Source organism: Sporosarcina aquimarina (assembly GCF_023715615.1).
GTDB classification, from domain to species: domain Bacteria; phylum Bacillota; class Bacilli; order Bacillales_A; family Planococcaceae; genus Sporosarcina; species Sporosarcina aquimarina_A.
In genome coordinates this window covers 1-230,686 of record NZ_JAMBOM010000003.1, presented here as the reverse complement: position 1 = coordinate 230,686, position 230,686 = coordinate 1, and the positions used below count along the sequence as shown (strand labels likewise).

Below are 230,686 nucleotides of genomic sequence, written 5' to 3'. Positions count from 1 at the left end.
AGCATCTGCGTGTGCAAGTACGTCTGCAACTATCTCCGCATCATCCCGTTGTAGCCCTGCTTGTGTGAGTTTGTTTGCCATTAGCTCTTTCAATTCCTCAATCGATACCTTCATCTCCAACACTCCTTTTGGCTATAGCCACTTTTTAGTTCGTCTTCATAGAAAATCGTTGTTGTAAAAAAGTAATCGTATGCTGAATAGTACGCGCAGAATCAGGGTCGTTCATGTTTGCGTCAAAATTATGTTTCCCTTGGGAAATCGTCAGAAGCTCATTTGGAATACGTAACGAATCGAGCTTTTCTTTCATTGCGACAGACTCTGCGTATGGCACATCCTCATCCTGATCGCCATGGATAAGAAGCGTTGCTGGATATCGTGTATCTGCTAACTCAACAGGTGCGAAATGTGCCAGCTTACTAATATCCTTAGCATCCGAGCCCGTCACCCAATCGAGCCACGTGCCTTGCTGACGGCAATATAAGTAAATGGCATATCGCCGTTCGATTGGTGCCGATGAAATTGGATTTGGCTGAACCAGTTGCTTCGCTAACATTTCAGGTACAGACGTCATCGATGTAAAATGCGCGCTAGGATTTCGATACCATTCGCCAGTGACTTGTCCGTATCCATAAAACGACACTATCGCATCTGGCTTCACATCAAATGTCCCTGATAACAGAGCGAGATAACCTCCAGCTGAACTACCAATCACAGCCACTCGTTCTCGATCGAAATCGAAATGAGCAGGTGCTTCAGTCTTTATCCAAACTAGTAAATCCTGAATATCATCTCGGATTTCAGGAAGTTTGGATTCAGGAGCAAGTCGATAATCTACAGAAAATACGTTGAATCCAGCCTCATTATATAGACGGATTTGTTCGCGATTCATGTCATCGCGTGTCCCCCAGATTAGTCCGCCTCCATGTATGTAGACAATCAAAGGGGCCAGAGTTTTGGTTGTTGGATGAAGTACCCCTCCAATCTCACACTCCTCCACACATTTATAAACAAATGCATCTGCCATAATCGAACCCTCTTTTCTAACTCTCTATCTTTCTTATTAAATTTCGAATGCAATGGTTAGTTTTTATACAATTCAGATCCTTTTTAAAGGTATGAATAGTACTCGGCAAAACCATTTCTCCTCCTATTTTACGACACGAAACACCAAGAAAACAGCTATTGATTAACAATTTTATGTTTTTGTAATGTTACGCTCTAGTATTTTATTCGTCTGCAATGCAAATTGCGTTACAATTAACTTGGATAAACAATAACAGCTTTCACCTTTGTTTTGTGCTTCATAATTAGGGAAACACATCCAAAGGTAGGCACGCTGATTTTAAAAAATACTTACAGGGGTGATTTTTGTGCTTCATACGATTATCAAGAAGAACTCGTACCAAGACTCCATTAACCTCATGTTGCTCACGAACTCAATCGCAACTATGGAAGGTCTCAACAAAGTACAAATCATGATGGCAACACCAGCTAACAAAGACATCTTTAAAGATGCAGGGTTGCATACATCAGAACTCGAAGCAGCAGAATCGAACGACATGGCAATTGTTGTCGACACAGACAATGCAGACATGATAGACACAGTTCTTGAAAAAGTGGAACAATACTTAAATGACCAATCTATCAGCAACAAAAAGCAAGGATTTGAAACCGTACGGACATGGGACAAAGCAGTGGATGCACTTCCAAATGCAAACGTTGCTATGATTTCAGTACCTGGTGAATATGCAGCAGATGAAGCGGACAAGGCACTGGATCGTGGTCTTCACGTGTTCATGTTTAGTGATAACGTGTCTGTAGAAGACGAATTGAGATTGAAACAAAAAGCTCACGACAAGGGATTGCTTGTCATGGGACCAGACTGCGGTACAGGAATTCTTGACGGAGTACCTTTGGCATTCGCAAACGTTGTGAACAAAGGCCGTATCGGCCTTGTCGGTGCATCAGGAACAGGAATCCAGGAAGTATCCACAATTATTGATCGCTTAGGAGAAGGCGTCAGCCACGCTATCGGTACTGGTGGACGTGACCTGAAAGATCCAATTGGTGCGATTACTATGATGGATGGAATTCGTGCTCTAGAAAACCACAGCGCGACAGAAATTATCACGATCATTTCTAAGCCACCTGCAGAACACGTTCGTAACGAAGTAATGGAACTTCTTCAAAGCTTGACGAAGCCAGTCGTTGCTGTATTCCTTGGTGAAAAGCCAGAGCAATATGAAGGCAATGTCTACCAAGCTTATACACTTGCGGAAACTGCACATATTGCAGTGGACTTAGCACGCGGAAACGAAGTGAAGGCAGATTATAACTCAGGCGACTTCTCTGTAGAGAATGCAAGCTTGAAAGAAGGTCAGAAGACGCTAAAAGGATTGTACTCAGGTGGTACACTCGCTTCTGAAGCAGCTGTACTGATCTCTGATGCATTGGGCCTTGGCACGCATATTAAAAACGAAGAAGGCTACGTCTTGAAACACGAAGGTCAGGAAATTGTTGACCTTGGAGACGATAAATATACACAAGGTAAGCCACACCCGATGATCGATCCTGAAACTCGTTCGAAGTTTATCGAGCAAGCTGGGGATGATGAAACAACTGCTGTTATCTTGCTAGACTTCGTACTTGGTTATGGTTCGCATGACGACATGGCAAGCGCGTTACTTCCGTCTATCAACAAAGCAGTAGCAAAAGCAAAAGAAGGCGGCCGTACATTGCACGTCGTCGCAACTGTTTGTGGAACGAAAAACGATCCGCAAAGCTATGACAATCACGTAAAACAGTTGAAAGAAGCAGGGGTCATTGTAAAAGAAACAAACAACGAAGCAGTCCGCACTGCGCTAAGCATTGTTGGACTCCAAGTTGAAGATAACCAGAAGAAACATGTAGAGGGCACTAAGTCAGATAAGAAATTCGATCTTTCTGTCTCAGAAGACATCGCGTCACTCGTTTCAGAACGTCCACGCGTCATTAACGTCGGTTTGAAAGGCTTTACAGGTGCGCTTGCAGATACAGGTACACAGTTTGTCCAATACGACTGGCGTCCAGTTGCTGGCGGTAATGCACGTATGGCTAAAATCTTAAGCTTGCTGAAATAATTTCAGAATGATAAAGATAAAAGGTCCAGATCCGCTCTGGACTGGACCTTTCCAATGCAGGTGGAAACATCTGTAAATATGACGAATGAGGTGTGTACGCTATGAACTATAAGTCAATGGATGAAGCAAACAAAGCGGTTGTCGATAAAATTACCGGATCTGCTCCGTTTCTAGTGAATGTTGTTCCCGCTAAAGAAAAAATTAAAGAACTAAATGACGGAAAAGTGTTACTCCATGCAGGTCCACCTATTGTGTGGAACGACATGACAGGTCCTATGCAAGGTTCTTGTATTGGTGCGTCTATCTATGAAGGTTGGGCATCGACCGAAGAAGAAGCGGAAAAGCAACTAGCAAGCGGTGAAGTGAAATTTATTCCATGTCACCATGTGAATGCAGTTGGCCCAATGGGTGGAATTACATCTGCTAATATGCCTGTTTTTGTTGTAGAAAACCGTACAGACGGCAACGAAGCATACTGCATCATGAACGAAGGAATCGGAAAAGTGCTTCGTTTTGGTGCTAATTCACAAGAGGTAATCGATCGTTTGAAGTGGATGCAAGATATTCTTGGACCAACAATTGCAAAAGCTCTTGCTCTCACTGAAGATGGTTTGAATTTGAATGTTATCATCGCAAAAGCGATTACGATGGGTGATGAATTCCACCAGCGTAACATTGCGTCGTCCTTAATCTTCTTGAAAGAGATCAGCCCATACATCGTTCAGTTGGACATGGATGATAATGATCGTAAGGATGTTATTCAATTCTTGGCGGATACAGATCAGTTCTTCCTTAACATTGCTATGGCTACAGGAAAAGCTGTAATGGATGGAGCTCGTACTATTCAAGACGGAACTGTCGTTACAGCAATGTGCCGTAATGGTAAAGATTTCGGAATTCGCATTAGTGGAATGGGAGACGAGTGGTTCACAGCGCCAGTAAACACGCCTCAAGGACTATTCTTTACAGGGTATTCACAAGATGATGCTAACCCTGATATCGGTGACAGCGCGATCACTGAAACATTCGGTGTCGGCGGTATGGCAATGATTGCAGCACCTGGGGTAACACGTTTTGTTGGCGCTGGCGGATTTGATGACGCACTTGCAACAAGTAATGAAATGACAGAAATCTGTGTCTCTCAAAATAGTAACTTCACAATTCCTACATGGGACTTCCAAGGTGCTTGTCTTGGAATCGATGCACGTAAAGTAGTTGAGACCGGTATTGAGCCAGTCATCAATACAGGAATTGCACACAAAAAAGCAGGTATGGGTCAAGTTGGCGCGGGAACCGTTCGTGCTCCTAAGGAATGTTTTGAAAAGGCATTAGAAGCATATGCTGTGAAGCTAGGCTTGATCTAATGGAGATGCTGTCAGCGAAGGGTTCAGTCTTGTATGCAGAGGAATACGAACAACGCATTCCTCTGTTGCTTTCTGAGCACCCAGGAGGTAAAGTACACAGCATTTTTCAGAATGGTGTTAATGTCCAAATGGGCAAGCATTTGTTTTTCATCGGCACGACGAAAAACGGACAGTTGCCATTTGGTATTCACCTATCCCACCAGCACTTACAAGAATTGCTAGGAACCATCAACAACAATTGCTCTGTGTCTTGGCATTCCGCAAAGCGGGAGTTGGAGTTTGGAGAGGGAGTACCTGCTGTTTGCCTCGCTGGCGCAGTGCCGTTTGACTGGCAGATTTCTCGCAAAATGTTTACAGATGATGAGCTAATGGACAACTTAGCTATGCTTATATCCATATTGCTCATTGAACCACGTATAACTGGATTGGGCACAGAAATTGAATCATTTTTAGCCGCTTATTTAGAGGGATCCCCTGCAAGTGGAATAAATGAGCAGCATATTTATGAACTACTTTCCCTATTGGAATCATCTGACCGGGAGAAAATAGAGACAGAACTTCGCTTTTTCATCGGTCGGGGGCAGGGGTTAACCCCTTCAGGTGATGATCATTTGGTCGGCTTACTCGCTATCCATGCAGCGACTGGAATACTATCTACTCCTTTTGTTGAAACCGTAAAAGGACTTGTTCTGAACGAGTCACTGACAACTGATATCGGACGTGAGTATTTGTTGTATGCGTTGGAAGGAAAGTTTAGCTCGACTGTGGCTGAAACGGCTTCAGCATTGACAGAGAAGACAGATATTTATATGCTAAAACCACTGCTTTCGGAATTGCTCGATATGGGGCATAGTTCCGGAACAGATACGGTTTTTGGCATGTTACTCGGCCTATTGGCGCTAAGGAGGAAACAAGAATGGCAGAAAAAGTAGTAATTGCACTTGGCGGGAACGCAATCCTGCAACCGAAGCAGGAAGCGACTTATGAGAATCAGCGTGAAAATGTACGAATTAGTACTGAAATTATTGCGAAAATCGTCAAAAACGGTCACGAAGTCGTCGTTACACACGGCAACGGTCCGCAAGTAGGCAACATCCTTCGCCAGAACGAAGAAGCGAAAGATGTCGTTCCTGCACTTCCACTTGACGTTTGTAGCGCAGAATCACAAGGATTCATCGGGTATATGATGGAACAAACATTGAAGAACGAACTAAATAAATTGGGTCTGAACAACCAAGTGGTTAGTATGCTGACGCAAACAGAAGTGGATCGTAATGATCCGGCTTTCAAAGATCCATCTAAGCCTATTGGTGTGTTCTACTCTGAAGAAGAAGCCAAGCAGTTGGCTGAAGAAAAAGGATGGGACGTAAAAGAGGACGCTGGACGTGGATGGAGACGTGTGGTTGCTTCTCCAAACCCGAAGTCAATTCTTAGCTCTCAAACTATTAAAATGCTAACAGATAACGAAGTTATAGTAATCGCTTCTGGCGGTGGCGGTATTCCTGTTGTCCGTGAAGAAGATGGTAGCTTGACAGGTATTGAAGCTGTTATTGACAAAGACCGTAGTGCATTTCGTCTTGCAGAAGAAGCGAAGGCAGACGTTCTTATGATTTTGACTGACGTTGACAACGTATTTGTAAACTATGGCAAGCCTGATCAAAAAGCACTTGGTACGATTACTCTTGAAGAAGCTCAAGGCTATGCGGATGAAGGACAATTTTCTGCCGGCAGTATGGGACCTAAGATGGAAGCGGCTATGAAGTTCGCTGAACTCGGTGGACGTGCGATTATCTGCTCACTTGGACAGGCAGACCTAGCAGTTGAAGGTAAGGCTGGTACACAGATTAAAAAATAAGTATATCAATGGTATTGGCTATGGTCATTTTGACACTGGCCAATACCCTTTTGGTATTTACATAGGTTTTAGTTTTTTACATAATTCATGAAATCAGACGGAAGGAGAGAGTGTGGATGAAAAATAGACAATCCCGTTCTTTTAAAAAGGAACTCATTTACTCGTTTCTTACAATAGGACTGACTGCAATTATTGTCCTCGGGATTTTTCAATTCTTCCAGCTCTCCTCGCTAATCGAAGGCAATCAGGATAGCCAAAAGAAAGTAACCGGGTTTTTAGAAGATAATATTGAAAGTTATATGGATCAACATGGTAGAATCATTGAAACGATGGCCTCTAATATTGCTCCTCTTTTAGAGGAAGGACGAACATCAAAGATAGAAGAAAAGCTGCGTGATATTAAGATTAACTATCCGGGGTTTGTAAACTTGTACGTAGGAGATAAAAATGGTGAATCTCTTGTATTTTACCCTTCAGTATACACGGACGGTGTGAAACGGGAGCACTTGAATTATAGCGACCGGTCTTATTACAAAGATCTTCTCGATAAAAACAAACAAGTGGTGTCTCCTGTTTTTTATGGTAGAGGGGGGACAGACATTCTTTTGGTAGCGATTGTCTCACCGATATTTGACAGTAAGGGGAAGATGCAAGGGTATATTTTAGGTGCGATTGATTTAAACGCTTTGGAGAAGTACGTGTCTACACGAATTTCCGGTGAAGCAAGCTATGCGGTGCTACTTGACCAAGATAATAATGTAATTGTGCATCCTGATGTTGATACGCGGACAGAAATGGTGAATTTAACGAATTCTAAAATTGTTCAAACCATCAATAAACAGTCTGACCAATCTTTAAATAGCTTGACTGTGAAAGAAGAGGGTAGTGAAAAAGAATTTATCACCTATGCGAAAATTAAAAATCTTGATTGGACAGTATGGATTGCTAATCCATCCACACTGATCACAAAGCCACTTAGAAGTGCTGCAAACACCATTTTGTGGTTCATCCCCATTACGGCGTTATTTGTTGTGCTAGCAAGTCTGTTTCTAACGAATCGACTCGAACGAACGATTCGTAATCTGCTCGATACCATTAAGCGATATTCTGTAAGTTATAAAACAAACCAGCCCGTTCAATTATCAGAACGCATTCAAGGCCCGCAAGAGATGACGGATTTGCTAACTCACTTCAATGACATGATATCTGAAATTGAAGAAAACCGAAATGAACTCATAGACTTGAATACACAACTTGAAGGCCGCGTACAAGAACGAACTGCAAATTTGGAACAGCGCAACGCTGAGTTACAGGCAGTAAACAAACTGATTACTCCGGTGTCTTCGAAAATGGACTTACCGCATTTCATCCAACTGTGTCTTCAAAATATTGAAAAATCCATACCGTTCAATGTGCACATTTGGTTCAGAGAGATTGCCGTAACGAGCCAAGCAATTTACGTCAACAAAAGTTTACAGAGCTATTTAGAGAAAAATGTGCTGGGCACTAATCATCACATGGAACCGATTGTACTAGATGGGTTGCCTAATGGCTATCTCATTATCGATTTGCTGGATGGGCAAACAATTGAACCAAGAGGACAGGAATTCCTTCAAACGTTCTCACGCTCCCTGGCAGTTATGTTACAAAACAAATTGTTATTTGAGCGATATCGGAATAAGCACGCTGAACTGGATGCCGTTCTTGAAAGTATGTCAGAAGGGATAATGCTCCTCAATAATAATCAACAGGTTGACTATGTGAACGAATTCTTTTTGAATGTGACGGATGGAGATGGCACGAATGGACCACTTGTGCACTTGTCTGACGTTATGAAACGTATTAATATCCTGTTTGAGACTTCTACAGAAGATCTTGTTTCATTTTTTGAAAATGAAGCAAGTGAACTTAAGTTAGAATACAAAACGAAATCAGGCAATGCTGATTTTTATATGCTTCATAAATTCTCCGTCATATCGGATGAGAAAAAAATCGGCGAAGGACTACTCATTCGTGATATAACAAAAGAGGAGGAAATCGATACTCTGAAAAACAACCTGATTTCGTTGACGTCTCATGAATTTAAGACCCCCATTACAAATATTCGAGGAAGCGTTGAAACGTTATTACGAAGAGATGTGGAATGGGACCCTGAATTTCAGTACGAACTGTTAGAAGGAGTCCATGAAGACATAGAGAGAATTCAACATCTTGTGGATGACTGGATGGATATATCAAAGATTGAATCTGGCTCGATGTATATTGAACGAAATATGGTTCGTGCAGATCATGTCATTGAGAAGTCAATTGAACTGGTACCACTTACGTTAAAAGAAGGGGCAACGCTCACTTTCCACAACAAAGCGGAAGATTACTTATTCTTCTATGCTGACAAAACACGAGTCCAGCAGGTGTTAGTCAATCTCTTTACAAATGCTCTGCGCTATAACGATAATCAGCAAAAACGGATTGATATCACGCTTGAAAAAAAGAGTGATTATTTAACCATTGCGGTATCGGATAATGGCATCGGTATTTCGAAAGAGCATTTACAGAAAATCTTTAATCGATTTTACCAAGTCGACGTGACTGCTACACGTCGCTCAGGTGGAACTGGATTAGGGTTATCCATTTGTGAAGGGATTATGGAAGCACATGAAGGTAGGATCGAAGTGGATAGCAAACCAGGGGAAGGAAGCACGTTTACACTTTACTTTCCGATAAGAGAGGGGTCTTAAGGGATGAAACAAAAAATATGTGTCGTAGATGATGAAGCGAAGATTTTACGTTTCATCTCTGCGAATTTGAGATCGGTTGGGTATGAGGTAGTGACCGCTGATTCAGGTGAGGAACTGCTGGAAAAGTATGATCTTATTTCCCCAGACTTAATATTACTCGATATTATGATGCCAGGAAAAGATGGTTTTTATGTACTTGAGGAGTTGCGTAAGTTTTCCCACACCCCGATTATTATGCTAACAGCGAGAAGTAATCCAAAAGACAAAGTGAATGGATTGAATCTTGGAGCTGACGACTACTTAACAAAGCCTTTTTCGTTGGACGAGTTGTTCGCGCGGGTTAATGCGGTACTGCGTAGAAGCCAACCACATCTCACGGATTCTGCAACAGGTGCCACATCTGTAATTGAGACAGGATTATTGCAAGTGGATGTCGGAAGCAAGCGGATCTGGATTGATAACGAAGAGTTAAAACTTACGCAAACAGAGTTTTCCTTGCTCGAAATTTTAGCACTAAATTTAGACAAAGTAGTCCAACACGAAACGTTGCTGTCAGAAGTGTGGGGACCCCAATATCGTGATGACGTTGAGTATTTACGTGTAGGCATTGCAAGAATTCGTCGCAAAATTAAAGAGCGACTTAAAGAGCCAGAAGAGTACATCATTACATACCCAGGACTAGGATATATGCTGAAGAGCGTTTCGCTTTAGAATGATAATTGTATAAAGGAATCATTCGAAATGGTTGAAAGGAAACTATCGTTTAAAAAGCAGATGGTATGTTTAACAAAAATGCCATGACAAGTTCTCTTGTAAACATTAGTTTCAGAAATTTAATGTTTTGGCAAGGTTACCTGATTTGATTTTATTCGTCTGCAATGCTGTATAAAGTATTATACTGGTGTAAGGTAAATGATCATTTACTTGAATAACAAACTATAAAAAATTAGGAGGAACAAACGATGGCGAAACAAATACAAGATAATGGCCAGAAAAAAGAACTCATTCCATATTGGATAAAAGCCGTTATCGTCTTCTTCTTAGGTTGGGTTGCAATTTATGGAACACGTGCAATCTTGAACCCTGTCATGGATGATATTCAAAACGAATTTAGTTTGTCTGCTGGTCAGCTCGGTATGATTAGTAGTATCTTCTTCATCGGTTATGCGGGATTAAACATTCCATCCGGTATACTTGGTGATAAAATTGGTAAAAAGAAAGTACTTGTACCAGGGATTATTTTGTTCGGTATCTTTGCAGCAATTGCAGGAACTATGCCGACATTCTTCTTATTTGTACTTATGTGGTTAATGGTTGGTGTGTTCCAAGGATTCTATTATGGACCTCAATACGGATTATCTTCTGAAGCGATTCCTAAGAAACACATTACAGTAGGATCAGCGATTATCAACAGTGGTATGGCGTTTGGTCTTTCTGCAGGTTACTTCCTATCCAGTTGGACTATTGAAGCTGGCATGTCATGGAGAGCACCATTTTATATCGTTGCGATTCCAGTTGTTCTCATTGGTTTGCTAATGTGGTGGCTTGTTAAAGAAAACCCTTATGGCAAGAAAGCTAAAGCTGAACTTGATAAAGAAGAACCATTTAAGCTCAGTGCGTTGTTCAAGAATCATAACTTGCTTATGTCTTACATCGTAATCTTCTGTGCGATTTACGGATTCTTCGTAGTCGTAACTTGGATGCCTTATTACTTGCAGCACGCACGTGGAATTGAAGGTAGTGCAGTTGCGACTGTTTCTTCACTAGTACCATGGGCAGCTATTCCAGGTTCGATTTTCTTCAGTTGGATTGCTGACCGTATGGGAAAACGACGTCCAGTGCTACTCGTCATGCTCCCACTTTCATTGATATCACTCATCTCCATCGTTGCATTTGACAATATGTACGTTCTTTATGCAGCACTCATTGGTTACGGTATCTTTGGTAAAATCAGTACTAACCCTGTACTAGTTGCTGTTGTAGCAGACAACGCTCCTAAAAACGCATATGGTACATCATTCGGTATATACAACTTCATCGGTATGTTAGGATCCATCCTTGCGCCTTACGTAACAGGTTTCTTGGCTGACGTAACAGGTAACCTGGATATGGGCTTCTACTTTGCAGGTTTCCTACTTGTCATCGGTACAATTGCAGCATCGTTGATTAGAGAAGATAAAAACCCAAAATTAACAAACAAAGAAGCTGTAACTGAATAAGTAAACTAGACAGGCTGTCCTCTTAACAGGGCAGCTTGTTTTTTAGATTCTGCTCTTTCTTGGTATTACGAGAACGTTTTTTTTACGGTTCTAAACAAATAATTTGGGAGGGCGAGAAGCTTATCATTTCTCTTTAAGAAGTAACAGGAGGTGTCAAAGAAGGCGGAATCTTTGCTATAATGAATGCATGACAACACTTACAGCGAACCAAATCAGCCAACTTCATAGCAATGGAGTCTATACAACATCTCCTGAACATCCGCTTTTTACGTTAGAAACTTTATCTATTCCAGCCAATGGAACAGAGCTACTACATATTCTTCAAACCGTAAGTCAAAGCCCCAATACGACTGTGGCAGCTTCATTTTTCATGCGGCGTTACGGCATGTTTACGGCAATGCAACTTGTTCAATTCATCCAATATGAGGAACTTTGGCAAGGGGAGCCAGATGAATTGCAGTTTGGGGTTGTTCGTGAGTATGGCAATATGACTGTCAGTACATATCCAGCTGTTAGTGGTTGGTTAGAAACCTCTATCGAAGACGTTTCAAGAGTCGTTAGAAATCTTCTTATCCAAATCCAAACAGTGATCAATGCGCTACGAGCCGTGGCGTCTGTCTCTCCAAATGTTTTGTGGGAAAATGTATTCGGCTTCTGGCTTTGGCAGTTTCACGTTATGTTGAATGATCCAATCTGTTCAGACGAAGCAAGAATCGTTTTCGATCACCTTCAAGACGATTCGGTCTGGGAAGGTGTCTCTTCGCTATCTCGCTTTGCATCCTATTTAAATGGATATGAGCCAACAGACTTGTTGAACACAACAGTAAGGAAAACATGTTGTCTTTCAAAAGACGTCCCAGGATTAATGCAATGTGGGTTTTGTCCATTGAAGGAGTAGCAGGACATTCATTTTGCCCGAAACGCTAGATAGGATTGCTTCATTGAATAGAGCACTCCCATGGCGGCGCCGCTATAGAAAAAACCCATGAAGATGCCTGCAGAAAGATTATGCGGATGACTGATGAAAATGGATAAAATGAGGGCGATGACCGTTGAAACGGTAGAAAGCCATGTGGGGCGAACTCGAAATACCCATTTCGCAATGACGACGACTATAAATGTCACGGGGACTGCCCAAATGGCATCCCATATATTTGTATGAATCGTTGGAAATTCCGTTAGCATAAAGACCACTCCTTTTACTACTTAGTGTGGAAACATTTGTGAAAGACTATACATAGATTGGAGCCATGTAAATGCAGAAACAACAACCAATGAAAATAAGAGCGAGAGGTATTCAGATTGGCACTCTTTTGACAGGGGAAAACAACTGTATTACAGACGTCCGGAATGTAAGAGTGGGCCACGTAACGCTTGATGAACCGTTAGAAAATGGGGAGTATATAGCAACAGGGGTGACTGCCATCCTACCTCACCCGGGAAATCCATTCAGGGAAAAGGTTGCAGCGGCAAGTTATGTCATTAATGGATTTGGAAAGACGACAGGACTCATTCAGTTAGATGAACTTGGCGTTCTGGAGTCACCAATCATGTTAACGAATACATTTGGCGTTCCAGCAGCAACTGAAGGAGCCCTAAGATGGTTGCTGGATGAGACACCGGAAATTGGAGACACGACAGGGACTGTTAATATCGTGACAGGGGAGTGCAATGACAGTCGCCTTAACTCCATTAGAGCGCTGTCCATAACACCTGATCATGCCAAGCAAGCAATTGAAATGGCATCCACTGAACCATCAGAAGAGGGGGCAGTCGGTGCAGGAAAAGGAATGGTTTGCTTCGGGTATAAAGGAGGAATCGGCACGTCTTCCCGTGTTGTCCACTCAGAAGTGTCTACCGAATCATTTACAATAGGGAGTCTCGTATTAAGTAATTTTGGCAAACGGGAAGAGTTTACGAGTGAAAGATATATGAAAGTTGAACCCGTCATACAACCAGATGCACCAAGACCTGCAGACGGATCGATTATGATTGTCCTAGCAACGGATGCTCCACTCGATAGTCGGCAGTTAAAAAGAATTGCGAAACGAGCAGGAATTGGTCTTGCTCGAACTGGGAGTCATTATAGTAATGGCAGTGGGGATATTGTGATTGCATTTTCAACTGCACACAAATTCCTACATGATCAGCGGGATGCAATTGAAGAAGTACACTTACTTCGCGATAGTCATCCTATCATGAACCAACTATTTCAAGCTGCTGCAGAAGTTACGGAAGAAGCGATTTTGAATTCGTTGTCTCAAGCGGTTGAAACGACAGGCCGAAATGGTTTAACTGTATACCCAACACCGTTTTCCTAACTGTTCCATGTGAAACAATTTACGACTAAATTCGACATGTAAGAAATCTTGGCCATCAAAAAAGCTGTTTCAAAACCAGGTTTACTGGTGCTGAAACAGCTTTTGTTATTTATGAAATTAGTTCCAGTGACCTTGTTTTAAAAGTTTTTTCTTACCTTCAAACGCTAAAGTTACAAGAACAATATTAATAATTAGCAAAGCAAGCACGATATACAACGCGGGTGTATAACTTTTCGTGAAATCATAAATATATCCGTAAGCTGGAAGTGCAATAATACCAGCGATTGCAAGTCCTAGTGAAGCAGTGGAGTAAATTTGTGCGTACTCCCTACTACCAAATAGGCTAGTTGTTAACGCTGGTGCTAGAGTTCCAACAGAGTTGGATACAGTAAATCCGTACAATGAAGTTGCTAAAACGACAACAATTTTACTATCAGCAGCAAATAGAAGTGCAATAACAGCTGCAGCTGCTAAAACCATTGCTACATAAACAGTGTTTCGTGAACCGATTTTGTCTACAAGATAACCTAGTGCAAGTGCCCCTAAGAGGACACCAATCATATATCCTGCCATGGCATTTCCAGCAAATATGGCATCATATCCGATGGATTGGATGTATGAAGGAATATGAATTGAGAAACTGGCGATCGATGTAATCAAAAGGAAGAAGAAAAATAGTGAGTAAAAAGCAGATGATTTTCGGGCAATCGCTAATGTAACCCCTTTGTCTACTTCATCTGTTTTTGTTTCGTCGGTAACGCCTGTAACTTCTTGTGCTCCATAAGGCAATAAACCGATGGATTGTGGTGATTTACGAATGATTAAGAGAACTGTTGGGACAACAATAATGATAACTGCTAAGCCAAGTCCAATGTAGCCTGTACGCCAAGTATGTTCAGCTGTAGCAATTGTATATCCGATAATTGGTTGAGCAATGGCGCCTAGTAAACCACCAGATGCTCCAATCAATCCAAGTGCCATACCGTTTTTCTTCTTAAACCATTGATTAACGAGGACAGGTCCAACGATAACCGTTGTAAACACGCCGCCAACAGCCAATGGAACAGCAAAAATGTACCAACCCCATACGGAGTTACTGAAACCAAATCCGACATAAGAGCCGGCTTGTAAGATAATTGCGATGACTAGCACCATGCGAATATTATACTTTGCTAGGATTTTACCGCCGATTGGAAGGAAAATCATCGTAACGATAGAAGAAATACTGAAATATAAAGTTAAGTTGCCAGTTAGAATACCTAAATCTTTTGTAGCACCTGGAATGAATAGACCTGATGATGTATTTAACGCACCTTTTGCAAGTCCGACAATAATACAGAGTGCTGCAAGTGTCCACCAAGCATAGTGGATTTTCTTCTTAGCTGTCGCCATTATTTCCCACTGCTTTCTCTATTAGATTTTTGCAATCAATATCTTGTGGGTCTCTGTTATGACGATTTATCTTTGTCTATATGATCTCTTCAATTTAAAAGAACCACCTATATACAGGAGGTTTTCGTGAAGAGCAGTTAATATGGGTAATCGAATAGCAGAGTCCTTAGAGAAAATCAACCACCAATCGAGCATACATAAATGACAGTTGTGTGTCAATAGAAATTATTTAAGATTAAACCTTCTGATTTGATTGTACAATTATTTGACATTTAAAAGGTAGTCACATAGCACGTAATAGCTAGTCAAATGATTTAATGGAAGAAAGTGACCGATCTGGGTCAGCAGCGAGGCAGTAAAATTTTTCGTTTCGGCATAGCTGGTAATAGCGATTCATTGCGTAACGGCCTTTAATATAGTCTACTGAAAATACGGGCTTATTGGCCTTGGAAAACTGTGAAAGCCACTTAAGACGTTCTTCAATTTCATCTAAATTGTTCTTTTTACTCCCATTGAACCAAATGTCTTCTACCCCTATTCCATCTACTGATTTTAGATACGAGCCATTGTCGAACTGCAATAGTTCCTCACCATTTTGAGGGATAATTAGAAAATCGGGATCCCTTTCTTTAGCAAGGGCAGACAGAGTTCGGACGAAAGCAATCATTCGCTCAGCTGCGTCTCTTTTGGAGGTGGGATCTGAGAATAAGGAGTGCTCACCATCTTCTTTGTACGTACTAGAATCTCCCCAATAAAGGTATGCGTCAATAATGTCTAAGTACACTCCGTTAAATCCTGCGTCTTGAACTTTTTTCAGTTCCTCAAACATATATTGTTGCCATTCTGAATTCCAATAACGAACTTTTACACTTTCCGGCCAATCAGGATTTGCGATGTGACCCACCCATTCTGGAGCAGAATTGCTGATGGTCAACACTCCGTTTTGTTGGGTACCCCACTCTGGTTTCCAATAGGGGAGGTAACTGCTTGCCTCACCGATACTCAAATAGGAAACAGGGCGTATTCCCTTTTCGCGAAGAGTCGCAATGTCCTTTTTGCTATATCTTTCACTCCCATCTTTTGTAGCGTCAATCACTGCATATTTAACAGGAAGCAGGGCAATTTTCTCAATAGAGGCATCTTGAAGTTGATAAACCCATGTAGGTTGTCCTTTATCTAGAAGAAAGTAAGCAGCGAATAGAAGCAAACTTGTGAGTGCGAGCGTACCTCCTACTAATAACCATTTGTTCACGGAATACCAACTCCTTCGTAAAGTGTATCTAGTATACTATTTGATTTTAGAATTCTCACTTTTGGCACAATAGTATTGCTAAAACATAAAAAACTAGTAAACATAATTTCATTATACTAAATTATCTTGTTATTTCGAAAATATTTTGGTATTGTTAATTAACAATAAAATCAGACAGATTATATTTTCTGTTGGAGGTTTGGAGGTCCGTATGAAATTATTTGTTTCCGTTGATATGGAAGGCATAACTGGGTTACCGGATGAGACGTTTGTCGATGCGCATCGTCATAATTATGAGCGAGCACGGCGTATCATGACCGAGGAAGCGAATGCAATTGCATCATCTGCATTTGAAAAAGGTGTACAAGAAGTGCTTGTGAATGATAGTCATTCAAAAATGAATAACTTGCTAGTAGAAGAGATGCATCCAGATGTGGAGTTAATAACCGGCGAAGTGAAACCGCTTTCAATGGTTCAGTCGTTGGATGACACGTATACAGGAGCTGTGTTCGCAGGATATCATGCTCGGGCCGGACAACCTGGAGTTATGAGCCATACGATGATTTTTGGCGTGCGTAACATTTTTATCAATGACGTTGTAGTTGGAGAACTTGGATTTAATGCTTATGTTGCAGGACATTTCGGCGTTCCGGTCTTAATGGTAGCAGGTGATAATGGGGCATGCCAGGAAGCAGAAGAACTCATCCCAGGTGTCGTAACAGCTGCAGTAAAACAATCCATTTCCCGTTCATCTGTACGGACGTTGCATCCTAAAAAAGCACAGGCATTGCTGAAAGAAAAAATGGCAGAAGCGCTCGAAAAACGTAGTGAGATTAAACCACTGAAAGCACCTGATAACCCCGTCATGCGTATTGAATTTACGAATTATGGAGAAGCAGAGTGGGCCGCGATGATGCCAGGATGTGTGATAGAAGAAGGAACTACCATCGTTCGCTATGAAGCAAAAGATATTGTTGAAGCCTATCGTGCGATGCTCGTTATGACAGAGCTCGCGATGCAAACGAAGTTTTGTTAAGGAGGAAGTAGAGTGCCGCTATACATATTGAAGCGTTTCATCATGATGATTGTCACCGTTCTAATTATTGCCACGCTTACATTTGTACTCATGCGGGCGATTCCAGGTTCACCGTTTGACGAAGAACGCACGTCCAATCCAACCATCCAAGCGAACTTGGAGAAGTTTTATAAGTTAGATCAGCCAATGCCCATTCAATACTTGAATTACTTGAAATCTATTGTGACATTCGACTATGGTCCGTCGATAAAAAAGCCGAATGAATCTGTGAATACTTTACTAGCACGAGGATTCCCTATTTCCTTTGAACTGGGAATGGCGACAATTATCGTTGCGGTCATTTCAGGAATTATTCTAGGTACGTTTGCTGCACTTCGCCATAATGGAATTATCGATTATGGGGCCATGACTTTCGCGGTTGTGGGAATATCGATTCCAAACTTTGTTCTTGCCACGCTTCTGATTCAGCAAGTTGCGGTGAATTGGCATCTATTACCGCCCGCTACGTGGAGCAGTCCGAAACATATGATTTTGCCCGTTATTGCACTAGCTACCGGACCGACTGCCATTATTGCACGCCTTACTCGTGCCAGTATGCTGGAAGTGTTGACGCAAGACTATATTAAAATGGCACGCGCAAAAGGCTTAAGCCCTTTTCGCATTGTAGCAAGGCACGCGTTACGAAATGCCCTCATGCCGGTTGTTACCATCATGGGGACAATGCTTGCAGGAATTTTGACTGGAACATTTGTTATTGAAAAGATTTTTGCAATCCCTGGTATGGGAAAGTACTTTGTCGAGAGCATTAACAATCGCGACTATCCCGTTATTATGGGATCTACTGTATTTTACAGTGCGTTCCTAGTATTTATGCTGTTTTTAGTAGATATCGTATATGGATTCTTGGATCCTCGCATTAAGCTTCACAAAAAGGAAGGTGAAGTGTAATGGTTACTAAAGACCCGAGAGTCTCAATTCCTGATGAGTGGTTCCGGAAAAAAGGAGAGGACCATGAGCGGGCGGAAGCTGTCGTTCGTCCGTCACTTTCTTACTGGAAAGATGCTTGGAGACGATTACGAAAGAATAAGCTTGCAATGGCGGGATTAGTGTTTTTAGTTATCCTCACGTTACTCGCCATATTTGGACCAGTGTTTTCTCCATATGAAGTAACTGCAACGGATTTACGAAACCAAAACATGGCTCCGAGTGCAGCCCATTGGTTTGGAACTGACGAGATGGGCAGGGATGTATTCACAAGGACCTGGTATGGGGCTCGAATTTCGTTATTCGTAGGTGTGATGGCTGCGCTTATCGACTTTTTCATTGGCATTATTTACGGAGGTGTTAGTGGATATAAGGGTGGTCGCACGGATTCCATTATGATGCGGATTATTGAAATCCTTTACGGACTGCCTCATTTGCTCGTAGTCATTTTGTTAATGGTCGTGATGGGTCCAAGTCTAACAACAATCATTGTAGCACTGACGATTACAGGCTGGGTAGGAATGGCCCGAATCGTTCGCGGGCAAGTCCTGCAAATAAAAAACTTTGAGTTCGTGACCGCATCGAAGTCATTTGGTGCAAGAACACCACGTATTATCCGTAAAAACCTGCTTCCGAACACAATGGGTCCGATTATTGTTCAAATGACACTCACTGTACCGAGTGCGATATTTGCGGAAGCTTTTCTAAGCTTTCTCGGCCTTGGGATACAGGCTCCGTATGCAAGTTGGGGCGTAATGGCGAATGATGCCCTCCCAGTAATTCTATCTGGTGACTGGTGGCGCTTATTCTTCCCGGCGTTCTTCATTTCCATTACGATGTTTGCCTTTAACGTACTAGGAGATGGTATGCAGGATGCGCTCGATCCGAAATTGAGGGGGTAATGGATTTGATAGGACAACAGTTGGCATATGCGTCCAGCTTGGAAAATGCCCCTACCAAAAAGGAGCATCGACCTAGTTCAGGCATTGCTACAGAAGAAAATAGAAAACAGAAGAAAATAAATTCACAAGAAATAATGCTCTCCGTACGGGACTTGGAAGTTTCTTTTAAGACGTTTGGCGGCGAAGTACAAGCAATCCGTGGTGTTTCATTCGACTTGTACAAAGGGGAGACTCTTGCAGTCGTTGGAGAATCTGGCTGTGGGAAAAGCGTGACGGCAAATACGATTATGGGACTTATTCCACAACCACCAGGCAGGATTAGGAATGGAGAGGTACTTTTCAAAAATCAGGACTTGACCAAACTGAACAAGAAAGCCCTTCGTGAAATCCAAGGTGTAGATATCTCGATGATCTTTCAAGATCCGATGACAGCACTGAATCCAACATTGAAAATCGGAGAACAATTAATGGAAGGATTACGAACACATCACAAGGTATCACGCGAAGAAGCAAAAAGGAAAGCTATTGAGATGTTAACCCTTGTCGGGATTTCGAACCCGGAAGAGCGACTCAAACAATACCCTCACCAGTTCTCTGGGGGGATGCGCCAACGAATCGTCATTGCAATCGCTTTAATCTGCGAACCTGAATTGCTCATCGCAGACGAACCGACTACTGCGTTGGATGTTACGATACAAGCGCAAATACTAGAATTATTCGAAGAAATCCAACGTAAAACGGGTGTGGGAATTATTCTGATCACTCACGACCTCGGTGTTGTCGCGAAAATTGCAGATCGTATCGCAGTCATGTATGCAGGGAAAATCATTGAAATCGGGAATAAGCGGGAGATTTTTTACGACCCGCAGCATCCATACACGCAAGGTCTACTGAACTCAGTACCTCGGCTTGACTTGCAAGAAGAAGAGTTGAAGCCAATCGAAGGTACACCTCCAGATTTATTCGCACCACCCGAAGGTTGTCCCTTCGCTGCTAGATGTCCCTTCGCCATGGAAGTATGCGAACGTGTTTACCCGGCAACAACACAACTCACCACCCAGCACACCGTAGACTGCTGGCTCCAAGACCCAAGGGCGAAAGCTGTATTGTCTTGATCGCTAGTCTTTGATAAATACCTGTAGTTACTGTGATATTCGTTGAGTGAAGCGAAAGGTGGCGACTCCGGAGGGGATCAGCGCAGATTGAAGCCCCTGGACTGAACAAAGCAAGGGAAGCTGCTGAAATCAAGCACCTCGGAAAGCGCCCACCTGTAGCGGAAGTCAACACTGTTCATCTCTAGAGTGTGTTTATGGTTTCATCATATAAAAGGGGGAAGTCACATTGAAGAAGTGGATCAAGTTTGTATTATTTACTGCACTAATCGTAGTACTCGCAGCCTGTACAGCAAATGAAGAAGCAGGCAAGAAGCCAGAAGCCGAAACGGGAGGAAAAGACAGCAAGGACAACAAGCCTGCCGAAGAAAAAGTACTCTACTTGAACAACGGCGAAGAACCTACTTCGTTTGACCCGTCCGTGGGCTTTAACGCAGTTTCTTGGAGTGCTCTTAACAACTTGATGGAAGGACTCACTCGCTTGTCAGAAGATCACTTGGCAGAAGAAGCTTCCGCAGAAAAGATTGAGGTATCTGAAGATGGATTGACGTATACATTCACTATCCGCGATGGTGCAAAATGGTCAAATGGCGATCCACTTACTGCAAACGATTTCTTATTCGCTTGGCAGCATATGCTTGACCCTGAAACAGCATCTCCTGCAGCATTCCTTGCCTATTTTATTGAAGGAGCAGAAGACTACAACAACGGTGAAGGTGCTGTTGAAGACATTGGAATTGAAGCACCTGATGAGAAAACATTCGTCGTGAAGCTGACAGCTCCAAACGAAGCCTTCTTAAACATCATTACGAACCCAAGCTTTTTCCCAATCAATGAAAAAGTAGCGACAGACAACCCGAAATGGTTTACAGAAGCAGATTCTTTCGTTTCAAACGGTCCGTTTAAATTAGCTTCATGGGATCACGACGTGAAATTCGTCTTTGAAAAGAACGAAAACTATTGGGATGCAGACAAAGTGAAACTCGACAAAGTGAATTGGGAAATGGTGAGTGATTCTACAACTGCTTACCAAATGTACCAGTCTGATGAGTTGGATAGTACAGATGTCCCGTCTGAAATTGCTGAGGACTTGAAAGATAATCCAGAGGTTAAATTGGAAGACCAAGCAGGATTGTACTTCTTCCGATTCAACACATCTATGGAGCCATTCACGAACAAGAAAATCCGTAAAGCTTTCGGTGAAGCCGTTAATCAGGAAGACATTGTAGAGTTCGTCACGAAAAATGGAGAAAAGCCAGCACATGGTTTCGTATCTTACGGATTCATCGGACCGGATGGCAAAGAGTTCCGTGAGTCTGCAGGAGATCTAGTTTCGTTTAATCCTGAACAAGCGAAGAAATTACTTGAAGAAGGCATGAAGGAAGAAGGATATACAGAATTACCTAAAGTAACATTAACGTATTCTACAAGTGAAGACCACCAAAAAATTGCGGTTGCGTTGCAATCGATGTTTAAAGAAAATCTTGGCGTAGACATTGAGTTACAAAACGTAGAAGCTGGAGTATTCCTTGCAGATCAGAAAGAGTTCAAATACCAGTTCTCTCGTTCCTCTTTCTTGCACGACTATGCTGACCCAGTCAATGCGTTGGAAAGCTTCATTTCAGAATCATCGATGAACCGTACGACTTGGTCAAATCCTGATTATGACAAGTTGATTGAAGCTATTAAAAATGAAACAGACGAGAACAAACGTTGGACATTGTTGCAACAGGCAGACACGATGCTCATGGACGAAATGCCGGTAATTCCACTTTACTATTACAATCAGTCAACATTAGAAAAGCCTGGTGTTACAGGGATTCTCCGTCACCCAGTCGGCTATCTCGACCTAAAATACGCTGACAAAGAATAAGTAGGGGGAGACTGTGTGCGCCGAGAGTTCGACGCACACAGTTTTGTTCGTTTTAGGTGAGAAAGGAGAACGTATATATGAAGATTCATTCGATTGAACTGGCGACAGTTGCTGTTCCATTAAGTAAGCCGTTTAAAACAGCATTGCGCACCGTCCATACTGCCTACTCAACTTATGTAAAGGTCACGACAGAAGATGGGGAATCCGGGTGGGGGGAAGCTCCGCCAACTCATGTAATTACAGGCGACTCCATGGCGAGCATTACGTACGCAATAGAAGAAGTATTGGCTCCCAAACTGATTGGGATGGATGTTCGTAACCGAACCGAACTTTTCGCCGTTTTACATAAAACTATTGTGAGAAACACCAGCGCTAAAGCTGCAGTCGACATGGCGATACATGATCTCCTTGGTCAACTTGCAGGACTCCCTCTGTATCAATTCTTAGGGGGGCACAGGACAAAGTTGGATTCAAATTTTACAGTAAGTGTGAATGATCCAATGGAGATGGGAGACGATGCACATCGGTATGTAGAAGACGGATTCACTACATTGAAAGTGAAGGTAGGAATCGGTTCTTCAGAGCTCGATATTGAACGTGTTAAAGAAATCCGGAATCGCGTGGGTCATACTGTCAAGATTCGCTTGGATGCCAACCAAGGTTGGAAGCCTAAAGAAGCGATTCGAACAATTACCGCGATGGAAGATGCGGGTCTTGAGATTGAACTCGTAGAACAACCTGTCCATGCTGAAGATATAGATGGACTGTTGTATGTGACTCAAAATACATTGACGCCAATCATGGCAGACGAAAGCGTTTTTTCACCAAAAGATGCGTTGCGTGTCTTGCAATGTGGAGCAGCAGATTTGATCAACATCAAGTTGATGAAGTCAGGTGGAATCCATGAAGCATTGAAAATCAATGCGCTTGCTGAAAGTTACGGAGTCCAATGTATGACAGGCAGTATGATTGAAACGAAATTGGGGATCACCGCAGCAGCTCACTTTGCTGCCAGTCAGCCGAATATTACGCGTTGCGATTTTGATGCGCCTCTGATGTTAAATGGTGATCCTGTAATTGGAGGCGTTACCTATACAAAACAACTGGTTCATCTACCGAACGAGCCAGGGCTCGGCGTACAGATTGACTCAACTTGGCTATCACATCACAGAACGTCTGGAAACGAGGAGGAACAATGATGACAGATTCCCAATCAGTATTACTATCTGTAAAAGATATGAAAAGACATTTTGATGTTGGTAAAGGGAAAACATTAAAAGCGGTAGATGGCATTAGTTTTGATATTTACAAGGGGGAGACGTTTGGTCTTGTAGGAGAGTCAGGTTGTGGAAAGTCGACAGCGGGACGTACAATTTTAGGACTTTATAACAAAACAGACGGGGATGTTGTATTTGAAGGGCAAAATGTCCACGATATGAACGACAAAGAACGTCAACAGTTTCTTAAGAAGATGCAAATGGTTTTCCAAGACCCTTATGCGTCTCTTAACCCACGCTCAACTGTTTATGAAATCATTGCAGAGCCGATGGAAATCCATAATATGTACAAGTCTAAAAAGGAATTGCGTGCACGCGTAAATGAGCTGCTAGAAGACGTCGGGTTAAATCGCGACCATGCGAACCGATATCCTCACGAATTTTCTGGAGGACAACGACAAAGAATCGGTATTGCAAGAGCGCTCGCACTCGACCCTGAATTTATCATTGCTGACGAACCCATTTCTGCATTAGACGTGTCAGTCCAGGCGCAGGTTGTTATGTTGTTTCAACGGTTGCAACGTGAGAAAGGGCTGACTTATCTATTCATTGCACATGATCTATCGATGGTGAAATACCTCTCTGATCGAATTGGCGTTATGTATTTAGGTCATTTAGTAGAGTTGACGACAAGCGATCAGCTCTATGGCAAGCCTTTACACCCTTATACAGAAGCCTTACTATCAGCAATTCCAATACCAGACCCAGATATAGAGGAATCGAGAGAACGTATTTTATTGGAAGGGGAGTTGCCAAGTCCGATTGACCCACCTTCGGGATGCGTGTTCAGAACTAGATGTCCTTATGCGATGGAGGTTTGTGCCGCACAGAAACCACAGTGGCTGGAAAAGGATGAGGGCCACTTTGTTGCGTGTCATTTACATGACGACGTTTTAATGAAAGAAGTTAGTGAACAGTCAAAGCAATTGCACGTATAAAGGAGATTTTTAAAAATGAAGAAACTACTATTAACTGGGTTTGAACCATTTCTCTCATTCCCTGTGAATCCAACGATGCAAATCATTGAAAAATTGGATGGCTCGGTTATTGGTGACTATATCATTTGCGGGAAAATCTTAACTGTAGATTTTAATGCATCCGGTGCAGAGTTACTCAATTATGTTGAGAAAGAAATTCCGGATGCAGTTTTATCACTTGGGCTCGCGGGTGGACGTTATAAAATGACCCCAGAACGGGTTGCCCTGAATGTTAAAGACGGCGAACCTGACAACGAAGGGCATCAGCCAATCGATGAAACCATTGAATTAGAAGGACCGCCTGCTTATTTTTCCACTCTGCCGATCAGCAAAATGGTGAACCGATTATCTGATGCGGGATTGCCAGCAGCAATATCCAATTCTGCTGGAACTTATTTATGTAATAACGTAATGTATGCAGGACTCCATTGGGCAGCCAAACACAAACCGGATATGCCTTCAGGCTTTTTGCATATTCCAGCTTCGTTTGAGTTGGCTATGCAACATGGTAAAATACCGGGATGGTCGCTAGATGAATTAATTAAAGGAGTCATAATTTGTATTCAAACCCTTTCTGATGAAAAACAACTCGATTTATTATAGTGAAGTGGATTTTCGTGTCGCGAAATGTCGTAAAACATCGAACGATTGAACTGAGTGAAATAGGATTGTTGGGGAGCTGTTTCTAAACTAATGGGGGATTTCTCGGTATCGTAGGATCAACCAATAAGGAGGTTGCTGAAATCCAAACTAGTGAGTTAAAGGGGTTTGTATCCGCAATTAAAAAATATTCAAAAAAATTAAAAGGGATAATATTATCTAAGTTCGCTTTGTTACAGAGTTTGTCATTGATTTGCCATACATGAAATATTCTATATATTTGGTATTCTGAAAAAATAGTATTGCCAACATAAAAGTTGTGTAGTATAGTTGAAAAAAACTTATAAAGTCTGAAAATTAAATCAACCTTTTTTTGTACATATTACCAAGGGCAAGGAGGAACTACTTTGGCTGAGACGGTTTTGGAAATTGAGAATCTGCGAACATCATTCAACATCAAAGGGAATTATTACGCAGCTGTGGACGGTGTTTCACTAACGGTCCATAAAAATGAAGTCGTGGCGATTGTCGGTGAATCTGGATGCGGCAAGAGTGCCTTGGCACTCTCCATCATAGGTCTTCACAATGCGAAGACTACAAAACTGGAAGGTCAAGTGAATTTGAAAGAACAGAATCTTCTAAGCTTGCCGGTAGAAAAGTTGAACAAAATTCGTGGGAAAGACTTGGGCATGATCTTCCAAGATCCAATGACAGCTCTGAACCCACTCGCAACAATTGGCCGACAAATTGCAGAGCCGATGGATTACCATATGAAACTATCTAGTGCTGCAAAAAAGAAACGAGTGCTGGAGTTGCTTGGGCAGGTCGGTATAAAAGATGCCAACCGAATCTACAAACAATATCCTCATGAACTATCAGGTGGAATGAGACAACGTGTCGTAATTGCAATTGCACTTGCTTGTAATCCAGTGATGCTGATTGCAGACGAGCCCACAACTGCGTTGGACGTAACGATTCAAGCTCAAATTATGGATTTAATGAAAGAGCTCCAACGCATTACAGATTCTGGTATTATCCTCATCACACATGATCTTGGAGTAGTTGCAGAGATGGCAAATCGAGTAGCGGTAATGTATGCAGGTGAGTTTGTAGAGATTGCAGACGTAAATACACTATTTTCGAATCCACTACATCCATATACACGCTCACTCTTGAGCTCGATTCCTTCTAACATGACAGATAAAGAAGAACTACATGTTATTGAAGGTATTGTGCCATCGATTCAAAAACTAGATCGCAAAGGATGCCGATTTGCTCCTCGAATCCCATGGATTTCTGAGGATGCGCATGAAGACAATCCGACGCTTCATGAAGTGGAGCCTGGTCACTTTGTACGGTGTACGTGTTACAAGGAATTCCACTTCCCGGAAGACCAAGTGGAGGATGAAAACTATGTCACTACTTAACGTAAAAGACTTGCAAGTACACTTTCCGATAAGAGGTGGTTTCTTCCGCCGCGTGGTCGATCATGTACGTGCAGTTGACGGCGTCAGCTTCAATTTGGAACCCGGGGAAACATACGGACTTGTGGGGGAGTCTGGTTGCGGAAAGACAACAACAGGTCGTGCAATTATTGGACTGAACAAAGCAACCGGTGGCGAAGTTTTGTTTAATGGTGATAATCTCGCCAATATGAACGGACATGATCGTAGAAAGCATATCCGTGATATCCAAATGATTTTTCAGGATCCCTATTCTTCATTAAACGGAAGAAAAAACGTCTTGAATATAATTGCTGAACCGCTGCGTAACTTTGAGCGGCTTTCTCCTAAAGAGGAGCTAACTCGCGTACAAAACATGATTGAGCGTGTTGGCTTAAGCCCAGAATCGATTTACAAATATCCACACCAGTTCTCTGGTGGCCAAAGGCAGAGGATCGGGATTGCCCGAGCACTGATGCTCAATCCAAAACTAATTATTGCAGACGAACCTGTTTCAGCGTTGGATGTTTCCGTACAGGCTCAGGTCTTGAACTTCATGCAAGAAATTCAAAAAGACTTCGGATTGACTTACTTATTCATATCCCACGATCTTGGAGTTATTAAACATATTTGCGACAGAATTGGAATTATGTATAAAGGTCGTTTTGTTGAAGAAGGAACTGCTGAAGATGTCTACAATAATCCCCAGCACCTTTACACTAAGCGTCTAATTGCCGCAATTCCAGAAATGGATCCTGCAAAACGTTTCGAGAAAATGGAATTACGTAAGGAAATCAACAATGCATATCGGAAAGAATATGATAGTTATTTCGATAAAGACGGTCGGATGTTCGACTTGAAACCGCTTACTCCTACACATTCAGTTGCAGTTCAAAAAGGGGGTATGTGACGCATGATTAAATTCATTCTTCGCCGGACACTCATTATGATCCCCCAGCTACTTTTACTAAGTTTAATTATCTTTGTATTGGCAAAACAAATGCCTGGGGATGCTGTCACAGGAGCATTTATGGGGAATCCCAATGCAACACCTGAACAAATGGAAAGCATTCGTGAGCATTATGGGCTCAATGATCCGTGGTATGTACAATATGGAAATTGGATTGGAAAAGCAGTGAAAGGTGATTTAGGACAGTCTTACACGCATAAGCAACCCGTAACACATTTGCTTGCCGGCCGAGTCGCTAACACCGTGACGTTATCACTTTTCGTTCTTATTGTTACCTATGCTATCGCCATTCCACTTGGCATTATAGCGGGTAGGTGGACAGATACCTGGGCCGATAAATTGATAGTCACCTATAACTACTTTTCGTTCGCGACACCTTTGTTTGTATTTGCTTTACTCATGCTCTTTCTATTCAGTTTTGTACTCGGTTGGTTCCCGTCGGGTGGCAGTGTCGATGTACGGATTGAAACAGGAACGTGGGCGTATTATGTCAGCAAACTAAAACATTTAGTATTACCAGGAATGTCCGGGGCATTGCTTGCAACCTTCGGAACAATCCAATACTTACGGAATGATATTATCGATACCAAACTGAAAGACTTCGTGAAAACGGCTCGTGCCAAAGGGGTACCAGAAGGCAAAGTATACACACGCCACATTTTGCGGAATTCCATGCTTCCGATCGCCGCATTTCTGGGCTATGAAGTAACAGGGTTGATTGCCGGATCAATATTTTTGGAAATGATCTTTAGTTATCCTGGCCTTGGGCAGCTCTTCATTCAATCCATCACAGGACGTGATTTTACTGTGACAACAGCAATCGTTATGATTTCAGGAACTGCTGTTATTGTAGGTACAATGCTCTCAGACATCATATTGAGTGCCATAGATCCACGTATCCGGATTGAATAGGAAAAGCGAATGAGGAGGAAAACTAAATGGTCACAATTGATGAAAAAAAGATGATTGCTAAAGAAAAAGTGAACAATCCATCTCTTGCGAAAACGATATGGCGAGAGATTAGACATGACAAGATGGCGTTGATTTCCTTAGTTCTGCTGATTGCAATTTTAATTACCGCTTATAGTTCACCGCTGTTTATTAATCAGGAACAACTTAAAAGAGTCAATTTTCTTGAAACGTGGGAGGCTCCTTCCGAGACCCACTGGCTCGGTACGGATGATGGTGGACGGGATGTATTCGGTCAGCTACTGTTAGGCGCGCGTAACTCATTTACAATCGGACTCAGTGTGACGTTGATTGCAGGCTTATTCGGATTAACAGTCGGTCTAATTGCCGGATTTTTCGGTGGTATGGTTGATAATGTCATTATGAGAATAATAGATTTCCTGATGGTTTTACCAAGTACTATGTTCATTATTGTGTTTATCGTCATTGTCCCGGATTATTCCATTTTTGCGTTCGTTCTCATGATGAGTGCGTTTGCCTGGTTCAATAAAGCTAGGTTGATTCGATCCAGAGGACTTGCAGAACGGGAATTGGATTATATTAACGCATCCAAAACACTTGGCACGCCAAGTTGGAAAATCATGTTTTTCGAAATGTTCCCGAATTTAAGTTCACTTGTCATTGTTAATATGACTCTAACTCTCGCAGGGAACATCGGTCTTGAGACCGGCTTGACATTTTTAGGATTTGGATTACCGGCAAGCACACCATCCCTCGGGAAACTGATTTCATTTGCTACCAATCCGGATATCGTCCAAAACAAATCATGGGTTTGGTTACCTGCAGCATTACTGATTTTAGTAATGATGCTGTGTATAAATTACATCGGGCAAGCAGTGAAACGTGCGTCCGATGCAAGACAAAGATTGGCTTAAAAAAAGGGGAGGTAAGGCAATTGAAGAAAAGAAGTTTTTTGTTGCTAGCTAGTTTGATGCTTGTGCTCAGTGTATTCCTGGCTGCTTGTAGTGGCAACGATAACGCGAGTGGAGACGGTAAAGACAAAGGCAAAGATAAGGACACAGACAACGGTACTACAGAAAAGGGAGACGATGATAATAAAGCGGAGCTTGATTTCCCTCTGGCCGTAAGTAACGATAAGGAAGCTATGGAAGATGGCGAAATGACAGTCGCATTGGTTGCAGATGAGCCATTCGAAGGCACATTGAGCACTGTCTTCTACTCAGTTCAGTATGATGCGGAGATCATGGAGTACTTTGATGAAGCATTACTGGATGTTGATGGAGATTACTTGATTACAAATGAAGGTGCAGCGACGTATGAACTCTCGGAAGACAATAAAACGTTGAAATTAAAGATTAAAGATAACGTAAACTGGTCTGATGGGGAGCCTGTAAAAACAAGTGACCTTCTTTACTCGTACCAGTTACTTGGGCATCCTGATTACGTAGGAGACCGTTATGGCTTTATGATTGAAAATATTGAAGGCATGCCTGCTTACCACGAAGGTAAAACAAAAGAAATCTCAGGTATTAAAATTATTGACGAAAAGAACATGGAATTCAAATTCACAGAGGCAACGCCATCCATCCTATCCGGGTTCTGGTCGAATGCAACACCACGTCATCATGTTGGTGATGTCATGACTGGAGAAGTCACTATGAAAGATCTGGAGTCATCAGACAAGATTCGTGTAAATCCAATTGGGTTCGGGCCTTATAAAGTTGACAAAATCGTACCAGGAGAGTCTATACTTTTCTCACGTAACGATGACTATTGGAGAGGCAAACCAGCTCTTAAATCAATTGTACAAAAAGTGGTTAGTTCTGCAACAATCGTTGAATCTATGAAAAATGGCGATGTGGATCTAGCTACTATTCCAGCTGATCAATATCTAACAGTGAAAGACGTTGACACTCTGGAACTTTTAGCTAAAGTAGATCTTTCATACACGTACATTGGTTTTAAACAAGGTAAGTGGGATGCAAAAAAGAAGGAAAACATAACAGATCCCAATGCTAAAATGGCAAGCAAAGAGCTTCGCCAAGCAATGTGGTATGCAATGGACAACGCCACTATTGGTGAAAAACTTTACCATGGTCTTCGCTTCCCAGGTACTACTTTGATCATTCCTGTGTTTGAAAGTTTCCATAACAAGGAAATTGAAGGACGTCCATATGATCCCGAGAAAGCAAAAGAACTTCTAGAAGAAGCTGGCTTCAAAGATACAGACGGAGACGGTATCCGTGAAGACCAAAATGGTGAAAAGCTGGTCATCAACTTTGCTTCAATGTCAGGGGGCGAAACAGCGGAGCCAATCGCAAAAGCGTATATGCAAAACTGGGCAGATGTTGGGTTGAAAGTTGAACTAGTTGACGGTCGTCTCCATGACATCAATGCGTTCTATGACATGGTCGAAAATGATGACCCGAAAATTGATATCTACCAAGGAGCTTGGGGAACTGGTTCAGACCCAGATCCATCAGGTACGTATGGCCGCACAGATTCATTCAACATGACTCGCTGGACGAGTGAAAAGAACGATGAGCTGCTGAAACAAGGTACCTCTGAAAAAGCATTTGACTTGGAATACCGAAAGAAGGTCTATGATGAGTGGCAAGAGTATATGTTCGAAGAAGTTCCAGCAATTCCGACCGTATACCGATATAAGCTTAAAGGGGTTAATAAGCGTGTAGTAAATTACGATATTGATCCGGCATCTGAAACGCGTCTATATGAAGTGGGCGTAAGCGAATAAGTATGTCAATAGGCTCCACCTTCTTTTCTAGGAGGTGGAGTTTGCTTGTCTTCCATTAATAACATTTGGGTACACTAAGTGAAAGGAGTGGAGCCTCACTAATGACTGCTAAAAATTCAGATCGTTTCATCATCGCCTATAATCGTATTGAAAAAGCACTTGGGAAGAAAGTGGATGAGACGGGTTTTTTGCCATTTTATCGATTGATTGAGAAGGCTAAAATTAAAAATTCTGTTGTTCGTAATCATGAAGAAGACTTACGCGAATTTGGTGACTTGAGAAACGCAATTATTCACCATCGGACAGGAGTCGATTATGTTATTGCCGAACCTCATGATGATATTGTGGAACGTATCGAAATGATTGAACGCAAAGTGAGCAATCCGCTCAATGTGGGTGCATTGTTCGGTTGTAAGGTACATACTTTACAAGCGTCAGATCCCCTTACATCTGCCCTTAGGCTAATGCGTGATAATAAGTTTGGACAGGTTCCGATTTACGAAGATGGAAAATTCAAAGGACTTATTACAGCGGCAGGGATTACTTATTGGTTAGCAGGCCAATCGCCAGAAGATTCTATTTCCCGGGAAATACCGACACTGTCTGACATCTACAATTATGAAAAACGTAAAGAATCGTTTGAATTTGTCAGAAGAGATCTATCTGTGTACGAAGCTGAGGACTATTTCAAACGGGCAATCTCCAGAGGAACGCGTCTCGAAGCCCTTTTAATTACAGATACCGCTGAGCACAATGATAAGTTAATTGGGATTATTACGCCTTACGATTTATTGAAAATTGACTAGCTATGAAAGGACTTTGTAAAAGGTATGTATAGTTGAATACTAACTGCCTATAAACTCAGCGAAACACTTAATAAAAGAGGGAAATGCTCATAATCTGGTAAGAGTGATCATAAACCCGAGAAGAGTGTTCATAAATCCGTGAAAGTGATCATAACCCCGCGAAAAGAGCTCATAAATATGGAGAAGTGCTCATAACACTATAAAGATGCTCCTCTACAATTCCTTGTAGAACCGATGTTGACTACAGAACAAAAAGATACCACCATACATCTGCATAAGCAGGCATATGGTGGTATCTTTTTATCATCCTGTATGAATGCGATCGTATGAATACTTAAAAGTTTCCTTTTTAGGGCGAATGAGCAGGAAAAATAGTGTCAACGGTCCGATTCTTCCTAAAAACATCACCACGCAGAGAATCCATTCGCCTGCAGGAGTCAAGTCCCCCGTGATCCCAACGGACAGTCCTACAGTTCCGAACGCCGACACCGTTTCAATTAACAATGGGAGGAATGGTAACGATTCTGTAACAGTTAACAAGAAAAATGATATAAATACGAGCATGGAACTCACCGCAGCAATTGCGAGAGAGCGAAAAATGATTGCTGATTTGATTGTTCTTTTGAATAGGTGAGGTTCTGTCATCCCTTTAAAATACGCCAGGGTTGCGACTACAATGACGATGAACGTCGTCAGTTTAATACCGGATGCCGTAGAAGCGCTCCCTCCGCCGATGAACATTAACAACAATGTTAGCAAGAGAGAACTGTCCTCCATATCGCCGATAGGTACCATGTTGAAACCAGCAGTCCTTGGCGTGACTGCTTGAAAATAAGAGGTCAACGCTTTATCCCCGAAAGACATGTTTCCGATTGTTTCCGTGTTGTGATATTCCAGTGCGAAAAATAAGAATGTAGCGATGAGATTGACGATAAGCGTTCCGGCGAGCATCATTTTCGTATGAAGTGACCAATGCTTAAATGACCGTTTTGAAACTACATCCATGACAACAGTAAAACCAAGGCCACCGATGATGAAGAGTGAAGATAGTATAAGTGTGACGGAAAGATTACCGGCAAACCCTACTAAGTTGTCAGGAAACAAGGAGAATCCTGCGTTATTAAAAGCAGAGACGACATGGAATAGACTGTAATAAAGACCGGATTTCCAGCCGAAATCGGGAACCCAAATGAGAGATAACAAAATAAAAGCAATCCCTTCAGTTATGAATACAAACCTCAAAATGCTTCTCAGAAATTTGACGGTTCCTCCTATCGATTGTTGACTAAATGTTTCTTGGAGAAATATGCGGTTTTTCATGCCCACTTTTCGTCCGAGAATCATTAAAAGCGCAACCGCGAAAGCCATTAACCCAACTCCACCAATTTGAATAAGAACAAGGAGCACGATTTCACCGAAAAGGGTAAGCGTAGTAGCGACGTCGAAGACGCTTAGTCCCGTTACGGTTGTTGCTGATGTCGCAGTAAATAGTGCGTCGGTCCAAGTTATCGGCGCAGTTGTCGCAAAGGGAAGTTTGAGCAAAGCAGTCCCTATGAGTATCGTAACTAAAAAACTACTTGCTATGAGAACTGGAGGAGTGACTCGTCTTTTCCTAAGAACTAAAGATTTTTGCATTGTAAGACCTCCTTGTTAAAAGGGATATGGTATGGTTTGATTATTGATCGAAATGGTAGAATTACAATAGGTCATTGGATGGAATAAACCGGAAAATTAAAGTTGGAAGAAAAATAAGTTCAATACGATAGGAGTCTGAATGAATTGAACCTAGAAACTAGTAATACCTCAACTCCATCATGCGCGCTTGTGCTAGATTGTGTGAGTTATGGTGTGAATCACACCGATATTATTAAAAAAGTGAGTGGTCAATTTCCAACAGGGAAGATTACTGCATTGATCGGACCTTCTGGAGCGGGGAAAACGACATTGTTGAAATTATGCAATGGCCTCATCAGTCCAATAGAAGGTGAAATTTACATAGATGGGAAGCGGATTGAAGAGCAATCCCCAATGTCAGTTAGGAGACATGTAGGAATTGTGCTTCAAAATTCTCCAATGGTACAAGGCACGGTGCAGGATAATTTAGCACTTCCATTACAGCTGCGTGGTAAAACTTTATCCGATGAACAAGCAATTGCCACCATGGATCGTGTTGGACTTCCATCATCTCTTCTCACAAGAGATGCTCGTGAACTCTCCGGGGGGCAAAAGCAAAAAGTATCCATTGCCCGTACGTTATTAAATCAATCAAAAATCTTGTTGCTAGATGAAATCACAGCATCACTTGATCCCTCTTCCCGTCAAGAAATTGAAGACTTAATCGTCAAATTGAATGAGACTGAAAAGATTACTATCGTTTGGATTACTCATAATTTGGAACAGGCAAATCGAATAGGGGAGTACTTCTGGGTCATGGTTGATGGAGAGTTGCGTGAAGAAGGGAACAAAGAAGATGTTAATGCATCAGAAGATGAAGATGTAAAACGGTTTGTGAAAGGGGTGTTGTCATGAGTTGGATGACCTTAAGTTTAACGTTGATATTTGTTTTCATCCCTTTATTGCTATCAAAAACGCTGAATCTGGGACTGGAACGAGATACGATTGTCGCAGCACTTCGTTCAACTGTGCAACTTATTGCGGTAGGATTTGTGTTGAAATTTGTGTTCGATTCCGAACATGCGGTTTTCATTATGTTAATGGTACTGTTGATGATTGTTGCTGCTGTACAAAATGCCCGGCACAAAGGAAAAGCCATTAAAGGGATCACGTGGAAGTTGTTTGTAACATTTGTGGTGATTGAAGTATTGACGCAAACTGTCTTGCTCGGATTACATATTGTTCCTGCGACCGCTCAATACATTATTTCGCTAAGTGGTATGGTGATCGGGAATTCAATGGTTCTCGCGATCTTGTTTATAAACCGTTTCACTGCTGAAGTGGAAACGCATCGTGATGAAAGCGAACTGATTTTATCTCTTGGTGGAACCCCAAAGCAGTCCATCAATCGGCAGTTAATGAAATCGATTCAGGCAAGCATGATACCAACGATTGAAAGCCAGAAGACGATTGGACTTGTACAACTTCCAGGAATGATGAGTGGACAAATCATCGCAGGAGCGGACCCGGTCCAGGCAGTTCAATTTCAATTACTCGTTGTGTTTTTGTTACTCTCAACCGCCGCGATGACGAGTGTGTTGCTTGGCTTTTTATCCTATCGAAGTTTGTTTACAGAAAGGATGCAATTGATGAAGATAGACGTGGAGTAAAAGTAAGCTAGTGATGTTCCCACCGTTTCAATCGCGGTTAAATTTTGGGAGGAAATTAGATTTTGGATTTTTGGCCATTATATAGGAGCTTTTGAGAAGGGGTGCTTTTAAAGCCTGAAAAGCGCTCATAATCCTGAGGAAGTGATCATAAAGCATACAAAGCGCTCATAATCCTGAGGAAGTGATCATAAAGCCTGAAGAGCGCTCATAATCCTGAGGAAGTGATCATAAAGCATACAAAGCGCTCATAATCCTGAGGAAGTGATCATAAAACATGAAAAGTGCTCATAATCCTGAGGAAGTGATCATAAAGCCTGAAAAGTGCTCATAATCCTGAGGAAGTGATCATAAAGCCTGAAAAGTGCTCATAATCCTGAGGAAGTGATCATAAAACATGAAAAGTGCTCATAATCCTGAGGAAGTGATCATAAAGCCTGAAAAGTGCTCATAATCCTGAGGAAGTGATCATAAGTCCAGAAAAGTGCTCATAAACCTGAGGAAGTGATCATAAAGCCTGAAAAGCAATCATAAAGAAAAAATAATGCCTATAAACATCCTCTAAGCGCACATCCCCATTTCCACAGACTCAAAAAGCTACCTAACCAACAACCAAAACGGTGTTTACTAGGTAGCTACTCCTGTTACTTTTGAAATTGTTGAAACATCCCATTCAAGCAAGTAACCGTCCGACTCATCACGGCACCACTTCCTAATGCAGCTGCGACACTGCACGCTTCTAGCACTTCTTGTTCCGTGCAACCGGCGTCTACACAACCCTTTGCATGAAAGGTCATGCAGATTTTGTCGTCCGCATAGACACTGAGAGCGAGTGCAATCAGTTGCTTCTGCTTTTCATCGAGAGCTCCATCTGCAAAACAACTCTCCGTAAAGGAGTGGAACCCACTGCCGATGTCTGGTAATTGTTCAGTAAACTGCCCCATTCCTTCTTTATATCCTTGTAATACGCTGTCTGCTGAATAATCATCCATGTTTATGACGCCCTCCTGTTCAATTCAAAAGTAGCATATGTATATTCACGCCAATCATGCAGTCCAAGATATTAAGATTTGTCTTGAAAGAGAATAAGCTCGGGACGAATTTCATTCCCGATTTCTAAAGTGATAAACGAGTAAAATGGTAATTTACGCTTGTCCGTAGGTGAACCTGGGTTCATGAGAAGTACCCCTTTGAAATACTTAATTACTGGAATGTGTGAGTGACCAAACACAATGACATCTACTTGTTCTTCAGCAAATGCTTCAATAGCACGCTGCTCAGTAGTTTTCTTGTCCCCGTGACCGTGGACTAATCCAATGCGTAGTCCTCCGATATCAATCAGCTGCCGGGCAGGAACAAGAGCACGCATGTCTTCGCCATCGACATTTCCATAGACACCTTTCACTTCTGCTAAAGAAGAAAGCGTTTCAAATACTTCAGGAGAGCACCAATCACCTGTATGGATAATGAAGTCTGCGTCGCTGCATGCATTTAGTAACCGTTTAGGTAATTTACTACCTCTGCCTGGAATATGAGTGTCTCCCGTAATAATTATTTTCAATTGAATCCATCCTTTCTTGTTTAACTAAACACAACGTTTTGGATAATCGTCATTGTAGATTTTATTCGCAACTTTTGTAAAAGGACTTTTGCAAGAAGATGGATTTTGCAGCGAACTCGTCATGCGGGAAGAGTTGGAAAGCAAGTTGCGAAGGGATTCGATTTCTAGAAGCAGTATGCGCACATTTCGTTCCAGTTTTTTCGCTCTTCATCATGGCATCTGGTTATTGGAACAGTATGGAGGTAAAGCAACGAAGGTATCCTTGTTTGTTGTGCGTTCACAAGTGTTTCGAGATCAGTTGCTCTGTAATTCTTTCATTACTCGTAACGTACCTTGAATGGAAGGAAAAGAAAAGCGCGCTAGCTATCAATGAAACTTTTCCATCATACTATCGTAAGAGAAGGTATACAATAAAATCTCATATGAAAAATCGCTCTCCTGATCGGAAGAGCGATTCGGTAATCAATCGAGTACTTTGTCAAGAAACTGAGATAGCTTTTCTTCGTACTCACCTGTAATATTGTCAAATGCTTTTGTATGTCCTGCATCTGGAACAATCCATAACTCGTTTTCACCACTGGCCGCATCGTATAATTCAGTCGCCATTTCGGTAGGAACTAAGTCATCTGCATCGCCGTGAATGAGAAGTAAAGGTACTTTATTCTTCCTTACTTGGTCCACTGCGGATGCTTCTTGAAGCGTATATCCTGCCCGGATATTAGCGATGACACTCGTAACTTCAAGTAATGGGAATGCTGGTAAACCATAAATGGACTTCAGCTGATGCGCCAGTTCCTTTTTAACTGTACTATATGAACTGTCTGCTACAATGCCCTTCACTTGCTTCGGCAATTGTTCACCGCTTGTCATTAAAACAGTTGCAGCGCCCATGGAATTCCCTTGCAAAATGATTTGTTCAGCGTCATGCTGTTGTATGAGGTACTTAATCCAATCTTTGTAATCGAGGCGTTCGTGCCATCCATAGCCAATGTAATCTCCTTCGCTATCTCCATGACCCCGGGCATCAGGGAGCAGAACGTCAAATCCTTGGTCGTAGTAGAACTTTGCGTATTTCCCCATGTCTTCTCCAGTATTGCGGAAGCCATGGGCAAGAATGATGGCTTTGTGTGAATCATTTTTATTGTTTTTGATAAATTGAGCTTTCAGCTTTAAGTTATCGTAGGATTGCATAGTAATCGTGTTTTTTGGCTGCTCGGCATACCAGACTTTAGCTTCTTTTAGCAACGCTTGGTCCGCCTCACTCGCGGCATCATTAACGGCTTCAGATTCACTATGAAGTTTTACTTCAGTACCGCGCTTAATTCCTTGTTCATAAAAGTAATTGCCAGCAAATACGAGCGCAACAAGCAGTAAGACAACTAGTGTACTGAGTGTAATTACAATTTTTCTTTTCAAAAAATTCCACCCCCTAAAAATCAGTGTACCATCTTTTCGATCCGAGGGGAGTGACAAGTTTAAAGGAGGACGATTCATGAATTTAAAACCATTGCTTACGATTTGGAGCAGACCGACTGAAACCTTGCAGTATTTGAAGAATGAGACTTCTGTTCGCTATGCCATTCTTATATTCGCCATTGCGGCACTTGCTTCAGGGGGATATCAGGCGGGGAGTTCGGGGCTATTCAGCAATTTACCACTTGGCGCACTCATTCCGCTGTTCATCGTTTTTACATTTGTGGGAGCACTCATATCTTGGGTGATTGGTGCAGCACTCTATCAGTGGATTGGAAAAGGAGTGTTCGGGGGAACTGGTACGTTCTCTGAAATGCTTCGTGTGACACCGGCTGCGACCTTACCGTCTATCTGGTTAGCCCCTGTCAACTACTTAGTTATCTTAGGATATGGGAAATTAGCATTCGAAGCGCCCCCTGCGGAAACGTTTGCGATTACGAACTTACCAATCGGTGTGTATCTGGTCTCTATGTTCCTGACATTTGCATTAGGAATTTATAGCATTGTCATCTCATGCAAAGCAGTCGGCATCGTCCATGGATTCTCGGCATGGCGTGGTCTTGGAGTACTTCTCGTCGTGTTTGTAATTGGGTTCATCGCAGCTATAGTGATCTCACTAACAATTGGAATCATGTTGATTTCCATATTTTCTCTATAACCGTAACAAAACCGGAATCCCATCAAAGGGACTCCGGTTTTGTCAGTTGTTTTAATTAGGAATTAATAAACTTTATCTCCATTGAAAATGGAGTTCTTGACGATTGCATAATCCACTGTACGGATCGCATCCAACTTCTTACCACCAGCATAAGAAATAGATGACTGCAAGTCTTGTTCCATCTCAGTCAACGTATCTTGGAGAGGCCCTTTGTACTCGACATACATTTTCTTACCCTCAACGTTTTTCTTCTCACCCTTTTGGAACTCTGAAGCAGAACCAAAGTATTCCTTGAACTGTTCGCCGTCGCGTTCAACTGTTTGACCAGGTGACTCTTCGTGGCCGGCAAATAGTGATCCAATCATGACCATGCTTGCGCCGAAACGTACAGATTTAGCGATGTCGCCGTGAGTACGGATACCGCCATCTGCGATAATTGGCTTCGATGCAGCTTTTGCACACCAGCGAAGTGCTGCGAGCTGCCAGCCACCAGTACCGAAACCAGTTTTAATTTTCGTGATACATACTTTACCAGGACCAATTCCAACCTTCGTTGCATCAGCACCAGCGTTTTCGAGTTCTCGAACGGCTTCTGGTGTTCCGACGTTACCTGCAATAACGAAACTCTCAGGCAAGTGTTTCTTAATATGTTGAATCATACGAATCACTGCATTTGAATGACCATGCGCGATATCAATTGTAATGTAATCTGGAACAAGTCCATCAGTAGCGAGCTGTTCTACAAACCCATACTCATCTTCTTTAACGCCGACACTAATCGAAGCAATCAGTCCACGGCTATGCATATCACGGATGAATGCAGGGCGTGATGCAGGGTCAAAGCGGTGCATAATATAGAAGTAACCGCCTTCAGCGAGTTGAATAGCAATCTTTTCGTCAATGATTGTTTGCATATTAGCAGGGACAACTGGTAAGCGGAACGTATGCTTTCCTAGTTTGACAGAAGTATCACACTCAGATCGGCTGTCAACGATACATTTTGCGGGAATTAGTTGAATATCTTCATAATCGAATACTACATCCATTATTGAACACTCCTAAAAGCGAATAATTTGTTTGGCACGAGATATAATTGTTCGTCCTTATGTAATGTACAAGATTTGAAAGGAATTGTCAAACAATTATTATGCTTTTTTTAAGTTTCCAAAATTGAGATTGGTAGGTCGATGTGGCATGATTTAGTATAGAAGTAATATTGCGTTGGAAGTGCTATTAGAAAGAGAGAGGAAGGACACTTATGGTCTATCTATTAAAGCGCAGTAAATTATTTATTTTCCTTATATTCATTCTTATGCTAGTTGGTGTTTATACGTTTTTAACGCTCCCAAAACGTGAAATTCCTGAAACCCCTGTCAATCTAGTGATGGTTTCTGCCATTCTACCAGGTGCTGAACCGTCGGAGGTAGAAAGGACAATAACGAATCCACTAGAGCGGGCGGTTAAAAGAGTAGAAGGCATCGATACGATGAATTCCGTTTCTGCAAATTCTGCATCCATCATTACATTATCGTTGAAAGATGGAGTTGACTCGGATCAGACAATCAGTAAGTTACAGCAAGAAGTGCAGAGCTCTGCTAGTGAGTTGCCAGAGAATGCTCAAACACCTGAAGTGAAAAAACTCGATCTAGCATTTCCACTCGTTTCGTACATGTTTACTGGAGACGAAGCAGCCCTTGCAGACTTGGAGACTTCGTTTGAAACCCTTTCAGATGATCTTCAGTCTATAGAAGGAGTTGCAGGAACAACCGTCAAAGGGTTCAACGAAAAGCAACTAATGATTACACTCAATCCTGACAAGTTGGCAGAAAATCGCCTGCAACCGTTTGATGTACTCAATGTGTTGCAAAAAGCAAATCAGCCACTCTCACTCGGAACGCACGATGACGGAAAAGAACGTGTTGTTTTAACAGTAAAACAAGATGAGGGAATTGAAAAACTAAAGCAATTACAAATCGGTGATGCTGCTGTGCCATTGGATAAAGTAGCGGATATCGGAGAAGTAGCAAAAGAAGCAAAAGACATTGTCACATTTGACGGACAATCTGCAATTTCTTATACAATTTTCCTTCAGCCAGGGCAAGATATCCCTTCCATGGATAAAACCATCGCAAAGAAAATGGATCGATATATTGAAGACCTTCCTAAAGAAGTAACGGCTCACACCTATGAATCTCAAGCAGATAATGTGAACTCAATCTTCAATAGTTTATATGTTTCACTACTCATCGCAGTCATTGCAGTACTAGTTGTGACAACAGCTGGACTGACATTATACGGCTCGTTTGCGGTTGCATTGACCGTTCTTGCTTCCGTGCTCGTGGGTCTCATCCCAATTCCATACATGGGAGTAGACTTGAACCAGATATCCGTCATTGGCCTCATTATCGCAATTGGGATTCTTGTCGATGATAGTATCGTCGTGAATGACAACATTCAGCGTAGATATAAACTAGGGGACTCACCTCTGGATGGAGCTGTAAATGGTGTTAAAGAAGTCTATACATCTATTATCTCATCCAGTTTAGCCATTGTTGTGACGTTTTCGCCGTTACTATTACTTTCTGGAGGAAATGGCGCATTTATCAAAGCACTCCCTAGTATCTTAATCACAACAATTATTGCATCGACAGTATTATCGGTTACGCTCGTTCCGATGCTTCAATTCATCAAAACGAAAAGACGCAATAAAAAAATCTCAGATACTCCGGGATTCTTAGGTAAACCTTTGGAGAAAATTGCCGTATTTTATTCTGAAAAAGTATTGCGTACCGTATTGAAGAAACCGTTACTTGTAGGAATCGGCGGGTTGGTCATCGCAACAGGACTGCTATTCCTAGCACTGCTAACACCATTCGAATTCTTCCCGGCAGCAGACAAAGAAGAAGTGACCATGGACGTCCGCCTCTCAGCGGGGACAACGATTGACGAAACCAATAACGAAATCCAAAAGATCATTGACGAAGTTTCAGATGAAGATGAAAACGTAAAAGAAACTGCTATTTTCTCAGGTAGCGGGTTACCAAATCTGTTTGCTTCCTCAATGGATAACACGGGTGAAAACACAGGGCAAGCGGTGTTCCGTATTAAAAAAGACAACACGAGTGCATCTGAATTCATCGACAAATGGGAACCGGAATTGCGGAAGCGTTACAGCGACGCGGAAATCTTCCTCGATACAATTGTCCAAGGACCGCCTGTTGGAGCACCAGTAACTGTTACGATTAAAGGCGATGATATCGACCAACTTGCTCAACTGCGCGATGACTTGAAAGAACGTTTGCTTAAAAAGGGCGCAGACATTGTAACGGATAACTTAGGAGAACCTGTTCCAGCTGTCCAATATGTTCCGAATCGACAAGCACTTGAGGAGAATGGAATTTCGTTAAGTTTAGTAACGAACCAATTACAGTTGTTAACGCAAGGGGTCCCTTTGTTCAAGTTGTATGAAGGAGATATTTCAAAGCAAGTCGTATTAAAGGAAGACGGTGTGAATGAGGGGGAACCTGTAGACTTCTCAGATAGCGTAGTGCCTTCCATGACGACTCAAGGTCCACCGAAACTCATCCCATTGGATGAATTGCTCACATCAGAAAAAACATCGTTACTCGCTCAAGTCCCTCATGAAAAAGGAGAGCGCGCGATTACGTTAAAAGCGTATGGGGATGCTTATGGATTTAAAGATGACATGTTAGATGCTGCTGAAGCAGAAAAGAAAGGTCTACCTGAAGGCTATACAATTTCAACGGGTGGGGAGAATTCGGATCAGCAAGCATTCTTTGCTGAAATTGGAATTCTATTCTTAGTCGTCTTGCTACTTGTATACTTGGTCATTGCGTTCCAATTTAAGTCGTTCAGTTTACCGTTCCTCGTACTATTCGCGGTGTATCTCGGTATTTCGGGTGCCATACTTGGATTGTTCATCACACAGACGCCTCTCAGCTTCCTTGGTGTCATGGGGATTGTTTCATTGACCGGTATTGTAGTAAGGAACGCAGTTGTGTTAATCGACTTCGTGGAAGCACGCCGACTTCTAGGCAATATGGATGTTATTGAGGCAATTGTCGAATCCGGCTACGCGCGTATCAAACCAATTATTTTGACATCACTTACGTCGATTGTTGCATTGATTCCAGTTGCAGTATCGGGTGATCCATTGTTTGAAGCACTTGCCATTACAATTATCGCAGGTCTTGCCTTCTCGAGTTTGTTTACATTGGTCATGATTCCATCATTGTATCTTGTGTACTACAAACTTATTGGTCGTAAGGCAGAACTTGTCTAATAAAACGAAAAACCACAGCGATTCGGCTGTGGTTTTTTCATGTGCATTATGAATAGTTAACATTGGGGCGTTTGTCGCTGTGCAATGCGTTTTTCATGAATTCATCACTAAGCGGCAAGTGTTCTTTAAGAAGTTCTGGAGGTGTTTGTGACATCCACTGGTTGAGAGAAACATCTGCAAAGTGGTCGCTACGGAACATTTCCAAGAAACGTAGAGGTGTGTCACCCGTATTCTGGATATAGTGCCCCATTGCAAACGGAACGTATCCTACATCGCCTGCTTGATAATCATACGTACGAGCCTTGCCACCAGAGGCGAAAACTGTCATGCGACCCTGTCCTTCAAGATAGTATTGCCATTCTGCTTCGTTTGGATGCCAGTGTAGTTCCCGGACACCCCCGGGTTCTACTTCTACTAAAGCAGCAGCAATTGTTTTAGATGCTTTGAAGTTACTAGAATCTGCAATCCAAGCTTTACCCCCGCTCGTTTCAACTGGTTCGACATCCATCAATTTAAAGCTAAACGGACATTCCACAAATTCATTTGTTTCCGGGGGCAAGTCTTCAGCAATCGGACCAGGCACAGCACCTTGATACATATAGACTTCACCACTTGGAATGTTATCAAATTCCTCTTCGGATACTCCGAAGTTTGCTGCAAGCACTTCTTTTGGAGTGTGTGCAAACCAGTCCGTAATTGAAAATGTACTGTTCTCTGAGAAACTACCATCGTCAAATGCGAGGATGAATTCAGCACCCTCACTCAGTCCTTTAATGGAATGAGGAACGCCAGAAGGAAAATACCATAAGTCTCCAGCTTCTACATCATCGACAAATTCACGTCCGTCTGGGGATATGGCTGTAATACGTGCCTTTCCTTTAATCATATAAGACCATTCAGCTTCTTTGTGCCAATGTAGCTCACGGACACCACCAGGTTCAAGGTGCATATTAACACCCGCAATTGTTTCAGCAGCTGGCATTTCACGTATCGTAACCTCACGGGACCAACCCCCATGTTCGACACGCATATGGGAGTGAGCAAAAGGGAATTTCAAGTTAGGCATCGTACCGCTGTCTGTGTCAGGGGGCACTATAATATCCGGGTTCTGACGGTCAATTTCAGGGTTATTCGCGCCCCAAATGTGTCCACCTCGATCTTTTTTGATAGGCTGAGGGTTTGTTTGTGTCTCATTATCAGTGTTAATGTTCATCGTAAAATCTCCCTTCAAATATTCGTTATAGTTGAAATTCATTCGTGTTGATCAATTCCCGATGGCCAGTCCGCCTGCACGGGGGTCAGCACCTGCTTCAATACGGTCCGGCCAAATACGGATTGCCTGGGCATGGCCCATCAGGTCGCTGAAGTTTTCGATCATGGTGACATTTACGTGACCTAGGTCTTTCAGTTTTTCAGCGATTTGCTTATCATAACGTCCTTCCAGACGTAAGCCCCGTATGTTTTCACCCCATGTCCGACCGAGCAACCACCTTGGAGCATCGATTGCTTCTTGCACGGAGTATCCTTGGTTCAATAAACGCATAATGATTAAAGCCTGTGTCTGTGGCTCACCATCACCACCCATGGCTCCCACGATGAGTTCAGGTTTGTCCTCATGGAAGACCATGGAGCAGGTGAGTGTGTGTGCGGGTCGTTTGTTAGGCTCTAATTTGTTGCGTGCTTTTGAGTCAAGTGAGAAATAGCTTCCTCGGTTTTGAAGCATCATTCCAGTTCCTTCGGCAACAACACCAGAACCCCATTCCCAATACAGACTTTGAATAACGCCGACAGCATTACCTTCCTCATCCACTGCACAACTAAAGGTTGTATCTCCTTTATTGGCATAGCCGTTTTCGGGTGGTCCTAGTGCCGGATCGTGCATCTTTTTCACGCGTTCCTTGAAGTACTCTTTGCTTAGGAGTACATCTGTCGGAACTTTATTGAAATTAGGATCATCGAGGAACTCATCACGATCCATGAACGAGAATGCTGTTGCACGGGTAAATGCATCGATGAACTGTTCCTCATGACCTTTCATGCTAGTAATATCCAGGTGATCCATCATTCCGAGAATTTGAAGGGTCACCATACCTGCAGAGTTAGGCGGGGGGGCAATTACTGTCCGATCCCCATATTGGACTTCAATTGGCTCTTCCCAAGTGGCCTGATGGCGGGCAAAATCATCTTTTTTCAGTAGGCCGCCATGCTGTTGTAGGAAGTCGGTTACCTTATCTGCAATCTCACCTTTGTAAAAAGCATCCATGCCATGTTCAGCTATTCGCTCAAGTGTTCTCCCTAAGTCTGGATTTTTCATTGTATCGCCTTTCATGTAGGGAGCAACGCCGTGTTTGAGAAAAACTTTTGCGGTGGATGGGTAGGTGCGTAGTAAAGTGAGTGCAACTTCTGAGAATTTTGCTAGAGATCGTCCTACGGGGAAGCCTTCCTTTGCATATTCAATTGCAGGCTCCAGACATTCTTTCATTGTCAGCTTTCCAAATCGTTCGTGAGCTTCGATCCATCCGCTCACGGCTCCAGGTACTGTAGTGACGGCTTTAGGCCCACGGATATCCATACCTTCTTCTTTATCGAACTTGTCGATTGTCACCTCTTCACCGGAATGTCCTGTAGCATTCAGTGAATATCTTTTACCTGTTTTTGCGTCATAGATAAGCCAGAAAGAATCTCCTCCTGCACCTGTCATGTGGGGGAAGACAACTCCGAGTACAGAATTGGCAGTTACCATGGCATCGATCGCATTCCCGCCTTTGTTGAGGATTCGATTAGCTGCCATAGAGGCGAGTTTGTTAGGGGTGGCGACAGCATTTTTCTTTGCCATGAAAGAGCTGCCATACCGAGGGTCAATGTCTTCTCCGATTCTGCTAGATTCGTAATTCATTGGTTCACCTTCCTCTTTTTTGTTTTTCTAGTAAATTGGTTCTACTCTTGTGCATACCCAGTAAAATTCCAGTAAAACTTGTATTCTGAGTTTTCGAATTGATTTTATGAATTTTTAATGTGATCCCATTTAATGGTATTCTCCAGAATGAGAGCAATTAGAATGCCCATTAAGAGCCCATTTCCAATAATCGGTTGGACAAACCCCGGTAAGGATGAGAAATACGAATCAGGCATTACCATAATGACAACGGCAACGAACACTGGGATTGCGGAGCGATAGACATTCCGGCTGTTGAGCCGGATTTCCTCAAAGAAACCAAAAGACGAGTTAAGCAGTTGCAAGTAAGCAACAAACAGTACAGTGCTCCCTATACTAAGAGGTATGTTCGAGAAAAAATGCGAGACTGGAGGAATGATACCCATCAAAAGAAACAGCGCACTGCCGATGATGAACGGAAGCCGTCTGACGATCCCGGACTGTTCGAGAAAACCAATTGAAGACACGAAAGGTGCGTAGGGGACAAGACCGAATAGTCCGCTCACTGCTGTAAGTCCACCCGAAATGGTCAAACTACGATTATATTGTTTTTTGCTCGTTTCTTCGTCATATAAATCTTTAGACTCTGTACCTTTTAAAGCTCCGAATGTATTTGCCAGATTCATAAGGCCAGTAATAACGGCCATCACAATAATCCCGATATTCCAAGCAGGTTTTCCTAAATGGAATAACTCAAATTGAAATGAAGCATCAGATTTCACCGTATGCTCTGGCCCAAATAGGAGTGCATAAGCAACCCAGCCTACTACTATTCCACTAAGCAAAGTGTATTTACTCACTTTTTTCGGGGCTTTAATGTTAATGACAATCATAATGGCAGCAACCACGAACGTGAGCGATGCAACAGATAGTTGAATTTTTGCATCATCTGGTGGATTCCCCATTGGAATGCCTAGCATCCCTTCGAGGAAGATTTTAATAAGTTGAAATCCGAACAGTAGCATGAAGACACCCATAACCGCCGGGTTAAACAGCTTAGCAAGTGCGGGGCCCCATCCGAACAGCCCGACCGCGATAGTCATCACAGCAGAAATCAGGACACCGACAGTAAGACTGCCTCCTAATTCACTCATAGAAATTCCTTGTGAACTTGCGAGACTCACAGTGGAGAGAATCATCCCCCACCACAGTCCTGATTGACCTTCAAGGATTGCGCGTTTGTGACCTAAAAACGCCTGCAGTAAACAGGCAATTCCTGTCACTATGAAAGACAGCTGGAGCGTAGAAATAATACTGTCTTGATGAAGATTGAACGCTTTTCCTACAGTTATCGGGATAATGACAATGTTGGCGAAAATGAAGAAAAACCATTCCAGACCGGCAATCCAGTCGGATGGACTCTTCAACTCATCCGCTTCCTTCTTAATATCCATAATGTAATTCCTCCATTTTCAGAGTTGTGCATGTTATTCGAATTTCCCTTATAAAATTGGTTTAAACTAGTAAAGATCGGTTTACCTAGTAATAGAAAGTTGGTGAATGGAACACAAAAAAAGAGCACTTCTCGAAGGAAGTACTCTTTTGAAAGGATTGTTATTTAGTTTTGCTTAATGCCACAGCAATCTTAGCTCCTACGACTGCGTTGTGTTTCACGAGAGCAATGTTAGCTACTAGGCTCTTGCCATCTGTGAGATCTTTCACTTTACCGAGCATGAATGGTGTAACGTCTTTCCCTTTAATTCCTTTTTCTTTTGCTTCAGCAAGGGCTTGATCGATGATTCCATTGATCATTTCAGGGTCGAGTTCGTCTGCTTCAGGAATCGGATTGGCAATCACAGCTCCACCTGCAAGTCCAAGATGCCATTTAACAGCAAGTGTTTCAGCAACAACTTCTGGATTGTCTGCACGGAAGTTCACAGGGAATCCACTCTTGCGCGTATAGAATGCAGGTAGTTCATCAGTTTCATATCCGATGACTGGAACGCCTTTTGTTTCTAGGTATTCCATAGAAAGACCAATATCGAGAATCGATTTTGCACCTGCACAAACGACAGCGACATCTGTTTTTGCCAGCTCTTCCAAGTCTGCAGAGATATCCATAGTTGTTTCAGCGCCACGGTGTACGCCACCAATTCCACCTGTTACGAACATGCGGATTTCAGCGAGGTCTGCACAAATCATCGTCGCTGCAACTGTAGTCGCACCAAGTTGCTTAGTTGCTAGCAAGTATCCGATATCACGACGGGAAACTTTTGCTACGTTATCGCTTTTACCGAACATTTCAAGCTCATCATAAGACAATCCGATTTTAATTTGCCCGTCGATCAATGCAATTGTTGCAGGAACTGCACCGTTGTCACGGATGATTTGTTCTACTGCACGAGCAGTTTCCACGTTTTGTGGATACGGCATGCCGTGAGAGATGATAGTCGATTCAAGTGCCACGATTGGTTGTCCAGCGGCTTTTGCGTTTAAGACTTCTTCTGAGTAGACGATATAGGATTTCATTTGTATTCCTCCAGTTCATTTTCTAGTCCATTGGCGGTCAGTTCAGGTCTGACCGTATAGGTGGATGCTAATGTTTTTGCTGCGTTCACAAGGCCATAGGAAATCGCGTCATTGAGTGTACGTTCCATTACTGCGGCATGAAGTACTCCCGACACGAATGCATCGCCAGCTCCCGTTACGTCTTCTACAGAGACTCCAGGTATCGCGGCATGATGATGGATCGTCCGCGTTGTGCGGTCTCCTGCCATAATCCCTTTTTTCCCGCTAGTAATGATGGCATGTTCTGCTCCTAAGTCAAGGAGTGCGGAAACGGCTGATTTCCAGTCATCATCATTTTGAATCGTGATGCCCGTTAAGGTTTCGGCTTCATCCTCATTGCAGATGAACCACGTTAATCCCTCGAGTGTGTCTGGCAAGTGCGCCATTTTGGGGCCAGAAACCGGGATGATTGCAAGAGGAACTTGATGACGGATTGCTGCTACCCGAATTGCTTCTGCCGTTTCTTTTGCTACATTAAGATCTATAACAATCATCCTTGCGCGAGCTAAGTGTCGTTCGAGAGAAGCAATGTAGTCGGCGTTTAGTGATTCATACACATCCATCACTGCCATCGCAATTACGAGCTCGCCGTGTTTGTCTAACACCGCAGAATATGAGCCAGTCGAAGCATCGGGTAATAACCGTACCGATGTCAAGTCCATATAGGGAGATGAATGCGTTGCAATCAAGTCCCAGTCTGCGTCTTTGCCAGCTGTAGTTATCAATCGAACAGGATGGTCAAGCCGACCAAGGTTTTCAGCAATGTTGCGAGCGACACCGCCAATTGTAACTGACATTTCGGCAGGGTTTGACGTACCAGACGCTACCGACCCGGTGACATGAAACTTACGGTCGACGTTTGCACCACCGATACAAATGATTTCATCTTCCGGAGCTAACACATATGCTCTACCTGTGATATATCCACGTTTCGTCAGTGCGGATATCAAGTTAGCGACAGCGGGGCGGGAAAGTCCAAGACCCTCTGCGAGCTCTTGCTGGGAACAGTATGGATTTTGTCGGATTAAAGAAATCAGTTGCTGTTCTTTTTCGTTCACCATAAACACCTCCCGTTCGTAGTGCATATTTCAAACTTATGTTTATATAATAAACAAAAGTTTTGATGGATGCAAGACAAACAATCAACCTGTAAGGGATGACTCTTTTCGACAAAAAGCGTACACTCAAAAGCAGACAGGTTCATGCTGTCAGGATGCCAGCACGTATTAAAAGAGGAGGGTTTTTAATGGCAAACCACCATACTGGAACAGAACTGCAATGGAATACACCAGAATCATTACGAGCTTTGTTGTGCGAGCTTGTGAATTGGGAAAGTCGGACCACCACAGAAGGAGAAAAAGCTTTCCCACATAGACTCGCTGAAAAGTTGAAAAGTGTCCCTTATTTCGAAGCACATCCCGAACAGTTGGAGTTGCATGATGCAGGTCTTGGCCGTAATTCAGTCACTGCGTTGTATAAAAATCATGAAGCGCAAGATACTATTGTGCTTATCAGCCACTTTGACACAGTTTGGACAGAAGAATATGGTGCACTAGAGCCATTCGCGTTCCATCCTGAAGAGCTAACCGTAAAATTACATGAATATACAGAAGAACTTCCTGAAGAAGCTTTGGCTGATTTGGAATCAGGGGAGTATTTGTTTGGGCGGGGAACGATGGATATGAAGATGGGGCTCGCATTACATATGTCCTTAATCGAAAAGGCAGCATCGGAACAATGGCCGTTAAACTTAGTGTTACTCGCTGTCCCTGATGAAGAAGTGAGTTCTGCGGGTATGCGTACGGCAGTAAAGTCGCTCGTTCGGATAAAACAGGAACATGATTTAACGTATACGCTGTTTTTAAATGGCGAACCCGTTTTCTCTCAAGAACCGGGTGACCCAAGAGAATACATTTACTCGGGAACCATCGGTAAAATTATGCCGGCCGCATTGTTTTATGGCAAAGAAACGCATGTTGGGGAACCGTTAAAAGGAATTACCTCGACATTTATGGCTTCTTTCTTAACACAACGTATGGAGTGGAATAATATATTTGAAGAAACCGATCATGGGGAAACCACACCGCTACCAGTAACATTGCAGCAAAAAGATCTAAAAGCGCATTATTCTGTGCAAACGCCATATCGCTCCACTGCCCTGTATAACGTGTTCACTATGAGACGGACTGCAGCGGAAGTGATGGAACTATTCGAAGGCATCGCTAAAGATTCTGTTCAGGCATGTGAAACGACGTACAGTGAGATCTGTGAGCGCGAAGGGGTTCCTAAAGTTGGGGAAATCAAGCTACTCAAGTTTGAAGAGTTGATGGATTACGCTAACAATAAATTGGGCGAAGCTGAAGTAAAGAGAATTATTACGGAAGTTTCAGGTGACTGGGAACTCGACGATCGCGACAAATCATTTAAAATCGTTGATATCCTCATGATTGAGTGTCAAGAGTTAGCACCGGCAACGGTTCTGCTTTTTGCTCCGCCGTACTATCCGGCAGTGAATACTTCAGACGACGCACTCGTTCAGGAGCTTGTCACACTCATGCAAGACAAAGCAAGCTCACTTGGTACAGAAGTGTCACAAATTCACTACTTTAATGGAATTAGTGATTTGAGCTATGTCCATTATGAAGATGAAGGGACAGGCTGGAAATCGTTTGAGCGGAATACTCCGGTATGGGGCTCAACCTATTGGATGCCATTTGAAGAAATGAAGGCACTTGACGCACCTGTTTTAAATGTCGGTCCATTCGGTAAGGATGCTCACCAACGTACAGAGAGGCTACATATCGAAAGTGCTTTCGTTCGTCTCCCTCAAATGCTGGAGACGCTTGCCAAGCACTTTTGTGGAAAGTAACGAATAGCTTTGGGATAGTGAAGCGACGTTTAGTTAACAATAGACATGAAAAGGTAGAAGGAGAGTGAAAGAAATGGCTAATTTCTTTAAAAAGATGGCTCAATCGTTAAAAGGGGACAATTCAGCTGAAGTGCAACAGACGCCTGCAGCACAAACGTCCGTAGAAAAGGGGATTGGTGAAGATTCTTTTGTCATGCCAATGGATGGAACTGTTATTCCATTGTCTGAAGTGCCGGATCCCGTATTTGCACAGGAAATGATGGGGCCAGGATTTGCGATTGATCCAACGGGAGGTACCGTTTGCTCGCCTATAGATGGAAAGGTAGTCAGCGTGTTCCCGACTAAACATGCGATTGGACTGGAATCGTCATCCGGTGTTGAAATCTTGATTCACGTGGGATTAGATACGGTGAAGTTAAATGGTGAAGGTTTTGAGCTGTTGGTGGAGAACGAGCAGCTAATCAGTCGCGGAGATGCGCTATTAAAAATTGATGTCGCCCATATTAAAGCCAACGCGCCATCAGCTGTAACACCTGTTATTTTCACAAACACCGAAAAAGAGAAGATCCATTTGTTGAAAGAGGGGAAACAAACTCAAGGCACAAGTGGTATCGTACGTGTAGATGCTTAAAATGAAGCAGTAAAGTAAAACAAAAAAGTGATTGCAGATCCCTCTGCAATCACTTTTTTTGGCATACTTTTAAACTTTTAAACATAAATTCGTAAAAACGCTTACATTCTTTCTAGTTTTTTGGTTTAATTGGTATAGACAACTAGACCGGTAAACCGGTATAGTGAATAGTAAGATAACTAAAAAGGAGTGAGAAGAAGATGATGAACTTTATTCAGCGCATCGGTAAATCTTTAATGTTTCCGATTGCGACCTTGCCGGCAGCTGCATTGCTTTTGCGACTTGGGCAAGATGACTTGTTTGACCTTCCATTCATAGCTGCCGCAGGTGCAGGAATCATTGATAACCTGGCAATCATATTTGCTATCGGAATTGCGATGGGCTTGGCACATGATAACAGTGGAGGCTCTGCTTTAGCAGGTGCAGTAGGATATTTGGTGCTCACGAATTCCATGAGTGTTGTCCTTGGCGATGATTTTACAATGGGCGTATTTGGAGGAATTATTTCAGGTATTGTGGCAGGACTTCTCTATAACCGCTTTTATAATATTAAACTTCCTGATTTTCTTGCCTTCTTTGGAGGTAAACGTTTTGTGCCTATTGTCACCTCGGCAACAATGACCATACTTGCAGGAATATTGATTTTCGCATGGCCACCTGTGCAAAACGTTATTGACAGTATTGGTAACTGGGTACTTAATGCAGGTGCACTTGGTGTAGGAACTTACGGATTCTTGAACCGTCTACTAATTCCTACGGGTCTTCACCACGTTATTAACACGGTGGTTTGGTTCGACTTCGGAACGTTCACGGATGCTAGTGGTACGGTAGTGAAAGGTGAAATCAACCGTTTCCTTAAGGGAGATCCAACTGCAGGACCATTCTTGTCTGGTTTCTTCCCGATTATGATGTTTGGTCTACCAGCAGCTTGTCTTGCGATGTATGCGGCAGCTAAAAAGGAAAAGAAAGCAATTGTCGGCGGTATGTTATTCAGTATCGCGTTCACTTCTTTCCTTACAGGTATTACAGAGCCAATCGAATTTGCGTTCATGTTCCTTTCACCAGTTCTTTACGTAATGCACGCATTGCTAACTGGAGCGTCCATGATCGTATCGTATATGTTTGACGTCCATCACGGATTTGGATTCTCAGCAGGTGCGATTGACTATGTCTTGAATTATGGATTGGCACAAAATCCATTGACTCTCTTAGTCATCGGGCTCGTGTTCGGGGTCATTTACTTTGTCGTGTTCTACTTCCTGATTGTGAAACTCGACTTGAAAACACCAGGTCGTGAAGACGATGATGATATGGTAGAAGATACAGCAGTCTACAGTGATGACATCGTTGAAGTGAAGGCGTATCATACAATTGAAGCACTCGGTGGTATTGATAATATTCAAGCCATTGATTACTGTACAACTCGCTTACGCTTAACTGTTAAAGATTCAGATGTTGTTGATGAAAAAGAATTGAAGCGTTATGGCGCAATGGGCTACATGAAAATTAGTAAAACAAACGTTCAAGTTGTCATCGGAACAGCTGTTGAATTCTTAGGTGAAGCGATGAAGCGTCGTATCAAGAACGGTAACCCGGCTCCAAAGACTGAAGAGTCCATGGAACTGGACACGCAACCGCACACTGTGAAAGTATTACCAGCATCTGATTTCCATATGCCAATCGACGGTGACGTCATTGACTTGTCAGAAGTTCCGGATGAAGTATTTGCAAAAGAGATGATGGGACCGGGTTTCGGAATTATGCCGAAAGGGAAAACGATTCATTCACCAATTGACGGTAAAGTCGTTAGCGTATTCCCAACGAATCATGCAATCGGACTTGAAACAGACACAGGCGTGGAAGTACTTATTCACGTAGGTCTAGATACAGTGAAGTTAAACGGAAAAGGCTTTGAATTGCTTGTAGAAAATGGTCAGCTCATTCAACGAGGAGATGCATTGTTGAATATTGACCTGGACTATATCAAAGCAAATGCACCATCCGTTGTGACACCGGTTATTTTTACAAACGTGGAAAAAACCAACTTGCACATCTTGAAAAAAGGGTTCCAACGTAGAGGAACTGATTCAATCGTTAAGGTTGATGAATAATAACTGATTACGCCGGCGGGAGAGACAACAGTCACTCTTCCGGCGTGTTTTCTTAAGGAGTGGACAACAATGACACAGACAATTTTACTGACAAATGGAACCGTTGTGACACCTGATGGAATACTCGAGAAAGGTGAACTGTTCATAGAAGATGGCGTGATTCGAGAAGTTGGTACTTCCATACAGCGTGTAGCCGATCAACAGATTGATGCTCATGGCGGATACGTATTACCAGGTTTCATCGACATGCACATCCATGGAGCAGCTGGAGCAGACGTGATGGACGCGACGGAAGAAGCACTACAAACAATGGCAGATGTTCTTCCGAAAGAAGGAACTACATCATTTCTAGCGACCTCTATGACGCAAGCGCCTGAAGCGATTGAAACAGCTCTGAAAAATGCGGCGGCATTCACTACGAAAGCTGGACAAGCTCAAATGCTAGGCGTTCACTTGGAAGGACCCTTTGTATCGCAGAAACGTGCTGGTGCACAGCCTCTTGAATACATTTGTCCTCCTGACGCAGAACAGTTTGATGCGTGGCAGCAAGCGGCTCAAGGTAAAATTCGCATGGTCACACTCGCACCAGAAGTGCCGAACGGGTTGGCATTCATCCGAAAACTTGCAGCTGAAGGAATTGTAGCTTCCATGGGCCATACGGATGCGACAATCGCTCAGATGGAAGAGGCTGCACAAGCAGGTGCTGTTCAAGCCACTCATTTATACAACCAGATGTCACCGTTCCATCATCGCGAGCCTGGTGCCATTGGCGGGGCACTACTTATAGATGAACTATGCGCAGAAGTGATTCCGGACTTCATCCACAGCCATCCAAAAGCAGTTGAACTAGCCTATCGGGTCAAGGGAGTGGACAGACTCATTCTCATCACGGATGCAATGCGTGCCAAGGGACTCGAACCGGGCGAATATGAGCTTGGTGGACAGCCAGTCCATGTATCAGAAACAGATGCACGTCTCTCGGATGGGACACTAGCGGGAAGTATTTTGACGATGGAACATGCCGTCAAAAATGTCGTCCGTACATTAGGAATTAGTCCTCTTGATGTTGCGAAGATTACGTCTGGGAACGCAGCTCGTCAACTGGGTCTGACGAAAAAGGGGAGTCTGGTGGTTGGAAAGGATGCCGATGTCGTCATTCTAGACAAAGAGTGGACGGTTAAGCATACGATTTGTGGTGGTGTAGTTGGGTATGAAAATAATGAGGAGTAAAAACTCGACTGGCGGTGGCGATCATGCTAGATAAGCAATCAGCCATCCCGATCTATGTTCAGATTGAAGATTTTTTGAAAGAACAAATTGCTCAAGGCGTGTACCCCGTAAAATCCCTTATTCCGTCGGAGCGAGAATTAACGGACATGTTTGGTGTAAGCCGTATGACAGTTCGACAGTCGTTGACCAATTTAGTGAAAGACGGGTTGCTATACCGAGAAAAAGGCCGTGGTACGTTTGTTGCAGAAGAAAAGATGGAACAGCCACTAAACGGATTAACAAGCTTCACAGAGGACATGAAAGAAAGAGGATTCATACCGGGAACGAAGCTGATCAGCTTTAGCCAAGTCCATCCAGACCCTCAACTGTCTAATCGACTTGGGATTTCTTCAGACGCGCTCGTGCATAAAGTGGTCCGAATCCGATATGCTGACGATACACCAATGGCAATAGAACGATCGTATTTGCCCGTGGAATTGTTTCCGACGCTCTCGGAAGAAGCGCTAGAAGGCTCCTTATACGCGTTCATTGAAAAACAGGAGAAACTTGTAATCGGGCAAGCAACGCAACGGATGGAAGCGGCTCTTGCAAAAACTGAAGATGCCGGATACTTGCATATTTCACTTCCCGCTGCAGTTGTGCTCATCGAACGTGTTAGTACACTTGACGATGGTCGCATTTTTGAAGTCGTTCGCAGCACGTATCGGGCAGACCGATATAAATTTATTAGTGAAATTGGGAGGTGACTGTCATGAATTCCTACTTCAGCGAAATTACCAAACTTTTAACAGAAGCAGGGCGTGAAGCAAAAGAGTCAGTGGATCGAGCTGCTACAATACTGGCTGATCGAATTGCAAAAGGTGGAATCATTCATCTCTTCGGGTCTGGGCATTCCCAATTGCTTGCACAGGAAGGTTTTTTCCGGGCTGGAAGTCTTGCCTGTGTCCAACCCATTTCCGTTGGACCGCTCATGTTGCATGAAGGTGCGCTGCTTTCATCCGAAAACGAGAAAGATCCCGACTTCAGCAAAACCTTTCTAACAAGCCTCGACATTCGACCAGAAGATGTCGTCATCATCATTTCGAATTCAGGGCGGAACCCAGTGCCAATTGATGTGGCGCAATATGCGAATTTGCAAGGCTCTTATACGGTTTCAATTCAGTCTTTATTGTATACTGAAAAAGAACAACCTTCTCGACATTCTTCGGGTAAACGACTGGAAGCATCAGTATCAACAGTGCTGAATACGAAAGTCCCACCAGGCGACGGAATCATGAACATCGATGGGATCCAATGCGGTCCTGCGTCGTCAGTAATTGGGAACGCCTTACTTCATGGTTTGTTCTGTGAGGTTGTCGTGCGAATGAGAGAGAATGGTATGGAGCCGCCTGTTTTTAAAAGCGGTAATATAGAGGGCAACGAAACACATAACCATGCACTCGTCGCCCACTACAGCGACCGCATCAAGTTTTGACTATAAAGGAGAGAGTTAGTTATGGAAAAGAAAACGTACAAAATTACAAGTAGCGAAGGGTTGCACGCACGACCGTGCTCCATGCTCGTATCAGCCGTAACACCATTCAAGTCGGAAGTAACAATTACGTACAATGAGCGAACTGCTAACTTGAAATCCATTATGGGTGTCATGGGCATGGGAATTGAATCCGGTGCGCAAGTTGAAATTACAGCAGACGGCGCTGATGAGTCAGAGGCGATCGCAAAAGTGGATGAAATTATGAAAAAAGAAAGTATCGGCGAGTGAAACAAACTATTACAGGTATCGGTGTATCTGACGGAATAGCGATCGCCAAAGCATATCGTTTGGAAACGCCAGACCTTACAGTCGAAAAACTAACTATCGAGCAGCCTGAACTGGAAATTGCCCGATTTGAAGCTGCTAAAGCTGAAGCGGCACTTGAACTAGAAGCAATCCGAGAAAAAGCCGCTGAAAACTTTGGAGAGGACAAAGCGGCAATTTTTAGCGCACACTTACTCGTATTGAACGATCCTGAGCTTGAGAGTAGCGTTAAAGGGAGCATTGAACAAGGCATTAACGCAGAGTTTGCCTTGCAACAAGCTGCGGATACCTTTACAGCAATGTTCGAAGCAATGGACAACGAATACATGAGAGAACGTGCTGCAGACGTTCGCGACGTGACGAAGCGCCTCTTGGCTAAACTGTTAGGTGTTCATGTATCCGATCCGTCTACCATCGATGAAGAAGTAATTATTATCGCAGATGATTTAACACCTTCTGCAACGGCCCAATTAAATAAGCAATTCGTCAAAGGATTCGTAACTGATATTGGAGGGCGTACATCGCACTCAGCAATCCTCGGTAGAATGCTGGAGATTCCAGCGGTTGTCGGAACGAAAACTGCTATGGCGTCAATTGAACAGGGAACTTCTCTAATTGTCGATGGTACAGACGGAACGGTGTTACTGGAGCCGACGGATGAGGACACGAGAGCTTATGAAACGAAGAAAGTGGCGTTCGAGCAAGATAAGGAATTGTTGAAGCGCTTTGTTTCTGAATCGACTGTTACTCGTGACGGACATCACGTGGAAGTGGGCGCAAATATTGCGTCAACTGAAGACTTGCCATTAGCGGATAAAAACGGAGCGGAAGGTGTTGGATTGTTCCGTACAGAGTTCCTATATATGGGGAAAAGTGATTTCCCAACTGAAGAGGAACAGTACGATGCTTACAAAACTGTTCTGACTTCCATGGGAGAACGCCCAACGGTTGTCCGCACACTAGATATTGGCGGCGACAAGGAGTTAAGTTATTTCAGCACGCCTGAAGAGATGAACCCATTCCTTGGAGTGCGCGCCATTCGTCTTTGTTTTGAACATCCAGAAATGTTCCGTACTCAGTTACGTGCATTGTTACGCGCGAGCGTTCACGGCAACTTGAAAATCATGTTCCCAATGATTGCAACGCTGGAGGAATTCCGTCGTGCAAAAGGCATGTTACTAGAAGAACAAGAGAAACTACAGGCTGATGGCATCGAAGTCAGCGATACGTATGAGGTAGGGATGATGCTTGAAATCCCTGCAGCTGCAGTCATCGCAGATTTGTTTGCAAAAGAAGTCGACTTCTTCTCCATCGGTACGAATGATCTGATTCAATATACGATGGCGGCAGATCGCATGAACGAAACGGTTTCGTATTTGTATCAGCCGAATCATCCATCTGTGTTGCGTCTCATTCACAACGTGATTCAAGCCGCTCACAAAGAAGGCAAGTGGGTAGGCATGTGCGGTGAAGTGGCGGGTGATCCATTGTCCATTCCTATTCTACTCGGTATGGGGCTTGATGAGTTCTCAATGAGCCCATCTAGCATTTTGAAAGCACGTGCACAATTTGCAAATCTTTCTAAAACAGAATGGGAAGGGTATATCCCGGAAATTCTGCAGATGGAAACGTCAGAAAAAATTATTGAATTTGTACGAGCACATAGCTAAAAAAGAAAAGCGGAACCGAATTGACGGTTCCGCTTTTACTTATTTTTTGTCTTCAAATTGAATTTTTTGACCATCAGGCATTGTGAGTTCAATATCAAATTTAACGTAATCGTCTTTCAAATTGAACGCGTCCAATGCTTGCTGAATGGCTTGTTCTTTTGATGTAGTTTCTGTAATCTCTAGCTTTTCTAATTTCGGGTAAATTTCATCGAACGCTTCCCGACCGTGCAAATTGGAATTGGAAAGCTCATCCTCAACAGTCGATTCCACCGTGCCGTTGTCTTGTTCGATTTCGATTTCATATTCTTTGTCTTTTCCATAATCGACTTCCAATTCAAATTCGTCGTAAGTTAGCTTGTCCATTTTCTCTTTCATGTAGTCCTGATCGCTGTCTGACGCTGTTGAGTCATTGGTCGTCGAGGAATCATTTGTGCCTGAAGAAGTGTTCGACTCATCAGTAACGGTTCCAGAATCAGTTGTCGTATCTTCCGTACTGGTTGTGTCCTTTTCTGTGTTTGTGTCATTGGTTCCACATGCGCCTAGAAGTAGGGCTGTCGCAAGAACGCTTCCTGCAATAGATGCTGATTTTCTCATGATGAAGGCCTCCTATAATTTCTGCATTACTTCTAGTATTCCCTGCGTAATGAATTACAAACGAGTTCTGAATGAGTTATAATTGTTTAAATTATATAAATTAGGTAAGAAAGGAATGATTTGAATGACTACTTCAGTCGACCAACTTTTTTGGGAATTAACTAATTTTTTGGAACAGGAGCAAGTGACGCAAAACGTGACAGTTCGCGACTTACATAGCAAAGACGAATCTTACCATACACCAAGCCTTCCAGATCTTGTGGTGTTCCCTAGATCTACTGAAGAGGTGAGCCGAATTATGAAAGCAGCAGGGAATTTAAACGTCCCTGTAATTCCATTTGGCGTTGGCTCCAGTCTGGAAGGGCATGTAATTCCTTATGAACATGGAATTACAATCGATTTCACTGAGATGAATCAAATACTCGAAGTGAATCCTTCAGACATGCTCGTGACTGTGCAACCTGGAGTGACTCGTTCTATATTGAACAAAGAGTTAAAAAAACATGGGTTATTCTTCTCTGTCGACCCAGGAGCAGATGCCACACTCGGTGGTATGGCGGCGACAAACGCAAGTGGTACGACATCCGTGAAATACGGCGTCATGCGTGATCAGGTGAGAGATCTCGAAGTGGTTTTAGCGGATGGAACTGTGATTCACACAGGGAGCAAAGCAGCGAAGTCGTCATCAGGCTATCATTTGAATGGATTATTTGTCGGTTCAGAAGGAACTCTCGGGTGTTTTACTGAATTGACACTCCGTGTGTTTGGGATTCCGGAAGTGACAACTGCAGCACGCGCAACATTCAATTCCATTACAAATGCCATTGAAGCAGTTCCTGCAATTTTGCAAGCGGGCATTCCCATTGCACGTGTAGAACTGGTGGATACGGAGTCCATCCGACAAGTGAATGCGTATAGTGAAACAGACTACGTAGAACTGCCGACCCTCTTTTTAGAGTTCCATGGAAACGAAGCCGGTCTTGCGCAGGATGTAGCCTTTACAGAAGAAATTGTTGTAGATTTTGGCTGCAAAGAGATTTTGTTCGAAACGGAAACGGCAAGTCGCAATCGTCTATGGGAAGCACGACACAATGCAGCATATGCCTATACACATGGATTCCCAGGCAAACAGATGATGCTGACGGATGTATGTGTACCGATTTCCAAACTAGCAGAGGCTGTGGTCTTTGCACGCGAAGAACTCGACAGAACAGGGCTCGAAGGCGGAATCGTCGGACACGTCGGAGATGGCAATTTCCACGTGCTGTTAATGATCGACCATGAAAATCTTGAAGAACTCAAAACCGCAGATGAATACAATGAAACCATCGTCCGTCGTGCGCTCGCATGTGGTGGAACGTGTACGGGAGAGCATGGTGTCGGTGTTGGAAAACAGAAATACCAACGAGATGAGCATGGTGCTGCGTATGACGTCATGTTGAAAATCAAGCAAGTGCTCGACCCCGAGAATTTATTGAACCCAGGGAAATTAATCAAGTGATTTAAGTGGAAGGGCTTTTGCAAAGCCCTTTTTTACATGAAGTGAAACAGCATGATGACGAGGAGATCTGAATGTGCTCATAAACCTCGGAAAGTGATTATAAACCAGGGAATCCGCTCATAAACTCAGAAAAGTGATCATAAACCAGGAGAAACGCTCATAAACACAGAAAAGTGATCATAAACCAGGGAATCCGCTCATAAACACAGAAAAGTGCTCATAAACCTCGAAAAAAGCTCATAAACTAAAAATAATGATCATAAAATTTATATTCCGCTCATAAGTCCTCCTTGCACCATTATATAACCTCAAAATCCAAAGAGTTTCTACTAATAACGAATTTCCATCCTTCAACAAGCGTAGCGCTACCGATTAATCCCTAAATGGACTAGAATTGTGTCCCGTTAACGACAAGGATGCGTCGGAAAAATCACGAGCTGTGACGGACGACCTCGAAAAACAAATCTACACCACAATAGTAGAAAGTTTTTTCCTTAGCACTCCCGAAACAACGTTAACTCGCGATTATTGAGCAACAGCTCTAAAAAGACATTTAGCGCCTTTGTCTGGTACTGCGAACTGGTTACAATCGAAAATTGGCGGACAAATGGTAAGTCTTTTACGGGTAATTGTACTAAATCACCATAACGGATTTCTTTTTGTACAGCCCACTCTGACAACAAACTAATTCCTAGCCCGGCTTCAACAGCTTCCTTAATGGGCTGGGTACTACTGAACAGCATCGTACGTACAGGAGTTAAGGCATGTCTTTCAAACACAGTTTCTACAGCCTCACGTGTACCGGAACCCTCTTCTCGGATGATCCACGTCTGTTCTCTCAACTCTTTCCATTCGACTTCATATGATTTTAACGAAAGTGGATGGTCTGCTGACGCTACAAGAATCATCCGATCTTCTGCGAAAGCTTGTGTTGTCAGTTGGCGATTTTCTTTGAACCGACCTTCAACGATGCCTACATCAAGTTGCCGACTCATGATGAGGTCTGCAATTTCTGCAGTATTGCCAATTGTCACATCTGGTTGGATGCGTGGATAATTCTCGAGCAATCGAGCCAATATATGAGGAAGCACGTATTCACCGAATGTATAACTGGCACCAATCGAGAGCTGTCCGCTAGCTTCATGTGACAAGTCATTAACCAGATGGTGCATGCGACCATATAATCCAACAATTTCTTTGGCGTGGTGATATACGATTTCACCAGCTTTTGTCAGTCGGACATACTTGTTAGTCCTTTCCAGCAACCGCACATTCATCGTTTCTTCCAAAGAGCGAATGTACTGACTTACCGCGGGTTGTGTCATATGAAGTTCCTCAGCTGCACGTGAAAAGCTTTTCTTTTCAGCGACCTTCACAAAGACGTTTAAACCTTGGTCCACTTACTCATCCCTTTCTCACATATGGATTTACTTATGATATCTATTATATATTGTTATTTTCCTTATGGATACTACAAGCGTATACTAAATGACAGGAGGTGTTCAACATGAATTCATCATCAAAAGTGCCTTCACCCAAAAAGCTATCGAAGCCAGCTGCTTACATCGGTGGAGTTGCATTTACATTTTTTATTGCATTTTTAGGCTATTTACTAGCGAAGCTACCAGGTTTTGACCATATTGGACAACTAGCTTCTGCCATTATCATTGCAGTCGCATTTCGCCAGTTTTTTGGCTATCCTGAAGCGATTCGGTCAGGCATTGCCTTTTCGTCTAAACGCTTATTGCGGACAGCGATCATTTTGTACGGTCTTAAACTAAACATCGATACCGTACTTAGCGATGGTCTTGGCTTACTGGCACGTGACGTTGGCGTTATCATCTTTGCCATCTTCATGACACTATGGCTAGCTAAAATGTTTAAGGCGGATAAAAACATTTCACTCTTATTAGGTGTTGGAACGGGAGTTTGTGGAGCGGCAGCGATAGCAGCAATTGCACCTATTGTGAAAGCTAAGGACGAAGATACTGCAATTGGTGTAGGAATTATAGCGTTGATGGGAACGGTCTTCGCCATCGGATATACCGTATTACGTCCATTTTTACCCCTCGATGCAATTCAATACGGCATGTGGTCTGGAATTAGCTTGCATGAAGTTGCCCACGTTGCGCTAGCTGGAGCTCCTGCAGGTGAAGAGGGTCTTGCCATCGCACTGCTTGCAAAGCTCGGTCGCGTGTTCTTGCTTGTTCCGTTATGCTTCATCTTCATCGCCATTATGAAACGTAAAAGTAAGGGAACAGACGAATCGGATGCAAAAATCGAGTTTCCATGGTTCCTGGTCGGTTTCATCATTTTAAGTGTTTTAGGAAGTTATGTATTCGGGCCAATCATTCCAGTATCTGATGGTGTCTATGAATTCATTTCCGTATTAACAACTTGGCTCTTAACGGCAGCAATGGTCGGCCTTGGATTGAACGTAAGCTTACGCGATTTGCGCTCGCGAGCACTTCGCCCGCTTGCAGCAATGACCGTTACTTCAATCTTACTGTCAGTCATTGCGTACTTCATCGTTTGACCATTCGATTTTACATAAAAGCCACGTAAAAAGGATTTCCCTTTTTACGTGGCTTTTTATGTTTTAGTCGATTAAGCCCTCTTCTTTCAAAAAGTCGACAGCAACGGTTTCATATTCCTCTTTGTCAATATCGACACGTGCGTTTAATTCTTGCATTCGTTCATCGTTGATTCGTCCAGATAGCATATTTAGAACTTCTTCCAACTCCGGATGTTTGTCCAGCACATCTTGACGGATGAGTGGAGCTGCATAATAAGGAGGGAATAGGTTTTTATCATCTTCCAGCACTTTTAAGTTGAAAGCGGGGATGCGTCCATCTGTACCGAAAGCATCGATGACATCGACATCTCCGTTCTTAATGGCACTATACATGATCCCCGTATCCATTGTTTTTGCGTCTTTAAATGAGAAGCCGTAAAGTTCTTGGAAGCCAGGGTATCCATCTTTTCTTTCTTGGAACTCCGGTTCTGTACCCAGCACCATGGAGTCGGCAGTCCGCGCCAAGTCAGACATTTTTTCAAGTCCGTATTTATCTGCATCTTCCTGACGCACAGTTAGTGTATAAGTGTTATTAAAACCGATCGGATCCAACCAGACGAGGTCGTATTTTTCTTTGAATACTTTTTTTACATAATTATACGCTTCGTCTGGATCCTTAATAGCATCTTCTTTCAAGTAGTTCATTAACCCTGTTCCTGTATATTCTACATAGACATCATAACTACCTTGCTGGAGCCCTTCAAAAGCGAGGGTGGATCCGCCGAGGAATGATTCATATTTTACATCCAAGTCTGTTTTCTCTTCAATCAAGTGACCAAGTACATACACCATAATCTCTTGCTCGGTGAAGTTTTTACCGGTAATCGTTATAGTATCTTTACTGTTACCTGTGAATGAGGTAATGGCAAACACTAGGACAACGGCTGCTACAACAGCAATCGCACCTCGTGTTATATTCTTTTTCGTTTTGCGGGAAAGTTTACCTGGTTGCGCCATGCCTTCTACCTTTTTCAAGATGAAGTCGAGCACGATAGCTAGCAAAGCAGATGGAATTGCGCCTGCCAGGATCAGTCCGGAATTGTAAGTTTGGAGACCTCGGAAAATGAGATCCCCTAATCCGCCAGCCCCTATTAAACCGGCAATAGTAGCGACCCCAACGATTAAAACGGTTGCAGTTCGTACACCCGCCATGATGACACCTAACGAAAGCGGTAATTCAACCATCGTAAGGACCTGTCGGCTGGTCATTCCCATACCTATACCCGCTTCAACTGTAGCACGGTCAACCCCGCGAATACCGATGTAGGTATTGCGCAAAATTGGCAGCAAGCCATAAATGGTGAGCGCAATAATTGCAGGTACTTTTCCTGTTCCCATAAATGGAACAAGGAACACAAGCAAGGCCAGGCTTGGGATTGTCTGTAGAACAGAAGCAACCCCGATAATTGGCTCAGCTATTTTTGTGTTGCGTGTCAAAAGGATTCCTAGAGGAACAGAAATGAGGATTGCAATCCCGATAGAAATTAAAGAGAGAGTTGCGTGTTCAAGAAATAGGCTCCAAATAGTGGGCCATCGATTTGTAAAGACATCTACTGTATCATTCCATATTTCGTTAATAGTAAAGACCTCCTGTCAAAATATATCCTGTTTTTGCCTTTAGAGTAGTTCGTCAACGACATACTCGACGAGACTCGATCGACTGACGAGACCTAGTAGCTTTTCATCGCGATTGACAACAGGGACAAACCAATAGCCTGATTCGTTTAGCTTCTTAAAAATTTCTGCGACGGGTTCATCGTTATAGAATTTAGCGTGATCTGTTTTTTTGATGTCGTTTACCGTAAGCGTTTCGTCATTGAAATGCTTTTGTACATCCCAAATAGATGCCACACCAAGATAATGTTCGTTTTCGTCAACGACAATCAAGGTGTCGACTCGTTTTTTATGCATTGTTTTCAGTGCTTCTGCAAGACCTCTTTTATAAAGAGTGGAGATGGGTTTGATAAGAAGAGATTCGAGTGAGGGAAGTACAACTGCCTCGTTTAAGCGTTCTTCTCCGATGAAATTACGTACAAATTCATTAGCTGGACGACGTAAAATTGCCTCAGGAGAGTCGACTTGTACAATTTCTCCATCTTTCATAATACAGACACGATCCGCAATTTTAAGGGCTTCATCCATATCATGTGTTACGAATACAATCGTCTTTTTCACATCACGCTGAAGTTTGACTAATTCATCTTGGAGCTGTTCACGGCTTATGGGATCTAGCGCACTGAACGGCTCATCCATTAAAATAATTTGCGGTTCTGCGGCCATAGCTCGAATCACACCGATTCGCTGTTGCTGTCCTCCGCTTAGTTCTTGAGGATACCGATCTGCGTATGTAACTGGATCCAATCCAACCATAGTCATCAGTTCGTCCACTTTATGGTGATAGTCTTTTTCCTCCATCTTTTTTAGTTGGGGGACGAGCCCGACATTTTCCCGGATCGTCATATGTGGCAACAAACCGATATGTTGAATCACATATCCGATACTTCTGCGTAGCTCTACGGGATTGACAGACGAAACACTTTTTTCATCAATCTTGATATCTCCGCCTGTAGGCTCAATTAACCGATTAATCATTTTCATCGTAGTCGTTTTCCCACTACCACTTGGCCCAATTAATACAAATAATTCCCCTTCATGAATATCAAAGGTTAAATTTTTTAGTGCTTCAAATCCATCTGGATATTTTTTAGACACGTTTTTAAATGTTATCAAGCGTCTTCCTCCTTTATCTTTTTTCTGGATTTCCCCATTAACAACCCTAGACGAACTATGCTGAAATTACAAAAATACTTCCTGTTACCTAGTAAAAATGGTTACTTGCTAGCGCGTGTAAAAAAAGCGACTAAATCTCTAAAGACTAGACTAGACGCTACATTCTACCAGACTTGAAAATGGAAAAGAGAAGAAATACAAACATTAAAAATGCGACAATTGCACCGATCTCAATAACAGGAAGGTTAAGTAACATATTATTTTCACCCGCTATAGCAGAACCAATGATCAGTCCGGTCATTAGAATACTGAAAGCAAGAAGAATGACACTGAATGCGAGTCGATTGCTAATGATATCCATTCTTCGAAGAATGAAATTGGTCTGTCGCAAATTGATATCCAGTTTCAACTTCCCTTTTTTTGCAGCTGTACTAATATCTTTGAAATCTCGCGGGATATTTACGAGAATCTCTGCATTTTCACTCATTCTCTCCCAAGCAGATTTAAGTAGGGAACTTGGACTGTAATACTCCTTGATAAGTTTCTTTCCAAAGGGTTCTACGCCATCCATGATGCTCATATCGGGATCTAGTTTTGAAATCAGTCCTTCAAGTGTTAATATCGTTTTGCCTAAAACGGTAATTTCGCTCGGAATTTTAATTTGATGACGATAGGCAACCCCAAACAAGTCCATGAAGATGTCTCCCAAACTCATATTTTGTAAAGGAACGTCATAATACTTCGTTTTCAGCATGCCTAAATCTTTTTGCAGGCTTTTGACATCTGTTTCGTCTTGTAATATCCCCATCGCATCCAATACTTTGATGATGCCCTTTGTATTGCCGCGTTCCAATTCCATAATTAGCTTTGCGAACTGGAGTTTGAGCTGATCATCCATGACCCCAATCATTCCAAAGTCAATAAAAGAAATAACATTACCAGGCATTACGTATAGATTTCCCGGATGGGGATCGCCATGGAAGAAGCCATGGTCAAGCACTTGACTAAACATAGAATTCACTAGGTTTCTGGCAAGTAGTTTCCGGTCATAGCCTTGTTCATCTAGCAATTCGATGTGATTAGACTTAATTCCCTCGATCATCTCCATCGTCAATACTTTTTTGGAGGTAAGCTCCCAATGTATTTTTGGAATGTACACAGAAGAATCTTTTTTCACTTGTCGAGAGATCCGTTCAGCATTTCTCCCTTCAGTTTCGTAATCGAGCTCACTGAGTAAGGAATCTGCAAACTCATTAATAATGGCACGAATACCATATAACTTTCCCCAATCGGTGTTGTTTTCAATGATGGACGCTATTTCTTTTAGAATGGATAAATCCGTATCCACGGTTTGTCGGATGTCGGGACGTTGAACTTTTACAGCTACTTTCTCACCGTTATATAAGTAGGCAGCGTGGACTTGACCGATTGATGCAGTTGCGAGTGGTTTGTCGTTGAAGGATTCAAATAGTTCATTGAGTGGATTTCCTAGCTCTTTTTCAATGATTTGCTGGACTTCCTCAAACGAAAAGGGCTCGGCGTGGTCTTGGAGTTTTTCAAGTTCTCGTATAATTTCAGTGGGTACCAAATCGCGCCGTGTACTTGCAATCTGACCTAATTTTATGAAGGTAGGACCGAGCTCTTGTAAAGTCCGATTCAATTTTTGCCCGATATTCTGAAGGTTCATATCCAAAGGTTCATTCTTCATCTTTGCTGCAGCTCTACGTTCTGTTATCCCTAGACGAAAGAGTACGTGGCTAAACCCATTTTTCAAAAAAGTATTCACTATTTCCTGAAATCTATACGTTCTTCGGATGGAAATCTTAATCACACCAACGCCTCCATTCAACTACTACCTGTACCCGATATGAAACAAAGTTAAACCGTTATTACAGAAGTAAATCTGTCCTATTAACAGTAGCAACTGTGGTACTGTTAAAATGCTCATGAAGTTTAGCGAATAGGATAACAAACATGAAAAAGGACACAACGCAAAAAAGCGAGGTGTCCTTTTACTGATTAAATTTGTCTTTCAAGACGTTCCATCTGAAGAATGCGGAAACCGGATTTCTCTAATTTCGCACGAAGTGCTTCGACTTCATCATCTGTTTTTTCCCCTTCGAGTGTTAGAACAACACGTCTTACAAGCACGGAACCATTATCGAGGGTAAGCATGCCTTCAATGTTTTCACCGCGAAGTGTACGAGCAAGTTTTTCAATCATTCCACGTGCTTCCGTAGAGGAGATGGTTAAATTCAACCCACCCGTGTTGACCCCAAATGCATCTTGAAACACGCCTTCAATTTTGTTGTGTGTCAGAATACCGACAAGCTTGCCATGATCGGTAACCGAAATGAAAGGAAGTGCTTTGATTTTTAAAAGTGCATCCAAGAATGATGATGTCTCTTCAATAGAATCTTCGTGGTGCTTTATAATCGTATCCAGTGTCGCATCTGCGTTACCATTCTGCTCATACAAATATTCAATCAGATGGATTTTGTAGATCATTCCTTTATAGTTGTCATTCGCATCTACGACAGGAACGGAACGAAAGCCACTTTTTCGAATTTTATCAAGTGCTTCGGTTACAGTATCTTTGTCATTAACAGTAGTTACATAATTTCTAGAAACAAGTAAGTCACGTACGCGCATTCATAATCCCTCCAGTTGTTTTCGATCATTTCAAAATGTTTTGTAAAAACCATTATAAGTGAAACAGAAAGCATAGAGCAAGGTATTTTCAGTCGCGTTGTTCACCTTCTATTGTATAGTACGGACCTGGAAAAGTCTTGCTAATGGCTAAGTTGTCACACGATATCTATTTCTTCCCGTATCCTTTAGATGCAAATCCTCTTTCACAAGTTTGCTTCAGTAGAAAGAACAGGTAAACTAGAGAAAAGAACCGCATGAAAGAGAGGAATCGGTGTGTATTTTTCTTTCAAACATGACAACTGGGAATGGATTGAAGTAGAGGAGAAAACAGACTTGAAGGCAGAACTTTCCCATCAGTCCCATATGAGTAGTAAGTGGCTTGAAACCCTTGAAAAGAACAAACAGGATGTCATCGGTAACTTAACGGCAGTTCCAGATGAGGAGGCACTTTGGGGCCGTCTTACGTACGAACAAAGCATGCATAGTAAAGACGAAAACAAAACCTTTTCATTTTTCCTAACAAAAGATACGTTGTTGACGTCACAGTTAAATCAGGACCTGTTCCCGAAAGAAGCGCGTGAAGAAATGGAATCAAAACTGGAGGGTTCGGAAAATGCAGTTCAGGCATTTATCGTCCTTCTAAATGCGGTTCTGCACAAATTCCTTGAGCAAATTGATCAGTTTGAATATCGACTAAGGGAAATGATTTGGGACATAAAAGAAAATAATAATATGGAGTTGCTAGAACGTATTGCACAAAGCAGACATGAATTGATTATTTGGAATAACCTAGTCATACCATTAGTTGAGGTTCAATTGACGATTGAAGAGACTTTTGAAGAAAAACAACTTGGAACACTTGAGTATAAGAGGCTATGCACTAGAATAAAACGAATCAAGATGCTGATAAGAGAATACAGCCAAGAAGTGGAGGCTCTGACGGACATGGAGAGTCTTGTATCAAATCAGCGTGGAAACGAAATCATAAAAACGCTCACAGTGATCACGACAATCTTTACCCCGGCTGCAGTTTTCGGGGCAATTTGGGGAATGAACTTCAAGTCAATTCCGGAGTTTGAGTGGGCGCACGGGTATGCCTTTGCACTCACCGTCATTCTGTCCTCTACATTCGGTCTTTATTTCTATTTGAAAAAGAAAGGCTGGATGGGAGAAATTTTGAAAACCAAATCGAATCGGTCCATGTTTAAGTGAATGAAAGGGAGGGTGAGGAATGACCGATCAAGAAATGGACAAAATCCTTCGTATCCGTACAGAAGGCACAATTGAGATCTTACAAAGTTCAGCGCATTATAACCGCTATGAAGCGACGCCGTATAGCGTATTGGACGCCTTGTTTGAAATCTATCCTCTACGTTCCACGGATCATCTTGTAGATTTCGGATGCGGCAAAGGAAGGGTCCCTATCTATAGCGCGTATCGCTTTGGAAGCATCGTTACGGGAGTCGACTTGAATGGACGTTTGCTGCAAGAAGCGTTTGTCAATCTCGCGGATTTTCGAGCTTCACAGAAACGATTTCGCGGCTCTATTGAATTTGAACAAACTACTGCAGAGACGTATCCCATTCAAGCTAGACAAAACGTCTTCTACTTTTTCAATCCGTTTTCAGTGGAGGTTTTCCAGACAGTCATTCGCAATGTATTAGATTCTGTTGACCGTTATGAGCGACAGGTAGATATCGTCCTTTATTATCCTACGAATGCCTTCGTGTACTTTTTGGAAGAACAAACTCCTTTTGAACGAATCGAAGAAATACCCATCCCTATACTGTCAATGGACAATGAGGATGAACGTATATTGATTTATCGCTATGAATGAAGAAAAGCCAGCCCGCATAGTGGGCTGGCTTTTTAAGCAGAGACTGTTTGTAGAAGTTTCTCAATTTCCAGCTTCGGCAAAGGGCGGGAGTAAAGAAATCCTTGGACCTCATCACAGCGAAGCGTACTTAGGAATGAGGCCTGCTCATCTGTTTCAACTCCTTCAGCGATAACATCGATGTTCAAGTTTTTTGCAAGTTCAATAATGGTTTTGATAATCGCAGTGTTGCTACTACTGAGATCTTGCAAGAAAATTTGATCGATCTTTAAATGGGTAATCGGAAATTTACTTAAATAACTTAACGATGAATACCCTGTCCCAAAATCATCAATACTGACGTGGATTCCCTCGGTATGCAGTCGCTGCAAAATCTTTTGTGAATAGTCCACATCCGTCGTCATGCTTTCAGTAATCTCAATGTTTAAATAAGAAGGGTCTAATCCAGTCTTTTTTAGCACTCGGAGAACATTGTTGATGAAAGTAGGCTGTTTGAATTGGCGAATCGAAACGTTTACACTCATGCGTATGTTTGGAAATCCCCGTTCTTGCCACTGCTTTGCTTGAGCACATGCAGTTTCCAACACCCATAATCCAATCGGTAGAATTAGGCCGCTTTCTTCAGCAATAGGAATGAATTGTCCCGGGGAGATCAATCCTTTCTGAGAGTGATTCCATCGCGATAACGCTTCAACGCCTGTCAGGGTTCCTGTTTTCATATCGTATTGTGGTTGATAATGGAGTTCTATTTCATTTCGACTGATTGCTTGACGTAAATCCATCTCGAGTAATGTTTTCTCAATCATGTCATTGTTCAATTCTTGAGTGAAGAATCGATGAGTGCTCTTTCCTTGTTCTTTTGCAAGAAATAATGCTGTATCTGCATTGCGAAGGAGAGTGTCATAATCCTCACCATCAAATGGAAAACGACTAATTCCTATGCTTGGAGTGATGTACACTTCAATCGATTTAAATGTATAGGAATTCGAAATCTCTTCGATGATACGCAGCGCCATGTCGTTTACTAAGTCTTTATCAGTTTCTCTAATCATGAGGACGAATTCATCACCAGCGAGACGACAAGCTAAATCATTCGGTCCAAGACAAAGGGAAAGTCGATCGGCAACGGCTTTCAGCACTTCGTCGCCAATGAAATGACCTAGAGAATCGTTTATGTTTTTGAAGCGATCCAAATCTAGATACATGATGGAAAAGTCGTCCGCAGACAATTTGATGGTTTCGTTGACTTGCGACTTAAACAATCTTCGATTCGGGAGGCCAGTCAAGGCGTCATAGAAAGCCATATGTTCAACAAGTTTTTCTGCCTTTTTCCGCTCTGTAATCTCCACACACGTTCCTACAACTTCGATTACAGCACCATCTTCGCGTACAGGAGACAAATAAATGATAAATGAATGGTTTAAGTAATCGAGTTCAAATTGGCAAGGGTTCCCATTTAGGGCTTCATATGCGTAGGGACGTAGTTGTTGGAGTACCTCTTTTCCAAAAGGATTGGAATCGTCTCTAGCATTTATCAACTTGCGCGTTAGCCCTAATTTTTCACAAATTTGCCCTTCCAATAGAGTGATGAAAATCCGTCCATTATCATCAGCTTCATATTTGAAAATTGCATTCTGTAAATTTTTAACGGTCGTCCGAAAATCATTTTTTAGTGCAGTTTCCAGCGCTTGCTCCGCCTCAATCCGTGCAGTGATATCAGTTCGGATGGAGATATATTCATAGGGTTTTCCGCCATCGTTTGAAAAAGGAACGATTGTTGTGTTCATCCAGTAATAGGATCCATCCTTAGCTTTGTTTTTTACTTCACCCCTCCAAACTTCACCCCCTTGAATCGTTTTCCACATGTTTTCGAAAAATTCTTTAGGGTGAAAGTTAGAGTTGATGATTCGGTGTGTCTTTCCTAACAACTCTTCTTCTGCATACTTGGAGAGTTCACAAAATTTAGGGTTTACATACTTGATTACACCCGCAGCATCAGTAACTGCAATGACGGAGGCATGATCCAGTGCAGACTCTAAATTATGTAACACTTTCAATGTTTCATCATATTTTTGGGAAGTCAGGTGTTCTTCCGTAATGTCCGAATCAATGGAAATATAGTGGGTAGTCTCTTGCTCTTCGTTGATGACAGGTACTACTATAGCTCTGACCCAATAAGGAGTTAAGTCCTTTGCAACACCCTTTACGATTAGTTGCTTAATGGGCTCTTCATCATCGTTAAGGTTCATCTCCTCAAATACCATTTGAGGATCATGACTCGGAGACAATACCTCATACGTGTACCCAATCAGCTCTTCTGGATTAAACTGAGTCAGTTCGCAGAAATGTTTGTTGACATACGTAATCTTGCCGTTCGTATCTGTTATGGACACACAGAATTTTTCATCGAGAAGTCTTGTTAGTGAGGGTATATTTTGAGCATCTGTTAACACCATAGTCACGGAATCCTTTCTTGTACTAGGTGAATTTCACTTAGGACGGGTAATGGTTTTTGAATATGAGATATATGTTAATGATTGAGTAAAAGTGCCTAGTACTTATGATACGATTATAGCACTGCACCTTTGGACCTTCTAGCCATTTCGAGATAAACTTATCTGTTACATTGGAATTTACAAATAGTTCTCGTTTTTTAGACACATCTTTAGACAGGTTGCAGTGAATTGGTGGCGAAGGTATCATATAAGATGAACAGATATGCAATGATTATATCGGCTTACATATAACTATTTACACTGAAAGATCAGAAATCATCTAAGACTATAACATTAAGGAGCTGTCGGAAATGGATGGACAGTTGGACAGAATTAGACGGGAATCATTAAAACAGAAAGTGGTATCGGCAGAAGAGGCTGCATCTTGGATTCTGGACGGAATGACACTTGGCTTAAGCGGTTTTACACGTGCAGGTGACGCAAAAGCCATTCCAGAAGCACTCGTAAAGCGAGCTCAAACAGAGACTTTTAAAGTAAATGTATTTACAGGTGCTTCGTTAGGTCATGATATTGATAAACTTTTTACAGAAGCGGGAATTGTGAATAAGAGGCTACCTTTTCAGGCAGATGCTACGATGCGTAAAGGGATTAATAATGGGGATTTGTTATTTGTCGATCATCATTTGTCTAATACATCTGAGCTGATCCGGGGCGGTGTGTTACCTGAAGTAGATATTGCAGTTCTGGAAGCGGTTGCAATTACGGAAGATGGTTCAATTATACCTTCCACTTCAATTGGGAATTCTTTGGTCTTTGCAGAACATGCGAAGTCTATAATAGTAGAAATCAACGTTGCCCATTCTGAAGAGTGGGAGGGTGTACATGATATTTACGATCCAGGTGTGTTAGGGGATCGTGAGCCGATTCCATTGACTCATCCAGATGAGCGGATTGGAACTTATGGAATTCCTGTTGACCCTGATAAGATAATCGGAATTGTGTTAACGAAAGAATATGATTCGTTTTCGACAATCGATGAACCAGACGAAGAGACGGAAGTGATGGCTGGACATTTGCTTCAATTTTTACGATCTGAGATTACTGCAGGCAGGTTGACGAAAGAATTAGCGCCTTTGCAATCAGGAATTGGTTCGCAAGCGAATGCAGTCCTTCATGGTTTGTTAGATTCTGAATTTGAAAATTTAGAGGTCTATTCCGAAGTCCTGCAAGACTCTGTGTTTGAACTCATTGACGCTGGAAAAGTGAAATCTGCATCGTGCACGTCGATTACTGTAACTGAAGAACGTATGGATATTTTAAGAAATAACCTACCTTTTTATAAAGAGAAAATTGTTATGCGTCCTCAAGAAATTTCGAATCACCCGGAACTCATTCGCCGACTCGGAACAATTTCCATTAACACAGCTCTCGAATTTGATATTTATGGGAACGTCAACTCTACACATGTGACTGGAACTAAAATGATGAATGGGATTGGCGGGTCAGGAGATTTTGCACGGAATGCTCGTTTGGCTATTTTTGTGACTAAGTCTCTAGCGAAAAAGGGTGCAATTTCAAGTTGTGTACCATTTGTTTCCCATGTCGATCATACGGAGCACGACGTGGATATTCTAGTCACGGAACAAGGTTATGCAGATTTACGTGGGCTTGCACCAAAAGAGCGTGTGGAACTAATTATTAACCGTTGTGCACATCCTTCGTATCGCAAGGAGCTTTGGGCATACTATGAAGAAGCAGCACTTCGAGGTGGACATACCCCCCATATTCTTGAGAAAGCGTTGAGCTGGCATATTCGTTTATCGGAAACAGGCACAATGCGGAGTTCGAAGGAAGAAGTGGCTAAATCATGAGAATTGCTTTATTCGGTGGAACGGGCCGTGTAGGGACGCTTTTGTTACATAGGTTGCTAGATGGCGGACATCACGTAACTGCCCTAGCACGAAACCCTGAGAAGCTACCTGTTCACCCTAACTTGACTGTGATTCAAGGTGATGCAAAAGAACAACCTGCAATTGCTACGACTATCCTTGGTAGTGAGGCTGTGGTGAGTGCCCTGGGTACAGATAAAACAACTACACTGAGCGAAGCGACTCCTCACATGATTGAGGCTATGAGAAATGAACAGATAAAGAGGATTCTAACGATTGGTACCGCTGGCATTTTGCAAAGCCGGATAGACCCCGAACGACTTCGTTATGAAGCGGGAGATTCCAATCGGAAACTGACAACAGCTGCAGAGGAGCATCATGCTGCGTATCGAGCGCTGTCAGTTTCCGACTTGCACTGGACCATCGTTTGCCCAACCTATTTACCGGATGGAGAAATTACAGGAACCTACCGGACATTGGACAACTGGTTGCCTGTGGATGGAAAACAAATTTCTACCGGAGACACCGCACACTTCGCAGAGAATGAGTTAGTTGCATGCAATCATCTCCGTGTTCGAGTAGGAATCGCATACTAATATTCTTTTAAAAGTCCACACATCCTTTATATATGGGATGCGTGGACTTTTGCCGTTAACTCAATTGCGTTAGAAACATTGTTGCGATACCGAAGTAAATAAGTAAGGATAATATATCATTTAAAGTAGTAATCAGAGGCCCAGAAGCAACGGCCGGATCGACATTGAATCTATTAAGGAGCAGTGGGATTATCGTGCCGGCGATGGTTCCGATAATGAGTGTCGAAAGAAGGGAAACACCGACAACAAAGCCAAGGACCATACTTCCTTGCCAAAAGAATGCGATGATTGCAATGAGCAAGCCGCAGGTGATCCCGATGACAATTCCTACAACAATTTCCCGCATCACTAACTTAAGTGTTTTTTTCCATGACATTTCTTCAGATGCCAATCCACGTACAACCACAGCTAACGACTGCGTACCTGTATTACCTGTCATTCCAGCAATCATAGGCATGAAAAATGCGAGGGCGACAACCGCGTTTAATGTCTCTTCAAACTTCGAAATGATACTGCCAGATACTAGTCCTATGAATAATAGTAAAATCAGCCAGGGCAATCTGCGACGAGCGGCAACTAAGGGTTTTGTATGGAAGTCTATGGACTTACCTGAAGCCAGCAACATTTCAATATCTTCGTCTGCTTCACGGACAACGATGTCAAGCACTTGATCACCAGAGATGGTTCCGACTAATACATGATCACCTGTTGTGACAGGGATAGCATCGAAATCGTATCTTCCAATCAGTTTGGCAACGTCTTCCTGTTTAGTGAGCACATCCACTTGGATGGGCTCTGTCCTCATAATATCAGCTATACGCTGATCATCATCAGCAAGCAATAAATCTCTGAAGGTGACTAGCCCAATCAGTCGCTGGTCTTCATCTACTACGTACAAGTAATTGATAAAGTGAGCTAGGTTTTCGAACGTTTTAAGTTTTTGTTCAGCATCGATAACGGAGAGTTGCGGAGAAATGGATATAAAACGGTTAGTCATGACGCGCCCCGCCGTTTTAGGTGGATAGTCCATAATATGGAGAATGGAGTCCAATTCTTCACGCCGCATTTTAGCAATTAATTCATCAATTTTCCCCTTAGAAAGTCCGGTCAATAAAAAGGCTAAATCGTTATTTTGCATCTTATGTAAAATTTCAGTAGAGCGATCAGGTCCAATCCTTTCTAGTACAGAGAGTTGTTCATCTTTACTAAGATAGCGCAGTAATTCGGTGAGCTCTTGAATAGAAAGCCATTCCAAAAATAATGATTTTCGCTTTTTAGGTAGTTCCTTATACTGGGAAGCAATCTCGTACTTTTCTAATGCATTAATGATTTCATGAAATGTATCTTTCTTTCCTTCGTTAAGAACCCTGATTATGGCTCTCTCCAACTGTACTTTGTCTAAAGTCCCTTTCTTTTTCTCTTTATGTAGCAACGCCAAGTCAATCACCTCATATTTGCTCATGCCATCATTCAGATTTACTAATGCTTATGCCCGTTCTAGGTGAAAAGGAAACAAATTAACTACTATCCAAATAGGCGGTTATTCAAAAAACGGAATAAAAATTCATTTATCAGTCAATTTGTGTTTTAATAGAACAACCTACATTTTCAAAGGAGGATTATCTAACGTGAATAAGTAATCGATTACTAGAACACTATTTCCACTGTATTGGATTTATGAATACAAGCCAAGGGGGGAAAGGAGAGAAACTATGCAATTATGAATTAATATTACAGTTTCATTACGGATTTTGTAATTTTCATGTTTAAATGAATTTTACTAGGGAAAGTGCAATAGAGAGCACAAAAAATAGCCAATAGGCTAACACAAAAGGGGAGTTTCATAGAATGGGAAAATTGAAGATGATGTTATGGATGCTTGCTGTAACGGTTTTGTTACTTGCAGCATGCGGGAAAGAGGACGATGATAAGTCGTCTGGAAGTGCTGGCGATTCTGGGGATGCCGGCTACGACTTAGTTAAAAAAGGGAAGTTTACATTTGCGGCAAGTGGTGTATATAAGCCGTTTAGTTTTGAAGAAGGCGGAGAACTGACAGGTTTTGATATTGAAATCGGAAATGCGCTTGCTGAAAAGATGGACCTGGAACCGAATCCGGTAACAAATCCATTTGAAACAATCTTACAGGGGCTAGTTGGTAAGAAGTTTGATGCTATTATCGGTTCGATGGCATATACGAAAGAACGTGCAAAACAAGCAGACTTCACAGAACCCTACTACTATTCAGGCGGAATGATTTTTGTTGCAAAAGATAATGATGAGGTCAAAGGTCCGGACGATCTTGATGGCAAGAAAATTGGTGTCGTTGCACAGTCCACGTACGAAGCGCCTGCAAAAGAATTATCCGATAACGTCCAGTACTATAGTAGTGACGTAGTAGCGCTTAAAGATTTGACAGTAAAAGGACGTCTAGATGCAGTTATCACTGCGGATATCGTTGGGTATGAAGCAATCGATAATGGTTTTGAAGTGAAGGAAGTCGGAAAACCGATGTGGGTAGAACAACCATCGATTGCTGTGAACAAGGACAATCCTGAATTGACAAAAGCATTGGATGAAGCACTTCAAGCACTTATTGATGATGGAACGTACAAAGAGATTTCAGATAAGTGGTTTGGTCGTGACCTTCTTGACATTGACTTGGAAGGTGTCGAGTTATTAGAATGAATGAACTTCGCGCCTATATAATGGAAAGTTGGTGTGCCGGTGCCTGAGTTATTCGTAACCTTCTATGAAGTATTCATGCAAACTTATAAAGGTTTTTTAGAAGCAGGGCTTTTGACCATTGAAATTACAGCGATCGCAGTAGTTATAGGAACGATTCTTGGGATTATTTTCGCACTAATGAAGATTTCTCACTCAAAAATTTTGCAAACCATCGCAAACTTATATATCACCCTGATTAGAGGAACTCCATTGATTGTACAGATCATGTTCCTCTATTTTGGAATTACTTCAATCATCGTACTAGAAAACTTTTGGGCAGGAGCAATTGCCCTAGGTGTCCATAATGGTGCGTATATTGCGGAAATCTTCCGCGGATCGATTCAAGGAATTGACCGAGGTCAGCGAGAAGCAAGTCTTGCATTAGGGATGAATCGCTCTCAAACAATGAGACGTATTGTATTTCCACAAGCATTGCGACGCGCCATTCCGCCACTAGGTAATCAGTTCATCATTACATTGAAAGACTCTTCGTTAGTCTACGTAATCGGTGTATCTGAGTTGTTCGGTGTTGCCAATCGTGTCGCAGCCTCTAACTTCAAGCAATTTGAAACGTTTCTCGTAGTCGGTCTTTACTATCTTATTCTCGTCCTAATTTTCACTGCGTTACTGAAGTGGTACGAAAACAAATTGGATGTGGATAAATAATGGGGGCAGATACGATGATTAAAGCTGAAAACGTTCATAAATCATTTGGAAAACTTGAAGTTTTAAAAGGAATCGATATGGAAGTTCATCCAGGTGAAGTTGTTGTTCTAGTAGGTGTCAGTGGATCAGGGAAAAGTACATTCCTTAGGTGCTTGAATTTCTTGGAATTGACCAATGAAGGTGTCATTACGATTGACGGAAAACGGGTGAATCAGAAAAAAGACGATCTTTCAAAAGTCAGGGCAGAAGTGGGAATGGTGTTTCAGCATTTCAACTTGTTCCCTCATAAGACGGTGCTTGAAAATGTGATGGAAGCGCCAATCATGGTCAAAAAAGTAGCCAAATCGAAGGCTAAAACAACAGCCCTTGAAATTCTGGGTAAAGTGGGTCTGTCTGATAAGGCAGATGTCTATCCTAATAAGCTATCAGGTGGACAAAAGCAACGTGTTGCGATTGCACGAGCACTTGCAATGGAGCCGAAAGCGTTGCTGTTTGACGAGCCGACGTCTGCACTGGATCCTGAGTTGGTAGGGGAAGTCCTGCAAGTAATGAAAGACTTGGCAGACGAAGGAATGACGATGGTTGTTGTTACCCATGAGATGAAGTTTGCCAAAGAAGTCGCAGATCGCGTCATCATGTTGAACGAAGGGGTCATCATTGAAGACGCAGACCCTGATACATTCTTTAACCACTCTACCAATGAAAGAACTCGACAGTTCTTAGAAATGGTAAATGTCTAGTGACGTAACAACCTCAATCCCGACTTTACGGGATTGAGGTTGTTTCATCGTTTGGGTGTATAGTTCAGTTCCTTGAACAGGTCTTTTCGCTCCGAGTCTGTTAAATCACGCCACTGTCCGACAGGCAGATTTCCAAGCGTCAGGTTCATAATACGCATTCTGCGTAAGCTGACGACGTTATAGCCGAGTGCCGTACACATACGACGGATTTGGCGGTTCAACCCTTGTGTTAACGTAATGTTAAACTTTCGGGAGCCTAGCTTTCGAACTTTACAAGGCTTAGTTACTGTATCGAGAATGGGTACTCCTTGTTCCATCTCACGTATGAATTGATCTGTAATCGGACGATCCACTGTTACAATGTACTCTTTTTCGTGACCGTGTTCTTCACGCAAGATTTCATTCACAATGTCGCCATCATTCGTGAGGAGTAGCAAGCCGTCCGAATCTTTATCTAACCGACCAATGTGAAAGATTCGCAAAGGGTGATTCACAAAATCGACGACATTTCCATGGACATGACGTTCCGTTGTACTTGTGATTCCAACAGGTTTGTTCAACATCAGATAGACGAGTTGTTCTTCAACTGATACAGGTTTACCATCTACTTCCACGAGATCACCAGCTTCGACCTTACTGCCAAGTTCAGCGGTTTTCCCGTTAATGACGACACGTCCTGCTTCTATCCATTTGTCAGCACCACGCCGTGAAGTAATTCCTGCTTCACTTAGAAATTTGTTAATACGCATGAGGTCCCACCTTGTCTGATTACCGTTTTTCTTATTGTAGCTCCTTTTCAGCTGCCAATCAAAGCTTCTAAAATAAAATATAGTTTTCAGAAAATATAATGATTGACATGAGGAATGATTGGTTGTAAGATTGGATACAACTTTCAGATGGGTAGTTGGTGTCGGGAGCGACACCGCCCACGGAGAGCAGAGATGAGACGAGAAGAGCATAGCTGAGAAATCATTGAAATAAGAAGAGTAGCATCACATAAGACAGATTTAGAGAGTCGGTGGCTGGTGAGAATCGACCTGTCTTGTGATGTGAATGGACTTATGAGAGCCTATTGAAAAAACTTCTACAGGTTTTTTCAAGGACGCCATTCCCGCGTTATGGGAAGTGCTAATTAACGCACACGAAGTGGGGATACATCTGTATTCCAATTGAGGTGGCAACGCGGATTTTTCCGTCCTCTGCAACTGGACTTAACTGTCTGGATGCAGGGGACTTTTTGTCGTCTTAAAAACATACTAGAGATGGGAGAGAGTCAGATGACAATCGAGAAAATGGGATTACGAGTAACCGCTAAACGGTTTAGTGGAGATACCTTAACACCAACTTTACTTTTTCAAAGAATACAAGGCACACATAAATTCTTGTTGGAAAGTTCTTCAGGGCCAACACAAAATGGCCGGTATTCCTTCATAGGCGCCAATCCTTTGAAAGCGTACAAAGAACATCGGGGCGGTGTAGAAGAAACCAATTACATGGATGGTTCTTCGTTTGTTCATGAAGGAGAGTTGTTCACACTACTGAAGCGGCTTATGCCGAGGGTGACCGACGATAGTGAATTCCCGTTTACTGGGGGGGCTGTCGGTTATTTTGGATATGACGCAGGCAGAACAAAGAAGTATGGTTCAAACCCGGATTTTCCGAATGCAACCTTTAATATTTACGACACGATCGTCATATATGATCACCAGATAGAGGAAGTCACATTGTTGCATACAGAAATTCACCCCACCCATCAAGCACCAGATTTGGATCAACTAGTTGCAACACTTGTAGCAGGTGTTGCAGATGTTGAAACAGACGTGAAGGTATCTGATTATCGAAGCGATGTATCCCAACAAGAATTTGAAGCGCATGTCCAACAAGTAATCGACGACATACAGCAAGGAAACTCAGAGCAAGTCGTCCTATCTCGTAAATTAGTAGCCGATATTGAAGGAAATCCTTTCCAGCTGTATCGACTATTACGTGAACGGAATCCATCACCTTATATGTATTATATGGAATTCGATGATCACCTTGTTATTGGTGCATCCCCTGAAAGTCTAGTGCGCGTCCAAGAGGTCCACGTCCAAACGAATCCGATTGCAGGTACGCGTAAACGGGGGCTGAATCGGGCAGAAGATGTGAAGCTAGAAGAATCGCTGCGAGCAGATCCAAAAGAGTTATCGGAACATGACATGCTAGTTGAACTGAGTCAACGTGAAATGAAACTGTTCTGTGATCCTGAAAGTGTTGAAGTAACGTCATATCAAGAAACGGTTAGATATGAACACGTGATGCACCTTGTATCAGAAGTGGCTGGCAAGCTTGCGCCGGGATTGCATGCGTTGGATGCACTGGAAACGAGTTTGCCAGCAGGAACAGTCACTGGCAGTCCAAAGCCAGTAGCGATGGCGATGATTGATAAACTGGAGCCGCAGCCTAGGGGAATCTACGGCGGAGCAATCGGATACATTGGTTTGAACGGTAATATCGATTTTGCCCTGACAATCCGAACAATGGTCGTGAAAGATGGTGTTGTAAGTGTCCAGTCAGGTGCTGGAATTGTTGAAGCATCAACTCCGCATGCAGAATTCATGGAAACCGTCAATAAAGCAAAATCACTGACAAGTCTAATGCAGAAAAAACATTAGAATCGTAAGGAAACAAAAGAGACCAGAACAGTAGAGAAGAGGAGAGAATAGTTATGAAGAGCTACATACAAGCCGTTCAAGCAAATCAGAATTTAACGTTTCAGGAGATGGAGGGTGCGGCAGGTCTGTTGTTTAATGATGGGACAGATGAAAAGGAGATTGCCACTTTTCTTAAATCACTCGCACAAAAGGGAGAAACCGCAGATGAAGTAGCGGCATTAGCATCTGTAATAGCAGTCAATGCAATTCGTCCAGAATTTCCTGAAGGACCTTATATTGATAATTGCGGAACAGGAGGAGACGGTTCAAACAGTTTCAATATCAGTACTGTGTCAGCGTTCGTCATGGCAGCATCCGGAATACGTGTTGCGAAACACGGGAACCGAAAGATTTCGAGTGCTGCTGGAAGTCATGATGTACTCGAAGAGCTGGGAATACGAAATGACCTTACAGTAGGAGAAACGACTGCCATGATGGAGCAGTGTGGCATTGCATTCCTGTTCGCGCCGAACGTGCATCCTAAGATGAAACGGATTGGAGCGATCCGTAAACAAATTGGCAGTCCGACCATCTTTAACCTAATCGGTCCATTAACAAACCCCATTCCGCTTCGTGCACAATATACGGGCATTAATCGTAAGGAATTCGTTATGGAGTATGCCTCTGTATTAAATATGCTGGGCAGAAAGCGGGCTGTCGTTGTGGCGGGTGCAGGAGGTCCTGACGAAGCAACGCTTGCAGGGAGAAATACACTCGTCCTTGCAGATCGCGGCGACCTGATTCCGTTTACATTAACAGCCGAAGATGTCGGGCTACAACCAGCTAGTTTAGAAGCAATACGAGGAGGCGATGCAACGCATAATGCTGAGATAATTCGCTCAATTATGGAAGGGCAGCGTGGGCCGCAGTTCGATACGGTAGCCCTCAACGCAGGCATTGGGTTATTTACAGAAGGAATCGTTAGAACCGTTCAAGAAGGAGTTCGACTCGCAGAAGATAGCATACTTACAGGGAGGGCGAAGCGGAAATTAGAAGAAGTGATTGCCTTTTGTGAACAGTGTTCCAATAAGGTGGTGACGTCATGACCATTCTAGATGATATTTTGCGAGAGAAAGAAAAAGAAGTATCCTTAATGTTAGCAGAACCGACTGTCAGGGCCACTCAAGCAAGCGTAGCGCGCCCTTTGTTACGTGAATCCATTAGGAAATCGAATCAGCTACAAGTCATCGCGGAAATAAAACGAGCATCGCCATCGAAAGGGATGATTCAAGAAACTGTAAACCCTGTACAACAAGCTCTGATATATGAGCAAGCAGGCGCTGCGTGTGTTTCTGTATTGACAGATACGACATTTTTTAATGGTACATTTGAGGATTTAAAGGCAGTGGCTGAGGCGATTCGTATCCCTGTGCTATGTAAAGATTTCATCATTCATCCTGTTCAAATCGAACGTGCACTAGCAGCTGGTGCCTCCGTTATTTTGCTTATTGTTGCGGCCTTACCTGACGCAGATTTGAAAGCTTTGCAAGTCTATGCAACCGCGCTTGGATTGGAAGTGTTGGTCGAAGTCCATGATGCAGATGAGTTAAACCGTGCATTAGAAGCAGGTGCACAGCTGATTGGAGTGAACAACCGGGATTTACGGACGTTTCAGGTCGATTTGGCAAAGACCGAAGAAGTAGCTATGGTTTTCCCATTTGAATCAGGCCGGGTTCTTATTAGTGAAAGTGGAATCGGTGGGACAGCTGATGCACATCGTGTGTCTAAAGTGGGTGCAGGAGCTGTATTGGTCGGTGAAACCCTTATGAGAAGTGAGTCACCCGATCAAACAATTCGCTCCATACAAGTGGATCTTGAGGTGAGTGGACAATGACAAAGGTGAAAATATGCGGACTCATCGAAGCACAACATGTGAGAGCGGCAGTGGATGCAGGCGCTGATGCTATTGGCTTTGTTTTCGCTCCGTCGCGCAGACAAGTGTCTGTAGACCAGGCTGCAGAACTGGCAAAACACATCCCACAATCCGTGCTGAAAGTAGGCGTGTTTGTCAATGCTGAAAAGTTTGAGATTCAAACAATCTACGAAGCAGTACCATTAGACATTGTGCAATATCATGGAGATGAAACCCCGGAATTTATCGAAAAAGTTGGTTTGCCTGCTTTTAAGGCATTTTCAATTAAGGATTCGGACGATGTCCAGAGAGCGTCCGCCTTTAACGTAACGCCATTATTTGACGCACCTGGCGTTGAATTTAAAGGGGGGAGTGGAAAAACTTTTAACTGGGACATCTTGAGTGAAGCGGGATTCCAAGAGCGTCCATTCATTTTAGCGGGAGGCTTGAATGCTGAAAATATAGGTGAAGCGATTCGTCGAGTAAACCCGGTAATGGTGGATATTTCGAGTGGTGTTGAGATTGAGAAGAGAAAAGATGAGCAGCTGATCCGCGAATTCATCGAAACGGTTAAGCTGAAAAGAGAGGAGAGATGAGCATGATTCAGACAGTAGAGGGTAAAGGAAGGTATGGAAGATTTGGTGGACAGTACGTGCCTGAGACATTGATGGGTGCGTTGTCTGAACTGGAGGAAGCACATAATTCTGCACGAGCAGACTCTGAGTTTATAGAACAACTGAATGGTTATTTGAAAGATTTCGTGGGAAGAGAAAATCCACTATATTTTGCTGAACGTCTTACAGAAGCTGCAGGCGGTGCGAAAATTTACTTGAAGCGTGAAGACTTGAACCATACAGGTGCACATAAAATTAACAACGCACTCGGCCAAGCATTACTAGCAAAGCGAATGGGAAAACGTAAAATAGTGGCGGAGACAGGAGCAGGTCAGCACGGAGTTGCAACCGCTACAGCGTGTGCATTGCTCGGCTTGGAATGTGTAGTCTTCATGGGTAAAGAAGATATCCGTCGTCAGGAATTGAATGTATTTCGTATGGAGTTGCTCGGTGCGAGAGTCGAATCGGTCGACAAAGGGGCTGGTACGCTGAAAGATGCAGTTAATGAGGCATTGCGATACTGGGTTGCACATGTAGAAGACACACATTATATTCTCGGTTCTGCACTTGGCCCCCATCCGTTTCCTAAAATTGTCCGGGATTTTCAGCAAGTGATTGGCCATGAAACGAAGCGTCAGATTGTAGAGAAAGAAGGGCGACTTCCTGATGCAGTTGTTGCCTGTATCGGAGGTGGGAGTAATGCAATCGGGATGTTTCATCCATTTGTAGAAGATGAGAACGTCGCTTTGTATGGTGTAGAAGCAGCAGGCGGAGGGGTTTCGACTGGAAAGCACGCAGCTGCCATTGCTGAAGCGAAAGAAGGTGTGTTGCATGGGGCTTATATGTATGTGCTACAAGATGAGGACGGATTCATCCAAGAAGCGCATTCAATTTCTGCAGGGCTCGATTACCCTGCGGTCGGTCCAGAACATTGTCATCTCCATGATATCGGTCGGGTGCACTATACGTCCGCAACAGATGCAGAAGCGCTTGAAGGCGTACAGTTGCTTGCTCAAAAAGAGGGGATCATTCCTGCACTCGAAAGTGCGCACGCGATTCACTTTGCTTTCGATTTAGCACAAGAGATGCAGGCTGATGAAATTCTCGTTGTTTGTCTGTCAGGTAGAGGAGATAAAGACGTGCAGACGGTGCGGGATGCGTTAGGAGGTGGCGTTCAATGAGAGATTTTTCATTGACGGCTTCCATCCTTAAACGGAATGAAGAAGGTCAGTCGGTGTTCATCCCTTACATGATGGCGGGGGACGGCGGATTGGATGTACTACACGAACGCATTTCTTTCCTTGAAGAAGCAGGAGCCGATGCGATTGAAATTGGCATCCCTTTTTCTGATCCAGTTGCAGATGGAGAAGTGATTCAGGAAGCTGGAAGCCGGGCGCTAAAAAATGGCGTTACGTTACGGAAAGTGATGAGTGAATTACAAGCACAGTTGCATTCGATTCCTCTGATGATCATGACGTATTTAAATCCGGTTCTAGCATATGGGGTAGTAGAATTTGTTGAGGACTGTGAACTAGCGGGTGTTAAAGGATTAATCATACCGGATCTGCCGCATGAGGAACGTACTTTACTATCAAATGCACTCATTGGTAAGGATATTGCACTCGTGCCCTTGGTTTCGTTGACGAGTTCGCCAGAGCGTATTGAAAAAATTGCACGGAATGCAGAAGGTTTTGTCTATGCGGTGACGGTGAATGGGATTACAGGTGTTAGGAGCAGCTTTGGTTCCGATTTGATGGATCATTTAACGGACTTGAAGCGGGTAGCGAAAGTACCTGTGCTTGCTGGTTTTGGAATCTCCACACAAGAGCAAGTTCGTCATTTCAGTTCAATTGCGGATGGTGTGATTGTTGGTAGCGCAATCGTTACGGCATTTCATGAAGAAAATCTTGAGAAAATACAATCCCTCATAAAAGCGGGTCGAACAACAGTTAGCCAGTGACATACCCCAGTTACCAAGTACATGTATTTAGTTAATTGTGCATGAACTTGAAACTTTTTCCTCTAAAAAACGTACAAATGATGAAGGGAGGTTTGCGGGATGGATTGGGAAACCGTTGAATCAGAAATGGAATGGACACATAAGAAAGTGACATCTTTAGCAGGTTGGTCTGTGGAGGAAAAAACAGTTCTCACGATTGCAGTGTACTATGTGCTCTCGCAGAAAGATTTTAATTCAGAAAGTTTTTTACGCACGATGGATGCGTTAAAAAATCGGAGTGGATGGTTTTCACCAGTCAAAGGTGATTTTTTACCAATGCTCACTTCTTTTTTGGACAGTTCTACACTTTCAGCGGACGACGCAGTTAAGCTATTGTTCACGAAGCAACAGACGATTCGAAAGACGGGATTCAAAAATTCCGTGCATTCCTATTTAGCTGCTTTGCTGATGACATCTGATCCCGCAACCTTCAAAGCCGAAGCAAAACAAGCGAAGCGATTATATGATGCTATGAAAAAACAGCATTTTCTACTAACTTCAGATGAGGATTATTCCTATGCGATGCTGTTAGGTAAAGCAAATAATGATCCAGTTGAACAAGCGTCACTTATGCGCCGTTATTTTGACGAATTGAACAAGATTGGGTTTAAGTCAGGAAATGAGCTCCAATGGCTAACCCAAGTGTTAACCATGGATTGTTGTTCATATAAAAAAGAAAGAGTGATTCGTGCAGAGCAATTGTTGTCCCATATTCGTAAGCGTGTCAATTTAAAACCGATGCATTACCCAGTCATAGGATTCTTAGCTATTCTTGGATGTGAGGACAACCTAGTTGAAGAGCTGATTGGCTTCTCGAACTTTATCGCAAAAGGAGAGTTGTTTAAGTGGCATAAAACATTGGCATTTTCATTTGCTTCAGGATATTTTTTACAGCAAGTGATAGAAAATAATGAAGTCCTCGGTTTATCAGAAGAATTGAATGTTCTTATCCAGCAAGCCATTATGTCTGAAACAATCGCAACGATTGCCTCCACAACCACATCAGCACTCTCATGAGTTTTTACATATCTAACAAACCCAGTAGCTTAATTTACTGGGTTTTTTGTTTTTGATATATGTGGAAATCAGTCTCATACTTCACACGATACATTGTGTGATAGACTTAAGGAAATAGCAGAAATTGTGAGGAGGAAGCCTGTTGAAATTAGCACCTAAACGGTTGAAGGTCGGAGATACGATTGGGATCGTTGCACCAGCAAGTCCGCCCAATCAGGAAAGTTTAACGCGTTCGTTTGCATTTTTAGAAAGCTTGGGATTGAAATGGAAACTAGGAAAACATGTGAAAGACGTCAATGGATATCTTGCAGGAACAGATGACGACCGTCTAGCGGATTTAGAAGAGATGTTTGCTGATCCGGAAATTACGGGGATTATTTGTGCAGGTGGAGGCTATGGATCTGCGCGTTATGCAGAGCGACTGGATTACCAGCTCATTCAAGAAAATCCTAAAGTGTTTTGGGGGTTTAGCGACATCACCTTCCTTCACACAGCTATCTCAAACTATACGGACCTTGTAACGTTTCACGGGCCGATGCTTGCCTCGTGTGTAGGAAAAGAGACGTTTCACGAGCTATCCGCAAAAATGTTCCGGCAGCTTTTTGAACCGATGGAATTGCATTACTCTGAAGCAATTAGTCCGTTGGAAACACTTTCTTCTGGAATTGCATCTGGTGAGCTGACAGGTGGGAACTTGTCGTTACTTGCTAGCGGAATTGGAACGAAGTTTGAGATAAATACAAAAGGAAAACTACTCCTTATTGAAGATGTGGGAGAAGAACCGTACCGTCTCGATAACTTGTTAAACCAGCTACGACTTGCTGGGAAGTTTTCGGATGCATCGGGTATCGTCATTGGAGACTTTGCAAAAGCGGAACCGAAAAAGGAAATTTCTTTAACGCTTGAAGAAGTATTACGCCATTATACAGCGGATCTTGGGAAGCCGGTTGTGAGTGGTTTTAAGATTGGACATTGCGAGCCGCATTTTGCAGTTCCGCTCGGCTCGAACGCCCGACTGGACGCGCATCAGAAAACATTGACGATTTTACCGGGCGTCGAGTGAGTAATAGAGCAAACTTGAAAGGGGATCGATAAGAATGGAGCAGCTGAAGTCAATGTATTCATGTGCAGTACCGGTCGCGACAATCTGGACATCGCCTGATTCTAATAGAGAACTAGATGAAGCAGGAATAGCGAATCCGCTAAGTATGAACAGATGGATCGCAGCGATGACGTTAGAAGAACGTTTTGCGTTGTGTCAAGAGAAGCGGATTCAAAGTCAGCTCGTTTACGGAGAACCCGTGATTGTGGAGTTTGTCCAAAACGGCTGGGCAAGCATCATCGCGGTTTGGCAGCGTACTAACAAAGATGATCGTGGATATCCTGGATGGGTTCCGCTCGCGCAACTGAAGGAGTCGCAACCATTGAACGATCCTGAAGGAGTTGTAAGGGTTGATGTACCAAAGTGTCAGCTATGGCATTTGGATGGTACTCCGGCCCAATTAGTTATCCCCTTCAATGCGATATTACCAATGATTAAGGAAGACGGAGAATGGGTTTTCGTTGAGACGCCTGATGGTGACCGACTTGTGCGAAAGCAAGACGTTTGTGTGGCCGCGTCTGTTCATCATTTTAAAAAACACACTGCAGCATCAGCGGCAGAACGGGCTGTGGAGTTTCTCGATTTGCCGTATTTCTGGGGTGGGATGTCTTCGTATGGGTATGATTGTTCTGGGTTGACATATAACATGTTTAAAGCTTGCGGGCTGTTCATCTCAAGGGATGCGAGTGATCAGGCGGGTGAAGGGGAAGAAATTCCACTGGATGATCCGAAAGTGTGGAAGCGAGGAGACCTATTATTTTTTGCAGATGAACAATCGGGTCATGTGGACCATGTTGGATTTTACTATGGAGAGGGACAGATGATTCACGCGACATCGAGCAAAAAGGGTGCAATAGAATTATGTGTTCTTTCGGAAACATCCTATGCTAATCGACTATGTGCGGTTCGACGATATAGTGAAGAAGCAGGAATCCTGTGAGGTACGCTGCATACGTGTATAATAAGTGCGTACTAACCGACAGCGGTCCAGGAAAGGAAGATAGTAATGATCGAATCACGAAAAATGAGCGAATCGAGAACCATTCAGACAAAGCTGGTACTTCCTCCAGACGCCAATCATATGGAAACGATTTTTGGTGGTAAAGTCCTTGCGTATATAGATGAAATTGCAGCAATTACTGCCATGAAGCACGCACAAATGCCAGTCGTAACAGCGTCCATCGACTCTGTGGACTTTTTGTCATCTGCAGTCGTTGGAGATGTATTAGAGCTAGAAGCAAATATCACATCAACGGGTCGTACGTCAATGGAAGTATTCGTTATGGTGCATTCCTCTAACTTATTGACGAACGAACGCAAGCTTACAACAGAATCATTCTTGACGATGGTGGCAATCGGTCCTGATAATCGTCCAACACCTGTGCCAAGCGTGATTCCAGAGAGCGAAGGCGAAAAACGATTGTTTGAGACTGCTCCAGCACGACAGCTTCACCGGAAACAACGAATTCAAATGACACACTAATGAGAGCGGCCGCTTTTTTCCAGCGGTCGTTTTTTAGTGTATTTATATAGAACCCCCATCAACAATGAAACCTTCTTCCATAAGAATCCGTATATACAGAAAAAGGGGGATTTTGACAATGAAAGAAACCATGCAAGAGCGTCAAATGGCGCTTACCCTATTAAAAAACGAATCGAACCGGATCAGCAGAAGACTGACGGATGCTGAACAGCGAATGCGAAAGGCGACTACAGAAAGGGATCGACTGGAACAGCAGCTGACAAAAGAGCAGCGGGATGTCATGAGACTTGGCAAGTTTTCGTTTTTAAACAAACTTAAAGAACTAACGGGATCATTGGACCAGCAAATGGAAAAGGAAATTGCAGAGGCTGCAGCAGCAGAAGTGTCTTTTAATGAGGCTCAAAAGCATGTAGATGACTTGACAAAGGAAGTGGCTTTGTTGAAAGAAGCATCCCTAAACCCAGATTATTTGCATCTTCAAGAAGATTGGGAAGAATTCTTGCAAGAGAAGGAATTGTGGATTCGCCAGAATGACTCAGCATCCCAAGCGACTTTACAAAAAATTGCGGATGACAGAGTCCGGGTGCGTGCAATGATCCGCGAGGTAAAAGAAGCACGTGATGCTGGCGAAAAAGCAGTACGTGCACTCGATAAAGCAATCGATAAGCTGAACAATGCAGAAGGCCTGTCGATGTGGGATACATTTCTTGGTGGTGGACTACTCGTCTCCGCATTAAAGTACTCAGAAGTGAATAGTTCTGATGACCTCGTGCATCAAGCGCAGCGAGCATTACGTCATTATGAAACGGAACTATCGGACGTCCAAGAAGCCGCGACTGCGTCTTTCCAAGTGAATAAAAACGATATCTTCACTTTTACAGATCTGTTTTTTGATAATATCTTTTCGGATTTTGCAGTCCACTCACGCATTACAGAAGGAAAAAGCAAGTTGAATGAGGTGCTCCAAGACGTTCGACATATCCAAGCGCAACTGAACCGGAAGTTGGAAGAGGCAGAGGGTGAACTCGATTCCCTTGATGCGGAGGAGAAGAGTATTCTGTTGTCCTGAAAGCAGATGGAATAGTAAAAATGTTTACACGTATTCCAGGAATTCAATACGATTGCCAAAAGGATCGTGGGTGAAAAAGCGGGAACGACCTGCAATTGGTGGTTCTTCACTGATTGGACATGAGGCATCTTCCAACTGACGTTTTAGCACAGTAAGGTTATCTACAGTAAAACCCGGATGTGCTTTTTTCGCTGGAACGAAATTAGGTTGAATGCCAATATGAACTTCTTGTGCGCCGCATTGAAACCAACATCCACCCCGAGCTTTTAAATTTTCCGGTTTCTCAATTTCCTGCATACCTAGCAGCTTTCCATAAAATGCACGTGCTTTTTCTTCTGAACCTGGAGGTGCTGCAATTTGAATATGGTCGATTCCTTTGAAAAAGTGTTTCATCGTTATCACATCTCCTTTCATTTACTATACCGTTCTATATCGGGGTTGAATAGTTGGATTATTCTATGACTTATATTTGGTTTATCTAATGACTGAGCTTATAGATAAAAAAACCACTTCAAGTAAGAAGTGGTTGGAGAAATTATTTATGATTTTTGTATGATAGCGCTACTCCTGCAACACTTCCAACTAGAACAAATGCAAACAGTGCAAACATAATATAAATGAACCACATGAAGAAGCCCCTCCTTTACCATGTCATGCCATTACTGTACCATGCTGTATGGTTTCCGGCAATGACATTTTACCTAGGAAAATGGGGGATTCCTGTTTCATATTACTTAGTGGAATCATCTGGTGGTAAATGCTTGTCAACAGTTGCTGATTGCTGAGTCTGTAGTAAATCACGAATTTCTTTCAGCAGTTCCTCTTTTGCATCGATGGATGGTGTTTCGGCAGGTTGTTCGACTTCCTTCTTCTTAAACTTCGCAAGTAATCGAATAACCATGAAGATTGAAAAGGCAATGATTAGGAAGTCGATAATGGATTGGATGAATACACCATATGTAATGATTGTTTTTGTTCCTGGGACAGGATATGCCTTATTCGATAAATCAATGCCACCAGAAATTAATCCGATTAGAGGAGTAATAATATTTTCAACAAGCGATGTAACAATCTTTCCGAACGCAGCACCAATGACGACTGCAATAGCTAAGTCAAAGATATTCCCTTTGAACGCAAATTCTTTAAAGTCTTTCCACATAATAGATACACCCTTCTCTATTAAAAATTATATCTCACGTTCATTTATTCCTCATCACCATCACAACCAAACCATCTATAGAGTGCTAAATCGATGGTACCATTAGCGAGAAAATGAACACCTTCGGACTCCAATAGCTGGCGCTGTCGAATCCCTTTTCCTTCTGAATTAGCCGGAGTAGAAATCCCGCCTTTTGCATTGATAATCCGATGCCATGGAAGGTTATGACTTGCACTCATCGAGTGGAGCACGCGAACAACTTGGCGCGCACCCCGGCGATTTCCTGCAACTGCTGCTACTTGTCCATACGTCATGACGTAGCCTGGTGGAATGGATTGAATGGCACGTATCGTTTTCTCAGTGAATGGATTCACGGCTTGTCCTCCTTGTTTTCAGATGATTAGCGAATGGATAAGCGGGATTTCGATTGTGTTTTAATCAAATAGACACTTGTTGCAATCAGTAACCAAAATGTACTTGCTGAAATGCCACCTATGACGTCGCTTGGGTAATGGACTCCGAGATATATGCGGCTAATACAAATCATTGAAATCATGAAAATGGCACTGATAACGTACAGAATACGACCTGGCATTCTTGCATTTCTCCAAAGAATAAATGCAAGAATGATATATAAGCTTGTAGCCATCATCGTATGTCCACTAGGAAACGAATAACCGCTAATTTCAATTAACCGATTAAGGTCTGGACGTGCGCGTTGGAAGAATAGCTTCAGCACCAAGTTCAGAGTAGCGGTACCCCCAATCACAATAAGAAACAGGATTGTTTGTGCTTTTTGTCGAAAGTAGAGTAATAAACCCATAGTAATAGCGGAGATAGCTATTACGACCTTTGTTGAGCCAATTGTAGTAAATACTTTCATCACTTTAGTTAGCCAAGGGGCTTCTGCACCTTGAACGAAATGAATAATTGTTGTATCAAATTGAACAATGCTTCCATTTCCAATGGATGAAGCGACGTATCCAAAAACCACAGCAAGAACGAAACAGGAAACGAGGGCCGTTATCAATCGACCCGATAATTCACGCATGGATTTCAAACCTTTCTATACCTTATATGCTCTCACCAATTTTCACTAAGCTGATTATGAATTGCAAGCAATATAGTTAAACTTCTAGAAATGGAGTACTGGAATGATTTTTTTACTAACATTGATGTCTTATCTACTAGGGAATTTTCTACCGGCATTGCAAATCGGAAAACGTTCAGGGAAAACCGTTTTAGCTGAGGGGAGCGGAAATCCAGGAGCAAGAAATACAGGGAGGGTATTCGGTAAAAAAGCATTCTTGCTCGTCTTCTTACTTGATGCGGGGAAAGGGGCATTAGCTGTATTTATAGCATTTTGGATTGATGGTCGCCCTGTTATTGAATTACTGGCGTTAGCGGCTGCTATGCTGGGTCATTGTTATCCTATTGCTCATCGTTTTAAAGGAGGCAAAGGAGCTGCAACGTTCATTGGTGGATTGCTGGTCTTTAATCCGATATGGCTTCTCGTCATTTTGTTAGGTTTTACTGTTTTGTATCCGGCAATCAAGAAATTTACAGCATCCAGCGTGCTCGCTACGATAACAATTGTCCCGTGTAGCATTTGGATATACGACGCGAAGGTAACGCTGATCACATTACTCGTAGTTGGTCTGTTGCTATGGACCCATCGAGCTAATCTTCAACTATCAATAGGAAGGAATAAAACAAGATGACCTACTTTTACAGATTGGCAAGGACCAAACAGGATGAAGAACAAATTCTTAAGATGAATTATGAAACGTTCGTTGAAGAAATTCCTCAACATATTCCAAATGAAAATAGACGATTAAAGGATCAGTTTCATAACTCGAATACATATATACTATGCATGAAAGACTCTAAAGTTATTGGAATGCTTGCAGTACGCTCAATCCGTCCATTCTCCCTTGACAAGAAGATTGGTCCCATCGAGGAAAAACTTCCGAATCCTCCTAGATATCCGGTGGAAATTAGACTGCTGTCCATAGAAGCCCGCTATCGAACGGGGCGTCCTTTCCTGGGGATGTTGCAAGCATTGGTAAATTGGTGTTTGAAAGCAGGGTATGATGCAGCCGTCATTTCGGGTACTGTTCGAGAGTTGAAGTTGTATCGACAACTTGGATTTGAGCCATTTGCGGAGCCCACCGGAACGGCAGAGGCAACTTTTATTCCTATGATACTTACTCAGGAAACGTACGAAACGAGTGTCGCTGGAAGGATTGCAAAGCCGATACTGAACTTTTTACCAGGACCCACTACGACATCAGAAACTGTACAAAAAGCGTTAGGTACGGATTCGATTTCTCACCGTTCGCCGGCATACTCTCGCTTATTACTGGCAGTCCAGGAACAGCTGAAAGTATTAACAGCAGCAAGCCACGTCCAAGTTTTACAAGGGACTGGCACGCTTGCTAATGACGTGGTTGCCGCGCAGCTCCAGCGGATTCCTGGAAAGGGGCTTATTCTCAACAACGGGGAATTCGGTGCTCGGCTGTGTGATCATGCCTCCCGATTCGGTTTGCAATTCGATTCTATGGAAAGAGCTTGGGGGGATTTGTTCGATATGGAAGAAATCGAAGCAGAATTAGATTCTAATAGGTATAGCTGGATATGGTTTGTTCACTGTGAGACGTCAACCGGTGTACTGAATGATTTAGAAACTATTCGTGATTTGTGCTTAGCACGTAGCGTTCGCATTGCAGCTGACTGTGCAAGTTCACTGGGGACAGTACCAATCAACTTGGAGGGAATCGACTTTGCGTCATCCGTAAGTGGAAAGGGTCTCGGTAGCTTTTCAGGATTAGCACTCGTATTTCACGAACAAAACATACAACCCGACCCGGGAATACCACGCTACCTGGACCTTGGTAATTATACCGTTTCAGAAGGGATACCTTATACACAATCCTCAAACCTTCTTTATGCGCTTGAGAAAGCTGTTCTCGCTCTAACGTGTGATCCGGAAAACCATTTTGTTACCATTCGCAAACGTTCCGAAACGCTCCGAACATCTATTGAAGGGATGGGTTACCAAGTCCTAGGGCAAGGTATGTCTGCCAGCCCAGGAATTTTAACGCTCATCTTAAATGAGGAAGAGTCTGCACATCAGTTAGGAGAAGACTTGTTTTTAAATGGCTATAGAACGCACTATGAAAGTAAGTACTTGCGAGAACGAAATTGGCTCCAACTGGCTACGATGAATGAAATGAGTGACGATGAAATCAATCGATTTTTAACAGTATTGAAGTGTTTGACGTCGTTTAATCGGGAACAATCAAGGGAATTTAGCATATATAACTAAAAGGAGAGGATCTACATGCAAGAACTTCATTCAACTGAAGAATGGATTGGGTTAGTAGAACAGTCCAGTAATGAGCCTGTACTGATCGTCAAGCATAGTACGACGTGCCCAATAAGTGCGGCAGGCTATCAGGAGTTTAAAAACTTTGAGACCGAGATTCCAAAATACTGTGTAATCGTTCAAACAAGTAAAGAGGTCTCACGTCAAATAGCTGAGGATACAGGTGTGAAGCACGAGTCCCCGCAAGCAATTCTTATAAAGAACGGGAAGGCCGTTTGGTCTGCATCGCATTATAATATCCAGCAATCGTCTTTGGAAAATGCAGTCCATGCAAATAGTTAAAACGAACAGGCACTCGCAGCTAGCGGTGCCTGTTTTGTTCAACTATGGTAAAATGTGAGTACTTAGAGAGTCTAAAAGGAAGAAGGCGTTGTGATTGCGAATATCAGGAAAAACCGCGGTAATCACTGGTGGAGCAAAAGGAATAGGTGCGACAGCCGCTCGCATTTTTTGTGAACAAGGTGCTCAAGTTATCATCATCGACTTTGATGAACAAGCGGGTGAAGCGATAGCTCAACAGCTGCATGCTGAAGGAAATGATGCAGCTTTTTTTAAGGCAGATGTAGCAAATGAGCAAGACGTAAATAATGTAGCAGCTGCCATTATTGAGCAGTTTGGAAAGGTCGACATTCTTGTTAACAATGCAGGAATTACAATGGATGCAATGACGTTGAAAATGGAAACAAGTGCGTTTCGTCGTGTTCTTGAAGTGAACGTTACAGGAGTGTTCAATTGTACGAAAGCTTTTTTACCAAGTATGGTGGAAGCGGGAACTGGACGCATTATAAGCACGTCATCGATTGCGGGTACTGGTGGAAACGTAGGGCAAGCGAATTATGCTGCATCAAAAGCAGCTATCATTGGAATGACGAAGACTTGGGCTAAAGAATTCGGTCCTAAGGGCATCACAGTGAATGCCGTGGCGCCAGGCTTTATTGAGACAGAGATGATAGAAACAATTCCTGAAAAAATTATTGCTCAAATTCGCCAGATGACACCTTTTCCACGCTTCGGGACATCAAAGGACATAGCGAATGCGTATTTGTTTTTAGCTTCGGATGAAGCATCGTTTATCAACGGAACAGTTCTTGAGGTTGATGGTGGGATGCTTAAATGATTTGCACATCCTTGTGAAATCATTCACAAAATATGACACTTAACATATGAATACTCATGACATTCATGTCTATTGGAGCGGGATGTTTCCTTGTACGATTAACGTACTAAGAAACGGCCGATCAATCGGACCGCTTATCAGGAGGCTGTCATGAGTAAAGAAAAAACAAAACAGCTACACAAAAACGTTGCTCCTTTTGCAAAGTCAGATTTAAAGAAAAGCATTATTCAACTTGTCAATACCGTACCACCGTTACTTCTTCTATGGTTTGCAGCGTATCAAGCGTTGTCTGTATCCATTTGGTTAACACTAGCGATTTGTGTAGTAGCATCAGGATTTGTAGTTCGGACATTCATTATTTTCCATGATTGTACACATGGTTCTTTCTTTAAAAACAAAAAAGCAAATGATATTGTAGGAACGATTACAGGAGTTCTCACGTTGTTCGCATATGAAAAGTGGAAACGTGAACATGCGATACACCATGCAACAAGCTCTAATCTCGATAAGCGCGGTGTGGGTGATATCTGGGTTATGACGATTCAGGAATATCAAGAAGCGTCACCTTGGCAACGTTTAGCGTATCGTTTTTACCGAAATCCACTAGTTATGTTTGGACTTGGACCATTATATCTTGTCCTGATTTCTAGCAGATTCAATAGAAAAGATGCCCGGAAAAAAGAACGGATGAACACGTATCTCATTAATGCTTGTCTCGTTTTACTTTATACAGGTATGATTTTGCTTGTTGGGTGGAAAGCTTTTGTGATTGTTCAAGGTGCTACAATGTTCACAGCAGGTGCACTTGGCATTTGGTTATTCTACATTCAGCACACATTTGAAGATTCGTATTTCGAGGAAGAAACTGAATGGGATTATGTGAAAGCAGCAGTTGAAGGTAGCTCGTATTACAAACTACCAAGAGTTCTCCAGTGGGCAACCGGCAACATCGGTTTCCACCATGTGCATCACTTAGCTCCAAGGGTTCCAAACTACAATTTAGAGATGGCTCATGAATTGACGCCACCCCTACAAAAAGCCACGACAATCGATATGAAAAAGAGTTTGGAATCACTGCGTTATAAATTGTATGACCCTGAGCACAAAACATTTGTAACCTTCCGTGGAATTCAAAAAGCAGCGAAACTAAAAAATGTTTCCATTGAGTTGAAACCTAAGAAAACTACGTTTGACACGAAATAATGTAGATTAATGGCCATCTCATCAAGAGATGGCTTTTTTAGTTTTTAATCGGTACACTAAAGAGAAATGGATTGGAATGGGAGGGATGCAGATGAATAGTTGGTATAATTTATTTCCTCGATATCCATGGTTAAGCATCTACATCTGGGTTATTTTCTGCGTTCTGCCCTTTTTCTTTATCTTCAGAACGTCTGAACCCATTAATATTGCAATAGGTATTTCCATGGTGTTTTTATATTTGCTATGTTATCGTTTTTCGTTCAAATCTCAGAGCGGACTGGTTTACATGTGGCTTGCGTTTGAAATGGCGATAAATATTGGACTGACTTTGTTGTTCGGCTACGTATACCTAGCTTTATTTACAGCGTTTTTTATCGGAAACATAAGGCGGGCGGTTGGCTTTTTCATCATGTATGGTATTCATATTGCGCTGACAATCAGTGCAATTGTTGCAGGATTCTTTATCGAAATTGATTTGTTTTTACCTCAAGTGCACTTCTTGATTCTGACGTTGATTGGCGTTGTGCTACTTCCTTTCAATTTGTACAATCGGAACAAACAAGAGAAGCTGGAAGGTCAGTTGGTATATGCTCAAGAACGGATATCTGAACTGACTGTGGTAGCAGAGCGACAACGAATTGCACGAGATCTTCATGACACGCTAGGTCAAAAACTATCACTCATTGGACTTAAAAGTGACTTGGTAGGAAAACTGATTACACGTGATCCTGAACGCGCTGCACGAGAGTTACAAGACATTCGTCAAACTGCGAGCATTGCACTGAATGAAGTGCGGGAACTCGTTTCCAATATGCGAGCAGTGCGTCTTTCCGAAGAATTAACCAGAGTAAAGCAAGTGCTGCATGCAGCTGAAATAGACCTTACTGTCGTAGGAGAGGCTACGTATCGAGAGATTACACCAATAGTGGAAAATGTACTCAGTATGTGTTTGAAGGAAGCTGTAACAAATGTAGTCAAACATAGCTTTGCGTCTAGTTGTACGATTACATTTCATCCGGTATCGGAGGATTTTTCGATTACAGTAGAAGATAATGGTATCGGATTATTAGAAGGTGCAGATGCTCTACCGGGAAACGGATTAAACGGGATGCGAGAGCGATTGGACTTTGTGAATGGAATCCTTCATATCCAAAATGAACAAGAGGGTGGAACTGCATTGACGTTCGAGATCCCATCTATTCTAAGACATATCGTAAAGGAGTGAGAGGTACATGATACGGATTGTGTTAGCTGAGGATCAAGGCATGTTACTTGGAGCACTCGGCTCGTTGCTCAGTTTAGAAGATGATATGGAAGTCGTTGGGCAAGCTAGAAACGGAGACGAGGCAGTTAACCTTGTTCAAGAATTACAACCTGATATTTGTATTATGGATATCGAAATGCCGGTCCTAACAGGTCTAGAGGCTGCCGAAAATTTACGTGCTGAACCGTGTAAAATTGTGATTTTGACTACATTTGCTAGAGCAGGCTATTTTGAGAGAGCTCGAAAAGCAGGTGTCCGAGGTTATTTACTAAAAGATAGCCCGATAGAAGAACTAGTTAGTTCCATTAGGACGATCATGGCAGGACGTCGCATTTACGCACCAGAACTCGTAGACATTGCATACGGCGACGATCGAGAAATCGAAAGTCCGTTGACTGAACGAGAATCAGAAGTACTGGAATTGATTGCTGACGGGAAAACAACGAAACAAATTGCAAACGTCTTACACTTAACACCTGGAACTGTGCGAAACTACATCTCAATTATCTTAGACAAAATGTCAGCGGGTAGTCGTATTGAAGCTGTGAAGCGTTTCAGAGAAAAAGGTTGGTCCAAAGGACAATAATTAGCGAAGCCATTTACAGGAGGGAAATTATGCAAAAAATGGAGAAGTTAGTGACGGATTTTCCACTAATTAGTCATATGGCAAACAAAGAAGAGGTTTTATGGAAGAATCCCCATCTCACCACTACAGCGTCAGCACTTAAAACCTCAGGTTTGACGTCAGCAGATGTCAAAGAGGCATCGGATCGACTGAAACGATTTGCACCATTTTTTGCAGATGTTTTTCCAGAAACGAAAGCTAATGAGGGACTTATTGAATCTCCCCTAACTGAGATTCCAGTCATGAAGGAGCGGCTAATCGATGAAACTGGCATCCTTTTTGGAGGCACCTTACTCATCAAACAAGATAATGCGTTACCTGTATCTGGATCTATTAAAGCACGTGGTGGGTTTCATGAGGTGTTAAAACATGCGGAAATGTTGGCGATAGAACACAAACTTCTTAAGAACGAGCAGGATTATCGTCAGTTTTCAGAGCAACCGTTCAAAGAGTTGTTTGCTTCCCATAAAATTGCGGTTGGTTCGACTGGGAACCTTGGTTTGAGCATTGGAATCTTGAGTGCTGCTCTTGGATTTAAAGTGACTGTTCACATGTCAGCCGATGCAAAACTTTGGAAAAAGGAATTGCTTCGAAGCAAAGGAGTTACGGTCATTGAATACGAGGATGACTACAGTAAAGCCGTAGAAGAAGGGCGTCGTGAAGCTGAACAGGATCCGATGTGTCACTTTGTGGACGATGAAAATTCACGCGATCTATTTCTCGGCTATGCAGTTGCGGGTGAACGAATCGCTGCTCAGTTTCAAGCAAAAGAAATTGTCATAGATGAGGCGCATCCTTTGTTCGTCTATTTGCCATGTGGTGTAGGTGGTGGGCCAGGTGGTGTCGCGTTTGGTTTGAAGTTGATGTTTGGAGATGCCGTTCACTGCTATTTTGCAGAGCCTGTCAGTGCACCATGCATGTTACTTGGCATGATGACTGAGTTACATGACAAAATTAGTGTACAAGAAATAGGGCTAGACAACAAAACAGTTGCTGATGGACTAGCAGTAGGTCGACCGTCAGGCTTTGTTGGGAATGTCATGAAGCCTTTTCTTGAAGGGATTTATACCGTGAAAGACAATACATTATTCGGATTGCTCCGCATGCTTGCAGATACAGAGTCAATTTATGCAGAGCCATCTGCACTTGCAGGAATGATGGGTGCACTTCACACAGGGTCTTCAGGTGTAGCGAATGCTACATCCAGTCGAGCGAAACATCTTGTCTGGTCTACCGGTGGTGGAATGGTACCAGGCGACGTGATGGAAGATTATTATAAAAAAGGCGGAAATGTCGAATTATTTCCCGGGAAATCGACAAAAAGTGCAGAATGACTCAACGACAGTTAACGTTAAAATGAAACGTTAACTGTTTTTTTATTCATATAAATGGATGGATATTAGGACCCCATATTCGTTTGAAAGTACATGCCTAGGGGAATATATAGTAAAGATACTTAACAACATTATCTGGAGGATGAACATTTATGAACTCCCCTGTAACTCAAGCGATGGATAACCAAAAAGATCAACATCAATCTACAATGCCTGCCGCAAAGTGCGTAACAGAATATGATACTTTACGTCGGGTCGTTTTGTGTGAACCTAAATACATGGCGATTGAAGATATTATCAATGATGTGCAAAAGAAATATAAAGATGAAAATATTGATCGTAAGAAAGCGATGCAGCAACATAAAGAATTTGAATCAAAACTAAAAGAACACAATGTAGAAGTCATTAAACTGCCTTCTTCAGAGCACTATCCAGAGCAGGTGTTCACCAGGGATATCGGATTTACGCTCGGTGAGCGGCTATTTCTAGCTGATATGGCAAGTGATATTCGTAAAGGTGAAGAAGCGGCTCTTCAAAACTGGCTTCTACAAGAAAATATTCCTTTCCGGGTCTCAGAAAGCAGGGTAGAAGGCGGAGATGTGATTGTAGACCGCAACCGTGTGTTTGTAGGGATTAGTAGCCGGACGAGTGAAGAATCTGTGATGCATTTAGAACAAATCCTCCCTGATCACGAAGTCATCCGAGTACCGTTCAATGAAAAGTATTTGCATCTCGACTGTGTATTCAACGTGATTTCCCCTGAGGACGGACTGTACTTTCAGGAAGCGTTCGATGCGGAAACGCGCGAGAACCTAGAGTCGATGTACAATCTGATCGAAGTTAACAAAGAAGAACAATTTACGATGGGTACGAATGTATTGTCAATTGGAAGCGGGCGGCTGTTCAGTCTGCCACAGAATCCACAGGTCAATGCGGCGATGCGTAGTAAAGGTTTCGATGTAATTGAAATCGACTTCTCTGAAATTATTAAATCGGGTGGCTCATTCCGTTGCTGTTCAATGCCAGTAGTACGAAACGATTAATTGGAAAGGCCGCTACTTATTTTTGAGGAGCGGCTTTTTATAATTTTTAAGATTGGGATTCAACGATGAGGAGGGGTTTTAATGGAGAAAGTAATTTATCTTGTAAATCATGGAGAGGCAGAAGGGTATAACGCTCAGAATTCATTGACAGCTGAAGGTATTCTACATGTGTCCGAACTTGCACAGTTTTTAGAACGGTATCCAATTGAACGTATTATTACAAGTCCTTTGATGCGGTCAAGGCAAACTGCAAACGAAATTGGAGACAAACTTGGTATTCATACTGAGGAAGACAGCAGACTTGCGGAACGTCAAATGAGCTCACAAGTATTTGATGAATGGTTGTTGAAAGTTGAAGACACATTTTTAGATTTGAATCTCTCATATGAAGGTGGCGAGACTTCAAACGAAGCGATACAGCGAGCGTGTGAAGTCATTGATGAACTTCCAGACAATAACCATACGGTATTAGTTACGCATAGCTTATTACTTGTGTTGCTCATGCGCTGTTTTAATGAGCGCATTGGATTTGAAGAGTGGCAAGCAGTTAAGCACCCAGATGTCTATGAAATGAGATTGACTGAAGCGGGTGCACAGATCACCCATTTGTGGGAACATGAGTGAACCATTAGAGGGCTTCCAAGAATTTTCGTGGTCGCTCTTAAATTTGTTTATTTATAATTGTAAAAGGTGCAGTGAATCTTGAAAGGTGTTCATAAAGCAAGGAACGTGATCATAAAAGCGAGGAAGTGCTCATAAGGCATGGGGAGTGATCATAAAAGCTTGAAAGGTGCTCATAAAACATGGGAAGTGATCATAAAAGTGGGAAAGTGCTCATAAAACATGAGAAGTGATCATAAAAGTGGGGAAGTGCTCATAAAACATGAGAAGTGATCATAAAAGTGGGAAAGTGCTCATAAAACATGGGAAGTGATCATAAAAGTGGGAAAGTGCTCATAAAGCATGAGAAGTGATCATAAAAGTGGGAAAGTGCTCATAAAACATGGGAAGTGATCATAAAAGTGGGAAAGTGCTCATAAACATCAGAAAGTGCTCATAACCCTAGTCCACAAATAAACCACAATCCTCTAAAACAAAAAACTGCCGGACAGCAACGCCAATAGCTCACAGTCCAGCAGTATTTATTCACAAATGTTGCAGTCGTCTTCCGATTGGATGGTGCAGCAGGCGTGCCGCAAGAACCCCTCCAATAATTGCCCCACTCACGCTGGAAACGACGAAAGGGGGGAGGAAGAAGAAAGCTCCCACGGACGTTCCCATTAAAATTGCCGCGTATGGTACTGCAAACAGAGAGGCGATGAGGCCGGTTCCAATCATCTCTCCTAGCGCGGCTGTCCAAACTCGACCTGTTTTCTTAAACAGAATGCCAGCAAAGGCTGCACCTATCATTCCGCCTGGAAATGCGAGCAATGATCCTGTTCCGGTTAGAATTCGGATAACCGCAGTCATGAAAGCAATCATAATTGCAGGAACGGGACCGAGAAATACAGCAGCAGCCACATTAACGGCATGCTGAATCGGATATGCTCGCGCAATTCCAGCAGGGAAGGAAACAAATACGGAACCTGCAACCGCAATCGAAACGAGTAACCCCATGATTGCTAGTTTACGTGTACCCATTAGATACTTACCCCAACATGTTGAACTGCCTCAACGATCGAACGAGCAGCTGCTTCTGGATTCTTTGCACCCGCAATTGCTGAAATGACGGAAACTCCAGATGCTCCGCTTTTCATCACAACGTCCAAATTGGTTGCGGTAATCCCACCAATTCCGACAATCGGAAGTTCGGGAAAGATTGCAGCCACTTCTGAAATTCTTGAAGTTCCTGACACAGGCTTTGCGTCTGATTTGGAAACGGTTTGATAAATGGGTCCCATCCCTATGTAGTCTGCACCAGCAGCAAGAGCGATGGTTGCTTCTACAACGGAATGTACCGAAACCCCTAACAATTTCTCTTTACCGATTTTACTGCGTACTACAGATGCAGATAAATCGTCTTGACCGACGTGTACACCATCAGCGTCAATCAGAATTGCAAGCTCCACATCATCATTCACAACGAATGGGACGCCAAATGCCTTACATAATTGCTGACAACTTTTTGCGAATGCCAGTTTTTCAATCCCTTGCAACGCATCCGGTCCTTTTTCGCGTAACTGAAAGCACGTAATCCCTCCGTGTAACGCTTGTTCAAGTACTTTTAAGGGATCCCCGTTGGGTGCATTAAACGAACCCATAATAAAATACACACGCAAGTCAATGTCTCTCAATGAGTTCTACCTCCTTAGACTTTAACTGACCACTCTTCCGGAATGCTGCGTGATTGGTAGGTCCATGACCGTGTCCAATTTCGATTCCATCCTCAATGGCTGCATGAATAAAATTCTTAGCTGTCACAACCGCTTCTATCAATGAATGCCCCCTCGCTAACTCGGCAGTAATCGCAGCTGCAAAAGTGCAACCCGTTCCGTGTGTATGCTGCGTCACAATCCGTTTGGATCGCATTAAAAAGTGCTCTCCACTTGCAGTCATGAACAAATCTTCCGCATATGGAACATCTTCACGGTGCCCTCCTTTTAATAGAACTGCAGAAGCTCCCACGGAAAGCAGTGTACTCGCAGCGAGTACCATATCCTTTTCTGAACGAATTGTTTGACCCGTCAATACTTCTGCTTCTGGAATGTTCGGTGTAATGAGCGTCGCTACAGGGAGTAAGTGATTTCTTAATGCTACAATTGCTTCGTTCTGCAACAAAGAAGCGCCGCCTTTTGCGATCATGACAGGGTCGATGACCAAAGGAATTGTTGGATATCCCTTTAATTCATTTGCGATTGTCTCAATAATTTCAGCAGAGAATAACATTCCTGTCTTAATCGATTTCACCGAAAAATCAGTGAGTACTGCTTGTATTTGCGCTGCAACAATCCCTGCATTAACTGGCTGTACAGCGTGCACGCCAAGTGTGTTTTGCGCGGTAATCGCTGTCAGTGCTGACGTGCCAAATACACCAAGTTCCTGAAACGTTTTCAAATCCGCTTGAATGCCAGCACCGCCACCGCTATCAGAACCAGCAATCGTTAACGCTACTGATATCACGAAATCACCTCCTGTTCGTACTGGAATTGATCATCGGTAACGTCTTGAGATTCTATGGAATGAAGTGTATTTAAGAAGTTCATAGCAAAATCGCCAGGGCCAAATGACTGTTCAGCTGCGATTTCTCCAGACTTTTTATAGAATGCAAGACTCTCAGCTACTGTTTGAAGGGCGTCCCCATGACTAACAGCTAAAAACGCTCCAGCCACTGCACTGAGGAGGCACCCTGAACCGGTTACAAGTGACATAAGTTCATGTCCACCTGATATTCGAATTACTTGCTCGCCATCCGTGACTAGATCTGTTACGCCTGTGACAGCGACTAAGCAGTTATTCTGTCGGGCAACTAGCTTCGCTGCATTTGTAATATCAACGTCACCACTTCCGGCGTCAACGCCTTTGGCATTCCATGTAACACCAGAAATCGCTGCAATTTCTCCTGCATTTCCTCGGATCAGTGTGAAATCCAAGGTGTCTAATAAATAATCCACAGTTTGCTTACGAAACGCAGTGGCACCTGCCCCAACAGGGTCAAGAACGAGAGGGTGTCCTTGTTGAATTGCACTCTTTCCAGCCGCAATCATCGAATCGCCAGTTGTCGAATCTAGCGTTCCAATATTCAGAAGGGTACAAGAAGAAATTGCAGCGATATCGGCAGCTTCTTCCAAGGAATCCGCCATAATCGGAGAAGCGCCGAGAGCCAACAAGCCGTTTGCTTGGAAGTTAGCCACCACAATATTCGTAATGCAATGTATTAAAGGATTGGCTCGTTTCAGGTCTGTGAGAATGGTATGTTGTCGTATCATACCTTTACCTCGGTGTTAGATTCGGCTTCCCATTGCTGCTGGGTCCAAGCCATTTCCCAGAACTGTAATTCGTAATGGCTACTTTTCACAAAGTGTGCTTTCAGTTCTTCACGTTTTTCTAATGAAACAGAATCCGCCAGTTCATTCATGCGGTTGATTTGTTCGCGGGTCGCTTGTTCAAACCATTCGGATCCGTATGTCCCAATCCACTTATCGTAAATGGGATGATTTGGCGTAGCGTTTTTCAATCGTTCACCAATTTCGTAATACAACCAATAGCAGGGGAGTAGCGCTGCTAGCGTATCCGCAATGTCCCCATTCATAGCTGTTCGGTACAGATGAGAAGTATAGGCATAAGCTGTTGGCGCTGCCTCAAACGAGTTGAGGACCTCATCAGTGACGTCGAGTAATTCAAAGAACCCTTCGTGCAACGAAATCTCAGCTCCACATGTTTCTTCCGCATGCTGTGCAAAGCGTTGTGTCGTCGCTAAATCTTTTGCTTGAACAGCAGCCAGTGCATGGACTTTTGCAAAATGCTTCAAGTAATACGAATCCTGAAGTACGTAAAATCTGAAAATGTTTTCAGGTAGTGTTCCACCTGCCAAGTGTTGAACAAATGGATGGTTAAAACTAGCCTCCCAGCTTTCATTACAAAGTTCACGAACTTCTTCACAAAACGTCATTTAAAACCGCCCCTTTCGATGAATGAACCGAAAAAAAGCCGTCCCTATCGACTCATCAGTCGAAGGAGCGGCTCGCGTAATAGGAAATTTCAAGGAATCTACAAAGATATAGACTCGTCCATGTGCGATCCACTTCCCTCCGCTGGTATGAGCCAGATCAGGTTCCAAGGGTCCGCATATCTATATGCGTCTCAGTCTTTTACAAAGACTCCCCCAGTGGGCAATCGTTTTCAGTTTTCTCCCTCACTATATCATAGTTTTAAAAATTGGCAATAAGGGCAAAATACAACTACTACGTGAAAAGAGGAGGCCATGTACATGCCGGATCGCTTTGAAATCACATCTGTCACCCATGAAGTTGGTCGAATTGCATTTGAATGGGATGATGCAGGTGGAATGTACCACGTGTATAAAGACGGCGAGCACATTTATGAAGGTACATCCCCTGATTTTCAAGATACTGATCTTTTAGCGGACACGTTTTATAAATATACAATCGAACGACATGTAAATGATGAGGTGAAGGACGTGGTCGTCATGCAGACCTCCACATTTTCCATGGAGAAAAACAAAAGTAATCCTCTTCAGTCCCTGGTCACGACGACAATTATTGCTAGAACACAAATTGCATTATCCTGGGAACGTTTGAGTGACACAGAGACGTATATCATTTATCGCAATGGGGAACAACTAGACCAGGTGGATTCCAATCGATTTATCGACAGGGACTTTACGATGGATGAACCAATTACGTACGCGATCTATTGTGAGAGGTCTATTGTTCAATCTGAAGTGACCTTCAACAATGCGAGATCTTTCATCGCCAAAGCATTGGGATTGTTTTTACCTAAAGACAAGGAAAAACCAGCCTACATTGAAGGGTTCACGATGATGAAATCTATTAATAGCCCCTCTGCGTTGTTGACTTCAATTTATGATTATCAAAAACCAGCTACCGTCAACCAATGGAACTTCAGATACAAAACGTTTCTTGAGGCCGATCTAGTTGAAAACCCGAATGTACTATCTCCTAATCGGTATTTTAAAGGCGATGATCGACAATTTGACCCGGAGTCCGATGCCTTTCGAACTTTTGTTGACATTGAAATCCATACAAACAACCCGGAGGATCCTCTTACGTTCACAAAAAGAGTAGGTGAAAGTGTTGCCTATGGATTGGATAAAAAAATCCGCGACCATGCAACGGCATCCGATGAAGAGATTATTTTAAAGCAGTTTGATTATGGAAGAGATGAAACAAGATTTAACTTAGAACACGCAGTAGGCAATCCATTGACGACAGCTCCAGATATAAATTATGAAGTCCAAGCGGTCCTGCGAAGGAATGGAACGTATGATATGACTGGTTTTCATGACCAGTCACCGAATCATGAAATCTACTTAAGAAAAGGGGAAACCAATCGATGGATCCCTGTTCATCAAAGCAGAAGTGAAGGACTTGCTTATATGAGTGGGGTTACGGCGTATCAGTATTGGCGTTTTACCAATATCAATTAACTACAATAGGGCGCAGGTACTATTGTGACAGCATCAAGTTATTCAAAATTAAAGGAGAGATAAATATGACAAAAACAGCAATCGTATATTACAGTTCAACTGGCACGAATCATCAGCTAGCAGAATGGGCGGCTTCAGCCGCTAAAGAAGAAGGATCTGAAGTGAAGTTGTTAAAAGTGAAAGAAACGGCACCAGCAGCTGCAATTGAATCGAATGCAGCATGGAAAAAACATCATGACGCAACGCAAGATATTCCGGAAGTGAAACCAGAAGACTTAGAATGGGCAGATGCAATCATTTTTAGCATTCCAACACGCTTTGGTAATATACCTGGACAAGTGCAAAGCTTCATCGACACTGTTGGAGGTCTATGGGCACAAGGCAAACTTGCCAATAAGGCAGTGAGTGCGATGTCTTCGGCACAAAACGAGCATGGTGGGCAAGAGGCAACGATTTTATCACTCTATACAACGATGTACCATTGGGGAGCAATTGTCGTAGCGCCGGGTTATACAGATCCTGTGTTATTTGCAGCGGGAGGTAATCCGTACGGAACAAGCGTCGCGGTTGACCAAGATGGTGAAATGAAGACAGATCGAAAAGCAATTCAAGCAGCGGTAGCTCACCAAGCGAAGAGAACCGTGATTGTTGCAAAAGCACTTCAGCATATGGCGTAATCTAGGCAGTTCCACAAAATAACAAAACCGTCACCCGCAAGAGGGTGACGGTTTTGTTATTTCACGAGTAATACAGGACAACTAAGTCGCTTCATCACTTTGTGACTGACACTGCCAAGAATCATTTCCTGGAAAGAATTAAGCCCGCGACTACCAATGATGACAAGGTCAAACAACTCTGTATGCGCATAGTCGATTAACACCGGTGCTGGGTCTCCATGGAGGATTTGGACTTCGTAAGGCACATCGTATTCACGCAAGACCATTTCGATAGGTTTGAGTTGCTTTTTGCGTGCCAGTTCTAGGGAATCCTTATTCTTTGCGTGCAGTACGGATTCTTTTGCTTTGTCAAAATCCGCTACGAACACGATAGTAATCGTGGAGTCATCTGAACAGTTAGCAAGCCGTGCAGCTTCTCTAGCTGCACGAATGGAGTTATCAGATCCATCTGCAGCAAGCATGATTTTCTGATACATCAGTGCCACCTCATTTATCAATAGAGTCAGGTCATAAGCTCATTAAGCAGACGCCTGCTGGATTCCCCTAATCCGGTAATCGTTACATTCACACCACGACTACGATAGGATTCAGTTACTTTTGTGACGGCAACAACTGCGGAATCATCCCATACTTGGGAATCCGTGAAATCGAGGATGATCCGACCAGCCGCTTCATCTACACTAAAGGCTTCATGGAACTTCTCAACGGATGCAAAGAACAATTGACCTTTCACAGCGTAGCGGATGGAGTCATCCTCAACAATGCGGTCTACTTGTATTTTAGAGATTTTAGCAACGAAGAGAACGGCACTCAACACGACTCCTGCAATAACACCCTTAGACAAATCATTTGTTGCGACAACAATTACTACGGTTGTCAGCATAACGAGTGCATCCGCTTTAGGTGCTTTGCGAATATAGGAGAACGAACTCCAGTCAAATGTCCCGATTGAAACCATAATCATAATTCCTACCAGAACAGGCATCGGAATTTGAACGACCAGGTCACCCAGCACGATAATCAGAAACATGAGGAACGCACCTGCTACAAATGTCGACAATCGTGTTCTACCTCCGGATTTAACGTTAATAACGGACTGACCGATCATTGCGCAACCTGCCATTCCACCAAAAAAGCCATTAATAACATTGGCAATTCCTTGCCCACGGGATTCCCTATTCTTTTCACTGTCTGTTGCGGTCATGTCGTCTACAATTGTTGCAGTGAGCAATGTTTCAAGCAGGCCGACAATCGCCAACGCAACAGAATAAGGTAATATGATTATCAAGGTTTCAAACGTAAAGGGTACGTCTGGGATTAGAAAATTAGGGAGCGATTTTGTAATCGCACCAAGATCTCCAACAGTTCGTAAGTCTGCGCCTGAGTAAATTGCGACGATACTAAGTGCGACAATAGCGATGAGGGGTGCAGGGATTGCTGTGAAAAATCTTGGTAAAATATAAACGATGAGCAACGTCACTGCTACGAAAACATATGTCATCGTTGAGACTCCTAGTAAGTGAGGGACTTGTGCCATGAAAATGAGAATTGCCAAGGCATTTACAAATCCAATCATAACTGCATTAGGAATGAACTTCATCAGCTTTGCGACTTTAAAAATACCGAAAATCACTTGGATCACCCCGGTAAGAATAGTCGCAGCGAGTAAGTAATCAAGACCATACTCACGAATAAGTGGGGTCATGAGCAAAGCCATCGAGCCAGTTGCTGCGGAAATCATTGCTGGGCGTCCACCTGTAAAAGAAATTACGACAGCAATGATGAAGGAAGCATATAGACCAACCATCGGGTCAACACCAGCGATGATTGAAAAAGCGATGGCTTCAGGAATTAGTGCAAGGGCTACGACGATGCCCGCGAGGACGTCAGCTCGAACATTCGAGAACCAATGCTGCTTTAAGTATGATGCCATTTTTGTAGACTCCCTTATAGAAAAAGTTGCAGATGCGTTACGGTGTACTGCATCTCCTTAGTGTATCACGGGGAGTCACGACAATAAATGGCCGTTGAAGAATATGTTTATAGAAACTAACTAACTTACTACAGAACTATCTAGGTTCTTTAGGAAGACGAATTGTAAATTTCGCTCCGTAACCTTTCTTACTTGTGACGTCAATAGTTCCTCCATGTAACGTTACGAGCTGACGCACAATGGAAAGACCAAGGCCGAATTCTCCGTATGGATTGGATGTCCGTGAGTCAATCGCTTTATAAAAACGGCTCCAAATCTTTTCGACTTCATCCGAATCCATCCCGATGCCGGTATCTTGAATTTCTACAATGACGTGATCACTATCTGTTTTCGCTAATAACGAAATTTCTCCTTTTTCCGTGAACTGGATACTATTCTTTGTAATGTTCAACAAGATTTGAGTAAGACGATCGTAATCGGCGAAGACGGTCAATGTTTCAGGTGCTTGCACTTCGATTGTTGTCCCACGTTGTTCAGCTGCCGGTTCCAACTGCTCACGAATCACTTCGAATAATTCCAAAACCAGAATTGGTTGCTTGATCAATGTAATTTGGTTTGATCTGATTTTTTCATAATCAAGATTTTCGTTAACGAGGCGCAACAACCGTTTGGTTTCTCCACTTGCAAGTTGCAACGCTTTGTCTTTTTCATTTTCAGAAATCAGATTACTCCGCAGCCCTTCAATCGTTCCCCGAATTGTCGTTAGCGGCGTTCGGAGTTCGTGGGAGACATCTGCCATGAATTGGCGTCTACGGTTTTCCAGGTTCTCAATTTCTTCATGGGAAGTATGCAGGTCACTGACCATCGTATTAAAATCCGTTGCCAGTGCGTCGATTTCATCTCTTCCGTTTTCAGGAATCCGGATCGTATAGTCACCTGTAGAGACCGCCGCAGTGGCTAAACGAAGTCGCTTTATACGTCGTCCATGGTAGATGGACAGCAATCCGCTTAGAATGACAGCAACCGCTAATGCAGCGAGGGCGGCGTAGAACAAATATTGATTCATTTGTGAAATGATGGCTCGAGGGCCTTCAATAGGGGAGGTGAGTAGAACACCTCCGACAAACTGAGGTCCTTGGAAGTAAGGGAGCAACACAAAAGTGACGGCCTGATCAAAACGACGTTGCTCTTGGCGGACCGTAACGGCTTTTCCACTTTGAAGCTGCGCCCATTCTGATTCATTGAGTTCAATTAACGGGGTTTTGAGCCCAGTCGAGTAAATGATTTTCGAGTCTTCATCAAACAAACTATACTCGATGTCCCTGCTATTGAGCACTTGACCAAAGGATTGAAGAGTTTGTTGTGAAGGCTTCGGACTTCGATCGATATCTGTCAGAAGGGCATGTCCATATTGTGCGAGCTCATCAGTTTTCGTATCGTATACATATTGCTCGAAAAAGTGGGAAAACAGTAGCCCCACTAGAAGGACTGCGGCAACAATTACACTCACGTGGCTGACTAACTGTTGAGTAAAGTAGTTCACTTTCATGAGGATGCCTCTTCCGATTCGTCAAACTTATAGCCAACTCCCCATACGGTATGGAGCACTGTGGTTCCGATTCCTGAAATTTTCGTTCGTAGCCGTTTAATATGAACATCCACAGTCCGATCATCTCCGTAAAAATCGAATCCCCAGACACGTTCAAGCAGTTGGTCGCGCGAGAAAACCTGTTTTGGGTGGTGAATGAAAAAAACGAGTAAGTCATATTCTTTTGGCGTTAGGTTTTCGATAGCAACACCGTCTGCGAACACTTCACGGGCATTTTCATCCACACGGAAATGGACCGTTTCAAGCAACGGATTTGTTTCCATCTCTTTTGTAGTTCGTCTTCGTGTCACGGCTTTAATGCGTGCCATTAAAGCAAGTGGGCTGAATGGTTTCGTTACATAATCGTCAGCACCCATTTCCAAACCGAGCACCTGATCGGACTCGCCATCTTTTGCGGTGAGCATAATGATTGGGACGTCATTTCCTGTTTTTCGAAGGGTTCTACAAATCGTCACGCCATCCATCGAAGGAAGCATCCAGTCGATGATGAGGCAGTCCCACGAATCTTGTTGGGCTCGTTCTAAGCCCACTTTTCCGTCCAAGACGAACTCGCCATCAATGCCTTCCTTTTCAAAAAACAAGCCAATCATCTGCGACACACTTTCATTATCTTCAATGACAAGAATCTTCAACGAAGTTCGCCTCCTTTGCTTTAAAGCTATCGGGAAATTCCTATTCATGCAACTCATTTGTCCACTACGAAAAAGCTGCCCAGAACCCAACTAGTAGGTACTGGACAGCTGTTCTGTAACTTACTTCTCGACATCGGCATTACTCGAGAGTGTCGTGTTCACAACTTGTTGTTTGCCTTCTCGATAGATGGTGAATTTCGCTTGGTCTCCAACTTTTAGATCCGTATAGAGAATTTTGCGTAAAGCGGTTGAAGAGTCGATTGCTTGTCCGTTCACTTTAGTGATGACATCTTGTTCTTTGAATCCTGCTTTTCCAGCGGGTGAATTAGGATCCACACTACCGACCATGACTCCACCTTTCACACTGTCTGGAATATTCTGTACATACATTTCAGGAACTTCTGCAAGGTCGACGAGGCCGATTCCGATATATGGACGTGTGATTTTGCCGTCCTTCATCAGCTTGTCAGCAAGTGGCTGTACATCATTGCTTGGGATGGCGAAGCCCAAACCTTCGACGCCGTTTTGAGCGATTTTCAAGCTGTTAATCCCGATCAATTCTCCGGATCCGTTTACTAGCGCACCACCACTGTTACCAGGGTTAATGGCTGCATCCGTCTGAATGACATTCATTTCCCACTTCCCAGCGGATGTGTCGACGTCGATAGAACGAGTCGGCGCGCTTACAATCCCTTGAGTAACGGTACCAGAAAAGTCCAGACCGAGTGGATTGCCGATTGCAACAACCTCGTCACCTGCACGAAGTTTTGAAGAATCTCCGAATGATAATGTGCCTTCTGCATATTTTTTATCCATCTTCAGGACTGCTAAATCTGTGAGAGGGTCAGTGCCGACTAGGACAGCTTCCGTTTCTTCACCGCTTGCTGTTGTGATCCCGATTTTGGTTGCGTCCGCAATCACATGATTATTTGTAATGATATATGCATCCGATCCCTCCGTTTTGAAGACGACTCCGGAACCCGTTCCAACATTTTGAGACTCCGATGTACCGGCAAACCGATTGCCAGCGGACTGATAATTATCGATTCCGACAATTGCTTTAGAGGCATCTGCTACCATGTCAGATAGAGAGTTTTGTGATTGAGCGCCGGTGTTTTGCACGTTGTAGGGAGTAGACGTTTCAGGTTGTGTAGCTGATTGAAGACTGCTGTCCTGCTTCATAATGTCTGTATTCGCGACTGCCCCTAGTGTTAATGCCGAGCCAAGCACTCCTGCGCCTACTGTGGATAATAGCCATTTACTTTTTGATGTATTCATTGTCCATCTCTCCTTTATCTATTGCTGATAAAGTAAGTGTAAATCCAACTTATGAACAAATTATTACCGAGACGTTAACAAGTTATTAATCGTAGTAGACTTAATTCTATAGTGAAATAAAATTGAAATAATCGAACTAGTCAGATATAGTTATAGAGAAATGGAAATTTTTTTATTTTCAAATGAAAGCGCATACATCATTCATGCTTGAGGACAACCCGACATAGAGTGTTCATGTGTGCAATGTACATGCACCGATTTTCTACAAAACTTGCAGAAATGGGAGGAATGGAAATGGTACAACAAATTGAAAATCTAGTTTACGCAAACCCGAACACTGAAGGCGCAAAGGTGAATTTCAAGGAACGATACGATAATTTCATAAATGGTAAATGGACAGCCCCTGTCAATGGAGAATACTTTGACAACCCGACTCCTGTAACAGGAAAGGTGTTTACACAAGTAGCACGCTCCACTGCGGAGGATATTGAACTAGCTCTAGATGCAGCACATGCTGCAAAGGATGCATGGGGGACGACGTCGGTAACTGAACGCTCTAACATTCTTTTGAAGATAGCAGACCGGATTGAAGAAAATCTAGAGATGCTTGCTGTAGCAGAAACGTGGGAGAACGGGAAAGCAATTCGGGAAACGCTAAATGCGGACTTACCATTAGCAATTGACCATTTCCGTTATTTCGCATCTGCGATTCGTGCTCAAGAAGGTGGTGTCAGCCAAATCGATAACGATACGGTTGCCTATCACTTCCATGAGCCTGTTGGAGTCGTTGGACAGATTATTCCTTGGAATTTCCCGATCCTGATGGCGGTTTGGAAACTTGCTCCTGCACTCGCTGCGGGGAATTGTGTGATTCTTAAGCCGGCAGAGCAAACTCCGGCATCGATTCTTGTGCTTGTTGAATTGATTGAAGACTTATTGCCAGCGGGTGTTTTGAACGTCGTGAACGGATTCGGTCTTGAGGCAGGAAAGCCACTGGCATCCAATCCACGTATCGGCAAGATTGCGTTTACTGGAGAGACGACGACAGGTCGAATGATCATGCAGTATGCGTCCCAAAATCTTATCCCAGCCACACTCGAGCTTGGCGGTAAATCACCGAATATCTTCTTTGAGGATGTAATGGCAGAAGACGACGACTTCCTGGACAAAGCGGTAGAAGGGTTTGTCATGTTTGCATTGAACCAGGGTGAAGTTTGTACATGTCCTTCACGCGCACTTATCCAAGAGTCAATTTACGATGAATTCATGGAGAAAGCATTGGCACGCGTAGAAGCCATTAAAGTTGGGAATCCGCTCGATCCGACAGTCATGATGGGGGCACAAGCTTCTACAGAACAGCTTGAGAAAATTTTGTCGTACCTAGACATCGGTAAGCAAGAAGGCGCTGAGTGTCTAACAGGCGGTGAGCAAAACAAGCTGGATGGGGAGTTGGCGGATGGCTATTACGTGAAGCCTACTGTCTTCAAAGGCCACAATAAGATGCGAATCTTCCAGGAAGAGATTTTTGGGCCGGTTGTTGCAGTTACAACGTTCAAGACAAAGGAAGAAGCGCTTGAAATCGCAAACGACACATTATATGGACTCGGTTCCGGCGTTTGGACACGTGATATGAATACAGCGTACCGTTTTGGACGGGGTATCGAAGCGGGTCGTGTGTGGACGAATTGCTACCATGCTTATCCTGCTCACGCTGCGTTCGGTGGTTATAAAGCATCTGGAATCGGACGAGAAAACCACTTGATGATGCTAGAACATTATCAGCAAACGAAAAATATGCTCGTTAGCTACAGCGAACAAAAGCAAGGATTCTTTTAAGCAAAATAGAGAGGTGAGTAGCAAATGACAGAGCGGGTTATTGCGACGGAAGCAACGCTAGCGCTGATCAAGCAACTCGAACAGAAACACGGTCCGTTAATGTTTCACCAATCAGGAGGATGTTGTGACGGCTCATCACCAATGTGTTATCCGGAGGGCGATTTAATCGTAGGGGATCAAGATGTGCTTCTCGGGCTTATTGGCGGCGTTCCGTTCTATATGTTACGTAGTCAATTTGAGTACTGGAAGCACACCCAACTGATCATTGACGTCGTGGATGGAAGAGGCGGAATGTTTTCGCTTGAAGGAGTCGAAGGCAAACGGTTTCTCACCCGTTCACGCGCATTTACAACTGATGAGGTTGAACAGCTCCAAATATAATGAAGACGGCACCCGAATAATGGGTGCCGTCTTTGTTTTATTAAAAGGGGATTATAGAAAACGTTTTCGATCCGCGGCCGTCGGAAGCATACAGGCCTCTTCTTTTTTCCCGAACCACTTATACCGATTGCGTGCAACATAATCATAGGCACTGTCTCGTATAGGAGCTGGCACGATAATGAATAAAAAAGCGAGATGCCAAAGTCCATCAAGCTTTTTGGCAATACGGAGGGCCGCGCCTGATTTCGTATATGCTTTGCCCTTTTCAACGAGAACTAAACTGTCTACATCATCCGGGATACCGAAATCTTTAGAGAGTTGCTGTCCAGTTTCACTTTGAAGAGAGGCAAATTGAAAATACTCATACGGATCACGTTTTATAATGAATTGAACACTCGAATCACAAAAGTTGCATTCCCCATCGAATAACACTGTTCGCTTCATGGACGATCCTCCTTAAAACACATGGTATATATACTATAACCTAAAACAAAACAGCTGAAACAAACTAGAGCTATTGTAAAATGTAAAAATAGACAGAATACTCTTTACAATTAATTGGTAGCATGCTAGACTACAGGTGAGAAAATGTTGTTTGTTTGACCTCTTAGCGCTTCGCCGTTTAGTGTCCCGCCTGTGACTATCATAAGGGAAGGTGAACGAAGTGGAACGTCAAAACATTCATCCGGATGAAATGAACTTGCGTAGGGACATGGACTACATCGCCATGTTGCAAATGATCGGAGAAGGTGCACCAGACTTTAGCAGATTTCTTGACCATCATTCGGAATCCTCTTCAGAAATAGGGTTTGACGAGCACGAACTCCCTAGAGACTATCAGTAAAAAACCTTCCATTTGGAAGGTTTTTTGTTTGGCTGAAAAATCTCGAGACAAAATTGGGGGGGTTTAGGTGTTTTATGCCCCTCAAGGGCTCATGGAGTTGGGGGATATAGATCTAAACAGAAAGCACCACATGTTCAAATAGAGGTGGGCGTTGCCAGCAAATGTTTTAACGGAAATACCGACGGTTTTTACTGCCACCAACTATTTGAAATTCCATCTTTTTCAAAATCCGATAGGCCATGTGCCGATTGGTTAGATGAAGAAAGTCACGGCACTGCTGATTAGACATTGTCCCGCCAAATAACAGGAACCAGTCGCGTATTGCTTGGTCGCCAGCTTTTGAGCTTTTTTCCTCACAAACAGAGCAGTACCAATTCAATCGATTTTTCAACATAGTTGGAGCAGCGCACGTCTCACAAAAAACACCGCTCCTAAAGTCTTGAGCAGTCAAGGAATAACTTTCGCAAATAGGTAGTGGAAAGAAGTCATGTTGACCTTGCAGGAGTTGGTCATTCAGTAGGGAGAACTGGTCGGGAAGTAGTACAGACGTTGAAGTGGCCAAACGCCGGAGATATGAGGGGATTCCGGATGGATACAGAAAAGGAACATTAGCGCTTTCTGCATTAACGGGATGTTTGGGATGAGCTAGTACAATAGCACCTTTTACAGGCAAATGGATGCTTCGGCAGACTAGCCAATCCTGCAGTAATTCAATTTTCCGCTCGAGCTGAGATACCGGACTTTCAAAACTATTGGTTTGTCCGTTCTCCTGTGTCCGAATAAGTTGCGGAGGATTACTTCTCAGAGTCAGCGCACCCGCAATATTTTTCACTTCGAGCACGACAGCATGCGACGAAGTAACAAACAACGTGTCCACTTGAAAACGAGTACTAGAGTTCAAGGATAGATCATGGAAAATCGCATGAGGAAAGGAAAATATATAATTCTCAAAGACTCGATCCAATACCAGTTCACCCGCGTAGCCCGCTTGAACTGCAGATAATCTTGACTGCAGCGCTTGTTCTTTTGGATGATTTGGCATAATTCTTCGTACTGCAGCCGATAAGGAATCTAGTATTAAAGGAGGCTTCCGAGGCTTCATAAGTACGATAATCACCTCATTTCTAATAATATCAATCTCCATTATTATACCATAAAATGTCGAACAAGTCTGATAGTTATATCCCTGTTCCAATCAAGTCAAATTTAGCAATCTAGAACTGAATGTACGCGCCGGAAGAAACCGGTGCGTTCGTGGTTCGCTTGCGCGCAGAAGGGATCGGAATACGAGCGGAAGAGGAGAGAATGCGAGCGAACGAGAGGCAAAAGCGCGCGGAGGAAGAAATCGGCGCGTTCGTGGCTCACTTGCGCGCGGAAGGGATCGGAATACGCGCGGAAGAGGGGAGAATGCGAGCGAACGAGAGCCAAAAGCGCGCGGAGAAAGAAATCGGCGCGTTCGTGGCTCACTTGCGCGCGGAAGGGATCGGAATACGAGCGGAGGAGGGGAGAATGCGAACGAACGAGAGCCAAAAGCGCGCGGAGAAAGAAAAGTGCGCGTTCGTGGCTCACTTGCGCGCGGAAGGGATCGGAATACGCGCGGAAGAGGGGAGAATGCGAGCGAACGAGAGCCAAAAGCGAGCGCGGGAAGAAACCGGCGCGTTCGTGGTTCGCTTGCGCGCAGAAGGGATCGGAATACGCGCGGAAGAGGAGAGAATGCGAGCGAACGAGAGTCGAAAGCGCGCGGAGGAAGAAAAGTGCGCGTTCGTGGTTCACTATCGCGCGGAAGCGATCGAAATACGCGCGGAAGAGGGGAGAATGCGAGCGAACGAGAGGCAAAAGCGCGCGGAGGAAGAAATTGGCGCGTTCGTGGCTCACTTGCGCGCGGAAGGGATCGGAATACGCGCGGAAGAGGGGAGAATGCGAGGGAACGAGAGCCAAAAGCGCGCGGAGAAAGAAAAGTGCGCGTTCGTGGCTCACTTGCGCGCGGAAGGGATCGGAATACGCTCGGAAGAAGGGAGAATGCGAGCGAACGAGAGGCAAAAGCGAGCGGAGAAAGAAAAGTGCGCTCTCGTGGCTCACTTGCGCGCGGAAGGGATCGGAATACGCGCGGAAGGGATCGGAATACGCGCGGAAGAGGGGAGAATGCGAGCGAACGAGAGGCAAAAGCGAGCGGAGGAAGAAATCGGCGCGTTCGTGGCTCACTTGCGCGCGGAAGCGATCACAAAACGCGCGGAAGAGGGGAGAATGCGAGCGAACGAAAACCAAAAACGCGTCTCGGAAGAAATCCGCATTCTAGGAAGTCATTTGCCCGTGTCTTACTCGGTAACTTGCATGTAATGGAGGGAGGAGGTGATGAAGATGATGCATCAGAATCAAAAATGCTGCATGAAGCCACAACCAATGCCACCAATGCAACCATGTAACAATCAGGCACAACCGATAATCTGCCCGACGCAATACCGTTACCACGATACGTTCATGCCACAGGAGCTACCTGTAGTTCATCCGTTCGTCAACGTAAACCGCCAACATACCGTTCAAATCCCTCGCCATTATTACACAGAAGTGAATGAAACAATGATGGGGCAGACGGTTCAAGCAAGGCCTGGTTATGGACCAGGAATGGGGCAATGGGGTTCTCAACGACCTCCGATGGGACCAGGACCAATGCCTTGGGGAAGATATTAATGTAAGAAAAGATCCTGCAGGTAAGAGTGACTACACTCTACTGCGGGATCTTTTGTGTCCATTAGTCAATATTGAAGTACCGTGCATCGGCATGAGCAAAGACGATTGCGGACACAGAAGCTTCCGGCTCCATCATGAACTCTTCTGTTAAGTGAACACCAATCTCTTCTGGTTTCAACAACCCGAACAGCTTCTTCTGATCTTCTAAATTTGGACATGCAGGATATCCGAAGGAGAATCGCTGTCCTTGGTATTTCGCTGCAAATCGGTCTTTCATCGTAAAATCAGTGGCATCTGGGAATCCCCATTGGTCGCGGATCTCTTGGTGTACACGTTCCGCAAAGCCTTCTGCGAGTTCGAGCGCAGTCGCTTGGAACGCATGACTTTCTAAGAATTTCCCCTCTGTTTTCAATCGTTCCGCTTCTGCGCGGACTCCATGACCTGCCGTTACTTGCATAAACGCAACGTAATCCATTTCGCCACTATCTACAGTCTTTATATAGTCAGCTAGGCAAAGAAATGGATCTCGTCGTTGGCGTGGAAATGTAAATCGCTCAATTTCAGTTTTTCCATCTTGGGGATCATAAATGATCACATCATCTCCATCCGCTTGAGCAGGGAAAAACTGATAAAGACCTGACGCACCAAGTTTCCCGGATTCTAAAAATCCAGTCACCATTTCATGCAGTTCAACCGCGCGTGGTTCTTGCTTTTGCAATGTTGAGTCGGTAAATCCGCGAAGCCCTAGATGATGTCCAATCAAGGTCCTCATGTTGACGTAAGGAGTGAGATGGGAAATTGAATAATCCCGGAGCACTCGTTTCCTACAAACATTCGGAACAAAAACAGGGGTATCCGTCCGAACTGTCTTCACTGGACGGGGAGCAACTGCAATGGCGACTCCGCCTTTTTCTGCTGCCTTAGCTGCTTTAATGGCATCATTCGCCACTCGCTTTTCAAGTTGCTGATCAAGTTCGAGCAGCAAAGCGTCTTTTTCACCACTCTGTAGTCGATTCGCAAGATCTAATCCTTGCATCGCATCTTTTGCATAGATGACAGGACCATCGTATTCAGGTGCAATTTTTGTATCCGTAAAACGACGTGTGAGTGCAGCGCCACCCACCATTACAGGCAATTCGATGCCTGCGGATTTAAAGTCTTGTGCAGTCAAAACCATTTGCTGCGCAGATTTTACGAGTAATCCGGAAAGCCCGATAATGTCCGGTTTTTCTTTTCGGATGACTTCAATTAGCTGCGCAGGTGTCACTTTAATTCCGATATCCACCACTTTGAAACCATTATTGCTCAATATGATTTCGACTAGGTTTTTTCCGATATCGTGGACATCCCCTTTTACAGTGGCAAGGACTATTTTCCCCTTGCCGTTATCGTCCTCTTTTTTCTCCATGAACTGTTCCAAATAGGACACCGAAGCTTTCATGACTTCTGCACTCTGGAGCACTTCAGCAACAATAAGCTGATTCGTATTGAATAGTCGACCGACTTCTGCCATCCCTGTCATAAGTGGACCGTTAATAATGTCGAGAGGTTCATCATACTGACTTAAGGCTGCATCTAAATCCGGAATGAGTCCTTCTTTTGTTCCTTCAACGACATAATAGGCAAGACGTTCAGGAACAGTTTTCGGGATATCGTCTTCTGTCTTCTCTTTTTTCTTACCACGATAAAATTCAGTAAAGGTTGCAAGGGTTTCGTCGGTTGTTGTAAATAACAATGCGTTCGCCATATCGTTTTCTGTTTCAGGGATTGACGCATATCGTTCTAGCTTCTCAGTATTCACAATCGCATAGTCCAATCCGGCTTGTGTGCAGTGGTACAAATAGACAGCGTTCAATACTTCGCGTCCTACAGGTGGAAGTCCGAAAGAAACGTTACTGACTCCAAGAACAGTGAGCGCGCGCGGAAGGTGTTCTTTAATTAGTCGGATACCTTCAATTGTTTCAACAGCAGAGCCAATGTACTGCGCATCTCCTGTTCCAACGGGGAATACAAGGGGGTCGAAAATGATATCTTCAGGCGCTAGCCCCCATTTGTTTGTTAGCAAGTCATAGGATCGTTTTGCAATTTCAAGTTTCCGTTCCCGCGTAACAGCCATTCCGATTTCATCAATCGTCCCGACTACAACTGCAGCCCCATACTTCTTCACAATCGGCATTACAGCGTCGAACCGTTCTTCCCCATCTTCTAAATTTATGGAGTTAATAATCGCTTTTCCTTGGGAATATTTCAATGCTTCTTCAATTACGTTTTCGTCTGTCGAGTCAATGACGAGTGGCGCTTTAATCTTCTTCACAACTTCTTTCATGAAATCGGTCATATCCGTCAGCTCATCCCGATCCGGATTAGCGAGACAAACGTCAATGACATGGGCGCCGTTTTTCACTTGAGCCCGAGCGATTTCCGCCGCTTCTTCTACTTTACCATCGACAATTAGCTGTTTAAATTTACGTGAACCTATGACGTTGGTACGTTCTCCGATTAAAATAGGGCGCATGCTTGGGTCGTACAAAAGCGGTTCGATTCCAGAGACGGTATGTCCGTGCGTTTCATCAGGGAGTGGACGGGGAGTTTTGCCTTCCACTGCGCGATGAATCGCTTGAATATGTGCAGGTGTCGTCCCACAACAACCGCCAACAATATTCAACCAACCTTTCTCCGCAAAGCCTTCTAATTTTTTCGAGAGCGAATCAGGAGATTCATGATAATGACCCTCCTCATCAGGCAGTCCCGCGTTTGGATAGCAACTGACGAATCCTGTCGCAAGCTCTGACAGCGAGCGTAAATGATCTGTCATGAATTCGGGTCCCGTCGCGCAGTTAAGTCCGACAGAAAGGGGGTTAATGTGCTCTATAGAAACGTAAAATGCTTCTATACTTTGTCCAGCTAACGTCGTCCCCATCGGTTCAATCGTTCCGGATATCATCACTGGAAGTTCCACGCCAGTTTCTTCAAAGGCTCGACGAATTCCAATCGTACCAGCTTTGACATTCAACATGTCTTGGCTGGTTTCCATTAAGAGAAGATCCGAGCCTCCGTCGATTAACCCTTTCGCCTGAACGTAGAAATCGTGTGCCAACTGGTCAAACGTAATCCCACCTGTCACGGACAGTGTCTTAGTCGTCGGTCCCATTGCTCCTGCAACGAAACGAGGACGATCAGGTGTCGAAAACTCATCAGCTGCAGCACGCGCAAGTTCTGCGCCGCGACGGTTAATTTCATCCGCTTCACTACCTAAATCATAATCGTCTAACACAACAGGTGTACCACCGAACGTATTTGTACAGATGATATCAGCACCAGCCTCTAAGTATTCTCTATGAATTCGGGTCAACACATCGGGTTTTGTTAGATTCAAATACTCGTTGCATCCTTCATACTCTTCACCACCGAAATCAGCCGCTGTTAAATCGGCATTTTGTAGCATCGTGCCCATGGCTCCGTCCATTACGAGAATGCGTTTCTTTAGTTGTTGTTCAATTTGTGCTTGTGGCATGGTGCACCTCTCTTTCTCTTATCGCGTCAATCTGGTTGATATAGTGTACAAGTTCGACGGTCATGTCATAACGTAAAAAGGGAGTAATTAAGTAAATCCCGTTAAATAAAGAAGCTGCGGTGTCGATGAGTTCACTGGCAATTTGTATACCTTCAGCAGTTGCTGCTTCTCGATCATCTCCACATGCTCTCATGCGCTCCAGCACTTCATCAGACAACTTGATGCCTGGTACTTCATGGTGCAAGAATTCAGCGTTACGAATATTCGTCAACGGCATAATTCCTATGAAAATTGGAGTATCTAAATGTTTTACGGCTTCATGGATTTCAATAATTTTTTCTTTCGTATAGACAGGTTGTGTAATGAAGTAATCAGCCCCGCATTCAATCTTTTTCTCAAGGCGCTTAACAGCTCTTTCAACGACCCGGACATTCGGGTTGAATGCACCTGCTACCGAAAAGTTCGCCTTTTTACGTAATGGACGACCGGAGAATGAAATCCCTTCATTCAGTTGTTTAATGAGTTGGAAGAGTTCTAGGCTGGAAACGTCATAAACGTCTGTTGCCCCTGGGAAGTCACCGATCTTCGTTGGATCGCCTGTCACAGCTAAAATGTCATGTATGCCAAGTGCATCCAGCCCCATTAAATGAGATTGCAGACCAATCAAATTATGATCCCTGCAAGTGATATGGACGAGAGGGCGGACGTCATCTTGATGTTTTATAAGGGACGCCATAGCTAGATTGCTAATCCGAGGGGAAGCAAGAGAATTATCGGCCATCGTCACAGCGTGCGCTCCAGCTGCTTGAAGTTGACGTGCTCCTTCGAAATAATTTTCAGTTTCCAAGTGTCGCGGCGTATCCAATTCAACAAGAATTGTACGTTCACGCTGTGCCTTTATGTGCAGTGGCTCATAGCGAGTGGGTTCCGCATCTCGAATAATAATCGGCTTATGTGGGAGTACTGCTTTTTCCGTAATAGGTGCAAGATTCGCCAATTGAGATTTTACAGCGACAATGTGAGCAGGGGTCGTTCCGCAACAACCACCAATCAGCCGAACCCCTTCATCCCGCAATAACCGTGCAGCGCGACCGTAATAATCCGTTTCAGAGACATAGACAATCCGCCCATCTTCAACATCTAGCAAACTTGCATTGGGGTAAGCAGATAAGAATGCCTTCTTAGGGAGTTCAATTCCTTCAAATGCTTGGATCGTATGGTACGGGCCGAGCCTACAGTTCACACCAACGACATCTGCTCCAAGTGCTTCTAACTGATGTAAGGCATCATTCAATCTCAACCCGTTCTGTAAGACACCCGGTTCATGCATGGATACTTGTGCAATCAGTGGGATATCTGTCTGTTGACGGAGGTGCTTAACCACTGCAGATAGCTCTTCAAAGTCATAATAAGTTTCTAGTAATAATCCATCTGGATCACCGGCAAGCAAAGGTTGCGCTTGCTGTTGAACAATTGATAGGACTTCATCTATCGTTGCGTCGCTTTTACGGATACTACGGATGCCACCGATGGTACCGAGCACATATTGTCCACCTGGAGCTGCAGCACGCTTGGCGATTGCAATGCCTGCTTCGTTAAATTCTTTTACACGATGTTCTAGTCCATAGCGAGCAAGTTTATAGGAGTTGGCACTGTACGTGTTGGTTTGAATGATGTCAGCACCTGCCTGTAGATATTGTTCATGAATTCCTTGAATCACATCTGGCTTTTCTATATTTAATTGTTCATAGCAAAAGTCGAGACCTTCCGCATAGAGTAACGTTCCCATTGCTCCATCCGCTGTCAGAACTTCTGTTTTTAACCGCTCCAGTAATTTCATTTCCCTATCATCCTTTCTTACGGCAGAGCAATGAAGCGGAGAATAATAAAAAAGCCTTCTAAACGAGCGAAGAAGGCTTTTTCATCTAAATGATTGTCTCCTCCTCATCTGCCGGACTACAAACATCCGCTGGAAGTAGCACCTGACCGGTTGGCTGGTTGCTGAAGCATCGACGGGCCAGATCCCTACGCTTCTCTTGATAAGAATGACTATTGAGTTGTGTGAATAATTTAACACATCATACCGTTGTTTGAGAGTTCCGTCAATAGATAATAAGTGAAGTGACCTGTGAGTTACCTAGTGTATGTGGTAGACTGGACGTACATGCACGGAAAGGGGATTGCTATGAGGGCGTTCAAATTTGTTATCCCGATGGTGTTATTAGTCGGTGGAGTGGCCTGGGTGATGCTAAACAAAAACTTTACAGATGTGCCCGTCATGTCTCGTTTTTATATTACACTTGGCGCAATGGTTTTGAGTGGTGTTATTTCCTTTTTCCTTTTCCCTAAAGATGAAGGGAAAAGACGATAAACTGACAGAGAATGACTGTCAGTTTTATTATTGTTCAAATTTGAGTTAACCTTGAAATGTATAAGGTTGACACATTGCCCTCTTCCTTTTATTCTATAACTAGATAGTAAAAGGGGTGTTATAAATGGGAACAACAGCAACAATGAAACCAAATCGGTCGAAGACGATGAGTGGAACGCTAGGACTCGTCTACTCAGCGATGTTTGCTGCACTGATGATGATCGGAGCAAATATTACATACTTTTTACCAGCTTTATCAGTAAGTGGCGTGCCAATTACACTACAAACTTTTTTTGCGGTATTAGCAGGGCTATTACTTGGAAGTCGATATGGGGCGGTCTCAATGACAGTCTACATGGCAATAGGTCTTGCAGGTGCACCCGTATTTGCGAAATTTAGTGGAGGTTTCGGTGAAATTGTCAGCCCGTTGTTCGGATTTGTCCTTTCATTTATTTTAGTTGCCTACATCGCTGGCAAGATTGTAGAAAAGAATAGCACCGTAACAGGATTTGTTTTCGCAGCACTTGTCGGATGTGTCATCAATTACCTAATCGGAACAAACTGGATGTTTGTTGCGTACAAGCTATGGGCAGCGGCACCGGATGCGTTTACGTATAAAATTGCATGGATTTGGATGTTACCACCGTTGCCAAAGGATATCATCCTTTCCGTATTGGCTGGATTGTTTGGCCACCGAATGGCACGCATTTTAAGAACACGTCGCTCTATTTAACAAACTAAACCGACTTCTCTATAAAAGGGAGGCCGGTTTTTCTGTATCCAAACTAAAATCGCTGAAACATTATCGTTACGTTATCCGTATACAAGAGTAAGTACACGACACACGGAAGGAAGGCTTACTTATGATTCACTTACTCTTATTTTCTCTCTTTGCCAGCATCGTTGCTGCACTGCTGGCCGTGCCATTGCATAGGAAAGTTCTCACGGAAGGAAAAGAAAACAGTTCCAGCTTTAGAGCGATCCTTCTAATCATTGCAACTGTGGTGATCGCGGTTGGTATTTCTATTTTTTATTACGCAACAAATCTAGACCAGCATTGGTCCTCGCTATGGGTCCTGTTACTCGCTGCAGCGATAGTTGGAACTATTTTAGATGGTGGGATATATCGGAAAGTAAAGATTGTTGTGGCAGGACTCTCATTCATTGCAGGCATTTACATTTTATCCGCCCCATTATTAAATGCGAACACGAAATACAAAGCGGTTGAAATGGATCAGCAAATAGAAATTGAAGCATTTGACGAAACTCAGACACCAGCGAGCGTGCCACCTAAATTTGCACGCAACAAAATGAAAAAAGCATTCGGGCAAGTACCGAATACAAGTTATTACGACTTAGGACATCTGCAAATCCAAAAGGTGAAAGACGAGTATGTATATATTGCGCCTGTTGAATTTTCAGGGTTTTTTAAATGGTGGAACGGAAAGACGACACCAGGCTATTTCCGCATGAGCGCCACGGACTCTGCGGATAATCCAAAGTTTGTACCGTCGGAAATGACGTATACAGAGACGTCTTACTTTAACAAACAAGTGGATCGTCATATGCGTTTACAATTTCCTGAACTGATTTTTTATGGAGATGTTCAATTGGAAATCGATGATGAGGGTAGTCCCCATTACATCCGTTCTTACGGAGAGTTCATCACTGCCCGTAATGGATTTGACGTGAAAGGGATTGTCATGACAGATCCAAGGACTGGGAAAGTTGAGAAGTTTGCACTTGCAGATATCCCGAGCTATATCGATGGTGCTGTCTCTCCGGAAGTCGTCAGTTTGCAAAATAGCTATTTCGGGAAGTATGTTCATGGTTTCTGGAATTCAATTGTCGGCAAAAAAGATGTAAAACTACCGTCCGATGAAGGAACCGAGGCAAACGTCAGTCCGATTTTCGATGAAAACGGACATATGTATTACTTCACAGACTTTACAAGTCCAAAAGAGGGCGTAGATTCGATGCTGGGGTATGCGCTAACCGATGGGCGCACAGGTAAAGCGACGTACTACACAGGGGATCTTGAGGAATCCTATATGGACTCACAAGGAGCCTTGCAAATTATTGAAAAGAAATTCATCGAGAAAAAGTGGTCTGGCGAAATGCCTGTCCTCTATAACTTCTATGGAGAAGCTAGTTGGTTGACCCCGGTGCTAGACTCAAATGGCTTCCTACAAAACTACTTCATCGTATCTGCTGCAAATCCGGAAATATCGGTATCTGGGAACTCCCCAAATGATGCATTGAAACTTTATAAAACCGCATTACAACGCGGAGGCAGTTCTGTGAATGGCAGCTCTGAAGCAGAAGAAGCAAAGGCTGCGATCACTGTTAAACGTGTTTACAAAGAACGAGCTGGTGACTTTACCTTGGTTTCTGTAAAATCGGAAGACGGTCGGAATTTCATAGTTTCGTCTGAGACGATACCTGAAGCGGTGTACATTCAAGAAGGAGACAAATTATCCATTACGTATGTTGAAACAGGGGAACTCTTTCTTCCGGTTAAGGAGCTCTTGAATGTCTCATTAACGGAATAACGAAATGCGTTTAAACTCCATAATAAAAGCGGAAGCCGTTTAGAGGGCTTCCGCTTTTTCGTTGTTTTATGGAAGGTCGACTGTCAATTAAGCACTAACTGTAGCAAAGGGTTTCAGGATATTTGTTTTACCTTCTGTACGGAATGTCAATACTTTATCAATCGGGTCGTATGATTCACCGTAAAATTCATCATCCTTATACGTATGGATTTCTTCATACGTCATCTTCATTGCATCATATACCGTTTCTTCTTCTGCATCTTCAGGAGACCAGTAAAGGATTTCGAGGTCGGTTTGTTCTCCAGTAGCGAGTGAGCGACGGCTATAGCCAATGCGAGAAGCATGATGAAAGTTCTCACGAGCATAGAAGCGTAAGCGTTTTTCTGTATCCGTGTCTTCGTAATTGACTGGCTCCACTTCCAGCAAAATCGGTTTACCTTTTTCCTTGAGTTGCGTCAGTAGTTTTTTGCCAAGACCTTCACCTCGTGAAGCGGACGAAACAAACAAATAATCGACAAACACAAACGACTCTGTTTCAACGTACATGAGCACGTGTTTTGGACCTTCGTCTTTACGGTAAACATTGTGTTTATCCTTTAACAACGCGTCCATATGCTCTTTTGACTTCATTTCTTCGATTGGGAAATACTCACTTAGTTTCTCGTACCAATTCATTGATTTAATCTCCTCCGTCGGTATGGGTGTACCCGGAGCTTTTTGTTTGGGGGTCAAACGTAGGGAGAGGAAAAAAGAGGTCAGAAAAAAATCCTCGACTTCATTCTATACCTCTATTATAAACATACTAAACATAAAATGTTCAACTGTTTTACTTTTTTCTCCCCTAATCCAACGGTTTGCAAATTTCTTGCGTGCCTATTGTTTAATACGGTACAATTAAGTCAAAGATAGTCAAAGTCAACATAAATGACTGTGCCAATAAAAGAGGTGAGAGGATGCGTAATATTTCCGACATCATAGAAGGGTATTTAAAATCGATTATCGAACATGAAGATAATGGAATCGTGGAAATCAAGCGCAATGAAGTGGCGGAAAAGTTCCAATGTGTTCCTTCGCAGATCAATTACGTCATTAAAACACGATTTACATTGGAGCGGGGCTATGCGGTCGAATCTAAACGTGGCGGTGGTGGGTACATCCGTATATATCGGGTTCAAACGAATTCACGCAAAGACCTATTGGATCACGTATTGGAAAGTGTGCAACAAGGCGCTTCGTACACAATGGCAGAAGATGTGGTCTATCGGTTACTAGCGGAACAAGTGGTTTCTAAAAAGGAAGCCCGTCTAATGCTTTCAGCTGTCGAGCCTGCTGTCCTAAACTATCCGTTACCTGAACGGGATATAATCCGCGCACGGATTTTACAGGCCATGTTATTCTCGCTCCTATACGAACAATCGGAGTGACTAGTTATTTAAACGATGAGGTGGTAAAACATGCTTTGTGAAAACTGTAAAGAACGTCAAGCTTCCGTTATCTTAATGCAAGATACGCCAAATGGATCGATTGAAAGGAATTTGTGTGAGAAGTGCGCATTTAACTTACAGACGTTTTCTATTAGCCCGAATCAGGAGCCGATGTCCATTCAACAATTTCTGTCACAGTGGTTGAGTGGAAGTGAAACGCTGCAACAGCAAACGCGAGAAGTTCAGACGATGCCCGAGTGTCCAGAATGTGGTCTAACCTTTCATCGCTTTCTTGAAATTGGGAAGTTCGGATGTCCGACGTGTTACGTAACATTCCGCGAGCGTCTCCCAAAAGTCTTTGGCAAATTGCATAACGGAAATACAATCCATAAAGGTAAAATTCCTGAGTCTTTCAATGAAAAAATGACCATTAAAAAGAAAATCGAGGAACTTCGTTTGAGTATGCAAGAAGCGATACAAGAAGAACAGTTCGAACATGCAGCTGTGCTGCGTGATGAAATAAAAGACTGGAAACAAAAACTAGCTGCAGAAACAGAAGAAGAAGGAGGGAGTGAGCATGGGGAATAATCGATACATGCAAAACGCTGTAACAGGCTGGATGATACCTCATGGTGAGCATTCCGATATCGTCATGTCGACCCGAATCCGCCTCGCTCGCAACCTTCGTGAATTTCGTTTCCCAATCGCATTCTCTGATGAGCAAGCAGAGGAAGTCGGTCGAATAGTTTCAGAAGCATTGCTTAGTACGGATGAAAAAGGGTATTCCTATACAAGGATGAACGAATTAGCTCCACTGGATCGGCAAGCACTTGTAGAAAAGCATTTAATCAGTCACCAACTTGCGGAAGCAGAGCAGTTCGGAGCGGTATTCCTATCGGAAGATGAAACAATCAGCATTATGGTAAATGAAGAAGACCATTTGCGTATCCAGTGCATCTATCCGGGATTACAGCTCGAAAATGCCTATCAAAAGGCGGATGAAACCGATCGTGCACTTGAAAAGAAATTACCTTATGCATTTGACGAAGAGTTTGGATATCTTACGAGTTGCCCGTCAAATACAGGAACGGGGATGCGGGCTTCTGTCATGTTACACTTACCGGCGCTCACGATAACCCGACAAATCAACCGCATTATACCTGCTGTTTCAAGGCTTGGAATGGTTGTGAGGGGCAGCTACGGTGAAGGAAGCGAAGCACCGGGGAACGTTTACCAAGTATCTAATCAGCTGACTCTTGGAAAATCAGAAAGGGAAATTCTAGCCGAACTTGCAAACATTGTTTCTCGACTGATTGCCCACGAGCGGCGATCGCGAGAATTGCTTCTTGAAAAGTCACGAATTGCTCTTGAAAATCGCGTGTTTCGTGCACTTGGTACAATTTCTTATGCACGGCTACTTCCTGCAGCAGAAGCAGCGCGATGTCTTTCAGACGTTCGGTTAGGCATCGATCTTGAGTTAATTGAAGATGTGGACATGACCATACTGAACGAACTGATGATTTTCATGCAGTCAGGTTTTCTCCAGCATTATGAAGGAGAAGCATTGACGTCTGAAGAATTAGACATTAGTCGCGCTAAACTTTTTAGGGAGAGACTCCAAAAAAGTTGAAAAGAAAAATATGAACAAAAAGACCGGTGTTGAGCGTCTCTTTTGCGTCCTAGTAACGGATTCGATATAATGGTCAAAAATGGTCAGAGTCAATTCACCCGGAAACCGATTGTTTGGTGGTCCGGAAGAATATAGATAGAAGTAGCACGAAGAAAATTATTCTCTGCAGAAGGAGAGGAATGTTAATGATGTTTAATCGATTTACACAACGTGCACAAAAAGTCCTTCAACTTGCTCAAGAAGAAGCCATTCGCATGAAGCATGAAGCAATTGGAACAGAACATATTCTACTTGGATTAATCCGTGAAGGTGGCGGGATTGCAGCAAAAGCATTGGAGGCAATTGGAGTTAGCTTTGAAACGATTGAAACAGGTGTAGAAACACTCGTTGGAACGGGAAATAAAGACGTAGGACCAATCGTTCACTACACACCACGTGCGAAAAAAGTCATTGAGCTTTCTGTCGATGAATCTCGTAAACTGGGCCACTCGTATATTGGAACAGAACATATTCTACTTGCACTGATTCGTGAAGGAGAAGGGGTGGCGGCACGTGTTCTCAATAATGCAGGTGTAAGTTTAAACAAAGCCCGTCAGCAAGTGTTGCAACTGCTCGGAAGTAACGACAATGCGAATTCAAGTGGTCAAAATGCTTCAGCAACAGCGGCAACTCCGACTTTAGATGGATTGGCACGTGACCTAACGGAGATTGCTCGCGAAGGGACACTCGATCCGGTCATTGGTCGTGGTAAAGAGATTACACGTGTTATTGAAGTTCTAGCACGTCGCACGAAGAACAACCCAGTTCTTATCGGTGAGCCGGGTGTGGGTAAAACTGCAATTGCTGAAGGGCTTGCACTTCAAGTCGTTAACAATGAAGTCCCTGAAATCCTTCGCGATAAGCGTGTGATGACATTAGATATGGGAACTGTCGTTGCAGGTACTAAGTATCGTGGCGAGTTTGAAGACCGTATGAAGAAAGTGATGGAAGAAATTCGCCAAGCAGGCAACATCATTTTATTCATCGATGAGTTGCATACACTTATTGGTGCTGGTGGAGCAGAAGGTGCAATCGATGCATCTAATATTTTGAAACCGTCACTTGCTCGTGGTGAGTTGCAATGTATCGGTGCAACGACACTTGATGAGTACCGAAAGTACATTGAAAAAGATGCTGCACTTGAGCGTCGTTTCCAGCCGATTCAAGTGGATGAACCATCCGTTGAGGAGACCGTTCAGATTATTACGGGACTGCGTGATCGCTATGAAGCACACCACCGTGTAAAAATTACAAATGAAGCCATTGAAGCGGCAGCAAAAATGTCGGATCGCTACATTTCAGACCGATTTTTACCTGACAAAGCGATTGATTTAATCGACGAAGCAGGTTCGAAAGTCCGTTTGCGTTCTTATACAACGCCACCTAACTTAAGGGAACTTGAAAATAAGCTCGAAGCAATACGCTCTGAGAAAAATGCTGCAGTGCAAAGCCAGGAGTTTGAAAAAGCTGCATCATATCGTGATAAAGAGCAGAAGATGAAGGAAGAGCTCGAGAAAACGAAAACGGAATGGAAAGAAAAACAAGGTAAAACAGAATCCGAAGTCACTGTTAATGACATCGCTCAAGTAGTGGCGATGTGGACAGGAATTCCAGTAGCGCGTATTGCTGAGACTGAATCTGCGAAGCTCTTGAACATGGAAGAAGAGTTGCATAAGCGTGTGATTGGTCAAAAAGAAGCAGTCGCGGCTATTTCCCGGGCAATACGCCGTGCACGCGCAGGGTTGAAAGATCCTAAACGCCCAATTGGTTCATTCATCTTCCTTGGACCTACTGGTGTTGGTAAAACAGAACTTGCAAGAGCTCTTGCTGAAACAATGTTCGGTGACGAGGACTCGATGATCCGTATCGACATGTCTGAGTACATGGAAAAGCATACGACATCACGTTTAGTTGGTTCACCTCCAGGATATGTGGGGTACGAAGAAGGCGGACAGTTAACAGAAAAGGTACGTCGCAAACCATATTCTGTAATATTGCTTGATGAAATTGAAAAAGCACATCCAGATGTATTCAATATCCTGTTACAAGTGCTCGAAGATGGTCGCTTGACTGATTCCAAAGGGCGTACAGTCGATTTCAGAAACACAGTGATTATCATGACGTCGAACGTTGGTGCACAAGAGTTGAGGAAGAACAAATATGTCGGATTTAATCTTCAAGATGGTGAGCAGGATTACGAAGACATGAAGAAAAAAATGTTGGAAGAGCTGAAAAAAGCATTCCGTCCTGAATTCTTGAACCGTGTAGACGAAATGATCGTCTTCCATTCACTTGAAAAAGACCAGTTGCAGCAAATCGTCTCGTTGATGGCAGATGAGTTGAGCAAACGACTCGCTGAACAAGATATTGAACTGGTATTAACTCAAGAGGCGAAGCTGAAAATTGCGGATGAAGGATATGATCCTGAATACGGGGCACGTCCACTTCGTCGCGCACTTCAGAAACACGTGGAAGATCGCCTTTCAGAGGAACTGTTGCAAGGAACCGCACTCGCAGGGAGAAAAGTGACGGTCGACTATGTAGACGGTGACTTCAAGGTAGAAACGCAACAAGAAGAAATGGTGAAAAATTAATAAGAGGTAGAGGAATAGGATAGTTCATCCCTAGTATACAAAAAAGGGAGGGGCTGTCCTCTTCGTCGTTTGGAGGTATATATGGCGAAAAAGAAAACGAAATTCATTTGCAAATCATGCGGATATGAGTCACCGAAATGGATGGGTAGGTGTCCGGGGTGCGGTGAATGGAACACGATGGATGAAGAAACTGAGATTGTCCAAAAAGGACCTCGTGGGGCCTTTCAACATTCTGACGCCGTAAAGCAGAAAGCGATGCCTATCAATGATGTCGCAATAGAGGATGAACCAAGAATCCGTACAGAAATGGAAGAACTAAATCGTGTACTAGGTGGAGGAATTGTTCCCGGATCGCTAGTCTTGATTGGGGGAGATCCGGGAATCGGGAAGTCCACATTGTTGCTTCAAGTGTCTGCGCTTTTGGCGGGCCAACAACAACGCGTGTTGTACATTTCAGGGGAGGAGTCAATTCGTCAAACTAAGCTTCGTGCACAACGTCTAGGTGTGTTGTCTGATGAACTATATATTTACGCAGAAACAGATCTTGCGCTTATTCACGATACGATTGATAATGTTACGCCTAAGTTTGTCATTGTAGATTCAATCCAAACCATTCATCACCCGGAAGTGGCTTCTGCACCGGGGAGTGTTTCGCAAGTTAGAGAATGTACAGCAGAACTCATGAAAATAGCGAAAACACAAGGTATCGCAATCTTCCTAGTTGGTCATGTTACGAAAGATGGACAAATCGCGGGTCCGCGCCTGCTGGAACATATGGTGGATACGGTGCTCTATTTTGAAGGGGAGAGGCATCATACATACCGAATTTTGCGTAGTGTGAAAAATCGTTTCGGTTCCACAAATGAAATCGCAATTTTTGAAATGTTACAAGCCGGTTTGAAAGAAGTGTTGAACCCTTCGGAAATGTTCATACAGGAACGTTCTCAAGGCGGTGCAGGGTCAACCATTGTTGCCTCTATGGAAGGAACACGCCCTATTCTTGTAGAGATTCAAGCATTGGTCACGCCATCTAGTTTCAATTATCCAAAACGGATGGCGACGGGACTAGACCAAAATCGGGTATCTCTTTTGATGGCGGTATTGGAAAAACGGATGGGAATGCTATTACAGGCACAGGATGCGTATATTAAGGTGGCGGGTGGTGTGAAACTCGACGAACCTGCGATTGACCTTGCTGTTCTTATGAGTATCGTTTCTAGCTATCGTGACGTGGCGGTACGGGCTACTGACTGCTATATGGGAGAGGTAGGACTGACTGGTGAAGTTCGAAGGGTTTCCAGGATTGAACAACGGGTTGGAGAAGCAGCAAAGCTTGGATTTGAACGAGCGGTCATTCCGGCCTCTAACATTGGTGGATGGGACTATCCAGAGGGCATTCAAGTCGTTGGAGTTGAAACTGTACGGGATGCACTCGATCTTTGTTTGCCACAGTGATAAAGAAGGATAGGAACTTTTGTGTGTTTTCAGGAGTCCTGTACTATAGGTTCAGGATTCCTTGCTTTTTAGGTTCAAGAAAGCAATCAATAGGGAATACATGTATAATAGGACTACTAAAAGGAGGTGGATTAAATGCTGAAAAGAGTTGTGCAAATTATGTTCTTATTGGTTGGTGGAACACTTGGTGTATTGTTTCTTCCGTACTTATTCCAATTATCTTCTTTCACAGCAACCCCGTTCATTAATAACCCATATGTCGCAGCCGTTTTAGGAGCATTATTCCTCTTTGTGTTCAGCACATTTTTGACAGATCCGATTGTCAATTTCATTAAGTGGTTAGAAGATTTACTCATGAAAGCCCCGATCTTAGATTTACTATTCGGTTCAATCGGTCTGATTATCGGGTTGTTCGTTGCATTTTTGGCTGGTTGGGGTTTGAGTAATATCCAAATTCCAGTTGTGACATCTGTGCTTCCAATTCTATTATCAGCACTGTTCGGATATTTAGGATTTCAAGTCGGGTTTAAAAAACGAGATGAGTTCTTAACTGCGATCTTCTCGGTACGGAACGTCGGACGAAAAAAAGAGCCTGAAACTGAAGTAAGTGTTTCTCAAGATCCAGTTTACAAGGTGCTTGATACAAGTGTCATTATCGACGGTCGTATTGCAGATATTGTTGACACGGGTTTCTTGGAAGGTGTATTGGTTGTGTCCCAGTTTGTCTTAACTGAACTCCAGCATATTGCAGATTCTGCTGATACGTTGAAGCGGACAAAAGGAAGACGTGGTTTGGATGTGCTTCGTCGTTTGCAAGAAGGGGATGGAAAGAAAATCCTGATTACGGATGAAGACTTCCCGAATGTAGCTGAAGTCGATTTGAAATTAGTGAAGCTTGCTAAAAAGATGAATGGACTCGTCGTGACAAACGATTTCAACTTGAACAAAGTTGCGGATTTACATGGAGTATCTGTGTTGAATATTAATGACCTTGCGAATGCTGTCAAACCGGTTGTTATCCCTGGTGAAGAAATGCACGTCGTCGTCATTAAAGACGGAAAAGAACACAATCAAGGTGTTGCTTATCTAGATGATGGAACGATGATTGTCATTGAAGATGGGCGCAACTTTATAGGAACGGCTATTGAAGTCGTGGTGACAAGTGTATTACAAACATCAGCAGGCCGCATGATTTTCGCAAAACCTAAAAATGGTAAACAAACTAAAGCCCACTGAACGGCGACCAGTGGAAAGGAGTCGGGATGGACTATACAGTAATGATGCCTGCTGCCGGAAGTGGAACGCGGATGGGAGCGGGGCATAACAAACTTTTCCTTGAACTCGAAGGGAAATCGATTTTGGCTCGCACGTTGACGGTGTTTCAGCAGGATCCTTGGTGTACAGGAATCATTTTAGCGGTCAAAGAAACTGAACGCTCCACAATTGAAATGATCATTCAGGAAGAGCAGATTACAAAAATAAAGGCATTGCCTGAAGGCGGAACCGAACGTCAACATAGCGTGAAAGCATGTCTTGCATCCCATCAAACCGATGGGATTGTCCTCGTTCATGATGCGGCTCGTCCTTTCATCAAACAAAATGTTATCCATGAACTTGTGATGAGTGCATCACGGCATGGTGGCGCGGTAGCCGGCGTGAAAGCGAAAGATACGATGAAGTACGTAAATAATGGGGTCATTGAAGAAACGGCAGATCGTGAACGCTTATGGGTTATTCAAACTCCACAAGCGTTTCGTTATGAAGTTTTGAAAGACGCTTCTCAAAAAGCTGAACAGCAAAACTTCCTAGGGACAGACGAAGCGATGCTTGCGGAGCATGCGGGCTATGAAGTTCGCATCGTTGAAAGTACGTACGATAATATTAAAATGACTACACCAGAGGATCTTGCCTATGGTGGATACTTGTTGAAAAAAAGGCTTGAGGAGACGGTATGATGATACGAATTGGACAAGGTTTTGACGTACATGAATTTGCAGAGGGGCGCCCGCTGATTATTGGAGGGGTTACGATTCCTCATGCTAAAGGGTTAATCGGTCACTCGGATGCAGATGTCCTTTTGCACACCATTACAGATGCAGCGCTAGGAGCGATTGGTAAAGGGGACATTGGTCATCACTTTCCAGATACAGATGCCGCTTTTAAAGATGCTGATTCAGCAGTTCTACTTCAAGAAGTCTGGAAGTTGGTAGAAGAAGAAGGCTATAAGCTGGGTAATGTGGATTGTACGATTATGGCGCAACAGCCTAAAATGGCTCCGCATATTGAAACCATCAAAAATCGCGTAGCCTCTTTACTACATGCAGATCCTAGTCAAGTGAACGTTAAAGCGACGACGACAGAAAAATTAGGGTTTGTCGGAAGAGAAGAAGGAATTGCATCTCTTGCGGCGATTCTTTTGGTGAAAGCTTAAGTTTTTGGTAAACTAGTCTGTACAAGTAATTATTATTTGAACTAACAGAACGGAGATGTCTAGTCATGACAGCAGAAGTACGTGTGCGCTATGCACCGAGCCCAACAGGTCATTTACATATCGGAGGAGCTCGTACCGCATTATTCAACTACTTGTTCGCTCGCCATCACGGCGGGAAATTCATAGTACGGATTGAGGATACTGATACGGTTCGCAATATTGAAGCTGGGGAATTGTCGCAGCTTGAAAATTTAAAGTGGCTCGGAATCGAGCATGATGAGTCTGTTGATATCGGTGGTCCCTATAGCCCGTATCGTCAAATGGAGCGTCTGGATACGTACAAAAAGTATTCAGAAGAAATGCTTGAAAAAGGTGCAGCTTATAAATGTTTCTGTACAACTGAAGAACTCGAAGCTGAGCGCGAGCAACAAAAAGCGGCAGGCATTGCTGCGCCAATGTATAAAGGAACTTGTCGTCACTTAAGCGCAGAAGAAGTTGGACAAAAAGAAGCAGCTGGTATGCCTTATACCATTCGTATGCGTGTTCCGGAAAACGTAACGTATACAATAGAGGACCTTGTTCGTGGTAGTGTCCAATTCGAATCCAAAGACATTGGCGATTGGGTGCTTGTGAAAGCAAACGGCATTCCGACATATAACTTCGCGGTTGTCATAGACGATTATATGATGAAAATGTCTCACGTTTTCCGTGGAGAAGAACATTTGACGAATACACCAAAACAGCTCATGGTGTTTGATACATTTCGATGGGAAGCACCACGGTATGGTCACATGACGCTCATCGTCAATGAAGATCGCAAAAAGTTGTCCAAGCGTGATGAGTCCATCATTCAATTCATTTCTCAATATAAAGACCTTGGATTCTTACCGGAAGCGATGTTCAATTTCTTTGCGCTACTTGGATGGTCTCCGGTTGGAGAAGAAGAGTTGTTCACGAAAGAGGAGCTCATCGAACAGTTTGACGAGAGCCGTTTATCGAAATCACCTTCTATGTTCGATAAGCAGAAATTGACTTGGATGAATAACCAATATATTAAAAAGCTAAGTCTTGACGAAGTCGTGGCATTGACTTTGCCGCACCTAGTGAAAGCGGGCCGTGTAAGTGAAGAAATGACAGCGAAAGAAAGTGCATGGATTCATGACTTAATCGCCTTGTATCATAGCCAGTTAAGTTACGGTGCTGAAATTGTTGAGCTATCTGCCCAATTCTTTAGTGATGCAGTTGAGTATGATGAACAATCAAAAGAAATCTTGGCTGGGGAACAAATTCCTGAAGTGATGACCTCTTTCAAGCAACAGCTTGAGAACCTTGACACATTCGATGCTCCATCCATCAAAGGGGCGATCAAAGCGGTGCAAAAAGAAACAGGTCATAAAGGGAAAAACTTGTTCATGCCGATTCGCGTGGTCGCAACTGGTCAAGCGCACGGTCCAGAACTACCGGAATCGATTGCATTGCTTGGTCGAGAAAAGACACTTGCACGCGTTGAAAAGTTTGTTCAGTAACCCCTTGTTGACAAGCGGAACCTGCCGTGTACAATAAGAGTAATCTAAGAACGTATCACGTATAAAGAAAGCGTTGAAGAGGAGAAGTATGTAAAACACACCCTCCAGAGAAGGTCTCCATTGGCTGGAAGAGATCTGGGTCATCCGTTTTGCAGAAATGCACCTTTGAGCGCCAGGCCGAAATTTAGTAAGCCGGACGTATCGTCTGCGTTACAGACGTCGAGTGAAATGGAAGTTGCCTATTCCTTTTCAAAAAAAGAGTGGAACCACGCAAAATCTGCGTCTCTGTCATTAGACAGAGGCGTATTTTTTTTACAGAAAAAGGGGGGGCCGACATGTTTTCCAGAATGAAAGAAGACATTCGTTGTATTTTTGACCAAGACCCCGCTGCACGGAGTACAATTGAGGTCGTGCTGACCTACTCAGGACTACATGCCATTTGGTCGCATCGTATCGCACATGCTCTGTTTAAAAGGAATATGCACTTCGCAGCCAGGGTGCTTTCCCAAATGAGCCGCTTTTTTACGGGAATCGAAATCCACCCAGGGGCCAAAATCGGGAAACGATTATTCATCGACCATGGTATGGGGATTGTAATTGGTGAAACATGTGAAATAGGCGATGATGTTACTATCTATCAAGGTGTCACATTAGGTGGGACGGGTAAGGAAAAAGGGAAAAGACACCCGACCCTGCACGACAAAGTCCTAGTTGCCACGGGCGCTAAAGTGCTTGGAAATATTATTATTGGTGAAAATAGTAAAGTTGGAGCCGGTTCTGTTGTATTAAAAGATGTGCCTGCAGAATCGACAGTTGTTGGGATTCCAGGGAAAGTTGTTATTTCAAATGGTATCCGAGTAAAAGATCGGCTGAATCATACTTTGCCTGACCCTGTTTCTGAATTGTGTTCTTCCATGGAAGACAGGATTTCGCAATTAGAACAGCAACTAATTGAGTTAAAAAAAGAAAAACAAATTCGTGATGAAAAGGATGAGGACTGATGACAATCCAACTATACAATACGTTGACCCGTAAGAAAGAACCGTTTGTTCCAATCACTGAAGGAGAAGTAAAAATGTACGTTTGTGGCCCGACTGTCTACAACTACATTCATATCGGGAATGCCCGTCCGGTCATCGTCTTCGATACGGTACGAAGATATTTGGAGTACCGCGGGTATAACGTGAAGTTCGTCTCCAATTTTACAGATGTAGATGACAAAATTATTAAAGCTGCAAATGAGCTTGGTGAAGAGGTACCAGAGTTAACTGAACGATTTATCCAAGCGTATTTTGAAGATGTGGGCGCGCTGGGTTGTAAGAAAGCCGATATGCACCCCCGAGTGACCGATTACATTCAAGATGTAATTGAATTCATTTCGCTTTTAATCGAAAAAGAATATGCATACGAGTCAGAAGGGGACGTCTATTTCCGTACTAGAAAGTTTGATGGATATGGAAAGTTGTCGCATCAGTCAATTGACGAATTGAAAGTTGGAGCTCGTATTCAAGCAAGTGAACGCAAACAAGATGCCCTTGACTTTGTATTATGGAAAGCAGCGAAACCGGGAGAAATTTCTTGGGCTAGTCCATGGGGGAAAGGTCGTCCAGGCTGGCATATCGAATGTTCGGTAATGGCAAGACAGCTTCTCGGTGATACGATTGATATACACGCTGGTGGGCAGGACTTGACGTTCCCTCATCACGAAAACGAAATTGCTCAGTCCGAAGCTCTGACAGGTGAGCCATTCGCGCGCTATTGGATGCATAATGGATATATAAATATTGATAATGAAAAAATGTCCAAATCCCTAGGGAATTTCGTGCTAGTACACGACATCATTCAACAGATTGACCCGCAAGTGTTGAGATTCTTTATGCTCTCTGTTCACTACCGTTCCCCGGTGAACTTCTCTCAAGATCTCGTGGAGAGTGCTGCTAATGGATTAGATCGCATACGAACTGCTTATCAAAACGTTGAACACCGTTTAGAGGTATCTGCGGATAATGGGGACCAACAGGATATTTGGCTTCATAAAATCCAAGAACAGCAGACCGCTTTTGAAGAAGCGATGGATGACGACATCAATACTGCTAATGGTGTTGCAGTAATTTTTGAACTAGCAAGCTTAGCTAACGTATACCTACTCGAAAAGAACACCGAAAAAGTAGTGCTGGAAGCATTTTTGAATACATTCAATCAGTTGATGAGTGTTCTTGGATTACCATTCAAGGAGAAGGACGAATTGCATGACGAAGCGATCGATCAGTTGATTGAAGAACGTTTAGAAGCGCGTAAAAATCGTGACTTCGCTCGTGCGGATGCAATACGCGATGAATTGAAACAGCAGGGGATCCTGTTGGAAGATACCGCACAAGGTGTCCGGTGGAAGCGGTCATGAGTGACTACAGTCTACGTCCAGCAGACGTTCGTCAGCTAAAAGCACTCTCCCTGGCTTATATGGGAGATGCGGTCTATGAGCAGGCGGTGCGAGAGCATCTCCTGCGCTCAGGTCGTGTAAAACCAAATATTCTTCACAAGGAAGCGACTCAATTTGTTTCTGCGAAAGCACAGGCAGCTATCCTGAGAGCCATGATAGACGAGAATTTCTTGACCGAAGAGGAGATGGCGGTCATGAGACGAGGTAGAAACGCAAAATCTGGATCGGTGCCAAAAAATACAGATGTTCTTACGTACAATCACAGTTCTGCATTTGAAGCGGTGGTCGGTTATTTGTATTTGTTGGAAGAAAGAGAAAGAACTGCTGAATTCATTGGCAAGGCTATTGAATTTGTTGAAGGAGGAGAAGATCGTGTCAGAAACTGAAACAACTGAAATGATCGGCGGAAAAAATCCAGTTGTCGAAGCATTACGTTCAGGAAGAGAACTGAACAAGATCTGGATTGCCGAAGGTTTGAATAAGCAAAGTATCGGAGAGATTACAACGCTTGCTAAAAAGGCTGGTGTGATTGTACAAGCCGTTCCAAAAAAGAAGCTTGATCAGTTGCTAGATGTGAATCATCAAGGGATCGTCGCTTCTGTAGCTGCGTATACGTATGCTGAACTCGATGATGTTTTTTCGATTGCAGAGCAACGCGGAGAAGATCCATTCATTTTATTGTTAGATGAACTAGAAGATCCCCATAATCTCGGTTCGATTCTACGTACCGCTGACGCTGTTGGCGTACACGGAATCATCATTCCGAAGAGGCGTTCAGTTGGTCTTACTGGTGTTGTTGCAAAAGCTTCAACAGGTGCGATTGAACATGTGCCGGTCGTTCGTGTTGTGAATTTAGGGCAAACTGTGGATGAGTTGAAGAAGAAAGGTGTCTGGATTGCCGGAACAGATGCAAAAGGATCTGCAGATTATCGTGCAATGGATGCGACTCTTCCACTTGCAGTCATAATTGGTAGCGAAGGAAAAGGGATGTCCCGTTTGTTAAAAGAAAAATGTGATTTTCTGTACCATTTGCCAATGCGTGGTCATGTCACGTCACTTAACGCTTCTGTAGCGGCTTCGCTGCTTATGTACGAAGTGTTACGCAAGCGGTTACCGAGCTCGCCTACCCCATGAAAAAAGACATCCTGCTAGTCGATGGATATAACATCATCGGTGCTTGGCCGGAATTGCGGGAGTTAAAAAGCCTTAAATTGGCAGAGGCGCGTGATCGTTTGATTGATCTACTAGCAGAATACCAAGCATTTAAAGGTTGGCGCGTGATTGTGGTGTTTGATGCATATCTTGTGCCGGGAATTGAAAACAAAGAGAACCGTTCAAGAGTGGAAGTTGTTTTTACAAGAGAAAATGAAACTGCTGACGAACGTATTGAAAAATTAGTTGCTGAACTATCAAAACGAACAGTCCAACTTCATGTAGCGACTTCAGATCTTACCGAACAATGGATCATTTTTGGTCAAGGTGCGCTAAGGATATCTGCGCGGGAATTAGAGATTGAAATGCAGGAAATCGATAAAATTATTTCAGCGAAAGTGCGTGAAATTCAAGAGGATCGTTCCTTTTCCAAAATACAATTATCACAGGAAGTGGCGGAAATTTTCGAAAAATGGCGCAGGGGGAACAAATGAGCGGTTGACGCTAAAAAATCCCTTACGCTATAATTGACTAACTAGTATGATAAACCGGAGTGATGGGGAATGGCGGAAAAGACAGCTTATGCACCTAGAACAGTAGACTTCAGTACCTTTTCCGATGAACAACTAATCGGAATCATTCAAGAAGGAAACACAGATGCACTCGACTTTCTCATTACTAAATATCAATCTTTTGTTAGAATGAAAGCGCGTTCTTACTTCATGATGGGCGGGGACAAGGAAGATATAATCCAAGAAGGTATGATTGGATTGTATAAAGCGATTCGTGACTTCCGCGAAGATCGACTTAGCTCGTTTAAAGGATTTGCAGAGTTGTGTATTAAACGGCAGATCATCACAGCTATAAAAACAGCTACTAGGCAAAAACACATTCCTCTTAATTCATCCGTATCTTTGGACAAGCCTGTATATGACGAAGAATCAGATCGTACTTTAATGGATGTTCTGACAGGTTCAGTGAATGATGACCCTGAAGACTTAATGATTTACAAAGAGAATTTTGTTCAAATGGAAGTGGAGATGAACAAAGTCTTGAGTAGTCTTGAAAAAGAAGTGCTCGGTCTCTATTTGGATGGGCAGTCTTATCAAGAAATTTCTGAAGAACTAAATCGTCAAGTCAAATCGGTGGATAATGCATTACAGCGCATTAAACGCAAGCTGGAACGATACATGCAGGTTGATGTTGTTACGTAAAGCATGGCCAATTTTCTGACTATCCTTGCATTGACAGGGAATAGGTTAGGTGGTACTCTTTATCAAGACTATGGAAAGACTAGGTGTTCACTAGATATGTCTAAAAAAATTGTAGTAAGCTGTGAAAAATGCGGCTCCAGAAACTATTCACTTCCGGCAAGTAGTAATAAAACAACTGAACGGCTGGTTCTGAAGAAACACTGCAGTCATTGCAATGAGCATACGTTACACAGACAAACAGCGTGAGGGTCTGGCTAGACTTGAGGCCGTCATATCTACTATTCGGAGGTTTGTAAAAGAATGGGTAAGATAACAAGTTTCTTTAAAAATGTTGTCACGGAAATGCGGAAAGTCAGCTGGCCGAAACGTAAAGAACTGACTCGCTACACAATCGTGGTTATCAGTACAGTAGTCTTCATGGCCGTCTATTTTGGTCTCGTGGATCTTGGTTTGTCACGAGTAATGGAATGGTATGTTTCGTTATAATAGAGCACTTTGAATCGCATACTGAAAATATCCCGTCTAACTGAAAGAGCGGGTTTTTTCATTTGAACAAAAAAGGAGGGACGGACGAGCAGTCCTCATCGATATGGAAATGGAGAAAAATTGGTACGTCGTCCATACGTACTCAGGGTATGAAAACAAAGTGAAAGCAAATCTTGAAAAGCGTGTTGAAACAATGGGAATGCAAGATAAGATTTTCCGTGTGATTGTTCCAGAAGAAGAAGAAACAGATTTCAAAGAAGGTAAAAAGCGGACAGTGATGCGTAAAACTTTCCCTGGTTACGTTCTAGTAGAAATTATTATGACGGATGATTCATGGTATGTTGTGCGGAACACTCCGGGCGTCACAGGGTTTATAGGTTCATCAGGCGGTGGAGCGAAACCTACACCATTACTTCCTGAAGAAGTGACATTCATCTTGAAACAAATGGGTGTGAAGGATCGCAAATTGGAAGTCGATTTTGAAATTGGTGAAATGGTAGAAGTATTGGAAGGGCCATTCGCTGGTTTCCAAGGTAAAGTTGAAGAAATTGAACTTGACCAAGGCAAAGTTAAAGTATCTGTAGACATGTTCGGTCGCGAAACTAATATGGAACTCGACTTTGAACAAGTTGAACGAACAAGCTGAAAAAATTAATTTGTTCCCTCTTGCAAAAACTGAGAAATAGTGATATTATTTCAAAGGTCAGACGTAGAAATGTCTGAACGTCTTAACAAAATTCTACCGGCATTCGCCGGCAGGCACATATTGAGTGGGAGGGGCAACCCAAATACCACATCACGGACTTAAGGAGGTGTGTCTCGTGGCTAAAAAAGTAATCAAGCTTGTGAAATTGCAAATTCCAGCAGGAAAAGCAAATCCAGCACCGCCAGTCGGACCGGCGCTCGGTCAGGCAGGTGTCAATATCATGGGATTCTGTAAAGAATTCAATGCGCGTACATCTGACCAAGCAGGTCTTATTATTCCTGTTGAAATCACTGTATTCGAAGATCGTTCATTTACATTCATCACAAAAACTCCGCCAGCAGCGGTTTTGTTGAAGGTTGCAGCTAAAATCCAAAAGGGTTCAGGCGAACCGAACAAAAAGAAAGTTGCTGTCGTGAAACGTGATCAAGTTAAAGAAATTGCTGAACAAAAAATGCAAGATTTGAATGCTGCATCAGTTGAAGCAGCGATGGCAATGGTTGAAGGTACTGCTCGCAGTATGGGAATCACGATCGAAGACTGATCTGAAACCTAATTCTATTGTATGTTTTTATGGGGGTTGCGGTTGTTCTATAGAACACGGCAACCCTTAATCGTGGGAGGTTTATTCCGCTAAAACCACAATCGAGGAGGAAATATCTGATGGCTAAAAGAGGTAAGAAGTTCGTAGAAGCTGCAAAGCTTGTTGACCGCACAACGGCATACGACTTAACAGAAGCGATCGAACTCGCTAAAAAGACAAGCACAACAAACTTTGATGCAACAGTAGAAGTGGCTTTCCGTCTAGGGATCGATACACGTAAAAATGATCAGCAAATCCGTGGAGCAGTTGTACTGCCTAATGGAACTGGTAAAACACAACGTGTACTCGTTTTCGCTAAAGGTGAAAAGCTTAAAGAAGCTGAAGCAGCAGGCGCTGACTTTGTAGGCGATGCTGAATACATCACTAAAATCCAACAAGGATGGTTCGATTTCGATGTAATCGTAGCGACTCCTGACATGATGGGTGAAGTTGGTAAAATCGGACGTGTACTTGGACCAAAAGGTCTTATGCCAAACCCGAAAACTGGCACAGTGACATTCGACGTTACAAAAGCGGTTCAAGAAATTAAAGCAGGTAAGGTTGAATATCGTGCGGACAAAGCTGGAATTATCCATGCTCCAATCGGTAAAGTTTCTTTCGACAACGAAAAACTTGCAGAAAACCTTACAACTGTATTTGAAGTAATCCAGAAGGCTAAACCAGCAGCAGCAAAAGGTACTTACATGAAGTCTGTTAACTTAACAACTACAATGGGACCTGCTGTAAAGATCAACCCTTCTTCAGTAACTGTAAAATAATTAGTTGACATACGACCTATCATTTGGTAGGATAACGTTTGTTGCAACATACGATTTGTACCGCAGACAGCAGGAGTGGACATCCACTTAATATTCCTGCCGAGGGACAAGACGCTCTTTTTAACAGTAAAAAGATGACGACTTTCCAACCCTCCGTCTGCTTGTCAGATCGGAGGGTTTTTTATGCATATGGTATAAATGCCCCTACACTAAACAGGAGGTGTCAAGATGAGCAAAGTATTAGAAGCGAAACAAGCAATAGTAACAGAAATCGCGGACAAGATGAAAGCATCTGCTTCAATGGTCGTTGTTGACTATCGTGGTCTTAATGTTGCTCAAGCAACTGAACTACGTAAGCAACTCCGTGAAGCTGGCGTTGAATTCAAAGTCTACAAAAACTCGATGGCTCGCCGTGCGGCTGAAGCATCAGGTCTTGAAGGGCTTAACGAACATCTTACAGGACCGAACGCAATTGCGTTTTCAACTGAAGATGTAATCGCGCCTGCAAAAATCATCAACAACTTCGCTAAAGACAACGAAGCTTTGGAAATCAAAGCTGGTGTCATCGAAGGTGCACTTGCTTCTGTTGAAGAAGTAAAAGCATTGGCGACTCTTCCTTCACGCGAAGGACTACTTTCAATGCTACTCAGCGTGCTTCAAGCTCCAATGCGCAACTTCGCATTGGCTACAAAAGCCGTTGCAGACCAAAAAGAAGAACAAGGCGCGTAATATCGCATCTTGACCCAACAGCGAGCTAACTCGCAAAACATACCCATTAGGAGGAACTATAATGACTAACGAACAAATCTTAGGCGCTATCAAAGAAATGACAGTTCTTGAACTTAACGACCTAGTAAAAGCAATCGAAGAAGAATTTGGCGTAACTGCTGCAGCTCCTGTAGCTATGGCTGGCGCAGGTGCTGGAGATGCAGCTGCTGAGCAAACTGAATTCGACGTAGTACTAGCTTCTGCTGGAGACCAAAAAATCAAAGTCATCAAAGTCGTTCGCGAAATCACTGGCCTAGGCTTGAAAGAAGCGAAAGAAGTTGTTGATAACGCACCAAAAGCTATCAAAGAAGGCGTAGAAAAAGCTGAAGCTGAAGAAATCAAAGCTAAGCTTGAAGAAGTAGGCGCTTCTGTAGAAGTTAAGTAATTAGTGAACTACGAAGAAAAACCTCGTCTTTTCGACGGGTTTTTCTTCGTTTTTTTTATACCCGGATTTAATAAGTAAACAGTAGGGGGTATTCATATGGCTGAGCATTACTATTCGAAAAATCCCAATGTGAAAAGCGAGCCGAAACAATGGCAGACGAATTTACGTGGAACTAGCTTTGTTTTTGTAACTGATGCAGGCGTATTTAGTAAAGGGGAAGTGGACTTTGGTTCACGTCTACTCATTGATGCATTCTGTGCTCCGGATATTGAGGGAGATATTCTTGATGTCGGGTGTGGATACGGACCAGTAGGGATTTCCATAGCTTCAATGTTAAAAGATAGGAAGATCCAGATGGTGGACGTGAACGAACGTGCATTAGCTCTATCCCGGACCAATTCCCAAAAAAATAATATTGAAAACGTCGAAATTTATGCCAGTGATGCGTTAGATAACGTTGAAACAAAAGAGTTCGCTTCAATATTAACAAACCCTCCGATTCGAGCTGGGAAAGAAACTGTTTTTAAAATTTATGATCAAGCAAGTGAACACTTAGCTATTGGTGGCGAACTATGGGTGGTCATTCAGAAAAAGCAAGGGGCTCCTTCAACTATTGCGAGATTAGAGGAGTTATTCGGTAATGCAGAAATTGTGGAGAAAAGCAAGGGCTATTACATCATCAAGTCAAAAAAACATTGACGCCGTGCAAGCGTTGTGATAGCATTATAAAATGCAACAATAAATATACTGCATTCGTGTGCCTTTTTATGCATTTGCATAAGTAATGAAAATGTTAGGTATACTGACGTTGGATAAAAGATTGGTAAATCGAAAATGAGCTCTAGCCGGAACTCGTTTTCTTTTTGTTTTTTCGATATCATACACTATTTTTTTGATTTCGGAAAGACTTTTATGAGGTGTTTGGTTAGACTTGGCGCTAATTTCGAGCCGGCCCGAAATTGTCAGGGGACCAAACTAGCTCTATTAATGTCTTATGAGGGGTGAAAGAGTTGACAAATCACGTAGTTCAGTATGGTCAACACCGTCAGCGCAGAAGTTTCGCAAGAATTAGCGAAGTACTTGATCTGCCGAATCTGATTGAAATTCAGACGGAATCTTATGAGTGGTTTTTGGAAGAGGGGCTGCGGGAAATGTTCCACGATATTTCTCCAATCCAAGACTTTACCGGAAATCTGTCATTGGAATTTGTCGATTATCAGCTTGGCGAGCCTAAATATCCAGTGGATGAGTCAAAGGAACGCGACGTAACATATGCTGCGCCACTTCGGGTGAAAGTCCGTTTGCACAATAAAGAAACTGATGATGTCAAAGAGCAAGATGTCTTTATGGGTGATTTCCCATTAATGACAGAGAATGGTACTTTTATAATCAACGGTGCTGAGCGGGTTATCGTATCTCAGCTCGTTCGATCACCTAGCGTATATTTCAACGATAAGACAGACAAAAATGGTAAACGCGGATTTGGTGCAACAGTCATTCCTAACCGTGGCGCATGGCTCGAATACGAAACGGATGCAAAAGATGTTGTTCATGTTCGAATCGATCGCACTCGCAAACTGCCAATCACAGTCCTCTTACGTGCACTTGGTTTTTCAAGCGATCAGGAGATTATCGATCTAATCGGTGATAATGAGTACCTTCGAAACTCTCTTGAAAAAGATAATACGGAAAACTCGGAGAAAGCACTTCTTGAAATTTATGAGCGTTTACGTCCGGGTGAACCACCGACTTTAGATAGCGCGAAAAACTTGCTGTTTTCTCGCTTCTTTGACGCTAAACGTTATGACTTAGCAAACGTTGGTCGGTATAAAATGAACAAAAAACTACACCTTCAAAATCGTTTGTTCAACCAAACAATTGCAGAAACTCTTGCGGACCCTGAAACAGGAGAAATTCTCATTGAAAAAGGACAACTAATTGATCGTCGTATGTTGGATAAATTGCTTCCTTATTTTGAAAATGGTGTGGGAGTAGAAGATTTGAAACAGATGGGCGGCGTGCTAGAAGACGACATTCGCATTCAATCTGTGAAAATCTATGCTCCGAAAGGCGAAGAAGGACAAATCATTAATGTCATTTCTAATGGCGTTATTGACGATTCCATTAAGCATGTTACACCTTCAGATATCATCGCTTCAATTAGCTTCTTCTTCAACTTGCTGCATGGAGTTGGCGCTACAGATGACATCGACCATTTAGGGAACAGACGTCTCCGTTCTGTCGGGGAACTTCTGCAAAACCAATTCCGTATCGGTTTGTCTCGTATGGAACGTGTGGTCAAGGAGCGTATGTCTATTAATGACACGCAATCGATTGTACCTCAACAACTGATTAACATTAGACCTGTTATCGCGTCTATTAAAGAGTTCTTTGGTAGCTCTCAGTTATCTCAGTTCATGGACCAAACAAACCCTCTTGCAGAGTTGACGCATAAGCGTAGACTATCTGCACTTGGACCTGGTGGTTTAACTCGTGAACGTGCTGGAATGGAAGTACGTGACGTTCACTACTCCCACTACGGTCGTATGTGTCCTATCGAAACACCAGAGGGACCGAATATCGGACTCATTAATACCCTTTCTACATTTGCGAAAGTAAATAAGTTCGGATTTATTGAGACTCCTTATCGAAAAGTAGATCCGGATACTGGACGCGTGACATCACGTATCGATTATCTAACTGCTGACTTGGAAGATAACTATGTAGTTGCTCAAGCCAATGCGATTCTGAACGAAGATGGTTCATTTGCTAATGAAGAAGTGGTAGGACGTTTCCAAGGTGATAACACTGTATTCAAGCGTGATCAGATTGATTACATGGATGTATCTCCGAAGCAGGTTGTTTCTGCGGCGACAGCATGTATCCCGTTCTTGGAAAATGATGACTCTAACCGCGCACTCATGGGAGCGAACATGCAACGACAAGCAGTACCTCTTCTGAACCCGAAAGCACCTTTCGTAGGTACAGGGATGGAGCACGTATCAGCACGTGACTCAGGAGCTGCTGTTGTATCAAAGCACGAAGGAATTGTTGAGCACGTTGAAGCGAAAGAAATTCGCGTTCGTCGTATCAACACGGTAGAAGGCAAAGAAGTTAAGGGTGACCTTGACGTCTATCGCCTATCGAACTTTATCCGTTCAAACCAAGGAACTTGTTACAACCAACGCCCAATTGTGAGTGTTGGGGATCGGGTTTCTAAGAAAGATATTCTCGCAGACGGTCCGTCAATGGAAAAAGGAGAAATGGCTCTTGGTCAGAATATCCTCATTGCTTTCATGACATGGGATGGTTACAACTACGAGGATGCGATCATCATGAGCGAGCGTCTTGTTAAAGATGACGTCTTCACTTCTGTCCATATCGAAGAATATGAATCAGATGCTCGTGATACGAAACTTGGACCTGAAGAAATCACACGTGATATTCCAAACATTGGTGAAGATGCACTTCGCAACTTAGACGACCGTGGAATTATCCGTATTGGTGCTGAAGTTCATGATGGAGATATCTTAGTTGGTAAAGTAACGCCTAAGGGTGTAACGGAACTAACTGCAGAAGAACGTCTTCTACATGCAATCTTTGGTGAGAAGGCGCGTGAAGTTCGTGATACATCACTTCGTGTACCTCACGGAGCGGGTGGTATCGTTCTTGATGTGAAAGTGTTCAATCGTGAAGATGGCGATGAACTCGCTCCTGGCGTAAACCAACTGGTTCGTGTGTACATCGTTCAGAAACGTAAAATTTCTGTTGGAGATAAGATGGCCGGACGTCACGGTAACAAAGGGGTTATCTCACGGATTCTACCTGAATCTGATATGCCATTTATGCCTGACGGAACACCAGTAGATGTCATGCTTAACCCATTGGGTGTACCATCACGTATGAACATCGGACAGGTACTCGAGATGCACCTTGGTATGGCTGGCCGTGCGCTAGGCGTTCACATGGCTTCTCCAGTATTTGATGGCGCGAACGAACAAGATGTGTGGGATACGATGGAAGAAGCGGGAATGGATCGTGATGGAAAGACTGTTCTTTATGACGGTCGCTCTGGTGAAGCATTCGACAACCGTGTATCTGTCGGAATCATGTACATGATCAAACTTGCCCACATGGTTGATGACAAACTTCACGCCCGTTCTACGGGACCATACTCATTGGTTACGCAACAACCACTCGGTGGTAAAGCACAGTTCGGTGGACAGCGTTTCGGAGAGATGGAAGTTTGGGCGCTCGAGGCTTATGGTGCGGCTTATACACTTCAAGAAATCTTGACAGTGAAGTCGGATGACGTCGTGGGTCGAGTGAAAACGTATGAAGCGATTGTTAAAGGCGACAGCGTTCCTCAACCAGGTGTACCAGAATCCTTTAAAGTTCTAATTAAAGAACTTCAAAGTCTTGGATTAGATGTTAAAATGCTATCCGAAGACTTCGAAGAAATTGAATTACGTGACTTAGAAGAAGACGATGATATGCAGCCAACGGATGCGTTAAACCTTATGAAGGAAGACCAACCAGTCTGATTCGTAAGCGAAAGTTAATAATTGGGGGCACTGTCCCCCTTTTTTAAATGGTATTACAGGGCCAGCAAGTCAGCGACTAGACAAAAGGGAGGTAGGCTCCTTGGTAGATGTTAATAATTTTGAGTATATGAAAATAGGGCTAGCTTCTCCTGATAAGATCCGTTCTTGGTCTTATGGTGAGGTAAAGAAGCCTGAAACAATCAATTATCGTACATTGAAGCCTGAAAAAGATGGGTTGTTCTGTGAACGTATTTTCGGACCTACAAAGGACTGGGAATGTCATTGTGGTAAGTATAAGCGTGTTCGTTATAAAGGTGTCGTTTGTGACCGTTGTGGCGTAGAAGTCACGCGTCAGAAAGTTCGCCGTGAACGTATGGGTCACATCGAACTTGCAGCACCAGTAACACACATTTGGTACTTCAAAGGGATTCCTAGCCGAATGGGACTTATCCTCGACATGACACCACGTGCGCTAGAAGAAGTAATCTATTTTGCTTCTTACGTAGTTGTCGATCCGGCGGATACGCCACTTGAGCGCAAGCAACTACTCTCTGAAAAAGAGTATCGGTTGTACCGTGAAAAGTACGGCTCTAAGTTCCAAGCACTTATGGGTGCTGAAGCTATTGAACAACTTCTATCTGCTATAGATTTGGATAAAGAAACAGAGAGCTTGAAGGAAGAGCTTAAGACAGTACAAGGACAGCGTCGCACACGTGCGATCCGTCGTTTGGAAGTTGTGGAATCGTTCCGTAACTCCGGAAATCATCCTGAATGGATGGTTCTTGAAGTACTTCCTGTTGTTCCGCCTGAGCTCCGTCCGATGGTTCAATTAGACGGTGGTCGTTTTGCGACATCCGATTTGAATGACCTATATCGTCGAGTGATTAACCGGAACAACCGTCTGAAGCGTCTATTGGATCTTGGTGCACCAGGAATCATCGTTCAAAACGAGAAACGTATGCTTCAAGAAGCTGTCGATGCTCTCGTTGATAACGGTCGTCGCGGACGTCCAGTAACTGGACCGGGTAACCGGCCGTTGAAATCTCTTTCTCACATGTTGAAAGGTAAGCAAGGACGTTTCCGTCAAAACTTACTTGGTAAACGTGTAGACTACTCGGGTCGTTCAGTTATTGTCGTCGGACCTAACTTGAAAATGTATCAGTGTGGTCTTCCGAAAGAAATGGCGATTGAGTTGTTTAAACCATTCGTTATGAAAGAACTCGTTGAACGCGGTCTTGCGCACAACATTAAGAGCGCAAAACGTAAAATCGAGCGGTTGCACTCAGAAGTATGGGATGTCTTGGAAGAGGTAATTAAGGAGCACCCAGTTCTCTTGAACCGAGCACCTACTCTTCACCGTCTTGGAATCCAGGCTTTTGAACCGATGCTTGTAGAAGGTCGTGCTATTCAGCTTCACCCACTCGTTTGTACAGCGTATAACGCCGACTTCGATGGTGACCAAATGGCTGTACACGTACCTCTATCAGCAGAAGCGCAAGCAGAAGCGCGTCTTCTCATGTTGGCTGCGCAAAACATCTTGAACCCTAAGGATGGTAAGCCAGTTGTAACACCTTCACAGGATATGGTACTTGGTAACTATTACTTAACTCTTGAGCGAAGTGGTGTTGTTGGAGAAGGTAAAACGTTCAGTAATGTGAACGAAGCACTTATCGCATATCAAAATGGTCATGTGCACTTGCACTCTCGAATAGCGATTGCAGCTAGCTCCCTCAAAAACCCAACGTTTACAGAAGAACAGAATAGTCAATTGTTAATTACGACAGTAGGTAAAGTAATCTTTAACGAGATTCTTCCTGAATCATTCCCGTATATCAATGAACCGACTACACATAATCTGCAAGTCGAAACACCTGCGAAATATTTTGTTCCAGGTACGACAGATGTTCTTAAACACATCCAAGCTGCAGAGATTGTTTCACCATTTAAGAAGAAAATTCTTGGGAATATCATTGCTGAGATTTTCCGTAGATTCCACATTACTGAAACTTCTAAAATGCTTGACCGTATGAAAAATCTAGGATTTAAATATTCGACGCGCGCTGGAATTACAATTGGTATCGCTGATATCGTAGTACTTCCAGACAAGCACGAAATCTTACAAGACGCTCAAGCGAAAGTGGATAAAGTGACACAACAATTCCGCCGAGGTCTGATTACAGACGAAGAACGATATGATCGTGTCATTTCCTACTGGAGTCATGCGAAAGACGTTATCCAGGGCAAACTGATGGACTCTCTTGAGGACACAAACCCAATCTTCATGATGAGTGACTCCGGAGCTCGTGGTAACGCATCAAACTTTACTCAACTCGCAGGTATGCGCGGACTCATGGCCAACCCGGCAGGACGTATCATTGAATTGCCAATCAAGTCATCGTTCCGTGAAGGACTCACTGTTCTCGAGTACTTCATCTCAACCCACGGTGCTCGTAAAGGACTTGCTGATACAGCTCTTAAAACTGCCGACTCAGGATATCTTACACGTCGTCTTGTTGATGTGGCGCAAGATGTCATTGTTCGTGAAGACGACTGTGGTACAGATCGTGGTCTTGAAATTTCAGCACTTACTGAAGGCGTTGAAATGATTGAAGCGCTTGATGAGCGTATTGAAGGTCGCCACGCTAAGAAGAAAGTACTTCATCCTGAAACAGGCGAAGTCTTAGTGGAAAAAGATCAGCTTATTACAGCGGATATCTCTCAGGCAATCATCGGTGCGGGCATTACGTCAATGTCGATTCGTTCGGCATTTACATGTAATACTAAACACGGTGTGTGTAAGAAATGTTACGGTATTAACTTGGCAACTGGAGAAGAGGTTGAAGTTGGAGAAGCAGTTGGAATTATTGCAGCTCAGTCAATCGGTGAACCAGGTACACAGCTTACAATGCGTACATTCCACACAGGTGGTGTAGCAGGAGACGATATTACACAAGGTCTTCCACGTATCCAGGAGATCTTCGAATCACGTAACCCTAAGGGGCAAGCTGTAATCTCACAAGTCAAAGGTGTTGTTACAGATATTGATGAGATTCGTGAAGGACAGAAAGAAATCACAATTAAAGGTGACGTGGAAACACGTAAATACCTTGCTCCATACAATGGTCGTTTGAAAGTTGATGTTGGAGATGAGATTGAACGCGGTCAAGCATTGACTGAAGGTTCGATTGACCCTAAAGAATTGATCGTTGTGAAAGACGTTTCAACTGTACAGGAATACCTTCTTAAAGAAGTACAGAAGGTATACCGGATGCAGGGTGTTGAAATTGGAGATAAGCACGTTGAGGTCATGGTTCGCCAAATGATGCGCAAAGTTCGCGTCATTGAAGCTGGTGACACAGACTTGCTACCAGGCTCACTACTCGACATCCATCAGTTTGCGGATGCCAACGGAAAAGTTCTTAAAGCTAACAAGCTTCCAGCGACAGCACGTCCTGTAATCCTTGGTATTACAAAGGCGTCACTAGAAACAGAATCATTCCTTTCTGCGGCATCGTTCCAAGAAACAACACGTGTATTGACGGATGCTGCTATCAAAGGCAAAACTGATGATCTTCTCGGCTTGAAAGAGAATGTTATCATCGGTAAGCTTATTCCAGCAGGAACTGGTATGCAACGTTATCGTGGAATTGAAATGGATCGTGACGAGGAACTAGAAGAAGACGCAGTACCAGCAGAGTAAAGAAATTGAAAAAGGGAGGAGATAACTCCTCCCGTTTTTCTTTTTATTGTTGACACGAACTCTTACAAATGGTACTATACAAAAGGTTGATAGTTGAATGTCTGTACTTTGGAGGATGTCATTATGTCTTATGATAAAGTCACTCAGGCAAAGAAGCTGATCATCGGTACAAAGCAAGCTGTGAAAACGATTCGTCTGAATAAGGCGCATGAAGTCTTCATTGCACAAGATGCAGAAGAGCGGGTAACCACACCTGTAATTGAAGAAGCAGCACGTCAAGGAGTTCCATTATCATATGTTGATTCTCGGGATGAACTTGGAAAAGCATGTGGCATTCAAGTAGCTGCATCAGTGGTCGTCATCACTGATTAACGGTTTTTGCGCAAAAAATGTGCAAAGCCTTTGTTTTTACCCAAAAAATGAACCACCTGGATGTGTGGTCTTAAAAAGAAGTTGGAAGGAGGAAAAACCGATGCCTACAATTAACCAATTGGTCCGCAAACCTCGCCAGTCGAATACTAGCGGTTCAAAAGCTCCGGCACTTGGAAAAACGTATAACAGTTTCAAAAAGTCAATGACGAATGTCAACTCGCCACAAAAACGAGGTGTCTGCACACGTGTGGGCACAATGACTCCGAAGAAGCCAAACTCGGCTCTTCGTAAATATGCTCGTGTACGTTTGACAAACACATTGGAAGTTAACGCTTATATCCCTGGAGAAGGTCACAACCTTCAAGAGCACAGTGTTGTTCTAATCCGTGGAGGTAAAGTAAAAGATTTACCGGGTGTACGTTACCACATCGTACGTGGAGCACTTGATACTGCTGGTGTAACTGGCCGTATGCAAAGCCGTTCACACTACGGTGCGAAAAAGCCAAAAGAGAAAAAATAATAAATTAGCAACTATTTTGAAAGGAGGAACACCCCATGCCTCGTAAAGGTCCAGTTGCAAAACGTGACGTTTTGCCAGATCCGATTTATAATTCGAAGCTTGTCAGCCGCCTCATCAACAAAATGATGGTAGACGGTAAGAAAGGTACTTCTCAGAAAATTTTATACGGTGCGTTCGAACTTGTTAAAGAACGTTCTGGAAATGATCCGATTGAAGTATTCGAAGCAGCACTAAACAATATTATGCCAGTTCTTGAAGTTCGTGCACGCCGTGTAGGTGGAGCAAACTATCAAGTACCAGTAGAAGTTCGTCCTGAGCGACGTACGACTCTTGGTCTTCGTTACCTCGTGAATTATTCACGTACTCGTGGTGAAAAGACAATGGAAGAACGTCTTGCGAACGAAATTCTTGACGCATCAAACAACACAGGCGCATCTGTTAAGAAGCGTGAAGAAATGCACAAGATGGCAGAAGCGAACAAAGCATTCGCTCACTACCGCTGGTAAGATCCATTCGTTCATTAATTCGTTATTCCTATATGGAAGGAGCAATACAAAATGGGTAGAGAGTTCTCCTTAGAGAATACTCGTAACATTGGTATCATGGCTCACATCGATGCTGGTAAAACAACAACGACTGAGCGGATCCTTTATTACACAGGTCGTATCCACAAAATCGGAGAAACGCACGAAGGTGCGTCTCAGATGGACTGGATGGAGCAGGAGCAAGAGCGTGGAATCACGATCACTTCAGCTGCGACAACTGCAAGTTGGAAAGGCCACCGTGTAAACATCATCGATACTCCAGGACACGTAGACTTCACAGTAGAAGTTGAACGTTCACTTCGTGTACTTGATGGTGCTGTAACGGTTCTTGATGCACAGTCTGGTGTTGAACCACAGACTGAAACAGTTTGGCGTCAAGCGACAACATACGGCGTTCCACGTATCGTATTTGTCAACAAGATGGACAAAACTGGAGCTGACTTCCTTTACTCGGTTGGTACACTCCACGACCGTCTTCAAGCGAATGCTCACCCAATCCAATTACCGATTGGTGCGGAAGACAATTTCGAAGCAATCATCGACCTAGTCGAAATGAAAGCTAACTTCTATCCAGATGATACTGGTATGAACGTTGAAGTCGGAGAAATTCCTGAAGAATACCGTGCGGATGCAGAAAAAGCTCGCGAGCGTTTGGTTGAAGCTATCGTAGATTTCGATGAAGTACTCATGGAAAAATACCTTGGCGGAGAAGAACTCTCAGTCGAAGAACTTAAAAATGCAATCCGTAAAGCAACATTGGCTGTAGAATTCTACCCAGTTGTTTGTGGTACTGCTTTCAAAAACAAAGGAGTTCAACTTGTACTCGATGCTGTCATCGACTACTTGCCAGCTCCAACTGATCTTCCACCAATGATGGGGATCAACCCTGAAACTGAACAAGAAGAAGAGCGTAAAGCTAGCGATGAAGCACCATTCTCTGCACTTGCGTTCAAAGTTATGACTGACCCTTACGTCGGTAAACTTACATTCTTCCGTGTTTACTCAGGTGTCTTGCAGTCGGGTTCTTATATCAAGAACTCTTCAAAAGACAAGCGTGAGCGTGTAGGTCGTATCCTACAAATGCACGCTAACCACCGTGAAGAGATTTCCGAAGTTCACGCAGGAGAAATTGCTGCTGCTGTTGGACTTAAAGATACAGGAACTGGCGATACACTTTGTGACGACAAAGCATTGATCATTCTTGAATCTATGGAATTCCCTGAACCAGTTATCTCTGTTGCGATCGAGCCGAAAACAAAGGCTGACCAAGACAAAATGGGACAAGCTCTAGGTAAACTTCAAGAAGAAGATCCAACGTTCCGTGCACACACTGACCAGGAAACTGGTGAAGTCATTATCGCGGGTATGGGTGAGCTCCACTTGGATATCATCGTTGACCGTTTGAAGCGTGAATTCAAAGTTGAAGCAAACGTTGGTGCTCCTCAAGTATCGTATCGTGAAACGTTCCGTAAAGGCGCTGAAGTCGAAGGTAAATTCGTACGTCAGTCCGGTGGACGTGGACAATTCGGTCACGTTTGGATCGAATTCGAACCAAACGAAGAAGGTAAAGGATTTGAATTCAAGAACAACATCGTTGGTGGTGTAGTTCCTCGTGAATACATTCCAGCAATCGAAGCAGGTGTGCGTGACTCCCTTAATAACGGTGTTCTTGCAGGTTATCCTTTGATCGACATTAAGGCTCGTCTATTCGACGGTTCTTACCATGATGTTGACTCAAACGAAATGGCCTTCAAAATCGCAGCATCTATGGCTTTGAAAAATGCAGTATCTAAATGTGATCCAGTACTACTCGAGCCAACAATGAAAGTTGAAGTCATCATCCCAGATGAATACATGGGAGATATTATGGGTGACATCACTTCTCGTCGTGGACGCGTAGAAGGAATGGACGCACGCGGTAATGCACAAGTCGTTCGTGCAATGGTTCCTTTGGCAGAAATGTTCGGTTATGCAACATCTCTCCGTTCGAACACGCAAGGACGCGGCGTATTCTCAATGACTTTCGACCACTACGAAGAAGTACCGAAGTCAATTGCTGAAGAAGTCATCAAGAAAAATAAAGGCCAATAATTGAAATTTGGCTAAAAATCAAGTATAACTACCTTGTAAGCTATGGAAGTGAGGGTCGCGCGGCCTTCGCTCCATATCTATAAAACTAAAATCATACTCAATTTAGAGGAGGAACTCCAAAATGGCTAAAGAAAAATTCGATCGGTCCAAAACACACGCTAACGTTGGTACAATTGGTCACGTTGACCACGGTAAAACAACTTTGACTGCTGCAATCGCAACAGTACTTGCAAAGCGCGGTGGCGGTGAAGCACGTTCATACGCTGACGTTGATAACGCACCAGAAGAAAAAGAGCGTGGTATCACAATCAATACTTCACACGTTGAATACGAAACAGCAACTCGTCACTACGCACACGTAGACTGCCCAGGTCACGCCGACTATGTTAAAAACATGATCACAGGCGCTGCACAAATGGACGGCGGAATCCTAGTTGTATCTGCAGCTGACGGCCCAATGCCACAAACTCGTGAGCACATCCTTCTTTCACGTCAAGTAGGTGTACCTTACTTGGTAGTCTTCATGAACAAATGTGACATGGTAGACGACGAAGAACTTCTTGAGCTTGTTGAAATGGAAATTCGTGATCTTCTTTCTGAATACGACTTCCCTGGCGATGACATTCCTGTTATCAAAGGTTCAGCACTTAAAGCACTTGAAGGTGAAGAAGCTTGGGAAGAAAAAATTGTTGAACTTATGGACGCAGTTGATAGCTACATCCCAACTCCAGAGCGCGACACAGACAAGCCATTCATGATGCCTGTTGAGGACGTATTCTCAATCACAGGACGTGGTACAGTTGCTACTGGCCGTGTTGAGCGTGGACAAGTTAAAGTCGGCGACACTGTTGACATCATCGGTTTGACTGAAGAGCCTAAATCTACAACTGTAACAGGTGTAGAAATGTTCCGTAAACTTCTTGACTATGCTGAAGCTGGCGACAACATCGGAGCATTGCTTCGTGGTGTAGCACGTGAAGACATCGAGCGTGGACAAGTTCTTGCGAAGCCAGGTTCAATCACACCACACACTAACTTCAAATCAGAAGTTTATGTTCTATCAAAAGAAGAGGGTGGACGTCACACTCCATTCTTCTCAAACTACCGCCCACAGTTCTACTTCCGTACAACTGACGTAACTGGAATCATCTCTCTTCCAGAAGGCGTAGAAATGGTTATGCCTGGCGATAACGTTGAAATGACGATCGAACTGATCTCTCCAATCGCGATTGAAGAAGGTACTAAATTCTCAATCCGTGAAGGTGGACGTACAGTTGGAGCTGGCGTTGTAGCAACAATCGAAAAGTAAAACCTCTAAACCCGCCCTTGTGGCGGGTTTTTTTATTCTCTTTACTTATAAGGATGAACTTAATAGGCGGAGCACTTGGAATAGAATACGAAATAAGGTAGTCTTAATGCGTATAGTGGCAACGAGAGGATAGTAATAACCACTATAGAATTACTTTACGTGTTGGAGCGGATGTATAGTGCTCAGCAAATGTGAGGAATTCCCCTAAGGAAGAGAAAGTGCTCATAAAGCTCTGAGAGTGATCATAAACCATGAAAAGTGCTCATAAAGCTCTGAGAATGCTCATAAAACCATGAAAAGTGCTCATAAAGCTCTGAGAGTGCTCATAAACCATGAAAAGTGCTCATAAAGCTCCGAGAATGCTCATAAACCGGAGAAAGTGCTCATAAAGCTCGAAGAATGCTCATAAACCAAAAAAGTGCTCATAACCCCAAACACACATATCTTACAAGGTTGCTCGCACCTTAATCATTTCACGGCACTTAGAGTAATCCACCTGGGTAACAAAATTAAACAATCAAGCTAAATGATTTTAACCGAACAAACCAAAATTAATTTGTGTGATTCGCTTTTTGAGCTATTTTCTATAAAAAGAAGTTGGTACTTGATTCCTTCACTAAAATAACTAACATTAATAACCGAGAGTATAATTACAAACCGTAGTTTCCACTCATTAGCTTGTGATAATGACCAAAAACCTCATAATATAAAGTTTGTTCTAGTAAGACGAGTATAATCTCCCGCACAACACTTCAAAACCTCCTAATAAAACAACAAACCAAACTCCAATCTTATTTGACATAACATCGCAATCTAACAATTAAATTGCACCGCTAACTCCTAAACAATCACAACAAATTAGTTGCATCTATCGTCATTTCGTTTTATAATATAAAAGTTGTTAAAGAATATCGCTAAACCTATTGCGACATTCTTTTTTTATGTGTATAATGTTTAGTGTTGGTCTTTGACTGCGATGAAGCGGGAGGTTACCGACACACCCGGCCGCTTTGCCATGGCATGTGTGTGGGAAAATTTCCGTGGAGAATGTCTAGAAAATAGGCGAGAAGGAGGGAAAATAATGGCAAAACAAAAGATTCGTATCCGTTTAAAAGCTTATGATCACCGTGTGCTTGATCAGTCAGCTGAAAAGATTGTAGAAACTGCAAAGCGTTCCGGAGCTAGTGTCTCAGGTCCGATTCCATTGCCGACAGAACGTTCGGTGTACACAATTCTTCGTGCGGTCCACAAATACAAGGACTCACGTGAGCAGTTCGAAATGCGTACTCACAAGCGTCTGATCGATATCGTCAATCCGACACCACAAACTGTTGACGCATTGATGAAGCTTGACTTACCATCTGGCGTAGACATTGAAATCAAACTTTAATGGCAAACTATAATACTAAAAACAAATTAATCAGGAGGTGTGACAAATGACCAAAGGAATCTTAGGAAGAAAAGTCGGTATGACGCAAATTTTTGCTGAAAACGGCGATTTGATCCCCGTAACTGTAATTGCAGCTGCTCCAAACGTTGTTCTTCAAAAGAAGACAATCGAGACAGACGGCTACGAAGCAATTCAGCTCGGATTCGAGGACAAACGTGAAAAGCTTTCCAACAAACCAGAAATGGGACACGTTGCAAAAGCTGAAACGGCACCTAAGCGCTTCATTCGCGAATTCCGCGGAGTCGATGTAGCTGGGTACGAAGTTGGTCAGGAAGTCAAAGTCGATACATTCGCAGAAGGCGAAATCATCGATATTACAGGAGTATCAAAAGGTAAAGGTTTCCAAGGTGTTATTAAGCGCCACGGTTTCTCACGTGGACCAATGAGCCACGGATCTCGTTTCCACCGCGCACCAGGTTCAATCGGTTCGGTTGATGCTCAACGCGTATTCAAAGGTAAAAAAATGCCAGGCCGCATGGGTGGCAAAACAGTTACAATCCAAAACCTTGAAGTTGTTCGAGTTGACACAGAGCGCAACTTGTTACTAGTAAAAGGTAACGTTCCAGGTTCACGCAAATCACTCGTAGAAGTGAAAAGCGCGATTAAAGGGAACTAATTAACGAAGGAAGGAGGAAACACTAATGCCAAAAGTATCCGTAGTGAATCAAACAGGATCTGCAGCAGGCGAAATCGAATTGAATGAACATGTATTCGGAATTGAGCCGAATGAAGCAGTCCTATTCGAAGCATTGGTTCAACAACGCGCAACATTGCGTCAAGGGAACCACAAAGTAAAAACACGCGCTGAAGTAGCTGGCGGTGGTCGCAAACCATGGCGTCAAAAAGGAACAGGTCGTGCTCGTCAGGGCTCAATCAGATCTCCACAATGGCGTGGAGGCGGTATCGTATTCGGACCAACACCACGTAGCTATAGCTACAAGTTGCCGAAGAAAGTCCGTCGTCTTGCTCTTCGTTCTGCTTTGTCTTCAAAAGTACGTGACGAAGAAATGGTAGTATTAGAAGCTTTAGCTTTCGATGCACCAAAGACAAAAGAATTCACAAAAGTGCTGAAAGACTTGTCAATCAGCAAAAAAGCATTATTCGTAACAGCTGACCTTGATGAAACAGTAGCTTTGTCTGCTCGTAACATCCCAGGAATCAGCGTTGTTACTGCTAACGGTATCAATGTTCTAGACCTAGTTGGTCATGATCAACTAGTCTTGACTAAAGATGCTGTCAAAAAAATCGAGGAGGTGCTTGGTTAATGGAAGCACGTGATGTATTGAAGCGTCCGGTCATTACCGAGCGATCTTCTGAAGCAATGGAATTCAACAAGTACACTTTCGAAGTTGATACTCGCGCTAACAAAACGCACATCAAACAAGCTGTCGAAGAAATCTTCGGAGTAACAGTGGAAAAAGTGAACGTCCAGAACTACAAAGGTAAATTCAAACGCATGGGTAAACATGCTGGTTATACGAACAAACGCCGCAAAGCGATTGTTACATTAACTGCTGATTCTAAAGACATCGAACTTTTCGATATCTAATCACACTAAACGAAGGAGGGAACACAAATGGCGATTAAGAAATACAAACCTACCTCCAACGGACGCCGTAACATGACGACTTCTGATTTCGCAGAAATCACAGCAAGCAAGCCAGAAAAATCTTTGCTTGAGCCAGTCAAACGTAAAGGTGGACGTAACAACCAAGGTAGGATTACAGTTCGTCACCAAGGTGGCGGCCACAAGCGCCAATACCGTGTCATCGACTTCCAACGTCGGAAAGATGGCATACCAGGACGCGTTGCTACGATCGAATACGATCCAAACCGTTCTGCAAACATCGCATTGATTAACTATGCTGATGGAGAAAAACGTTACATCCTAGCTCCTAAAGGATTGACAGTTGGAATGACAATCATGTCAGGACCTGACGCGGACATCCGCGTAGGGAACGCACTTCCACTTGAAAACATCCCTATGGGTTCTACAATTCACAACATTGAGATGAAACCTGGTAAAGGCGGACAATTAGTTCGTTCAGCTGGTACATCTGCACAATTACTTGGTCGTGAAGGCAAATATGTCATCATCCGTTTGCAATCTGGTGAAGTTCGCATGATCTTGTCAGCTTGCCGTGCTACAATCGGTCAAGTTGGTAACGAGCAACACGAACTTATCAACATCGGTAAAGCAGGACGTTCACGCTGGATGGGTAAACGCCCAACTGTACGTGGATCTGTCATGAACCCGAACGATCACCCACACGGTGGTGGTGAAGGACGCACTCCAATCGGTCGTCCAAGCCCAGTTACACCTTGGGGCAAACCAACTCTTGGTTACAAGACTCGTTCTAAGAAAAACAAATCCGACAAACTTATCGTTCGTCGTCGCAAAAAATAATGTGATTGCACTGCGGTTCAATGACTGGACCGTAGTACAAGCGCAAAGGGAGGTAACGAAATGGGCCGCAGTTTGAAAAAAGGACCTTTTGCAGATGATCATTTGCTTAAAAAGGTTGACGCTCAAAAAGATGCACAAAAGAAACAAGTCATCAAGACTTGGTCACGTCGCTCTACAGTATTCCCATCCTTCATCGGATTAACAATTGCTGTTTATGACGGACGCAAACACGTACCTGTCTACATCACTGAAGACATGGTCGGACACAAACTAGGTGAGTTCGCACCTACCCGTACTTACAAAGGCCATGGTGCCGATGATAAGAAAACGAAACGCTAATTGAGAGGAGGAAATTCTGATGCAACAAGCTAAAGCATCTGCGCAAACAGTCCGTATTGCTCCTCGTAAAGTCCGATTAGTCGTTGATCTTATCCGGGGCAAGAAAATCGGTGAAGCTGTAGCGATTCTACGTTTGACGCCAAAAGCGGCATCACCAGTCGTGGAAAAAGTATTGAATTCAGCTATTGCTAATGCTGAGCACAACTACGAAATGAACATTGAGAACCTAATTGTTAGCGAAGTATTCGTTGATGAAGGTCCTACTATGAAACGTTTCCGTCCACGTGCGCAAGGCCGTGCGAGCGCAATCAACAAACGCACAAGCCACATCACTGTAGTGGTATCTGAAAAGAAGGAGGGATAATTCGTGGGTCAAAAAATACATCCTAACGGTCTGCGGGTCGGTATAATTCGTGACTGGGATTCGAAATGGTATGCAGAAAAAGACTATGCGACTCTCTTGCACGAAGACCTTAAAATCCGCAAATATATCGAAGCACGTTTAGTAGACGCTTCAGTTTCTAAAGTAGAAATCGAACGCGCTGCGAAGAAAGTTAACATCACTATCCACACAGCTAAACCAGGTATGGTTATCGGTAAAGGTGGTACGGAAGTCGAAGCACTTCGTAAAAACCTTAACGAAATCTCTGGCAAGCGTGTACACATTAACATCGTTGAAATTAAGCGTGCTGATCTTGACGCAAAATTGGTTGCAGAATCAATCGCTCGTCAACTAGAAAGCCGCGTATCATTCCGCCGTGCGCAAAAACAAGCAATCCAACGTACAATCCGTTCTGGAGCAAAGGGTATCAAAACTCAAGTATCCGGACGTCTTGGTGGAGCTGACATCGCGCGTGCAGAACATTACAGCGAAGGAACTGTCCCACTTCATACACTTCGTGCAGATATCGATTATGCACATGCTGAAGCTGATACAACATACGGAAAACTTGGTGTTAAAGTATGGATCTATCGTGGAGAAGTCCTTCCAGTGAAGAAGAACTCTGGGGAAGGAGGCAACTAATCATGTTAGTACCAAAGCGAGTAAAACATCGTCGTGTATTCCGCGGCAAAATGCGCGGACAGACAAAAGGCGGCGCAACGGTTCAATTCGGTGAGTTCGGCCTTCAGTCTCTTGAGGCTGCATGGATCACGAATCGTCAAATCGAATCAGCACGTATCGCAATGACACGTTACATGAAACGTGGCGGTAAAGTTTGGATCAATATTTTCCCACACAAATCGTATACTAAGAAGCCTCTCGAAGTTCGAATGGGTTCTGGTAAAGGTGCTGTTGAGGGATGGGTAGCAGTAGTAAAACCTGGCCGAGTTATGTTTGAAATCGCAGGCGTCTCTGAAGAGGTCGCTCGTGAAGCACTCCGCCTTGCAGCGCACAAACTTCCTGTTAAGTGTAAGTTTGTAAAACGTGAAGAAATTGGTGGTGAATCTAATGAAAGCTAATGAAATCCGTGACTTGACAACTGCAGAGATCGAGCAAAAAGTGAAATCACTGAAAGAAGAGCTTTTCAACCTTCGCTTCCAGTTAGCGACAGGACAATTAGAAAACACTGCACGCATCCGTGAAGTACGCAAATCGATTGCGCGCATGAAGACAGTAATACGTCAAAGAGAAATCAGTGCAAATAACTGATGAAGGAGGTTGCACCCATGACTGAGCGTAACCAACGCAAAGTATACACAGGCCGTGTTGTATCCGACAAAATGGACAAAACGGTAACGGTAATGGTAGAAACACACAAAAAGCATTCTTTGTATGGCAAGCGTGTAAAGTATTCTAAAAAATATAAAGCACATGATGAAATGAACGAAGCTAAAATCGGCGATGTAGTCCGTATTATGGAAACTCGTCCGTTGTCAGCTACAAAGCGTTTCCGCCTTCTTGAAGTAGTCGAAAAAGCGGTCATCATCTAATAACGTTCGGAACACAGTATCCGAGGGGAGGTAACCAAATTGATTCAACAGGAATCCCGCATGAAAGTCGCAGATAACTCTGGCGCACGTGAAGTGCTTACAATCAAAGTTCTTGGCGGTTCAGGTCGTAAAGTTGCGAACATCGGCGACGTTGTCGTTGTTACAGTTAAGAAAGCAACACCAGGTGGCGTTGTTAAGAAGGGTGAAGTCGTTAAAGCGGTTATCGTTCGTACTAAGAGCGGTATGCGTCGTAAAGACGGATCTTATATTACATTCGATGAGAATGCTTGTGTCATCATTCGTGACGACAAGAGCCCTCGCGGAACTCGTATTTTCGGACCAGTTGCACGCGAATTGCGCGATAACAACTTCATGAAAATCATTTCTCTTGCTCCAGAAGTACTTTAATTACAGAGCAGTGCCAATCAAGGAGGTGCAACAGAATGCACATTAAAAAAGGCGATAAAGTAAAAGTTATCTCTGGGAAAGACAAAGGAAAGACTGGTGTCATCCTTTCAGTATTCCCTAACAAAGAGCGTATCCTCGTTGAAGGCGTGAACATCGTCAAAAAGCATACAAAGCCAAACCAAGCGAATCCGCAAGGTGGTATTGTAAGCCTTGAAGCTGCAATTCACGTTTCTAACGTAATGTTTGTTGATCCTAAGTCAGGTGAACCAACACGTATCGGTTACAAGATTGAAGAAAAAACCGAAGGCGACAAGACATACCGTGTTAAGTCCCGTGTTGCGAAGAAATCCGGCGAAGTTATCGACGAGATTAGCAAAAAAGAACTCAAAAAATAACTCTCTAAGAAGGGAGGTTCTTCTGAATGAGCCGATTAAAGGATAAATACCAAAAAGAAATTACTCCTGCTCTCATGAGCAAGTTCAACTATACATCTGTAATGCAAGTACCGAAAGTTGATAAGATCGTTATCAACATGGGTGTTGGCGACGCGGTTCAAAACACAAAAGCACTTGATGCTGCTGTGGAAGACTTGACAATTATCTCAGGTCAAAAACCAGTCGTAACTAAAGCGAAGAAATCTATCGCTGGATTCCGTCTTCGTGAAGGAATGCCTATCGGAACAAAAGTTACTCTACGTGGAGAACGCATGTATGAGTTCCTGGACAAGTTGATCGCTGTATCACTTCCACGTGTACGTGACTTCCGTGGTGTATCGAATAAATCATTCGACGGACGCGGAAACTACACACTTGGTGTGAAAGAGCAACTAATTTTCCCGGAAATTGACTTCGATAAAGTGTCTAAAGTACGCGGAATGGATATCGTCATCGTTACGACTGCCAACTCAGACGAGGAAGCTCGTGAGTTGCTAGCGCAGTGCGGCATGCCGTTCCAAAAGTAAACATAAGGGAGGCGTAAAACGTGGCTAAAAAATCAATGATCGCAAAACAGAAACGTACGCCAAAGTTCCAGGTTCAAGAATATACACGTTGTGAGCGCTGTGGGCGTCCACACTCAGTATATCGGAAGTTTAAACTTTGCCGTATTTGTTTCCGCGAACTCGCATACAAAGGACAAATTCCTGGCGTTAAAAAAGCAAGCTGGTAAACCCCATTCTGGGAAGGAGGTTAATGTAATGACAATGAGTGATCCGATCGCAGATATGCTTACTCGCATTCGTAACGCCAACATGGTGCGTCACGAGAAGCTTGAAGTACCTGCTTCAAACCTTAAAAAAGAGATCGCAGAAATCCTCAAACGTGAAGGTTTCGTCCGCGACGTAGAATATGTGGAAGACAGCAAACAAGGCATCATCCGCATTTTCCTTAAATATGGTAAAAACGAAGAACGCGTAATCACTGGACTCAAGCGTATTTCTAAGCCTGGTCTTCGTGTATATGCAAAGTCAACAGAAGTGCCAAGAGTGTTGAACGGACTAGGTATCGCCCTTGTTTCAACTTCTAACGGTGTTTTGACTGATAAAGAAGCTCGTGCTAAACAAGTTGGCGGAGAAGTCGTCGCTTACGTTTGGTAATCTGTAACAATTGAATGGAGGTGCAAACAAATGTCCCGAATTGGTAAACGTCCGATTGAGGTGCCTGAAAACGTAACAGTTACGATCGATGAGAATAACTTCGTTACAGTTAAAGGACCGAAAGGCGAACTTACAAATACATTTACTAAAGACATAAAGATCGAACAGGAAGGTAACGTGATCACATTGACACGTCCATCTGAATCGAAAGAACACCGTTCGATGCACGGTACTACACGTTCGCTTCTAGCGAACATGGTTACTGGAGTATCAGCTGGTTTTGAGCGCGCGCTTGAACTAGTAGGTGTCGGGTATCGTGCTCAAATGCAAGGTAAGAAACTTGTATTGAACGTAGGTTACTCACAACCGGTTGAATTCACACCGGAAGAAGGCATTGAAGTTGAAGTGCCTGCTAACACAAAAATTATCGTTCGCGGTACTAACAAAGAACGCGTTGGTGCTCTTGCTTCTAACATCCGCAAAGTACGTCCACCAGAGCCGTATAAAGGTAAAGGTATCAAGTACGAAGGCGAAGTTGTTCGACGCAAAGAAGGTAAAACAGGTAAATAATGCCGCATAGGCATCCGGAAGGAGTGACCTCGAGTGATCACAAAACAAGATAAGAACGCTGTCCGTAGAAAACGGCATGCACGTGTCCGTACAAAGATCAACGGTACTGCTGAGCGTCCTCGCTTGAACGTATACCGTTCTAACAAACACATCTATGCACAACTTATTGATGATGCAAACGGTGTAACACTTGCAAGCGCATCTACAATGGATAAAGAATTCTCAGCGGATTCTTCTTCTAATGCAGACGCTGCTGTTAAAGTGGGCGAACTGATTGCGAAAAAAGGTGCAGAAAAGAATGTCAAAGTTGTCGTATTCGACCGCGGAGGCTATCTATACCACGGCCGCGTCAAAGCACTAGCTGACGCTGCACGCGAAAATGGACTTGAATTTTAATTAAGAAGGAGGGACATATTCCATGCGTCGTAATGAACAAAACAAAAGTGAATTCGAAGAGCGCGTAGTTACCATCAACCGCGTAGCTAAAGTTGTAAAAGGCGGACGTCGTTTCCGTTTTACTGCTCTAGTCGTTGTTGGTGATAAAAACGGCCGCGTTGGTTTCGGTACTGGGAAAGCACAAGAAGTTCCAGATGCAATCCGTAAAGCAATCGAAGATGCGAAGAAAAACCTAATCGAAGTACCAATGGTCAAAGGCACAACGCCACATCAGATCATCGGACGCTTCGGAGCAGGTCAGATTCTTATCAAACCGGCTGCACCAGGTACAGGAGTTATCGCCGGCGGACCAGTCCGTGCGGTACTTGAACTTGCAGGAATCACGGATATCCTTTCTAAATCACTTGGTTCTAACACACCAATCAACATGGTTCGTGCTACAATCCAGGGATTGACGAATTTGAAGCGTGCTGAAGATGTAGCACAGCTACGTGGTAAATCCGTAGAAGAACTGTTAGGTTAAGGGGGGAAACACAATGGCAAATAAACTTGAAATCACCCTTACTAAAAGCGTGATTGGCGCTAAGCCAGCACAACGTAAAACAGTTGAAGCTCTTGGACTTCGCAAAATGAACCAAACGGTTGAGCACCAGGATAATGTCGCAATTCGCGGCATGGTCAACAAGGTCAGCCATTTGGTAACTGTCAGCGAACAATAATCAGTTATTCTTGAATAAGGAGGTGCCGAAAGATGAAATTACACGAAATGAAACCTGCAGAAGGTGCTCGTAAAGAACGTAAACGTGTTGGTCGTGGTATGGGATCTGGATCAGGTAAAACATCTGGTAGAGGTCATAATGGTCAAAACTCACGTTCGGGCGGCGGTGTACGTCTTGGATTTGAAGGTGGGCAACTTCCACTATTCCAACGTCTTCCTAAGCGCGGATTTACGAACATTAATCGTAAAGAATATGCCATCGTAAATCTTGAAACGTTAAATCGTTTTGATGAAGGCACAGAAGTAACACCAGAATTGTTGATTGAAACAGGAATCGTGAGCAATGAAAAATCCGGTATTAAGATTCTTGGTAATGGGACTCTTGAGAAGAAGATTACTGTCAGAGCTCATAAATTCTCTGCTTCTGCTAAAGAAGCGATCGAGAAAGCGGGCGGGCAAGTCGAGGTGGTATAATGTTTCAGACAATCTCAAACTTCATGCGAGTAAAAGAGATACGGTCTAAAATAATTTTCACACTGCTAATGCTCATCGTATTCCGTCTCGGTACGTTTGTCACGGTACCGAACGTGGATGCGACTGCGCTCCAGCAATCGGACAATCAATTCATTGGATTTTTGAACATTTTTGGTGGAGGAGCACTTTCTAAGTTCTCAATCTTTGCCATGGGAATCATGCCGTACATCACTGCGTCAATCATCGTGCAACTTTTGCAGATGGACGTTGTGCCGAAATTTTCTGAGTGGGCAAAACAAGGGGATGTCGGAAGACGTAAACTTGCACAATTCACTCGTTATTTCACCATGATTCTTGCGTTCATCCAAGCGATTGCAATGTCATTTGGATTTAACCAGATGTTCCAAGGGAGACTTGTTGAAGATAACGGAGTTTCGACATATATTGTCATCGCTCTAGTGTTAACAGCAGGTACCGCTTTTCTTCTCTGGCTCGGGGAGCAGATTACAGCGAAAGGTGTCGGTAATGGTATTTCAATCATTATCTTCGCCGGAATCGTTGCTGCCATTCCGAATGCAGTCAACCAATTGTATGTGTCACAGATCCAAGATGCTGGGGATGCTTTGTTCATCCGCATTGCGATGATGGTTCTGTTACTTGTTGCAGTTATTGCAATTACAGTTGGCGTGATCTACTTCCAAGAAGCATTGCGTAAAATTCCGATTCAATATGCAAAACGGGTGACGGGTCGTGGGCAGTCTTCTGCCGGACAACAAACGCACCTACCATTGAAATTGAACGCTGCAGGGGTTATCCCGGTCATCTTTGCGGTTGCGTTCTTTACAACGCCGCAATTACTTGGCACGTTCTTCAGTGACAACAGTACTGTTGCTGCTATAACGCGAGTGCTCAACTACTCGCATCCAGCCGGCATGGCACTGTATATCGGTCTGATCGTTGCCTTCACGTATTTCTACGCATTTGTTCAGGTTAATCCTGAGAATGTCGCAGACAACTTGAAGAAACAAGGGGCATATATCCCAGGGATTCGTCCTGGTCAGAACACACAGGACTATTTGACAAGCACGCTTTATCGACTAACTTTTGTTGGTTCGATTTTCCTTGCTACTGTCGCAGTTCTTCCGATTATTATTATTGAAATTGCAAATCTTCCACAGTCCGCTCAAATCGGTGGTACTAGTTTGCTAATTGTTGTCGGGGTTGCCCTCGAAACAATGAAGCAGCTTGAATCGCAATTGGTTAAGCGTCACTACAGAGGATTTATGAAATAAATTCAAGTGAAGAGTTTCTCCACTTGAATATCCATGGAGGGCAAGGCGTATGAACATCGTATTAATGGGTCTGCCTGGTGCCGGTAAAGGAACTCAGGCCGACAAAATTGTCGAGAAGTACGGAATCCCTCATATTTCTACAGGCGATATGTTCCGTGCTGCAATTCAAGAAGGCACGGAACTTGGAGTCAAAGCTAAATCGTTTATGGATCAAGGAGCACTTGTTCCTGATGAAGTTACGATTGGTATTGTCAGTGAGCGTCTTCGCAAACCTGACTGTGATAACGGTTTTCTATTAGATGGTTTTCCACGTACTGTCCCTCAAGCGGAAGCGCTTGATGGCATACTTGAGGGAATATCTCGGAAAATCGAACATGCACTCAACATCCAGGTAGACAAAGAACTCCTTGTTGCTCGGCTAACGGGTCGCCGGATCTGTAAAGTTTGTGGAACGTCTTACCACCTAGAATTCAATCCACCAAAGGTTGAAGGCATATGTGATAAAGACGGAGGCGAACTGTATCAAAGAGCTGATGACAATCCGGAAACTGTCACAAACCGTCTGGAAGTAAATATGAAACAATCTGCACCGCTACTATCGTTCTACGATGGAAAAGGCGTGCTGACAAACATTAATGGTCAGCAGGACATTAATGACGTATTTCACGACGTGGATGCTGTGTTAACAACTCAGGTTCACTAAGCCTTTCCGAAGCATGCAGACGTCAGGGCATCACGTCCGGCAGCGTTCTGCTGTACGGAAGGAGCATTTGATTAGATTGAGCTGCAAAAGCACTTGATGCTAGGCTGAAAATCGAAAACATTCGACAGTTGAACGCTCAATACTTCACACATGCATTTTCTTGTTTTTCGGAGTATAATGTGTTGATGTGAGTGGGTTTGTTGTCATAGGATGAACAGATCAGTAGCAAACTGTCGGTCATGTTTGTACCGATTTGAAGTTCCACACAACATGTCGGGACCGGCAAACTAGTATGAAATGTGATTTGCGTCTTTTCGAACATCACTCGCGCATACCGGACATATGTTGAAGGAGCTTGTAAAGCGACTGATGATGCTTGTTGGTGAGGGCCTTTATAGGATATAGAAGGGAGACTGAGCTGATGGCGAAAGATGACGTAATCGAAATTGAAGGTACTGTAATAGATACGTTGCCAAATGCGATGTTCAAAGTGGAACTGGAAAACGGACATACTGTGCTTGCACATGTATCCGGTAAAATCCGTATGCACTTCATCCGCATTTTGCCTGGTGATAAAGTGACAATTGAATTGTCGCCTTATGACTTAACACGTGGTCGCATCACATACCGTTTCAAATAAACTTTTGCACTCCGGACTAATGAAGGAGGTTGGGTAAGATGAAAGTAAGACCATCTGTAAAACCGATCTGCGAAAAATGCAAAGTTATTCGCAGACGCGGCCGAGTAATGGTAATCTGTGAAAATCCAAAGCACAAACAGCGTCAAGGATAATATAAAGGAGGTGCGCAACCTATATGGCACGTATTGCTGGTGTAGACGTACCGCGCGATAAGCGCGTTGTAATTTCATTGACTTACATCTACGGAATTGGGAAAACGACAGCACAGAAAGTTCTTGCTGCAGCTGAAGTTTCAGAAGAGACACGCGTTCGTGATTTAACTGACGTGGAACTCGACAAAATCCGTGAACAATTAGATGCATTGAAAGTTGAAGGGGATCTTCGCCGTGAAACTTCACTTAACATCAAACGTTTGATGGAAATCGGAAGCTTCCGTGGAATCCGTCACCGTCGTGGATTGCCTGTACGCGGACAAAACACAAAAAACAATGCACGTACTCGTAAAGGTCCTAAGCGGACTGTAGCAAACAAAAAGAAATAATAGGTAAAGGAGGTATTTTCGAACATGGCTCGTAAACAACAAACTCGTAAACGTCGTGTAAAAAAGAATATTGAATCCGGGATTGCACATATCCGCTCGACGTTCAACAATACTATCGTAACGATTACTGACACACACGGAAATGCACTTTCATGGTCTAGTGCTGGTGCACTTGGTTTCCGCGGATCACGTAAATCGACTCCATTTGCGGCTCAAATGGCTGCAGAAACAGCTGCGAAGTCTTCAATGGAACACGGTCTTAAAACGTTGGAAGTTACTGTTAAAGGACCTGGTGCAGGACGTGAAGCTGCGATTCGTTCACTACAAGCTGCTGGTCTTGAAGTAACAGCAATCCGTGACGTAACCCCTGTTCCGCACAACGGATGCCGTCCTCCAAAACGTCGTCGTGTATAATGGTTTCTATTCCAATTGATTGAGAAACACAATTTTTGGTAAGAATGAATTGTGCGATTGCATTTTGCTGTCTATAAAAATCGATTTCAATAAGGAACGACCCACACAGACGTTTTGAAGGAGGGTAAATGAATGATCGAGATTGAGAAACCGAAGATTGAAACCGTTATGGTTGCTGAAAATTCCATGTTTGGTAAGTTTGTTATCGAACCATTGGAACGAGGCTATGGAAACACTTTAGGGAATTCATTACGCCGCGTCCTGTTGTCTTCTCTGCCTGGAGCTGCCGTAACATCGATTCAAATCGATGGCGTTCTTCACGAGTTCTCAACAGTTGAAGGCATTGTAGAAGATGTAGCTACTATTATTCTAAATGTGAAGCAATTAGCCCTTAAAATCTATTCTGATGACGAAAAAGTGATCGAGATAGATGTCAAAGGCGAAGGTGTGGTAACTGCTGCTGATATTACTCATGATAGTGATGTAGAAGTATTGAATCCGAATCTTAAAATTGCAACACTTGGGAAAAATGGTCACCTCCGTATGCGCATGTATGCAGTACGAGGAAGAGGCTATGCTCCTTCAGTACAAAACAAGCGTGATGACCTTGCGATTGGTGTTATTCCAATCGATTCTATCTACACACCAGTATCTCGTGTAAACTTCCAGGTTGAAAATACCCGGGTTGGTCAAAGTACAAACTTTGATAAGTTAACACTAGATGTTTGGACAGATGGTAGTATTGGTCCTAAAGAATCTGTTTCGCTAGGTGCTAAAATCCTTACGGAACATTTAAATATTTTTGTCGGTATGACAGACGAAGCACAAACTGCAGAAATCATGGTAGAAAAAGAAGAAGACCAAAAGGAAAAAGTTCTTGAGATGACTATCGAAGAATTGGATCTTTCTGTTCGTTCTTACAACTGCCTAAAGCGTGCAGGCATCAATACCGTTATGGAACTTGCTAACAAGTCCGAGGACGAAATGATGAAAGTGCGAAATCTTGGCCGAAAGTCACTTGAAGAAGTAAAGCTGAAATTGGAAGAGTTGAATCTAGGATTACGCTCTGAAGATTGAAAGCAGAATTAGATTGAAGGAGGGAATCTTCTATGGGTTACAGAAAACTTGGACGCACAAGTTCACAGCGTAAAGCGATGCTACGGGACCTGGCAACAGACCTAATCATCCATGAACGCATCCAAACAACGGAAGCACGTGCGAAAGAGCTTCGTTCAGTTGTTGAAAAAATGATCACACTTGGTAAGCGTGGGGACTTGCATGCACGCCGTCAGGTTGCTGAATTCATCCGCCGTGAAGTAATTCTTGGTACAGATGATGAAGGTAAGGAAACTAAAACGTTTGCTATCCAAAAGTTATTTGATGATGTTGCACCGCGCTACGCAGAACGCCAGGGCGGATACACACGAATCATGAAGATGGGACCGCGCCGTGGAGACGGAGCACCTGTTGTAGTCATCGAACTCGTGTAAGGAACTTGGGGGTGTGACTGGCGACAGCCACACCCTCTTTCCACATAATGATTTATACGACAATATGAAAAGCTGAGTGTTACGATCGACAGATTTTTTGTTCGGTCTAGCTCTACGCATCTCATCCGCGATGACGGCTTGAGCACCCGGCATCGAACCATTTTGCTGCGCATTCTTCGGATGAGATGCGCGCTTTTTTTATTTAAAGAAATCTTTGATTGGATTTCTAGTTATACATACATAAGCTCACAAGAAAAGAGGCGGTAGTGGATGCGGGAAGTTTTGTCGTTGGACGGTGTATCTTTTGCATATGAAACAGAAGAAGACGTTTTCGTACAAGCTGTCCAAGACGTCTCCTTTACGGTTCGTGACGGGGAATGGGTGTCGATTGTCGGACATAATGGTTCTGGTAAATCGACGCTAGCCAAATTGATGATTGGCTTACTTTTTCCAGCTACCGGGTCGGTTAATGTCTTTTTGGATCCATTGACAGAGGATAATCTATGGGTCGTTCGTTCGCAACTAGGCGTTGTGTTTCAAAATCCGGATAATCAGTTTGTTGGTGCTACGGTGCAGGATGATGTTGCATTTGCATTAGAGAACAATGGTGTTTCTTACGAGGACATGCAAATTCGTGTGAAAGAAGCGCTCTCCGATGTCGGGATGTCTGGCTATCATAACCACGAACCCCATCATTTATCTGGCGGACAAAAGCAACGCGTGGCGATTGCTGGGGCCCTTGCGATGAATCCAAAAATCTTGATATTGGACGAAGCCACATCGATGTTGGACCCTCAAGGTCGAAGTGAAGTTATTGAATTGATTACTACGTTACGAAGCACTACTGGACTTACTGTCATTTCTATCACTCATGACTTGGAAGAGGTCCTTCTAGCAGATCGTGTTTTCGTCATGAACCAGGGGAAACTTGCTGCTTCTGGGACACCGACCTCTATCTTTGAACAAGGAACTAAACTTCAAGAGCATGGACTCGATTTGCCATTTGCTCTTCGTCTCTCACAGTTGTTGAGACACACAGGAATGCCGCTAGTAGGCGATCATATGTCAGAAAAAGAGTTGGTGAACGAGTTATGGACATCTCATTTCAACAAGTGAATTTCGCGTATGCACCGAATACTCCTTTTGAAAAGAAAGCGCTACATGACATCAATGCTTCGATTAAATCAGGCTCGTATACAGCTGTGATTGGTCATACTGGTTCTGGGAAGTCTACATTGCTACTTCACTTAAATGGATTACTGAAGCCTACGGAAGGCACCGTACAGGTTGGTGACACGCTCATTACCTCGGAAACTAAAGGGAAAGCACTACGTAATGTCCGACGGAATGTCGGAATCGTCTTCCAGTTTCCTGAGCATCAGTTATTCGAAGAGACTGTGGAAAAAGATATTATGTTCGGCCCGTTGAACTTCGGTATTCCTGAAGAGGAAGCCAGAGCGCGGGCACACGAACTAATCGAGATGCTAGGCTTGCCTAAAGAGGTTGCAAAAAAGTCACCGTTTGAACTATCAGGTGGTCAGATGAGACGGGTTGCGATTGCAGGCGTTCTTGCGTTTAACCCATCCGTTCTAATATTAGATGAACCGACAGCAGGACTCGATCCACAAGGGCGCCGTGAAATTATGGAGCTGTTTGAACGGTTTCACAAAGAAGAGGGCCTGACTACGGTTTTAGTTACCCACAGTATGGAAGATGCTGCCCGCTACGCAGAGCATGTTATCGTGATGCATGAAGGTCATGCTGTGCTCGATGGGCCCCCTGAAGAGGTATTGACAGATGCAGAGCAACTTGCAATGTATCGCTTGGAATTGCCTCGTTCAGTGCGATTTCAAAGAGACTTCGAACGATTGGTTCATCATAAGTTGCCGAAACCTGCGCTCACGGAAGAGCAACTTGCCGTAATGATTGCTGAGCTTGCTAAAGAAATGGGTGAGCCGAAATGATGGAGAAGATGATTTTTGGTCGCTATTTACCCGGAGATTCGATTACGTATCGCCTGGATCCTAGATCCAAGCTCATTTTCATATTCTTGTTCATCTTCGCAGTTTTTCTGGCGAATAATACCGTGACCTATGCTATTTTACTTACGTTTACAGTTTTTGTTATTCTTCTCTCAAAAATACGAATTCCATTTTTGTTAGGTGGACTCAAACCGATTCTGTTTCTCGTGGTATTTACACTTCTTATGCATTTGTTTCTTACGCGTGAGGGCGACGTCCTCTTCCAGTGGAAGTTCATCACGATTTATGAAGAAGGATTGCGTCAAGGTATTTACATTTCGTTACGATTTTTAATTTTAGTATTGATGACAACCGTACTCACACTGACTACCTCGCCTATATCGATTACAGATGGGGTGGAAACACTTCTCAATCCGCTGAAAAGGCTGAAGCTACCTGTGCATGAGCTCGCTATGATGATGTCGATTGCTTTGAGATTCATTCCTACCTTAATGGATGAAACCGACAAAATCTTGAAAGCGCAACTTGCCCGTGGCTCGGATATCAGTTCGGGGAGTATTCAGCAACGAGTAAAAGCAGTGATTCCATTACTCGTTCCATTGTTTGTAAGTGCGTTCAAACGTGCTGAAGATCTGGCGGTTGCGATGGAAGTGCGCGGTTACCGTGGAGGAGAAGGTCGGACACGGTTTCGGAAGTTGCAGTGGAAAACGAGCGACACAATGGTCCTTGTTTTGCTAGGTGTACTCTCCGCGATCATGCTGTATTTCAGAGGGTAAAGGAGGACACGCATGATGCGTATAAAAGCTACGGTTGCATATGACGGTACTCAATTTTCTGGTTACCAATCTCAACCTAAAATGCGGACGGTGCAGTCGGATATTGACAAAGCCCTTCGTAAGATGCATAAGGATGATTCAATTCATAGCGTGGCAAGTGGAAGAACAGATGCTGGGGTGCATGCCTGGGGACAAGTAATCCATTTTGACACGCCTCTCAATTTGACTGAAGACAGTTGGCTAATGGCATTGAATGTTTTGCTGCCTAAAGATATCCGCATCCTATCTGCCCAACCTGTAAGTGAGGATTTTCATGCGCGTTATTCCGCAAAAGGAAAAACATATCAATATCGTTGGACAAGGAAACCTATCCAAAGTCCATTTGACCGCAATTATTCAGTTCACTTAGGCAAATGGAACCCAGACCTTAAACGGATGCAAGAAGGAGCGATGCATTTGCTCGGCAAGCATGACTTCACGAGCTTTTGTTCATCCCAAACAGCAACGTCAAATAAGGTTCGGACAATTCGTCTACTTGAAATTGAAGAAAAAGGCGATGATCTCATTTTAACAATTGAAGGAGACGGCTTTTTATATAACATGGTGCGCACGATTGCAGGTGTCCTTTATGCTGTTGGAATCGGATGGGATGAGCCGCACGAAGTGGCTGAAATCTTAGAGGCCCGTGACCGTAAACGTGCCGGTAAAACCGCACCAGCACACGGTTTGTATTTGATGAGTGTTACGTATGGAGAGTAAAGCAACTTTTCCAGGTGTTTATATGAAAACTGCTTGACTTTCTTGACGAGAACCGGTAAGATAATATTTGGTATTTCAATAACCCCACAAAAAGCCCCGAAAGTTTATTTGTGTTTAGGGATAGAGAAAACGGAACAGACTGATATTCATTTAGGAGGATATGAAACTATGCGTACAACATTCATGGCTAAAGGCCACGAAGTAGAGCGAAAATGGCTCCTAGTAGACGCTGAAGGCCAAACGCTTGGACGTCTTGCTTCAGAAGTCGCTACATTGCTTCGCGGTAAACATAAACCGACATTCACACCAAACGTTGATACAGGTGACCACGTGATCATCATCAATGCTGAAAAGATTCAACTTACAGGTAACAAATTGAAAGACAAGAAATATTACCGTCACTCAGGTTACACTGGTAGCCTTAAGTCTCGTACAGCGCTTGAAATGCGTACTAACTATTCAACAAAAATGCTCGAACTAGCTATCAAGGGAATGCTTCCAAAAGGTCCACTTGGTCGTCAAACAGCTAAAAAGCTTCACGTTTTCGCTGGAGCAGAGCATACTCATGCAGCACAAAAACCTGAAGCATTTGAGCTTCGCGGGTAATTAAGAGGAGGAAACACTTTTGGCACAAGTACAATATATCGGCACTGGCCGACGTAAAAGTTCAACAGCTCGTGTACGTTTAGTTCCTGGTGAAGGTAAAATCATCATCAACAAACGTGATGCAGAAGAATACGTACCATTCGAAACACTTCGCGAAATCATTAAGCAACCACTTGTAACTACGGGTACACTTGGAAGCTACGATATTCACGTAAACGTGAACGGCGGAGGATACACAGGACAAGCAGGAGCAATCCGTCACGGAGTAGCTCGTGCATTGTTAACTGTTGATCCTGATTTCCGTCCAGCTCTAAAGGCTGCAGGTCTACTTACACGTGACCCACGTATGAAAGAACGTAAGAAGCCAGGTCTTCGCGGCGCACGTCGTGCACCACAGTTCTCAAAACGCTAATTATCAATTACTCACAGTCCATTCCCTTACCGGAATGGGCTGTTTTTGTATAGGGGAATTCAGTTTCAACTAAGCGACTCAGTCTTTTCATCCGGACAGTCATTCCTCCTAGACAGGATTATCTCTGACAACCATCTAATGGCCCGAGCAAAGATTCAATCATGGAAAATCCATTAGGTAAAGGGTAGGAACGATCCAATTGACTGGCCAGACGAATGGGGTCACCAAAGAAATAGCGCTCATATTGAGTTTGTCTCGTACCAAAAGAACTCATCGTCAAATCCCATGCGAGTCTGAAGATTTTAACACGGTCTTCTGCGTTTTTAGTAGCTCCTTGCAAATACTGATCCAAGTCCTGCTGAATCTTGGAGTGGAACGCTTCTTCAGTAGGAATGGTCACCATCCCACTCGCTCCGATTAGCTGAATGATTTCACTGAAGCGCGGATAGACTAGCGGAAAGATGTTACTGGCTACTTGTAGAGGTATCATACTAGGTCGCATATACCCCCATTGATCGACAGTCGCATCTTGCTCGGATTTATCCAACAATGCTTTCAGTGTTTCTAAACTAATGATAATTTCTGATAATTTTCCTTGGATGTGGGAATACTCGCCTACGTTTATCGTTTCTACAAGAAGTTTTGCAACGCTTAGCATAAATTCTGTTTTGACAATTTGTCGTGTAATGACTTGGTGGAGTGTATATGGATGAAAGGAACTAGTTGCGAAGAATCGGGATGCCACTTCAGTATTGCGATAAAAGAAAACACGCTCCCATGGTACAAGTGCGTTATCGAATACGACAATGGAGTCCATCTCTTCAAATCGAGAACTAAGCGGGTAATTAAATGTAGAGTCAGTGCCCGCAAATGATTCCCGGCAGATGAAGCGCACTCCCTCAGAATCTGAAGGAAGTGTGAACGCAAAGGCTTCATCTGGATCTGGAAGTAATCTAGGTGCGCTGAATACAAGGATTTCATCCGTCAGTCCGCCTTGGGTTGCAAGCAATTTCGCGCCCTTGATAACGAGGCCGTCTTGTGTAGTGTCAACGATTCTTGCGGAGATGGGTTCATCTGAAGATTCTAAGTATATAGGTGCTCGATTTACCTGTGGATTGATGAATGTATGAGTAAACGTTAAATCCTGTTCTCTTGCCCTTGTATATGCAGTTTGAACGTGATTGGGGAAGCAGTTCTCTTTGCCTTCTAGAAAGTATGAGGAGCTTGCAAAACTCATAAGAACCGTATTTAGGTAGTCTGGACTTCTGCCCATTAGTCCACATGTCTGGCGCGCCCATTTCTCAATCATAGTCCTGCGCTTTTTTAAGTCCTCTATTGTTGTTGGCTGTAAAAAAGAAAGCCCTACTTTTTCACCGGATGTAGGAGAATCGTATGTCATTTCGGACTTATTTTCACGCAAAATCTGATAGTCATATAAAGAGGCTTTTGTTTTTAACAGTCCTCGGAACTCTGGACATTCAGAAATAGGAACCTCTAACTGTTGGCCATTTAGCCATATTTCCGGTTTCAATTGATTAATCCGGCTAATGAATTCATGGCCGTTTTTTGCTCCCATAGAACTCCTCCTACTTTTGGTGTTTAACATAGTCTATTACCTAACTAGGAAATGTGATTACATAAAAAGAATTCTACGTAAAGAAAGATGAATTCAAAAACCCGCGCTGTGCAGTTACCTATGCGTGTAAAAGGTCGAAGTTGAAAGTAATTTTCTGACTTGTTAACGGGGCATCGGATTACTTGAAAATAAGTTTTCATGTGCGGTATGCTATTTTAACGCAACAGCATGAAAGTGAGGTTTCTATAAAAAATGGAGCAATTTTTTGAAAAAATCCCTTTTGATCTAGATAAAATAATTGAAACGGCTATGAAGCTTGCAGTCATAATTGCAGCTTTTTCTATTGCGGTTCCTTTAGGCAAAAAAATGATCAGTGCGACCATTCATAAGATGTCCTTGACTAGAAAGACAAAACCGGGCCGCATTAAGACACTCGATAAATTACTATTAAATATTTTTTCTTATGTGATGATCTTCATTTTTATTGGTACTGTGCTATCCCTATTTGGAGTTAGCATTGGACCTCTGATTGCAGGTGCTGGTGTTGTTGGGCTTGCCATCGGATTTGGTGCACAAGGACTTGTGAGTGACGTCGTAACAGGTTTCTTCATCCTTCTGGAGCAACAGATGGAAGTAGATGATTATGTGACGGTGGCGGGCATTGACGGGGTTGTGGAAGAGATCGGTTTACGCACGACAAAAATACGGGCGTTCGACGGGACTCTCAATTACTTGCCGAACCGCATTATTGAAAATGTAGCCAACCATACACGAGGCAATATGCGGGCACTTGTCGATGTGGGAATTAGCTATTACAACGATGTCGACCAAGCTATTAGCGTCTTGGAACGGGTTTGTGAAGAATTCCAGCGTGACGAACGTTTTAAAGACGGACCGCATGCGATTGGCGTGCAAAGTATAGATGGCACAAATGTCGTGCTCCGAGTAATTGGTCAAGTTGAAAATGGACTGCAATGGGAATGTGAGCGAGACCTTCTGAAGGCCATCAAGGTCGCATTCGATGAAGCAAATATCGAACTTCCACTGAATTATCAAGTGATTCATCAGCAAGAGCAACTAGGCGAAAGCAATGGACGCGATTGAGTAGAACGTATATGATATCCATAGCAAGCCAAGCGTACAGGAGGCATACAAAAATGAAAGAAATTACAGCGAGTGAATTGGAAACATTGTTAGAAGAAGGTCAGCAAATTAACATGATTGACGTTCGGGAAGCGGATGAAATTGCGACAGGCAAAGTCATAGGTGCAATTCACATACCGCTTGGTGAAATTCCAGCTCGATTAGAAGAACTCGACAAAACAAAACCGTACACAATTATTTGTCGCTCGGGCGGGAGAAGTGGCCGTGCTGCACAATTTTTAGAAGAAGAAGGATACGATGTAACTAATATGACTGGCGGTATGCTTAGCTGGCAAGGACCAATCGAATAAGTAACGAATGCAGACGTCTTCCAAAGGAAGGCGTCTTTTCTATGCTTGGTCATATTAAAAACCGCTCGTGCGTATATTGGATGAAAAAGGCGGTGTCATATGAAGCGTGTGATAATTATTGGCTTACTATTAGTTTGTTCTTTAAGCGTTGTCTGGTATGGAGTAAATGCTTCAGATCGTGCATTTTTCATGCCTGCTGAGCTAGCTGGCGTCAAAGTGCTGTTGGATGCTGGGCATGGAGGAGAAGATGGTGGTGCTTCTACTAAAGAGCTCATTGAAAGTGATGTCAATCTTGCCATCACAAAAGAAGTGGAAAAGAAGTTGAAACAAAAAGGGGCTACTGTTGTTATGACACGTACGAAGTCTGGGGATGCCATCGCTGAGCATGCGCCAGATAAAGAGTTCTCATCGATGCGTGAACGGAAATTCGAAGATCTTAAGATGCGCGTTAAGATTGCTGAAACTGAAGAACCCGATATGTTTCTGAGTGTCCATGTAAATGCGATCCCCCAGACGCAGTGGAGAGGGGCGCAAGTTTTTTACCACCCTGAAGGACACGAAGGTGGAGAAGCACTCGCAAAATCGATTCAGAGTGCGTTTAAAGACCAATTAAAGAATACAGATCGTGAAGCAATGAAGATTAAAGGGGTATACTTACTGAAGAATATTCAAGTTCCTTCGGTCATCGTTGAAACAGGGTTCATTTCAAACCCTGAAGAACATAAATTGCTGGCGGATTCTAATTATCGGAAAAAAGTTGCCGATGCAATTGTCGAAGGTGTTGTCAAACATCAGACAATGGAACATAAATGATAAGCGCATCGCCATACTCAGCAGACGGACTATGATATACTTGGGGGGAATGTACTAACCTCTAAGGAGTGTTCCGTTGTGATAAATGAAGAAACAGTACGTGAATTACTAGGTGGCATGAGCGATCCCTTTTTACATAAAACATTAGCAGAAACCGATGGGATTGTAGGCATTACCATCAAGCCTGAAAAAGCGCATGTGAGTGTGAAATTGGCGATTGCTAAAATAAACACAGCTGAGCAAATGACCCTTCAATCGAAAGTTGTCGAGGTTCTTAAGGCAGCGGGTGCTGACTCGGTTGGAATTCGATTTGAAGAATTGCCACAAGAGACATTAGAGAAATTCCGTGGAACTGCGACAGCTGCAGAAGCACAAGATTTACTGTCTCCTATCAATGACGTAACGTTTATCTCCATTGCTTCAGGTAAAGGTGGAGTCGGGAAGTCGACAGTTTCCGTTAACTTAGCAGTTGGTCTTGCTCGTCTTGGTAAAAAAGTAGGGCTGATTGACTCAGATATTTACGGTTTTAGTGTTCCGGATATGATGGGGGTTACGGAATCACCTGTAATCCGCGGAGATCGGATCATACCTGTCGAACGTAAAGGCGTTAAAGTCATTTCGATGGGATTCTTTGTTGAAGATAATGCTCCGGTCGTTTGGCGTGGGCCGATGCTTGGTAAAGTACTTGACCAATTTTTCAGAGACGTGGAATGGGGAGAATTGGATTACATGATACTCGATCTACCACCGGGTACTGGTGATGTTGCGCTTGATATTCATCAGATGATTCCAGCCTCTAAAGAAATCGTTGTGACAACACCACATCCAACAGCTGCGTTCGTCGCTGCTCGTGCGGGTGCGATGGCGTTGCAAACAGACCACGCGTTGCTAGGGGTTATTGAAAACATGTCTTGGTTCCAGTCAAAACAAACTGGGGAAAAGGAGTTTGTTTTCGGTTCTGGTGGCGGAAAGCGGCTTGCTGAGGAACTTCGAACAGAATTGCTTGGACAAATTCCGCTAGGACAGCCGGATTGGGATGAAGAGGACTTCGCACCATCTGTTTATGCAGCGGACCATCCGATTGGAAAGATATATTTGGAAATCGCTCAAAACGTTGTGGATAAAATTCAGAAATAAGTAAAAGCGGAGTGGGTTACTTTCCCCCTCCGCTTTCTTCTTTATCATCTTCTTTTTCCTTTTTCTTATCATCTTTTTCAACCGGCTTCACTTCTCCTGCTTGTAGAATCAGTTCTTGCCACTTTGCTTGGAGCAGGGGACTGCTAATCGTTTCTTCGATTGCTTTTTCAAATTCCTTTTTCAAAGAGCCGGAGTGCAAGATGTTTTCTAACTGTTTTTGCATATCGGGGGTGCCAAAGAACTCTTCTAGTTCTTTTTGGAACGATGCATCGTTCATCAAAGCTTTCATAATTTCTTGTTGCTGATCCTTCATGCTGGAAGCGATTGTTTTTTGAAACTTCGGATCATCGAACGTTTCTTTCCAAAAATCTTTCCCCTCTTTTGAAAGTAACGTCGATTCGATGGCGGAAGTTACTTCTGGTTGTTCAAGGACGAGCTGTTTTCTAAATTCTTCCTCCGTCAGCAATTGTCTAATCGCTTTTTTTCCTTCCTCGGTTTGAATCGCATCAGTCATCATCTTTTTCGTTTCATCATAAGAAGGAGATGCATTTTGTGCGTTGCTACAAGCGGTTAAGACGAGTAGGACAGGGAGCAGATATATTAATAATTTTCTCATGAATTTGAAATCCCTCCACTGGCTTTTCAATTATTGTTCACAACTTTGCGCGTATTATGCAAAGACTGTTGAATGAAATAGATTTTTCGATAAATCGCTGTTACACTAGAATCAGTAATAAAAACGGAGGAACGCTGCTGTGACTATACGAAATTGGATTAAATTTTTCATACGGGCTCTACTTTTAGGTGGCTCTATTACTGGACTTGTCGGACTGATTGTTCGTTGGAACTTTTTTTACTCATACTTATCAACGGGAGAGTACTTCCAGTTTTTAGGTGCATTTTTATGGATGGTATTTTTAGGGTTTACGATGAGCGTAATCGCACAAATGGGCTTCTTCGCTTATTTAACCATTCACCAGTTCGGAGTGAATTTATTTAGAACGTTGACACTCTGGAATTGGGTACAACTATTGTTGATCGTCGTTGTTCTCTTTGACTTAGTCTTTTTCAGATTCCGGCTGACTTCGGATGATGTAGGACGAACTGTTCTCTATATGGTGTTGCTTGCGATACTTGTAGGAACTGCTGCAGTAACGGCTTGGTTCAAAGCGCAATGGACGAAAAAACATATCCTGATTTCAGCTTTGTTTTTCATGATTGTCATTACAACTCTTGAATGGTTACCAGCTTTAATGGTCCGCAATGGAGAAGTCGACACCTGGGTGACGATTATGCTATTCCCACTTGTCTCCGTGAATGCCTATCAACTCCTCGCGCTTCCGAAATATAATCGGAAATCGGATGAGGATAAGCTAAAATTAGATGCACGTAAAGCAGAGCGCAGAAAACAAAAAGCTGTAAATGCAAAATAACAAAAGACGCATGCTGGCAAAATTGCCGCTATGCGTCTTTTGTTATTCAGGAATCTTTTTGGTTTTGATATCTGTCGCAAATAAAACATCTTCCACGGATTGAAATTCACGACTGTCTAGTAATCGATCGATGTCATCCAATGTTGTTTTTCCTTTTCGCTCTAGAGCAACGGTTAATATTTCACCTTTTTTGTGGGGAGGGAGTTTTCCGCCTTTCCAACGTAAAGTGGAACCAAGAGCATTTATTTCATGTTTCCATAACGCTTCTTGAAGTAGTTTTGGAAAGACTTCATCGCTTGTACGGAACCAAAGAGGTTTTTTCTCGAATAGGGTGGTGAACTCCTCTAGCTGCTTAGTGAAAAGGGCAGAATCTTCTTCATAGGCGGCTCCTTCTTTACCTAAAAGAGCAACAGGAATATTTTTTTTGCGAATGAGCTCAGCAGAGTCCGGGAAGCGTATTGCCCAAGCTGTATCTACTAGTAACAAAGGATAGGGGGCTTCTAGCTCTGCAATCCAGTTTTCAAGCGCAGAGTCGCCAAAAGAAATATCTAGAGTCAGTGCTGAGCCGGATGTGCCTCTAACGACAACATCGGGTTCCTGTGTCAGTTTGAACACACTCAATATCTGAGGAGCTTTAATGGAAGAGGGCCATAATACGAGAATTAGCGTACAAATAATAATGATCCAACCTATCTTTTTTAGCACAAAAAGCTCCTTTCCAACATGTTTACTGTACTTTATGATGAAGGCTTGACCGTTATGCGCACCACATGCTATTATGTAAAAGTCGTTAAGAGACGAAGAGAACACGATGAAAAAACCTATTGCTATTTTTTGAAGTCGTGGTATAATTTTTGTTGTTCGATAAAAGCTAATACTATTATTCCGCAGTAGCTCAGTGGTAGAGCAATCGGCTGTTAACCGATCGGTCGTAGGTTCGAGTCCTACCTGCGGAGCCATTTTCCATGCCTATGCTTCCATAGCTCAGTAGGTAGAGTGCTTCCATGGTAAGGAAGAGGTCACCGGTTCGAATCCGGTTGGAAGCTCCAGTAATCTGTTTTGAACAGATGGCGACAGTATGGTGATAAAAATATGGCCCCTTGGTCAAGCGGTTAAGACACCGCCCTTTCACGGCGGTAACACGGGTTCGAATCCCGTAGGGGTCACCATGTTTGTTTCAGCAGTACATAGCAGATAAGCGATGTCGCCATGCACGCTTATCAATTATTAACCAATGGTGGGGTAGCGAAGTGGCTAAACGCGGCGGACTGTAAATCCGCTCCCTCCGGGTTCGGCGGTTCGAATCCGTCCCCCACCACCATTTTCCATGTTTAATTTCTTATACTTATGGTTATATTTAATAGTAGTAATCCGGTACAGAGATGAGCCGTTTTTTTTAATTACTGGGGTATAGCCAAGCGGTAAGGCAACGGACTTTGACTCCGTCACTCGTTGGTTCGAATCCAGCTACCCCAGCCAAAATTTTTAAAACTTCGTTTTAAAAATTTTTGCGAGAAATACCGTAAGGTATTTGGAGCAATACCATGCAAGAAAAGAAAACCATATATAAAACTTGCAACAGATACTAGGATTACACATAAAAACTTCGTTTTAAAAATTTTTGCGAGAAATACCGTAAGGTATTTGGAGCAATTGAAAAAAATTGAGAATCCTAGTTACTATATGATGATACTCTTGAAATAATTCGAAAAAATGATCTTTTAAAAAGTGATAAAAATGAACCGATATTTATAATAGAACGTCCTCGTCCCTTCCTAGCTTAACGGAAAGGGTTTTTTTGTCTTCTACCTATTATTAGGAATACTCACAGGTTCCAAGCAGTTCCTGGATGAAAGAGGTGTCACATGACGAACCATCAGGATATGATTCATAATTTAGTTCAACGTCAACCACAATTAGAGGTCTCACAGTTGTTGAACGATATCGTATATGCCATAGATAATTCTGCAATAGTAGCAATTACGGATAAAACAGGTGAAATTATTTATGCAAATGAGTTTTTCTCAAACCTCTCACAGTACTCTCAAGATGAGCTCATAGGGGCAAATCAACGCATCGTTAATTCAGGATTTCATCCAAAATCATTTTTTAAAGAAATGTGGAAGACAATTGGTCAAGGAAGAATTTGGCGAGGAGAAATCTGCAATCGCGCTAAAGATGGTTCTCATTATTGGGTGGATACCACGATTGTTCCTTTCCTAAATGAAAAAGGAATTCCGAACCAATATATTTCCATTCGACATGACATAACTGAAAAGAAAAGCATAGAAGTAACTTTAAGAAAACAAGCTGAGTTATATCGGCTGATTACAGAAAACTCGGGTGACTATATTGCTGTCGTAGATGCAAAAGGCAGAATTCACTACCAATCTCCTTCGATTGAAAAATTAATCGGCGGGTCAAATCCGGATGTTTTGAAGGCGATGGTAAGTGAGGATCTAGACAATTTAAAGGACGCTCTTCATCGGATCAATCAGACACATGTGCATGAGGTATCAGTGGAATTCCATTTGAAAGTAAATCAAAACTGCATTATGCAAATGAGTGGTAGTTTGTCGCGTATTACAACTGAAGGGGAATACGTTGGATTCAGCGTTTTGGTCATACATGATAATACAGCTGTAAAACAACAAGAAAAACTCATTCTGGACTTAGCCTCTCTCGATCAACTAACTGGACTATTAAATCGAAGATCCTTTTTGAAAGAGTTGTTTGTTGAAATCGAGCGAGTGAAAAATACGGATGAATTGCTTGGATTAGTCCACCTCAACATTGACAAATTGCGTTATGCCAATGAAACGTTTGGACACGACCGGGGCGATGAAATTATTAAGAAAATTGCAGAGCGTCTGGCTTTCCATCTGGATGGGGCATTGTGTGGGAGAACGGCTGGAGATGAATTTGCTTTTGTAATGAAAAGTAAAAAGTCCCCGGAAGAACTATTTGAGTGGACCTGTTTATTACAGAAAATAATAGAAGCACCTGTTGAAGTGGCGGGTCAATTATATAACCCTTCCGTAAGCTGTGGACTGTCAGTGTACCCTATCCATGCGACGGAAGTACCAGGGTGGATTACAACGACACAGCAAGCAATGCAGTATGTAAAAGGACAAGGTGGTTCGGGTAGCGCAATTTTTGTTCCTGATATGTATTCAAAATCGTTAGACCGGATTATCTTAGAAAACGAGCTTCGGAAAAGTGTCAAAGAGGAACATTTTCTATTGGAATATCAGCCCAAAGTTAATCTGGATAAAGAAGTGATCGTCGGATTTGAAGCGCTAGTTAGATGGCAACACCCTGATCTTGGACGAATTCCTCCCGACAAATTCATTGGTTTGGCAGAAGAAACGAAAATTATCATTCCTCTTGGAGAATGGATATTAGAAGAAGCGTTTAAAAAAGCAAAGGAACTTCAGACTGTCTGTTCATTGCCTATAACAGTAGCGGTCAACCTATCGGCAGTTCAATTAGAGAGTCCAGATCTCATTCCTTTTGTTCGCTCACTACTGGAGAAGACGGCTCTTGACCCTGCATATATTGAATTGGAAGTGACAGAGAGTGCGTTTGCTGATCGTTTGGAAATGAGTTCGTCACTTAGGCAATTGCGTGATCTTGGGTTTGTTGTATCCATAGATGATTTTGGAACAGGGTTTAGCTCGTTCAGTTATATAAAGGAATTCCCTGCGGAAACATTGAAGATTGATATGTCTTTTGTTCGCGATATTGAAACGAGTGAAAATAGTCGTGCAATCATAAAAGCGATTGTTACAATGGCCGACACCGCTGGAATGAATGTCATAGCAGAAGGAATTGAAAATGCTCAACAAGCAGATATTGTCAGACAACTCGGTTGCAGAGAGGGACAAGGTTATTTTTATAGCCGTCCCATTCCAGCCGCGGAAATCTGTGAATTACTTGAAAAATTTACGAAATCAAGTAAAAATGCTGAATAAATATTCAGTATATTGCTCGGTTGAGCCATTAGAAAGAAGCGGATACAATAGAAATGTCATATAAAGAAAACTTCAGGGGGAAAATAGACATGGAGAAGAACTTAAACATTTCAATGGTAGGCGTTCCGCTTGACTACGGACAGAGCCGAAGAGGCGTAGATATGGGACCAAGTGCAATTCGTTACGCAGGTGCAGTGTCTCGTCTTGAAGCAATTGGCCATCTCGTGACAGATACAGGAGATATTGCTGTTCCAACAGGAGAGCGCGTTGGACAGGAGTTAGATGGCTTAAAAAACCTTGATGAAGTTACAAATGCTTGCACGGATCTTGCGGAACGTGTTGCTGAGTTGACGAAGACTGGACAATTCCCGCTTATTTTTGGCGGCGATCATAGCATGGCGATTGGTACACTTGCAGGACTATCAGAGAAATACAATAATCTTGGTGTCATCTGGTATGATGCACACGCTGATATCAATACAGAGGAAACATCTCCTTCAGGTAATATCCATGGGATGCCTCTTGCGGTGAGCCTTGGAATGGGGCACGATCGACTTGTAAACATCTATAAAGAAGGTCGTAAAATTAAACCTGAGAACGTCGTAATCATAGGAGCGCGTTCTGTCGATCCTGGTGAACGCAAAGTGATTAAGGAATTGGGGATTAACGTGTTCACGATGCACGAAATCGATCGTGATGGGATGACGTCTGTCATGAATCAAGCAATTGACTACTTAACATCTAAAAATATTGATGGACTCCATTTGTCACTGGACTTGGATGGATTGGATCCGCTTTATACACCTGGTGTTGGCACGCCGGTTCCAGGTGGCATCAGTTATCGTGAAAGTCATTTAGCAATGGAGATGCTTCAAGATTCAGGATTAGTCACTTCTGCGGAGTTCGTAGAAGTCAATCCAATTTTGGATGATAAAAATGCAACTGCCGATGTAGCAGTTGGATTAATCGGTTCTTTGTTCGGTGAAAAACTTCTCTAAAAATAATTACTTTCACGATTTGAAGCTAATAAATGAGTGTAAAAGAGGCATACAATCAATGTGTGTCTCTTATTTTTTGGTGTATCGTAGAAAGTAAGGAAATATTTTTTGCAATTTGGTAAAATGAATTTAGATTTAAATGAAACCTGTAGACCCCTTCATCCGTATAGAAGGGACAGCCGCAGCAGAAGCGGAGGATGAGAGTCTTTGGATGAGTTGATCAATAAACGAATAAGTGAAGTGCTGAAAGGGAATCAAGATTCTTTTGAAGAGATTGTACTGCTTTTCCAGAACCGCTTATATCATGTCTGTTATCGGATGCTCGGAAGTCGGGAGGAGGCACAAGATATTGCGCAGGAGGCTTTTGTTCGGGCGTATACAAATTTGCATACGTTTGACCAAAAGCGTAAATTCTCGACGTGGATTTTTCGAATTGCGACGAACCTATGCATTGATAGAATCCGGAAAAAAAAGCCTGATTATTCTTTGGATGCGCAAGTTCCTGGGACGGAAGGGCTCGATATGTACTCACAAATTGCAGCCGCTGAAGATCTGCCTGAAGAGGAAGTCGAACGTATGGAGACACAAGAACGTGTTCAATACGAGATTGGACGTTTGCCTGAAAAGTATCGTTCAGTCATAACGCTTAGGTATATGGAAGAACTGCCACTCCAAGAGATCGCCGACATATTAGATCTTCCGCTAGGCACCGTGAAAACGCGTGTGCATCGAGGGCGAGATGCTTTACGAAAACAGATAGGTACAATGTAGGAGGGGTAAGGATGACTAACTGTCCGAATGAAGTTGTCCAATATATGCACGAATACCTGGATGGAGAAATAGCTCCTGAACACGAACAGGTATTAAATGAGCATCTCGCTACGTGCGAAGAGTGCCAAAAGCTATTCGATGAATTAAGTGATGCGGTTGCGCTCCTTGAACTTGCAGATCCGATGCAAGCACCGGTCGGATTTACTGAAGGAGTCATGGCGCGATTACCTCAAAGTACACAGCAAAAAAAGAAGAAGGGTGTAAATCGCTGGTTACGCAAGCATCCAATGTTGTCCGCAGCAGCGCTATTTCTCATTCTAATGAGTGCAGCACTCTTTTCAAGTTACAATACAAACGAACAATTTTCGGTGACGATGCAACCGAACCTCGTAATTGAAGGAGATACTGTCGTCGTCCCTGAAGGCGAAGTGATCAAGGGCGACCTCGTAGTAAAGAACGGGGATTTACGTATTGAGGGACAGGTTGATGGAAATGTAACTGTCATCAGGGGTGAGAAGTATATGGCCTCCACTGCCGTGGTTACAGGGAATATTGAAGAAATCGATGAACTATTTGACTGGCTTTGGTATAAGATGAAAACCGCATTCAAAGGTCTAACCCCTGACAAAACTGAAAATCAAGACACTGAGTAAGCGCCGCGCAATTTTGCCGGTCGCTTTTTCAGTAGGAGCGGGAACTTGGAAATCGATTTTCCCGTCTAAGTACAGCATGTTAAGAATGCTATATGGTATACTTAAATAAGTGAAAATTTGTCTACAAAGGTAGGGGAAGCGCATGCCTGATTGGGGAATCGTTACAAATATGAATGCAGTTGAAGTCTTGAAAGCCATTTTGGATGTGCTTCTCGTTTGGTTTGTTGTGTATAAACTCATCACAATTATCAAAGGTACAAAAGCTGTACAGCTGTTAAAAGGGATCTTCGTTATTTTAATCGTCCGGATTTTGACTGAGTTGCTCGGTCTAGACACCCTGAAATGGATGGTAGAACAAGTCCTGACATTTGGTTTCTTAGCGGTAATTATTATTTTCCAACCTGAGTTGCGCCGTGCGCTGGAACAACTTGGCCGAGGTCGACTGTTTGCTCGGACACAAATGCAGGAGGAAGAAGAGCGAGACCGTCTGATTAGTGCATTTACTAAATCAGTGAGTTATATGGCGAAACGACGAATCGGAGCTCTCATTACAGTGGAAAAAGAGACGGGATTAAGTGAATATATTGAAACCGGTATCACCATGAATTCTGATATTTCATCAGAATTGCTCATTAATATTTTCATTCCAAACACACCACTGCATGATGGCGCAGTCATTGTTCAAAAAAACAAAATTGCAGCAGCAGCCTGCTATTTACCATTATCGGAAAGCCCGTTCATCTCTAAAGAGTTAGGAACTCGGCACCGAGCAGCGCTTGGAATTAGTGAAGTGACCGATGCGTTCACCATTATTGTTTCCGAAGAAACCGGTGCAGTTAGTGTGACAACGGACGGCGATATTAATCGTAATGTTTCGATGGAAGAATTTGAACGGATTGTACGTCTCGCTTGGTTCGGAGACACTGCTGCTGTTAGTGCTGTCAACTCCATTTGGAAATGGGGGAAGAGAAAAAATGGATAAATTTATGGATAGTCCTTGGTTTCTGCGATTAACGGCCCTCGCACTTGCACTATCTCTCTTCTTTTCTGTACGTGCGGATGAGGAAAAAAAATCTCTTGCAAATGTAGGAGATTCAATGGATATCATTCGTGATGTTCCTGTTGAAGTATACTACGACAACGAGAACCTCGTAGTCACGGGAGTTCCTGAAACTGTTAATATGACTATTTCAGGACCGACAAATTTAGTGCAAACTACAAAGCTACTGAAAGATTTTACTTTGAAAGTTGACTTGCGAAGTATGCCGATGGGAAGCCATACGGTTCAAATTCAATCAGAAAATATTTCAGATAAAATCAAAGTCAAATTGGACCCAGCAACAATTGACGTAGATATTGAAGAGAAAATCACACAATCGTTTAGAGTGGATCCGGAAATGAACGATAAGTTACTGGCAGATGATTATGAACTGGTGAAAATGGAAGTGGATCCATCCACAATTGAAGTAACAGGTGCCAAAAGCGTTGTGGATTCCATCAGTTTTGTAAAAGTTTCTGTAACTGGTGACAATGAAATCAACAAATCGTTTGAGCAAAAAGGAAGAGTTCGAGTGCTAGATCGGGATTTGAACAAATTGAATGTTTTGATTGAACCAGAAGAAGTCACTGTAAAAGTGGATGTAGAAGCGTATCATAAAGAGGTACCGATTTCCGTTAAGCAAAAAGGGAAAACAAAAGAAGGGATTACTGTCAACTCCTTAACATCTGATGAAAAAATGGTGACCTTATATGGTCCACGTAAAACGGTAGATGCTATCGATCAGCTGAACGTAGATGTTGATGTGAGTGAGCTTACCGGAAGCGGGAAGCAATCAATTGAATTGCCAAAACCAAAAGGTGTTGTCAAAATGTCCGTTGACAAAGTAAATGTCAATATTGACGTCAAAGTATCACCAGAGGCAGAAAAGGATAGTGCAGATGGCGATAAGTCCGATGACGAGGCAAAAGTACCATCTTCTGGAGAATCTAGCAACTCAGATGTTGCAACAGAACAACCTTCTACAGATGGACAGGAACCTACCACCGTCACTAAGAAGACTCGTAAATTCACTGGGATAGAAATTGGAATACATGGTCTAGACAAGAGTTTTAAAGGAAGAATGGTAAAGCCTTCGGATGGGGTAGCAGCAGTTACGGTAACGGGCGAAGAAAAAGTGATCGATGCACTTACTGAATCGGATGTTACGGTGTTTGCAGAAGCCAAAAGTGTGAACCATGTCGGTGATCACGTTCTGCCGATTTTTGTGCAGGTACCATCGAATGTTCAGTATGAAGTTAACTTTAAAGATATTACATTAATGGTTGAACAAGCGTAAAATACGCAGAATGGATAGGATCGAAAGGGAGAATGAAAATGACTAAGTATTTCGGTACGGATGGTGTAAGAGGCGTTGCAAATGCAGAATTGACTCCAGAATTGGCATTTAAGCTAGGTCGTTTCGGTGGTCACGTCCTCACGCAACATTCAACAGAAGTAGCACGTGTTCTTGTTGGAAAAGATACTCGTATTTCTGGTCAAATGTTAGAGAGTGCGTTAATCGCTGGGCTTTTGTCAACAGGAGTCGAAGTCATGACACTCGGCGTAATCAGTACGCCAGGAGTCGCTTATTTAACGAGAGCAATGAATGCTCAAGCGGGTGTTATGATTTCAGCTTCACATAATCCAGTCGAAGATAATGGTATTAAATTCTTTGGAGCGGATGGCTTTAAGCTGTCGGATGATCTTGAATCTGAAATAGAGCAGCTTTTAAATGCTGAAACAGACACGTTACCTCGTCCAACAGGTGGCGATGTAGGAACCATTACAGAATACTTCGAAGGCTGTCAAAAATATAATCAGTATTTAAAACAAACAATAGACGGTGATTTTGAAGGCATGCACGTTGTCCTCGATTGCGCACACGGTGCAACATCTACGATTGCAACACACGTGTTTGCGGATTTAGAAGCCGACCTAACTACCATGGGAGCTTCACCAAATGGATTAAACATTAATGATGGGGTTGGCTCGACTCACCCTGAAGAACTCGCTAAACTTGTCCTTGAGAAAAATGCACAAATTGGACTTGCGTTTGATGGTGACGGAGACCGTCTAATCGCAGTCGATGAAACGGGAACGATTGTAGATGGAGACCAAATCATGTATGTCATCGGCAGTTATCTACATTCAAAAGGCGCGTTGAATTCAGATACGATTGTTTCTACTGTTATGAGTAATCTTGGATTCTACAAAGCATTGGAAGAACAAGGGATAAAAAGTGCCCAAACAGCGGTAGGTGACCGTTATGTTGTAGAAGAAATGCGTAAAGGCAATTATAATCTTGGCGGCGAACAGTCAGGACATATTGTTTTGCTGGACTACAATACAACGGGAGACGGTCTTATCACTGGACTCCAGCTTGTAAATATTATGAAACGAACAGGTAAGAAGTTGTCTGAGTTGACGAGTGGGATGACCATTTATCCTCAAAAGCTTGTGAATATCCGAGTGACGGATAAACATGCAGTAACGGATAATGCAAAAGTCGCTGCGATTATCAACGAAGTGGAAGTAGAAATGGGTGGGGAAGGACGGGTTCTCGTGCGACCTTCTGGAACAGAACCATTAGTTCGTGTGATGGTAGAAGCACCAACAACAGAAGCGTGTGAAAGTTATAGCACTCGAATAGTCAATGTGGTCACTCAAGAGATGGGATTAGACTGACGTAAATGGATGAAGAACTGAAGTTCCTAGATTTAAAGGACTTCAGTTCTTTTCAAAATTATCAAAGCAAATATGTTCAGGGGATAAGGACGATTGTAGTAGGGAACGGGGGTGTAGGTGTGGACTACGAAAAGTATCGTAAACTGTTAGCTGGAAAAACTGAGGAATCTTTCACAAAATGGGAAACTAAAAAGATGGTGAATGAGTCCGAACTCTATGCGTTTCTTCATACATTGAAAGGAACAGCTGGAACAATCGGACTTCATGATCTAGCAGAATTTTGCAGTGCACATTTAGAAATTTTGTCTCCAGATGATGAAGCAGGTATTCCAGTCTCGTCTTTAAAGAATTTTAAGAAAAACATTCGTTTACTAGTTAATGGCAACAAAAAGCAAAGACAGGATATCGTATTGCCAGACTTATATACGAATCATTTTGATCAAGAGACCTTCATTTTACTTATAGATGACGATTTAGAGTTCGTGACGTTTGTAAAAGAATTGTTGGAACAGCTCGGTGCGCAAGTTCTTGTTGCCATGAATGGTAAGCGCGGTATACAGCAATTTTACGATATGCAGCCGAATATGGTGATGATTGACTTACAACTACCGGATATGACGGGGTTGGAAGTCTATAAAAGCATCTGCGATACTGCAAGTGATCGACATGTAATTTCCATCTTAATGAGCAGTAACCACTCCAATGAAGTGATTAGCCAAGCGTATGAAGCAGGAGTAATGGATTTTATAAGAAAGCCATTTGAGCTGGATCTGTTTGTACCTTTTATATTTAATCGGGATAAATTACAAAAAGCAATCAGCCAATCCATTACGACAGACGGGTTGACCGGTGTAGGCAATCGTAAACGGTTAGATGAGATGCTGAAATACTGTGAAAGACTCTCACAACGTTCTGGCTTGCCATTCTCCGTTGTGATGATGGACTTAGATCATTTTAAAAGTGTAAATGATACATATGGACATCCTACAGGAGATGAAGTTCTGAAAGCTTTTAGCAGAATCGCCCTCGAAGAAAAAAGGGAAACCGACTATATCTTCCGCTATGGAGGGGAAGAATTTGTCATGCTCGTTACGGGTGGCACGGAAGAAGCAAATACCTTTGTAGAACGGTTACATGAGTCCTTCAATAAGCTTATGTTCAAAGAAGGAGATCGCTCATTTTCTGTTACGTTTTCAGCAGGAATCGCAGAATATGAAGGTAAATTGGAAATGCTTCTTATTGAAGCAGACCAAGCGCTCTATCAAGCAAAACGCACTGGGCGAAATCGGAGTGTGATTTTTGATAAGAGTATAGTCCAAGTAAAGCGTAAACTTCAAGTCATCATTGTCGATGATGACCTTCTTATCCGGACGATGTTAGAAGAAGAACTGAGTGAATGGATTTCACCTGACATTGAGTTATCTGTGAAGTTGTTTGAGGATGGCATATCATTTCTAGCAGCGGATTGGTATGATCCGGATACCAACTTCATTATCCTTTTGGACGGCATCATGCCTGGAATGGATGGACTGGAAGTATTGGAACGACTAAAGCGAAGACCGAATACAAATAATGTCTTAGTTTCAATGATGACTGCCCGCACGAGTGAAGAAGACATTAAGTCTGCACTTTGGCTAGGCGCAGACGATTATCTGATGAAGCCTTTCCAAAAAAACGAAATTCTATCTCGTATCCAAAATTTATCATCTAGAATGTTTTAATACAAATTTGACTAGACCAGGAGGATCGCTCATGGAAGAAGGCAAGAAGATACTAGTGGTCGACGATGAAGAGATTTTAAGAATGCTGATTGCTGATACGCTTTCTTTTGAAGGGTATGCTGTGGAAGAAGCGCAAGATGGTCAAGAAGGTTTTGACAAAGCGGCAACTGGTCAATACGATGTCATCCTTCTTGATTACATGATGCCAAAATTAACAGGGCCAGAGGTGTTAGAACGCTTACAACCACTTCAACTAGGAATCCCGATAATTATGCTGACAGCAAAAGCTCAGCAATCAGATCGTGACTTAGCTGCTCATTTTGGAGCAGACTATTTCATGCCTAAACCATTTAGCCCTTCTGAACTTGTTGCGCTGGTAACACAAGTATTGGAAGAAACTGTGTAAGACAAACAAAAACGCTAGCTCCTTAATAGGGAGCTAGCGTTTTGCGTCTTCACGCTTTAATCGTGTATTTGTTCCGCAAGTAAATAGCAGAGCCATTCAATAGAAATAGACTGATGAGCAACACAATACTAGCGGCTGCAGCTAAGTGCGCATAGTCTGCAACCAGTGCCGCGTCCAATGTCCAGTAGTAGATTTGCATCGGCAAGACCGTGAAACGATCTAAGATACCACCTGGGAATGGAATGAGTAATGCAGGTATTCCTAGGACAACAAGCGGTGCTGTTTCTCCAATAGCTCTTGAAAGAGCTAAAATTGCACCTGTCAAAATTGTTGGTAAAGCGACTGGCAAAATAACGGATTGAATGGTTTGCCATTTGGAAGCACCTAATGCGTAGGACGCATCTCCGAGCTGATGTGGAACAGACCGAAGTGCTTCTTGTGCAGAAACAATAACGATAGGGAGAATGAGCAACGATAAGGTAAGCCCTCCAGCGAGTACGACACTCCCAAATCCGAGTGCTCTCACAAATACTGTCAATCCAAGAATTCCGAAGACAATCGATGGGACACCTGCAAGATTCCCGATATTGGTTTGAATAAACGTTCGGATTTTACCATTCTTTGAATAGAGTTCTAAGTATACAGCTGAACCAATTCCAATCAGCATTGTTACAGGAACAACAACAGCTAGCAACCAAAAAGTACCAAGCACGGCGCCCATAATCCCAGCTCGTTCAGGTGAAGTGGAAAAACGTCCTGTTAGAAAATCGAGTGACACCCAACTCAAGCCTTCGGTAGTAATTCGAACTAACAAGATGCCCATGATGACAATTCCAAACAGAGCAGCAGCTCCAAAGACTATTTTGGCTGAGCGGTCTGCGAGAAGACGGAAACGAATTCTAGATGAATTTGGCGATTGTCGTGTATGAAGCATATTAATACACCTCCCTGAACTTACGCGCGATTTTCCCAGCTAGCAAGTTCATCAGTAACGTCGTCGCAAATAACGTCATCGCGACTGCGTACAAGCTATAGTAAACTGTGGAACCCGCTGCTGCATCTCCGCTTGTAACTTCTACGATATAGGCGGTCATTGTTTGCATAGACTCTGTAATGTCGAACGTGAAGTTTTTAGAACTGCCGCTTGCAATCGCGACGATCATCGTTTCACCAAGTGCACGCGAAATCCCAAGTACAAAGGAAGCGATGATGCCGGATAGTGCAGCCGGTACAACCACTTTCAAGGCTGTTTCCAATTTGGTAGAACCGAGTGCTGCCGAACCTTCACGCATAGCCTGAGGGACAGAACGCATCGCGTCCTCTGAAAGCGATGCAATCATCGGAATGATCATGACACCCATTACCAAGCCAGGGCTCAAAATATTTGTAGCTTCTAAGCTAGGTATCCATTGTCGAAGCAATGGAGTAACGAATGTGAAAGCAAAGAACCCATAGACGATGGTCGGCACACCTGCAAGCAATTCCAGTGCAGGCTTCAGGACGCTTCGTACCCGACGTGAAGCATATTCACTTAAATAGATTGCTGCCATGAGACCGATTGGACCCGCCACCAAGATCGCAATCCCAGAGGAGACGAGTGTCCCCATCACTAGGGGAAGTATACCAAAGGCGGGTGTTTGGCTTAGTGGTTTCAGCACAGTTCCAGTGAAGAAGTCAAGTACCGGCACAGTTTTAAAAAACTCAATAGTCTCGGTCAATAAAATAATGAGAATACCTAGCGTCGTTAGAACAGATAAGAAAGCGAGCAGGAACAGAAATCTTGGAATCCAGACTTCAATTGTTTTTCTGAACGACTTCTTGTCCTGATTGTGACGGATGAGGTCACGGATGCCGCTACTACTATTTGAGCTTGCTTGGAATGGAGATGTCATAACCTCTCATCCTCCTTTTCTACGATGAGTGGCGATGTCTTACTTATCACCGAGTGAATTCAGGAAGTCCAGGTTCTCTTTACTCTCAGCTTCTGGAATCGGTGCAAACCCAGTTTCGCCAGCCATCTTATTTGCATTTTCCAGAACATATTTTGCGTAATCAAGTACTTGAGGCTTCTCTTTTGCGTGTCCGACATTCAAATAAGTAAACACCGGACGTGTGAAATCTGCATAGTCTCCATCTTCTGCGATGGTTTCAAGTGAAGGTTCTACAGGTCCATTCCCGAAATCTACAGGAACAGCTTTTAGTTTCTCTTGGTTACCTGCGTAATAGCCAAATCCGAAAAATGCAATACCGTTTTTATCGTCTGATACGAGTGTAACGAGTGTCGAATAATCTTGTTGCAAGTTAACTGAAGACTTTAGATCTTGTTCTTCTAACACTTTTTCATAGAAGAATTCGTAAGTTCCGTGGTTTTCGTTCGGCCCCATTGCTTTGATCTCTTCGTCAGGCCAAGAAGGATCTAGATCCGACCATTTTGTTACCTTCCCATCTGCTGTGAAAATACTTATAAGTTGTTCAGGTGTCAGTTGGTCTACCCAATCGTTATCTTTATTGACGACGAACGTAAGACCGTCTAGTGCGAGTTTGAGTTCTTTCACGTCAATACCCGCATCCTCTGCAGCTTGAGTTTCTTCATCTTTTATAGTACGAGAAGCATCATTGAAATCTGTTCCGTCTTCTACAAGAAATTTCTTGAAACCAGCACTCGTGCCAGCGCGACTTACTTCTACAGAGACGCCTTCTTGTTCATCCAACATGTAGTTTTCAGCGAGTTTCGCCATGAGCGGATAAACCGTTCCAGAGCCATCGATCAGAACACTTCCTTCAAGCTCCGAAGATGCAGTTGCAGAAGCAGTACCACTTTCCTCGTCCTTTGCGCTACAAGCAGTAAGTGCGAGAGCCGCCACTCCGATTAGAATGGTTTTTTGAATGGATTTAATCAATGAATGTTCTCCCCTTTGTTTATGTTTTGTGTGCCTTTCAACTTTTAGTATAGGGATGGAGTGTAAAGGCAGTATGGGAGAAGTGTAAAGACTGTGTAAAGATGAGGGGAGGGTGGAGAACCCGCTCGTATCCGCGTCCAACCCGCTCGTTACGTCGGAGAACCCGCCCGTTTTCGCGCCCAACCCGCTCGTATCGTCAGAGAACCCGCCCGTTTTCGCGCTCAACCCGCTCGTATCGTCGGAGAACCCGCTCGTATCCGCGTCCAACCCGCTCGTTTCCGAGTTCAACCCGCTCGTTACGTCGGAGAACCCGCCCGTTTTCGCGCCCAACCCGCTCGTTACGTCAGAGAACCCGCTCGTATCCGCGTCCAACCCGCTTGTATCGTCGGAGAACCCGGTCGTATCCACGCCTAACCCTCTCGTTACGTCAGAGAACCCGCCCGTTTTCGCGCCCAACCCGCTCGTATCGTCAGAGAACCCGCTCGTATCCGCGCCCAACCCGCTCGTATCGTCGGAGAACCCGCTCGTATCGTCAGAGAACCCGCTCGTATCCACGCCTAACCCGCTCGTTACGTCGGAGAACCCGCCCGTATCCGTGTCCAACCCGCTCGTTACGTCGGAGAACCCGCCCGTTTTCGCGCCTAACCCGCTCGTATCGTCGGAGAACCCGCTCGTTTCCGAGTTCACCCCGCTCGTTACGTCGGAGAACCCGCCCGTATCCACGCCTAACCCGCTCGTATCGTCAGAGAACCCGCTCGTATCCACGCCTAACACGTTCGTATCGTCAGAGAACCCGCCCGTTTTCGCGCCCAACCCGCAAGTTACGTCAGAGAACCCGCCCGTATCCGCGTCCACTCCGCTCGTATCCGAAGCCAACCCGCCCGTTTCCACGCCAACCCCCAATCAAAAAAGCCTCCGAGCGAAGCAGGAAACTTCCTGCTCACTCAGTGGCTCATGTCACTCATCACTCGTAGGATATAAAATTCGCCCGTCATCTACTTTCAGCGTTTCAGCGACGGTTTCAGAAAGTGTACGAAGTGGATAAGGCTTCGTCATATAATGATTGATTCCAAATTTGCGGGTCAACTCTTCTTCGCGTTCTAGCGCTGAAGAAATAATGATTGGGATTTGCCGCGTCTCGGCGTCGCCCTTCAACATGCCAATTAAATCCCAACCGGTAAGCTCCTCTTGAAGCATTAAGTCGATAACCATACAGTCTGGCTGATGTTTTTTCGCATAATCGAATGAACTCACGACGTCGTGAAAATGGAATACTTCATATTCATGTGCTTTCAACTCTTCTTCTAACAACAGAGCGATGCTTGGATCATCTTCCACAACTACGATGGCGGGTAATTCAGAGCGCTCGGGCAAACGTGCCGGGGCAGGTTTTAAAGGGATGGTAAAGCTGACTGCCGTGCCCACGTTTTCCTCAGACTCCACTGTTATTTCTCCACCATGTTTTTCGATAATCTTTCGGCAGATCGCAAGACCCAGTCCGGTGCCACCGATTTTTCTTCTATACGTATTGTCAAATCGATAGAATTTTTCAAACATATGCTTCAATTCATCTGCCGGGATGCCGATTCCTTCGTCCTGGACGGTGACTTTTAAATGATTCCCTTGTTGAGCAAGTGTCACACGTACATCTCCACCATCTGGAGAGAATTTAATGGCATTGCTGAGTAAATTCGTGAAAACTTGAACAAGGCGATCAGGATCCACCATGCAACGAGTTTGTTCATCATTCACTTGTAATACAATCGAATGATGATCCTGCGCAGGGAAGTTCTGAATGGTCTGCTGTGCGATGTCTACAATGTCTACTTCTTGCATCGTGTATTCCTGGTTCCCGGACTCCATGCGTTGCACATCCAAAAAGTCATTGATCAGAGAGGTCAGACGTTTTGCTTCTTTATAAATTGCATCAAGATAACGGGAGCGCCTTGCACTATCCATTTCTTTGCCGATAAGCAACTCGGTGAATCCAAGAATACTTGAGAGAGGGGTACGTAGTTCATGGCTAACCGTTGAGACGAGTTCTGTCTTCATTTTATCAACTTCAAATGCTTGTGTAATATCCCTGTGGACAAACAGAGTGCCAATCCGCTGTCCTTCATAATGCACAGGAGACCCATAGAGCGAAATCACTTTCGCTTCAGACCCTTTAACCGTATAGATTGTCTCTGCGAGTCCAGAAGTTTCGTCTTCTAGAGATGCATTAATAAAGCTAGTGAGCGCCTCTGGGTTAGTAGAAAGTTCAGCCATTCGCTCTTTCCAGTCTTGCTGAGAAACCGTTTCAGAAGGCTGGTCGATTAAAATAGATAACGCCTGGTTCACTTGAACAGGGGAGCCTTCCATAGAGATGAACTGAATGCCTTCTTCCAGATTATCAAGTATCGTACGGTTCAATTGCCGCTCCTTACTGATGAGTTCATGTTGATCGATTCGGTCAATTGCAAACGAGACACGACTCGCAAGTGCGAATAGATCCGCCTGATCTTCTGCTGAAAATTCGCGTGATGAACTACTAAGGACGAACAGTGCTTTAAAAGTTTGACCGATAACGTGTGGTGCAGCGTAAAAATCATAAGCGATTGAGCCATCTTCCAATACACGCTCAACTTGGAAGGAGGGTTCCGTCTTTAAACGTTCAAGAGCTGTTTGTGCAAGCTCATCAGGATAGTTAGCAAATGCTTCTTCTGAGAAGCCTTGTAACACATGCTGATTAGTCGAAGGCAGATAGATCATTCCTTGGTCAATCAAAAACAGTGTATCTAAGTAGGTAAGGGTTGAAGTGGCAATCCCTTTCGCATCATCTGAAAACGAGAGTTGATGGCTCAATCCGTTATAGCGTTCTAACCGTATTTTTGAATTTCGCGCTTCTGTTAGAGCACTTTCGAGTTGTTTCTTCTGGATGAATAATTCATCCTGCTGAGAGAGTAGCTCTTCTTGTTGGGACAAGAGTTCTTCGTTTTGAGCCAGTAATTCTTGTTCCTTCACTTGTATCGTTTCCATCATTCCAGCAAACGAACGGGAAAGTGAGCCAAGCTCATCTTCCCGGATTTCGGGTTCATAATTCACGTCTTGATCGGACATATAACGTTCAGTCGCAGTCGTCATGGATTCAATCGGAGAGATGAGCTTACTGACGACGCGCCAACTGAAGAACACCAAGAACAGGAGCACAACAATTCCTACAAGTAGAATGGCTAGATAGAGCTGATTCAACTGCTCTTCGGATTTTTGATAAAATTCATCACGATCATCTTTTGCCTGTTGTTCGTACTGGTCTGCATACTTGATAAACTGATTGACTGAAAGATTTGTCCCGGCACCAGATAACTCACGCAAGCCTTCGTAGTCATCGTTGTCTACTAATTCTACGGCTTGTGGAAGAATAACCTTTTCGAAATTAGAAACGAATCCTTTGATTTCATTGGTAAATTGTTGTTCTTTCTCTGTTAACTCAATCGCGTTCAATCTGTTGTTTAACTCATCAATATTACGAATTTCTTTATGAGCCAATTTCAGTTCATGTTCGAGTTTGAACGCGTAGAATCCACGGGTTCGAAAAAAGAGATCAGTGATGCTGTCGGAGAGTTCGCTAATTATTTTTGCTTTTTCAGTTTGTGCAACTAGCTTTTCACTCCGTTGTTCAAACATGGAGGTGCTATAGAAATATGCGGCTCCAAGTAACAGTAATAATCCAATCGAGAGCGATGCACTAATTCTCATATAATAGGTACGAATGCTCTTTCTAGGCACGGTACACCTCATTATCTTTTAATTTGATACTCCTATTCTATCACGCTAGTAAATTGAGCGTAGTAGTTTTTTCTATTGTCATGGAAAAAGAAAAAAACAGGCTATTCCCCTATAGTAAGAAGGGAACAGCCCGTTTATAGTTCAACCAAAACGTCCGTTTACATAATCATCCGTCAAATGGCTGGATGGTCGCTCGAAAATCGTTTCAGTTCGATCGTATTCCACTACTTCCCCGTGCAAGAAGAAGGCGGTACGATCTGAAATCCGTGCAGCTTGCTGCATATTGTGCGTCACAATGACAATGGAGACATCTTTCTTCAACTCGCGGATCAATTCTTCCACTTTGTTGGTCGACACTGGGTCTAATGCAGAAGTGGGTTCGTCCATGAGCAAAACAGAAGGTTCAATCGCAAGTGAACGTGCGATGCAGAGTCGTTGCTGTTGTCCACCAGAGAGTCCGAATGCACTGGAGGACAGACGGTCTTTCACTTCATCCCAAAGAGCGGCTTTCTTCAGACTGTTCTCTACGATTTCGTCCAACATGGCCTTTTTACGGATGCCATGCAGCTTAGGTCCATAGGCGACATTGTCGTAAATCGATTTCGGGAATGGGTTTGGCTTTTGGAACACCATCCCCACCTCGGATCGAAGACGTTCCACGGTTGCATGTAAAAGATCTGTTTCTTTAAACTTGGCGGTACCAGCAATCCTTACAGCAGGGTCGGTCTCAACCATTCTGTTCAACGTTTTTAAATAGGTGGATTTTCCACACCCTGAAGGACCGATGATTGCAGTCACTTCGTTTTCATAAATCGTTAGATCGATATTTTTTAGTGCATGAGTGGTTCCATACCAAACGTTTAAATCTTCCGTTGTAAAAATCGGTTTGGGCGCTTCGGTTCGTGCAACGACCCGCAACCGAGTGGCTGGTCGGTAATTTGTCAAAGTAGTCATGCTCGCTGCCCCTTTCTCGTAACTTCTTCATCAGTATAGCGAAGGAGTGTTGAGGGGGTATGAAGGTAGTGTAAAGATTGTGTAAAGATGGATCACTCGAAAATATATTTGAGCGCTTTCAGTGCCTGATCCGGTGTTTCTACCGTCGCATGTGCTTTTCTAGATAGTTCCTTGAGCGCGTGGTGATGCTCATAAGGACGTATTAAAATCAACGGCTTGTTGAGTGCGACTGCAGTACTTGCATCCATTGCAGTATTCCATTGCTTATATTTTTCACCGAAAAACGCGATGACAAGGTCACATTTCTTAAGAAGCAGTTCGGTCCGCAAATTATTGAAACTAGAGGCTGCAGCATCCTTTGCGATAGCATCGTGTTGCTTCCCGAGAATTTCCTCTCCAATATTGTCCGAACGGTCGTGGTCTTCCATTGGGCCATAAAATGTGACGGGTAAACGAAGCGCAGCTGCTTTTTCTTTGATTTCCTCACGCCACGAACTGTGTATTTCACCTGCTAAGTATACCGATAATTCCATTTAAATCTCCTCCTCAATTCTAGTGTTTTCATTGTAGCAGAATATTGCCTCAAATTGTCGGGGCGAGTACACTAAGGAAAAAGGGAGCGATGGGGATATGAAAACAATCTGGCATAACGGCATGATTTACACGATGCAAAAAGAAGGAGAGACAGTAGAAGCTGTATTAACTGAAGACGGGACAGTTCTTGATGTAGGAACCTTCGATAGTTTACGAACGCAAGCAAATAATGAAGTCGATTTGCAAGGAGCAGTCATGTATCCCGGATTCATAGATAGCCATATGCATATGATCGGCCACGGTAGTCGATTGTTGCAATTGGATCTGTCATATGTGAATTCTGCAGAAGATATGCTTAGCAGACTGAAAGAAGCCAATGCAGATCATCCGGCAAGTGAGTGGTTCAAAGCGGACGGATGGAACGAAAATAACTTCTTAGACCGTCGGATTGTGACTCGTTCAGAGTTGGACGCAATTAGTACGTCTCCCATGTTTTTGAAACGCACATGTCGTCACGTTGCGCTTGCCAATTCGAAAGCATTAGAACTGGCGGGGATTACGAAAGACACGCCTGATCCAGGCAACGGTACGATTGTGAGGGATGAGTCAGGAGACGCAACAGGGCTACTACTTGAAGGTGCTGCGGATCTAGTAGAAGCAGTCATTCCGGTGCCAGACGAAGCGGCACTCACACGTGCGTTGCAGGCGTCCGTTAAAGACTTGCTGGCTCGTGGAATCACAGGTGCTGTGACGGATGACCTTGGTTATTATGAAGACTACCGTAACCCGCTCCAGGCATTTAGGAATGTGATCGGTGAGGACAAGTTGAAATTCCGAGCACATCTGCTACGACGTTCGACAGTCTTTCAATTACTGATGGAAGATGAAGCAACGTATGATGAACCTTGGATTCATGGGGGAGAGATGAAATTCTTCATCGATGGGGCGCTAGGTGGAAGAACCGCTCTTCTGAGCAAACCGTATTCCGATGACCCAGGAAATTCAGGGATGGCCGTGCTGACAGATGAAGAAATCCGAGAAAACGTCAAGATTGCAAGGAAATATGGAGAAGCGGTCGCAGTTCATACAATCGGTGACAAAGCGTTGGAAAAATTACTTGATGTAATTGAAGTATACCCACCTGCAGTAGGAAAAAGAGACCGTATCATCCACGTCAACGTACTAAGTGACGAATTAGTCGATCGTATGGAGAAACTGCCAATCATCCTCGACATTCAGCCAGTGTTTGTATCATCTGACTTCCCTTGGGCCAAAGACCGCCTCGGTGAAGAACGGATGGACTGGGCATACGCATGGAGAAAGTTGCTCGATCGAGGATTCATTTGCGGAGGAGGCTCGGATGCTCCTGTCGAAGAGGTAGACCCGCTGCTCGGAATCTATGCAGCTGCAACCCGTCGGAAGCCAGGAGAAACGCATGAAGGCTATCTTCCAGATGAGAAGCTGAGTCGTTACGAATCTGTCGCTCTATTTACTTCCGGTAGTGCGGCAACCATGAATAAAACGGACAGCCGTGGCAAAATTGCAAAAGGATTTGACGCCGACTTCACGATTTTAGATCGCGATTTGCTGACAGTAGACAGTGAAGACATGCTGAAAGCGAAAACCGTTATGACGGTTGTGGCGGGAGAGATTATGTATAAAGGTTAGTAAAACGTAAATTTATAGTGGAATCTGAACTTCTAATCCTACATCTAGAAAATGGGATTAGAAGTTTTCTTTTATTGTTTAGTTTTTGGAAAGTAGTTCGATAATTCACATATAAGTGTTATGATTGGGAGGATGGATTATTTTATTCAGCAAACGTACATGATTTATTTTCAATGAAAATATAGCTAGTAATAATGTGATAAACCAGATACACCATCAATTTGACCTATTTCCTCCTTGGTTTTCATTCGTCTTCTATGTGAAGGATGAATATAACTAGGTTCCACTAATAATTGTCCCCGAAAATAAAAATAGAACATGCAGGTGATTCATTATGGCAAAAGGCATAGAGAGAATAACAGAAAATCCACTTCTTTATACGAAAGACAATATAATTTATAGGGTAAGTGAAAGCTTTTTACACTTAACTGGCTACAAAGAGTGTGAATTGATAGGGAAATCTCTTGAAGAATTAGACCAATTACTCAAATCCGAACATCAGATAGCGTTCCAGGATATTAAAGATATCTATTGTCTTCATATTTTTAATAGCGATAACGTGCCATTAGAAGTTAAAGTTAGCTTTGATAGTTTAGATAATGAAGACCATAAAGTGTATCACTTTGAAGAACAAAAGAATTTGGCGCTAGAATTCTTGTTAACTAACTTTTGCGGCGACGAAACGAATAAAAATGGATGTACAGCAATATTTAGCTATCCGGATTGTATTCTGCTTAGCCATGATGAAAACTACATCCCGACATTGCACTTAATGGATATAGCTTCTGACGATCCAATAGGCAAATGTCCATCATTCTCAACAAATATTTTAGATTTACTTAAACGAGGGACTTCCTTTCATGAATTTGAAGTGGAGTCACGCGGCTCTGAAGGAGCAACTACTTATTGGGATATAAATGTAAAAATGATTTCTGGAGATGGAACAAAACAGTATTTAATAACTTCTTTTTATGACGTTACGGAAAATACTCGAGAAAGCAAACTTCTCAGAAAGCAAAAAAGAGAAATGAAATTCATTTTGGACAATATGTCAGATGGGGTAAATATTTTAGACAAAGACGGAGAGTATACGTATATAAATAAAGTGAGCAAGCAAGTTTTAGCTCCATGTATCCCAGATATAGATACAGTAAACAGCAAACAGGTATATAATGCTTTTGCAATGATTGATACAAAAGGAGAGAAATTATCGTTTGAAGACATTGCAGAACAAAGAGTGTTAAGAGGAGAAAAACTAACTAAACATATGGTAATTGGAGCAAGTGAACTTCCGACAACTTACTATGAATGTGATGGGACACCTATCTACGATGAGCAAGGGAATATAGAGGGTGGCGTTCTGATTTATAAAAATGGTGAACCGGGTTTTAAATTTGAAGAATATACTGCGTTGCAAGAAAGTGTAGAAAAGATTTCTATGTTCTATGCATCATTCTCTCACAAAGACTATAAAATAAATTATCTCAATCAGTTTTCATTTCAAGCCTTTAAAGAAGAATGGCCAGAAATAAAAACAGAGTCGGATATAATTGGGAAGAACTTTTTTAATTACTATAGAGCCGAAGATCTAGAGGAATTGCTTCAAGATATCAATAAATCTATTGTAAATAAATCCTCATATCTGCATAAATTAGAGTTTACTCAAGATGGGGTAACAAATCATACGAAAACAATTTTTCAGCCTATTATCAATCAAAATAATGAAGTAGAAAAGATAATTGCTTTAGGAATCGATATATCAGATGAAGAACTAGCTAACAAAACGATGGCAAAGCTTCTTAAATCTCAAGAAGAACTGTTCATCAACACCTCTCATGAACTAAAGACTCCATTAACTGTAATATTCAGTGGCGCTCAATTATTAAATTTATATTTGGAAAATGATTCTTTAGAAGACTACAGAGAAGATATTTTAACTATTAATAAAAGCACAATAGGAAATTGTTATAGACTGACCAGACTCATAAATAATATATTGGATATTTCCAAAATAGAATCCGGACTGCATGAATTAAATTTATCTACTTATAATGTCGTGGGGATTATAGATGATATTGTGGAATCCGTTTCAGAATACACGAAATCGAAAGGCATCAAAATCATATTTGACCCGGATATTGAGGAACTAATTATGGCAGTGGATGTTTATAAATTTGATAGGATTTTACTTAACCTGATTTCGAATGCAATTAAATTCTCGCTACCAGGAGAAGCGATATTAATAGGGCTAGTGAAAAAAGACAAGCATACTGTAAGTATCTCTGTAACTGATGAAGGCATCGGAATCGATCAAGAGAATGTAGATGCGATCTTTGAGAAATTTACACAATTGAATCGAAATTTAAATCGCATAGCTGAAGGTACGGGACTGGGATTACCCATAGCTAAATCTTTGGCAGAGCTACATGGAGGCAGTATACGTGTAGAGAGTACGTTAGATGAAGGGAGTACATTTACAATAGAACTTCCTATTAAGAAACTAGAGAATGGAACTAGTAATCAGGTTCATAGTAGCAACATGGATAGAGATGAGTTAATAAAATATGAGTTTTCGGATATCTATTTATAAAAGTAAGATGTGTTAAGAGATTTGATCTTAATGAAGTAATTGAAAGCGTACCTGAGTGAGAAACAATCATGTGAATGCTTAAACATCCATGAGAGTTTCTCACGCAGGTACCTTTTTTAAGCCTTGGGTAGTGCAGCAACTTTGGACAAAGCTCAAGGAGTGAGGGGATCATGATCGAAATTAATGATTAAATAAAGAGCTGCCGAAACGAAATGGTTTGTTTGCTATTCAGCTCAAACACATTCATACCTAATTCATAATAAGGGAGCGTGGTTACGATGTTACTATCGGATGCGTGCGAAAATACCAATCCGATAAAAGAATTGAAGGTTATTCACCTCTAACATTAAAAACATACGGGTACCAATATGATTTGTTAACGCGCTATTTGGGTGATGTCAACATAAGAGAGATCACAACCGATAACTTGAAACAGTATTTAGGAGAAGCAGCTGAGCAGTTGAAACCATCCAGTTCGGGACACCGTATACGATTTGTAAAATCTCTATTTAGATGGACCCATGAGGAAGGATTTATAGTGAAAAATCCAGCTTCAAAGTTGAAAGAACCCAAAATAGAAAAGCGTGTTCCCAGATTCCTAACCAAACATGAAATTGAACATCTTCGCGAAAGTTGTCAAACATCCAGAGAGAATGCGTTGTTTGAGTTTTTCTATTCCACGGGCTGCCGGATCGGTGAAGTGGAAAAATTGAACCGGGAAGATATTGACTTCACCGGAAACTCAGTCATTGTCCACGGCAAAGGGGATCGAGAGAGGGAAGTGTATTTCAATCTGCGGTGTGCCATTTGGTTAAAAAGGTATTTAGAGGAACGGAAGGACGAGGATCCTTGCTTGTTTGCCACAGAGCGTAATCCGATTAAGCAAATGAGTATAGATTCGTTAAGGTACGTATAGCAACTATCAGGTCGAGCGAACATAAAAAAACAATTCACCCTCATCAGTTACGTCACAGCTATGCGACTCATATGATCGATAACGGGGCCCCGCTTGAAGTGATTCAAAGCCTCCTGGGTCACGAAAAAAGTGAAACAACAAGAATTTACGCTCAACTTAGTGGAAAACTGAGATACAATCTCTACACCAAATACTTTTAAAGATTTTATATCTGGATATTATTCCTATTATTGGAATTTGTGTTATGATTGAATAAATAGTTAAAATTGTTGTTGAGGTATAGAACTTTAATTATGCACTATGCCCCAAACGGGCCAGATTGTTGCACATCAACTTGAAAATGAATACCAGGAGAGTCACTATGGAAATCTCACTAATTAGGCATGGTAGATCTATGTGTACTGAGAATAATCGAATAAAATGCATGGAGTTTAAACAATGGATTGAACAGTATGATTGTAATGGGGTTTTTGAAGAAAACTCCTATCCGGCAGATACACTTGAAAGAATAGCAACGGCAAATATTGTTATTACAAGTGATCTAAAAAGATCTATCGAATCAGCAAAATTGTTAAATCGAAATTTAACAGCAGTATCAGACCCCTTGTTTCGTGAAACAGAGTTGCCTATTCCAGTAGCTAGGGGAATGAAATTAAATCCGAGTACTTGGAGTTTGATTTTAAGATGTTTGTGGTTTTTGGGTTATTCAAGAGATTGTGAGTCTTTGAATGAAGCAAAGGATAGAGCTAAAAAGGCATCAAAATTATTAGTATGGTATGCCGAAAAACATACGTCGATAGTATTGGTTGGTCATGGTTTTTTTAATATACTGGTCTCAAAAGAACTTCAGAAGATGGGTTGGAAAGGTAAAAGTAGTCCGAGTTCAAAACATTGGAATTGTACTACATACTCTTTATTCAATTAACGGGCGCAAATCTGGAATAAGAATTTGCGTCCATTATGCAATAAAGCCAATTTAATGCATTAAAGATTTAAAGTGGGGGTTGGGAAAATGGAACATGCTATGGGGCTTTATGAAGCACCCTTTAATTCAATTAAGTCTGGTAGAAAGACAGTGGAAGTAAGATTGTACGATGAAAAACGAAGAAAATTAGGGTTAGGTGATATCATAAGATTCACCAAACTTCCAGATAGTAAAGAAACAGTAACTGTGGAAGTTATCGAATTAAATAAGTATCCAACTTTTAAAGAGTTGTATGAAAGTATCCCAGCAAGGGACTTCGATGCTGTTGGTAGTTCTATTGATGAAAGGGTTGAACGTATTCATCATATATACACTCCAAAAGAAGAAGAAAAGTGGGGTACACTAGCTATTGCAATAAAGCTTTGTTAAAGAATCGGGCCAGATTGATGCAGGTACGGAGAGAGATGATACTTTGAAATTTATTGAATTTGGAATAGGAAATACTTGGCTTGTTAGGACAGAAACAGAGTTGGCAGACGGTACTGAACACGAAGAAAAAGGAATAGTAGGACCTATAAAGTATCAATCTTTTTACATAAGGATTTGGATTGGTAAAACTGTTCTCATCCTTGATACGAAGGAAGGTTTCAAACGGAGTAGAAAAAAACGGATAGCCATTAAAATAATATTTGGTATAACTAGCAATTAAGTTGCAGCGTGCAAGAACCGGGCGCGTTTGTAGAACAAGAGAACGTATACTGATGGTATTTTTTATGACGCAACCGGACCATAACGTGTCGTAACAACACCTTATATAGGTGTATTTTAAAATTTATCAGAATTGGTTTATTATGGTACTATGAAACAAATAGATTTTGTTCCGCAATCGGGTCATTTTACGGAACAAATCATGGTATAATTACACTGTCTAAAGATTTCCACATTGTAATTTTTAGACATTACTTGTTAAGGGAGGCGTTCATTATGACAAACAAAAAAACTTTTTTACTGAAGAACTTAAAGGGGATAACGCCTAACTAACAAAGTTTACTTAGCGTTTCCCCAAATTTGAAAGGGGAAAATTTATGCTTACAGGTAATGTGAAAATCGAAGAATTAAACGAAGGAAACTGGTATGAATGTTGTGAATTGAAACTATCAGAGAAACAAACAGAGTATTTGGAGTCAAATGCTATATCAATTGCCCAATCAAAGTTTGAACCGTCATTAAAACCTTTTGCAATTTATTATGAAAACAAAGTAGTGGGTTTTCTTATGTTTAACACTGAAAAAGAGGAACTTGATGGCTATTGGGTATTCAGAATAATGGTCGATGAGAATTATCAAGGTAAAGGTATAGGGAAAGCTGCGACAAAGTTAATGATTTCAGAGATGAGTAAGTTGCCAAATGCAGAAAAGATTGTTGTTGGTTATCATCCGGAAAATCAGGAAGCTCATCACTTATATGCCAGTTTGGGATTTATTGATAATGGTGACCGGTTTGGACAAGAAATGGCTGTTATCAAATATATAAACGAATAAATTAAAATAAGGGGAGCCTGTTTTTGGTTCTCCCTTTTAAATTTAAGACTGTTCCAGAATAGGGCGCAATTGTGGAACAGCACCATAGCTAACATAAGCTTTTGTCTCATACTCCAGATATTAATTAACAAAAAGAATCCATTCTGAACAATAATTGTTCAGAATGGATTCTTTTTGTATACTCAATTTCAGTCACCCGCGGAATGGCCACCAAACACCTCGGCCAAACGATACGGTGATCGCCGGAATCAGGAGCGGCAGGATGATGAGGCCATACAGCAAGAGACCTGTAATGACGATGGTTGCAATTTGTACAAGGCTTAATACTCCAGAAGGCATCATCGCGCCGAATGTGCCGGCGAGGATGACGGCGGCGGTGATGATGACCGTGCCCATCTTCGCCATGGAAATCTTCAATGCATCGGCAATCGTACTTCCTTTGATGCTCTCTTCACGCAAGCGGTCGAGCAGGAAGATTGAATAGTCGACCCCGAGTGCGATCAGCATGATGAACCCAAAGAATGGAACTGCCCAGCTGATGCCGTCATAACCAAGCCCATTCACGAAAATCAGTTCCGTCACGGAAATGGCCGTGTAGTAAGTGAGTAGCAACGAACCAATCATATACATTGGCATAATGGCTGATCGGAATAGAATCGTCAATACGACGAACAGTCCAACCAACATAATGACCACGGTCCTGGTAAAGTCTTTCGATGAAATATCATCTAGATCGGAGTTCATGCTGGAAATACCTGCGAATGCAACCTCCGTATCTTCAAATGGAGTACCGATGACAGAAGTCCTTACGCTGTCCTTAATCGCATGCACTGTTGCAATCGATTCACGGGCATAGGGATCATCTTTCAATATCACTTCCATAAGAATTCCGGTTTCGTCGCCAAATGTATAACGATCGATGACTGGTTGGAACTCTTTTTCGCCGAGCGTACCTGCGGGAATGTAGATTCCTGTATCGCGGATACTTGGCGTTTCACTCATATCCTTCAGCATATCTGTTACTTCTGTCAGCCCTTTACTAATTTCAGTCAAACCATTCTTAGAATCGGTGACGCCTTTGGCAAGTTGACCGAGCCCACCGCTGAGCTGACCGACCTGGGAGCCGGATCCTTCAATCTGTCCCGCAGCGCCATTCAGGCTGGATGAGATTTTTCCTAGTTCCTTATTGAGGGCGTTTAATCCGCCAGCTGCTTGTGCGGCAGGCATTCCTTGAGACAGTCCGCCTGCGATTTGGCCGAGTTGGTCATTAATCTGGCCGATACCTTGAGCGGCTTGTCGCAATCCAGCACCACCTGATGATGCTTCAGAACCAGACGGCAACTGGCTTGCGGCATCGTTCAGTCCGCCCTCGACTTGCCCGAGTCCGTCTTGGACGCTTTTAATGCCGTCATTTGCTTCTTTTAAACCATCGGAGATGAACCCTAATTGTTTGTCAACATTTAAATCGTCGATCTGTTCACCCGTTGGACGGGTAATCGTACGTACGGATTTCACGCCCTCCACTTTCTCTAGGTTACGGCTAATTGTCTCTAAGTAAGGGACATCTTTTTCATCGACAATCGAATTGTCGTCTTTTAAGATGACCTGGACTGGAAGAGAATCCCCTTTACCGAACCCTGCAGAGATCAGATTCAGCCCTTTCACGGACTCTTTCGACTGATCGATTTCATCTACAGTATTAAAGGAAAGGTCGTTGTCGTATGTCAGCAATAATGGCACTGTAATAACGGCAACAATTGCCATTGAAAGCAACGGACGTGAAACGGACAGTTTGCTGAAACGTATCCACAGTTTACTGTCATTGTGAGTAGTCGCTTGCTTTGCTGGCCAGAACAATTTGTCTTTCAGCAACATCATGAACAACGGCACGACTGTGAATAGCACGAGAATCAAAACAGCAATTCCGACTGCTACCGCAACTGCGGATTTAAAGATTGGGAAATCTGCGAATCCAATTGCCGCAAACCCGATGAATACAGCGAGTGAACTGATAATCAATGTACGGCCAGCAGTTTTGTACGTATTCACAATTGCTTCCTGGATTTCATGCCCTTCGATCAATTCTTCTTTGTATCGGCTCAAGAGAAGGATACAGTAGTCGGTACCGAGTCCGAATAGAATCGCGACGAGGAAGATCTGCGTATAGTTGGAGACCGGGAATCCGAACCAGTCAACGAAGAACGCAACGAGAGATTGGCTGAGTAAATACGTAATCCCGACGGCGATCAATGGAACGATTGGAGTCACGATCGATCGGAACACGATAAGTAGCAAAGCAAAGATGAGGACAACGGTAATGACCTCCGTTTTCTTCAATCCTTCTTGCGCACTTTCGTTTACGTCATTGTTAATGATTGCTTCGCCAGTTAAATAGACGGTTGTGTCTTTCGGCAAGATTTCAGAGCGGATTTTTTCGCTTAGATCGATGATTTCTTCTTCAGAACCATCTACCGTAATCGGAACGAGTACCGTCTTTTTGTCTTCAGAGACGAGTTGGTTCTCAACCTCTTCGCTTTCAAATGGATCCATGACAGCGGTCACGGGTTTTCCTACATTTTCAATATCTTTAGCGGTGTTTTGAACCTCTTTTTTGTCTTCATCAGAGACGGCTTTGTCAAAGTCATAGACGAGTGAAAGAGTATCTTCTGAAGCGCCTGCTTTTTCCAAGATGTCCGCCGCTTTTTGTGAATCAGCATCTTCCGCTAACTGGAATGAGCCTGCTTCTTCAGCTTGTTTTGCAAGGTCTGGTGCAACGAACAGCAGTCCGACTGCAAGACCTAGCAGGACGATGAAAATCGGCCATCTGAATTTCAAAATTGTCTTCATCAGTTAAGCTCCTTCATTTGCAAAATGTCCTTTAGTTTTCGAAATGTTTTCACGAAATGAATCAATTCTTCTTCAGAAATTTCGTTTTCAAACAACCGGGAAATGGATTCGTTAATCGCCGCATTAGAGGCAAAGAGTATTTCCTGACCGAGTTCTGTCAGACGAACTATTTTGGTTCGTTGGTCATGAGGCACGCGTGCTGTCTGGACCAACCCCTTTTCCTCAAGCTTCTTTATCCGTGCCGTAATTGCACTTTTATGGACACCCTGAAGCTCCGCGAGTTTTCCGTTGGATAACGAACCATAAGCAGACAACAGTTTTAACGTTTGAATCTGCTCTGGAGAATATTCTTTTCGAATCGGAGATTGTACCGATTTTAAAAAATGTTCAGTTCCATAAATCATTATTTCTTCGAATAGTTCAATCGCCTCAAGTAATGTTTCTTTCAAAATAAGTTCACCCCCTAAACTATTACTAGTTTAGGGGATAAACTATCAAGCGTCAACTAGAATGTTTTCTTTGAATCATGCGAGGCAATACCGAACCGCTCATGTGATAAACTAATAGAAAAAGGAGTGGGTAACTATGGACGGTAAAAACAGAAGTGATATTCATCCAGGACTGAAAGTAGCAGTCATCTTGAAGAAAGATCAGCGGAGCGGTGTGAAGACAGAGGGGATTGTCAAAGATTTGCTGACAAATTCAGCCCATCATCCCCACGGCATCAAAGTTCGTCTTGAGGATGGACAAGTCGGTAGAGTGTGCGACATTTTAGGGGAATAAAAAAACTACTAATGTGAATAGGAGGGAAATCATGGGGTTCGAACAAACTCTAGGTATTCAACATCCAATTATTCAAGCACCAATGGCAGGAATCACGACACCTGAATTCGTTGTAGCGTGTACAAAAGCGAATATATTAGGCTCAATTGGAGCTGGTTATTTATCTGCATCCGATACACGCAGCGTAATTCAAGAAGTGAAAGCACTAACAAATGGGCCTTTTTCTGTAAATCTATTTGTGCCAGACAAAACACCGTTTGACCAAGAGCAATTACGTTTAGCGTATTTAGCACTACAACCAATCGGAGAACAACTTGGCATGCCGTTTTGGAAAGCACCACTTTCTGAACCAGATTTTCACGGACAGATCGACGTAGTGATAGAGGAAAAGCCAGCCGCTTGTTCGTTTACGTTTGGAATTCCAGATGCAGAATCTGTTGAAAGACTTCACGATGCAGGAATAATTTTGATTGGGACCGCAACTACTGTAGACGAAGCGATGGCAGTGCAGCAAGCGGGACTAGATATGGTTGTCATTCAAGGGTCAGAAGCCGGGGGGCATAGAGGATCATTTCACCCAGGAGGTCCACTAATTTCACTGGATACCTTACTTGAGGAAGTTCGCGAGGTCATTCAAATTCCAATCATCGTTGCTGGTGGCATTGCAACGAATGAGCGGATGAACGAACTGCTGAAAAAGGGTGCTTTCGCTGTTCAAATTGGGACTGTACTTTTAGCAACAGAGGAAAGCGGAGCATCAATTGCCTATAAACATGCTGTTTTGAATGCTACTTCTGATAGTACAGTGATCACAGATGTGTTTTCCGGAAGACCGGCTCGTGGCATCCGAAATCGATTCATTGAACAGATGAACGAATCTCCGATTGCACCCTATCCCTACCAAAATGATTTGACGAAACATATTAGAAAAGAAGCGGCATTGCAAAACAATGCAGAGTATCTGTCGTTGTGGGCGGGATCATCTGTTGAAAACACACAACCAGGCACTGTTGAGAGTACTATAGCCAAGATCCTATCTAAAGAGTAAATGAGGAGAGTGCTTTTGTGCATTCTCTTCTTTTGAGTTGACGGAAAATACAGTATACTTGAACAGACAGAGGATTGAGAGGTGCGGGCAAAATGGATTTACTAATTATCATGTTGGAACGAGTGGGGACGATTGTTGCGGTTGCGTTCATCTTGACTAGGTTTCGTTTCTTCAAACAGCTTGTGCACCAAGACACACTCGATCGTCGACAAACTGTGAGTGCCATTGTGTTTTTTGGTTTTTTCGGTATTATCGGAACGTATTTAGGCGTTGCCTTTAACACGGAAACGTTCCATTTCAATAGCGTGACGATGAATCTAGCAGGAGACGAAGCGATTGCCAATTCCCGTGTCATCGGGATTGTTGTCGCCGGATTACTTGGGGGTTATCGATTTGGTGTTGGTGCAGGTCTCATCGCTGGAATTCATCGAATGACGTTAGGCGGATTTACTGCGTTTTCATGTGGACTGTCGACAATTTTGTCAGGGATTCTAGCTAGCTACTTCTATAAAAAAGGGAAAACAGTCAAGCCGCTCGCGGCATTTGCAATCGGTGCGCTCGCTGAGTCCATTCAAATGGCACTGATTCTCGTCCTCTCGAAGCCATTTACTGAAGCATGGGCGCTCGTTCAAGCAATCGGTCTTCCAATGATTATCGCAAATGGAGTTGGAACGGCTATATTCCTTCTTATTGTGTATAACGTGATGAGTGAACAGGACAGAGCAACTGCACTTCAAGCGCAAAAAACGTTACGAATTGCCAACCAAACTCTCGCACACTTAAGAAAAGGCATGATACCTGAAACGTGCAACGAAGTGTGCCAGATTCTTTTCAACGAGCTCTCACCGAGTGCTGTAGCAATGACGAATCGGAAAGAAATTCTAGCACATGTTGGAGTAGCGAGTGATCATCACCGTTCGTACAGTCCAATTCAAACACACATAACGAAAGAAGTGCTTCAGCATGGAAATCGTGTGGTTGCCAATGACCAAGTCATTCACTGTATTCACACGGATTGCCCACTTGGAGCAGCCGTAATTGCACCATTGAAACAAAGGGACCAAGTGGTTGGCACGCTCAAATTATATTATCCATCTGAAAAAGCCATTACAGATGTCACAATTGAATTGATTGATGGACTTAGTTCGTTACTTAGTGATCAGTTGGAAATTGCTGCTGCGGACCAGGCGCATGAGCTTGCGAAAGATGCAGAGATCAAAGCATTACAAGCACAGATTAGTCCACACTTCTTCTTCAATTCACTGAACGTCATTATTTCTCTTATACGAACGGATCCCGATCAGGCACGTCAATTGTTGACTTCCTTATCAAAATTCCTGCGACAAAACGTTGAAGGAACAACTGCCGCACGGGTGACGCTTGAACAAGAATTGGCTCACGTGCGGGCCTATCTACAAATCGAAGAAGCACGCTTTGTCGACAAACTTACGATTGACTTTGATGTCGATCCTTCTGTCCTTTCGCAGCTTATACCACCACTTACACTTCAGCCAATTGTCGAGAATGCTGTTAAACATGGAATCGCAGATATGGCGCGAGGTAGTGTTGTGAAAGTGATGATTGCTGCACGAGATGGAGAAACAGAAATTACAGTATCAGATAATGGAAAGGGGATTACAACAGAACGGCTGGAGACTTTGGGGGAACACCCAGTTGAGTCGGAGTCAGGTACTGGGAGGGGACTATATAATGTACATCGTAGGTTGATGATGACGTTTGGCGATCAAGCAGGTCTTCAATTTACAACAACAAACGGGGAAGGGACGGTCGTGAGATTTGCAATTCCAAAAGAAGAGGTGATCCACCATGTCATCTAACATTCAAGCACTCGTTGTGGATGATGAACGCTATGCACGTGAAGAACTCATATACCTGCTTAGTCGGCATTCGAATGTGAAAATCATTGGAGAAGCGGATTCGGGGGACGCAGCCATTATGCAGGCAATCCGGTTACAGCCAGACGTCGTATTTTTGGATGTGGAAATGCCGAAGATGAATGGGATTGAAGTCGCGGCTGTTTTAAGAGAATTGAAGAATCCACCACAAATCATTTTTGCAACCGCTTATCCTCAATTTGCAGCGGATGCGTTCCGTGTGAATGCAATTGACTACTTATTGAAACCCTATGAAGAAGAACAGATTTCACAAACATTAAATCGGATTCGCGTGAAGGAAACGCCAGAGACTGTCCAAGAGTCTATCCATCAACTTGGGAAATTAGCAATTGAACGGGAAGGGGAAATTGTCTACGTCCCCATTCGTTGTATTTTATACATTTGTCGTGAAGATAGTGTGACACGAATCATAACAAAGACGACAGAGCATGAAGTAAAGACGACGTTAAAAGAGTTGGAGACGCGACTCGCTACTTTTTCGTTTTATCGTATTCATAAAAGTTATCTAGTCAATCTGTTACACGTCAATCGTTTGTCACCTTGGTTCAATGGTGCCTATCAGCTCGAAATCGAGGGTAGCACGGAGAAATTGTCAGTGAGTCGTAATTATGTAAAAGGCTTGAGGGCAAAACTTGAGCACTAACACGACACCTTAATGTCCCCCACATGCATCTTAAACTTGAAAATCGACATGTTAACGTAAAACCCATCTATTGTTAGAATAATTAATCTAAACTAATAACAGAACATATAAAGACAAAGGGGTGGGAATTGCGTGTATACATTTCTATTTGGGGTAGCGTTACTCGTTGTCGGCTATTTCACGTATGGGAAATTCGTGGAACGTGTTTTCGGGGTGAAGGAAGAACGTCAGACACCTGCTTATGCAAACGCTGACGGTATTGACTATGTACCCATGAACACAAAGAAGAACTCCTTGATTCAGTTGCTGAATATTGCAGGAGTTGGTCCGATTTTTGGTCCAATCATGGGAGCACTATATGGACCGGTAGCATTTCTCTGGATCGTACTTGGTGCGATTTTTGCGGGTGCCGTCCATGACTATTTAACAGGTATGATTTCTATTCGAAACCGTGGCGCACATTTACCGGAACTCGCTGGTAAATTCCTCGGTAAATTCATGAAACATCTTGTAAACGCTTTCGCAATTTTACTATTATTACTCGTTGGAACAGTATTTGTTTCTGCACCTGCAGGCTTGTTGTACACATTGATGAATGGCTGGGCAGCAATGGGCTTCATCATTACAGCAATCTTCATCTATTACATTCTCGCAACGTTGCTTCCGATTGATAAAATCATAGGGCGCTTCTACCCAATTTTCGGCTTGTTGCTGATCATCAGTGCACTGGGCGTTGGTGGTGGAATGCTAGTTACTGGAGCACCGATTCCGGAATTGTCACTAACAAACTTGCATCCGGATAATATTCCGATCTTCCCGCTTCTTTTCTTGACGATTTCATGTGGAGCATTGTCCGGTTTCCATGCGACACAAACTCCTATCATTTCTCGCACGACACAAAGTGAAAAACAAGGTCGTAAAATCTTTTACGGCATGATGATTGCTGAAGGGATTATCGCAATGATTTGGGCAGCTGCTGGTATGGCGTTGTTCAATGGTCCAGTTGGATTGAACGAATTGCTTGCAGCAGGTGGTCCTGCAATGATCGTTAGTGAAGCTTCTGTGATGATGCTTGGCGCTGTTGGCGGAACGCTCGCAATCCTTGGCGTTATCATCTTGCCGATCACTTCAGGAGACACTGCATTCCGTAGTGCTCGCATGATTATTGCTGACTATTTCAAATTACCACAAGTGAAAATCATGAGTCGTCTATGGATTGCACTTCCACTATTTGCAGTCTCTATCGCGTTGACATTTGTTGACTTCGATATCCTCTGGAGATATTTCTCATGGGCGAACCAGTCGACAGCAGTCATAGCGCTCTTTGTCGCAGCAATGTATTTATTCATCGCAAAAAAGAATTACTGGATTGCGCTCGTACCCGGGACATTCATGCTCATGGCAACAATGACGTACATCTTGAATGCGCAAATCGGATTTAGATTAGAGATGGATGTCGCGTTAATAGGTGCTAGTGTAATTTCAATATTCCTAGTAGCGCTGTTCTTCTTTGCAGCTGTTAAAGCTCGGAGAGAGAATATACCTTTGGAAGTCACAGCTCCAGAGTGGGACGATGCACTAGCAGGAGCGGCATCGGCTGCAACGACACCACAAGAATAAATAGACGGGACCTTCGGAAAAAACACCGAAGGTCTTTTGTATATTCTTCTATACGGCGCTCCTTGTTCCCTTGTATACTAGTCACAGACAGGGGGATGCTGGATGCGTAAATACATAGGTGAAATCGGCCTGCTTGTGACGGCGATTATTTGGGGAACAGGATTTCCTGTCAGCGCGATTGCGTTAGACTATTTTAGTCCGTATCAAATTCTTGCAGGACGGTTTATCATTGGAGCCGTATTGCTTGGAGTTTTGTTTTATAAGAAATTGTTGAACCTCTCTAAGTCTGTTCTTTTGAAGGGTGGCCTACTAGGTGTGTTCTTGTATAGTGCATTTGCATTCCAGACGGTTGGTTTGCAATTTACAACACCGTCCAATAATGCATTTTTAACGGCGGTGAACGTACTGATCGTCCCGTTCATTGCATTCGTACTATATCGTAGAAAAGTAAGCGCATTTGAGCTCATCGGTGCGGTCCTTGCAATGGCGGGAATTGCACTTTTATCGTTAAATGGCTCACTTTCGGTCAATCCTGGAGATGTATTATCTCTTTTATGCGCCGTGTTCTTTGCATTCCATATTTTTTACACAGGTCAATTTGTTCGAAAAGAAGATGCGATTACATTGACACTTGTCCAAATGACGGTTGCTGCGGTAATTGCCTGTATCGTAATCGGGGTAAAAGGAGAGATTGCTCTTCCTATCACGACGACTTCTGCGACTTCATTACTCTATTTAGGTGTGTTCTCAACCACGCTCGCATTCTTGCTGCAGACCGTCGCACAAAAGCACGTCTCTGAAACAAAAGCGGCCATCCTGCTATCAATGGAATCATTATGGGGAATGATCTTCTCCATTATCATGCTTAGCGAAATCGTCACAGCACAAATGCTCATAGGAGCTGCACTCATTTTACTAGCAATCCTACTAGCAGAAACAAAACCTTCATTTTTAATAAAAAGAAAAATCCGTAAATCCATATTGTGAATTCTAATATTATGAGCTTTTGGTTTTAATTATTGCTTATTATAATAGTTGTTTGAAGCGGCAGGTAACCTAAGTACGCCGCGTCCTGCGGCAACGGTTGCATGACTCACATCCTGTGAGCCCGTGGCCTAAAAGTCTCCGGAGGGACAAGCGAAGTATTGAAGACCCTGGACTGAGCGGAGCGAAAGTCGTAACGAAGAACGGCTTTTGCGAGTAAAAGCGAAGTGTTAGGAGCACAGGGCTGCCTTATTTTCTGCAAAGAACGCAGAAATACGGCCAATAGAGCCCCTCGGAAAGCTTCCACCTGCAGAGGAAAACAACGGTGCCAAAATGTATAATCTTGTGAGTGTATATAGGAAGGAATCGCAATTCGAAGCCAAACGTGCGATAATAAAGAAAATGTGCGAACGGACATAACTATCCGTAGAAAAGGATGAAAACATGAAAACAATTGATGTACTCGTAAACGATAAAAGTGGGAGCGCTTTAAAGAAAGGCTATCCACTTATCTTAAAAGACGCTGTCATGAACCCGGAAGTCTTAAAAGAAGAAGGAAGCTTGTTGCGAATAATCGATCGCAACCGTCGTTTCATTGCCAAAGGCTATTATGGAAACCAAAACAAAGGAATTGGCTGGGTACTTACGAGAAAAGAAGAAGAAGCAATCGACTTCTCCTTTTTCGAATCCCGAATGAGTGCGGCATTTGAACGTCGAAGTAACTTTAAGTTGAATACCCAAACGACTGCATACCGTCTATTTAACGGAGAAGGCGATGGTATTGGTGGTCTGACAATTGATTACTTTGATGGTTATTACATGGTGAGCTGGTACAGCGAAGGAATCTATTCAATGAAGCACCATGTCTACGGTGTGTTAGACAAAATCGTCAATGCGAAAGCGGTCTATGAGAAAAAACGTTTTGATACAAAAGGTCAGTACATTGATCAGGATGATTACGTATCAGGAACTCCTGGTGATTTCCCAATCATCGTCAAAGAAAACGGCATGAACTTTGCGATCGATTTGAATGATGGCGCTATGACAGGCGTATTCCTTGATCAGCGTGATGTGCGTGCTGCACTTCGAGACAAATACTCTGAAGGCAATCATGTACTGAATACGTTTTCTTATACAGGCGCGTTCTCAGTCGCTGCATTATGCGGTGGAGCTGTGAAGACGACAAGCGTTGACCTAGCAAAGCGTAGTTTAGCAAAAACGATTGAACAATTCAGTGTGAATGGTATCGACTATGAAGCACAAGATATCAAAGTGATGGACGTCTTCGATTACTTCCGTTATGCGAAGCGTCACGAGTTGAAGTTTGATGTAGTGGTACTAGATCCACCTAGCTTCGCGCGCTCAAAAAAGTACACGTTCAGTTCAGCAAAAGACTATACGGCTTTGTTGCAGGACGCGATTGCGATTACTGAGAAAAAAGGATTCATCGTCGCATCTACAAATAACGCAAGCTTCAGTATGAAAAAGTTCAAGACGTTCATTGACGAAGCGTTCAAAGCATCGGGTACGAAGTATAAAATTTTGGAAGAATCCTCTCTGCCAAAAGATTTCCGCACGAACCGAGATTATCCGGAATTCAACTATTTAAAAGTATGTATCATCCAGAAATTGAAATAATTAATTAGAGGACTTGTCTAAAATTTGATGCGACACTAATTGCTGCGCATGGTGGTTTTGTTGAAGGAAGTGGATAGCGTCCGCCTGGAACGTAAATCAACACCGTGTGTATACTACTCACAATTATGAAACCTTAGAAAGGCTGTTGCAAAAAGTCATCATTATGACCTTTTGTAACAGCTTTTCTTTTTGTCACAAATACGTTAAAGACAGGACCGAATCTATGAAGTACTCTTGAAGTAACAGAAAAATTCGGGAGGTTAGTTGGATGAAACGGATTGCCGGAATACTTATCTTAGGAGCATGGTTGCTATCAGGATGTTCTTATACATTTGCACATGAAGATGGTTACCGGATGGCTGTCATTAATGAGGGATTCCCCGTTCCCAACAATGCATATGAATTGAAACCGGAAGATTGTACGACAGAGATTGCGAAGTCTGCAAAGTACCAGATGAAAAGTATTGGAGACGAGGAAGGCACACCGCCTCCGGAGTATTTGGAAGAAATCAAAAGATGGGGATGGACGGAGCTGAAGGAAGCACGCGTTGGTAACGTCCATTACTTTAAAAAGAACGGAAAAATCATGTCTCTGATTATTCAACGTGACGTTTTTGACGTATTTGAAATGAGTGATGAAGTAAAGCTTTAAAAACATTCATAAAGACACATAATTTACCTGTATTCAGCCATCCTTAGGGTAAGGAGGTTTGAAAACGATATGAAACGTCTTTTAAAAGGAATGGTACTTGCAACAATAATGAGTGTTTTAGTTGGCTGCGGGGCAATGAATCAAAAAGTTCCTGTGAGTGCAGAACCAACAAAGACATTTGAAACGGATTTGATAAATACCGAGGGGAAACAAATTGGAGAAGCACATTTCACAGAAGTAGATGGAATTCTCACGATTAGCTTGGGAGCTGAGGGACTGAAGCCGGGCACACATGGCATTCATCTTCATGAAACGGCAGTTTGTACACCACCTGATTTCCAATCTGCAGGCAGTCATTTTAATCCGACTGATAAACAGCATGGTTTTGACAATTCCAAAGGGTATCACCTTGGAGACTTGCCCAATTTGGAAGTAGGAGATGATGGAAAAGTCGCAGTTAAAGTGCAAATGCATAATCTCACGCTCCAGCCTGGGAAACCTAACTCACTATTGGACGGAGATGGCAGTGCGCTCGTCATTCACGCAGATGCAGATGATTATAAAACGGATCCTTCAGGGAATTCAGGGGAACGGATAGCATGTGCGGAACTCAAGAAAAAGTGAAAAAACAGCCAGACTGAGCATCATGCAAACGGTCTGGCTGTTTTTTCATCTGAGTAAAAATTCTTCTGAATAATACGGTTGCATTTCTTGGTTAAAACTGACGCCAATACCAAGGCTACTATAATCTTTTAAGAGAATGTTTTCCCTGTGGCCTTTCGAATTCATCAGGCCTTCGTGCGCAAAGATGCTACTGGACTGTCCGTAAGCAAGGTTTTCCCCGGCACGTTTGAATCCAATGCCATCTTCTTTGATGCGATCGAATGGGGATTGGCCTTGTAAATTATCATGGCTAAAATAGTCATTGTCTGCCATATCCGTACTATGTTTCCGTGCGGTACCTGAAACAGCGCTGTCCCAAGAGAGGATAGAGCGGCCGTGACGGACCCGAGCTGCATTCGTAAGATCGAACAATTGACGTTCAAACCCATTACGGAGTGCTTCACTACGCTCAGCATAAAGTGATTTTTTGTTGTTCTCCAGTGCAACAGACACGAGTTCAACAGCAGTCACAGTTGTTTCTTGATGAATGTCATAAAATACATACGCATAGACATCTCCCAGTTTGAAAAGGTCCATTCCTTCATCTTCTTGAAGGACAAAAACGTTTAGCCCTTTACGCAACTTTGTCATGGGTTGGCCGAGTGCATTTCTGACATCTGTTTTTGAGGCGCCATACGACACACCGACTGTAGATGAGATGAGGTCATCATTTGTGTAAATGGCACCGACACGATTAGAGTCATCGAGAGAGACCATGACAAAGTTTTGATAATCGGTGTGATACGTTTGCCATTCAGTTCCGTATTCATTGAGTGATTGACTCTTAGGTTCTCCAAGTGTATCTGTAACTTGTTCAGCAGTTGCGCCAATTTCAATATTGTTGATGGAGATAGGAGTGTCCGTTGGCTTTGCAAGCGCAGGTTTGTCGACAGACTGTTTCGCATCTCGCAATCCTTCTGTTTTGTCCGAGATGATACCTGCGAGGTCTTGTGTAGCGGTCCGTAATGTATCGATTGTCGAGTCAATGGTATCTTTGTTGACAACGTCTTCAAGTTTTTCATCTATAGAGTCTAAGAAGGATAGGTCCACATACTTAGAGACTGGTTCTTCCCAATAAGGCTTTGAGAGAAAGAGGGCAACGAGAAGTAGCACAAATAGAAATAGTCGTTTCAAATAATTCGCCTCCTATACTTAGTATACCTTGCTCAAGTCGATTGAATACAGCGTGACCTCTTTATTTTGAAGAGGTGATAGTTTCCAGAAGAGTGGATTGCAGGTATACTTTGAGAAAGAAGTGAAGAATGGACGGATTTTTGTAGGATGCATACATAACGAGGAGCTGGTGGAATGTTTGGTGGTCTTAGTACAATCCCCAATTGGTTTTATATTTTAGCATTTTCCGTCGTCATCGTCATTGTGCTAGTCACCGAATGGAAAACGAGATAGGAGCATTCCTGTTAGAAGCTTTTTCGGGGACTTGAATAGAAAAAGCCCTCTTGGTATGATGCGGGGTGTCAAATCTGCACGAATTGACCCCTAATTTGCATACCAAGGAGGACTCATCATGAA

At 43.1% G+C, this 230,686-nt stretch carries 226 protein-coding genes, 5 tRNA genes, 2 riboswitches and 3 other annotated features (1 of these 236 cut by a window edge); of the genes, 176 read left to right on the top strand and 55 right to left on the bottom strand.

Annotated elements, in window-relative coordinates:
• A protein-coding gene (gene allD, locus M3197_RS10655; protein WP_251661407.1) for an ureidoglycolate dehydrogenase crosses the window boundary here: on the bottom strand, window positions 1-114 show its 5' portion. The gene continues 936 nt to the left of window position 1, outside the view; the window shows 114 of its 1,050 coding nt (coding positions 1-114); its start codon is at window positions 112-114; its stop codon lies off the left edge, out of view.
• A 31-nt stretch (window positions 115-145) separates the two neighbouring features.
• Window positions 146-1,024 carry an alpha/beta hydrolase gene (locus M3197_RS10650; RefSeq protein ID WP_251661405.1) on the bottom strand — a complete coding sequence of 293 codons (879 nt, stop codon included), beginning with the start codon at window positions 1,022-1,024 and terminating at the stop codon, window positions 146-148.
• A gap of 346 nt (window positions 1,025-1,370) precedes the next feature.
• Between M3197_RS10650 and fdrA the strand changes: the two genes are divergently transcribed.
• The 8 genes from fdrA (at window position 1,371) to M3197_RS10610 (ending at window position 12,193) form a co-directional block, all read left to right on the top strand.
• A complete protein-coding gene (gene fdrA, locus M3197_RS10645) occupies window positions 1,371-3,119 on the top strand; it encodes an acyl-CoA synthetase FdrA (RefSeq protein ID WP_251661403.1) in 1,749 nt (582 codons plus the stop codon).
• A gap of 101 nt (window positions 3,120-3,220) precedes the next feature.
• Complete coding sequence (locus M3197_RS10640) at window positions 3,221-4,483, top strand: YlbE family protein (RefSeq protein WP_251661401.1); 1,263 nt, start codon at window positions 3,221-3,223, stop codon at window positions 4,481-4,483.
• A 5-nt stretch (window positions 4,484-4,488) separates the two neighbouring features.
• Window positions 4,489-5,415 carry an oxamate carbamoyltransferase subunit AllH family protein gene (locus M3197_RS10635; RefSeq protein ID WP_251661399.1) on the top strand — a complete coding sequence of 309 codons (927 nt, stop codon included), beginning with the start codon at window positions 4,489-4,491 and terminating at the stop codon, window positions 5,413-5,415.
• Window positions 5,400-6,338: a carbamate kinase gene (arcC, locus tag M3197_RS10630; protein ID WP_251661397.1), complete on the top strand. Its 939-nt coding sequence runs from the start codon at window positions 5,400-5,402 to the stop codon at window positions 6,336-6,338. The genes M3197_RS10635 and arcC overlap by 16 nt, the downstream gene beginning before the upstream one ends.
• Before the next feature lie 116 nt (window positions 6,339-6,454).
• A complete protein-coding gene (locus M3197_RS10625; protein ID WP_251661395.1) occupies window positions 6,455-9,076 on the top strand; it encodes a sensor histidine kinase in 2,622 nt (873 codons plus the stop codon).
• A gap of 3 nt (window positions 9,077-9,079) precedes the next feature.
• The gene (locus M3197_RS10620; RefSeq protein WP_251661392.1) at window positions 9,080-9,787 is read left to right on the top strand and encodes a response regulator transcription factor; all 708 of its coding nucleotides are present in this window, start codon (window positions 9,080-9,082) and stop codon (window positions 9,785-9,787) included.
• A 251-nt stretch (window positions 9,788-10,038) separates the two neighbouring features.
• Window positions 10,039-11,295, top strand: a complete 1,257-nt coding sequence (locus M3197_RS10615; RefSeq protein ID WP_251661390.1) for an MFS transporter — start codon at window positions 10,039-10,041, stop codon at window positions 11,293-11,295.
• A gap of 187 nt (window positions 11,296-11,482) precedes the next feature.
• Window positions 11,483-12,193, top strand: coding sequence for a hypothetical protein (locus M3197_RS10610; protein ID WP_251661388.1), 711 nt, complete (start codon window positions 11,483-11,485; stop codon window positions 12,191-12,193).
• Between the two features lie 8 nt (window positions 12,194-12,201).
• Here the strand turns inward: M3197_RS10610 and M3197_RS10605 are convergent, their stop codons facing one another.
• The gene (locus M3197_RS10605) at window positions 12,202-12,480 is read right to left on the bottom strand and encodes a hypothetical protein (protein WP_251661386.1); all 279 of its coding nucleotides are present in this window, start codon (window positions 12,478-12,480) and stop codon (window positions 12,202-12,204) included.
• 71 nt (window positions 12,481-12,551) lie between these two features.
• On the opposite strand from M3197_RS10605, the gene M3197_RS10600 reads away from it, so the two are divergent.
• On the top strand, window positions 12,552-13,616 hold the full coding sequence (locus tag M3197_RS10600; RefSeq protein ID WP_432813996.1) for a DmpA family aminopeptidase: 1,065 nt from the start codon (window positions 12,552-12,554) through the stop codon (window positions 13,614-13,616).
• A gap of 117 nt (window positions 13,617-13,733) precedes the next feature.
• On the opposite strand, the gene M3197_RS10595 is transcribed toward M3197_RS10600, so the two are convergent.
• Window positions 13,734-15,008 carry an MFS transporter gene (locus M3197_RS10595; RefSeq protein ID WP_251661384.1) on the bottom strand — a complete coding sequence of 425 codons (1,275 nt, stop codon included), beginning with the start codon at window positions 15,006-15,008 and terminating at the stop codon, window positions 13,734-13,736.
• A 301-nt stretch (window positions 15,009-15,309) separates the two neighbouring features.
• A complete protein-coding gene (locus tag M3197_RS10590) occupies window positions 15,310-16,260 on the bottom strand; it encodes an MJ1477/TM1410 family putative glycoside hydrolase (protein WP_251661382.1) in 951 nt (316 codons plus the stop codon).
• Between the two features lie 211 nt (window positions 16,261-16,471).
• Between M3197_RS10590 and dppA the strand changes: the two genes are divergently transcribed.
• The 14 genes from dppA to M3197_RS10520 all read left to right on the top strand — a co-directional run bounded on the left by dppA (window position 16,472) and on the right by M3197_RS10520 (window position 31,924).
• Window positions 16,472-17,296 carry a D-aminopeptidase DppA gene (gene dppA, locus M3197_RS10585; protein WP_251661381.1) on the top strand — a complete coding sequence of 275 codons (825 nt, stop codon included), beginning with the start codon at window positions 16,472-16,474 and terminating at the stop codon, window positions 17,294-17,296.
• 12 nt (window positions 17,297-17,308) lie between these two features.
• Entirely contained in the window at window positions 17,309-18,244 is a 936-nt protein-coding gene (locus M3197_RS10580) for an ABC transporter permease (RefSeq protein WP_251661379.1), read from the top strand.
• Window positions 18,244-19,182 (top strand): ABC transporter permease, encoded by a 939-nt coding sequence (locus M3197_RS10575; RefSeq protein WP_251661377.1) that lies wholly within the window; start codon window positions 18,244-18,246, stop codon window positions 19,180-19,182. The genes M3197_RS10580 and M3197_RS10575 overlap by 1 nt, the downstream gene beginning before the upstream one ends.
• A 134-nt stretch (window positions 19,183-19,316) precedes the next feature.
• Window positions 19,317-20,297, top strand: coding sequence for an ABC transporter ATP-binding protein (locus M3197_RS10570; RefSeq protein ID WP_251661654.1), 981 nt, complete (start codon window positions 19,317-19,319; stop codon window positions 20,295-20,297).
• A gap of 226 nt (window positions 20,298-20,523) precedes the next feature.
• The gene (locus M3197_RS10565) at window positions 20,524-22,167 is read left to right on the top strand and encodes a peptide ABC transporter substrate-binding protein (protein WP_251661375.1); all 1,644 of its coding nucleotides are present in this window, start codon (window positions 20,524-20,526) and stop codon (window positions 22,165-22,167) included.
• 77 nt (window positions 22,168-22,244) lie between these two features.
• A complete protein-coding gene (locus M3197_RS10560) occupies window positions 22,245-23,366 on the top strand; it encodes a mandelate racemase/muconate lactonizing enzyme family protein (protein WP_251661374.1) in 1,122 nt (373 codons plus the stop codon).
• Entirely contained in the window at window positions 23,366-24,382 is a 1,017-nt protein-coding gene (locus M3197_RS10555; protein WP_251661372.1) for an ABC transporter ATP-binding protein, read from the top strand. The genes M3197_RS10560 and M3197_RS10555 overlap by 1 nt, the downstream gene beginning before the upstream one ends.
• Before the next feature lie 15 nt (window positions 24,383-24,397).
• On the top strand, window positions 24,398-25,024 hold the full coding sequence (pcp, locus tag M3197_RS10550) for a pyroglutamyl-peptidase I (protein ID WP_251661371.1): 627 nt from the start codon (window positions 24,398-24,400) through the stop codon (window positions 25,022-25,024).
• A gap of 404 nt (window positions 25,025-25,428) precedes the next feature.
• Window positions 25,429-26,448 (top strand): ABC transporter ATP-binding protein, encoded by a 1,020-nt coding sequence (locus M3197_RS10545; protein WP_251661369.1) that lies wholly within the window; start codon window positions 25,429-25,431, stop codon window positions 26,446-26,448.
• Window positions 26,435-27,373: an ABC transporter ATP-binding protein gene (locus M3197_RS10540; protein ID WP_251661366.1), complete on the top strand. Its 939-nt coding sequence runs from the start codon at window positions 26,435-26,437 to the stop codon at window positions 27,371-27,373. Before M3197_RS10545 ends, M3197_RS10540 begins: the two co-directional genes overlap by 14 nt.
• A gap of 3 nt (window positions 27,374-27,376) precedes the next feature.
• Window positions 27,377-28,345 (top strand): oligopeptide ABC transporter permease, encoded by a 969-nt coding sequence (opp4B, locus tag M3197_RS10535; RefSeq protein WP_251661364.1) that lies wholly within the window; start codon window positions 27,377-27,379, stop codon window positions 28,343-28,345.
• A 26-nt stretch (window positions 28,346-28,371) separates the two neighbouring features.
• Window positions 28,372-29,277 carry an ABC transporter permease gene (locus M3197_RS10530; RefSeq protein WP_432813995.1) on the top strand — a complete coding sequence of 302 codons (906 nt, stop codon included), beginning with the start codon at window positions 28,372-28,374 and terminating at the stop codon, window positions 29,275-29,277.
• Between the two features lie 20 nt (window positions 29,278-29,297).
• Window positions 29,298-31,118, top strand: a complete 1,821-nt coding sequence (opp4A, locus tag M3197_RS10525) for an oligopeptide ABC transporter substrate-binding protein (RefSeq protein WP_251661362.1) — start codon at window positions 29,298-29,300, stop codon at window positions 31,116-31,118.
• Between the two features lie 101 nt (window positions 31,119-31,219).
• Window positions 31,220-31,924, top strand: coding sequence for a CBS domain-containing protein (locus M3197_RS10520; RefSeq protein ID WP_251661360.1), 705 nt, complete (start codon window positions 31,220-31,222; stop codon window positions 31,922-31,924).
• A 303-nt stretch (window positions 31,925-32,227) separates the two neighbouring features.
• Here M3197_RS10520 and M3197_RS10515 read toward each other — a convergent pair whose 3' ends face one another.
• Window positions 32,228-33,559 carry a TrkH family potassium uptake protein gene (locus tag M3197_RS10515; RefSeq protein ID WP_251661358.1) on the bottom strand — a complete coding sequence of 444 codons (1,332 nt, stop codon included), beginning with the start codon at window positions 33,557-33,559 and terminating at the stop codon, window positions 32,228-32,230.
• 144 nt (window positions 33,560-33,703) lie between these two features.
• Here M3197_RS10515 and M3197_RS10510 point away from each other — a divergent pair, with 144 nt between their 5' ends.
• Window positions 33,704-34,453, top strand: a complete 750-nt coding sequence (locus tag M3197_RS10510) for an ABC transporter ATP-binding protein (RefSeq protein WP_251661356.1) — start codon at window positions 33,704-33,706, stop codon at window positions 34,451-34,453.
• Complete coding sequence (locus M3197_RS10505; RefSeq protein WP_251661354.1) at window positions 34,450-35,208, top strand: ABC transporter permease; 759 nt, start codon at window positions 34,450-34,452, stop codon at window positions 35,206-35,208. The genes M3197_RS10510 and M3197_RS10505 overlap by 4 nt, the downstream gene beginning before the upstream one ends.
• A gap of 641 nt (window positions 35,209-35,849) precedes the next feature.
• On the opposite strand, the gene M3197_RS10500 is transcribed toward M3197_RS10505, so the two are convergent.
• The 3 genes from M3197_RS10500 to M3197_RS10490 form a co-directional block, all read right to left on the bottom strand.
• Entirely contained in the window at window positions 35,850-36,197 is a 348-nt protein-coding gene (locus tag M3197_RS10500) for a carboxymuconolactone decarboxylase family protein (RefSeq protein ID WP_251661352.1), read from the bottom strand.
• 71 nt (window positions 36,198-36,268) lie between these two features.
• Window positions 36,269-36,766 (bottom strand): metallophosphoesterase family protein, encoded by a 498-nt coding sequence (locus M3197_RS10495; protein ID WP_251661350.1) that lies wholly within the window; start codon window positions 36,764-36,766, stop codon window positions 36,269-36,271.
• Between the two features lie 462 nt (window positions 36,767-37,228).
• Window positions 37,229-38,182, bottom strand: coding sequence for an alpha/beta hydrolase (locus tag M3197_RS10490; protein WP_251661348.1), 954 nt, complete (start codon window positions 38,180-38,182; stop codon window positions 37,229-37,231).
• Window positions 38,183-38,258: 76 nt separating this feature from the next.
• On the opposite strand from M3197_RS10490, the gene M3197_RS10485 reads away from it, so the two are divergent.
• Complete coding sequence (locus tag M3197_RS10485; RefSeq protein WP_251661346.1) at window positions 38,259-38,897, top strand: YIP1 family protein; 639 nt, start codon at window positions 38,259-38,261, stop codon at window positions 38,895-38,897.
• A gap of 62 nt (window positions 38,898-38,959) precedes the next feature.
• Here the strand turns inward: M3197_RS10485 and guaC are convergent, their stop codons facing one another.
• Window positions 38,960-39,943 carry a GMP reductase gene (guaC, locus tag M3197_RS10480; RefSeq protein WP_251661344.1) on the bottom strand — a complete coding sequence of 328 codons (984 nt, stop codon included), beginning with the start codon at window positions 39,941-39,943 and terminating at the stop codon, window positions 38,960-38,962.
• Window positions 39,944-40,155: 212 nt separating this feature from the next.
• Between guaC and M3197_RS10475 the strand changes: the two genes are divergently transcribed.
• Window positions 40,156-43,200 (top strand): efflux RND transporter permease subunit, encoded by a 3,045-nt coding sequence (locus M3197_RS10475; RefSeq protein WP_251661342.1) that lies wholly within the window; start codon window positions 40,156-40,158, stop codon window positions 43,198-43,200.
• Window positions 43,201-43,246: 46 nt separating this feature from the next.
• Here the strand turns inward: M3197_RS10475 and M3197_RS10470 are convergent, their stop codons facing one another.
• The 5 genes from M3197_RS10470 to M3197_RS10450 all read right to left on the bottom strand — a co-directional run bounded on the left by M3197_RS10470 (window position 43,247) and on the right by M3197_RS10450 (window position 49,704).
• Window positions 43,247-44,413, bottom strand: coding sequence for an oxalate decarboxylase family bicupin (locus M3197_RS10470; protein WP_251661340.1), 1,167 nt, complete (start codon window positions 44,411-44,413; stop codon window positions 43,247-43,249).
• Window positions 44,414-44,464: 51 nt separating this feature from the next.
• Window positions 44,465-46,096 (bottom strand): gamma-glutamyltransferase, encoded by a 1,632-nt coding sequence (ggt, locus tag M3197_RS10465; RefSeq protein ID WP_251661338.1) that lies wholly within the window; start codon window positions 46,094-46,096, stop codon window positions 44,465-44,467.
• A 104-nt stretch (window positions 46,097-46,200) separates the two neighbouring features.
• Window positions 46,201-47,529 (bottom strand): uracil/xanthine transporter, encoded by a 1,329-nt coding sequence (locus tag M3197_RS10460; protein WP_251661337.1) that lies wholly within the window; start codon window positions 47,527-47,529, stop codon window positions 46,201-46,203.
• Window positions 47,530-47,689: 160 nt separating this feature from the next.
• Entirely contained in the window at window positions 47,690-48,604 is a 915-nt protein-coding gene (locus M3197_RS10455) for a pseudouridine-5'-phosphate glycosidase (protein ID WP_251661335.1), read from the bottom strand.
• Window positions 48,601-49,704, bottom strand: a complete 1,104-nt coding sequence (locus tag M3197_RS10450) for a carbohydrate kinase (protein ID WP_285851300.1) — start codon at window positions 49,702-49,704, stop codon at window positions 48,601-48,603. The genes M3197_RS10455 and M3197_RS10450 overlap by 4 nt, the downstream gene beginning before the upstream one ends.
• A 185-nt stretch (window positions 49,705-49,889) precedes the next feature.
• On the opposite strand from M3197_RS10450, the gene M3197_RS10445 reads away from it, so the two are divergent.
• From M3197_RS10445 to ptsP, 8 genes are all read left to right on the top strand, one after another.
• Window positions 49,890-51,512 carry a M20/M25/M40 family metallo-hydrolase gene (locus M3197_RS10445; protein ID WP_251661333.1) on the top strand — a complete coding sequence of 541 codons (1,623 nt, stop codon included), beginning with the start codon at window positions 49,890-49,892 and terminating at the stop codon, window positions 51,510-51,512.
• 73 nt (window positions 51,513-51,585) lie between these two features.
• Window positions 51,586-52,143 carry a PTS sugar transporter subunit IIA gene (locus tag M3197_RS10440; RefSeq protein ID WP_251661331.1) on the top strand — a complete coding sequence of 186 codons (558 nt, stop codon included), beginning with the start codon at window positions 51,586-51,588 and terminating at the stop codon, window positions 52,141-52,143.
• Between the two features lie 200 nt (window positions 52,144-52,343).
• Window positions 52,344-54,254 (top strand): N-acetylglucosamine-specific PTS transporter subunit IIBC, encoded by a 1,911-nt coding sequence (gene nagE / locus M3197_RS10435; RefSeq protein ID WP_251661330.1) that lies wholly within the window; start codon window positions 52,344-52,346, stop codon window positions 54,252-54,254.
• A 69-nt stretch (window positions 54,255-54,323) separates the two neighbouring features.
• On the top strand, window positions 54,324-55,484 hold the full coding sequence (nagA, locus tag M3197_RS10430; protein ID WP_251661328.1) for an N-acetylglucosamine-6-phosphate deacetylase: 1,161 nt from the start codon (window positions 54,324-54,326) through the stop codon (window positions 55,482-55,484).
• Between the two features lie 23 nt (window positions 55,485-55,507).
• Window positions 55,508-56,230, top strand: coding sequence for a GntR family transcriptional regulator (locus M3197_RS10425; protein WP_251661326.1), 723 nt, complete (start codon window positions 55,508-55,510; stop codon window positions 56,228-56,230).
• Between the two features lie 5 nt (window positions 56,231-56,235).
• Window positions 56,236-56,958 (top strand): sugar isomerase domain-containing protein, encoded by a 723-nt coding sequence (locus M3197_RS10420; protein ID WP_251661325.1) that lies wholly within the window; start codon window positions 56,236-56,238, stop codon window positions 56,956-56,958.
• Between the two features lie 21 nt (window positions 56,959-56,979).
• Complete coding sequence (locus tag M3197_RS10415) at window positions 56,980-57,246, top strand: phosphocarrier protein HPr (protein WP_251661324.1); 267 nt, start codon at window positions 56,980-56,982, stop codon at window positions 57,244-57,246.
• Complete coding sequence (ptsP, locus tag M3197_RS10410) at window positions 57,243-58,952, top strand: phosphoenolpyruvate--protein phosphotransferase (RefSeq protein WP_251661322.1); 1,710 nt, start codon at window positions 57,243-57,245, stop codon at window positions 58,950-58,952. Before M3197_RS10415 ends, ptsP begins: the two co-directional genes overlap by 4 nt.
• Window positions 58,953-58,991: 39 nt before the next feature.
• Here ptsP and M3197_RS10405 read toward each other — a convergent pair whose 3' ends face one another.
• Complete coding sequence (locus M3197_RS10405) at window positions 58,992-59,546, bottom strand: YusW family protein (protein WP_251661320.1); 555 nt, start codon at window positions 59,544-59,546, stop codon at window positions 58,992-58,994.
• Window positions 59,547-59,670: 124 nt separating this feature from the next.
• On the opposite strand from M3197_RS10405, the gene M3197_RS10400 reads away from it, so the two are divergent.
• On the top strand, window positions 59,671-61,047 hold the full coding sequence (locus M3197_RS10400) for an FAD-binding oxidoreductase (protein ID WP_251661318.1): 1,377 nt from the start codon (window positions 59,671-59,673) through the stop codon (window positions 61,045-61,047).
• 494 nt (window positions 61,048-61,541) lie between these two features.
• Here M3197_RS10400 and M3197_RS10395 read toward each other — a convergent pair whose 3' ends face one another.
• Entirely contained in the window at window positions 61,542-62,447 is a 906-nt protein-coding gene (locus tag M3197_RS10395) for a LysR family transcriptional regulator (protein ID WP_251661316.1), read from the bottom strand.
• Window positions 62,448-62,554: 107 nt separating this feature from the next.
• On the opposite strand from M3197_RS10395, the gene M3197_RS10390 reads away from it, so the two are divergent.
• A complete protein-coding gene (locus tag M3197_RS10390; protein WP_251661314.1) occupies window positions 62,555-63,583 on the top strand; it encodes a YeiH family protein in 1,029 nt (342 codons plus the stop codon).
• 63 nt (window positions 63,584-63,646) lie between these two features.
• Here M3197_RS10390 and M3197_RS17410 read toward each other — a convergent pair whose 3' ends face one another.
• From M3197_RS17410 to M3197_RS10365, 4 genes are all read right to left on the bottom strand, one after another.
• Window positions 63,647-65,083 carry a glycine betaine ABC transporter substrate-binding protein gene (locus tag M3197_RS17410; protein WP_349774124.1) on the bottom strand — a complete coding sequence of 479 codons (1,437 nt, stop codon included), beginning with the start codon at window positions 65,081-65,083 and terminating at the stop codon, window positions 63,647-63,649.
• Between the two features lie 156 nt (window positions 65,084-65,239).
• Window positions 65,240-66,352 (bottom strand): ABC transporter ATP-binding protein, encoded by a 1,113-nt coding sequence (locus M3197_RS10375; protein ID WP_251661312.1) that lies wholly within the window; start codon window positions 66,350-66,352, stop codon window positions 65,240-65,242.
• A 157-nt stretch (window positions 66,353-66,509) separates the two neighbouring features.
• Complete coding sequence (locus tag M3197_RS10370) at window positions 66,510-68,183, bottom strand: ABC1 kinase family protein (protein ID WP_251661310.1); 1,674 nt, start codon at window positions 68,181-68,183, stop codon at window positions 66,510-66,512.
• A gap of 188 nt (window positions 68,184-68,371) precedes the next feature.
• The gene (locus M3197_RS10365) at window positions 68,372-69,004 is read right to left on the bottom strand and encodes a CBS domain-containing protein (protein WP_251661308.1); all 633 of its coding nucleotides are present in this window, start codon (window positions 69,002-69,004) and stop codon (window positions 68,372-68,374) included.
• A 273-nt stretch (window positions 69,005-69,277) separates the two neighbouring features.
• On the opposite strand from M3197_RS10365, the gene M3197_RS10360 reads away from it, so the two are divergent.
• Both M3197_RS10360 and M3197_RS10355 read left to right on the top strand, forming a co-directional pair.
• Window positions 69,278-70,216 carry a magnesium transporter CorA family protein gene (locus tag M3197_RS10360; protein ID WP_251661306.1) on the top strand — a complete coding sequence of 313 codons (939 nt, stop codon included), beginning with the start codon at window positions 69,278-69,280 and terminating at the stop codon, window positions 70,214-70,216.
• A 19-nt stretch (window positions 70,217-70,235) separates the two neighbouring features.
• On the top strand, window positions 70,236-70,841 hold the full coding sequence (locus M3197_RS10355; protein ID WP_251661304.1) for an SAM-dependent methyltransferase: 606 nt from the start codon (window positions 70,236-70,238) through the stop codon (window positions 70,839-70,841).
• Window positions 70,842-70,873: 32 nt separating this feature from the next.
• On the opposite strand, the gene M3197_RS10350 is transcribed toward M3197_RS10355, so the two are convergent.
• The gene (locus M3197_RS10350) at window positions 70,874-73,294 is read right to left on the bottom strand and encodes a sensor domain-containing protein (RefSeq protein WP_251661302.1); all 2,421 of its coding nucleotides are present in this window, start codon (window positions 73,292-73,294) and stop codon (window positions 70,874-70,876) included.
• Window positions 73,295-73,644: 350 nt separating this feature from the next.
• Between M3197_RS10350 and scpC the strand changes: the two genes are divergently transcribed.
• Window positions 73,645-75,165, top strand: coding sequence for a succinyl-CoA:acetate CoA-transferase ScpC (gene scpC / locus M3197_RS10345; RefSeq protein ID WP_251661300.1), 1,521 nt, complete (start codon window positions 73,645-73,647; stop codon window positions 75,163-75,165).
• Window positions 75,162-75,779 carry an NAD(P)-dependent oxidoreductase gene (locus tag M3197_RS10340; protein WP_251661298.1) on the top strand — a complete coding sequence of 206 codons (618 nt, stop codon included), beginning with the start codon at window positions 75,162-75,164 and terminating at the stop codon, window positions 75,777-75,779. The genes scpC and M3197_RS10340 overlap by 4 nt, the downstream gene beginning before the upstream one ends.
• A 55-nt stretch (window positions 75,780-75,834) precedes the next feature.
• Here M3197_RS10340 and mgtE read toward each other — a convergent pair whose 3' ends face one another.
• Window positions 75,835-77,241 (bottom strand): magnesium transporter, encoded by a 1,407-nt coding sequence (gene mgtE, locus M3197_RS10335; RefSeq protein WP_251661296.1) that lies wholly within the window; start codon window positions 77,239-77,241, stop codon window positions 75,835-75,837.
• 386 nt (window positions 77,242-77,627) lie between these two features.
• On the opposite strand from mgtE, the gene M3197_RS10330 reads away from it, so the two are divergent.
• The 3 genes from M3197_RS10330 to M3197_RS10320 are packed head-to-tail and all read left to right on the top strand — an operon-like array spanning window position 77,628 to window position 79,909.
• Window positions 77,628-78,464, top strand: coding sequence for a transporter substrate-binding domain-containing protein (locus M3197_RS10330; protein ID WP_251661294.1), 837 nt, complete (start codon window positions 77,628-77,630; stop codon window positions 78,462-78,464).
• A gap of 39 nt (window positions 78,465-78,503) precedes the next feature.
• Window positions 78,504-79,169 (top strand): amino acid ABC transporter permease, encoded by a 666-nt coding sequence (locus M3197_RS10325; protein ID WP_025782897.1) that lies wholly within the window; start codon window positions 78,504-78,506, stop codon window positions 79,167-79,169.
• A 14-nt stretch (window positions 79,170-79,183) separates the two neighbouring features.
• A complete protein-coding gene (locus tag M3197_RS10320; RefSeq protein WP_251661292.1) occupies window positions 79,184-79,909 on the top strand; it encodes an amino acid ABC transporter ATP-binding protein in 726 nt (241 codons plus the stop codon).
• A 44-nt stretch (window positions 79,910-79,953) separates the two neighbouring features.
• Here the strand turns inward: M3197_RS10320 and rluF are convergent, their stop codons facing one another.
• Window positions 79,954-80,658 carry a 23S rRNA pseudouridine(2604) synthase RluF gene (gene rluF / locus M3197_RS10315; RefSeq protein WP_251661290.1) on the bottom strand — a complete coding sequence of 235 codons (705 nt, stop codon included), beginning with the start codon at window positions 80,656-80,658 and terminating at the stop codon, window positions 79,954-79,956.
• A gap of 214 nt (window positions 80,659-80,872) precedes the next feature.
• Window positions 80,873-81,112, top strand: a binding site (T-box leader).
• A 74-nt stretch (window positions 81,113-81,186) separates the two neighbouring features.
• Here rluF and M3197_RS10310 point away from each other — a divergent pair.
• From M3197_RS10310 to M3197_RS10260, 11 genes are all read left to right on the top strand, one after another.
• Window positions 81,187-82,563 (top strand): anthranilate synthase component I family protein, encoded by a 1,377-nt coding sequence (locus M3197_RS10310; RefSeq protein WP_251661288.1) that lies wholly within the window; start codon window positions 81,187-81,189, stop codon window positions 82,561-82,563.
• A gap of 53 nt (window positions 82,564-82,616) precedes the next feature.
• Window positions 82,617-83,648, top strand: coding sequence for an anthranilate phosphoribosyltransferase (gene trpD / locus M3197_RS10305; RefSeq protein WP_251661286.1), 1,032 nt, complete (start codon window positions 82,617-82,619; stop codon window positions 83,646-83,648).
• The gene (gene trpC / locus M3197_RS10300; RefSeq protein WP_251661284.1) at window positions 83,645-84,436 is read left to right on the top strand and encodes an indole-3-glycerol phosphate synthase TrpC; all 792 of its coding nucleotides are present in this window, start codon (window positions 83,645-83,647) and stop codon (window positions 84,434-84,436) included. Before trpD ends, trpC begins: the two co-directional genes overlap by 4 nt.
• Entirely contained in the window at window positions 84,433-85,050 is a 618-nt protein-coding gene (locus tag M3197_RS10295; protein ID WP_251661282.1) for a phosphoribosylanthranilate isomerase, read from the top strand. Before trpC ends, M3197_RS10295 begins: the two co-directional genes overlap by 4 nt.
• Window positions 85,051-85,052: 2 nt before the next feature.
• On the top strand, window positions 85,053-86,249 hold the full coding sequence (gene trpB / locus M3197_RS10290) for a tryptophan synthase subunit beta (protein ID WP_432813994.1): 1,197 nt from the start codon (window positions 85,053-85,055) through the stop codon (window positions 86,247-86,249).
• Window positions 86,246-87,028, top strand: a complete 783-nt coding sequence (gene trpA / locus M3197_RS10285; protein ID WP_251661278.1) for a tryptophan synthase subunit alpha — start codon at window positions 86,246-86,248, stop codon at window positions 87,026-87,028. Before trpB ends, trpA begins: the two co-directional genes overlap by 4 nt.
• A 99-nt stretch (window positions 87,029-87,127) precedes the next feature.
• Window positions 87,128-88,084, top strand: coding sequence for a DUF4003 family protein (locus tag M3197_RS10280; RefSeq protein WP_251661276.1), 957 nt, complete (start codon window positions 87,128-87,130; stop codon window positions 88,082-88,084).
• Between the two features lie 142 nt (window positions 88,085-88,226).
• A complete protein-coding gene (locus tag M3197_RS10275; protein WP_251661274.1) occupies window positions 88,227-89,147 on the top strand; it encodes a S66 peptidase family protein in 921 nt (306 codons plus the stop codon).
• Between the two features lie 34 nt (window positions 89,148-89,181).
• Window positions 89,182-90,126 carry a C40 family peptidase gene (locus tag M3197_RS10270; protein ID WP_251661272.1) on the top strand — a complete coding sequence of 315 codons (945 nt, stop codon included), beginning with the start codon at window positions 89,182-89,184 and terminating at the stop codon, window positions 90,124-90,126.
• 66 nt (window positions 90,127-90,192) lie between these two features.
• Entirely contained in the window at window positions 90,193-90,669 is a 477-nt protein-coding gene (locus M3197_RS10265; protein ID WP_251661270.1) for an acyl-CoA thioesterase, read from the top strand.
• Window positions 90,670-90,787: 118 nt separating this feature from the next.
• On the top strand, window positions 90,788-91,738 hold the full coding sequence (locus M3197_RS10260) for a hypothetical protein (RefSeq protein ID WP_251661268.1): 951 nt from the start codon (window positions 90,788-90,790) through the stop codon (window positions 91,736-91,738).
• Window positions 91,739-91,762: 24 nt separating this feature from the next.
• On the opposite strand, the gene M3197_RS10255 is transcribed toward M3197_RS10260, so the two are convergent.
• The 4 genes from M3197_RS10255 to M3197_RS10240 all read right to left on the bottom strand — a co-directional run bounded on the left by M3197_RS10255 (window position 91,763) and on the right by M3197_RS10240 (window position 93,948).
• The gene (locus tag M3197_RS10255; RefSeq protein WP_251661266.1) at window positions 91,763-92,131 is read right to left on the bottom strand and encodes a VOC family protein; all 369 of its coding nucleotides are present in this window, start codon (window positions 92,129-92,131) and stop codon (window positions 91,763-91,765) included.
• Between the two features lie 337 nt (window positions 92,132-92,468).
• A complete protein-coding gene (mscL, locus tag M3197_RS10250; RefSeq protein WP_251661264.1) occupies window positions 92,469-92,897 on the bottom strand; it encodes a large conductance mechanosensitive channel protein MscL in 429 nt (142 codons plus the stop codon).
• A 44-nt stretch (window positions 92,898-92,941) separates the two neighbouring features.
• Window positions 92,942-93,271: an MGMT family protein gene (locus tag M3197_RS10245; RefSeq protein WP_251661262.1), complete on the bottom strand. Its 330-nt coding sequence runs from the start codon at window positions 93,269-93,271 to the stop codon at window positions 92,942-92,944.
• 26 nt (window positions 93,272-93,297) lie between these two features.
• Window positions 93,298-93,948 (bottom strand): phosphatase PAP2 family protein, encoded by a 651-nt coding sequence (locus M3197_RS10240; protein WP_251661260.1) that lies wholly within the window; start codon window positions 93,946-93,948, stop codon window positions 93,298-93,300.
• A gap of 103 nt (window positions 93,949-94,051) precedes the next feature.
• On the opposite strand from M3197_RS10240, the gene M3197_RS10235 reads away from it, so the two are divergent.
• The 10 genes from M3197_RS10235 (at window position 94,052) to M3197_RS10190 (ending at window position 103,495) form a co-directional block, all read left to right on the top strand.
• On the top strand, window positions 94,052-94,618 hold the full coding sequence (locus tag M3197_RS10235) for a glycerol-3-phosphate acyltransferase (protein WP_251661258.1): 567 nt from the start codon (window positions 94,052-94,054) through the stop codon (window positions 94,616-94,618).
• Window positions 94,615-96,225: an aminotransferase class V-fold PLP-dependent enzyme gene (locus M3197_RS10230; protein WP_251661256.1), complete on the top strand. Its 1,611-nt coding sequence runs from the start codon at window positions 94,615-94,617 to the stop codon at window positions 96,223-96,225. Before M3197_RS10235 ends, M3197_RS10230 begins: the two co-directional genes overlap by 4 nt.
• Window positions 96,226-96,240: 15 nt before the next feature.
• A complete protein-coding gene (gene ytxJ, locus M3197_RS10225; protein ID WP_251661254.1) occupies window positions 96,241-96,567 on the top strand; it encodes a bacillithiol system redox-active protein YtxJ in 327 nt (108 codons plus the stop codon).
• 94 nt (window positions 96,568-96,661) lie between these two features.
• Window positions 96,662-97,402: a 3-oxoacyl-ACP reductase FabG gene (gene fabG, locus M3197_RS10220; RefSeq protein WP_251661252.1), complete on the top strand. Its 741-nt coding sequence runs from the start codon at window positions 96,662-96,664 to the stop codon at window positions 97,400-97,402.
• Between the two features lie 150 nt (window positions 97,403-97,552).
• On the top strand, window positions 97,553-98,605 hold the full coding sequence (gene desA / locus M3197_RS10215) for a Delta(5) desaturase DesA (protein WP_251661251.1): 1,053 nt from the start codon (window positions 97,553-97,555) through the stop codon (window positions 98,603-98,605).
• Between the two features lie 91 nt (window positions 98,606-98,696).
• The gene (locus M3197_RS10210) at window positions 98,697-99,830 is read left to right on the top strand and encodes a sensor histidine kinase (protein ID WP_251661249.1); all 1,134 of its coding nucleotides are present in this window, start codon (window positions 98,697-98,699) and stop codon (window positions 99,828-99,830) included.
• 7 nt (window positions 99,831-99,837) lie between these two features.
• Window positions 99,838-100,455, top strand: coding sequence for a response regulator transcription factor (locus M3197_RS10205; protein WP_251661247.1), 618 nt, complete (start codon window positions 99,838-99,840; stop codon window positions 100,453-100,455).
• 29 nt (window positions 100,456-100,484) lie between these two features.
• On the top strand, window positions 100,485-101,828 hold the full coding sequence (dsdA, locus tag M3197_RS10200) for a D-serine ammonia-lyase (RefSeq protein WP_251661245.1): 1,344 nt from the start codon (window positions 100,485-100,487) through the stop codon (window positions 101,826-101,828).
• A gap of 209 nt (window positions 101,829-102,037) precedes the next feature.
• Entirely contained in the window at window positions 102,038-102,871 is an 834-nt protein-coding gene (locus tag M3197_RS10195; protein ID WP_251661648.1) for a dimethylarginine dimethylaminohydrolase family protein, read from the top strand.
• 81 nt (window positions 102,872-102,952) lie between these two features.
• A complete protein-coding gene (locus tag M3197_RS10190; RefSeq protein WP_251661243.1) occupies window positions 102,953-103,495 on the top strand; it encodes a histidine phosphatase family protein in 543 nt (180 codons plus the stop codon).
• Between the two features lie 522 nt (window positions 103,496-104,017).
• On the opposite strand, the gene thiW is transcribed toward M3197_RS10190, so the two are convergent.
• From thiW to tenA, 5 genes are read right to left on the bottom strand one after another with little or no spacing between them, the layout of a single operon-like run.
• A complete protein-coding gene (gene thiW, locus M3197_RS10185; RefSeq protein ID WP_251661241.1) occupies window positions 104,018-104,512 on the bottom strand; it encodes an energy coupling factor transporter S component ThiW in 495 nt (164 codons plus the stop codon).
• Window positions 104,512-105,165 carry a thiamine phosphate synthase gene (thiE, locus tag M3197_RS10180; protein WP_285851298.1) on the bottom strand — a complete coding sequence of 218 codons (654 nt, stop codon included), beginning with the start codon at window positions 105,163-105,165 and terminating at the stop codon, window positions 104,512-104,514. The genes thiW and thiE overlap by 1 nt, the downstream gene beginning before the upstream one ends.
• Entirely contained in the window at window positions 105,152-105,991 is an 840-nt protein-coding gene (gene thiD / locus M3197_RS10175) for a bifunctional hydroxymethylpyrimidine kinase/phosphomethylpyrimidine kinase (protein WP_251661239.1), read from the bottom strand. The genes thiE and thiD overlap by 14 nt, the downstream gene beginning before the upstream one ends.
• Window positions 105,988-106,797, bottom strand: coding sequence for a hydroxyethylthiazole kinase (gene thiM / locus M3197_RS10170; RefSeq protein WP_251661237.1), 810 nt, complete (start codon window positions 106,795-106,797; stop codon window positions 105,988-105,990). Before thiM ends, thiD begins: the two co-directional genes overlap by 4 nt.
• Window positions 106,794-107,480, bottom strand: coding sequence for a thiaminase II (gene tenA / locus M3197_RS10165; RefSeq protein ID WP_251661235.1), 687 nt, complete (start codon window positions 107,478-107,480; stop codon window positions 106,794-106,796). The genes thiM and tenA overlap by 4 nt, the downstream gene beginning before the upstream one ends.
• 117 nt (window positions 107,481-107,597) lie before the next feature.
• Window positions 107,598-107,705: riboswitch (TPP riboswitch) on the bottom strand.
• A 93-nt stretch (window positions 107,706-107,798) separates the two neighbouring features.
• Between tenA and M3197_RS10160 the strand changes: the two genes are divergently transcribed.
• On the top strand, window positions 107,799-108,998 hold the full coding sequence (locus tag M3197_RS10160; protein WP_251661233.1) for a DUF3238 domain-containing protein: 1,200 nt from the start codon (window positions 107,799-107,801) through the stop codon (window positions 108,996-108,998).
• Window positions 108,999-109,063: 65 nt separating this feature from the next.
• Entirely contained in the window at window positions 109,064-109,675 is a 612-nt protein-coding gene (gene wrbA, locus M3197_RS10155) for an NAD(P)H:quinone oxidoreductase (protein WP_285851297.1), read from the top strand.
• A 56-nt stretch (window positions 109,676-109,731) separates the two neighbouring features.
• Here wrbA and M3197_RS10150 read toward each other — a convergent pair whose 3' ends face one another.
• The 5 genes from M3197_RS10150 to M3197_RS10130 all read right to left on the bottom strand — a co-directional run bounded on the left by M3197_RS10150 (window position 109,732) and on the right by M3197_RS10130 (window position 115,127).
• Window positions 109,732-110,151, bottom strand: a complete 420-nt coding sequence (locus M3197_RS10150) for a universal stress protein (RefSeq protein ID WP_251661232.1) — start codon at window positions 110,149-110,151, stop codon at window positions 109,732-109,734.
• A 26-nt stretch (window positions 110,152-110,177) separates the two neighbouring features.
• The gene (locus M3197_RS10145; RefSeq protein ID WP_251661230.1) at window positions 110,178-111,608 is read right to left on the bottom strand and encodes a SulP family inorganic anion transporter; all 1,431 of its coding nucleotides are present in this window, start codon (window positions 111,606-111,608) and stop codon (window positions 110,178-110,180) included.
• Window positions 111,609-111,744: 136 nt separating this feature from the next.
• Window positions 111,745-113,157, bottom strand: a complete 1,413-nt coding sequence (locus M3197_RS10140) for a sensor histidine kinase (protein ID WP_251661228.1) — start codon at window positions 113,155-113,157, stop codon at window positions 111,745-111,747.
• A complete protein-coding gene (locus M3197_RS10135; RefSeq protein ID WP_251661226.1) occupies window positions 113,154-113,849 on the bottom strand; it encodes a response regulator transcription factor in 696 nt (231 codons plus the stop codon). Before M3197_RS10135 ends, M3197_RS10140 begins: the two co-directional genes overlap by 4 nt.
• A gap of 120 nt (window positions 113,850-113,969) precedes the next feature.
• On the bottom strand, window positions 113,970-115,127 hold the full coding sequence (locus M3197_RS10130) for a S1C family serine protease (RefSeq protein WP_251661224.1): 1,158 nt from the start codon (window positions 115,125-115,127) through the stop codon (window positions 113,970-113,972).
• Window positions 115,128-115,421: 294 nt separating this feature from the next.
• Here M3197_RS10130 and adh point away from each other — a divergent pair, with 294 nt between their 5' ends.
• Together adh and M3197_RS10120 are read left to right on the top strand one after the other, a co-directional pair.
• Window positions 115,422-116,963 (top strand): aldehyde dehydrogenase, encoded by a 1,542-nt coding sequence (gene adh / locus M3197_RS10125; RefSeq protein WP_251661221.1) that lies wholly within the window; start codon window positions 115,422-115,424, stop codon window positions 116,961-116,963.
• 24 nt (window positions 116,964-116,987) lie between these two features.
• Window positions 116,988-117,344: a DUF779 domain-containing protein gene (locus M3197_RS10120; protein WP_251661219.1), complete on the top strand. Its 357-nt coding sequence runs from the start codon at window positions 116,988-116,990 to the stop codon at window positions 117,342-117,344.
• 51 nt (window positions 117,345-117,395) lie between these two features.
• On the opposite strand, the gene M3197_RS10115 is transcribed toward M3197_RS10120, so the two are convergent.
• On the bottom strand, window positions 117,396-117,788 hold the full coding sequence (locus tag M3197_RS10115; protein ID WP_251661217.1) for a thiol-disulfide oxidoreductase DCC family protein: 393 nt from the start codon (window positions 117,786-117,788) through the stop codon (window positions 117,396-117,398).
• Window positions 117,789-118,008: 220 nt separating this feature from the next.
• Here M3197_RS10115 and M3197_RS10110 point away from each other — a divergent pair, with 220 nt between their 5' ends.
• Complete coding sequence (locus tag M3197_RS10110; protein ID WP_251661214.1) at window positions 118,009-118,188, top strand: hypothetical protein; 180 nt, start codon at window positions 118,009-118,011, stop codon at window positions 118,186-118,188.
• Window positions 118,189-118,354: 166 nt separating this feature from the next.
• Here the strand turns inward: M3197_RS10110 and M3197_RS10105 are convergent, their stop codons facing one another.
• Entirely contained in the window at window positions 118,355-119,332 is a 978-nt protein-coding gene (locus M3197_RS10105; protein WP_251661212.1) for a nuclease-related domain-containing protein, read from the bottom strand.
• Window positions 119,333-119,738: 406 nt separating this feature from the next.
• On the opposite strand from M3197_RS10105, the gene M3197_RS10100 reads away from it, so the two are divergent.
• Window positions 119,739-120,611 carry a hypothetical protein gene (locus M3197_RS10100; RefSeq protein ID WP_251661210.1) on the top strand — a complete coding sequence of 291 codons (873 nt, stop codon included), beginning with the start codon at window positions 119,739-119,741 and terminating at the stop codon, window positions 120,609-120,611.
• A complete protein-coding gene (locus M3197_RS10095; protein WP_251661208.1) occupies window positions 120,547-120,876 on the top strand; it encodes a hypothetical protein in 330 nt (109 codons plus the stop codon). The genes M3197_RS10100 and M3197_RS10095 overlap by 65 nt, the downstream gene beginning before the upstream one ends.
• A gap of 61 nt (window positions 120,877-120,937) precedes the next feature.
• Here M3197_RS10095 and metH read toward each other — a convergent pair whose 3' ends face one another.
• The gene (gene metH, locus M3197_RS10090) at window positions 120,938-124,390 is read right to left on the bottom strand and encodes a methionine synthase (protein WP_251661206.1); all 3,453 of its coding nucleotides are present in this window, start codon (window positions 124,388-124,390) and stop codon (window positions 120,938-120,940) included.
• Window positions 124,371-126,230 carry a bifunctional homocysteine S-methyltransferase/methylenetetrahydrofolate reductase gene (locus tag M3197_RS10085; RefSeq protein ID WP_251661204.1) on the bottom strand — a complete coding sequence of 620 codons (1,860 nt, stop codon included), beginning with the start codon at window positions 126,228-126,230 and terminating at the stop codon, window positions 124,371-124,373. The genes metH and M3197_RS10085 overlap by 20 nt, the downstream gene beginning before the upstream one ends.
• A 101-nt stretch (window positions 126,231-126,331) precedes the next feature.
• A riboswitch (SAM riboswitch) is annotated at window positions 126,332-126,436 on the bottom strand.
• Between the two features lie 139 nt (window positions 126,437-126,575).
• Here M3197_RS10085 and M3197_RS10080 point away from each other — a divergent pair.
• The 3 genes from M3197_RS10080 to M3197_RS10070 all read left to right on the top strand — a co-directional run bounded on the left by M3197_RS10080 (window position 126,576) and on the right by M3197_RS10070 (window position 129,313).
• Window positions 126,576-126,761: a hypothetical protein gene (locus M3197_RS10080; protein ID WP_025782849.1), complete on the top strand. Its 186-nt coding sequence runs from the start codon at window positions 126,576-126,578 to the stop codon at window positions 126,759-126,761.
• Between the two features lie 124 nt (window positions 126,762-126,885).
• Window positions 126,886-127,494 carry a biotin transporter BioY gene (locus M3197_RS10075; RefSeq protein WP_251661202.1) on the top strand — a complete coding sequence of 203 codons (609 nt, stop codon included), beginning with the start codon at window positions 126,886-126,888 and terminating at the stop codon, window positions 127,492-127,494.
• 130 nt (window positions 127,495-127,624) lie between these two features.
• The gene (locus M3197_RS10070) at window positions 127,625-129,313 is read left to right on the top strand and encodes a hypothetical protein (protein WP_251661200.1); all 1,689 of its coding nucleotides are present in this window, start codon (window positions 127,625-127,627) and stop codon (window positions 129,311-129,313) included.
• Window positions 129,314-129,400: 87 nt separating this feature from the next.
• Here M3197_RS10070 and M3197_RS10065 read toward each other — a convergent pair whose 3' ends face one another.
• On the bottom strand, window positions 129,401-129,988 hold the full coding sequence (locus tag M3197_RS10065) for an N-acetyltransferase (protein WP_251661198.1): 588 nt from the start codon (window positions 129,986-129,988) through the stop codon (window positions 129,401-129,403).
• 278 nt (window positions 129,989-130,266) lie between these two features.
• Between M3197_RS10065 and M3197_RS10060 the strand changes: the two genes are divergently transcribed.
• From M3197_RS10060 to rpsI, 65 genes are all read left to right on the top strand, one after another.
• Window positions 130,267-130,737 (top strand): CtsR family transcriptional regulator, encoded by a 471-nt coding sequence (locus tag M3197_RS10060; RefSeq protein WP_251661196.1) that lies wholly within the window; start codon window positions 130,267-130,269, stop codon window positions 130,735-130,737.
• A gap of 30 nt (window positions 130,738-130,767) precedes the next feature.
• Window positions 130,768-131,325: a UvrB/UvrC motif-containing protein gene (locus M3197_RS10055; RefSeq protein WP_251661194.1), complete on the top strand. Its 558-nt coding sequence runs from the start codon at window positions 130,768-130,770 to the stop codon at window positions 131,323-131,325.
• The gene (mcsB, locus tag M3197_RS10050) at window positions 131,315-132,367 is read left to right on the top strand and encodes a protein-arginine kinase McsB (RefSeq protein WP_251661192.1); all 1,053 of its coding nucleotides are present in this window, start codon (window positions 131,315-131,317) and stop codon (window positions 132,365-132,367) included. The genes M3197_RS10055 and mcsB overlap by 11 nt, the downstream gene beginning before the upstream one ends.
• A 185-nt stretch (window positions 132,368-132,552) precedes the next feature.
• Window positions 132,553-135,000 carry an ATP-dependent Clp protease ATP-binding subunit gene (locus M3197_RS10045; RefSeq protein WP_251661190.1) on the top strand — a complete coding sequence of 816 codons (2,448 nt, stop codon included), beginning with the start codon at window positions 132,553-132,555 and terminating at the stop codon, window positions 134,998-135,000.
• 81 nt (window positions 135,001-135,081) lie between these two features.
• Entirely contained in the window at window positions 135,082-136,455 is a 1,374-nt protein-coding gene (radA, locus tag M3197_RS10040) for a DNA repair protein RadA (RefSeq protein ID WP_251661188.1), read from the top strand.
• Window positions 136,456-136,590: 135 nt separating this feature from the next.
• On the top strand, window positions 136,591-137,691 hold the full coding sequence (locus tag M3197_RS10035) for a PIN/TRAM domain-containing protein (protein ID WP_251661186.1): 1,101 nt from the start codon (window positions 136,591-136,593) through the stop codon (window positions 137,689-137,691).
• A gap of 26 nt (window positions 137,692-137,717) precedes the next feature.
• The gene (gene ispD / locus M3197_RS10030) at window positions 137,718-138,410 is read left to right on the top strand and encodes a 2-C-methyl-D-erythritol 4-phosphate cytidylyltransferase (protein ID WP_251661184.1); all 693 of its coding nucleotides are present in this window, start codon (window positions 137,718-137,720) and stop codon (window positions 138,408-138,410) included.
• Complete coding sequence (ispF, locus tag M3197_RS10025) at window positions 138,410-138,886, top strand: 2-C-methyl-D-erythritol 2,4-cyclodiphosphate synthase (protein ID WP_251661182.1); 477 nt, start codon at window positions 138,410-138,412, stop codon at window positions 138,884-138,886. The genes ispD and ispF overlap by 1 nt, the downstream gene beginning before the upstream one ends.
• 65 nt (window positions 138,887-138,951) lie before the next feature.
• On the top strand, window positions 138,952-140,412 hold the full coding sequence (gene gltX, locus M3197_RS10020) for a glutamate--tRNA ligase (RefSeq protein WP_251661180.1): 1,461 nt from the start codon (window positions 138,952-138,954) through the stop codon (window positions 140,410-140,412).
• Between the two features lie 64 nt (window positions 140,413-140,476).
• Window positions 140,477-140,702: a binding site (T-box leader), on the top strand.
• 45 nt (window positions 140,703-140,747) lie between these two features.
• Window positions 140,748-141,413, top strand: coding sequence for a serine O-acetyltransferase (cysE, locus tag M3197_RS10015; RefSeq protein WP_251661178.1), 666 nt, complete (start codon window positions 140,748-140,750; stop codon window positions 141,411-141,413).
• Window positions 141,413-142,813, top strand: coding sequence for a cysteine--tRNA ligase (cysS, locus tag M3197_RS10010; protein WP_251661176.1), 1,401 nt, complete (start codon window positions 141,413-141,415; stop codon window positions 142,811-142,813). The genes cysE and cysS overlap by 1 nt, the downstream gene beginning before the upstream one ends.
• On the top strand, window positions 142,810-143,238 hold the full coding sequence (locus M3197_RS10005; RefSeq protein ID WP_251661174.1) for a Mini-ribonuclease 3: 429 nt from the start codon (window positions 142,810-142,812) through the stop codon (window positions 143,236-143,238). Before cysS ends, M3197_RS10005 begins: the two co-directional genes overlap by 4 nt.
• A 10-nt stretch (window positions 143,239-143,248) precedes the next feature.
• Complete coding sequence (gene rlmB / locus M3197_RS10000; RefSeq protein WP_251661642.1) at window positions 143,249-143,986, top strand: 23S rRNA (guanosine(2251)-2'-O)-methyltransferase RlmB; 738 nt, start codon at window positions 143,249-143,251, stop codon at window positions 143,984-143,986.
• Window positions 143,983-144,498: an NYN domain-containing protein gene (locus tag M3197_RS09995; RefSeq protein WP_251661172.1), complete on the top strand. Its 516-nt coding sequence runs from the start codon at window positions 143,983-143,985 to the stop codon at window positions 144,496-144,498. The genes rlmB and M3197_RS09995 overlap by 4 nt, the downstream gene beginning before the upstream one ends.
• 69 nt (window positions 144,499-144,567) lie before the next feature.
• Complete coding sequence (gene sigH, locus M3197_RS09990; protein ID WP_025782832.1) at window positions 144,568-145,218, top strand: RNA polymerase sporulation sigma factor SigH; 651 nt, start codon at window positions 144,568-144,570, stop codon at window positions 145,216-145,218.
• Between the two features lie 3 nt (window positions 145,219-145,221).
• Window positions 145,222-145,464, top strand: a complete 243-nt coding sequence (gene rpmG, locus M3197_RS17475; RefSeq protein ID WP_432813993.1) for a 50S ribosomal protein L33 — start codon at window positions 145,222-145,224, stop codon at window positions 145,462-145,464.
• A 54-nt stretch (window positions 145,465-145,518) separates the two neighbouring features.
• Window positions 145,519-145,704: a preprotein translocase subunit SecE gene (secE, locus tag M3197_RS09980; RefSeq protein WP_025782831.1), complete on the top strand. Its 186-nt coding sequence runs from the start codon at window positions 145,519-145,521 to the stop codon at window positions 145,702-145,704.
• Between the two features lie 109 nt (window positions 145,705-145,813).
• Entirely contained in the window at window positions 145,814-146,350 is a 537-nt protein-coding gene (gene nusG, locus M3197_RS09975) for a transcription termination/antitermination protein NusG (protein WP_025782830.1), read from the top strand.
• A 175-nt stretch (window positions 146,351-146,525) separates the two neighbouring features.
• A complete protein-coding gene (gene rplK / locus M3197_RS09970) occupies window positions 146,526-146,951 on the top strand; it encodes a 50S ribosomal protein L11 (RefSeq protein WP_025782829.1) in 426 nt (141 codons plus the stop codon).
• A 119-nt stretch (window positions 146,952-147,070) separates the two neighbouring features.
• A complete protein-coding gene (rplA, locus tag M3197_RS09965; protein WP_251661170.1) occupies window positions 147,071-147,769 on the top strand; it encodes a 50S ribosomal protein L1 in 699 nt (232 codons plus the stop codon).
• A 42-nt stretch (window positions 147,770-147,811) separates the two neighbouring features.
• Window positions 147,812-147,960: a sequence feature (ribosomal protein L10 leader region), on the top strand.
• Between the two features lie 37 nt (window positions 147,961-147,997).
• Window positions 147,998-148,498, top strand: a complete 501-nt coding sequence (rplJ, locus tag M3197_RS09960) for a 50S ribosomal protein L10 (RefSeq protein ID WP_251661168.1) — start codon at window positions 147,998-148,000, stop codon at window positions 148,496-148,498.
• A 61-nt stretch (window positions 148,499-148,559) separates the two neighbouring features.
• On the top strand, window positions 148,560-148,922 hold the full coding sequence (gene rplL, locus M3197_RS09955) for a 50S ribosomal protein L7/L12 (RefSeq protein ID WP_025782826.1): 363 nt from the start codon (window positions 148,560-148,562) through the stop codon (window positions 148,920-148,922).
• Window positions 148,923-149,018: 96 nt separating this feature from the next.
• Window positions 149,019-149,621 carry a class I SAM-dependent methyltransferase gene (locus M3197_RS09950; protein WP_251661167.1) on the top strand — a complete coding sequence of 201 codons (603 nt, stop codon included), beginning with the start codon at window positions 149,019-149,021 and terminating at the stop codon, window positions 149,619-149,621.
• A gap of 302 nt (window positions 149,622-149,923) precedes the next feature.
• Complete coding sequence (gene rpoB, locus M3197_RS09945) at window positions 149,924-153,466, top strand: DNA-directed RNA polymerase subunit beta (RefSeq protein ID WP_251661165.1); 3,543 nt, start codon at window positions 149,924-149,926, stop codon at window positions 153,464-153,466.
• Window positions 153,467-153,566: 100 nt separating this feature from the next.
• A complete protein-coding gene (rpoC, locus tag M3197_RS09940) occupies window positions 153,567-157,166 on the top strand; it encodes a DNA-directed RNA polymerase subunit beta' (protein ID WP_285851293.1) in 3,600 nt (1,199 codons plus the stop codon).
• Between the two features lie 123 nt (window positions 157,167-157,289).
• Window positions 157,290-157,538, top strand: a complete 249-nt coding sequence (locus M3197_RS09935) for a ribosomal L7Ae/L30e/S12e/Gadd45 family protein (protein WP_025782822.1) — start codon at window positions 157,290-157,292, stop codon at window positions 157,536-157,538.
• Between the two features lie 100 nt (window positions 157,539-157,638).
• The gene (gene rpsL / locus M3197_RS09930) at window positions 157,639-158,058 is read left to right on the top strand and encodes a 30S ribosomal protein S12 (RefSeq protein ID WP_025782821.1); all 420 of its coding nucleotides are present in this window, start codon (window positions 157,639-157,641) and stop codon (window positions 158,056-158,058) included.
• Window positions 158,059-158,093: 35 nt separating this feature from the next.
• Complete coding sequence (gene rpsG, locus M3197_RS09925; RefSeq protein WP_251661163.1) at window positions 158,094-158,564, top strand: 30S ribosomal protein S7; 471 nt, start codon at window positions 158,094-158,096, stop codon at window positions 158,562-158,564.
• Window positions 158,565-158,615: 51 nt separating this feature from the next.
• Complete coding sequence (gene fusA / locus M3197_RS09920; protein WP_251661162.1) at window positions 158,616-160,694, top strand: elongation factor G; 2,079 nt, start codon at window positions 158,616-158,618, stop codon at window positions 160,692-160,694.
• 121 nt (window positions 160,695-160,815) lie between these two features.
• On the top strand, window positions 160,816-162,003 hold the full coding sequence (gene tuf, locus M3197_RS09915) for an elongation factor Tu (RefSeq protein ID WP_251661159.1): 1,188 nt from the start codon (window positions 160,816-160,818) through the stop codon (window positions 162,001-162,003).
• Between the two features lie 1,081 nt (window positions 162,004-163,084).
• The gene (gene rpsJ / locus M3197_RS09910; protein WP_025783865.1) at window positions 163,085-163,393 is read left to right on the top strand and encodes a 30S ribosomal protein S10; all 309 of its coding nucleotides are present in this window, start codon (window positions 163,085-163,087) and stop codon (window positions 163,391-163,393) included.
• A 46-nt stretch (window positions 163,394-163,439) separates the two neighbouring features.
• Window positions 163,440-164,069 (top strand): 50S ribosomal protein L3, encoded by a 630-nt coding sequence (rplC, locus tag M3197_RS09905; protein ID WP_025783864.1) that lies wholly within the window; start codon window positions 163,440-163,442, stop codon window positions 164,067-164,069.
• 25 nt (window positions 164,070-164,094) lie between these two features.
• Window positions 164,095-164,718 carry a 50S ribosomal protein L4 gene (rplD, locus tag M3197_RS09900; protein WP_025783863.1) on the top strand — a complete coding sequence of 208 codons (624 nt, stop codon included), beginning with the start codon at window positions 164,095-164,097 and terminating at the stop codon, window positions 164,716-164,718.
• On the top strand, window positions 164,718-165,002 hold the full coding sequence (gene rplW / locus M3197_RS09895) for a 50S ribosomal protein L23 (protein ID WP_040285484.1): 285 nt from the start codon (window positions 164,718-164,720) through the stop codon (window positions 165,000-165,002). The genes rplD and rplW overlap by 1 nt, the downstream gene beginning before the upstream one ends.
• Window positions 165,003-165,029: 27 nt before the next feature.
• The gene (gene rplB, locus M3197_RS09890) at window positions 165,030-165,860 is read left to right on the top strand and encodes a 50S ribosomal protein L2 (RefSeq protein ID WP_251661157.1); all 831 of its coding nucleotides are present in this window, start codon (window positions 165,030-165,032) and stop codon (window positions 165,858-165,860) included.
• Window positions 165,861-165,920: 60 nt separating this feature from the next.
• Entirely contained in the window at window positions 165,921-166,199 is a 279-nt protein-coding gene (gene rpsS / locus M3197_RS09885; protein ID WP_040285486.1) for a 30S ribosomal protein S19, read from the top strand.
• A gap of 19 nt (window positions 166,200-166,218) precedes the next feature.
• Window positions 166,219-166,563, top strand: coding sequence for a 50S ribosomal protein L22 (gene rplV / locus M3197_RS09880; protein ID WP_025783859.1), 345 nt, complete (start codon window positions 166,219-166,221; stop codon window positions 166,561-166,563).
• 3 nt (window positions 166,564-166,566) lie between these two features.
• Window positions 166,567-167,223 (top strand): 30S ribosomal protein S3, encoded by a 657-nt coding sequence (gene rpsC, locus M3197_RS09875; protein WP_251661155.1) that lies wholly within the window; start codon window positions 166,567-166,569, stop codon window positions 167,221-167,223.
• A 2-nt stretch (window positions 167,224-167,225) separates the two neighbouring features.
• On the top strand, window positions 167,226-167,660 hold the full coding sequence (gene rplP, locus M3197_RS09870) for a 50S ribosomal protein L16 (RefSeq protein ID WP_025783857.1): 435 nt from the start codon (window positions 167,226-167,228) through the stop codon (window positions 167,658-167,660).
• A complete protein-coding gene (gene rpmC / locus M3197_RS09865; protein WP_025783856.1) occupies window positions 167,650-167,850 on the top strand; it encodes a 50S ribosomal protein L29 in 201 nt (66 codons plus the stop codon). Before rplP ends, rpmC begins: the two co-directional genes overlap by 11 nt.
• A gap of 17 nt (window positions 167,851-167,867) precedes the next feature.
• The gene (gene rpsQ / locus M3197_RS09860; RefSeq protein ID WP_025783855.1) at window positions 167,868-168,131 is read left to right on the top strand and encodes a 30S ribosomal protein S17; all 264 of its coding nucleotides are present in this window, start codon (window positions 167,868-167,870) and stop codon (window positions 168,129-168,131) included.
• A 39-nt stretch (window positions 168,132-168,170) separates the two neighbouring features.
• Window positions 168,171-168,539: a 50S ribosomal protein L14 gene (gene rplN / locus M3197_RS09855; protein ID WP_251661154.1), complete on the top strand. Its 369-nt coding sequence runs from the start codon at window positions 168,171-168,173 to the stop codon at window positions 168,537-168,539.
• Between the two features lie 35 nt (window positions 168,540-168,574).
• Complete coding sequence (rplX, locus tag M3197_RS09850) at window positions 168,575-168,934, top strand: 50S ribosomal protein L24 (protein ID WP_251661152.1); 360 nt, start codon at window positions 168,575-168,577, stop codon at window positions 168,932-168,934.
• 26 nt (window positions 168,935-168,960) lie between these two features.
• Window positions 168,961-169,500 carry a 50S ribosomal protein L5 gene (gene rplE / locus M3197_RS09845; protein WP_025783852.1) on the top strand — a complete coding sequence of 180 codons (540 nt, stop codon included), beginning with the start codon at window positions 168,961-168,963 and terminating at the stop codon, window positions 169,498-169,500.
• Window positions 169,501-169,520: 20 nt separating this feature from the next.
• Window positions 169,521-169,706, top strand: coding sequence for a 30S ribosomal protein S14 (gene rpsN / locus M3197_RS09840; RefSeq protein ID WP_025783851.1), 186 nt, complete (start codon window positions 169,521-169,523; stop codon window positions 169,704-169,706).
• A 28-nt stretch (window positions 169,707-169,734) separates the two neighbouring features.
• Window positions 169,735-170,133, top strand: a complete 399-nt coding sequence (gene rpsH, locus M3197_RS09835; protein ID WP_025783850.1) for a 30S ribosomal protein S8 — start codon at window positions 169,735-169,737, stop codon at window positions 170,131-170,133.
• Between the two features lie 30 nt (window positions 170,134-170,163).
• On the top strand, window positions 170,164-170,703 hold the full coding sequence (gene rplF / locus M3197_RS09830) for a 50S ribosomal protein L6 (RefSeq protein WP_025783849.1): 540 nt from the start codon (window positions 170,164-170,166) through the stop codon (window positions 170,701-170,703).
• Between the two features lie 33 nt (window positions 170,704-170,736).
• Entirely contained in the window at window positions 170,737-171,099 is a 363-nt protein-coding gene (gene rplR / locus M3197_RS09825) for a 50S ribosomal protein L18 (RefSeq protein ID WP_251661151.1), read from the top strand.
• Window positions 171,100-171,121: 22 nt separating this feature from the next.
• Window positions 171,122-171,622, top strand: a complete 501-nt coding sequence (gene rpsE / locus M3197_RS09820; RefSeq protein ID WP_025783847.1) for a 30S ribosomal protein S5 — start codon at window positions 171,122-171,124, stop codon at window positions 171,620-171,622.
• A gap of 13 nt (window positions 171,623-171,635) precedes the next feature.
• Window positions 171,636-171,818, top strand: coding sequence for a 50S ribosomal protein L30 (gene rpmD / locus M3197_RS09815; protein WP_025783846.1), 183 nt, complete (start codon window positions 171,636-171,638; stop codon window positions 171,816-171,818).
• A 32-nt stretch (window positions 171,819-171,850) separates the two neighbouring features.
• A complete protein-coding gene (gene rplO / locus M3197_RS09810; RefSeq protein WP_025783845.1) occupies window positions 171,851-172,291 on the top strand; it encodes a 50S ribosomal protein L15 in 441 nt (146 codons plus the stop codon).
• Entirely contained in the window at window positions 172,291-173,583 is a 1,293-nt protein-coding gene (gene secY / locus M3197_RS09805; protein WP_251661150.1) for a preprotein translocase subunit SecY, read from the top strand. The genes rplO and secY overlap by 1 nt, the downstream gene beginning before the upstream one ends.
• Window positions 173,584-173,632: 49 nt before the next feature.
• On the top strand, window positions 173,633-174,286 hold the full coding sequence (locus M3197_RS09800; protein WP_251661148.1) for an adenylate kinase: 654 nt from the start codon (window positions 173,633-173,635) through the stop codon (window positions 174,284-174,286).
• A 421-nt stretch (window positions 174,287-174,707) separates the two neighbouring features.
• Window positions 174,708-174,926, top strand: coding sequence for a translation initiation factor IF-1 (gene infA / locus M3197_RS09795; protein WP_025783842.1), 219 nt, complete (start codon window positions 174,708-174,710; stop codon window positions 174,924-174,926).
• Window positions 174,927-174,964: 38 nt separating this feature from the next.
• The gene (gene rpmJ / locus M3197_RS09790; RefSeq protein WP_076758849.1) at window positions 174,965-175,078 is read left to right on the top strand and encodes a 50S ribosomal protein L36; all 114 of its coding nucleotides are present in this window, start codon (window positions 174,965-174,967) and stop codon (window positions 175,076-175,078) included.
• Window positions 175,079-175,101: 23 nt separating this feature from the next.
• Window positions 175,102-175,467, top strand: a complete 366-nt coding sequence (gene rpsM / locus M3197_RS09785; RefSeq protein ID WP_251661146.1) for a 30S ribosomal protein S13 — start codon at window positions 175,102-175,104, stop codon at window positions 175,465-175,467.
• 24 nt (window positions 175,468-175,491) lie between these two features.
• Window positions 175,492-175,881: a 30S ribosomal protein S11 gene (gene rpsK, locus M3197_RS09780; RefSeq protein ID WP_025783840.1), complete on the top strand. Its 390-nt coding sequence runs from the start codon at window positions 175,492-175,494 to the stop codon at window positions 175,879-175,881.
• 132 nt (window positions 175,882-176,013) lie between these two features.
• Window positions 176,014-176,958: a DNA-directed RNA polymerase subunit alpha gene (locus M3197_RS09775; protein ID WP_251661143.1), complete on the top strand. Its 945-nt coding sequence runs from the start codon at window positions 176,014-176,016 to the stop codon at window positions 176,956-176,958.
• A 32-nt stretch (window positions 176,959-176,990) separates the two neighbouring features.
• Window positions 176,991-177,371 carry a 50S ribosomal protein L17 gene (gene rplQ, locus M3197_RS09770; protein WP_025783838.1) on the top strand — a complete coding sequence of 127 codons (381 nt, stop codon included), beginning with the start codon at window positions 176,991-176,993 and terminating at the stop codon, window positions 177,369-177,371.
• A gap of 270 nt (window positions 177,372-177,641) precedes the next feature.
• The gene (locus M3197_RS09765) at window positions 177,642-178,487 is read left to right on the top strand and encodes an energy-coupling factor ABC transporter ATP-binding protein (RefSeq protein WP_251661141.1); all 846 of its coding nucleotides are present in this window, start codon (window positions 177,642-177,644) and stop codon (window positions 178,485-178,487) included.
• Window positions 178,463-179,335 carry an energy-coupling factor ABC transporter ATP-binding protein gene (locus M3197_RS09760; protein ID WP_251661139.1) on the top strand — a complete coding sequence of 291 codons (873 nt, stop codon included), beginning with the start codon at window positions 178,463-178,465 and terminating at the stop codon, window positions 179,333-179,335. Before M3197_RS09765 ends, M3197_RS09760 begins: the two co-directional genes overlap by 25 nt.
• On the top strand, window positions 179,332-180,129 hold the full coding sequence (locus M3197_RS09755; protein WP_251661137.1) for an energy-coupling factor transporter transmembrane component T family protein: 798 nt from the start codon (window positions 179,332-179,334) through the stop codon (window positions 180,127-180,129). The genes M3197_RS09760 and M3197_RS09755 overlap by 4 nt, the downstream gene beginning before the upstream one ends.
• A gap of 12 nt (window positions 180,130-180,141) precedes the next feature.
• Window positions 180,142-180,888 (top strand): tRNA pseudouridine(38-40) synthase TruA, encoded by a 747-nt coding sequence (gene truA / locus M3197_RS09750; RefSeq protein WP_251661135.1) that lies wholly within the window; start codon window positions 180,142-180,144, stop codon window positions 180,886-180,888.
• A 168-nt stretch (window positions 180,889-181,056) separates the two neighbouring features.
• Window positions 181,057-181,494, top strand: coding sequence for a 50S ribosomal protein L13 (gene rplM, locus M3197_RS09745; RefSeq protein ID WP_025783833.1), 438 nt, complete (start codon window positions 181,057-181,059; stop codon window positions 181,492-181,494).
• 19 nt (window positions 181,495-181,513) lie between these two features.
• Window positions 181,514-181,906, top strand: coding sequence for a 30S ribosomal protein S9 (gene rpsI / locus M3197_RS09740; protein ID WP_039043294.1), 393 nt, complete (start codon window positions 181,514-181,516; stop codon window positions 181,904-181,906).
• 118 nt (window positions 181,907-182,024) lie between these two features.
• Here rpsI and hpaB read toward each other — a convergent pair whose 3' ends face one another.
• Window positions 182,025-183,482, bottom strand: coding sequence for a 4-hydroxyphenylacetate 3-monooxygenase, oxygenase component (gene hpaB, locus M3197_RS09735; RefSeq protein ID WP_251661133.1), 1,458 nt, complete (start codon window positions 183,480-183,482; stop codon window positions 182,025-182,027).
• A gap of 252 nt (window positions 183,483-183,734) precedes the next feature.
• On the opposite strand from hpaB, the gene M3197_RS09730 reads away from it, so the two are divergent.
• The 4 genes from M3197_RS09730 (at window position 183,735) to M3197_RS09715 (ending at window position 186,886) form a co-directional block, all read left to right on the top strand.
• Window positions 183,735-184,586, top strand: a complete 852-nt coding sequence (locus tag M3197_RS09730; protein WP_251661131.1) for a mechanosensitive ion channel family protein — start codon at window positions 183,735-183,737, stop codon at window positions 184,584-184,586.
• A gap of 53 nt (window positions 184,587-184,639) precedes the next feature.
• Window positions 184,640-184,936, top strand: coding sequence for a rhodanese-like domain-containing protein (locus M3197_RS09725; RefSeq protein ID WP_251661130.1), 297 nt, complete (start codon window positions 184,640-184,642; stop codon window positions 184,934-184,936).
• A 99-nt stretch (window positions 184,937-185,035) separates the two neighbouring features.
• Window positions 185,036-185,749, top strand: coding sequence for an N-acetylmuramoyl-L-alanine amidase (locus M3197_RS09720; RefSeq protein ID WP_251661128.1), 714 nt, complete (start codon window positions 185,036-185,038; stop codon window positions 185,747-185,749).
• 78 nt (window positions 185,750-185,827) lie between these two features.
• Window positions 185,828-186,886 carry an Mrp/NBP35 family ATP-binding protein gene (locus tag M3197_RS09715; protein ID WP_251661126.1) on the top strand — a complete coding sequence of 353 codons (1,059 nt, stop codon included), beginning with the start codon at window positions 185,828-185,830 and terminating at the stop codon, window positions 186,884-186,886.
• A 16-nt stretch (window positions 186,887-186,902) separates the two neighbouring features.
• On the opposite strand, the gene gerD is transcribed toward M3197_RS09715, so the two are convergent.
• Complete coding sequence (gene gerD, locus M3197_RS09710) at window positions 186,903-187,502, bottom strand: spore germination lipoprotein GerD (RefSeq protein ID WP_251661124.1); 600 nt, start codon at window positions 187,500-187,502, stop codon at window positions 186,903-186,905.
• Between the two features lie 139 nt (window positions 187,503-187,641).
• On the opposite strand from gerD, the gene M3197_RS09705 reads away from it, so the two are divergent.
• A complete protein-coding gene (locus tag M3197_RS09705) occupies window positions 187,642-188,319 on the top strand; it encodes a KinB-signaling pathway activation protein (RefSeq protein WP_251661122.1) in 678 nt (225 codons plus the stop codon).
• A gap of 42 nt (window positions 188,320-188,361) precedes the next feature.
• Here M3197_RS09705 and M3197_RS09700 read toward each other — a convergent pair whose 3' ends face one another.
• Complete coding sequence (locus M3197_RS09700) at window positions 188,362-189,024, bottom strand: hypothetical protein (RefSeq protein WP_251661120.1); 663 nt, start codon at window positions 189,022-189,024, stop codon at window positions 188,362-188,364.
• Window positions 189,025-189,203: 179 nt separating this feature from the next.
• Here M3197_RS09700 and M3197_RS09695 point away from each other — a divergent pair.
• The 14 genes from M3197_RS09695 to M3197_RS09630 all read left to right on the top strand — a co-directional run bounded on the left by M3197_RS09695 (window position 189,204) and on the right by M3197_RS09630 (window position 200,566).
• A tRNA-Asn gene (locus M3197_RS09695) sits at window positions 189,204-189,278 on the top strand.
• A gap of 14 nt (window positions 189,279-189,292) precedes the next feature.
• Window positions 189,293-189,368 (top strand) — tRNA-Thr (locus tag M3197_RS09690).
• Between the two features lie 45 nt (window positions 189,369-189,413).
• Window positions 189,414-189,488: transfer RNA gene (locus M3197_RS09685), tRNA-Glu, on the top strand.
• Between the two features lie 67 nt (window positions 189,489-189,555).
• Window positions 189,556-189,640 (top strand) — tRNA-Tyr (locus tag M3197_RS09680).
• Between the two features lie 83 nt (window positions 189,641-189,723).
• Window positions 189,724-189,798 (top strand) — tRNA-Gln (locus M3197_RS09675).
• Between the two features lie 386 nt (window positions 189,799-190,184).
• The gene (locus M3197_RS09670; protein WP_251661118.1) at window positions 190,185-192,293 is read left to right on the top strand and encodes a sensor domain-containing protein; all 2,109 of its coding nucleotides are present in this window, start codon (window positions 190,185-190,187) and stop codon (window positions 192,291-192,293) included.
• Between the two features lie 89 nt (window positions 192,294-192,382).
• Window positions 192,383-193,291 carry an arginase gene (gene rocF, locus M3197_RS09665; protein WP_251661116.1) on the top strand — a complete coding sequence of 303 codons (909 nt, stop codon included), beginning with the start codon at window positions 192,383-192,385 and terminating at the stop codon, window positions 193,289-193,291.
• 207 nt (window positions 193,292-193,498) lie between these two features.
• Complete coding sequence (gene sigW, locus M3197_RS09660; protein WP_251661114.1) at window positions 193,499-194,062, top strand: RNA polymerase sigma factor SigW; 564 nt, start codon at window positions 193,499-193,501, stop codon at window positions 194,060-194,062.
• An 11-nt stretch (window positions 194,063-194,073) separates the two neighbouring features.
• Window positions 194,074-194,715 carry an anti-sigma factor family protein gene (locus M3197_RS09655; protein WP_251661111.1) on the top strand — a complete coding sequence of 214 codons (642 nt, stop codon included), beginning with the start codon at window positions 194,074-194,076 and terminating at the stop codon, window positions 194,713-194,715.
• A 142-nt stretch (window positions 194,716-194,857) separates the two neighbouring features.
• The gene (cdaA, locus tag M3197_RS09650) at window positions 194,858-195,697 is read left to right on the top strand and encodes a diadenylate cyclase CdaA (protein WP_285851292.1); all 840 of its coding nucleotides are present in this window, start codon (window positions 194,858-194,860) and stop codon (window positions 195,695-195,697) included.
• A complete protein-coding gene (locus M3197_RS09645) occupies window positions 195,690-197,051 on the top strand; it encodes a CdaR family protein (RefSeq protein ID WP_251661107.1) in 1,362 nt (453 codons plus the stop codon). Before cdaA ends, M3197_RS09645 begins: the two co-directional genes overlap by 8 nt.
• A gap of 38 nt (window positions 197,052-197,089) precedes the next feature.
• Window positions 197,090-198,439: a phosphoglucosamine mutase gene (glmM, locus tag M3197_RS09640; RefSeq protein ID WP_251661105.1), complete on the top strand. Its 1,350-nt coding sequence runs from the start codon at window positions 197,090-197,092 to the stop codon at window positions 198,437-198,439.
• A 119-nt stretch (window positions 198,440-198,558) separates the two neighbouring features.
• Window positions 198,559-200,160: a diguanylate cyclase gene (locus M3197_RS09635; protein ID WP_251661103.1), complete on the top strand. Its 1,602-nt coding sequence runs from the start codon at window positions 198,559-198,561 to the stop codon at window positions 200,158-200,160.
• 31 nt (window positions 200,161-200,191) lie between these two features.
• Entirely contained in the window at window positions 200,192-200,566 is a 375-nt protein-coding gene (locus M3197_RS09630; RefSeq protein WP_251661101.1) for a response regulator transcription factor, read from the top strand.
• Window positions 200,567-200,615: 49 nt separating this feature from the next.
• On the opposite strand, the gene pstA is transcribed toward M3197_RS09630, so the two are convergent.
• The 6 genes from pstA to M3197_RS09600 all read right to left on the bottom strand — a co-directional run bounded on the left by pstA (window position 200,616) and on the right by M3197_RS09600 (window position 208,721).
• On the bottom strand, window positions 200,616-201,500 hold the full coding sequence (gene pstA, locus M3197_RS09625) for a phosphate ABC transporter permease PstA (RefSeq protein WP_251661099.1): 885 nt from the start codon (window positions 201,498-201,500) through the stop codon (window positions 200,616-200,618).
• A gap of 1 nt (window position 201,501) precedes the next feature.
• Window positions 201,502-202,458 (bottom strand): phosphate ABC transporter permease subunit PstC, encoded by a 957-nt coding sequence (gene pstC, locus M3197_RS09620; RefSeq protein ID WP_251661097.1) that lies wholly within the window; start codon window positions 202,456-202,458, stop codon window positions 201,502-201,504.
• 39 nt (window positions 202,459-202,497) lie between these two features.
• A complete protein-coding gene (locus M3197_RS09615) occupies window positions 202,498-203,463 on the bottom strand; it encodes a PstS family phosphate ABC transporter substrate-binding protein (RefSeq protein WP_251661638.1) in 966 nt (321 codons plus the stop codon).
• 960 nt (window positions 203,464-204,423) lie between these two features.
• Window positions 204,424-207,204: an ATP-binding protein gene (locus tag M3197_RS09610; RefSeq protein WP_251661094.1), complete on the bottom strand. Its 2,781-nt coding sequence runs from the start codon at window positions 207,202-207,204 to the stop codon at window positions 204,424-204,426.
• 171 nt (window positions 207,205-207,375) lie between these two features.
• A complete protein-coding gene (gene pstB / locus M3197_RS09605; RefSeq protein WP_251661092.1) occupies window positions 207,376-208,188 on the bottom strand; it encodes a phosphate ABC transporter ATP-binding protein PstB in 813 nt (270 codons plus the stop codon).
• A gap of 92 nt (window positions 208,189-208,280) precedes the next feature.
• Complete coding sequence (locus M3197_RS09600) at window positions 208,281-208,721, bottom strand: YtoQ family protein (protein WP_251661090.1); 441 nt, start codon at window positions 208,719-208,721, stop codon at window positions 208,281-208,283.
• A gap of 97 nt (window positions 208,722-208,818) precedes the next feature.
• Here M3197_RS09600 and M3197_RS09595 point away from each other — a divergent pair, with 97 nt between their 5' ends.
• The 8 genes from M3197_RS09595 (at window position 208,819) to M3197_RS09565 (ending at window position 216,362) form a co-directional block, all read left to right on the top strand.
• Complete coding sequence (locus M3197_RS09595) at window positions 208,819-210,390, top strand: amidohydrolase (RefSeq protein WP_251661089.1); 1,572 nt, start codon at window positions 208,819-208,821, stop codon at window positions 210,388-210,390.
• Between the two features lie 334 nt (window positions 210,391-210,724).
• On the top strand, window positions 210,725-212,980 hold the full coding sequence (locus M3197_RS09590) for a PAS domain-containing sensor histidine kinase (RefSeq protein WP_251661087.1): 2,256 nt from the start codon (window positions 210,725-210,727) through the stop codon (window positions 212,978-212,980).
• 295 nt (window positions 212,981-213,275) lie between these two features.
• On the top strand, window positions 213,276-213,896 hold the full coding sequence (locus M3197_RS09585) for a tyrosine-type recombinase/integrase (protein WP_432813992.1): 621 nt from the start codon (window positions 213,276-213,278) through the stop codon (window positions 213,894-213,896).
• Window positions 213,897-213,967: 71 nt separating this feature from the next.
• The gene (locus M3197_RS17470) at window positions 213,968-214,096 is read left to right on the top strand and encodes a tyrosine-type recombinase/integrase (protein WP_432813991.1); all 129 of its coding nucleotides are present in this window, start codon (window positions 213,968-213,970) and stop codon (window positions 214,094-214,096) included.
• A gap of 161 nt (window positions 214,097-214,257) precedes the next feature.
• The gene (locus M3197_RS09580; protein ID WP_251661084.1) at window positions 214,258-214,821 is read left to right on the top strand and encodes a histidine phosphatase family protein; all 564 of its coding nucleotides are present in this window, start codon (window positions 214,258-214,260) and stop codon (window positions 214,819-214,821) included.
• 87 nt (window positions 214,822-214,908) lie between these two features.
• Window positions 214,909-215,250 (top strand): ASCH domain-containing protein, encoded by a 342-nt coding sequence (locus tag M3197_RS09575; RefSeq protein WP_251661082.1) that lies wholly within the window; start codon window positions 214,909-214,911, stop codon window positions 215,248-215,250.
• 43 nt (window positions 215,251-215,293) lie between these two features.
• A complete protein-coding gene (locus M3197_RS09570; protein WP_251661081.1) occupies window positions 215,294-215,530 on the top strand; it encodes a DUF3977 family protein in 237 nt (78 codons plus the stop codon).
• 376 nt (window positions 215,531-215,906) lie between these two features.
• A complete protein-coding gene (locus M3197_RS09565) occupies window positions 215,907-216,362 on the top strand; it encodes a GNAT family N-acetyltransferase (protein WP_251661079.1) in 456 nt (151 codons plus the stop codon).
• 192 nt (window positions 216,363-216,554) lie between these two features.
• Here M3197_RS09565 and M3197_RS09560 read toward each other — a convergent pair whose 3' ends face one another.
• Window positions 216,555-219,209, bottom strand: coding sequence for an MMPL family transporter (locus M3197_RS09560; protein ID WP_251661077.1), 2,655 nt, complete (start codon window positions 219,207-219,209; stop codon window positions 216,555-216,557).
• Window positions 219,209-219,658 carry a MarR family winged helix-turn-helix transcriptional regulator gene (locus M3197_RS09555; protein ID WP_251661075.1) on the bottom strand — a complete coding sequence of 150 codons (450 nt, stop codon included), beginning with the start codon at window positions 219,656-219,658 and terminating at the stop codon, window positions 219,209-219,211. The genes M3197_RS09560 and M3197_RS09555 overlap by 1 nt, the downstream gene beginning before the upstream one ends.
• A 136-nt stretch (window positions 219,659-219,794) precedes the next feature.
• On the opposite strand from M3197_RS09555, the gene M3197_RS09550 reads away from it, so the two are divergent.
• From M3197_RS09550 to M3197_RS09510, 9 genes are all read left to right on the top strand, one after another.
• Window positions 219,795-219,992 carry a YwbE family protein gene (locus M3197_RS09550; RefSeq protein WP_025783794.1) on the top strand — a complete coding sequence of 66 codons (198 nt, stop codon included), beginning with the start codon at window positions 219,795-219,797 and terminating at the stop codon, window positions 219,990-219,992.
• Window positions 219,993-220,023: 31 nt separating this feature from the next.
• Entirely contained in the window at window positions 220,024-221,040 is a 1,017-nt protein-coding gene (locus tag M3197_RS09545; protein WP_251661072.1) for an NAD(P)H-dependent flavin oxidoreductase, read from the top strand.
• Between the two features lie 92 nt (window positions 221,041-221,132).
• Window positions 221,133-222,878 carry a sensor histidine kinase gene (locus tag M3197_RS09540; RefSeq protein WP_251661071.1) on the top strand — a complete coding sequence of 582 codons (1,746 nt, stop codon included), beginning with the start codon at window positions 221,133-221,135 and terminating at the stop codon, window positions 222,876-222,878.
• On the top strand, window positions 222,868-223,599 hold the full coding sequence (locus tag M3197_RS09535) for a LytR/AlgR family response regulator transcription factor (protein WP_251661069.1): 732 nt from the start codon (window positions 222,868-222,870) through the stop codon (window positions 223,597-223,599). Before M3197_RS09540 ends, M3197_RS09535 begins: the two co-directional genes overlap by 11 nt.
• Window positions 223,600-223,731: 132 nt before the next feature.
• On the top strand, window positions 223,732-225,219 hold the full coding sequence (locus M3197_RS09530) for a carbon starvation CstA family protein (protein WP_251661067.1): 1,488 nt from the start codon (window positions 223,732-223,734) through the stop codon (window positions 225,217-225,219).
• A 102-nt stretch (window positions 225,220-225,321) separates the two neighbouring features.
• Window positions 225,322-226,206, top strand: a complete 885-nt coding sequence (locus tag M3197_RS09525) for a DMT family transporter (protein ID WP_251661064.1) — start codon at window positions 225,322-225,324, stop codon at window positions 226,204-226,206.
• Between the two features lie 441 nt (window positions 226,207-226,647).
• Entirely contained in the window at window positions 226,648-227,841 is a 1,194-nt protein-coding gene (locus M3197_RS09520; protein ID WP_251661062.1) for a class I SAM-dependent rRNA methyltransferase, read from the top strand.
• A 268-nt stretch (window positions 227,842-228,109) separates the two neighbouring features.
• Window positions 228,110-228,493: a hypothetical protein gene (locus tag M3197_RS09515; RefSeq protein WP_251661060.1), complete on the top strand. Its 384-nt coding sequence runs from the start codon at window positions 228,110-228,112 to the stop codon at window positions 228,491-228,493.
• 69 nt (window positions 228,494-228,562) lie between these two features.
• Window positions 228,563-229,117, top strand: coding sequence for a superoxide dismutase family protein (locus tag M3197_RS09510; protein WP_251661058.1), 555 nt, complete (start codon window positions 228,563-228,565; stop codon window positions 229,115-229,117).
• A 45-nt stretch (window positions 229,118-229,162) separates the two neighbouring features.
• On the opposite strand, the gene M3197_RS09505 is transcribed toward M3197_RS09510, so the two are convergent.
• Window positions 229,163-230,290 carry a CAP domain-containing protein gene (locus M3197_RS09505; protein WP_251661056.1) on the bottom strand — a complete coding sequence of 376 codons (1,128 nt, stop codon included), beginning with the start codon at window positions 230,288-230,290 and terminating at the stop codon, window positions 229,163-229,165.
• Window positions 230,291-230,686: the final 396 nt, after the last annotated feature.

Bases quoted from the DNA above. Each gene is read 5' to 3' on its own strand.
- M3197_RS10400 (WP_251661318.1), top strand. From the start codon at position 59,671: ATGACTACTTCAGTCGACCAACTTTTTTGGGAATTAACTAATTTTTTG.
- truA (WP_251661135.1), top strand. From the start codon at position 180,142: ATGATGCGTATAAAAGCTACGGTTGCATATGACGGTACTCAATTTTCT.
- M3197_RS10485 (WP_251661346.1), top strand. From the start codon at position 38,259: ATGAATTTAAAACCATTGCTTACGATTTGGAGCAGACCGACTGAAACC.
- M3197_RS10095 (WP_251661208.1), top strand. From the start codon at position 120,547: ATGATGCATCAGAATCAAAAATGCTGCATGAAGCCACAACCAATGCCA.
- M3197_RS10260 (WP_251661268.1), top strand. From the start codon at position 90,788: ATGAAAGAAACCATGCAAGAGCGTCAAATGGCGCTTACCCTATTAAAA.
- scpC (WP_251661300.1), top strand. From the start codon at position 73,645: ATGGATGGACAGTTGGACAGAATTAGACGGGAATCATTAAAACAGAAA.
- nagA (WP_251661328.1), top strand. From the start codon at position 54,324: ATGACACAGACAATTTTACTGACAAATGGAACCGTTGTGACACCTGAT.
- M3197_RS09670 (WP_251661118.1), top strand. From the start codon at position 190,185: ATGACGAACCATCAGGATATGATTCATAATTTAGTTCAACGTCAACCA.
- M3197_RS09950 (WP_251661167.1), top strand. From the start codon at position 149,019: ATGGCTGAGCATTACTATTCGAAAAATCCCAATGTGAAAAGCGAGCCG.
- M3197_RS10470 (WP_251661340.1), bottom strand. From the start codon at position 44,413: ATGAACATTAACACTGATAATGAGACACAAACAAACCCTCAGCCTATC.
- M3197_RS10255 (WP_251661266.1), bottom strand. From the start codon at position 92,131: ATGAAACACTTTTTCAAAGGAATCGACCATATTCAAATTGCAGCACCT.
- desA (WP_251661251.1), top strand. From the start codon at position 97,553: ATGAGTAAAGAAAAAACAAAACAGCTACACAAAAACGTTGCTCCTTTT.
- M3197_RS10620 (WP_251661392.1), top strand. From the start codon at position 9,080: ATGAAACAAAAAATATGTGTCGTAGATGATGAAGCGAAGATTTTACGT.
- rpsH (WP_025783850.1), top strand. From the start codon at position 169,735: ATGACAATGAGTGATCCGATCGCAGATATGCTTACTCGCATTCGTAAC.
- trpD (WP_251661286.1), top strand. From the start codon at position 82,617: ATGAAGAGCTACATACAAGCCGTTCAAGCAAATCAGAATTTAACGTTT.
- rplV (WP_025783859.1), top strand. From the start codon at position 166,219: ATGCAACAAGCTAAAGCATCTGCGCAAACAGTCCGTATTGCTCCTCGT.
- thiM (WP_251661237.1), bottom strand. From the start codon at position 106,797: ATGATACGACAACATACCATTCTCACAGACCTGAAACGAGCCAATCCT.
- M3197_RS10425 (WP_251661326.1), top strand. From the start codon at position 55,508: ATGCTAGATAAGCAATCAGCCATCCCGATCTATGTTCAGATTGAAGAT.
- M3197_RS09560 (WP_251661077.1), bottom strand. From the start codon at position 219,209: ATGAAGACAATTTTGAAATTCAGATGGCCGATTTTCATCGTCCTGCTA.
- M3197_RS10610 (WP_251661388.1), top strand. From the start codon at position 11,483: ATGACAACACTTACAGCGAACCAAATCAGCCAACTTCATAGCAATGGA.
- M3197_RS09565 (WP_251661079.1), top strand. From the start codon at position 215,907: ATGCTTACAGGTAATGTGAAAATCGAAGAATTAAACGAAGGAAACTGG.
- M3197_RS10295 (WP_251661282.1), top strand. From the start codon at position 84,433: ATGACAAAGGTGAAAATATGCGGACTCATCGAAGCACAACATGTGAGA.
- M3197_RS10045 (WP_251661190.1), top strand. From the start codon at position 132,553: ATGATGTTTAATCGATTTACACAACGTGCACAAAAAGTCCTTCAACTT.
- rpsJ (WP_025783865.1), top strand. From the start codon at position 163,085: ATGGCAAAACAAAAGATTCGTATCCGTTTAAAAGCTTATGATCACCGT.
- mgtE (WP_251661296.1), bottom strand. From the start codon at position 77,241: ATGAGCAAATATGAGGTGATTGACTTGGCGTTGCTACATAAAGAGAAA.
- ytxJ (WP_251661254.1), top strand. From the start codon at position 96,241: ATGCAAGAACTTCATTCAACTGAAGAATGGATTGGGTTAGTAGAACAG.
- M3197_RS09510 (WP_251661058.1), top strand. From the start codon at position 228,563: ATGAAACGTCTTTTAAAAGGAATGGTACTTGCAACAATAATGAGTGTT.
- M3197_RS09595 (WP_251661089.1), top strand. From the start codon at position 208,819: ATGAAAACAATCTGGCATAACGGCATGATTTACACGATGCAAAAAGAA.
- secE (WP_025782831.1), top strand. From the start codon at position 145,519: ATGGGTAAGATAACAAGTTTCTTTAAAAATGTTGTCACGGAAATGCGG.
- M3197_RS09600 (WP_251661090.1), bottom strand. From the start codon at position 208,721: ATGGAATTATCGGTATACTTAGCAGGTGAAATACACAGTTCGTGGCGT.
- M3197_RS10650 (WP_251661405.1), bottom strand. From the start codon at position 1,024: ATGGCAGATGCATTTGTTTATAAATGTGTGGAGGAGTGTGAGATTGGA.
- M3197_RS09775 (WP_251661143.1), top strand. From the start codon at position 176,014: ATGATCGAGATTGAGAAACCGAAGATTGAAACCGTTATGGTTGCTGAA.
- M3197_RS10450 (WP_285851300.1), bottom strand. From the start codon at position 49,704: ATGGTGAACGAAAAAGAACAGCAACTGATTTCTTTAATCCGACAAAAT.
- M3197_RS09720 (WP_251661128.1), top strand. From the start codon at position 185,036: ATGAAGCGTGTGATAATTATTGGCTTACTATTAGTTTGTTCTTTAAGC.
- arcC (WP_251661397.1), top strand. From the start codon at position 5,400: ATGGCAGAAAAAGTAGTAATTGCACTTGGCGGGAACGCAATCCTGCAA.
- M3197_RS10070 (WP_251661200.1), top strand. From the start codon at position 127,625: ATGATTCACTTACTCTTATTTTCTCTCTTTGCCAGCATCGTTGCTGCA.
- M3197_RS10080 (WP_025782849.1), top strand. From the start codon at position 126,576: ATGAGGGCGTTCAAATTTGTTATCCCGATGGTGTTATTAGTCGGTGGA.
- M3197_RS10265 (WP_251661270.1), top strand. From the start codon at position 90,193: ATGATCGAATCACGAAAAATGAGCGAATCGAGAACCATTCAGACAAAG.
- M3197_RS10210 (WP_251661249.1), top strand. From the start codon at position 98,697: ATGAATAGTTGGTATAATTTATTTCCTCGATATCCATGGTTAAGCATC.
- M3197_RS09535 (WP_251661069.1), top strand. From the start codon at position 222,868: ATGTCATCTAACATTCAAGCACTCGTTGTGGATGATGAACGCTATGCA.
- thiW (WP_251661241.1), bottom strand. From the start codon at position 104,512: ATGGGTACACGTAAACTAGCAATCATGGGGTTACTCGTTTCGATTGCG.
- ggt (WP_251661338.1), bottom strand. From the start codon at position 46,096: ATGAATTACGAATCTAGCAGAATCGGAGAAGACATTGACCCTCGGTAT.
- M3197_RS10115 (WP_251661217.1), bottom strand. From the start codon at position 117,788: ATGAAGCGAACAGTGTTATTCGATGGGGAATGCAACTTTTGTGATTCG.
- gltX (WP_251661180.1), top strand. From the start codon at position 138,952: ATGACAGCAGAAGTACGTGTGCGCTATGCACCGAGCCCAACAGGTCAT.
- trpB (WP_432813994.1), top strand. From the start codon at position 85,053: ATGATTCAGACAGTAGAGGGTAAAGGAAGGTATGGAAGATTTGGTGGA.
- M3197_RS10320 (WP_251661292.1), top strand. From the start codon at position 79,184: ATGATTAAAGCTGAAAACGTTCATAAATCATTTGGAAAACTTGAAGTT.
- M3197_RS10205 (WP_251661247.1), top strand. From the start codon at position 99,838: ATGATACGGATTGTGTTAGCTGAGGATCAAGGCATGTTACTTGGAGCA.
- M3197_RS09995 (WP_251661172.1), top strand. From the start codon at position 143,983: ATGAAAAAAGACATCCTGCTAGTCGATGGATATAACATCATCGGTGCT.
- rpmC (WP_025783856.1), top strand. From the start codon at position 167,650: ATGAAAGCTAATGAAATCCGTGACTTGACAACTGCAGAGATCGAGCAA.
- M3197_RS10440 (WP_251661331.1), top strand. From the start codon at position 51,586: ATGGCTAATTTCTTTAAAAAGATGGCTCAATCGTTAAAAGGGGACAAT.
- M3197_RS09540 (WP_251661071.1), top strand. From the start codon at position 221,133: ATGGATTTACTAATTATCATGTTGGAACGAGTGGGGACGATTGTTGCG.
- rplD (WP_025783863.1), top strand. From the start codon at position 164,095: ATGCCAAAAGTATCCGTAGTGAATCAAACAGGATCTGCAGCAGGCGAA.
- M3197_RS09575 (WP_251661082.1), top strand. From the start codon at position 214,909: ATGGAACATGCTATGGGGCTTTATGAAGCACCCTTTAATTCAATTAAG.
- M3197_RS10455 (WP_251661335.1), bottom strand. From the start codon at position 48,604: ATGAAATCCTATATCGTCTACTCAGAAGAAGTCTTAAACGCAAAAGCC.
- M3197_RS09550 (WP_025783794.1), top strand. From the start codon at position 219,795: ATGGACGGTAAAAACAGAAGTGATATTCATCCAGGACTGAAAGTAGCA.
- tuf (WP_251661159.1), top strand. From the start codon at position 160,816: ATGGCTAAAGAAAAATTCGATCGGTCCAAAACACACGCTAACGTTGGT.
- M3197_RS10190 (WP_251661243.1), top strand. From the start codon at position 102,953: ATGGAGAAAGTAATTTATCTTGTAAATCATGGAGAGGCAGAAGGGTAT.
- M3197_RS10635 (WP_251661399.1), top strand. From the start codon at position 4,489: ATGCTGTCAGCGAAGGGTTCAGTCTTGTATGCAGAGGAATACGAACAA.
- ispF (WP_251661182.1), top strand. From the start codon at position 138,410: ATGATACGAATTGGACAAGGTTTTGACGTACATGAATTTGCAGAGGGG.
- pstC (WP_251661097.1), bottom strand. From the start codon at position 202,458: ATGACATCTCCATTCCAAGCAAGCTCAAATAGTAGTAGCGGCATCCGT.
- M3197_RS09610 (WP_251661094.1), bottom strand. From the start codon at position 207,204: ATGAGAATTAGTGCATCGCTCTCGATTGGATTATTACTGTTACTTGGA.
- M3197_RS10160 (WP_251661233.1), top strand. From the start codon at position 107,799: ATGCCGGATCGCTTTGAAATCACATCTGTCACCCATGAAGTTGGTCGA.
- M3197_RS10605 (WP_251661386.1), bottom strand. From the start codon at position 12,480: ATGCTAACGGAATTTCCAACGATTCATACAAATATATGGGATGCCATT.
- rpmG (WP_432813993.1), top strand. From the start codon at position 145,222: ATGGCCAATTTTCTGACTATCCTTGCATTGACAGGGAATAGGTTAGGT.
- M3197_RS10640 (WP_251661401.1), top strand. From the start codon at position 3,221: ATGAACTATAAGTCAATGGATGAAGCAAACAAAGCGGTTGTCGATAAA.
- adh (WP_251661221.1), top strand. From the start codon at position 115,422: ATGGTACAACAAATTGAAAATCTAGTTTACGCAAACCCGAACACTGAA.
- M3197_RS10140 (WP_251661228.1), bottom strand. From the start codon at position 113,157: ATGAAAGTGAACTACTTTACTCAACAGTTAGTCAGCCACGTGAGTGTA.
- rplW (WP_040285484.1), top strand. From the start codon at position 164,718: ATGGAAGCACGTGATGTATTGAAGCGTCCGGTCATTACCGAGCGATCT.
- guaC (WP_251661344.1), bottom strand. From the start codon at position 39,943: ATGGATGTAGTATTCGATTATGAAGATATTCAACTAATTCCCGCAAAA.
- M3197_RS10445 (WP_251661333.1), top strand. From the start codon at position 49,890: ATGGCAAACCACCATACTGGAACAGAACTGCAATGGAATACACCAGAA.
- M3197_RS10075 (WP_251661202.1), top strand. From the start codon at position 126,886: ATGGGAACAACAGCAACAATGAAACCAAATCGGTCGAAGACGATGAGT.
- dsdA (WP_251661245.1), top strand. From the start codon at position 100,485: ATGCAAAAAATGGAGAAGTTAGTGACGGATTTTCCACTAATTAGTCAT.
- nagE (WP_251661330.1), top strand. From the start codon at position 52,344: ATGATGAACTTTATTCAGCGCATCGGTAAATCTTTAATGTTTCCGATT.
- M3197_RS10355 (WP_251661304.1), top strand. From the start codon at position 70,236: ATGACCGATCAAGAAATGGACAAAATCCTTCGTATCCGTACAGAAGGC.
- M3197_RS10235 (WP_251661258.1), top strand. From the start codon at position 94,052: ATGATTTTTTTACTAACATTGATGTCTTATCTACTAGGGAATTTTCTA.
- M3197_RS10415 (WP_251661324.1), top strand. From the start codon at position 56,980: ATGGAAAAGAAAACGTACAAAATTACAAGTAGCGAAGGGTTGCACGCA.
- M3197_RS09935 (WP_025782822.1), top strand. From the start codon at position 157,290: ATGTCTTATGATAAAGTCACTCAGGCAAAGAAGCTGATCATCGGTACA.
- rpsL (WP_025782821.1), top strand. From the start codon at position 157,639: ATGCCTACAATTAACCAATTGGTCCGCAAACCTCGCCAGTCGAATACT.
- M3197_RS10310 (WP_251661288.1), top strand. From the start codon at position 81,187: ATGACAATCGAGAAAATGGGATTACGAGTAACCGCTAAACGGTTTAGT.
- M3197_RS10420 (WP_251661325.1), top strand. From the start codon at position 56,236: ATGAATTCCTACTTCAGCGAAATTACCAAACTTTTAACAGAAGCAGGG.
- M3197_RS10085 (WP_251661204.1), bottom strand. From the start codon at position 126,230: ATGAAATTACTGGAGCGGTTAAAAACAGAAGTTCTGACAGCGGATGGA.
- M3197_RS09580 (WP_251661084.1), top strand. From the start codon at position 214,258: ATGGAAATCTCACTAATTAGGCATGGTAGATCTATGTGTACTGAGAAT.
- M3197_RS10120 (WP_251661219.1), top strand. From the start codon at position 116,988: ATGACAGAGCGGGTTATTGCGACGGAAGCAACGCTAGCGCTGATCAAG.
- rplO (WP_025783845.1), top strand. From the start codon at position 171,851: ATGAAATTACACGAAATGAAACCTGCAGAAGGTGCTCGTAAAGAACGT.
- rpsM (WP_251661146.1), top strand. From the start codon at position 175,102: ATGGCACGTATTGCTGGTGTAGACGTACCGCGCGATAAGCGCGTTGTA.
- M3197_RS10500 (WP_251661352.1), bottom strand. From the start codon at position 36,197: ATGGATGATTATTCAGCAGACAGCGTATTACAAGGATATAAAGAAGGA.
- M3197_RS10515 (WP_251661358.1), bottom strand. From the start codon at position 33,559: ATGCAAAAATCTTTAGTTCTTAGGAAAAGACGAGTCACTCCTCCAGTT.
- pstA (WP_251661099.1), bottom strand. From the start codon at position 201,500: ATGCTTCATACACGACAATCGCCAAATTCATCTAGAATTCGTTTCCGT.
- fusA (WP_251661162.1), top strand. From the start codon at position 158,616: ATGGGTAGAGAGTTCTCCTTAGAGAATACTCGTAACATTGGTATCATG.
- M3197_RS09645 (WP_251661107.1), top strand. From the start codon at position 195,690: ATGGATAAATTTATGGATAGTCCTTGGTTTCTGCGATTAACGGCCCTC.
- M3197_RS09755 (WP_251661137.1), top strand. From the start codon at position 179,332: ATGATGGAGAAGATGATTTTTGGTCGCTATTTACCCGGAGATTCGATT.
- M3197_RS10405 (WP_251661320.1), bottom strand. From the start codon at position 59,546: ATGAGAAAATCAGCATCTATTGCAGGAAGCGTTCTTGCGACAGCCCTA.
- M3197_RS09760 (WP_251661139.1), top strand. From the start codon at position 178,463: ATGGACATCTCATTTCAACAAGTGAATTTCGCGTATGCACCGAATACT.
- M3197_RS09730 (WP_251661131.1), top strand. From the start codon at position 183,735: ATGGAGCAATTTTTTGAAAAAATCCCTTTTGATCTAGATAAAATAATT.
- mcsB (WP_251661192.1), top strand. From the start codon at position 131,315: ATGGGGAATAATCGATACATGCAAAACGCTGTAACAGGCTGGATGATA.
- rplQ (WP_025783838.1), top strand. From the start codon at position 176,991: ATGGGTTACAGAAAACTTGGACGCACAAGTTCACAGCGTAAAGCGATG.
- rluF (WP_251661290.1), bottom strand. From the start codon at position 80,658: ATGCGTATTAACAAATTTCTAAGTGAAGCAGGAATTACTTCACGGCGT.
- radA (WP_251661188.1), top strand. From the start codon at position 135,082: ATGGCGAAAAAGAAAACGAAATTCATTTGCAAATCATGCGGATATGAG.
- M3197_RS10575 (WP_251661377.1), top strand. From the start codon at position 18,244: ATGGTTACTAAAGACCCGAGAGTCTCAATTCCTGATGAGTGGTTCCGG.
- glmM (WP_251661105.1), top strand. From the start codon at position 197,090: ATGACTAAGTATTTCGGTACGGATGGTGTAAGAGGCGTTGCAAATGCA.
- M3197_RS10130 (WP_251661224.1), bottom strand. From the start codon at position 115,127: ATGAATACATCAAAAAGTAAATGGCTATTATCCACAGTAGGCGCAGGA.
- M3197_RS10240 (WP_251661260.1), bottom strand. From the start codon at position 93,948: ATGCGTGAATTATCGGGTCGATTGATAACGGCCCTCGTTTCCTGTTTC.
- M3197_RS17470 (WP_432813991.1), top strand. From the start codon at position 213,968: ATGATCGATAACGGGGCCCCGCTTGAAGTGATTCAAAGCCTCCTGGGT.
- M3197_RS10555 (WP_251661372.1), top strand. From the start codon at position 23,366: ATGACAGATTCCCAATCAGTATTACTATCTGTAAAAGATATGAAAAGA.
- M3197_RS10600 (WP_432813996.1), top strand. From the start codon at position 12,552: ATGCAGAAACAACAACCAATGAAAATAAGAGCGAGAGGTATTCAGATT.
- nusG (WP_025782830.1), top strand. From the start codon at position 145,814: ATGGAGAAAAATTGGTACGTCGTCCATACGTACTCAGGGTATGAAAAC.
- rplL (WP_025782826.1), top strand. From the start codon at position 148,560: ATGACTAACGAACAAATCTTAGGCGCTATCAAAGAAATGACAGTTCTT.
- M3197_RS10595 (WP_251661384.1), bottom strand. From the start codon at position 15,008: ATGGCGACAGCTAAGAAGAAAATCCACTATGCTTGGTGGACACTTGCA.
- M3197_RS10105 (WP_251661212.1), bottom strand. From the start codon at position 119,332: ATGGAGATTGATATTATTAGAAATGAGGTGATTATCGTACTTATGAAG.
- gerD (WP_251661124.1), bottom strand. From the start codon at position 187,502: ATGAGAAAATTATTAATATATCTGCTCCCTGTCCTACTCGTCTTAACC.
- cysS (WP_251661176.1), top strand. From the start codon at position 141,413: ATGACAATCCAACTATACAATACGTTGACCCGTAAGAAAGAACCGTTT.
- rpsQ (WP_025783855.1), top strand. From the start codon at position 167,868: ATGACTGAGCGTAACCAACGCAAAGTATACACAGGCCGTGTTGTATCC.
- M3197_RS09520 (WP_251661062.1), top strand. From the start codon at position 226,648: ATGAAAACAATTGATGTACTCGTAAACGATAAAAGTGGGAGCGCTTTA.
- ispD (WP_251661184.1), top strand. From the start codon at position 137,718: ATGGACTATACAGTAATGATGCCTGCTGCCGGAAGTGGAACGCGGATG.
- trpC (WP_251661284.1), top strand. From the start codon at position 83,645: ATGACCATTCTAGATGATATTTTGCGAGAGAAAGAAAAAGAAGTATCC.
- M3197_RS10035 (WP_251661186.1), top strand. From the start codon at position 136,591: ATGCTGAAAAGAGTTGTGCAAATTATGTTCTTATTGGTTGGTGGAACA.
- rpsK (WP_025783840.1), top strand. From the start codon at position 175,492: ATGGCTCGTAAACAACAAACTCGTAAACGTCGTGTAAAAAAGAATATT.
- dppA (WP_251661381.1), top strand. From the start codon at position 16,472: ATGAAATTATTTGTTTCCGTTGATATGGAAGGCATAACTGGGTTACCG.
- M3197_RS10350 (WP_251661302.1), bottom strand. From the start codon at position 73,294: ATGGTGTTAACAGATGCTCAAAATATACCCTCACTAACAAGACTTCTC.
- rplE (WP_025783852.1), top strand. From the start codon at position 168,961: ATGAGCCGATTAAAGGATAAATACCAAAAAGAAATTACTCCTGCTCTC.
- M3197_RS10150 (WP_251661232.1), bottom strand. From the start codon at position 110,151: ATGTATCAGAAAATCATGCTTGCTGCAGATGGATCTGATAACTCCATT.
- metH (WP_251661206.1), bottom strand. From the start codon at position 124,390: ATGCCACAAGCACAAATTGAACAACAACTAAAGAAACGCATTCTCGTA.
- trpA (WP_251661278.1), top strand. From the start codon at position 86,246: ATGAGAGATTTTTCATTGACGGCTTCCATCCTTAAACGGAATGAAGAA.
- M3197_RS10195 (WP_251661648.1), top strand. From the start codon at position 102,038: ATGCCTGCCGCAAAGTGCGTAACAGAATATGATACTTTACGTCGGGTC.
- sigH (WP_025782832.1), top strand. From the start codon at position 144,568: ATGGCGGAAAAGACAGCTTATGCACCTAGAACAGTAGACTTCAGTACC.
- rlmB (WP_251661642.1), top strand. From the start codon at position 143,249: ATGATCGGCGGAAAAAATCCAGTTGTCGAAGCATTACGTTCAGGAAGA.
- rocF (WP_251661116.1), top strand. From the start codon at position 192,383: ATGGAGAAGAACTTAAACATTTCAATGGTAGGCGTTCCGCTTGACTAC.
- M3197_RS10520 (WP_251661360.1), top strand. From the start codon at position 31,220: ATGACTGCTAAAAATTCAGATCGTTTCATCATCGCCTATAATCGTATT.
- rplF (WP_025783849.1), top strand. From the start codon at position 170,164: ATGTCCCGAATTGGTAAACGTCCGATTGAGGTGCCTGAAAACGTAACA.
- M3197_RS10005 (WP_251661174.1), top strand. From the start codon at position 142,810: ATGAGTGACTACAGTCTACGTCCAGCAGACGTTCGTCAGCTAAAAGCA.
- M3197_RS09655 (WP_251661111.1), top strand. From the start codon at position 194,074: ATGACTAACTGTCCGAATGAAGTTGTCCAATATATGCACGAATACCTG.
- M3197_RS09525 (WP_251661064.1), top strand. From the start codon at position 225,322: ATGCGTAAATACATAGGTGAAATCGGCCTGCTTGTGACGGCGATTATT.
- M3197_RS10530 (WP_432813995.1), top strand. From the start codon at position 28,372: ATGGTCACAATTGATGAAAAAAAGATGATTGCTAAAGAAAAAGTGAAC.
- M3197_RS10230 (WP_251661256.1), top strand. From the start codon at position 94,615: ATGACCTACTTTTACAGATTGGCAAGGACCAAACAGGATGAAGAACAA.
- tenA (WP_251661235.1), bottom strand. From the start codon at position 107,480: ATGACGTTTTGTGAAGAAGTTCGTGAACTTTGTAATGAAAGCTGGGAG.
- rpsS (WP_040285486.1), top strand. From the start codon at position 165,921: ATGGGCCGCAGTTTGAAAAAAGGACCTTTTGCAGATGATCATTTGCTT.
- M3197_RS10270 (WP_251661272.1), top strand. From the start codon at position 89,182: ATGGAGCAGCTGAAGTCAATGTATTCATGTGCAGTACCGGTCGCGACA.
- rplM (WP_025783833.1), top strand. From the start codon at position 181,057: ATGCGTACAACATTCATGGCTAAAGGCCACGAAGTAGAGCGAAAATGG.
- M3197_RS10280 (WP_251661276.1), top strand. From the start codon at position 87,128: ATGGATTGGGAAACCGTTGAATCAGAAATGGAATGGACACATAAGAAA.
- M3197_RS09725 (WP_251661130.1), top strand. From the start codon at position 184,640: ATGAAAGAAATTACAGCGAGTGAATTGGAAACATTGTTAGAAGAAGGT.
- rpsG (WP_251661163.1), top strand. From the start codon at position 158,094: ATGCCTCGTAAAGGTCCAGTTGCAAAACGTGACGTTTTGCCAGATCCG.
- cysE (WP_251661178.1), top strand. From the start codon at position 140,748: ATGTTTTCCAGAATGAAAGAAGACATTCGTTGTATTTTTGACCAAGAC.
- M3197_RS10460 (WP_251661337.1), bottom strand. From the start codon at position 47,529: ATGGATATTAAGAAGGAAGCGGATGAGTTGAAGAGTCCATCCGACTGG.
- M3197_RS09630 (WP_251661101.1), top strand. From the start codon at position 200,192: ATGGAAGAAGGCAAGAAGATACTAGTGGTCGACGATGAAGAGATTTTA.
- rplJ (WP_251661168.1), top strand. From the start codon at position 147,998: ATGAGCAAAGTATTAGAAGCGAAACAAGCAATAGTAACAGAAATCGCG.
- M3197_RS09545 (WP_251661072.1), top strand. From the start codon at position 220,024: ATGGGGTTCGAACAAACTCTAGGTATTCAACATCCAATTATTCAAGCA.
- wrbA (WP_285851297.1), top strand. From the start codon at position 109,064: ATGACAAAAACAGCAATCGTATATTACAGTTCAACTGGCACGAATCAT.
- rpmD (WP_025783846.1), top strand. From the start codon at position 171,636: ATGGCAAATAAACTTGAAATCACCCTTACTAAAAGCGTGATTGGCGCT.
- M3197_RS10390 (WP_251661314.1), top strand. From the start codon at position 62,555: ATGAATTCATCATCAAAAGTGCCTTCACCCAAAAAGCTATCGAAGCCA.
- opp4B (WP_251661364.1), top strand. From the start codon at position 27,377: ATGATTAAATTCATTCTTCGCCGGACACTCATTATGATCCCCCAGCTA.
- rplX (WP_251661152.1), top strand. From the start codon at position 168,575: ATGCACATTAAAAAAGGCGATAAAGTAAAAGTTATCTCTGGGAAAGAC.
- M3197_RS10055 (WP_251661194.1), top strand. From the start codon at position 130,768: ATGCTTTGTGAAAACTGTAAAGAACGTCAAGCTTCCGTTATCTTAATG.
- M3197_RS10365 (WP_251661308.1), bottom strand. From the start codon at position 69,004: ATGCGCGTACGTGACTTACTTGTTTCTAGAAATTATGTAACTACTGTT.
- pcp (WP_251661371.1), top strand. From the start codon at position 24,398: ATGAAGAAACTACTATTAACTGGGTTTGAACCATTTCTCTCATTCCCT.
- rplP (WP_025783857.1), top strand. From the start codon at position 167,226: ATGTTAGTACCAAAGCGAGTAAAACATCGTCGTGTATTCCGCGGCAAA.
- rpsE (WP_025783847.1), top strand. From the start codon at position 171,122: ATGCGTCGTAATGAACAAAACAAAAGTGAATTCGAAGAGCGCGTAGTT.
- M3197_RS10540 (WP_251661366.1), top strand. From the start codon at position 26,435: ATGTCACTACTTAACGTAAAAGACTTGCAAGTACACTTTCCGATAAGA.
- pstB (WP_251661092.1), bottom strand. From the start codon at position 208,188: ATGACTACTTTGACAAATTACCGACCAGCCACTCGGTTGCGGGTCGTT.
- M3197_RS09515 (WP_251661060.1), top strand. From the start codon at position 228,110: ATGAAACGGATTGCCGGAATACTTATCTTAGGAGCATGGTTGCTATCA.
- M3197_RS10330 (WP_251661294.1), top strand. From the start codon at position 77,628: ATGGGAAAATTGAAGATGATGTTATGGATGCTTGCTGTAACGGTTTTG.
- M3197_RS09800 (WP_251661148.1), top strand. From the start codon at position 173,633: ATGAACATCGTATTAATGGGTCTGCCTGGTGCCGGTAAAGGAACTCAG.
- rplA (WP_251661170.1), top strand. From the start codon at position 147,071: ATGGCTAAAAGAGGTAAGAAGTTCGTAGAAGCTGCAAAGCTTGTTGAC.
- M3197_RS10625 (WP_251661395.1), top strand. From the start codon at position 6,455: ATGAAAAATAGACAATCCCGTTCTTTTAAAAAGGAACTCATTTACTCG.
- M3197_RS09590 (WP_251661087.1), top strand. From the start codon at position 210,725: ATGGCAAAAGGCATAGAGAGAATAACAGAAAATCCACTTCTTTATACG.
- rpmJ (WP_076758849.1), top strand. From the start codon at position 174,965: ATGAAAGTAAGACCATCTGTAAAACCGATCTGCGAAAAATGCAAAGTT.
- rplC (WP_025783864.1), top strand. From the start codon at position 163,440: ATGACCAAAGGAATCTTAGGAAGAAAAGTCGGTATGACGCAAATTTTT.
- mscL (WP_251661264.1), bottom strand. From the start codon at position 92,897: ATGTGGAAAGACTTTAAAGAATTTGCGTTCAAAGGGAATATCTTTGAC.
- secY (WP_251661150.1), top strand. From the start codon at position 172,291: ATGTTTCAGACAATCTCAAACTTCATGCGAGTAAAAGAGATACGGTCT.
- M3197_RS10340 (WP_251661298.1), top strand. From the start codon at position 75,162: ATGAGAATTGCTTTATTCGGTGGAACGGGCCGTGTAGGGACGCTTTTG.
- hpaB (WP_251661133.1), bottom strand. From the start codon at position 183,482: ATGGGAGCAAAAAACGGCCATGAATTCATTAGCCGGATTAATCAATTG.
- M3197_RS10570 (WP_251661654.1), top strand. From the start codon at position 19,317: ATGCTCTCCGTACGGGACTTGGAAGTTTCTTTTAAGACGTTTGGCGGC.
- M3197_RS10145 (WP_251661230.1), bottom strand. From the start codon at position 111,608: ATGGCATCATACTTAAAGCAGCATTGGTTCTCGAATGTTCGAGCTGAC.
- M3197_RS10065 (WP_251661198.1), bottom strand. From the start codon at position 129,988: ATGAATTGGTACGAGAAACTAAGTGAGTATTTCCCAATCGAAGAAATG.
- infA (WP_025783842.1), top strand. From the start codon at position 174,708: ATGGCGAAAGATGACGTAATCGAAATTGAAGGTACTGTAATAGATACG.
- M3197_RS10560 (WP_251661374.1), top strand. From the start codon at position 22,245: ATGAAGATTCATTCGATTGAACTGGCGACAGTTGCTGTTCCATTAAGT.
- rplB (WP_251661157.1), top strand. From the start codon at position 165,030: ATGGCGATTAAGAAATACAAACCTACCTCCAACGGACGCCGTAACATG.
- M3197_RS10505 (WP_251661354.1), top strand. From the start codon at position 34,450: ATGAGTTGGATGACCTTAAGTTTAACGTTGATATTTGTTTTCATCCCT.
- M3197_RS09765 (WP_251661141.1), top strand. From the start codon at position 177,642: ATGCGGGAAGTTTTGTCGTTGGACGGTGTATCTTTTGCATATGAAACA.
- M3197_RS10475 (WP_251661342.1), top strand. From the start codon at position 40,156: ATGGTCTATCTATTAAAGCGCAGTAAATTATTTATTTTCCTTATATTC.
- cdaA (WP_285851292.1), top strand. From the start codon at position 194,858: ATGCCTGATTGGGGAATCGTTACAAATATGAATGCAGTTGAAGTCTTG.
- M3197_RS10060 (WP_251661196.1), top strand. From the start codon at position 130,267: ATGCGTAATATTTCCGACATCATAGAAGGGTATTTAAAATCGATTATC.
- M3197_RS10615 (WP_251661390.1), top strand. From the start codon at position 10,039: ATGGCGAAACAAATACAAGATAATGGCCAGAAAAAAGAACTCATTCCA.